Source organism: Bradyrhizobium iriomotense (assembly GCF_018129405.1).
Lineage (GTDB): Bacteria > Pseudomonadota > Alphaproteobacteria > Rhizobiales > Xanthobacteraceae > Bradyrhizobium > Bradyrhizobium iriomotense_B.
Map to the genome: position 1 here is coordinate 573802 of NZ_JAFCLP010000001.1, position 230686 is coordinate 804487.

202 protein-coding genes and 1 pseudogene (1 of these 203 cut by a window edge) are annotated in these 230686 nt (G+C 64.7%); 81 read left to right on the forward strand and 122 right to left on the reverse strand.

Going from position 1 to position 230686, the window contains the following annotated elements; genetic code table 11:
- Positions 1-137: 137 nt before the first annotated feature.
- The 15 genes from JQ592_RS02410 to hpaR all read right to left on the reverse strand — a co-directional run bounded on the left by JQ592_RS02410 (position 138) and on the right by hpaR (position 20661).
- Positions 138-1109 carry an ABC transporter substrate-binding protein gene (locus tag JQ592_RS02410; protein WP_211401310.1) on the reverse strand — a complete coding sequence of 324 codons (972 nt, stop codon included), beginning with the start codon at positions 1107-1109 and terminating at the stop codon, positions 138-140.
- Positions 1110-1339: 230 nt separating this feature from the next.
- Positions 1340-2572 (reverse strand): acyl-CoA dehydrogenase family protein, encoded by a 1233-nt coding sequence (locus tag JQ592_RS02415; RefSeq protein WP_211401311.1) that lies wholly within the window; start codon positions 2570-2572, stop codon positions 1340-1342.
- Between the two features lie 159 nt (positions 2573-2731).
- Positions 2732-3943 carry an ABC transporter substrate-binding protein gene (locus JQ592_RS02420; protein WP_211401312.1) on the reverse strand — a complete coding sequence of 404 codons (1212 nt, stop codon included), beginning with the start codon at positions 3941-3943 and terminating at the stop codon, positions 2732-2734.
- A 215-nt stretch (positions 3944-4158) separates the two neighbouring features.
- Positions 4159-4734, reverse strand: coding sequence for an HdeD family acid-resistance protein (locus tag JQ592_RS02425; protein WP_211401313.1), 576 nt, complete (start codon positions 4732-4734; stop codon positions 4159-4161).
- 128 nt (positions 4735-4862) lie between these two features.
- Entirely contained in the window at positions 4863-6386 is a 1524-nt protein-coding gene (locus tag JQ592_RS02430) for an FAD-dependent oxidoreductase (RefSeq protein ID WP_211401314.1), read from the reverse strand.
- A 78-nt stretch (positions 6387-6464) separates the two neighbouring features.
- Complete coding sequence (locus JQ592_RS02435; protein ID WP_211401315.1) at positions 6465-7358, reverse strand: alpha/beta fold hydrolase; 894 nt, start codon at positions 7356-7358, stop codon at positions 6465-6467.
- A gap of 112 nt (positions 7359-7470) precedes the next feature.
- Positions 7471-8298: an HD domain-containing protein gene (locus JQ592_RS02440; protein ID WP_211401316.1), complete on the reverse strand. Its 828-nt coding sequence runs from the start codon at positions 8296-8298 to the stop codon at positions 7471-7473.
- A 323-nt stretch (positions 8299-8621) separates the two neighbouring features.
- A complete protein-coding gene (locus tag JQ592_RS02445) occupies positions 8622-9500 on the reverse strand; it encodes a transglutaminase family protein (RefSeq protein WP_211401317.1) in 879 nt (292 codons plus the stop codon).
- Positions 9497-12010 carry a circularly permuted type 2 ATP-grasp protein gene (locus JQ592_RS02450; RefSeq protein WP_211401318.1) on the reverse strand — a complete coding sequence of 838 codons (2514 nt, stop codon included), beginning with the start codon at positions 12008-12010 and terminating at the stop codon, positions 9497-9499. The genes JQ592_RS02445 and JQ592_RS02450 overlap by 4 nt, the downstream gene beginning before the upstream one ends.
- Before the next feature lie 27 nt (positions 12011-12037).
- Positions 12038-15307 carry a DUF2126 domain-containing protein gene (locus tag JQ592_RS02455; RefSeq protein ID WP_211401319.1) on the reverse strand — a complete coding sequence of 1090 codons (3270 nt, stop codon included), beginning with the start codon at positions 15305-15307 and terminating at the stop codon, positions 12038-12040.
- 225 nt (positions 15308-15532) lie between these two features.
- Positions 15533-16837 (reverse strand): methyl-accepting chemotaxis protein, encoded by a 1305-nt coding sequence (locus tag JQ592_RS02460; RefSeq protein WP_211401320.1) that lies wholly within the window; start codon positions 16835-16837, stop codon positions 15533-15535.
- Positions 16815-17336: a PAS domain-containing protein gene (locus JQ592_RS02465; RefSeq protein WP_130368229.1), complete on the reverse strand. Its 522-nt coding sequence runs from the start codon at positions 17334-17336 to the stop codon at positions 16815-16817. The genes JQ592_RS02460 and JQ592_RS02465 overlap by 23 nt, the downstream gene beginning before the upstream one ends.
- 170 nt (positions 17337-17506) lie before the next feature.
- Positions 17507-19030: a UxaA family hydrolase gene (locus JQ592_RS02470; protein ID WP_211401321.1), complete on the reverse strand. Its 1524-nt coding sequence runs from the start codon at positions 19028-19030 to the stop codon at positions 17507-17509.
- Between the two features lie 94 nt (positions 19031-19124).
- Positions 19125-19901: an HpcH/HpaI aldolase family protein gene (locus tag JQ592_RS02475; RefSeq protein ID WP_211401322.1), complete on the reverse strand. Its 777-nt coding sequence runs from the start codon at positions 19899-19901 to the stop codon at positions 19125-19127.
- Positions 19902-20142: 241 nt separating this feature from the next.
- Positions 20143-20661 carry a homoprotocatechuate degradation operon regulator HpaR gene (gene hpaR / locus JQ592_RS02480; RefSeq protein WP_211401323.1) on the reverse strand — a complete coding sequence of 173 codons (519 nt, stop codon included), beginning with the start codon at positions 20659-20661 and terminating at the stop codon, positions 20143-20145.
- Positions 20662-20772: 111 nt separating this feature from the next.
- Here hpaR and hpaH point away from each other — a divergent pair, with 111 nt between their 5' ends.
- From hpaH to JQ592_RS02510, 6 genes are all read left to right on the forward strand, one after another.
- On the forward strand, positions 20773-21579 hold the full coding sequence (hpaH, locus tag JQ592_RS02485) for a 2-oxo-hept-4-ene-1,7-dioate hydratase (RefSeq protein ID WP_211401324.1): 807 nt from the start codon (positions 20773-20775) through the stop codon (positions 21577-21579).
- Between the two features lie 30 nt (positions 21580-21609).
- Entirely contained in the window at positions 21610-22008 is a 399-nt protein-coding gene (locus tag JQ592_RS02490; protein WP_211401325.1) for a 5-carboxymethyl-2-hydroxymuconate Delta-isomerase, read from the forward strand.
- Positions 22001-23539 carry a 5-carboxymethyl-2-hydroxymuconate semialdehyde dehydrogenase gene (gene hpaE / locus JQ592_RS02495; RefSeq protein WP_211401326.1) on the forward strand — a complete coding sequence of 513 codons (1539 nt, stop codon included), beginning with the start codon at positions 22001-22003 and terminating at the stop codon, positions 23537-23539. The genes JQ592_RS02490 and hpaE overlap by 8 nt, the downstream gene beginning before the upstream one ends.
- Positions 23540-23660: 121 nt before the next feature.
- Complete coding sequence (hpaD, locus tag JQ592_RS02500) at positions 23661-24644, forward strand: 3,4-dihydroxyphenylacetate 2,3-dioxygenase (protein WP_211401327.1); 984 nt, start codon at positions 23661-23663, stop codon at positions 24642-24644.
- Positions 24645-24837: 193 nt separating this feature from the next.
- Positions 24838-25707 carry a fumarylacetoacetate hydrolase family protein gene (locus JQ592_RS02505; RefSeq protein ID WP_211401328.1) on the forward strand — a complete coding sequence of 290 codons (870 nt, stop codon included), beginning with the start codon at positions 24838-24840 and terminating at the stop codon, positions 25705-25707.
- Positions 25708-25732: 25 nt separating this feature from the next.
- Complete coding sequence (locus JQ592_RS02510) at positions 25733-27358, forward strand: thiamine pyrophosphate-dependent enzyme (protein WP_211401329.1); 1626 nt, start codon at positions 25733-25735, stop codon at positions 27356-27358.
- A 167-nt stretch (positions 27359-27525) separates the two neighbouring features.
- Here the strand turns inward: JQ592_RS02510 and alkB are convergent, their stop codons facing one another.
- The 4 genes from alkB to JQ592_RS02530 form a co-directional block, all read right to left on the reverse strand.
- Entirely contained in the window at positions 27526-28179 is a 654-nt protein-coding gene (gene alkB / locus JQ592_RS02515) for a DNA oxidative demethylase AlkB (protein ID WP_211401330.1), read from the reverse strand.
- 9 nt (positions 28180-28188) lie between these two features.
- Positions 28189-28935 carry a 2OG-Fe(II) oxygenase gene (locus JQ592_RS02520; protein WP_211401331.1) on the reverse strand — a complete coding sequence of 249 codons (747 nt, stop codon included), beginning with the start codon at positions 28933-28935 and terminating at the stop codon, positions 28189-28191.
- A 158-nt stretch (positions 28936-29093) separates the two neighbouring features.
- The gene (locus tag JQ592_RS02525) at positions 29094-29780 is read right to left on the reverse strand and encodes a DUF2848 domain-containing protein (RefSeq protein ID WP_211401332.1); all 687 of its coding nucleotides are present in this window, start codon (positions 29778-29780) and stop codon (positions 29094-29096) included.
- A complete protein-coding gene (locus JQ592_RS02530) occupies positions 29773-31122 on the reverse strand; it encodes an amidase (protein ID WP_211401333.1) in 1350 nt (449 codons plus the stop codon). Before JQ592_RS02530 ends, JQ592_RS02525 begins: the two co-directional genes overlap by 8 nt.
- Positions 31123-31315: 193 nt before the next feature.
- On the opposite strand from JQ592_RS02530, the gene JQ592_RS02535 reads away from it, so the two are divergent.
- From JQ592_RS02535 to JQ592_RS02550, 4 genes are all read left to right on the forward strand, one after another.
- Positions 31316-31729 carry a Zn-ribbon domain-containing OB-fold protein gene (locus JQ592_RS02535; RefSeq protein ID WP_211401334.1) on the forward strand — a complete coding sequence of 138 codons (414 nt, stop codon included), beginning with the start codon at positions 31316-31318 and terminating at the stop codon, positions 31727-31729.
- A 3-nt stretch (positions 31730-31732) separates the two neighbouring features.
- Positions 31733-32872 (forward strand): thiolase C-terminal domain-containing protein, encoded by a 1140-nt coding sequence (locus JQ592_RS02540; protein ID WP_211401335.1) that lies wholly within the window; start codon positions 31733-31735, stop codon positions 32870-32872.
- Positions 32873-32978: 106 nt separating this feature from the next.
- Positions 32979-33893 carry an SDR family NAD(P)-dependent oxidoreductase gene (locus JQ592_RS02545; RefSeq protein ID WP_211401336.1) on the forward strand — a complete coding sequence of 305 codons (915 nt, stop codon included), beginning with the start codon at positions 32979-32981 and terminating at the stop codon, positions 33891-33893.
- 116 nt (positions 33894-34009) lie between these two features.
- The gene (locus tag JQ592_RS02550) at positions 34010-35122 is read left to right on the forward strand and encodes an SMP-30/gluconolactonase/LRE family protein (RefSeq protein ID WP_211401337.1); all 1113 of its coding nucleotides are present in this window, start codon (positions 34010-34012) and stop codon (positions 35120-35122) included.
- 121 nt (positions 35123-35243) lie between these two features.
- Here JQ592_RS02550 and ppc read toward each other — a convergent pair whose 3' ends face one another.
- Positions 35244-38039 (reverse strand): phosphoenolpyruvate carboxylase, encoded by a 2796-nt coding sequence (gene ppc / locus JQ592_RS02555; protein ID WP_211401338.1) that lies wholly within the window; start codon positions 38037-38039, stop codon positions 35244-35246.
- A 1162-nt stretch (positions 38040-39201) separates the two neighbouring features.
- Here ppc and JQ592_RS02560 point away from each other — a divergent pair.
- Together JQ592_RS02560 and JQ592_RS02565 are read left to right on the forward strand one after the other, a co-directional pair.
- Complete coding sequence (locus JQ592_RS02560; protein ID WP_211401339.1) at positions 39202-39492, forward strand: DUF1127 domain-containing protein; 291 nt, start codon at positions 39202-39204, stop codon at positions 39490-39492.
- A 134-nt stretch (positions 39493-39626) separates the two neighbouring features.
- A complete protein-coding gene (locus JQ592_RS02565) occupies positions 39627-40826 on the forward strand; it encodes an FAD-dependent monooxygenase (protein WP_211401340.1) in 1200 nt (399 codons plus the stop codon).
- Between the two features lie 130 nt (positions 40827-40956).
- Here JQ592_RS02565 and JQ592_RS02570 read toward each other — a convergent pair.
- The 7 genes and pseudogenes from JQ592_RS02570 to JQ592_RS02600 form a co-directional block, all read right to left on the reverse strand.
- A pseudogene (locus JQ592_RS02570) lies at positions 40957-41064 on the reverse strand (YccF domain-containing protein); the annotation flags it as partial.
- Positions 41065-41231: 167 nt separating this feature from the next.
- Positions 41232-41798, reverse strand: a complete 567-nt coding sequence (locus tag JQ592_RS02575; protein ID WP_211401341.1) for a hypothetical protein — start codon at positions 41796-41798, stop codon at positions 41232-41234.
- A gap of 404 nt (positions 41799-42202) precedes the next feature.
- Positions 42203-42424, reverse strand: coding sequence for a hypothetical protein (locus JQ592_RS02580; protein WP_211401342.1), 222 nt, complete (start codon positions 42422-42424; stop codon positions 42203-42205).
- 137 nt (positions 42425-42561) lie between these two features.
- Positions 42562-42966 carry a YccF domain-containing protein gene (locus tag JQ592_RS02585; RefSeq protein ID WP_211401343.1) on the reverse strand — a complete coding sequence of 135 codons (405 nt, stop codon included), beginning with the start codon at positions 42964-42966 and terminating at the stop codon, positions 42562-42564.
- A gap of 47 nt (positions 42967-43013) precedes the next feature.
- Positions 43014-44102: a rhomboid family intramembrane serine protease gene (locus JQ592_RS02590; protein WP_211401344.1), complete on the reverse strand. Its 1089-nt coding sequence runs from the start codon at positions 44100-44102 to the stop codon at positions 43014-43016.
- 171 nt (positions 44103-44273) lie between these two features.
- Positions 44274-45818, reverse strand: coding sequence for an acyl-CoA synthetase (locus tag JQ592_RS02595; protein ID WP_211401345.1), 1545 nt, complete (start codon positions 45816-45818; stop codon positions 44274-44276).
- 133 nt (positions 45819-45951) lie between these two features.
- On the reverse strand, positions 45952-46761 hold the full coding sequence (locus tag JQ592_RS02600; RefSeq protein ID WP_211401346.1) for a crotonase/enoyl-CoA hydratase family protein: 810 nt from the start codon (positions 46759-46761) through the stop codon (positions 45952-45954).
- 104 nt (positions 46762-46865) lie between these two features.
- On the opposite strand from JQ592_RS02600, the gene JQ592_RS02605 reads away from it, so the two are divergent.
- Positions 46866-47738, forward strand: a complete 873-nt coding sequence (locus JQ592_RS02605; RefSeq protein ID WP_211401347.1) for an SDR family oxidoreductase — start codon at positions 46866-46868, stop codon at positions 47736-47738.
- A 119-nt stretch (positions 47739-47857) separates the two neighbouring features.
- Positions 47858-49435 carry a fatty acid--CoA ligase gene (locus tag JQ592_RS02610; protein WP_211401348.1) on the forward strand — a complete coding sequence of 526 codons (1578 nt, stop codon included), beginning with the start codon at positions 47858-47860 and terminating at the stop codon, positions 49433-49435.
- 124 nt (positions 49436-49559) lie between these two features.
- Here the strand turns inward: JQ592_RS02610 and JQ592_RS02615 are convergent, their stop codons facing one another.
- Positions 49560-50834: an acyl-CoA dehydrogenase family protein gene (locus tag JQ592_RS02615; protein WP_211401349.1), complete on the reverse strand. Its 1275-nt coding sequence runs from the start codon at positions 50832-50834 to the stop codon at positions 49560-49562.
- Between the two features lie 212 nt (positions 50835-51046).
- Here JQ592_RS02615 and JQ592_RS02620 point away from each other — a divergent pair, with 212 nt between their 5' ends.
- On the forward strand, positions 51047-51826 hold the full coding sequence (locus JQ592_RS02620; RefSeq protein ID WP_211401350.1) for an enoyl-CoA hydratase-related protein: 780 nt from the start codon (positions 51047-51049) through the stop codon (positions 51824-51826).
- 211 nt (positions 51827-52037) lie between these two features.
- On the opposite strand, the gene JQ592_RS02625 is transcribed toward JQ592_RS02620, so the two are convergent.
- Genes JQ592_RS02625 through JQ592_RS02635 form a run of 3 tightly spaced genes read right to left on the reverse strand, consistent with a single transcriptional unit; the run spans position 52038 to position 54190 of the window.
- The gene (locus JQ592_RS02625) at positions 52038-52415 is read right to left on the reverse strand and encodes a DUF6285 domain-containing protein (RefSeq protein WP_211401351.1); all 378 of its coding nucleotides are present in this window, start codon (positions 52413-52415) and stop codon (positions 52038-52040) included.
- Between the two features lie 3 nt (positions 52416-52418).
- Positions 52419-53405, reverse strand: a complete 987-nt coding sequence (locus JQ592_RS02630; RefSeq protein WP_211401352.1) for a phosphotransferase family protein — start codon at positions 53403-53405, stop codon at positions 52419-52421.
- Positions 53402-54190, reverse strand: coding sequence for an enoyl-CoA hydratase/isomerase (locus JQ592_RS02635; protein ID WP_211401353.1), 789 nt, complete (start codon positions 54188-54190; stop codon positions 53402-53404). Before JQ592_RS02635 ends, JQ592_RS02630 begins: the two co-directional genes overlap by 4 nt.
- A gap of 192 nt (positions 54191-54382) precedes the next feature.
- Here JQ592_RS02635 and JQ592_RS02640 point away from each other — a divergent pair, with 192 nt between their 5' ends.
- The 3 genes from JQ592_RS02640 to JQ592_RS02650 all read left to right on the forward strand — a co-directional run bounded on the left by JQ592_RS02640 (position 54383) and on the right by JQ592_RS02650 (position 57251).
- Positions 54383-55162, forward strand: a complete 780-nt coding sequence (locus JQ592_RS02640) for an SDR family NAD(P)-dependent oxidoreductase (protein WP_211401354.1) — start codon at positions 54383-54385, stop codon at positions 55160-55162.
- A gap of 110 nt (positions 55163-55272) precedes the next feature.
- A complete protein-coding gene (locus JQ592_RS02645; protein ID WP_211401355.1) occupies positions 55273-55653 on the forward strand; it encodes a VOC family protein in 381 nt (126 codons plus the stop codon).
- A 320-nt stretch (positions 55654-55973) separates the two neighbouring features.
- Positions 55974-57251, forward strand: coding sequence for an acyl-CoA dehydrogenase family protein (locus JQ592_RS02650; protein ID WP_027558632.1), 1278 nt, complete (start codon positions 55974-55976; stop codon positions 57249-57251).
- 190 nt (positions 57252-57441) lie between these two features.
- Here the strand turns inward: JQ592_RS02650 and yghU are convergent, their stop codons facing one another.
- On the reverse strand, positions 57442-58317 hold the full coding sequence (gene yghU / locus JQ592_RS02655; protein WP_211401356.1) for a glutathione-dependent disulfide-bond oxidoreductase: 876 nt from the start codon (positions 58315-58317) through the stop codon (positions 57442-57444).
- A 386-nt stretch (positions 58318-58703) separates the two neighbouring features.
- Between yghU and JQ592_RS02660 the strand changes: the two genes are divergently transcribed.
- Together JQ592_RS02660 and JQ592_RS02665 are read left to right on the forward strand one after the other, a co-directional pair.
- Positions 58704-59837, forward strand: coding sequence for a nitronate monooxygenase (locus JQ592_RS02660; protein WP_211401357.1), 1134 nt, complete (start codon positions 58704-58706; stop codon positions 59835-59837).
- A 115-nt stretch (positions 59838-59952) separates the two neighbouring features.
- Positions 59953-61479, forward strand: a complete 1527-nt coding sequence (locus JQ592_RS02665) for an acetyl-CoA acetyltransferase (RefSeq protein WP_211401358.1) — start codon at positions 59953-59955, stop codon at positions 61477-61479.
- A 121-nt stretch (positions 61480-61600) separates the two neighbouring features.
- On the opposite strand, the gene JQ592_RS02670 is transcribed toward JQ592_RS02665, so the two are convergent.
- The 7 genes from JQ592_RS02670 to ltnD all read right to left on the reverse strand — a co-directional run bounded on the left by JQ592_RS02670 (position 61601) and on the right by ltnD (position 72925).
- A complete protein-coding gene (locus tag JQ592_RS02670; RefSeq protein WP_211401359.1) occupies positions 61601-62797 on the reverse strand; it encodes an efflux RND transporter periplasmic adaptor subunit in 1197 nt (398 codons plus the stop codon).
- The gene (locus tag JQ592_RS02675) at positions 62784-65963 is read right to left on the reverse strand and encodes an efflux RND transporter permease subunit (protein ID WP_211401360.1); all 3180 of its coding nucleotides are present in this window, start codon (positions 65961-65963) and stop codon (positions 62784-62786) included. The genes JQ592_RS02670 and JQ592_RS02675 overlap by 14 nt, the downstream gene beginning before the upstream one ends.
- A gap of 166 nt (positions 65964-66129) precedes the next feature.
- Positions 66130-67824, reverse strand: a complete 1695-nt coding sequence (locus JQ592_RS02680) for a methyl-accepting chemotaxis protein (RefSeq protein ID WP_211401361.1) — start codon at positions 67822-67824, stop codon at positions 66130-66132.
- Between the two features lie 235 nt (positions 67825-68059).
- Positions 68060-69751 carry a methyl-accepting chemotaxis protein gene (locus JQ592_RS02685; RefSeq protein ID WP_211401362.1) on the reverse strand — a complete coding sequence of 564 codons (1692 nt, stop codon included), beginning with the start codon at positions 69749-69751 and terminating at the stop codon, positions 68060-68062.
- A gap of 169 nt (positions 69752-69920) precedes the next feature.
- Positions 69921-71207: a 3-oxo-tetronate kinase gene (gene otnK, locus JQ592_RS02690; RefSeq protein WP_211401363.1), complete on the reverse strand. Its 1287-nt coding sequence runs from the start codon at positions 71205-71207 to the stop codon at positions 69921-69923.
- Positions 71204-71986, reverse strand: coding sequence for a 2-oxo-tetronate isomerase (gene otnI, locus JQ592_RS02695; protein WP_018648082.1), 783 nt, complete (start codon positions 71984-71986; stop codon positions 71204-71206). The genes otnK and otnI overlap by 4 nt, the downstream gene beginning before the upstream one ends.
- 15 nt (positions 71987-72001) lie before the next feature.
- A complete protein-coding gene (ltnD, locus tag JQ592_RS02700) occupies positions 72002-72925 on the reverse strand; it encodes an L-threonate dehydrogenase (RefSeq protein ID WP_433996395.1) in 924 nt (307 codons plus the stop codon).
- Positions 72926-73025: 100 nt separating this feature from the next.
- Here ltnD and JQ592_RS02705 point away from each other — a divergent pair, with 100 nt between their 5' ends.
- Positions 73026-73706, forward strand: a complete 681-nt coding sequence (locus JQ592_RS02705) for an aldolase (RefSeq protein ID WP_211401365.1) — start codon at positions 73026-73028, stop codon at positions 73704-73706.
- Positions 73707-73904: 198 nt separating this feature from the next.
- Here JQ592_RS02705 and JQ592_RS02710 read toward each other — a convergent pair whose 3' ends face one another.
- The 6 genes from JQ592_RS02710 to JQ592_RS02735 all read right to left on the reverse strand — a co-directional run bounded on the left by JQ592_RS02710 (position 73905) and on the right by JQ592_RS02735 (position 79483).
- Positions 73905-74609, reverse strand: coding sequence for an ABC transporter ATP-binding protein (locus tag JQ592_RS02710; protein WP_211401366.1), 705 nt, complete (start codon positions 74607-74609; stop codon positions 73905-73907).
- A complete protein-coding gene (locus JQ592_RS02715) occupies positions 74593-75324 on the reverse strand; it encodes an ABC transporter ATP-binding protein (RefSeq protein ID WP_211401367.1) in 732 nt (243 codons plus the stop codon). The genes JQ592_RS02710 and JQ592_RS02715 overlap by 17 nt, the downstream gene beginning before the upstream one ends.
- Entirely contained in the window at positions 75321-76304 is a 984-nt protein-coding gene (locus JQ592_RS02720) for a branched-chain amino acid ABC transporter permease (protein WP_211401368.1), read from the reverse strand. The genes JQ592_RS02715 and JQ592_RS02720 overlap by 4 nt, the downstream gene beginning before the upstream one ends.
- On the reverse strand, positions 76304-77182 hold the full coding sequence (locus JQ592_RS02725) for a branched-chain amino acid ABC transporter permease (RefSeq protein ID WP_211401750.1): 879 nt from the start codon (positions 77180-77182) through the stop codon (positions 76304-76306). The genes JQ592_RS02720 and JQ592_RS02725 overlap by 1 nt, the downstream gene beginning before the upstream one ends.
- A gap of 148 nt (positions 77183-77330) precedes the next feature.
- Complete coding sequence (locus JQ592_RS02730) at positions 77331-78575, reverse strand: ABC transporter substrate-binding protein (RefSeq protein WP_211401369.1); 1245 nt, start codon at positions 78573-78575, stop codon at positions 77331-77333.
- Between the two features lie 92 nt (positions 78576-78667).
- Positions 78668-79483: a putative hydro-lyase gene (locus JQ592_RS02735; protein WP_211401370.1), complete on the reverse strand. Its 816-nt coding sequence runs from the start codon at positions 79481-79483 to the stop codon at positions 78668-78670.
- Positions 79484-79602: 119 nt separating this feature from the next.
- On the opposite strand from JQ592_RS02735, the gene JQ592_RS02740 reads away from it, so the two are divergent.
- The 5 genes from JQ592_RS02740 (at position 79603) to JQ592_RS02760 (ending at position 84707) form a co-directional block, all read left to right on the forward strand.
- A complete protein-coding gene (locus tag JQ592_RS02740; protein ID WP_211401371.1) occupies positions 79603-80520 on the forward strand; it encodes a LysR family transcriptional regulator in 918 nt (305 codons plus the stop codon).
- Positions 80521-80641: 121 nt separating this feature from the next.
- Positions 80642-81892 carry a Zn-dependent hydrolase gene (locus tag JQ592_RS02745; protein WP_211401372.1) on the forward strand — a complete coding sequence of 417 codons (1251 nt, stop codon included), beginning with the start codon at positions 80642-80644 and terminating at the stop codon, positions 81890-81892.
- A 12-nt stretch (positions 81893-81904) separates the two neighbouring features.
- Positions 81905-82816, forward strand: coding sequence for an NAD(P)-dependent oxidoreductase (locus tag JQ592_RS02750; protein WP_211401373.1), 912 nt, complete (start codon positions 81905-81907; stop codon positions 82814-82816).
- 11 nt (positions 82817-82827) lie between these two features.
- A complete protein-coding gene (locus JQ592_RS02755; RefSeq protein ID WP_211401374.1) occupies positions 82828-83901 on the forward strand; it encodes a malate/lactate/ureidoglycolate dehydrogenase in 1074 nt (357 codons plus the stop codon).
- Positions 83902-84065: 164 nt separating this feature from the next.
- Complete coding sequence (locus JQ592_RS02760) at positions 84066-84707, forward strand: suppressor of fused domain protein (protein WP_211401375.1); 642 nt, start codon at positions 84066-84068, stop codon at positions 84705-84707.
- A gap of 233 nt (positions 84708-84940) precedes the next feature.
- Here JQ592_RS02760 and JQ592_RS02765 read toward each other — a convergent pair whose 3' ends face one another.
- On the reverse strand, positions 84941-86014 hold the full coding sequence (locus tag JQ592_RS02765) for a tartrate dehydrogenase (protein WP_130368333.1): 1074 nt from the start codon (positions 86012-86014) through the stop codon (positions 84941-84943).
- Between the two features lie 157 nt (positions 86015-86171).
- Between JQ592_RS02765 and JQ592_RS02770 the strand changes: the two genes are divergently transcribed.
- Both JQ592_RS02770 and JQ592_RS02775 read left to right on the forward strand, forming a co-directional pair.
- Positions 86172-86948, forward strand: coding sequence for an SDR family oxidoreductase (locus JQ592_RS02770; RefSeq protein ID WP_211401376.1), 777 nt, complete (start codon positions 86172-86174; stop codon positions 86946-86948).
- Positions 86949-87063: 115 nt separating this feature from the next.
- The gene (locus JQ592_RS02775; RefSeq protein ID WP_211401377.1) at positions 87064-88479 is read left to right on the forward strand and encodes an amidase; all 1416 of its coding nucleotides are present in this window, start codon (positions 87064-87066) and stop codon (positions 88477-88479) included.
- A 27-nt stretch (positions 88480-88506) separates the two neighbouring features.
- On the opposite strand, the gene JQ592_RS02780 is transcribed toward JQ592_RS02775, so the two are convergent.
- The 5 genes from JQ592_RS02780 to JQ592_RS02800 form a co-directional block, all read right to left on the reverse strand.
- Complete coding sequence (locus tag JQ592_RS02780; RefSeq protein ID WP_211401378.1) at positions 88507-90744, reverse strand: xanthine dehydrogenase family protein molybdopterin-binding subunit; 2238 nt, start codon at positions 90742-90744, stop codon at positions 88507-88509.
- 14 nt (positions 90745-90758) lie between these two features.
- Positions 90759-91205, reverse strand: coding sequence for a (2Fe-2S)-binding protein (locus tag JQ592_RS02785; RefSeq protein WP_211401379.1), 447 nt, complete (start codon positions 91203-91205; stop codon positions 90759-90761).
- A 228-nt stretch (positions 91206-91433) separates the two neighbouring features.
- On the reverse strand, positions 91434-92936 hold the full coding sequence (locus tag JQ592_RS02790) for an extracellular catalytic domain type 2 short-chain-length polyhydroxyalkanoate depolymerase (protein WP_211401380.1): 1503 nt from the start codon (positions 92934-92936) through the stop codon (positions 91434-91436).
- Positions 92937-92976: 40 nt separating this feature from the next.
- On the reverse strand, positions 92977-94086 hold the full coding sequence (locus JQ592_RS02795; RefSeq protein WP_211401381.1) for an amino acid ABC transporter permease: 1110 nt from the start codon (positions 94084-94086) through the stop codon (positions 92977-92979).
- Positions 94087-94088: 2 nt separating this feature from the next.
- The gene (locus JQ592_RS02800) at positions 94089-95273 is read right to left on the reverse strand and encodes an amino acid ABC transporter permease (RefSeq protein ID WP_211401382.1); all 1185 of its coding nucleotides are present in this window, start codon (positions 95271-95273) and stop codon (positions 94089-94091) included.
- A gap of 87 nt (positions 95274-95360) precedes the next feature.
- On the opposite strand from JQ592_RS02800, the gene JQ592_RS02805 reads away from it, so the two are divergent.
- From JQ592_RS02805 to JQ592_RS02820, 4 genes are all read left to right on the forward strand, one after another.
- On the forward strand, positions 95361-96233 hold the full coding sequence (locus JQ592_RS02805; RefSeq protein WP_211401383.1) for a MurR/RpiR family transcriptional regulator: 873 nt from the start codon (positions 95361-95363) through the stop codon (positions 96231-96233).
- Between the two features lie 3 nt (positions 96234-96236).
- Positions 96237-97586, forward strand: a complete 1350-nt coding sequence (locus tag JQ592_RS02810; RefSeq protein WP_211401384.1) for an aspartate aminotransferase family protein — start codon at positions 96237-96239, stop codon at positions 97584-97586.
- A gap of 12 nt (positions 97587-97598) precedes the next feature.
- On the forward strand, positions 97599-98609 hold the full coding sequence (locus JQ592_RS02815; protein WP_211401385.1) for an amino acid ABC transporter substrate-binding protein: 1011 nt from the start codon (positions 97599-97601) through the stop codon (positions 98607-98609).
- Between the two features lie 159 nt (positions 98610-98768).
- Positions 98769-99407, forward strand: a complete 639-nt coding sequence (locus JQ592_RS02820) for an aspartate/glutamate racemase family protein (protein ID WP_211401386.1) — start codon at positions 98769-98771, stop codon at positions 99405-99407.
- Here JQ592_RS02820 and JQ592_RS02825 read toward each other — a convergent pair.
- A complete protein-coding gene (locus JQ592_RS02825) occupies positions 99404-100051 on the reverse strand; it encodes a TetR/AcrR family transcriptional regulator (RefSeq protein WP_211401387.1) in 648 nt (215 codons plus the stop codon). The genes JQ592_RS02820 and JQ592_RS02825 overlap by 4 nt on opposite strands.
- Before the next feature lie 156 nt (positions 100052-100207).
- Between JQ592_RS02825 and JQ592_RS02830 the strand changes: the two genes are divergently transcribed.
- The 5 genes from JQ592_RS02830 to JQ592_RS02850 are packed head-to-tail and all read left to right on the forward strand — an operon-like array spanning position 100208 to position 104975.
- A complete protein-coding gene (locus tag JQ592_RS02830; RefSeq protein WP_018648108.1) occupies positions 100208-100417 on the forward strand; it encodes a ferredoxin in 210 nt (69 codons plus the stop codon).
- Between the two features lie 60 nt (positions 100418-100477).
- On the forward strand, positions 100478-101698 hold the full coding sequence (locus JQ592_RS02835) for a cytochrome P450 (RefSeq protein ID WP_211401388.1): 1221 nt from the start codon (positions 100478-100480) through the stop codon (positions 101696-101698).
- A 36-nt stretch (positions 101699-101734) separates the two neighbouring features.
- Entirely contained in the window at positions 101735-103057 is a 1323-nt protein-coding gene (locus tag JQ592_RS02840; RefSeq protein WP_211401389.1) for an MFS transporter, read from the forward strand.
- A 3-nt stretch (positions 103058-103060) separates the two neighbouring features.
- Positions 103061-103723: a sulfite oxidase-like oxidoreductase gene (locus JQ592_RS02845; protein ID WP_211401390.1), complete on the forward strand. Its 663-nt coding sequence runs from the start codon at positions 103061-103063 to the stop codon at positions 103721-103723.
- A gap of 28 nt (positions 103724-103751) precedes the next feature.
- Positions 103752-104975 (forward strand): bifunctional alpha/beta hydrolase/OsmC family protein, encoded by a 1224-nt coding sequence (locus JQ592_RS02850; protein ID WP_211401391.1) that lies wholly within the window; start codon positions 103752-103754, stop codon positions 104973-104975.
- Between the two features lie 10 nt (positions 104976-104985).
- Here JQ592_RS02850 and JQ592_RS02855 read toward each other — a convergent pair whose 3' ends face one another.
- Positions 104986-106416, reverse strand: a complete 1431-nt coding sequence (locus JQ592_RS02855; RefSeq protein WP_211401751.1) for a PLP-dependent aminotransferase family protein — start codon at positions 106414-106416, stop codon at positions 104986-104988.
- Positions 106417-106519: 103 nt separating this feature from the next.
- On the opposite strand from JQ592_RS02855, the gene JQ592_RS02860 reads away from it, so the two are divergent.
- A complete protein-coding gene (locus tag JQ592_RS02860) occupies positions 106520-107434 on the forward strand; it encodes a DMT family transporter (RefSeq protein ID WP_211401392.1) in 915 nt (304 codons plus the stop codon).
- Here the strand turns inward: JQ592_RS02860 and JQ592_RS02865 are convergent.
- From JQ592_RS02865 to JQ592_RS02940, 16 genes are all read right to left on the reverse strand, one after another.
- The gene (locus tag JQ592_RS02865; protein WP_211401393.1) at positions 107413-108471 is read right to left on the reverse strand and encodes a YeeE/YedE family protein; all 1059 of its coding nucleotides are present in this window, start codon (positions 108469-108471) and stop codon (positions 107413-107415) included. The two genes, JQ592_RS02860 and JQ592_RS02865, sit on opposite strands and share 22 nt — an antisense overlap.
- 2 nt (positions 108472-108473) lie before the next feature.
- On the reverse strand, positions 108474-109475 hold the full coding sequence (locus tag JQ592_RS02870; RefSeq protein WP_211401394.1) for a quinone oxidoreductase family protein: 1002 nt from the start codon (positions 109473-109475) through the stop codon (positions 108474-108476).
- A 64-nt stretch (positions 109476-109539) separates the two neighbouring features.
- The gene (gene paaK / locus JQ592_RS02875) at positions 109540-110871 is read right to left on the reverse strand and encodes a phenylacetate--CoA ligase PaaK (RefSeq protein WP_211401395.1); all 1332 of its coding nucleotides are present in this window, start codon (positions 110869-110871) and stop codon (positions 109540-109542) included.
- A 38-nt stretch (positions 110872-110909) separates the two neighbouring features.
- The gene (paaI, locus tag JQ592_RS02880) at positions 110910-111359 is read right to left on the reverse strand and encodes a hydroxyphenylacetyl-CoA thioesterase PaaI (RefSeq protein WP_211401396.1); all 450 of its coding nucleotides are present in this window, start codon (positions 111357-111359) and stop codon (positions 110910-110912) included.
- A gap of 55 nt (positions 111360-111414) precedes the next feature.
- Positions 111415-112497, reverse strand: a complete 1083-nt coding sequence (paaE, locus tag JQ592_RS02885) for a 1,2-phenylacetyl-CoA epoxidase subunit PaaE (protein WP_211401397.1) — start codon at positions 112495-112497, stop codon at positions 111415-111417.
- A gap of 2 nt (positions 112498-112499) precedes the next feature.
- A complete protein-coding gene (gene paaD / locus JQ592_RS02890; protein WP_211401398.1) occupies positions 112500-113003 on the reverse strand; it encodes a 1,2-phenylacetyl-CoA epoxidase subunit PaaD in 504 nt (167 codons plus the stop codon).
- Positions 112997-113773, reverse strand: coding sequence for a 1,2-phenylacetyl-CoA epoxidase subunit PaaC (gene paaC / locus JQ592_RS02895; protein WP_211401399.1), 777 nt, complete (start codon positions 113771-113773; stop codon positions 112997-112999). Before paaC ends, paaD begins: the two co-directional genes overlap by 7 nt.
- Positions 113773-114060, reverse strand: coding sequence for a 1,2-phenylacetyl-CoA epoxidase subunit PaaB (paaB, locus tag JQ592_RS02900; protein ID WP_211401400.1), 288 nt, complete (start codon positions 114058-114060; stop codon positions 113773-113775). Before paaB ends, paaC begins: the two co-directional genes overlap by 1 nt.
- A gap of 10 nt (positions 114061-114070) precedes the next feature.
- Complete coding sequence (gene paaA / locus JQ592_RS02905; RefSeq protein ID WP_211401401.1) at positions 114071-115063, reverse strand: 1,2-phenylacetyl-CoA epoxidase subunit PaaA; 993 nt, start codon at positions 115061-115063, stop codon at positions 114071-114073.
- A 76-nt stretch (positions 115064-115139) separates the two neighbouring features.
- On the reverse strand, positions 115140-116006 hold the full coding sequence (paaX, locus tag JQ592_RS02910) for a phenylacetic acid degradation operon negative regulatory protein PaaX (RefSeq protein ID WP_211401402.1): 867 nt from the start codon (positions 116004-116006) through the stop codon (positions 115140-115142).
- 212 nt (positions 116007-116218) lie between these two features.
- Positions 116219-116989: an esterase/lipase family protein gene (locus JQ592_RS02915; RefSeq protein WP_211401403.1), complete on the reverse strand. Its 771-nt coding sequence runs from the start codon at positions 116987-116989 to the stop codon at positions 116219-116221.
- Positions 116990-117177: 188 nt separating this feature from the next.
- Positions 117178-118464 carry a DUF445 domain-containing protein gene (locus JQ592_RS02920; RefSeq protein ID WP_211401404.1) on the reverse strand — a complete coding sequence of 429 codons (1287 nt, stop codon included), beginning with the start codon at positions 118462-118464 and terminating at the stop codon, positions 117178-117180.
- Positions 118465-118660: 196 nt separating this feature from the next.
- Positions 118661-119113, reverse strand: coding sequence for a phasin (locus tag JQ592_RS02925; RefSeq protein ID WP_211401405.1), 453 nt, complete (start codon positions 119111-119113; stop codon positions 118661-118663).
- Between the two features lie 239 nt (positions 119114-119352).
- On the reverse strand, positions 119353-119946 hold the full coding sequence (locus tag JQ592_RS02930) for a GNAT family N-acetyltransferase (protein WP_211401406.1): 594 nt from the start codon (positions 119944-119946) through the stop codon (positions 119353-119355).
- Complete coding sequence (locus JQ592_RS02935; protein ID WP_211401407.1) at positions 119943-121025, reverse strand: PHA/PHB synthase family protein; 1083 nt, start codon at positions 121023-121025, stop codon at positions 119943-119945. Before JQ592_RS02935 ends, JQ592_RS02930 begins: the two co-directional genes overlap by 4 nt.
- Positions 121022-121405: a hypothetical protein gene (locus tag JQ592_RS02940; protein WP_211401752.1), complete on the reverse strand. Its 384-nt coding sequence runs from the start codon at positions 121403-121405 to the stop codon at positions 121022-121024. Before JQ592_RS02940 ends, JQ592_RS02935 begins: the two co-directional genes overlap by 4 nt.
- A gap of 161 nt (positions 121406-121566) precedes the next feature.
- On the opposite strand from JQ592_RS02940, the gene JQ592_RS02945 reads away from it, so the two are divergent.
- The gene (locus JQ592_RS02945; RefSeq protein ID WP_211401408.1) at positions 121567-122481 is read left to right on the forward strand and encodes an alpha/beta fold hydrolase; all 915 of its coding nucleotides are present in this window, start codon (positions 121567-121569) and stop codon (positions 122479-122481) included.
- Between the two features lie 128 nt (positions 122482-122609).
- The gene (locus JQ592_RS02950) at positions 122610-123074 is read left to right on the forward strand and encodes a nuclear transport factor 2 family protein (RefSeq protein WP_211401409.1); all 465 of its coding nucleotides are present in this window, start codon (positions 122610-122612) and stop codon (positions 123072-123074) included.
- A 106-nt stretch (positions 123075-123180) separates the two neighbouring features.
- Here JQ592_RS02950 and JQ592_RS02955 read toward each other — a convergent pair whose 3' ends face one another.
- The 6 genes from JQ592_RS02955 to JQ592_RS02980 form a co-directional block, all read right to left on the reverse strand.
- Positions 123181-123855 (reverse strand): spermidine synthase, encoded by a 675-nt coding sequence (locus JQ592_RS02955; RefSeq protein ID WP_211401410.1) that lies wholly within the window; start codon positions 123853-123855, stop codon positions 123181-123183.
- Positions 123856-123885: 30 nt separating this feature from the next.
- Positions 123886-127125 (reverse strand): bifunctional cytochrome P450/NADPH--P450 reductase, encoded by a 3240-nt coding sequence (locus tag JQ592_RS02960; RefSeq protein WP_211401411.1) that lies wholly within the window; start codon positions 127123-127125, stop codon positions 123886-123888.
- A gap of 124 nt (positions 127126-127249) precedes the next feature.
- A complete protein-coding gene (locus JQ592_RS02965; protein WP_211401412.1) occupies positions 127250-128245 on the reverse strand; it encodes an alpha/beta fold hydrolase in 996 nt (331 codons plus the stop codon).
- Between the two features lie 10 nt (positions 128246-128255).
- Positions 128256-129806, reverse strand: a complete 1551-nt coding sequence (locus JQ592_RS02970) for a WS/DGAT/MGAT family O-acyltransferase (RefSeq protein ID WP_211401413.1) — start codon at positions 129804-129806, stop codon at positions 128256-128258.
- A 45-nt stretch (positions 129807-129851) separates the two neighbouring features.
- On the reverse strand, positions 129852-130652 hold the full coding sequence (locus JQ592_RS02975; RefSeq protein WP_211401414.1) for an esterase/lipase family protein: 801 nt from the start codon (positions 130650-130652) through the stop codon (positions 129852-129854).
- Positions 130652-130909, reverse strand: a complete 258-nt coding sequence (locus tag JQ592_RS02980) for a DUF6489 family protein (protein WP_211401415.1) — start codon at positions 130907-130909, stop codon at positions 130652-130654. The genes JQ592_RS02975 and JQ592_RS02980 overlap by 1 nt, the downstream gene beginning before the upstream one ends.
- Positions 130910-131309: 400 nt before the next feature.
- Between JQ592_RS02980 and JQ592_RS02985 the strand changes: the two genes are divergently transcribed.
- From JQ592_RS02985 to JQ592_RS03040, 12 genes are all read left to right on the forward strand, one after another.
- Positions 131310-132905 carry an ABC transporter substrate-binding protein gene (locus JQ592_RS02985; protein WP_211401416.1) on the forward strand — a complete coding sequence of 532 codons (1596 nt, stop codon included), beginning with the start codon at positions 131310-131312 and terminating at the stop codon, positions 132903-132905.
- 104 nt (positions 132906-133009) lie between these two features.
- The gene (locus JQ592_RS02990) at positions 133010-133990 is read left to right on the forward strand and encodes an ABC transporter permease (protein WP_211401417.1); all 981 of its coding nucleotides are present in this window, start codon (positions 133010-133012) and stop codon (positions 133988-133990) included.
- A gap of 10 nt (positions 133991-134000) precedes the next feature.
- Positions 134001-134972 (forward strand): ABC transporter permease, encoded by a 972-nt coding sequence (locus JQ592_RS02995; protein WP_211401418.1) that lies wholly within the window; start codon positions 134001-134003, stop codon positions 134970-134972.
- A gap of 13 nt (positions 134973-134985) precedes the next feature.
- Positions 134986-135972: an ABC transporter ATP-binding protein gene (locus tag JQ592_RS03000; RefSeq protein WP_211401419.1), complete on the forward strand. Its 987-nt coding sequence runs from the start codon at positions 134986-134988 to the stop codon at positions 135970-135972.
- Positions 135969-136958, forward strand: coding sequence for an ABC transporter ATP-binding protein (locus JQ592_RS03005; protein ID WP_211401420.1), 990 nt, complete (start codon positions 135969-135971; stop codon positions 136956-136958). Before JQ592_RS03000 ends, JQ592_RS03005 begins: the two co-directional genes overlap by 4 nt.
- Before the next feature lie 87 nt (positions 136959-137045).
- Positions 137046-138851 (forward strand): gamma-glutamyltransferase family protein, encoded by a 1806-nt coding sequence (locus JQ592_RS03010; protein ID WP_211401421.1) that lies wholly within the window; start codon positions 137046-137048, stop codon positions 138849-138851.
- 9 nt (positions 138852-138860) lie between these two features.
- Positions 138861-139571 (forward strand): DUF1028 domain-containing protein, encoded by a 711-nt coding sequence (locus JQ592_RS03015; protein WP_211401422.1) that lies wholly within the window; start codon positions 138861-138863, stop codon positions 139569-139571.
- Positions 139568-140557 carry an ABC transporter ATP-binding protein gene (locus JQ592_RS03020; protein WP_211401423.1) on the forward strand — a complete coding sequence of 330 codons (990 nt, stop codon included), beginning with the start codon at positions 139568-139570 and terminating at the stop codon, positions 140555-140557. The genes JQ592_RS03015 and JQ592_RS03020 overlap by 4 nt, the downstream gene beginning before the upstream one ends.
- On the forward strand, positions 140557-141657 hold the full coding sequence (locus JQ592_RS03025; RefSeq protein ID WP_211401424.1) for an ABC transporter ATP-binding protein: 1101 nt from the start codon (positions 140557-140559) through the stop codon (positions 141655-141657). Before JQ592_RS03020 ends, JQ592_RS03025 begins: the two co-directional genes overlap by 1 nt.
- Positions 141658-141680: 23 nt before the next feature.
- Positions 141681-143204 (forward strand): ABC transporter substrate-binding protein, encoded by a 1524-nt coding sequence (locus tag JQ592_RS03030; RefSeq protein WP_211401425.1) that lies wholly within the window; start codon positions 141681-141683, stop codon positions 143202-143204.
- A 31-nt stretch (positions 143205-143235) separates the two neighbouring features.
- Positions 143236-144177 carry an ABC transporter permease gene (locus JQ592_RS03035; protein WP_211401426.1) on the forward strand — a complete coding sequence of 314 codons (942 nt, stop codon included), beginning with the start codon at positions 143236-143238 and terminating at the stop codon, positions 144175-144177.
- 4 nt (positions 144178-144181) lie between these two features.
- Positions 144182-145072 carry an ABC transporter permease gene (locus JQ592_RS03040; protein ID WP_211401427.1) on the forward strand — a complete coding sequence of 297 codons (891 nt, stop codon included), beginning with the start codon at positions 144182-144184 and terminating at the stop codon, positions 145070-145072.
- On the opposite strand, the gene cnbZ is transcribed toward JQ592_RS03040, so the two are convergent.
- The 9 genes from cnbZ to JQ592_RS03085 all read right to left on the reverse strand — a co-directional run bounded on the left by cnbZ (position 145069) and on the right by JQ592_RS03085 (position 156542).
- The gene (cnbZ, locus tag JQ592_RS03045) at positions 145069-145815 is read right to left on the reverse strand and encodes a 2-amino-5-chloromuconate deaminase CnbZ (protein ID WP_211401428.1); all 747 of its coding nucleotides are present in this window, start codon (positions 145813-145815) and stop codon (positions 145069-145071) included. The two genes, JQ592_RS03040 and cnbZ, sit on opposite strands and share 4 nt — an antisense overlap.
- Before the next feature lie 9 nt (positions 145816-145824).
- Positions 145825-147075, reverse strand: coding sequence for an adenylate/guanylate cyclase domain-containing protein (locus JQ592_RS03050; protein WP_211401429.1), 1251 nt, complete (start codon positions 147073-147075; stop codon positions 145825-145827).
- Positions 147072-147461 (reverse strand): response regulator, encoded by a 390-nt coding sequence (locus tag JQ592_RS03055; RefSeq protein ID WP_211401430.1) that lies wholly within the window; start codon positions 147459-147461, stop codon positions 147072-147074. Before JQ592_RS03055 ends, JQ592_RS03050 begins: the two co-directional genes overlap by 4 nt.
- On the reverse strand, positions 147458-150061 hold the full coding sequence (locus tag JQ592_RS03060) for an ATP-binding protein (protein ID WP_211401431.1): 2604 nt from the start codon (positions 150059-150061) through the stop codon (positions 147458-147460). The genes JQ592_RS03055 and JQ592_RS03060 overlap by 4 nt, the downstream gene beginning before the upstream one ends.
- Before the next feature lie 159 nt (positions 150062-150220).
- Positions 150221-153316 (reverse strand): MexW/MexI family multidrug efflux RND transporter permease subunit, encoded by a 3096-nt coding sequence (locus JQ592_RS03065; protein WP_211401432.1) that lies wholly within the window; start codon positions 153314-153316, stop codon positions 150221-150223.
- A 69-nt stretch (positions 153317-153385) separates the two neighbouring features.
- Positions 153386-154579 (reverse strand): efflux RND transporter periplasmic adaptor subunit, encoded by a 1194-nt coding sequence (locus JQ592_RS03070; protein WP_211401433.1) that lies wholly within the window; start codon positions 154577-154579, stop codon positions 153386-153388.
- Position 154580: 1 nt separating this feature from the next.
- Complete coding sequence (locus tag JQ592_RS03075; protein WP_211401753.1) at positions 154581-155282, reverse strand: TetR/AcrR family transcriptional regulator; 702 nt, start codon at positions 155280-155282, stop codon at positions 154581-154583.
- Positions 155283-155412: 130 nt separating this feature from the next.
- Positions 155413-156003: a thiamine pyrophosphate-dependent enzyme gene (locus tag JQ592_RS03080; RefSeq protein ID WP_211401434.1), complete on the reverse strand. Its 591-nt coding sequence runs from the start codon at positions 156001-156003 to the stop codon at positions 155413-155415.
- Positions 156000-156542, reverse strand: coding sequence for a phosphonopyruvate decarboxylase (locus JQ592_RS03085; protein WP_211401435.1), 543 nt, complete (start codon positions 156540-156542; stop codon positions 156000-156002). The genes JQ592_RS03080 and JQ592_RS03085 overlap by 4 nt, the downstream gene beginning before the upstream one ends.
- Positions 156543-156647: 105 nt before the next feature.
- On the opposite strand from JQ592_RS03085, the gene JQ592_RS03090 reads away from it, so the two are divergent.
- The 5 genes from JQ592_RS03090 to JQ592_RS03110 all read left to right on the forward strand — a co-directional run bounded on the left by JQ592_RS03090 (position 156648) and on the right by JQ592_RS03110 (position 162524).
- Positions 156648-157868 (forward strand): cytochrome P450, encoded by a 1221-nt coding sequence (locus JQ592_RS03090; protein ID WP_211401436.1) that lies wholly within the window; start codon positions 156648-156650, stop codon positions 157866-157868.
- Positions 157869-158096: 228 nt separating this feature from the next.
- Entirely contained in the window at positions 158097-159311 is a 1215-nt protein-coding gene (gene rocD / locus JQ592_RS03095; RefSeq protein WP_211401437.1) for an ornithine--oxo-acid transaminase, read from the forward strand.
- A gap of 502 nt (positions 159312-159813) precedes the next feature.
- On the forward strand, positions 159814-161301 hold the full coding sequence (locus JQ592_RS03100; protein ID WP_211401438.1) for a Spy/CpxP family protein refolding chaperone: 1488 nt from the start codon (positions 159814-159816) through the stop codon (positions 161299-161301).
- Positions 161302-161595: 294 nt separating this feature from the next.
- Positions 161596-162159, forward strand: coding sequence for a hemerythrin domain-containing protein (locus JQ592_RS03105; protein WP_211401439.1), 564 nt, complete (start codon positions 161596-161598; stop codon positions 162157-162159).
- A 143-nt stretch (positions 162160-162302) separates the two neighbouring features.
- Positions 162303-162524 (forward strand): hypothetical protein, encoded by a 222-nt coding sequence (locus JQ592_RS03110; protein WP_211401440.1) that lies wholly within the window; start codon positions 162303-162305, stop codon positions 162522-162524.
- A 226-nt stretch (positions 162525-162750) separates the two neighbouring features.
- Here JQ592_RS03110 and JQ592_RS03115 read toward each other — a convergent pair whose 3' ends face one another.
- Complete coding sequence (locus tag JQ592_RS03115; protein ID WP_211401441.1) at positions 162751-163419, reverse strand: ArsR/SmtB family transcription factor; 669 nt, start codon at positions 163417-163419, stop codon at positions 162751-162753.
- 74 nt (positions 163420-163493) lie between these two features.
- On the opposite strand from JQ592_RS03115, the gene JQ592_RS03120 reads away from it, so the two are divergent.
- The 3 genes from JQ592_RS03120 to JQ592_RS03130 are packed head-to-tail and all read left to right on the forward strand — an operon-like array spanning position 163494 to position 165919.
- Entirely contained in the window at positions 163494-164234 is a 741-nt protein-coding gene (locus JQ592_RS03120; protein WP_211401442.1) for an MBL fold metallo-hydrolase, read from the forward strand.
- A gap of 4 nt (positions 164235-164238) precedes the next feature.
- Complete coding sequence (locus JQ592_RS03125; RefSeq protein ID WP_211401443.1) at positions 164239-165531, forward strand: MFS transporter; 1293 nt, start codon at positions 164239-164241, stop codon at positions 165529-165531.
- A gap of 52 nt (positions 165532-165583) precedes the next feature.
- Positions 165584-165919, forward strand: a complete 336-nt coding sequence (locus JQ592_RS03130) for an SHOCT domain-containing protein (protein WP_349630441.1) — start codon at positions 165584-165586, stop codon at positions 165917-165919.
- A gap of 265 nt (positions 165920-166184) precedes the next feature.
- On the opposite strand, the gene JQ592_RS38720 is transcribed toward JQ592_RS03130, so the two are convergent.
- On the reverse strand, positions 166185-166676 hold the full coding sequence (locus JQ592_RS38720) for a hypothetical protein (protein WP_349630435.1): 492 nt from the start codon (positions 166674-166676) through the stop codon (positions 166185-166187).
- A gap of 300 nt (positions 166677-166976) precedes the next feature.
- Between JQ592_RS38720 and JQ592_RS03140 the strand changes: the two genes are divergently transcribed.
- The 3 genes from JQ592_RS03140 to JQ592_RS03150 all read left to right on the forward strand — a co-directional run bounded on the left by JQ592_RS03140 (position 166977) and on the right by JQ592_RS03150 (position 171023).
- A complete protein-coding gene (locus tag JQ592_RS03140; RefSeq protein WP_211401444.1) occupies positions 166977-167732 on the forward strand; it encodes a hypothetical protein in 756 nt (251 codons plus the stop codon).
- A 55-nt stretch (positions 167733-167787) separates the two neighbouring features.
- Positions 167788-169293, forward strand: coding sequence for an adenylate/guanylate cyclase domain-containing protein (locus tag JQ592_RS03145; RefSeq protein ID WP_211401445.1), 1506 nt, complete (start codon positions 167788-167790; stop codon positions 169291-169293).
- Between the two features lie 344 nt (positions 169294-169637).
- On the forward strand, positions 169638-171023 hold the full coding sequence (locus JQ592_RS03150; RefSeq protein WP_211401446.1) for an FAD-binding oxidoreductase: 1386 nt from the start codon (positions 169638-169640) through the stop codon (positions 171021-171023).
- 113 nt (positions 171024-171136) lie between these two features.
- Here the strand turns inward: JQ592_RS03150 and JQ592_RS03155 are convergent, their stop codons facing one another.
- From JQ592_RS03155 to JQ592_RS03195, 9 genes are all read right to left on the reverse strand, one after another.
- Complete coding sequence (locus JQ592_RS03155; RefSeq protein WP_211401447.1) at positions 171137-172000, reverse strand: sugar phosphate isomerase/epimerase family protein; 864 nt, start codon at positions 171998-172000, stop codon at positions 171137-171139.
- Complete coding sequence (locus JQ592_RS03160) at positions 172000-173190, reverse strand: dihydrodipicolinate synthase family protein (RefSeq protein WP_211401448.1); 1191 nt, start codon at positions 173188-173190, stop codon at positions 172000-172002. The genes JQ592_RS03155 and JQ592_RS03160 overlap by 1 nt, the downstream gene beginning before the upstream one ends.
- A 10-nt stretch (positions 173191-173200) precedes the next feature.
- Complete coding sequence (locus JQ592_RS03165) at positions 173201-174352, reverse strand: Gfo/Idh/MocA family protein (protein ID WP_211401449.1); 1152 nt, start codon at positions 174350-174352, stop codon at positions 173201-173203.
- 5 nt (positions 174353-174357) lie between these two features.
- Positions 174358-175746, reverse strand: a complete 1389-nt coding sequence (locus JQ592_RS03170) for a hypothetical protein (RefSeq protein ID WP_211401450.1) — start codon at positions 175744-175746, stop codon at positions 174358-174360.
- Between the two features lie 5 nt (positions 175747-175751).
- Positions 175752-176597 carry an ABC transporter ATP-binding protein gene (locus tag JQ592_RS03175; protein ID WP_211401451.1) on the reverse strand — a complete coding sequence of 282 codons (846 nt, stop codon included), beginning with the start codon at positions 176595-176597 and terminating at the stop codon, positions 175752-175754.
- Positions 176594-177586: an ABC transporter substrate-binding protein gene (locus JQ592_RS03180; RefSeq protein ID WP_211401452.1), complete on the reverse strand. Its 993-nt coding sequence runs from the start codon at positions 177584-177586 to the stop codon at positions 176594-176596. The genes JQ592_RS03175 and JQ592_RS03180 overlap by 4 nt, the downstream gene beginning before the upstream one ends.
- Positions 177587-177639: 53 nt before the next feature.
- Positions 177640-178449 (reverse strand): ABC transporter permease, encoded by an 810-nt coding sequence (locus JQ592_RS03185; protein WP_211401453.1) that lies wholly within the window; start codon positions 178447-178449, stop codon positions 177640-177642.
- 283 nt (positions 178450-178732) lie between these two features.
- Positions 178733-179440, reverse strand: a complete 708-nt coding sequence (locus JQ592_RS03190) for a TetR/AcrR family transcriptional regulator (protein ID WP_211401454.1) — start codon at positions 179438-179440, stop codon at positions 178733-178735.
- A 165-nt stretch (positions 179441-179605) separates the two neighbouring features.
- Complete coding sequence (locus JQ592_RS03195) at positions 179606-180454, reverse strand: VOC family protein (RefSeq protein ID WP_211401455.1); 849 nt, start codon at positions 180452-180454, stop codon at positions 179606-179608.
- Positions 180455-180659: 205 nt separating this feature from the next.
- On the opposite strand from JQ592_RS03195, the gene JQ592_RS03200 reads away from it, so the two are divergent.
- Entirely contained in the window at positions 180660-181553 is an 894-nt protein-coding gene (locus JQ592_RS03200; protein WP_211401456.1) for a sugar kinase, read from the forward strand.
- Positions 181554-181571: 18 nt separating this feature from the next.
- Positions 181572-182489: a ribokinase gene (rbsK, locus tag JQ592_RS03205; protein WP_211401457.1), complete on the forward strand. Its 918-nt coding sequence runs from the start codon at positions 181572-181574 to the stop codon at positions 182487-182489.
- Here the strand turns inward: rbsK and JQ592_RS03210 are convergent, their stop codons facing one another.
- A complete protein-coding gene (locus tag JQ592_RS03210) occupies positions 182490-183710 on the reverse strand; it encodes an NAD(P)/FAD-dependent oxidoreductase (protein WP_211401458.1) in 1221 nt (406 codons plus the stop codon).
- A gap of 228 nt (positions 183711-183938) precedes the next feature.
- Between JQ592_RS03210 and JQ592_RS03215 the strand changes: the two genes are divergently transcribed.
- Together JQ592_RS03215 and JQ592_RS03220 are read left to right on the forward strand one after the other, a co-directional pair.
- Entirely contained in the window at positions 183939-184733 is a 795-nt protein-coding gene (locus JQ592_RS03215; protein WP_211401459.1) for an enoyl-CoA hydratase/isomerase family protein, read from the forward strand.
- Positions 184730-185338 (forward strand): histidine phosphatase family protein, encoded by a 609-nt coding sequence (locus tag JQ592_RS03220; protein ID WP_211401460.1) that lies wholly within the window; start codon positions 184730-184732, stop codon positions 185336-185338. Before JQ592_RS03215 ends, JQ592_RS03220 begins: the two co-directional genes overlap by 4 nt.
- On the opposite strand, the gene JQ592_RS03225 is transcribed toward JQ592_RS03220, so the two are convergent.
- From JQ592_RS03225 to JQ592_RS03240, 4 genes are all read right to left on the reverse strand, one after another.
- Positions 185298-186638, reverse strand: coding sequence for a TRAP transporter large permease (locus JQ592_RS03225; RefSeq protein WP_211401461.1), 1341 nt, complete (start codon positions 186636-186638; stop codon positions 185298-185300). The two genes, JQ592_RS03220 and JQ592_RS03225, sit on opposite strands and share 41 nt — an antisense overlap.
- Positions 186635-187213, reverse strand: coding sequence for a TRAP transporter small permease (locus JQ592_RS03230; protein ID WP_018648182.1), 579 nt, complete (start codon positions 187211-187213; stop codon positions 186635-186637). Before JQ592_RS03230 ends, JQ592_RS03225 begins: the two co-directional genes overlap by 4 nt.
- A gap of 145 nt (positions 187214-187358) precedes the next feature.
- The gene (locus tag JQ592_RS03235; RefSeq protein ID WP_211401462.1) at positions 187359-188366 is read right to left on the reverse strand and encodes a TRAP transporter substrate-binding protein; all 1008 of its coding nucleotides are present in this window, start codon (positions 188364-188366) and stop codon (positions 187359-187361) included.
- Positions 188367-188425: 59 nt separating this feature from the next.
- Positions 188426-190141: an IlvD/Edd family dehydratase gene (locus JQ592_RS03240; protein WP_211401463.1), complete on the reverse strand. Its 1716-nt coding sequence runs from the start codon at positions 190139-190141 to the stop codon at positions 188426-188428.
- 176 nt (positions 190142-190317) lie between these two features.
- On the opposite strand from JQ592_RS03240, the gene JQ592_RS03245 reads away from it, so the two are divergent.
- Both JQ592_RS03245 and JQ592_RS03250 read left to right on the forward strand, forming a co-directional pair.
- Positions 190318-190995: a GntR family transcriptional regulator gene (locus JQ592_RS03245; RefSeq protein WP_211401464.1), complete on the forward strand. Its 678-nt coding sequence runs from the start codon at positions 190318-190320 to the stop codon at positions 190993-190995.
- Between the two features lie 233 nt (positions 190996-191228).
- Positions 191229-192155, forward strand: a complete 927-nt coding sequence (locus tag JQ592_RS03250) for a hypothetical protein (protein WP_211401465.1) — start codon at positions 191229-191231, stop codon at positions 192153-192155.
- A 17-nt stretch (positions 192156-192172) separates the two neighbouring features.
- Here the strand turns inward: JQ592_RS03250 and JQ592_RS03255 are convergent, their stop codons facing one another.
- The 4 genes from JQ592_RS03255 to JQ592_RS03270 form a co-directional block, all read right to left on the reverse strand.
- The gene (locus JQ592_RS03255) at positions 192173-192577 is read right to left on the reverse strand and encodes a hypothetical protein (RefSeq protein ID WP_211401756.1); all 405 of its coding nucleotides are present in this window, start codon (positions 192575-192577) and stop codon (positions 192173-192175) included.
- Positions 192578-192745: 168 nt separating this feature from the next.
- Complete coding sequence (locus JQ592_RS03260; RefSeq protein WP_246820098.1) at positions 192746-193363, reverse strand: hypothetical protein; 618 nt, start codon at positions 193361-193363, stop codon at positions 192746-192748.
- A gap of 200 nt (positions 193364-193563) precedes the next feature.
- Positions 193564-193860 (reverse strand): hypothetical protein, encoded by a 297-nt coding sequence (locus JQ592_RS03265; RefSeq protein ID WP_211401466.1) that lies wholly within the window; start codon positions 193858-193860, stop codon positions 193564-193566.
- A 249-nt stretch (positions 193861-194109) separates the two neighbouring features.
- Complete coding sequence (locus JQ592_RS03270; RefSeq protein WP_211401467.1) at positions 194110-194934, reverse strand: NAD-dependent epimerase/dehydratase family protein; 825 nt, start codon at positions 194932-194934, stop codon at positions 194110-194112.
- 89 nt (positions 194935-195023) lie between these two features.
- Between JQ592_RS03270 and JQ592_RS03275 the strand changes: the two genes are divergently transcribed.
- Positions 195024-195992 carry an SMP-30/gluconolactonase/LRE family protein gene (locus tag JQ592_RS03275; RefSeq protein ID WP_211401468.1) on the forward strand — a complete coding sequence of 323 codons (969 nt, stop codon included), beginning with the start codon at positions 195024-195026 and terminating at the stop codon, positions 195990-195992.
- 200 nt (positions 195993-196192) lie between these two features.
- Here the strand turns inward: JQ592_RS03275 and JQ592_RS03280 are convergent, their stop codons facing one another.
- Both JQ592_RS03280 and JQ592_RS03285 read right to left on the reverse strand, forming a co-directional pair.
- Entirely contained in the window at positions 196193-197623 is a 1431-nt protein-coding gene (locus JQ592_RS03280) for an aldehyde dehydrogenase family protein (protein ID WP_211401469.1), read from the reverse strand.
- 284 nt (positions 197624-197907) lie between these two features.
- Entirely contained in the window at positions 197908-200271 is a 2364-nt protein-coding gene (locus JQ592_RS03285; RefSeq protein WP_211401470.1) for a transketolase, read from the reverse strand.
- A 132-nt stretch (positions 200272-200403) separates the two neighbouring features.
- On the opposite strand from JQ592_RS03285, the gene JQ592_RS03290 reads away from it, so the two are divergent.
- On the forward strand, positions 200404-200865 hold the full coding sequence (locus JQ592_RS03290) for an Lrp/AsnC family transcriptional regulator (RefSeq protein WP_027571162.1): 462 nt from the start codon (positions 200404-200406) through the stop codon (positions 200863-200865).
- 88 nt (positions 200866-200953) lie between these two features.
- Entirely contained in the window at positions 200954-201868 is a 915-nt protein-coding gene (ppk2, locus tag JQ592_RS03295) for a polyphosphate kinase 2 (protein ID WP_211401471.1), read from the forward strand.
- Positions 201869-202025: 157 nt separating this feature from the next.
- Here the strand turns inward: ppk2 and JQ592_RS03300 are convergent, their stop codons facing one another.
- The 11 genes from JQ592_RS03300 to JQ592_RS03350 all read right to left on the reverse strand — a co-directional run bounded on the left by JQ592_RS03300 (position 202026) and on the right by JQ592_RS03350 (position 215705).
- The gene (locus JQ592_RS03300) at positions 202026-203105 is read right to left on the reverse strand and encodes a zinc-binding dehydrogenase (RefSeq protein ID WP_211401472.1); all 1080 of its coding nucleotides are present in this window, start codon (positions 203103-203105) and stop codon (positions 202026-202028) included.
- A 60-nt stretch (positions 203106-203165) separates the two neighbouring features.
- A complete protein-coding gene (locus JQ592_RS03305; RefSeq protein WP_211401758.1) occupies positions 203166-204107 on the reverse strand; it encodes a DMT family transporter in 942 nt (313 codons plus the stop codon).
- A 190-nt stretch (positions 204108-204297) separates the two neighbouring features.
- Positions 204298-205137, reverse strand: coding sequence for an aldo/keto reductase (locus JQ592_RS03310; RefSeq protein WP_211401473.1), 840 nt, complete (start codon positions 205135-205137; stop codon positions 204298-204300).
- Between the two features lie 19 nt (positions 205138-205156).
- Positions 205157-206053 (reverse strand): SMP-30/gluconolactonase/LRE family protein, encoded by an 897-nt coding sequence (locus JQ592_RS03315; protein ID WP_211401759.1) that lies wholly within the window; start codon positions 206051-206053, stop codon positions 205157-205159.
- Positions 206054-206403: 350 nt separating this feature from the next.
- Complete coding sequence (locus JQ592_RS03320; RefSeq protein ID WP_211401474.1) at positions 206404-209109, reverse strand: nitrate reductase; 2706 nt, start codon at positions 209107-209109, stop codon at positions 206404-206406.
- Position 209110: 1 nt separating this feature from the next.
- On the reverse strand, positions 209111-210328 hold the full coding sequence (locus tag JQ592_RS03325) for an NAD(P)/FAD-dependent oxidoreductase (protein WP_211401475.1): 1218 nt from the start codon (positions 210326-210328) through the stop codon (positions 209111-209113).
- A gap of 10 nt (positions 210329-210338) precedes the next feature.
- Entirely contained in the window at positions 210339-210767 is a 429-nt protein-coding gene (locus JQ592_RS03330; RefSeq protein ID WP_211401476.1) for a globin family protein, read from the reverse strand.
- A 122-nt stretch (positions 210768-210889) separates the two neighbouring features.
- On the reverse strand, positions 210890-212281 hold the full coding sequence (locus JQ592_RS03335) for an MFS transporter (RefSeq protein WP_211401477.1): 1392 nt from the start codon (positions 212279-212281) through the stop codon (positions 210890-210892).
- Positions 212282-212619: 338 nt separating this feature from the next.
- Entirely contained in the window at positions 212620-213414 is a 795-nt protein-coding gene (locus JQ592_RS03340) for an ABC transporter ATP-binding protein (RefSeq protein WP_211401478.1), read from the reverse strand.
- A gap of 13 nt (positions 213415-213427) precedes the next feature.
- The gene (gene ntrB, locus JQ592_RS03345) at positions 213428-214324 is read right to left on the reverse strand and encodes a nitrate ABC transporter permease (RefSeq protein ID WP_211401479.1); all 897 of its coding nucleotides are present in this window, start codon (positions 214322-214324) and stop codon (positions 213428-213430) included.
- Positions 214325-214385: 61 nt separating this feature from the next.
- Positions 214386-215705, reverse strand: coding sequence for a CmpA/NrtA family ABC transporter substrate-binding protein (locus tag JQ592_RS03350; RefSeq protein WP_211401480.1), 1320 nt, complete (start codon positions 215703-215705; stop codon positions 214386-214388).
- Positions 215706-216387: 682 nt separating this feature from the next.
- Between JQ592_RS03350 and JQ592_RS03355 the strand changes: the two genes are divergently transcribed.
- Together JQ592_RS03355 and JQ592_RS03360 are read left to right on the forward strand one after the other, a co-directional pair.
- Positions 216388-217227: a formate/nitrite transporter family protein gene (locus JQ592_RS03355; RefSeq protein ID WP_211401481.1), complete on the forward strand. Its 840-nt coding sequence runs from the start codon at positions 216388-216390 to the stop codon at positions 217225-217227.
- Between the two features lie 66 nt (positions 217228-217293).
- Entirely contained in the window at positions 217294-219021 is a 1728-nt protein-coding gene (locus tag JQ592_RS03360; RefSeq protein ID WP_211401482.1) for a bifunctional protein-serine/threonine kinase/phosphatase, read from the forward strand.
- A 15-nt stretch (positions 219022-219036) separates the two neighbouring features.
- Here the strand turns inward: JQ592_RS03360 and JQ592_RS03365 are convergent, their stop codons facing one another.
- Positions 219037-219954, reverse strand: coding sequence for an intradiol ring-cleavage dioxygenase (locus JQ592_RS03365; protein ID WP_211401483.1), 918 nt, complete (start codon positions 219952-219954; stop codon positions 219037-219039).
- A 160-nt stretch (positions 219955-220114) separates the two neighbouring features.
- On the opposite strand from JQ592_RS03365, the gene JQ592_RS03370 reads away from it, so the two are divergent.
- Positions 220115-221389, forward strand: coding sequence for a serine hydrolase domain-containing protein (locus JQ592_RS03370; RefSeq protein ID WP_211401484.1), 1275 nt, complete (start codon positions 220115-220117; stop codon positions 221387-221389).
- A gap of 51 nt (positions 221390-221440) precedes the next feature.
- Here JQ592_RS03370 and JQ592_RS03375 read toward each other — a convergent pair whose 3' ends face one another.
- From JQ592_RS03375 to JQ592_RS03390, 4 genes are all read right to left on the reverse strand, one after another.
- Entirely contained in the window at positions 221441-222760 is a 1320-nt protein-coding gene (locus JQ592_RS03375; protein WP_211401485.1) for a TRAP transporter large permease, read from the reverse strand.
- Positions 222757-223272, reverse strand: a complete 516-nt coding sequence (locus tag JQ592_RS03380) for a TRAP transporter small permease (RefSeq protein ID WP_211401486.1) — start codon at positions 223270-223272, stop codon at positions 222757-222759. Before JQ592_RS03380 ends, JQ592_RS03375 begins: the two co-directional genes overlap by 4 nt.
- An 84-nt stretch (positions 223273-223356) precedes the next feature.
- Entirely contained in the window at positions 223357-224355 is a 999-nt protein-coding gene (locus tag JQ592_RS03385; protein ID WP_211401487.1) for a TRAP transporter substrate-binding protein, read from the reverse strand.
- A gap of 369 nt (positions 224356-224724) precedes the next feature.
- Positions 224725-224958 carry a hypothetical protein gene (locus tag JQ592_RS03390; protein ID WP_211401488.1) on the reverse strand — a complete coding sequence of 78 codons (234 nt, stop codon included), beginning with the start codon at positions 224956-224958 and terminating at the stop codon, positions 224725-224727.
- Positions 224959-225096: 138 nt separating this feature from the next.
- On the opposite strand from JQ592_RS03390, the gene JQ592_RS03395 reads away from it, so the two are divergent.
- The 6 genes from JQ592_RS03395 to JQ592_RS03420 all read left to right on the forward strand — a co-directional run.
- Complete coding sequence (locus JQ592_RS03395) at positions 225097-225438, forward strand: DUF1236 domain-containing protein (RefSeq protein ID WP_211401489.1); 342 nt, start codon at positions 225097-225099, stop codon at positions 225436-225438.
- A gap of 347 nt (positions 225439-225785) precedes the next feature.
- Complete coding sequence (locus tag JQ592_RS03400) at positions 225786-227243, forward strand: sensor histidine kinase (RefSeq protein ID WP_211401760.1); 1458 nt, start codon at positions 225786-225788, stop codon at positions 227241-227243.
- Positions 227244-227591: 348 nt separating this feature from the next.
- Positions 227592-228551 (forward strand): helix-turn-helix transcriptional regulator, encoded by a 960-nt coding sequence (locus JQ592_RS03405; RefSeq protein ID WP_246820099.1) that lies wholly within the window; start codon positions 227592-227594, stop codon positions 228549-228551.
- A 98-nt stretch (positions 228552-228649) separates the two neighbouring features.
- The gene (locus JQ592_RS03410) at positions 228650-228931 is read left to right on the forward strand and encodes a hypothetical protein (protein WP_211401490.1); all 282 of its coding nucleotides are present in this window, start codon (positions 228650-228652) and stop codon (positions 228929-228931) included.
- Between the two features lie 121 nt (positions 228932-229052).
- Positions 229053-230258 carry an NAD(P)/FAD-dependent oxidoreductase gene (locus JQ592_RS03415; protein ID WP_211401491.1) on the forward strand — a complete coding sequence of 402 codons (1206 nt, stop codon included), beginning with the start codon at positions 229053-229055 and terminating at the stop codon, positions 230256-230258.
- An 84-nt stretch (positions 230259-230342) separates the two neighbouring features.
- Positions 230343-230686, forward strand: the beginning of a protein-coding gene (locus JQ592_RS03420) for an MBL fold metallo-hydrolase (RefSeq protein WP_211401492.1). 574 nt of this gene lie beyond the right edge of the window; 344 of the gene's 918 nt are visible here — the first part of the coding sequence; its start codon is at positions 230343-230345; its stop codon lies off the right edge, out of view.

Sequence of the window (230686 nt, forward strand, 5' to 3'; positions counted from 1 at the left end):
CGCTCCTGGCAGGTTCGCCAGGAATCAATCGCGCCGGCCCGCGCCTGATCACGACAATTCCGGTTCGCCCGCGGCCCCCGACAGGTTGCAGCGCCGCACCGACTGGCGCGAAGGGCCAATAAGCGGCGTCAGAGTGCCTACTCGATCACCACATCGGCGCGCGTCAGCACGGTCGGTGGCATGTTGATGCCGAGTGCTTTGGCGGTCTGGAGGTTTATGACAAGTTCGTACTTGGTCGGCCGTTCGACCGGCAGATCGCCAGGTTTCGCCCCCTTGAGAATCTTGTCGACAAGGGCCGCAGACCGGCGAAACTGATCTGGCAAGTCAGTCCCGTAGCTCAAGAGGAAGCCCGCTTCCGCGTATTCCCTCACGGCAGAGATTGCTGGCAGCCGGTTTCTGACGGCCATCACGCCAATCAGGCCGCGATGGTTGAACAGCACTCCATCGCTCAGCACGACGAGCACCTGCGCGCGTTCCCTCACCATGGTCGCGAACGCTTGTTCAAGCATGTCCGGGCCGCGCGCCTCGGCCGGGACAAGCGTCAACCCCAGCGCTTGGGCAGCTTCCCGCAACGACGCCAGCCGGTCTTGATTGGGCGCAAAGTCCGGATTCCACAGAATGCCCACACGCGAGAGGTTCGGCAGAGTGTCCTTCAGAAATTCGAGCCGCTTGCCGTTGATCTCATCGCCGGGCTCCGAGCTGAACCCAGTGACATTGCCACCCGGGCGCGCCAGACTAGCGACAAGCCCGGCACTGACCGGCTCAGCACTGTTGGCCATCACGATCGGGATCGTCCGGGTCGCCTTCATGGCCGCAACCGTGGTCGCATTGGTCCCGGACACGATGACGTCCACGCCGAGCCCGACCACCTCTGTGGCAAGTGCGGCCAGCCGCCCCATGTCTCCGTCGGCAAAGCGGTACTCGATCACGACATTCTCGCCAGCTCGGTAGCCAAGGCTCCGCAGGCCCGCTTCGAAGGCTCCAACATTGCGAAGTGTTTGCTCCCGCGACGCGCTCGCGAGATAGCCGACCCTGTAGCGCCACCTTACCGGTTGCTGCGCACGCGCCCCGAACGGCCACGTCGCTGCCGCGCTGCCGATCAGCCCCATGAACTCGCGTCGTCTCATTGAGCACCGCGGAGGAAAGGCCCGTCAAGTCCAAAGCCTAGCACTTTGCGGCGAGACAGCTAGTGTGAGTGGGCAACTAATCGAATGTCCGAAGCTGCGTCCCTATGTCCGAGTTTGGTCGCAACCCGAAGTGCACAATTCCTTACCCTCATCTACTGCATTCCTCCAGGCGCACACCCATGAATGCACATCCTGGCACGGGGACAACACCTCTACCCCGCCATCACCCCGCCGCGCCTGATCAGTTCCTTCCCCAAGGCCGCCAGATGCACCTGGTCCGGCCCGTCGCCGATGCGGATGAAACGGGCGTAGACGTAAGCACGCGCGAGGAACGTGTCCTGCGAGACACCGGCGGCGCCGTGGATCTGGATGGCGCGGTCGATCACGCGGGCAGCCATGCTGGGGACCACGATCTTGGCGGCCGCGATCAAATCGCGCGCGGCCTTGTTGCCTTCGCGGTCCATCTTGTCGGCGGCCTGCAGGGTGAGCAGCCGCGCCTGCGCGATTTCGCAGAAGGAGTTTGCGATGTCCTCGCGCACCGAGCCCTGCTCGGCCAGCGGCTTGCCGAAGACGACGCGCGAGACCGATCGCCGGCACATCAATTCCAGCGCCCGCTGGGCGCAGCCGATCAGCCGCATGCAGTGATGGATGCGGCCGGGCCCGAGCCGGCCTTGTGCGATCTCGAAGCCGCGGCCTTCGCCGAGCAGGATGTTCTCGGCGGGCACGCGGACGTTGTCGTAGACGATCTCGGGATGACCGACCGGGGCGTCATCGTAGCCGTAGGTGAGCATGTCACGGACGATGCGCACCCCGGGTGTATTTCTGGGCACCAGGATCATGGATTGCTGGCGATGACGATCGGGATGGTCGGGCGCGGTCTTGCCCATCACGATCAGGATCTCGCAATCCTCGTTCATCGCGCCCGAGGTGAACCACTTTCGTCCGTTGATGACGTAATCGCCGCCGTCGCGTTTGATCTCGCACTGGATGTTGGTGGCATCGCTGGAGGCGACCTGCGGCTCCGTCATCGAGAAGCCGGAGCGGATGCGGCCCTCCAGCAGCGGCGTCAGCCAGCGCTCCTGCTGCGCCTTCGTGCCGTAGTTGGCGAGCACCTCCATGTTGCCGACATCGGGGGCCGAGCAGTTGAAGACCTCAGGCGCCCAGAGGATGCGGCCCATGATCTCCTTTACCGGCGCGTATTCGAGATTGGAGAGGCCAATGTTGTTAGGGTCTTGCCCGTGTTCGCCCGCCAGGAACAGGTTCCACAGCCCCTGCTCCCGCGCCAGCCGCTTCAGGTCCTGAAGCACCTGAGGCGTCCTGTAACGCGTGGCCTCCGGCTTCACCTGCTCGTAATAGAGCTCCTCAACCGGCTCGACATGCGCAAGCATGAACTGGCGGACGCGCTCCTGCAGCTCCAGCGAACGGGCGGAGTGGTGAAAGTCCATTTTAATCCTCCCGCTCGCCGACGCTCGCGTCAGTCCCGTAGGGTGGGCAAAGCGAAGCGTGCCCACGCGTTCTCTCGACAATCATCGATAGGTGGTGGGCACGGCGCAAGTGCGCCTTTGCCCACCCTACGATTCCGAGTCCGCGGACAGAGCGCCGCCTCACGTCCCGCGCAACAGCTCGCTGGCCACGACCCAGTCGTTGCCGTCGAACTGCAGCATGTAGCCGTCCTTGATCGGGCGGAAATCCTGCGGCGTGGTGTTGAGGGTGATGCCGGGCATCAACAGCGACAGCGGTACGTTCTTCAGGTTCGCCGCCTGCGCCATGATGTTCTCGCGCGTCAGATTGTCCTTGCACTGCTTCAGCAGTACCACCAGGGCCTCGGCGACGGTGTAGCCGTAGAGGCCGGCGACGTTGTTGATATCGGCGTTGGGCAGACGCTTCTTCATGAAATCGATATAGGCCGTCATCGCCGGGTCGTCCTTCGGCGCCTCGACGAACGGCTTGAGCGCGCCGAGCGACAGCACGCCCTTGCCGGCCTCGAGGCCGGCCGGTGCCATCACGGTCGCCTTGTTGGCGCAGCCGCTGGCGAGGAAGCGCGTCGGCGCCCAGCCGACCTCGTGCGCCTTGCGGATCGCCTGCGCGCAGGCGCGCGGCGTCACCGAGTAGATCATGAAGACGTCGGCCTTGGTATTGGCGAGCGTCAGCACCTGAGAGTCGACCGTCGGATCGGCGACCTCGAAGCTCGAGGCCATCGCGATCGCCTTGTCGGCATCGGCGCCGAGCGCCTCCCTGACACCGCGCAGATATTCCTTGCCGGCGTCGTCGTTCTGGTAGAGCACCGCAAACCGCGCATTCGGGTTCTTGGCGCGGGCATAGGCGACGTCGATCGCGGCCTCGCTGGTGTAGTTCGGCGCCCAGGGCAGCGCCATCGACCAGGGCATGTTGGCGGGATCGTTCCACTTCGAGGCAGAGCTGATCAGGAAGAGCTGCGGCACCTTGTTGCCGTTGAGATACTTTGCGATCGCCGAGCTCGGCGCGGTGCCCATGGTGGCGAAGATGAAAGCGACGCCGTCGCCCTCGACGAGGCGCCGCGCCGCCTCCATGGTCTTGGGCGGCGAGAAGGCGTCATCCAGCGAGATCAGATTGAGCTTGCGGCCGCCAATGCCGCCCTTGTCGTTGATCTCGTCGAAATAGGCGGAGATCACCCGGCCGGTGATGCTGAGCGGCGAGGCCGGCCCGCTATAGGGCATGGTGTTGCCGATCTTGATCTCGGTGTCGCTGACGCCGGGACCATAGGATTTTTGCGCCGGTGCAGGCGTGGACAGGCAGGCGGCAGCCAAAGCTGCGACCAGGGCCAAAGCGGCTCTCATGGTGTCTCCCCGATGATGATCGCCGCGCGGCGAAGCGGCCGCGCTGCGCGCTGCTTTTGTCAGCGCGTCAGATCACCGGAGTTCCGCAAGATGGTCTTGCGTCGAGTTGCTGATGGCTGGCGGCACGCCTGAAGCGCGATGAGATTTGGATGAATCGTCATCGCGCTTTAGGTGATTGTTTGCGCATGATCTTTCCGGAAAACCGCTTCGCACTTTTAGCCGCGCCGCTTCAGGCTGAAGCCGAGGCTGATCCAGCCGGCACCGGCCATGATCAGGTCGATGCCGAGGAACAGGCCGAGGATGTAGACGCTGTTCACCGGCCAGCGCGCCAGGATCAAGAGGCCAAGCAGCAGCGTGATGACGGCCGACAGCGCCACCCAGACCCACGGGCTCTCGCGCTTCATGCTGAAGGCGAGAAACAACCTGACGGCGCCGGAGGCGATCAGCGAGGCGCCGAGAAACAGCGTCAGCAGGACGGCCGCGAACAGCGGATTCTCGAAGGTCAGGAATCCCGCGATCACGTAGAGCACGCCGAGCAAGGCCCAGATCAGAAACTTGCCCCAGCTCTTCATCTGGAACGCGCCGATGATCTCGGTGACGCCAGCGACGATCATCATGGCACCGACCACGATCACGCTCGCCACCGTCGCCATCACCATGCTGCCGAGCGCGACAAAGCCGGCGATGAGATAGACGACGCCGAGCGCGACGATCCAACCCCATTTGGCATGCAGCGCCGCGATGCCGGAGCCGAGACTTGGGTGAGGAGACGTGTCAGAAGCACTGGTCATGGCGGTCACTCCTGCATGCGAAGCCCGCGGGTACACGCCAGAATAGCACGCACCGCACCGGGACGACAGCCAGCAGAGCATCCGTACCGACAGCGACATTGACGCAAATCAAGGTCGAGTGCGGTGCATCATCCGCGCGAGCGCTCCATCTCGAACTCGGCCTTGAGATTGTCGAGATCGCGATAAATTGAAGCGACCGCAAGCACGCGGCCGCCCTTGCGGTACTTCAGCAGGCAGTCCTTGCCGGAAATGCTGCCGTCGATGGCGACGTCGTCGAAGCTCTCTGCGTGACCGACATAGTTGATCGGAACGTCGTAATGCTGGGACCAGAAGAACGGCACGGCGTCGAAGCGTTCGCGCCTGCCGAGCATGTTGCGCGCCGCGGTCTGGCCCTGGCGCTCCGCCACCACCCAATGCTCGACGCGGATGGTGTGCCGCGAATGCGGATCAGGCCAGCGCGCGATGTCGCCGGCGGCGAAGATGCCGGCGACGCTGGTTTCAAGATATTCAGTCACGCTGACGCCGCGATCGGCGGCAAGGCCCGCCTGCTCGGCCAGCGCCAGGCGCGGCCTGACGCCGATGCCGACCACGACCAGGTCCGCTTCGATGACCGCGCCGCTCTTCAGTGTGGCGCGGGTGCCGTCGAGCCTCTCCACCGTGTCCTCGAGGTGGAAGTTGACGCCGTTCTCTTCATGCAGCGCGCGAATGAAGTCGCCCATCTCGGAGCCGAGCACCTTCTGCATCGGTCGCTCCTCCGGCGCAACCACGTGCACGTCGAGCTTGCGCGCCCGCAAGGACGCCGCAACTTCCAGGCCGATGAAGCTGGCACCGATCACCAGCGCGCGCTTCGCGCTGCCGGCGGCCTTGATGATGGCGCGGCTGTCGGCGACGGAGCGCAAGGTGTGGACGTGCGGCTGGTCCGCACCCGGGATCTGCAGCTTGACCGGCTCGGCGCCGGTCGCAAGCAGCAGCCGGTCGAACGGCAGGCTGTCGCCACTGCCGAGGGTCACGCTGCGTGCCCTTGGATCGATCGCCGCAACGTTCGTGCTGAGCCTGAGATCGATGCCGGCTCTCTGATAGTAGTCCTCGCCCCGCAGCGGCAGCCAATCCTCCGGCGCGTTGCCGGCGAGGTAATCCTTGGAGAGATTCGGCCGGTCGACCGGCATCGTGCCGTCATTGCTGAGCATGGTGATGGCGCCGGCAAAGCCTTCACGCCGGAGCGTCTCGGCCGCAGCGAAGCCGGCGGCACCACCGCCGACGATGACGAATTTTTCGGGCGTCGGCGCACTGCGATGCGCTGCCGACGGCGTCGGCGCCTCACGCTTGCGCTGAACCAGAATCCTGTCCTGGTCCTGCATGATCTCCCACACCGCCAGCGCATTCAGCGCCGGCGGACGGGTGGCCTCGCCCGTGCGCAGGGAGAAGCAGGCGTGGTGCCAGGGGCAGCGGATGGTGTCGCCGACCACGAGGCCCTCGGCGAGCGGACCGTGATAGTGGCTGCAGGCGGGCTCGATCGCGAAGATCTCGCCGCCGGCCTGCACCAGCAGGACGTCTTCGTCCCCGACATGGCCGAGCAGCTTGCCGTCCTTGAAGTCGGCGAGCGATACGCCCGTGGTCAGATCCGGCCCGCTCGGCTTCTTGTCCTCGCTCATGGTCACCTCCCGACAGCTTGACGCGCAACTCAGGAATTGGACGGCGGGACGAGCGAAAAGTTCCCGCGATCGCGAAAATCAGGGCCCGGCCGCCTCGCGCACATCGCGCACGGCCTGCGCCCATTCGGCCGGCCGTTCCTGCGGAAGATTATGGCCGGCGCCCGCGAACACGCGCCGCTCGAAGAAGCCCTCGAACTTGCGCGCGTGGTGCGCGGTGCCGGGATTGACGCCGTCGCTGTCGCCGTCGATCGCGATCGTCGGGACGCGGATCGCGGGTTGCGCGGCGAGCTTTTCTTCGATCCCGGCATAGGCGGGATCGCCTTCGACCAGAGCGTAGCGGTGGCGATAGGAGTGGATCACGACATCGACGAAATCAGGATTGTCGAAGGACACAGCGCTGTTCTCGAACGTCGCATCGTCAAAGGCCCATGTCGGCGACCACATCGACCAGAGCTGGCGCGCGAAGCCGCGCCGGTTACGCTCCAGCGCGCGGCGGCCCCGCTCGTTGTGGAAGAGATATTGATACCAGAGTGCCGCCTCCTCCGGCGGCGAGGCCGGCTCCATGGATCGGGCGATGTTCTGGATGTTGTAGGAATCGCCGGAGACGAGACCGGCCACGCGCTCAGGATAGAGCGCCGAAACCACGCAGGCCGCGCGCCCGCCCCAGTCGTAGCCCCCGACGATTGCGCGTTCGATGTGAAGCGCATCCATGAAGGCGAGCAGATCGGCGCCCAGCGCAGCCTGCTCGCCGGAGCGCAGTGTTGCAGCGGAGCGAAATCGCGTCGGCCCGTAGCCGCGCAGCCAGGGCACCAGCACGCGTGCGCCCGCTTGCGCGATGATCGGCGCCGCCTCGGCATAGGCTTTCACGTCGTAGGGAAAGCCGTGGCCCATGATGCAGGGCCAGCCGTCGGCGGGGCCGTATTCGAGATAGGCGATGTCGAGGACATCCGTGGTGATGGTTTTTTGTTGCATGATTGGCTCACGGATATCCGCGGTCGTAGCCCGGATGAGCGAAGCGACATCCGGGAATTTGCGCGACCGGACCCGGATATCGCTGGCGCTCATCCGGGCTACAAGACTGCCCTTACTTCTGCGGTCCGGACAGCGAGATGTCGCGTTCGGCGCGGAACACATTGCTATAGAGATTGGCGATCCACTGCCGGCCGATCTCGGTCTTGTTGAGATAGCTGATCTCGGTCTGGATGTGCGGGGCGACGCTGTTCCAGTAGAATTGGGGATAGCGGTTCACGATGTCGGCGGGCGAGTCGTAGCCAAGCTGCCGGTTCATGCCCACTTCCTCGAACTCGTAGTAGAGCGCGTTGGCCTTGCGCAGATAGTTGGGATCGCCGAGCTGGCCGATGAAATCGGCGGCGCGCAGGATCGAGGCTTCGTCGTCATATTCCTGTCCCTGACGGGCCGGGAAGCGGGTCCCCTCGATGGCGCGGGCGACACGCTCGGAGTCCACGCCGCGGATCGGAGGAAGCCGCCGCCGCACGAAAAGTTTCGATCGGTCAACGTGGTACATCATCAGGCTGGCATCGGATGCGCCGCGCGGCAGCGACACCTTGGTCCCGGCCTCGTCGATCAGGAAGCCATCCTCGTCGTCCTCCGCGAACAGGCCGCGCACATAGCCGATATCGTGGGCGAGGCAGGCGATGAGGATATGGATGTAGTCCTCGGCATCGAGATGCGTGTGCAGATTGCGGCCAAGCATGATCGCCTGGGCTGCCAGCGTCACCAGCATCGTATGCTCGATGTTGTGATAGAGCGCATCGCTGTTGCCGATGCATTCCATCGCGGTGCGCGTCGATGCCTCCACCACCCTGGCATAGGAATCGTCGTACCTGCGACGCATGAACGAGCCCAGCAACTTCTCCAGGGATTCAGCCGCCAGTCTCGGTAACGTCATCATGGATGCAGCCCCGCTTGTCGGTGGTGTCCCACGCCAGCTCCCGACGTCCCTTGTTGCCTTCGACGCAAGAGCCAGCATAGCCCATCTTGGGCCGAGGGACCAAATCCCGGACCCAAATTACGCAAATTATGTTGCTCTTGTGCCCTGCGAGAGCGCGGTTGCGGTCGCGGCGCGATGCCGCCGGGCCGACCAGTCGGATGGCTCCGGCCAGGCACGGAAATCAAATTCGCTTTATCGGACATGAACGACAGTCCGGCGCAATGGACCGCAGCCTGACGCATGCGCCTGCATCGTCTTCGCGGCCGGGACGGCGGAGGCCGCCGTCACTCCACCAGCAGCACGTCGACGGCGACGCCGAGCTTCTGCTTGGGCGAGCCGACGATGATGCCGTCGACCGGCGAGACGTCGGAGAAGTCGCGTGCGACCGCGAGCACGATATGGTCGTTCGCGACCAGAAGATCGTTGGTCGGGTCGAAATCGACCCAGCCCAGCTCCGCCCCGCACCACAGCGAGACCCAGGCATGGGTGGCGTCGGCGCCCTGCAGGCGCGGCTGGCCCGGCGGCGGGATGGTACGCAAGTAACCGCTGACATAGGCGGCCGGGAGGCCGAGCCCGCGCAGCCCTGCGATCATCACATGGGCAAAGTCCTGGCAGACGCCGTGGCGCTTGTCGAAGACCTCGTTCAGCGGCGTCGAGATCACGGTAGCCTTCGGGTCGTAACGAAACTGGTTGCGAATGCGACGCATGAGATCGACCGCGCCTTTGAGGATGCCCTCGCCGGCTGGAAAGCTTTCCGCCGCATAGGCGCTGACCGGGCGCAGCACCGGCACCAGGGGGCTCGCAAAGACATAGCCGACCGGCGAAGACGGCCCGAGGCTGGTCGCCTCAAACGCGATGTCACGGATGCTCTCCCAGGGCGGACTGACCGTATCGCGCGCCGGAGGCTGGCGCGAAACGGAGACGCGCGAGCGCGAGTCGATGCGCAGATTGCGATGCGCGCCCTCGATCACGACGCTCTCGGTCAGCGTGCCGAAGAAATCGCGGCGGACGTTGCGCTCGGAGGGGCGCGGACGGATCTCGACCTGGTGCGAGATCAGCTCCTGGCCGTTGCCGCTTCTGGGCTCCAGCCGCAGCGTGCAGCGGGCGAAGCTGACCGGACTTTCGTATTCGTAAGTCGTGACATGACGGATGTCGTAGATCACGCCAGCCCCGTCAGCTTTTCCGGCCGGCTGGCGTTGGGGCCGTGCGGGAAATAGTGCAGCCCGATCGCCTCGGCAAGGCTGAGCAGATCCTGCTCCAGCGCGAACAGCGTCTTGACCTCGAGCTTCTCGGCCTCCGCCGTCGCCAGCATCGCCTGCACCGCCACCGCAAGCCGCTGCGGCTGCTCGATCAGGCCGTGCTCCTTCAGGCTCGGCAGCGCCGCGATGTGCTCGTTCAGGGTCGCGACCTGGAACGCCACCGAACGCGGATTGTAGCTGTCGAGCACCGCGAGGTCGCGCACCGGGGCGAGGATCGGCGCCAGCAAATAGCGCGAGCGGTAGGTGATCTGGGAATCCACCAGCGTCAGCAGGATATCGAGATCCTCGTCGCCGGCCTCGTCATATGCAAATTGACGTGCAAAGCGTGTGGTGTTGATGGCGCGCTCGGTGCGGCGGCCAATGTCGAGGAAGCGCCAGCCGGCGGCCCGGTTCATGTTCTCCTGCGCAAGGCCGGCGAAGCTCGCCAGCTCCTGCAGGGTCAGCTCGGCCGCGCTCAGCACGCTGTCGTCGTCCTCGACCTCATAGGCGAGGCGCTCGGCCATCTCGGTGATGACCTGCCAGGCGTCGGGCGACAGCCGCTCGCGCAGGGACGTCGCGGTGCGCTGGGCCGCGCGGACCAGCGACAGCGCCGAGCCGAAGCGCTCCGCGCTCTGCAGCGCCTCGGCGGCGATGCGGCCGGGCGCCGCGCGCGAGGTCTGCGAAATCGCGCCCCAGGCCACCAGCATGCGCTGGATGCGTTCGGACGATTGCAGCGAGGCCGCGGTGCCTTTGTTGGGCCCGCTCGGCGAGCCCAGCGCGCGCACCAGCCGCAGCGTCGCCTCGGCGCGTTCGAGATAGCGGCCGAGCCAGAACAAATTGTCGGCGGCGCGGCTCGGCAGCACGCCGGCGATGCGGCGGATGCGGACCTTGTCGGTCGCGGGCAAGAGCGTCGCGGTCGAGACCTGCTTGTCGGAGACGACCCAGACGTCGGCGGCGCGCGCACCGTCGCCCATCGACACTGCGCGCGCATCGGCTTGCTCTGCGATCCGGCAGAAACCGCCGGGCATGATGGCCCAGCCGTCGGGTGTGGCGGCAGCGAACACGCGCAGCACGAAGGGACGCGGCGTGATCTGGCCATGCTCCCACACCGGCATGGTCGAGAGCCGCACCACCTCCTGGCCGACATAGTCCATGCCGCGCGCACTGATGGCGTCGACCAGGCGCTGGCGGCCGCCAGCATCGAGCTCGCTCGCGAGCACAGGACCGCTCAAGTCGAAGCCGGGCACGCCGCGCCGGTACGCGCCTTCGATCGCCACCTCGTCGAGCCGTGACAACACCTCGTCGCGCGCGTTGCGCTGGCCGCACCACCAGGTCGCGATATGCGGCATCTTCAGCTCTTCGCCGAGCAGGCGGCGGCTCAACGCCGGCAGGAAGCCGAGCAGCGCCCGCGCCTCCAAGACGCCCGAGCCCGGCATGTTGGCGACGACGACGCCGTCCTTGCGCAGCACATCGATCAGACCGGGCACCCCCAACCGCGAGGAGGCATCGAGCTCCAGCGGATCGAGCGAGTTGGAATCGACGCGGCGCAAGAGCACATCCAGCCGCTTTAGGCCGGCGACGGTGCGGATGTGGATGCGATTGTCGCTGACGGCGAGATCGTCGCCCTCGACCAGCAGGAAGCCGAGATAGCGCGCCAGCGTCGCATGCTCGAAATAGGTCTCGCTGAAGCTGCCGGGCGTCAGCACGCCGATCCGCGGCTCGTCGCGATCGGCGCGCGCGCGCAGACTGTCGCGGAACGCCTCGAAGAACGGCGCGACGCGTGGCACGTTCATCGACTTGTAGAGGTCGGAGAAGGCGCGCGACAGCACGAGGCGGTTCTCCAGCGCGTAGCCCGCGCCTGACGGCGCCTGGGTGCGGTCGCCGAGCACCCACCAGCGCCCGTCGGGGCCGCGGCCGACGTCGGCGGCATAGAGCGAGAGATAGCGCCCGCCCGGCGGCGGGACGCCGCAGACGGGACGGAGATATTCGGGGCTGCCGGCGATCGCCGCCGCGGGCAGCGCGCCTTCGGCAACCAGGCGTCCCTCGCCATAGATGTCGCGCAGCACGAGCTCGAGCAGCTCGGCGCGCTGGGTGATGCCGGCGCAGAGCTGCTGCCAGTCGGCTTCATCGATCAGCAGCGGCAGGTGGCTGATCGACCAGGGCCGGTCGGCGCTGTCGCCTGGGGCGCGGTAGGTGACGCCGGCCTCGCGCAGATGGCGGTCGGCCATGCCGAAGCGACGCTCGACCTCGTCGGGCGCGAGCGCGCCGAAGGCGTCGAAGAAGCGGCTCCAGACCGCGCGCGGGGCACCGTCGGGCCCAAGGAACTCGTCGGGGATGCCGGGCAGGCGGCTATAGTCGCGGACCCATTGCGCGATCCGCTGCTGGGCTTGTGTCCAGCCCGCCTGGTCGTTGTCTTCGGCCGCGCCCTCGCCCATGGGCCTTTCCCTCCCCCACCATCATACTCATTGCAGGAGCGGGGTCCGCAAGTCGAGGGTCAGCGGAAATTCATTTGTGCGTTCCTCGGGCGGCGGCTGCATCGGACCGGGGGTATGGCCGTGGTCCTGGAAGCGCGCCAGCCGCCGCGCCTCGGCCTCATAGGTGTTGACCGGCTTGGTGTCGTAGTTGCGCCCGCCGGGATGGGCGACGTGATAGACGCAGCCGCCGAGCGAGCGGCCGTTCCAGGTGTCGATCAGATCAAAGGTCAGGGGCGCGTGGACGGGAATGGTCGGGTGCAGGCCGGAGGCCGGCTGCCAGGCCTTGAAGCGGACACCCGCCACGGCCTCCGCCGAGCGGCCGGTCGAGGTCATCGGCAGGCGGCGGCCGTTGCAGGTGACGATGTGGCGCCCCTCCACAAAACCCTCGGCCTTGACCTGGAGCCGCTCGACCGAGCTATCGACATAGCGCACGGTGCCGCCGGCCGAGCCCTCCTCGCCGAGGACGTGCCACGGCTCCAGCGCCTGGCGCAATTCCAGCGTCACGCCGCCATGATGGACCCGGCCGAAGGCGGGGAAGCGGAATTCGAGCTGGGCCAGATACCATTCCGGTTCGAACGGATAGCCGAACTGCTTGAGCTCGGTGAGCACGTCGAGAAAATCTTCCCAGATGAAATGCGGCAGCATGAAGCGGTCGTGCAGCGCGGTGCCCCAGCGCACGAACTTGCCGGATTGCGGCTCGCGCCAGAACTTTGCGATCAGCGCGCGGATCAGGAGCTGCTGCGCCAGCGACATGCGCGGATCGGGCGGCATTTCGAGCGCGCGGAATTCGACCAGGCCGAGCCGCCCCGTGGGCCCCTCCGGCGAATAGAGCTTGTCGATGCAGATCTCGGCGCGGTGGGTGTTGCCGGTGATGTCGACGAGCAGGTGCCGGAACAGCCGGTCCACCAGCCACAGCGGCGTCTGGTAGCCCGGCGGCGGCACGTGCGAGAGCGCGATCTCGAGCTCGTAGATGCTGTCGTGACGCGCCTCGTCGATGCGCGGCGCCTGGCTGGTCGGGCCGATGAAGAGGCCGGAGAAGAAGTAGGACAGCGAAGGATGCCGCTGCCAATACAGCACGAGGCTCTTCAGGAGATCCGGCCGACGCAGGAATGGCGAGTCCTGCGGGCTCGAGCCGCCGACCACGACGTGATTGCCGCCGCCGGTGCCGGTGTGGCGGCCGTCGACCAGGAAACGGTTGGCGCCGAGGCGCACCTTGGCCGCGTCCTCATAGAGACCAGAGGTGATCTCGACCGCATCGCGCCAGCTCCTGGCCGGCTGAATGTTGATCTCGATGACACCGGGGTCTGGCGTCACCTTGATCACCTCGATGCGCGGATCGAACGGCGGCGGATAGCCCTCGACATGGACGGGGAGCTGCATTTCCTCGGCGGTGTCTTCCAGCGCCGAGATCAGCTCGAGATAATCCTCGATGCGCTCGACCGGCGGCATGAAGGCGCAAATCACACCGTCGCGGATTTCGATCGACATCGCGGTGCGGACCGGGACGGACGTGTTGAGCTTCTCGGGCGCTTCCCGGGGCGGTGATTTCGGCCGCGCCGGCGGCGTGAATACCGGCAGCTTGCCGCGCGCCTCCATCGGATCCTGCTCGACGATGTAAGGATATTGATTGGGCGGCACGTAGCCGAGCGAGCCGATCGGCAAGCGCAGGCCGAGCGGTGAATCGCCCGGCATCAGAAACAGATGGCTGCGTCGCAGGGGCCAGCGCTCGCTGCGCCAGCGCGGCGGCGCATTCCAGCGCTGGATCGGCAACACGAAACCACGCGGTGTGTTCAGACCCTCGTCGAACACCCGCGCCATGCGGGCGCGCGCTTCAGCATCGGACAATTTGGAGTCGGAGGGATCGACATTGATCGGAAGCTCGGCTTCCTTCATGAGCCAATAGGCCGGGTCCTCATAGGCCGGCATGATGTAGCCAAGGTCGACGCCGAGCCGCGCGGCGGTGCCTTCCATGAAGGCTTCGGCGTCCCTGACCTCGGGCCGGCGCGGATTTTCGATCTTGGCGATGAGATCGGCGTTCTTCCAGATCGGCACGCCGTCCTTGCGCCAGTAGAGACCGAAGGCCCAGCGCGGCAGGCTCTCGCCCGGATACCATTTGCCCTGGCCGTAATGCAGCAGGCCACCGGATGCAAAGCGCGTCCGCAGGCGGCGGATCAGATCGTCGGCGAGCGTCCGCTTGGTGGGACCGACGGCCTCCGTATTCCACTCGCCCGCCTCGAGATCGTCGACCGAGACGAAGGTCGGCTCGCCGCCCATGGTCAGCCGCACGTCCTGCGCGGCGAGATCGCCGTCGACCTGCTCGCCGAGATCGTTGAGCCGCGCCCAGGATTCATCGGAGAACGGCTTCGTGATGCGCGGCGCCTCGCGGATGCGCCTGACGCTCATGTCGAAGGCGAACTCGACCTCGGCAAAGCCGGCACCGCCGGAGATCGGCGCGGCCGAGCGATAATGCGGCGTGGCGGCGACCGGGATGTGCCCCTCGCCCGCCAGCATGCCGGAGGTCGCGTCGAACCCGATCCAGCCGGCGCCCGGCAGATAGACCTCGGCCCAGGCGTGCAGATCGGTAAAATCGTTCTCGACTTCCGGTGGGCCCTCGATCGGATCGATGTCGGGACGGATCTGGATCAGGTAGCCGGAGACGAAACGCGCGGCGAGCCCGAGATGACGGAAGGTCTGGATCAGCAGCCAGGCGGAGTCGCGGCAGGAGCCGGCGCAGGAGGTGAGCGTCTCCTCCGGAGTCTGCACGCCGGGCTCCATGCGGATGATGTAGTTGATCTTCTTCTGCAGCTCGCGATTGAGGTCAACCAGGAAGTTGACGGTGTTCGGCGCCTCGCGCGGGATCGACGCCAGATATTTTGCGAAGTGAGAATCAGGCTGGATGGTCTCCAGATAAGGCGCGAGCTCGGTCTTGAGGTCCTTCGGATAGTCGAACGGAAAACTGTCGGCATAGGGCTCGACGAAGAAGTCGAACGGGTTGACCGTGGTCATCTGCGCCGTGAAGTCGACCTCAAACTTCAGCTCGGTGGTCTTCTCCGGGAAGACGTAGCGCGCGAGCCAGTTGCCTTGCGGGTCCTGCTGCCAGTTCACGAAGTGGTTGGCCGGCGTGACCTTGAGCGAATAGCTCAGGATCGGCGTGCGCGTGTGCGGTGCCGGCCGCAGGCGGATGGTCTGCGGGCCAAGATCGATCGGGCGGTCGTATTTGTAGTGCGTGACGTGATGTAATGCGACGTAGATCGACACGGGGTGCGGTGCTCCAGCAGCTTTTTTGAGCAGAACACCTGACGTCAATGCGATCAAGCACTAACAACGGGCAGAGGGTGCCTAGGAAGTATCCCCGTCGTCCCGGCGTCGTCGGGACGAAGACGGAGATTGTGGCTACGCCGCGCTCTCCCCACACGCGTCGTCCCGGACAAGCGCGCCTTGGGGCGCGCTTGTCCGGGACGACGGCGGTGGGTGACACGAGCCCTACGCCGCCGAGGTCAGCCGCTGCAAGAACTGCGTCACTTCGCGCCTTAGCGTCTCGACTTCGCCGTGGACGCGCTCGGAGGCGCTGTTGACGCGGGTGGCGACGCGGCCGGTGTCGGCGGCGGCATCGCTGATGCCTGTCACGTTGGAGGAGACCTGGGAGGTGCCGGCCGAGGCTTCCTGGACGTTGCGGGCGATCTCGCGCGTCGCGGCCCCCTGCTGCTCGATCGAGGCCGCAATGCTGGCCGTGATGCCGTTGATCTCGGCGATGGTCTGCGCGATCGCCTCGACGGCCGCAACCGAATTGGTGGTCGACTGCTGCATCTCGCCGACCTTTGCGCTGATCTCCTCGGTGGCCTTCGCGGTCTGGTTGGCGAGGCTCTTGACCTCGGAGGCCACCACCGCAAAGCCGCGGCCGGCGTCCCCTGCCCGCGCCGCCTCGATGGTGGCGTTCAGCGCGAGCAGGTTGGTCTGCGAGGCGATCTCGCTGATCAGCTTGACGACGTCGCCGATCCGCATGGCCGCATCCGCCAGGTTGCGGATCTCGCTGCCGGCGCGATTGGCTTCGTTCACCGCCCGCCCCGTGCTCGTGGTCGAGCCGGCCACCTGGCGGCTGATCTCGGCGATCGACGATGCGAGCTGCTCCGCCGCGCTGGCGACGGTGGCGACGTTGCGCGAGGCCTGGTCGGACGCGCTGAGCACGCCGGAGGTCTGCCGGCTGGTCTTCTCGGCCGCCGATGCCATCTGGCCTGCGTCGGTTTCGAGATCGGTCGCAGCGCCCATCAGCGTGCCCGCGACCTGATCGAGATGCGTGCCAAACTGCTTGGCGATATCCGCGACCTCGACCACGCGGCGGCCCAGGCTGTCGGTGCCGGAATTGATGACGGTGGCCGAACGGCGGAACGAGCCGGGCAGTCCGCGCGCCAGGATCTTGCGGAAATACTTGCCGCGGCTGGCATACTCCATCGATGCCGAAGCTTCGCGCTGGAAGGCATCGGTGATGTCGAGCATGTCGTTGACGGATTTCTGGATGGCTCCGATCCGCCCGGCCTGCCGCTCACTCAGGATGCGCGCCTCGAGATCGCCATGCGCCGCCTTGCGGCAGACATCGGCGACCTCATCGACGGCCAGCGCCGTGCGATGCTGGCACCAGACGGCATAGCCGAGCAGCACGACCGTCACGCCAAGCAGCGCGCCGCCGATGATTCCGGTCGCACCGAGAGGCGAAAGTCCGAATGCAACGACGGCAAGAACACACGCGAGCGCGGTCGCTCCCTGCGCCTTAGAGAGAGAGCACAAATTCATCGTAACCGACACCCTGTTGCTTGAGCAGCCCGACCATCGCCTCGAAGCTCGCATGCATGCCGTCCCTGGCATTGGCATGCCGCGCCTCTTCCGCGCACAGCGTCTTGTAGATCGGCTTGATGCGCTCGACCTGCGCCGGATCGGGCTTGCGGCGGTTGGAGTGATAGCCGACGATATTGCCGCGTTCGTCGAAGGTCGGCGTGACGTGCGCGAACACCCAGTAATGGCTGCCGTCCTTCGCCAGATTAACGACGTAGGCGAAGATCTCCTGCTTGGACTGCAGCGTGTCCCACAGCAGCTTGAATACGGCGCGCGGCATGTCGGGATGGCGGATCAGGCTGTGGGGCGCGCCCATCAGCTCGGCGTAAGAGTATTTCGCCATGCGGATGAAGACGTCGTTGGCGTAGGTGATACGGCCCTTGAGATCGGTCTTGGAGACGATCAGCTCCTCCTCGCCGAGGAGATTTTCCACGCCAGTCGGCCGTATCGCACGCGTCATCGTTGACGAATCCTGTCGAAGGGCAGCGCCCTCGAAGGGTAGCCCGCATCACCTCACGATTACGGTACGAAATGTTAATCCCGAGTGACCGCGGGGACTCCCGCGGTCATATGACACCTACGTATGACTACGTAGGTGTCCGCATCCTGCAGCGAGGTGCATCAGCACCGTTACATCGTCGCGCCCAGCACCCAGGGCGCGAACTCGGCGCCGCCGAAATCGAAGCTCTCGCTCTTGGTCGGCTGGCCGGAGGCGGTCTTGAGGATGAGGTCGAAGATGCGCTGGCCACATTGCTCGACGCTCTCCTCGCCCTCGAGGATGGTGCCGCAATTGACGTCCATGTCCTCTTCCATGCGCTTGTACATGGGCGTGTTGGTGGCGAGCTTGATCGAGGGCGCCGGCTTGCAGCCGAACACGCTGCCGCGGCCCGTGGTGAAGCAGACGAGGTTGGCGCCGCCGGCGACCTGCCCGGTCGCGGCCACGGGATCGTAGCCGGGCGTGTCCATGAACACGAAGCCGCGCTTGGTCACCGGCTCGGCATAGCGCAGCACCTCGACGAGATTGGTGGTGCCAGCCTTCGCCATCGCACCCAGTGACTTCTCCAAAATGGTGGTGAGACCGCCGGCCTTGTTGCCGGGGCTCGGATTGGCGTTCATCTCGGCGCCTTCGCGCGTCGTGTACTCGTCCCACCAGCGCATGAGATCGACCAGCTTCTCGCCGACCTCGCGGCTGACGGCGCGGCGCGTCAGCAGATGCTCGGCGCCGTAGGTCTCCGGCGTCTCCGACAGGATCACGGTGCCGCCGTGACGGACGACGAGATCGCTGGCAGCGCCCAGCGCCGGATTGGCCGAGACGCCGGAATAGCCGTCGGAGCCGCCGCATTGCAGGGCAACGGTGAGCTCGCTCGCCGGCACCGTCTCGCGCTTGACCTTGTTGGCGTCAGTGAGCGCCTCGCGCACGAAGGCGATGCCTGCTTCCACCGTCTTGCGAGTGCCGCCGACCTCCTGGATGTCCATCGCGCGCAGGCGTCCGGCGAGCTTCTGCTCTTCCATCAGGCCGCCGATCTGGTTCACCTCGCAGCCGAGGCCGAGCACGATGACGTGGGAGAAATTGACGTGCCGCGCATAGCCGCCGAGCGTGCGGCGGAGCAGCGCGAGCGGCTCGTTCTGCGTCATGCCGCAGCCGGTCTTGTGGGTCAGCGCGACCACGCCGTCGACGTTGGGGAAATCGGCCAGCGGATTGGCGCCGGTGAAGGGATTCTTCTTGAAGACGTCGGCGACGAGGCTCGCGACATGCGCGCTGCAATTCACCGAGGTGAGGATGCCGATATAGTTGCGCGTGGCGACACGGCCGTCCGGGCGGCGGATGCCTTCGAACGTCGCGGGCAGATCGAAATTCGGCGTCGGCTTGACGTCGGCGCAATAGGCATAGTCCTTCGAGAAATCACCCATGCCGCAGTTCTGCACGTGCACGTGCTGGCCCGGCGCGATTGGAATGGTCGCAAAGCCGATAATCTGGCCATACCGGATCACTGGCTCACCGACGGCGATCGGCTTGATCGCGATCTTGTGGCCGGAAGGAATGCGATCGACCGTGGTCACGCCGTCGGCCACCAATGTTCCCGGCGGCAGGCTCGCGCGCGCGATCACCACGCCATCATCGGGATGCAGGCGGATGACGGGGCTGATGGTCATGGGTATCTCCTTGGTCGAGTAGTGAGTAGCGAGTGGCGAATGGAAAAGGGGAGCAGCGCCATTCGCTACTCCCCATTCGCCATTCGCGGGGTTCTCAGGCCTTGCCGGCCGAATCCTTGCGGGTCGCGTTGACCTGCATCTTGGCATAGGTGGTCATCAGGCCGACCTCGTTCGAGAGCGTCACCAGCTTGAAGCCCATGTTGATGGCGCGCGCGGCGCCTTCCGCGCCGCTGCAATGGATGCCGGGGTTGAGGCCGCGCTTGCCGCATTCCTTGATGATCTTCTCGTAGATCGCGAGGATCTCGGGCTCGCTGCGGTCGAGCTTGGGCTCGAGGCCGTAGGAGAAGCCGAGATCGGACGGCCCGATATAGACGCCGTCAATGCCTTCGACATCGAGGATCGCTTCCATGTTCTCGACCGCGGTCCTGGTCTCCATCATCGGCAGCAGCACGATCTCGTCGTTGGCCGTCTTCTGGTAGGAGCCGGCGGTGCCGTACATGCCGGCGCGGATCGGGCCGTTGGAGCGCACGCCCTTCGGCGGATATTTGGAATAGGAGACGAGGTTCCGGGCTTCCTGCGGCGTGTTGACCATCGGGCAGATCACGCCATAGGCGCCGCCATCGAGCACCTTGCCGATGATGCCGGGCTCGTTCCAGGGCACGCGCACCATCGGGGTCACCGGGTGCTTGTCCATCGCCTGGAAGCACTGAACCATCGAGAGATAGTCCTGCACGCCATGCTGCATGTCGACCGTGACGCTGTCGAAGCCGCATTGCGCGACCATCTCGGCCGAGAAGCCGGAGGGAATTGCCAGCCACGCGTTGACCACGGCCTTGCCCGACTTCCAGATCTCTTTGACTTTGTTCGTCACGTTGCCTTCCTTCTTTGTTGTTTGGTCCGTCGTCACCATGACGAGCGCCGCGACAAGGCGATGCCGTTATTACCGCGAAGTCGATCCCCGCGCTACGCTCGCGACGACGCAAGATGTCATCCGGCAGGGGGGCGTCGTCCGTCCCGGCGCCGACTTTCGAGCGATCGGCTTGGGCGGCACTTTGAGCGAAAAAACGCGGCCATGTCCATGACAGTTGCCGCGCGGGAGCGCATATCTGCTGTCACTCCTCGGCACTTGCCTCATTGCCGGCGCCGAGGCCAGCAAGACTCTGTTCGAGCTCGCCGAGCATCTCCTGCAATTCAGCGAGCTTGCGGGCGCCGAAGCGGCTGGTGATCTCGGCGTAGATCGCCTCCGAGGTCGGCGCCACGGAGGCCATCAGCTTCACGCCCTCCTTCGAGATCGAGACCATGCTGCGGCGCTGGTCCGCCTTGGCCGTCTTGCGCTCGATCAGGTTGCGCGCCTCGAGATCGCGCAGGATGCGCGAGAGGCTCGGCCCGAGCAGGAACGCGGTGCGCGCGAGTTCCGTGACCTCGGCGGCCTCGATGGAGGCGAGCGCGCGCAGGATGCGCCATTGCTGCTCGGTCAGGCCGTGCTCGCGCAGCGAGGGGCGGAACTGTCGCATCACCGCCTCGCGCGCCCTGAGCAGTGACATCGGCAGCGAGCGCGAGAAGTCGCGCATCGGCACTTGCCGCGCGGCAGGCGCGCTTCCGTTGGCGGGGTCAGCCGGTCTCTTGCTCATGGCGCCCTTTCAGACCGCAAAACGTTTGCAGTGCAGCAAACTCAGATTCTGTTTGACGCATTCACTTAACATGTTAAGTATCTCCGGGCACCACGATTTGTAAATTCACGAATGGCGCTTTCCAACGACGATATCCAGGCTTGCGCGCGGCGTCTGCACCAGGCGGAGAAGACCCGCACGCAGATCCGCCAGCTCTCGCAGGATTTCCCCGACATCAGCATCGCTGATGCCTACGCGATTCAGAAGGCCTGGGTCGACGTCAAGATCGCGGAGGGGCGCATCGTCAAGGGCCACAAGATCGGGCTGACCTCCAAAGCGATGCAGAGCGCGCTCAACATCGACGAGCCGGATTCCGGCGTGCTGCTCGACGACATGTTCTTCGCCGATGGCGGTCTGGTCCCGACCGAGCGCTTCATCGCGACGCGTGTGGAGGCCGAGCTCGCCTTCGTCATGAGCAAGCAGCTCGCTGGCCCCGACTGCACGATGTTCGACGTGCTCAACGCCACCGACTTCGTGGTGCCTGCGCTGGAGATTTTGGACACGCGAATCGAGCGCGTCGATCCCAGGACGAAGGCCACGCGGAAAATCTTTGACACCATCGCCGACAATGCGGCCAATGCCGGCATCGTGCTCGGCGGACGGCCGATCCGCCCGCTCGACGCCGACCTGCGCTGGATCGGCGCGCTGTGTTTCAAGAACGGCCAGCTGGAAGAGACCGGCCTTGCCGCCGGCGTGCTCAATCATCCTGCGACAGCCGTGGCCTGGCTTGCCAACAAGATCGCGCCGCTTGGGCTGGCGCTGGAGCCGGGTCAGGTCGTGCTCGCCGGCTCCTTCATCCGTCCGATCGAGACCCGCAAGGGCGACACAATTCAGGCCGATTATGGCGCCTACGGCTCGGTGAGCTGCTACTTCGCTTAGGCGAACAAGAAGACAGGGAGTGAAACCGCGATGCCGCATTTCACCATCGAATATTCGGCCAATCTCGATGGCCGCCTCAACATTGACACCGTGTGCGAGGTCGTGCGCAAGGCGGCGGTGGAGACCGGCATCTTCCCGCTCGGCGGCATCCGCGTCCGCGCCATCCGCTGCGAGCATTATGCGATCGCGGACGCGCGGCAGGATTACGGTTTTCTCGACATGGTGCTGCGCATCGGTGAAGGCCGCGACCTTCCGACCCGCCAAAAGGCCGGCGAGCACGTCTTCCAGGCGCTCTCAAAGCATCTTGATCCCGTCTTCGCCGCCAGCAAGTTCGCTTTGTCGTTCGACATGCAGATCAACGACAAGGACACCAGCTGGAAGCGCAACAACATCCACGACGCCCTGAAAGTGGAGGCTGCCCATGGATAAGCCCACCCCGAAAGCCGATGTGTTCCAGGCCAACCGCGACCGCGTCGCGCCGCTGCTGAAGACGCTGCGTGCCGACGGCATCGGCCACATGATCGACGGGAAGATCGTTGCGTCGATCTCAGGCGAGACGTTCGAGACCAAGTCGCCCGTCGATGGCGCGGTGCTCGCCAGCGTCGCGCGCGGCAATGCGGAGGATATCGATCGCGCGGCAACGGCCGCTGCGCTCGCGTTCAAGTCCTGGCGCGACATGGGGCCGGCGATGCGGCGCAAGCTGCTGCATCGGGTCGCGGATGCCATCGAGGACAATGCCGACGACATCGCCGTGCTCGAATGCATCGACACGGGACAAGCCTATCGCTTCATGGCCAAGGCCGCGATCCGCGCCGCCGAGAATTTTCGCTTCTTCGCCGACAAATGCGCTGAGGCGCGCGACGGCCTCAACACGCCGAGCGACGAGCACTGGAACATCTCGACGCGCGTGCCGATCGGCCCGGTCGGCGTGATCACGCCGTGGAACACGCCGTTCATGCTCTCGACCTGGAAGATCGCTCCGGCGCTGGCCGCCGGCTGCACCGTCGTGCACAAGCCGGCCGAATGGTCGCCGGTGACGGCGTCCATTCTGGCGAAGCTGGTCAAGGAAGCCGGCGTGCCCGACGGCGTGCTCAACACCGTGCACGGCTTTGGCGAAGAGGCCGGCAAGGCTTTGACCGAGCATCCCGCCATCAAGGCGATCGGCTTCGTCGGCGAGAGCGCGACGGGCTCGGCGATCATGGTCCAGGGTGCGCCCACGCTGAAGCGCGTGCATTTCGAGCTCGGCGGCAAGAACCCCGTGATCGTATTCGACGATGCCGATCTCGACCGTGCACTCGATGCCGTCGTGTTCATGATCTACTCGCTCAACGGCGAGCGCTGTACCTCGTCCAGCCGCCTGCTGATCCAACAGAGCATCGCGGAAAAATTCGTGGAAAAGCTGACCGCGCGCGTGAAGGCGCTGAAGGTCGGCCATCCCCTCGATCCCGCCACCGAGATCGGGCCGCTGATCCACGAGCGGCACCTCACAAAGGTCTGCTCCTATTTCGACGTCGCGCGGCAGGACGGCGCTGTGATCGCGGTCGGCGGCAAAGCCTATGACGGCCCTGGCGGCGGACATTATGTCGAGCCGACCTTGGTGACCGGCGCGCACGGCAAGATGCGCGTGGCGCAGGAGGAGGTGTTCGGGCCGTTCCTGACCGTGCTGCCCTTCAAGGACGAAAAGGACGCGATCGAGATCGCCAACGACATCCGCTATGGCCTCACCGGCTATGTCTGGACCAACGACGTCGGCCGGAGCTTGCGCGTCGCCGACGCGCTGGAGGCCGGCATGATCTGGCTGAACTCGGAGAATGTCCGTCATCTGCCGACGCCGTTCGGTGGCATGAAGGCCTCGGGCATCGGCCGCGACGGCGGCGACTACTCGTTCGACTTCTACATGGAAACCAAGCACGTCTCGCTGGCGCGGGGCACGCACAAGATTCAGAAGCTGGGAATTTAGCACCGCCGTCGTTCCGGGGCGACGGGACCGCAAGCGCGGCCCGGAGAACCCGGAACCTCGAGATTCCGGGTTCGGCTCTTCGAGCCGCCCCGGAATGACAAGAACGAGAGGGGAAACGCCAATGCCGGTACCGCAACACGTCTTCGAGCCGCCGTTCAACATCATCCGCTCCAGCCACGTCGTGCTCGACGTCACCGATCTGAAGCTGAGCCGCGAGTTCTACGAGACCACCGTCGGCCTGCATGTCGAGGATTCCGACGAAAAGGTCGTTTATTTGCGTGCCGCCGAAGAGCATCAGCATCACTCGCTGGTGCTGCGCAAGTCAGCCGTGCCGGCGTGCGCCCGGCTCGGCTTCAAGGTCGGTAACGACAAGGATCTCGACAAGGCCGCCGCGTTCCTCTCCGAGAACGGCCTCGCCTACGCCTTCGTGAACCAGGCCTTCCAGGGCCGCACGCTTCAGTTCACCGATCCCTTCGGCTTCCAGATCGAGCTCTATGCGTCGATGGACAAGCGACCGCATCTGCTCCGCCGCTACGATCTCTACCGGGGCTGCCACCCGCAGCGGCTCGACCATTTCAACGTTTTCGCCGCCGAGGTGCAGGACACCGTCGATTTCTATGCAAAGCTCGGCTTCCGCCTCACCGAATATGCCGAGGAGGACGGACCGAGCGGACGCATCGCCGCGGCCTGGATGCATCGTAAGGGCAACGTCCACGATTTCGCGATCACCAACGGCAAGGGCCCTCGCCTGCACCATTTCGCATATTGGACGCCGACGGCTATGAACATCATCCATCTCTGCGACGTCATGGCCTCGCAGGGTTTTGTGAAGAACATCGAGCGCGGCCCGGGACGCCACGGCATCTCGAACGCCTTCTTCCTCTATGTGCGCGATCCCGATGGACATCGGCTGGAGCTCTACACCAGCGATTATTTTACAGGTGATCACGACCACGAACCGCTGCGCTGGTCGCTGCGCGATCCGCGCCGCCAGACGCTGTGGGGCGCACCCGCGCCGCGCTCCTGGTTCGAGCAGGGCTCGCCGTTCACGGGTCAGGCGGTGCGCGAGCCGAAATTCGTGGCCGACGTGCTGGTGGCGGATTGATGTTGGCTGCCGGCCAAACTCTCTCCCCGTCGTCCCGGCCTAGTGCGCAATTGCGCACGGGGGCCGGGACCCATAACCACAGGAAGAAGTTTGGCGATGACCAGTCGTTCGGGATTATCATCGCGCCTTATCGAGAGATCACGCGGTATGGGTCCCGGCCTTCGCCGGGACGACAGGAGATGAAGAGTCGCTAATGAAACTCCCTCGCCTCGCCACCTATTCCGTCAAGGGTGACATCAGCTACGGCGCCGTTCTGGAGGGCGGCATCGTCGATCTCTCCGCGCGCTACGCGAAGGACTATCCGACGCTGCGCGAGGTGATCGCCGCCGGCAAGTTGGTGAGCTTCGCCGAGGAAGCCGCCGGCCGCGCGCCGGATCACGCGCTCGCTGACATCACCTGGCTGCCGCCGATCCCAGCGCCGGAAAAAATCATCTGCATCGGCGTCAACTACCCCGATCGCAACGCCGAGTACAAGGACGGCCAGGACGCGCCGAAATATCCGAGCATGTTCATGCGCTCGCCCCGCTCCTTCGTCGGTCACGACACGCCGCTGGTGCGCCCGCGCGCATCCGCGCAGCTCGATTATGAAGGCGAGATCGTGCTGGTGATCGGCAAGCAAGGCCGGCACATTGCCGAGAGCGCCGCGCTCGACCACATCGCCGCGCTGACGCTGTGCAACGAGGGCTCGGTGCGCGACTGGCTGCGCCATGCAAAATTCAATGTGACGCAGGGCAAGAATTTTGATTCCAGCGGCAGTCTCGGGCCGTGGCTCGTGCCCTACACGCGGGAATCGCAGATCGCGGACATCAGGCTCACCACGCATGTCAACGGTGAGCTCAGGCAGGACGACCGCACCAGCCGGCTGATGTTTCCGTTCCGCTATCTCATCAGCTATATCTCGACCTTCGCAACGCTCGTCCCCGGCGACGTCATCGTCACGGGCACGCCGACCGGCGCCGGTGCGCGGTTCGATCCGCCGCGCTACCTCAAGCCGGGCGACGTCATCGAGGTCGCCGCCGAGGGCATCGGCTCCTTGCGCAACGGCGTCGTCGACGAAGCCTGACCAACAACCGAAGTGGAATAGTGCAATGACCATCCTCACCGGCGGCGAAGCGATCGTAAGCGGGCTTGTCGCCCATGGCGTCGACACCGTGTTCGGCCTGCCCGGCGCGCAAATCTACGGCCTGTTCGACGCGTTCCACCAGGCGCAGCTCAAGGTGATCGGCGCACGGCACGAGCAGGCCTGCGGCTACATGGCGTTCGGCTATGCGCGCGCCAGCGGCCGGCCCGGCGTGTTCAGCGTGGTGCCCGGCCCCGGCGTGCTCAACGCCAGCGCGGCGCTGCTGACCGCATATGGCTGCAACGAGCCGGTGCTGTGCGTGACCGGCCAGGTGCCGACGCAATTCCTGGGCAAGGGCCGCGGCCATCTGCACGAGATGCCGGACCAGCTCGCGACGTTGCGCACCTATGTGAAATGGGCCGACCGCATCGAGACGCCCGGCAACGCGCCGACCACAGTCGCGCGCGCCTTCCAGGAGATGACGTCCGGCCGGCCCGGCCCCGCCTCGGTCGAGATGCCCTGGGACATCTTCACCCAGCGCGCAGACACCGCCGCCGCGCAGGTGCTGGAGCCGCTGCCCGCGCCGCTGCCAGATCCCGATGTGATCAAGCAGGCGGCTGCGCTGATCAAGGCGAGCAAGGCGCCGATGATCTTCGTCGGCAGCGGCGCGATCGATGCAGGCGAGGAGATCCTCGAGCTTGCCGAGATGATCGATGCGCCCGTCGTCGCCTTCCGCAGCGGCCGCGGCATCGTCTCCAACGCGCACGAGCTCGGCCTCACCATGGCCGCCGCCTACAAGCTGTGGCCGAACACCGATCTCATGATCGGCATCGGCACGCGGCTGGAGCTGCCGACCATGTCGCGCTGGCCGTATCAACCCGCTGGCCTGAAGAGCATCCGCATCGACATCGATCCGGTCGAGATGCGGCGGTTCGCTTCCGACATCGCGATCGTCGCCGACGCCAAGGCCGCGGCTGCCGATCTCGCCGCCGCCATCAGCAAGGTGGGTTACAGCAAGACCGCCGGCCGCCGTGGCGCGATCCGCGAAGCGACCGCGAGCGCACAAGCCGAGATCCAGCGCGTTCAACCGCAGATGGCGTATCTGAACATCCTGCGCGAGGTGCTGCCGGCGAATGCGATCGTGACCGACGAGTTGTCGCAGGTCGGCTTCGCCTCCTGGTACGGCTTTCCGATCTACCAGCCGCGCACCTTCATCACCTCGGGCTATCAGGGCACGCTCGGCTCTGGCTTTCCGACCGCGCTGGGCGCCAAGGTTGCCAACCCCGACAAGCCGGTGGTGGCGATCACCGGCGACGGCGGCTTCATGTTCGGCGTGCAGGAGCTCGCCACCGCCGTGCAGTTCAACATCGGCGTGGTGACGCTGGTGTTCAACAACAACGCCTACGGCAATGTCCGCCGCGACCAGCGCGAACGCTTCGACGGCCGCGTGGTCGCGTCCGATCTGGTCAATCCGGATTTCGTCAAGCTCGCGGAGTCGTTCGGGGTCGCATCTGCGCGCGTGACCGCGCCGGATCAGTTCAAGGCGGCGATGGAGAAGGCGCTTAGCCATGGCGGGCCGTATCTGATCTCGGTCGAGGTGACCCGGGACTCCGAGGTGAGCCCGTGGGCATTCATCCATCCGCCGAAGCCGTAATCAAAACATCATCGATCCGGCTTCTTCCCTTCTCCCCTTGCGGGAGAAGGTGGATCGCTGGCGCGAAGCGACAGCGAGACGGATGAGGGGTCTGTCTCCGCGGATAGAAACCCCTCATCCGCCTTCCCTTCGGGAAGGCACCTTCTCCCACAAGGGGAGAAGGAAGGTCACCGCGTCCTGCGAAACGTCAGGTTGATCCGTTTCCGTCCCAGCAGCGGATGCTCGCCATCGGCGAGCGGGGCGACGCCGTGATAGGCGAGCCGGCTCGCCCCGCCCCAGACCACGACGTCGCCATGGACGAGACGGAAGCGGCGCGGCTTGTCGGCGCGCGCCAGGCCGCCGAACAGGAAGGTCGCGGGCAGGCCGAGCGAGACCGAGACGATCGGCGCCGAATAATCCAGCTCGTCCTTGTCCTGATGCAGCGACAGCCGCGTGCCGGGCTCGTAGCGATTGACGAGGCAAGCATCGGGCGCGAAGTTTTGGAAGCCACCCTGCTCCGCCGCGCGGCGGGCGAGATCCCGGAACACCGGCGGCATCGCCGGCCAAGGCGCGCCGGTGCGCGGATCGATCGGATCATAGCGATAGCCGGTGTGATCGGTGATCCAGCCGCGCTCGCCGCAATTGGTCATGGCCACCGACATCTGGTAGCCGCCGGGCGTGGTCATCCGCCGGAACGGCGATTGCGCCACGATGGCGCGTACCGCGTCGATCAGCTCGCTCTCGACCGGCTTGACGAAGCCGCGCAGCAGTACGGCGCCGTCGGCGATCTCCTCACGTGACGGCTGCGCCTCGGCGACGTTGTCGAACAGATCACCCGTCAATCGCAGTGCTCATTTGGCATCATGGAAGATCACACCCAGCGTGTGGCGCTGGCCGGACCTGATGCGGCTGACGCCATGACGGAGATTAACGCGGTAGGTGCCGCGTGTCCCCTGCACCGGACGGTGATGCACAGCGAAGACGACGGCGTCACCCTGCGCGAGCGGCACCACCTCGGCGCGGGACTGCATGCGCGGGCGCTGCTCGGTCAGCACGAACTCGCCGCCGGTGAAATCGCGTCCGGGCTCGGAGAGCAGGATCGCGACCTGGAGCGGGAACACGTGCTCGCCATAGAGGTCCTGGTGCAGGCAGTTGTAATCGCCAGCCTCATATTGCAGCAGCAGCGGCGTCGGCCGCGCCTGCCCCGCCTCGTGGCAGCGCTTCAGGAAGGCCGCATGCGCTGTGGGATAGCGGATGCCGATCCCCATCGCCTCGTTCCAGCGATTGGCGACGGCTTGAAGATGCGCATAGAGCGCCGGGCGCAACTGCGCGATCAGGTCGGGCAGCGGATAGGAGAAATACTTGTACTCGCCGCGGCCAAAGCCGTGGCGACCCATGACGATGCGGCTGCGGAAGTGCGTGTCGTCGGGATAGAGCGCGGCGATGCTGCGGCATTGATCCGGCGTCAGCAGGCCTTTGAGGACGGCGCAGCCCTGGGAGTCGAGCTCGGCGGTGATTTGCGGCCAGTCGAGGGCATCGACGTGGGCGGCGAGGTCGGCTGAGGGCGAAGGAGGCGATTTGCGTGCTGTTGCTGTCATGGCCACCACCTTCGCAAGACCGGCCCGCCTGCTGCCACCCGATTTCCGACTATCTCCCCGTCATTGCGAGGAGCCCTTGCGACGAAGCAATCCAGAATCCCTCCGCGGAACCAGCCTGGATTGCTTCGCTTGGCTCGCAATGACGGCGGGGAGACAGTTCAGCCCCGCACCGGCAGCGTCGTCACGTCATATCCATGCTTGATCGTGCGCTTCAACACGGGATCTTCAAGCTCGAAGTCGAAGCGCTCCGCGGGACGGATGCCGCCCTTGGCTGCGAAGGTGCCGCCGAACATGGCGCAGCCGTCGGGGAACTTTCCACCCTCAAAGCCGCGCGCGATCAGGTCCGTGACCGGCAGCATCGCCTCCAGCGTGCCCTCCTGGTAGAGCACGCGCTCGCCCTTGATGGTGGCGTAGGAGCGCAGGATCATCCTGTCCCAATGGCCGATCACGTCCTCGAGCTCCCACAGCGTCGAGGCGATCGGCTTGTCGCACATCTGCTTGGACACCGTGACGTTGTAGGCCTCGACCTTGCGGTCGGTGTGGTCGGAGCCGCAGCCGACGAAGATGCGGCCCTGCCAGCCGATCAGCACGAACTCGACCTCGCCGCTGGAATCACCGCCCGTGCATTCGATACGGTCTTCCTGGGTCAGCCGCCGCGCCGAGGCGCGGTAATAGATCGGGGTCGAGGCCGGCGGGGCGATGCCCATCTCCTGCAGCTCGGCGATGTGGTTGTCACGCGCAACGGGATCGCGGCCGGTCCAGCCGGCGATGACCATCTGGTCGATCGCCAGCGTCAGCGGCGTGGTGGTGTCCTGGGCGTCGACGGTGAAAGTGAGATCAAACACGAATGACGGCCTCCATGCCGGCAGCAAGTTCAAAGATACGGCGGTCCGAGCCGCCCGCACCCGCCAGCATCAGGCCGACCGGGACGTCGCCCGCGCGATGCGCGGGCAGCGAGATGGCGCAACCGTCGATCATGTTGATCAGGGTGCAGTTGCGCAGCGCGCGCAGGTTCTGGGTGGTGAACGCCTTGTCGTCGGCGAGGTCGGCGATTTTCGGCGGCGTGTTGGCGGTGGTCGGCAGCACCAGCGCATCATAGGGCGCGATGCGCCCATTGACGCGGGCGATCAGCGAGCGGCGCTCGTTGAGCAGGTCGATGTAGTCGGCCGCGCTCTGCGCCTCGCCGCGCATGATACGCACCGACACGCGGGGATCGTAGACGTCGCCCTTGGCCGCGATGAGATAGCGGTGCCAGGCGTAGCTCTCGGACGCCGCAAAGCCGCCCTTGGCGTTCATCGGGCCGATGTCGTGGAATTCGGACATCTCGATCCGCTCGATGATGGCGCCGTGATCGGCGAGCGTCTTCAGCGCGCGCTCGAAGGTCTCGGAGACTGCCGCGTCGAGATCGTCGAGCGCGATCGTGGTCGGCACCGCGAGCCGCATGCCCTTCACGGGCCGCGGCTTCAGCGCGACGACGGGCTCGCCCGCGAGCACGGCATCGAGTATGGCACAGCAGCTGACCGATCGCGCCAGCGGCCCGATGCTGTCGAGCGAGAACGACAGCGGCACCGCGCCGTCGAGCGGCACGCGGCGCTGCGTCGGCTTGTAGCCGACGATGCCGTTATAGGCCGCAGGAATGCGGCAGGAGCCGCCGGTGTCGGTCCCGAGCGCGCCATGCGCCATGCCGTCGAGCACGGACACCGCGGCGCCCGAGGAGGAGCCGCCGGGCACATGGCCCTCGGCCCGGTTCCAGGCGCCTTTCGGCGTGCCGTAATGCGGATTGATGCCGATGCCGGAATAGGCGAACTCGGTCATGTTGGTGCGCCCGATCAGCACGAAACCGGCCTTGCGCAGCCGCGCGACCGCCGCCGCATCGTGCTCCGCCGGATCGGAATCATCGAGCGCACGGGAGCCGGCGCGCGTCGTCTGTCCCTTGATGTCGAAGAGATCCTTGATCGAGATGGGAATACCGGCATAGGGCGAGGGCGCCGCCTTGACCTTGCGCAGGGCATCCATGGCGTCGGCGGTCGTCAGCGCGGCGTCCTTGTCGACATGGATGAAGGTGCGCTGGCCCTCGCCGGCGGGATCGGCGATCCTGGCGATGCACGCTTCGACCAGCTTGCGGGAGGTGGTGCGGCCGCTTTCGAGGTCGTCGGCGAGCTTCGCCAGTGTCGGAAAATCGGGCATGTCCTGTCTCACGGAATATTGGCGCGCGCAATCTATAGCGCCGGCTCAGTTCGACACAAGCATTGTGCGCATGATGGCATGCATGCGCATTGCTGGACCGTTGACGCGCCATGGTCAATTGTCGCATCACAATCGAAACAGGCGGGCGGAAAGCCCGTTCCTTATCAGAAGAAGCTCTGGGAGGTTTTCCGACATGGCCGAACCGCAGCGGGCGCGACCGAAACCGACGCCGGAGACCCAGCATTTCTGGGACGGCGCCAAGGCCGGCGAACTGCGCCTGCAGCGCTGCGACGCCTGCGCGCATGTCTACTTCCCGCCGCGCCCGTTCTGCCCATCCTGCGCCTCGCGCAAGGTCAGCATCTTCAAGGCGAGCGGCAAGGGCTTTCTCTACAGCTACGTGATCAACCACCGCCCGGCCGCGCCCGGCTTCACGCCGCCTTACGCGATCGCGGTGGTCGAGCTCGACGAAGGCCCGCGGATGATGAGCAACATCATCGACTGCCCGCAGACGCCGGAGTCGCTCGAGCTCGACATGAAGCTCGAGGTCGCCTTCCAGGAGCTCGACGACAAGATCACCCTCCCCGTGTTTCGTCCGGCGAAGGGGTAGAGCATGCGCAGGAACCAGGTTGCCGTCGTCGGCGCGGCCGAGACCACCGAGCTCGGTGTCATCCCCAACGCCTCGCAGCTCCAGCTCCATGCTGATGCGGCGCTCAATGCCATTGCCGATGCGGGGCTGAAGCTGTCCGACATCGACGGCTTTGCCACCGCGGTCGAAACGCCGCAGCAGGTCTGCCACTATCTCGGCATCAAGCCGACCTGGGTGGACGGCACCTCGGTCGGCGGCTGCTCGTTCATGCTGCATGTCCGCCACGCCGCCGCGGCGATCGAGGCCGGCCTGTGCAAGACCGTGCTGATCACCCATGCCGAGAGCGGCAAGTCGATGATCGGCAAGCTGCCGCGCTCGATCCCCGCCGACAGCCTGCAAGGCCAGTTCGAGGCGCCCTATGGCGTCTACGGCCCGCCCAGCATGTTCCCGATTCCCGTGCTGCGCTTCATGAAGACCTACGGCATCACGCATGAGCAGCTTGCCTCGGTGGCGGTGATACAGCGCGAATGGGCGGCGAAGAATCCGCGCGCGACGATGAAGGACCCGATCACCGTCGCTGACGTGCTCAACTCGCGCATGATCGCCTATCCGTTCCGGCTTCTGCAGTGCTGCCTCGTCACCGACGGCGGCGGCGCGCTGATCCTGACCTCGGCCGATCGCGCCAGGGATTTTTCGAGGAAGCCCGTCTACATCATGGGCACCGGCGAGAGCGTGGAGACGCCGATGGTCAGCCAGATGGAGACGTTCAACTCCTCCCGCGCCTTCAAGGTCGCAGGGCCCCTGGCGTTCAGGGAAGCCGGCATCGCGCACGGGGACGTCGACCATCTCATGATCTACGATGCGTTTGCGCATCTGCCGCTGTTCGGCCTCGGCGACCTCGGCTTCATGCCCTATGAGGAGACCGGCCAGTTCATCGCCGACGGCAACACGCGCCCTGGCGGGAAGCTGCCGCTCAATACCAATGGCGGCGGATTGAGCTACATGCATTCGGGCATGTACGGCATGTACGCGCTCCAGGAGAGCGTGCGCCAGATGCGCGGCATCGCACCGGCGCAGGTGCCCAACGCGAAGATTTCGGTGTGCCACGGCGTCGGCGGCATGTTCGCGGCATCAGGCACGATCGTGTTTACGAACGAGAGGTAATTTCTCGTCGTTCCGGGATGGTCCGAAGGACCAGACCCGGAACCTCGAGATTCCGGGTTCGTGCTTCGCACGCCCCGGTATGACAGAGACAACAGGAGGCATCCACATGAGCAAATCGCTGCAAGACAAGGTCATCATCGTCACCGGCGCAGGCCGTGGCATCGGACGCGAGATCGCGCTGCTGTGCGCGGCCGAAGGCGCCAAGGTCGTCGTCAACGATCCCGGCGGGGCTGCCGACGGCGCCGGCTCGAACGCTGCGCCGGCGGAAGAAGTGGTCGAGGAGATCAAGAAGCGCGGCGGCACCGCGGTTGCCAATTTCGAGTCGGTGGCCGAAGCGATCCCCGCCAGCAAGATCGTGAAGGCCGCAACCGATCATTTCGGCCGGCTCGACGGCGTCGTCAACAATGCCGGCATCTTGCGCGACATGATCTTCCACAAGATGAGCGTGGAGGCGTTCGAGGCCGTCATCAAGGTGCACCTGATGGGCTCGTTCTACGTCAGCCACGCCGCGGCGCGGATCTTCCGCGAGCAGGAGAGCGGCTCCTTCGTGCACTTCACCTCGACCTCGGGGCTGATCGGCAACTTTGGCCAAGCCAATTACGCCGCGGCCAAGCTCGGCATCGTCGGGCTGTCGAAGTCGATCGCGCTCGACATGGGCCGTTTCAACGTCCGCTCCAACTGCGTCTCGCCGTTCGCCTGGACCCGCATGATCGGCACCATCCCGACCGAGACCGACGCCGAGAAGGCGCGCGTCGAGAAGATCAAGCAGATGGGGCCGGAGAAGATCGCGCCGCTGTGCGGCTACCTGCTCGGCGATTCCGCCAAGGACGTCACCGGCCAGATTTTTGGCGTGCGCATGAACGAGATCTTCCTGTTCAGCCAGAACCGGCCGATCCGCTCGGTGCAGCGGAGCGAAGGCTGGACGCCGCAATCGATCGCGGAACACGGCATGCCGGCGCTGAAGGGCTCTTTCTACAAGCTGGACCGCTCCGCCGACATCTTCACCTGGGATCCCGTCTAGCCGCATTTCCGGCATCCCTGCCCTGCGATCTCCGGCTGTCTCCATCGGAGATCGCCCCGGTTTACGCCTGAATGCAGGCGAATGGTGTCCTCCCAACAAAACTTTGGGAGGAAACCATGACAAGAATACTGACCAACTCCGACGACACGACTGCAAGCGGCGGTCTCGGCCGCCGCGCCCTGCTCCAAGGCGCAGCGACACTCGCCGCATCGACCCTGCTCGCCTCCAATGCCGATGCCCGCGACTTCGGCGCCAATGCCGAGCCGCAGCGCTATCCCGACCCCGACATCGTCATCATCGACCCCAAGCGCTTCAAGGCGAAGGTCGGCAACACCGCGATCAAGCGGCTCTATACCGGCTGCCTGTGGGCGGAAGGGCCGGCGTGGAATGCGCAAGGCCAATACCTCGTCTGGAGCGACATCCCGGCCAACCGGCAGCTGCGCTATCTCGACGATGACGGCCACATCTCCGAGCAGTTCCACAAGCCGTCCAACGAGGCCAACGGCAATTCGTTCGACACCGAGGGACGCCAGATCAGTGCCGAGCGCACGCGCCTCGTCCGCTACGAGCACGACGGTGCGGTGACGACGCTGGCCGAGCAGGCTGGCGGCAAGCCGCTCAACGGCCCCAACGACATGGTGGTGCACCCCAACGACAAGGCGATCTGGTTCACCGATCCCGGCTATGGCGCGATCAGCATCTACGAGGGCAAGCTCGCCAATACCGGCTCGCTGCAGCCGCATCAGAAGGAAGCGGTCTATCGCCTCGACACCCAGACCGGGCAGGTCGCGAAGGTCGCCGACGAGCCGTTCAAGCCGAACGGCATTGCCTTCTCCCACGACTACAAGAAGCTCTATGTCTGCGACACCGGCACCACGCATTATCCGCAGGCCGAGAACGTGGTGTGGTCCTACGACATCGACGGGGCGAAACTCTCAAATCCGAAGCGACTGATCGACATGAAGCTCGACGGCAAGTCGGGCTTCCCCGACGGATTGCGCGTCGACACCGAGGGCAACATCTGGGTCGGCGCGGGCTGGGTCGGCCCGGGCTATGACGGCGTGCAGGTGTTCGCACCGAACGACGGCGCACGTATCGGCCAGATCCTGCTGCCGGAGACCTGCGCCAATGTCTGCTTCGGCGGCAAGAAGCGCAACCGCCTGTTCATGACCGCGAGCCAGTCGCTCTATGCGGTCTATGTGGAGACGCAGGGGGCGCATTTCTGTTGAGGCGCACACACCGTCATTCCGGGATGGTCCGACGGACCAGACCTCAGGTGCGCAATTGCGCACCGGGGAATCTCGAGGTTCCGGGTTCGCCCTTCGGGCGCCCCGGAACGACGGGTGGGGTTTACCCCGTATTCCTCAGCCCCGCCGAGATACCGTTGATCGTCAGCTGAATCCCGCGCAGCACCTGCTCGTCCGGGTTCTGCGCGCGATGCTCTTTCAGCAGTTCGACCTGCACGTGGTTGAGCGGATCGAGATAGGGGAAGCGGTGGCGCACCGAGCGCTCGAGCAGCGGATTGCCCTGGAGCAACCGGTCCTGTCCCATGATGTCGAGCAGCGTCTCGATGCAGGAATGCCATTCGCGGCGGATGCGGCCGAAGATTTTTTCGCGCAAGGCTTCGTCCGGCACGAGCTCGGCGTAGCGCGAGGCGATCGCGATCGAGCTTTTGGCGAGCACCATGTCCATGTTCGACAAGAGCATGCGGAAGAACGGCCATTCCTTGTAGAGTTCTTTCAGGAACGGCATGCCCTTGTCGGGATGCTCAGTGATCCACTGCTCGACCGCGCTGCCAAAGCCGTACCAGCCCGGCAGCATCAGGCGGCACTGCGCCCAGGAGAATACCCAGGGAATGGCACGAAGGTCTTCGATCGCCCGCGTCTTCTTGCGTGAGGCCGGGCGGCTGCCGATGTTCAGCGTGGCAATCTCGTTGATGACGGTCGAGGCCCAGAAATAATCGACAAAGCCTTCGGTCTCATAGACGAGGCCGCGATAGGCCTTGAACGCGAGATTCGAAAGCTCGTCCATCGCAACCAGATATTCGCGGCGCGGCGCGCTCTGGCGCGGGTGCAGCAGGCTCGCCTCCAGCGTCGCGGCGGCCAGGATCTCCAGATTGTTGCGGCCGACTTCGGCGTTGGAATATTTCGACGAGATGATCTCGCCCTGCTCGGTGATGCGGATCTGACCGTTCACCGCGCCGCCGGGCTGCGCGATGATGGCGTCATAGCTCGGCCCGCCGCCGCGGCCGACCGAGCCGCCGCGGCCGTGGAACAGGCGCAGCCGCACGTGGTGACGCTCGAACACCTCGACGAGTCCGATCTCGGCCTTGTAGAGCTCCCAGCCCGAGGTGACGAAGCCGCCGTCCTTGTTGCTGTCGGAATAGCCGAGCATGACCTCCTGCACGCTGCCGCGGCTGTCGACGAGGCGGCGGTAATCGTGCAGCGACAGCATGCGGTCCATGATGCCGCTTGACGCCTGCAAATCCTCGATGGTCTCGAACAGCGGCACGATGTTGATGGCGCTGCGCCCGGAGGGATGGACGAGGCCGACCTCCTTCAAGAGCACCGCGACCTCGAGCATGTCGGACATGCCCTTGCACATCGAGATGATGCATTGGGGAATCGCGTCCGAGCCGAACTTCGCATGCGCTTCCGCGGCGGCATGGAAGACGTTGAGCTCGCCCATGGTCTCGTCGCTATATTTGACGAAGGGCGAGACCAGCGAGCGCGTCGAGCGCAGCTCGTTGGTGAGCAGCGAGATACGCGCCTCCTCGCCGAGCGCGAGATAGGACATGCCGGGATTGGCGGCATCCATCAGCTCGGCAATGGTGCGCTCGTGCACCGCCGAGTTCTGGCGGATGTCGAGCCGCGCCAGATGGAAGCCGAAGCAGTCCACTGCGCGGCGGAGCAGCCGCAGCCGGCCGCGGGCGATGACGCGGGCATTGTTGGAGATCAGCGAACGGTGCAGCACGTCGAGATCGGCCTGCAACTCTTTGACGCTCTCGTAAGGCCTGCCCTTGCCGACCGGCCGGCGCGTGATCTCGACCTCGAGCGCTTCGGCCGTTGCGGTGAGGCGCGCATAGATGCCGGAGACCGCGAGACGATAGGGCTCGCCGCTCCGGTGCGGCGAGGTGTCCGGCGAGCGCTCCGCCAAGTTGCGCAGCTCCTCGGAGACGTCGGCGAGGTGGGCTGCGATCGACAGTTCCGCGCCGAGCACGTGCAGCTCGTTGAGATAGAACTGCATCACCCGGCTCGACTGCAGCCGCAGCGTGCCGCGCATGACATCGGCGGTGACGAAGGGATTGCCGTCGCGGTCGCCGCCGATCCAGCTGCCCATGCGCAGGAACGAGGCGAGCTCGCCAGCGGCCTGCTCGCCCTCTTCCAACCGGTCTTCCAGCACGTTGACCAGCCGCGGCACCTCGCGCAGGAAGGTGTAGTCATAGAACGACAGGCCGTTGCCGACCTCATCGAGCACGGTGAGCTTGGTCCGGCGCAGGAGGTTGGTCTGCCACAGCGTCAGCACCTCGCGGCGGAGCTGCTCGTCGCTGGCAGCCGCCTCGTCCGCGGTCAGCGCGACGCGCTCGCGGCGATCGAGCAGGCCAGCGATCTCCATCTCCCGGTCCATGGTGCTCTTGCGGCGGACCTCGGTCGGATGCGCGGTCAGCACCGGGCTGACGAGCGCGGTCTTGAAGAAGTTGCGGAGCTGGTCGGGGCCGATGCCTGCCGCCTTGGCGTGAGCCAGCGTCTCCGCCAGCACGCCGGAGCCGCCGTTGTTGGCGGCGCTGCGGGCGCGCATCTGGCGGATGTTGTTCTGGTCCTCGGCGATGTTGGCAAGGTGCGAGAAATAGCTGAAGGCGCGGACGATCCGCACCGTCTCGGAGGTCGACATGCTGTCGAGGATCTGCTCGAGCTCGCGGCGGGCGAGCCGGTCCTCGTCGCGGTGGAACCGGATCGAGGTTTGCCTGATACGCTCGACCAGGTCGAACACGTCGGCGCCCTCCTGGTCGCGCACGGTGTCGCCCAGGATGCGCCCGAGCAGGCGGATGTCGTCGCGCAGCCGCGCATCCGCTTCCAGCGCCTGGGCGTCCTCAGGGCGGTTGGGGCGATGCTCGGTGGCGTCGGATGGTATGGTCTGGAGGGACATGGCTCGCTCCCCTGCTAGCGCCTTGGCGGCCCGGTCCGAAGGAGTGTGCGATATTTTTCTACCGCAGCGCAAGATGAACTTGGTGGCGGCGCGGCAGGGCGAAGATTTCGTGTCCCGGACGCGCTGCAACGCCCTTAAGCGTTGCCGCGCAGAGCCGGGACGCAGGAGCCGCGGAGCACAGCGCGCAATCTGGGCCCCCGCTCTGCAGCGCATCACGCCGCACCGGACGATGCTTCGCATCGCCGGGGGGCGCGCTGCGCTGCGTCCGGGGCACGAGAAGATAGCCAGGCTTACAAATAGACATGCCTTCGGATCCTCGCGGCGTGTTCCGCCCGAAGCTTTGCTGTCCGTCTCACCCTCGTCGAGAACAGAGGGCGCTGGGAAGGCCGGGCGCCGGCTGGCACCCAGGGTCCGCACGCGAGAAACGCACGCGGGGTGACCACAGGTGACGCCCGGACATCCCGGCCTTCCCTGCGCAATGGTTTTACGGCTTATGGCGCGCTCTCCCCGGGGAGCGATGCACTATTGCCCCCGTCGCCTTGCGGATCACTGATGCGCGCGCCCGGTCGGGCCGCTTCACCACCGCAAGCCTTGACGCACAGACCCCGGGCGTCAGGACCACACGCTTTTGCCGTCCGCGGACGTGCCTCCCAAACATTCGAAAGCTCGCGCGTGCTCGCCCCCGAAGCCGAAAGGAAACGCTGTGACAGCGCCGTGTCGTGCCGCGGATCGTGATGACTCGCAGGCGTAGCCCGCCCTGCCACCCCGTCACGCGCCGGCGCTGCCGCGTCCATCGCATCCCGGCCTACGTATCGTGACGATCGCGAAACGTCCCTTTGACGGGCCGGGATGCCTTGCGGTTTAACCGAAACCAGAAATTCGGTCAATCAGAATAATTCGTGCCGGATCTCTTGACCTTCATGTGGCGTGTTTTGCCCGACGGCAACGCGAGCAATTGGGCGCGCAACAGCGGCTTGGCACCGTCGTGCCGAGGACAGACCGATGCCCGCGGCGCGATAGGCGGCGGCTATCGAACCGATTGGGGATCGGCATTTCCGTTCCCCTATGATCGGGCGTTCGATGGAAGTGCGTCCGATTGTCGGGCGTCCACACCAAATCAGGAGGAGCATCCAATGACACACCGTCCGAGGGAGACTCCGCAATGAGCACGACGCACGGCACAGCTTGGCTGGAACGGGCATCCGTATTGGCCCTCTCCGGCTTCATCTGGAAATACTGGGATGTCTTTCTGGAGCGGCGCGATCGCCAGAAATTGCGCTCGGCGTTGTCTGACTTAAGTGACAGGGAGTTGATGGATATCGGCACCACGCGCGGTGAGATCGATTACGTCGTCTCGAACAGAGCTGTTGACCCGCGCGGTATCCGATCCGCAGAATGGCTGCGATACCTCCCAACGGTGCAAAGCCAAATTGGGCCCACCGGCTTCCGATAGGGGTCAAAGGCTATCTTGGCCAGTTGCGTGGCCTTGTTCGGATCACGTCGAGGAAGCAGACCTCGCGGCGCTCTGAACTAAGGTCAGTCACGGGCCAACAGCGGTGATCTGACTTCTCGATATGGGGTGAACGCATGGTTAGTGACGCTGCGTTGGTGTGCATCGTCGGCGCTGGTCCGGCAGGCCTTGTGCTCGCCCAAATCCTTCACAGGTCGAACATCTCGTTCGTGATCTTGGAACGTGAGGAATTAGCCGAGCTGCGCAGCCGGACGAAAGCCGGACTGATCGAGCAACGCGCGGTCGCCGCACTCCGCCCCTTCGGTCTTGCCGACACCATCATCGAGCGCGGAGGCCGCAACGGCATCTGCGAATTCCGGATCGATGGCGAAGTTATCGTCTGCAACTACGGGGCTCCCAGCGATGATGGTCAGGGTCACTACATCTACCCGCAACAGGAGCTTGTAGGCGACTGGGCCGATGCACTTGTCGCGAAGGGCGGTCAGATCCGTTTTGGGGTTAGGGTTGTCGACATTGCTCAAAACGACACAGATGTCGAGGTGCGGGCGGTTACCGCAGCGAATGGTGAACCTTTCACGATCCGTGCCGAAGCTGTCGTGGGCTGCGACGGCGCCGGAAGTCTGGTCGCGCGCGCAGCGGGGTTCAAGACGTTCGAGATTGCCCACCCCTTCCGCTGGCTTGCGATAATCGCTGCAATTGCCCCGCCGAGCCCCCGGACAGTTTATGCACTGCATCCCAAAGGATTCGCGGGACAGTTTCGACGCTCTGCGGCGTCGACTCGATACTATCTGGAAGTGCCTGCTACCGACACGGTTGCCGACTGGCCCGACGAACGTGTTTGGGCAGAGCTGGAAGAGCGCATGGCAAATCCCGGCCAACCGCCCCTGGTCCGCGGCGATCTCATCGAGCGGGATTTCCTCGATCTGCGCGTTCGCGTGCGCGAGCCGATGCAGTTGGGGCGTATATTCCTCGCCGGTGATGCCGCTCATATGGTGACGCCAGCGGGCGCCAAGGGCATGAACATGGCTATTCAGGATGCGGTCGAACTCGCGGCTGGCCTGTGTGAGCGTTACGGCGATGCCGCCAGCGGCGACCGCCTCAAAGGTTACTCGGCTTCGCGGCTTCCGGACATCTGGCGCTATCAGGAGTTCTCAAATTGGGTGCTGAGCCTTCTCCACGCCGGGCCTCCGGAGCGGAGTAGGATGACAGAAGAGCAGGACTTCATCCACCGCTTGCGCCGGGCGCGGCTTAACCGAATGATCGATGATCCGAATTACGCGCGTTGGTTCGGTCGCACCTACAGCGGGTCGTCCTGAGTTCCAATTCCAACTGGCCGTACGCACACCGCTGCGTCACTGCTCTTATGAAGTCCGTTGTGAGTCACAAGTCAACAACACCCCCGGCGACTTCCGCTCCGCCGGTCGGCCGACGTTTCCGGGCCACGGCCTAAACCGGCACGATCACCTTGCCGATCGGCCACAGCGCGATGCCGGCGGGCTTCAGATGGGCCCAGGCGAAGGGAATGCCGATGATCGTGATCGCGAGCACCAGCGCGGGCCCATCCTACGAGCTCAAGCGTGTCAGCGGCCTATTGCATTTACAACTCTTGCTCTCTGCTGATGAGCATCTGCAAGAAAGAACCCGGCTGTTGGCCGGGCTCTCGTTTAGTGATTGACGTCCGCTGTCGATAACCAGCGCTTAGTGGGACGCCCCCGTTAGGATCATTTGACCTCCCACGACGTGTTGTGCGGGATATCCATCGCAAAATAATCCCCGGAGCCAGCCAGCGCAGGCATAGTGATGCACGCGAATGGCTCGCTCCCGGTGATCCCCTTATATTTGCCGGTACCTCCGGTGATGATATGGGTTCCACAGTCCATCTTTGGCTGGGACTTGTCGAGGTCCCGAGTATCGAAGGTCGAGAAAATCTTGTCGCCGTCGCTGTCGGCCAGCACGCAGGCTCCATCGATGTATTTCTTTTCACCGGATGAGACGTTCAGCGCTACGCAACGCGCGGACATCTTGTCCAGCATCTTCTCTCCCTTCATGTTTTGCGTTGTTCCGACCGCCTCCAGCATGGTGGCTTTGCCAAGTTCGGCGGTATCAATCGCCATCAACGGCCTGAAAATGAAATGCGTCACATAGGGGGTCGTACCCTTCTTCTCAATCGGCTCGCTCTGAACAGCCGCGGGGGCAATGGCCACGAGCACTGCTACGAATGCCGTTGTTTTGGCAAGCCTCCAGACTGCAGAGGGTGTATCGATTATGCTCAGGTAAATAGACTTCATGGGGGCCCTCCTTGGAATCAAAGGGCGGCTTTAAGGCTCTGCCGTGAGCTGCCGCCAAGTTGCAAATGACCTGCTTTGCACCTGCGCATGCTTTTCCTTGCTAGAGTCGAGTTGTGCGTCGGCGCTGAACGCCAACGTGACACACCCGAACGACGCTTCGTCTCAAACCGACGAAGTCTGCAGAGATTGTCGCTTCTATCGTTGGTTCATGAACTTCTTGGTAGAACCGGCTCAGCCAGAGCTGATAAACAGTCAACACTGAACGGCATGGCCACGCGATCCAAAGCGAACCATACCGTAACATGAAGCGTGGCGGACGTCAGCCGTCGATCCGCAAGCGCAGCGAATATCGTCAGCTATGCTGACCGGCTACCCCTTGGTGCGTCGGCATCAGCAAAAGACGCCTAACGCATTTCAAGTTCCTTGATCGCTAAGGCCGCAATTTCTGCAGGGGTAAGAACATCGCTTTGCGCGATCTTGATGATCTTGTTTGCGACCATTTCCGTGAGCGGGTCGTCACGATCCTTGACGCAAAGCGTATGGAGCGCCTGCTCGTAAGCTGCCGTGATGCGGCCGACCATTTCCGGCTTTAAATCGGCGGTTTGTAATCGCAGGTAGGTAGACATGTCTTGCCTCCTAAACCCACGCGGAAGAGACATGATAGCACGGGAACTCGGTTCGCGATCAGTAGGAATGCAAAATTGGACGGCGATGTACGGTTGATCGCGCCGGATCGACAGAACGATGCGTCACCCCGGCCATTCTAAGCCGGCACGATCACCTTGCCGATCGGCCACAGCGCGATGCCGGCGAGCTTCAGATGGGCCCAGGCGAAGGGAATGCCGATGATGGTGATCGCGAGCACCAAGGCGGTCACGAGGTGGCCGAGTGCCAGCCACCAGCCGGCCAGCACGAACCAGATGATGTTGCCGATCACCCCGAGCGGCCCGGTGCCGATATCCTCGACACCGGTGACCTCGTAGCGACTGACCGCCTTCGAGCCGAACGGCAGCAGCGTGTAGACGGCGATGTTGAACGCCGCCCTCGCCCAGGGCAGGCCGATGATGGTGACGGCCATGATGACGGCGGCCACCAGCCAGCCGAACGCCATCCAGGCGCCGCCGATGAGGATCCAGAGGATGTTGAGCAGGATGGAAACGGGGGTCATGGGATCATCCGCGGTCAATGAGCCCTCTTATAGCACGACCTCTGCGGTCATAGTCCATGACGCCGGCTGCGTTCGGCACGCAGCGACGCGCCGACAAATCCGACATCCTCCATCCCGCGCGAGATCTCCTTCGAGCAGAGCCAAAGCGTCAACGCGGCGGCGCCAATCGCGGCCAGCCCCGAGATGAGCACAGGATTGGGACAGAATGTGACGAGAAGATTGTCGAGCGGAACGGACCCGGTCGGCCAGCGCGCGCTGCAAAACGATGCCAGAGCCCAACCGGAAAGCATCACGGCGGCAGCGTTCGCTCCGGCCAAAACCGCCACGACGATCGCAAGGCCCTTCTTGATGGAGAGTGCGAGGTCAATCGTCTTCACGACGGCACAACATGCGACCACGACAACGATCAGGCCCCATCCGGTAGTTCCTGCGACGAAGGCCTGGCCCTGACCGCTCCAGGTCCACAGCGCAACGACGCATCCAAGCAGGGTAAGATTGACCTTCACGGCCTCGGGAAACTTGCAGCGAAGCACCCAGGCGTTCGCCTTCTCGACCAGGTCCAGCACGGCGCAGGCGATCAGCCCGGCCGCAAAACCACCGAGATGGACGCCCCAGTCGATCCGCGAATTGCCGAGCGCAAACGCGATGTTCAATCCGATGTTGATCGCGAAGAAGTCGAACCTGACGTCGAGCTTGCCGAGGATCCACAGGCACAGCAGCGCGCCCAAAATGCCCGACGTGGCACCGGACGCGCCGACCGTCAAATAAGGCGTGGAATGGATGCCATTGCCGATGACGGCGCCGAACACCATGGCGCAGAGATAGATGATGAGGAAATAGGCTGGTCCGACCCGCCGCTCGAGATGCCCGCCCCACAACACCAGACACAACATGTTCATGGTGAGGTGGATGAAATTGACGTGCAGGAAGCCATAGGCGATGAGGCGCCAGTACTCGTGCCGCGCGATCGCGGTCGCATACATGCCGCCGTAGCGATACAGCAGTTCCGCCGGCGCCGCCGGACCGCCCGCCTGGATGAAGCAGAACCCCGACGCGAGGACCGTGACCGTCATCAGCGCGTAGACGGCGGCATGGGGGACTTCGAAGAAGCCGGGACTGGCACGGTATGAGGGCATGGAAAATCGCAAGCTGCAGAAAATGTAAGCCGCAACCTAGCCGAGCCGATCGATGATTGCTACTCCACTGCCTCCTCTTGCCGGTTCTTGTAGCCCGGATGAGCGAAGCGACATCCGGGACTTTACTCTCACCGTCCCGGGTATCGCTTCGCTCACCCGGGCTACGGACCGTCAAATCTTCCGTCCCGCCTGCTCCCAATAGGGATCGCGCAGGCGGCGCTTGAAGATCTTTCCGGAGTCTTCGCGCGGCAGCTCGGTGCGGATCTCGATGTGTTTTGGCACTTTGTAATCGGCGAGCGAGGTCTTCAATCGCGCACGGACAGCCGACGCATCGAGCGTGACGCCGGCTTGCGGCTCGACCACAGCCATCAGCGCCTCGCCGAATTCCGCATCGGGGATGCCGAACACCGCACAATCATGCACGCCTGATACGGCGTGCAGCACGGATTCGATCTCGGCCGGATAGATGTTGACGCCGCCCGAGATCACCATGTCGCGCTTGCGGTCGCAAATGAAGACGTAGCCGTCCTCGTCGATATAGCCGACATCGCCGGAGGTGATGAAGCCGTCGCGGTCGATCTCGGCGCGCTTCTCCGGCTTGTTGTGGTAGGTGAAATCGGCAAGCTCCGCCATGCGGGAATAGATTTCGCCGATCTCGCCGACGCCGAGCACCCGGCCGTCCTCGCCGAGGAAACGAAGCTCGGCACCGGGCGAGATCTTGCCGACGGTGCCGGGTTTCTTCAGCGCGTCCTCGGAGGTCGCGAAGGTGACCGCGCTGGATTCGGTCGAGCCGTAGAATTCGTAGATCACCGGCCCCCACCATTCGATCATGGCGCGCTTGATGTCGGCCGGGCATGGCGCGGCGGCATGGATGACATGGCGCAAGGAAGATACGTCGTACTTCCTGCGCACCTCTTCCGGCAGCTTCATCAGGCGGATGAACATGGTCGGCACCATGAAGATGGTGTCGATCCTGTAGCGCTGGATGAGTTCGAGAAACTCTTCCGCCTCGAACCGCGGCATCAGCACCAGCGCGCCGCCGAGCTTGCCGGCGCGGATGCCGAACGAGTTCGGCGCGGAATGATAGAGCGGGCCCGGCAATAGCGCGCGGGCGTCCGGCTTGAGCCCGTAGATCATCGCGCGCATGCGTTCGCCGGCAGCCTGCTGCTCCGGCGTCGGCGCGTTGCGCCGCACGCCCTTGGGATGGCCTGTCGTACCCGAGGTGTAGATCATGTTCATGGGCTGCGGCACGATCGGGCCGTCATAGGGCCGCTGCTGCGCGAGCCAGGATTCGAAATCGATCGCGAAGTCCGGGGTCTTCAACTGATCCGGATCGATCCTGTAGTTGGACAGGATCTCCGGCGGTGTCGGCACGCTGAGCACCGTGACCCCTTTGGGAACCGCATCGCGCAAGCCATGCAGCATGTCGGCATGCCCGATCAGCACGGACGTGCCGGTGTCGTTCAGGATGTAGTTGATCTCCTCCGGTTTGAAGTGCCAGTTGATCGGCACGCCATAGGCCCCGAGCCGCATCGCGGCGTAGGCGGCTTCGAGGAAAGCGATGTCGTTGCGCATGAGTATGCAGACGCAGTCGCCCTGGCGGACGCCGATTGTGGCGAGGCCGGAGGCAATGCGATCGGCGCGATTGGTGACCTCCGCATGGGAACGGCGGCGCTCGGCGGAGACGATGCCAAGGAAGTGGGACGTTTCGCTCATTTTTGTTTTTCTTTGTTGTTACGTTGTCATTCCGGGATGGTCCGAAGGACCAGACCCGGAATCTCGAGGTTCTCAGGTGCGCAATTGCGCACCATAGTTCGATGCTGCGCATCGCCCCGGAACGACGGAGAGATCAATCCGCAAACTTCGGCGCACGCTTCTCCAGATTGGCGCGCACCGCCTCGGTCTGGTTCGCACTGCCGATCAGCTTCTGCTGCTCGACGGACTCGGCGAGCAGCGCGGGGCCCGGATCGACCGAGAGATTGTTGAGGAGACGCTTGGCCGCACGGATCGCATCGGGGCTTTTTCCCGCGATCTCGCGTGCGACTTCGAGCGCGCTCGCGCGCGGATCATCGCAGATGCGCGTGGCAAGGCCGTAGGTCATCGCCTCCTGGGCAGAGAAGATGCGGCCGGTGTAGGTGAGATCGCGCAAAATGTCTTCGCGCACCAGCGAGGCCAGGATCGGCGTGCCCGCCATATCAGGCACGAGGCCCCATTTGATCTCCATCACCGACATCCGCGCATCCGGGCTGAGAAAGCGCATGTCGGCGCCGAGCGAGAGCTGGAAGCCGCCGCCGAAGGCGACGCCGTGCACGGCCGCGATCACCGGAACCGGAAGCTGGCGCCAGCCCCATACCGCCTGTTGCGGAAAGTTTGCCTGGCCGTGCGTGCGCACGGTGAGGTCGCGATTTTCGCCACCCGGAATTCCATTGCCGCCCTTCTCCTTCATGGCGGCAAAACGCCCCATATCGAGACCGGCGCAGAAGGCGCGGCCTTCACCGGACAACACGACGGCGCGTACGCTCTTGTCGTTCGAAAGCCGGTCCGTTGCCGCGACAAGGGCCTCGAACATGGCCTGATCGAGCGCGTTCATCTTGTCCGCGCGCACCAGGCGCACGTCGGCGACGCCTTCCGAGATCGAGATCGAGACGCGCTCTTCCATGGATGAATTCTCCCTGTTCTTGTTCGGTGCCGCTTTACAGAAGGCTGACGGCCGGATTTAGTCAATCGACCAATTAACTGACAATCCGTACGGGAGAAACGGCGATGTTCAAGGAAAATCTTCTGGCCGGACGGCGCATTCTCGTGACCGGCGGCGGCACCGGGCTCGGCAAGTCGATGGCGGCGCGCTTCCTGCAGCTCGGCGCCGAGGTCCACATCTGCGGCCGGCGCAAGATCGTGTGCGACGAGACCGCGACCGAATTGATGGACCTCTATGGCGGCCGCGTCACCAGCCACGGCGTCGACATCCGCAACGCGCTCGCGGTCGACGAGATGATCGAGACCATCTTTCGCGACGGTCCCCTCACCGACCTCATCAACAACGCCGCCGGCAATTTCATCTCGCGGTCAGAAGAGCTCTCGCCGCGCGGCTTCGATGCGGTCGCCAATATCGTCATGCACGGCACGTTCTACGTCACGCACGCGATCGGCAAGCGCTGGATCGCGTTGAAGCAGCCCGGCAATGTCGTCTCCATCACGGTGACGTGGGTGCGCAACGGCTCTCCTTACGTGGTGCCGTCGGCGATGAGCAAATCGGCGATCCACGCCATGACGATGTCGCTCGCGACCGAATGGGGCCGCTACGGCATCCGCCTCAACACCATCGCGCCGGGCGAGATCCCGACCGAGGGCATGAGCAAGCGCATCAAGCCGGGCGACGAGGCCGGCGCGCGCACCAAGGCGATGAACCCGATGGGCCGCGTCGGCACCATGGAGGAGTTGCAGAACCTTGCGGTGTTCCTGATCTCCGGCGGCTGCGACTGGATCAACGGCGAGACCATCGCCATGGACGGCGGCCAGGCGCTCGCCATGGGCGGCAATTTCTACCAACTCCGCGACTGGAGCGACGACGACTGGAAGACCGCGCGCGAGAGCATCATGGCGCAGAACGAGAAGGACCGGGCGAAGCGGGGGTAATACGCCTCCCCGCTGTCGTCCTGGCGAAAGCCAGGACGACAGCGGGGCCCCCATCTTGTCTTCACCCGCGGATGACGCCACACTCCCCGCATAAAAAACAAAACGCCCACGGGAGAAACATGTCCACACAGCCATTGGCTGACCTCGCCGACATGGTGCGCGAGCGCGCGAGGAGCCGCGGCAGCGCCATTGCATATGAGTTCGAGGGCCGCGCCACCAGCTTCGCGGAATTCGACGTCAAGACCAGCAAGGTCGCGAACGCGCTTGTAGCCATGGGCGTGAAGAAGGGTGATCGCATCGCCTATCTCGGCAAGAACAGCGATCTCTATTTCGAGCTGCTGCTGGGCGCGATGAAGGCCGGCGTGGTGATGGCGCCGGTGAACTGGCGGCTCGCAGCGCCGGAGGTCGCCTTCATCGTCTCGGATTGCAGGGCGCCGGTGCTGTTCGTCGGGCCGGAGTTCATCACGCAGGTTCGCCAGATCAGGGACCTGATCCCGGGCGTGCGCACCATCGTCACCACCGAGGGCGGCGCGCCGGAGTGGCAGGATTTTACGGCCTGGCGCGATGCGCAGAGCGGCGATGATCCGAACGTGCCGATCGACACGAAGGACATCGCGATTCAGCTCTACACCTCGGGCACGACGGGCAAGCCGAAAGGCGCGATGCTCTCGCACGCAAATTTCCTGAACCTCGTGCAAACAGGCAATGCCGCGGACAAGCCGGAGTGGAACCGGTGGTCGACCGACGACGTCTCGCTGGTGGCGATGCCGATCTTCCATATCGGCGGTTCGGGGTGGGGCGTGATGGGGCTCTATCACGGCGCCCGCGGCGTGATCGCACGCGAGTTCGATCCGACCAAGGTTCTGGATTTCTTCGAGCAGTCGGGCATCACCAAGCTCTTCATGGTGCCGGCGGCGATGCAATTCGTGGTGCGGCAGCCGCGCGCGAAGACGGTCGATTTCTCCAGGCTGAAATACATGCTGTACGGCGCCTCCCCGATTCCGGCGGCGCTGCTGAAGGAATGCATCGAGGTCTTCAAATGCGGCTTCGTGCAGATGTACGGCATGACCGAGACGACGGGGACCATCGTCGCGCTGCCGCCGGAGGACCATGTCGAGGGTCTGGAGCGGATGCGCTCGGCCGGCAAGGCGCTGCCGGGCGTCGAGATCGCGATCCTCGACGCGGACGGCAAGCCGCTGCCGCCGCGTCAGGTCGGCGAGATCGCGACGCGCTCAGGCTCCAACATGGTGGGCTACTGGAATTTGCCGGAGGCAACCACTGCAACGCTGCGCGACGACGGCTGGCTGCGCACGGGCGATGCCGGCTACATGGACGAAGACGGCTACCTCTACATCCACGACCGCATCAAGGACATGATCATCTCCGGCGGCGAGAACATCTATCCCGCCGAGGTCGAGAGCGCGCTGTGCGATCACCCGGATGTCGCCGAGGCCGCCGTGATCGGCGTACCCGACGACAAATGGGGCGAGGCGGTGAAGGCGGTGGTGGTGATGAAGCCCGGCAAGCAGGCCACCGCCACCGACATCATCAACTTCACCCGCGAGCGCATCGCCGGCTACAAGACGCCGAAGAGCGTGGAGTTTTTGCCAGCGCTGCCGCGGAATCCGTCGGGCAAGATCTTGCGGCGGCAGCTGCGCGAGCCGTATTGGGCGGGGAAGGATCGACGGGTGAATTGATCCCGCGGTGCCGTAGGGTGGGCAAAGGCGCAAAGCGCCGTGCCCACCATCTCATTCCGTATTCAAAGGATCGTGGGCACGCTCCGCTTTGCCCACCCTACGATAGCTGCGCTAGCAGCGGCAGTTAATGCTTCCCCGGCCCCATATAGCCGAACAGAAACCCCGCCACCTTCCGCATCTGGATCTCCTCGCTGCCCTCGGTGATGCGGTAACGGCGATGGTGCCGGTAGATGTGCTCGAACGGCTTGTGGCGTGAGTAGCCCATGCCGCCGTGGACCTGCATGGCGCGGTCGGCGGATTCGCAGCACAGGCGGTTTGCCCAATAGTTGCACATCGAGACGCGGTCGGAGAGCGTGCGCTCGATCTGCTCCTCGGTGAGCTGGTCCATCTCCCAGGCGGTCTTGCGGATCAACAGGCGCAGCATCTCGGCTTGCGTGGCGAGTTCGACCAGCGGGAACTGGATCGCCTGGTTTTCCGCCAGCGCCTTGCCGAACGGCTTGCGCTCGCGCGCGTATTTCACACTCTCGTTGATGCAGTAGACGGCAGCGCCCAGCGAGCTCGCCGCCTGGCGGATGCGGTTCTGATGGACAAAGCACTGCGCCAGCGACAGGCCGCGGCCGACCTCGCCGAACTGCGCATCTTCAGGCACGAACACGTCGTTAAAGCTCACGCGGGGATGGTCGGTCGGCATGTTGAAGGTCCACATGTACTCCTCGACCTTGACGCCATGGCTCTTGGCCGGCACCAGGAAGCTGGTGATGCCGCGGGCATCTCCGTCATTGCCGCTCGTGCGCGCGAACAGCGCACAGTGGGTGGCGACATGCATGCCGGTGGTCCACATCTTCTCGCCGTTGATGATCCAGCCCTTGACGTTGTCGCGGGTTGCCGGCACCGCGCGCGTCTCCATGTGGGTGGCGTCCGAGCCGTGATGCGGCTCGGTCAAACCAAAGGTGATGCGATACTTGCCCCTGATCGAACCGTCGATCATCGCCTTCTGGTCGTCGCGGCCGTAACGGTCGAGCATGGTGACGACGGGGAAATTGCCGACGATGGAATGTTCGTTCTGGAGATCGTTGTGCAGGCCGAGACCCTTTGCGGCAAAGTGCTCGCGGATCACGGCCATCCAGAGATTGGAGCCGTCTCTGCCGCCATACTGCTTCGGCACCGGAAAGCGCAGATGCCCCGCGGCATCCGCAAGATCCTTCGCCTTCCGCAGCAGCGCTTCCCATTCATGACGCGGCAGGCCGCCATTCTCGAAATCGGTGCGCGCCCATTCGCGTCGATGGTCGAAGAAGCGGATGTTGTCGTCGGCCTCCTCCAGCGGCTTGATCTCGCGTTCGATGAAACGGTCGAGCTCTCCGAGATAGGCGACGAGATCGGCAGGCAATGAGAAATCCATAGCTCTCTCCCGGATTGACTTTTTCGTTTTGCGTTAAGGCGCTAGGCGCACCTTTGCTTCTCGCGATTAAGGTGAGAGGAGCGCGCGCAAGTCAAGCAAGTCGAGGCGTGACGGCTACGCAAGGCGCACCAGCGCAATTCGATGGTGCTCGAGCGCCGACGCGCGCTAGTATGACGCCGATATTCCTTCAGAAGAAAATGCGGGAGCGCGCGATGGAGCTGAAATTTTCCAGGGTGGAACGCAAGGGGCCGATCACGATCGTCACGCTGTCGCGGCCCGAGGTCTACAACGCGCTGCACACCGATGCGCATTTCGAACTGCAGAAGGTGTTCGACGATTTCTCCGTCGATCCCGACCAGTGGATCGCGATCGTCACAGGCAGCGGCGACAAGGCGTTCTGCGCCGGCAATGACCTGAAGTGGCAAGCCGCCGGCGGCAAGCGCGGCTGGGACAAGGGCGGCTTTGCCGGCCTCACCTCGCGCTTCGATTGCGACAAGCCGATCATCGCTGCCGTGAACGGCGTTGCCATGGGCGGCGGCTTCGAGATCGCGCTCGCCTGCGACCTCATCATCGCCGCGGAGAATGCGACCTTCGCCCTGCCCGAGCCGCGCGTGGGCCTTGCCGCACTCGCCGGCGGCCTGCACCGCCTGCCGCGACAGATCGGGCTGAAGCGCGCCATGGGCATGATCCTCACCGCGCGCCATGTCAGCGCCAAGGAAGGTTTTGAGCTCGGCTTCGTCAACGAGGTGGTGCCGCAGGGCGAGGCGCTGACGGCCGCGCTGCGCTGGGCCGAGATGATCACGAAGAACTCGCCGATGTCGATCCGCGCGTCCAAGCAGGCGATCCAGCGGGGGCTAGCCGTGTCGCTCGAGCAGGCGATCGCCGAGCAGCGCGACTATCCGGCCGTGCAGGCGATGGCGGTCTCGCAGGATTACATCGAGGGGCCGAAGGCGTTCTCGGAGAAGCGGCCGCCGAAATGGGTGGGGAAGTAGAAACGCTCTCCGAGTAAGGCAGCAGCGCACCGCAAGATGTCGTGCGCAACGATACCTCCCCGAGTCGTCCCGGCGAAGGCCGGGGCCCATAACCACAGGGAGGAGTTTGGCGAAGACTCGTCGTTTGGTACTCCTACCGCTCATAACCGATAGATTCCGCGGTATGGGTCCCGGCCTTCGCCGGGACGACGATGGAAATGTGCGGGGGTGCCTACCCGCCTCGCGACAACTCCCGCTTGTAAGACGCATAATTCGGCTGATCGACCGCCAGCTTGTCCATCGTGGTCGCCCACAGATGCTCGGCGAGGCCCGGGGTTGCGAGATCAGTCTCGCCGATCGCGATGCGATCGGCAAGAATGCGGTTGAGCTCTGTCACCGAGCCGTCCACGCCGAGCAGCGCGCGCAGGCGCTCCACCTCCTTCGCGTCGCTCCCCTCCTCCTGCGTCAGCTGCCGCGTGACGAGATCGAGGATGTTGATGGCGACGCGCAGCTTGAAGGCCTGATGGCCGGAGATCAGCGGCGTGATGTCGTTGCGGAGGAAGTCGGCGACTGACTTGGTCAGCTCGACCGGGGTCGGCTCGTCCTGCATGTGTCAACTCCCGCGCGGCGCCAGAAGCCGCAACAGATCGATCTCGGTTTCGGAGGCGCGGCGGCCGATCATGGCGCGCTCCATGGAATGGTCCGGGCCTTCGCGAAACCGCTGCATCATGCCGCCGCACATGATGCCCCAGCGCAGCGTGCCCATCACCTCCCAGAACTTCACGCGCGCTGAATCGACCTTGCGGCCTGCCGCCTCATAACCGGCGAACAATTCCTCGCGTGTGCCAAAACCGCCGACGGGCTTGTCGATCTCGCCGAAGCGCCAGGAGTTGACGCAGACCCAGCCGAGATCCTCCATGGGGTCGCCGAGATGGGCGAGCTCCCAATCGAGCACGGCGCGGACACCGTCAGGGCCGATGATGAGATTGCCATTGCGGAAATCGCCATGCACCAGCGTGGTCTCCGCCGACGGGCCCGGATCGTGGTCGCGCAGCCAGCGCAGCGCCAGCTCGAACACGGGCTTTGGCCAGTTCAGGCTGCGATAGTCGCGCTCGAACTCGGAGATCTCCTGGGTCGCGTTCCGGCTGCGCAGCTCGGGCAGCTTGCCCAGCGGCAGACTGTGCAGGCCAGCGAGAATGCCGCCGATCTGCCGCGCGAGATGCGGCCGCGCCGCCGCGAACGTGTCATCGCGAAGAATCTTGCGGGCGATGGTCTCGCCCTCGACGCGCTGCATGATGAAGCCGGTGCCGAGATCGTCCTCAGCCGTCAGCACATGCATCACGCGCGGCGACGGCACGCCGGCCTCGAACGCGAGCTGCATCAGCTGCGCCTCGGCGGCGAGGCCCGCCGCGCGCGTTGGAGCCGCGCCATAACCCTTCGGCGAGCGGCGCAGGATCGCGCCGATCACACCATCGGGATGCACGATGTCGAAGCGCCAGGTTTCCTGGCTGGCACCGCCGGACAGCTTTGCCGCGCCGGTGACGCCGGTCGCCCCCTTGCACCAGCGCGCGACGCTGCGAGAGAGTTCGACCTCGATCATTTGCCCTTGAACTGCGCGGGACGCTTCTCAAGAAATGCGCCGACGCCCTCGCGAAAATCCTGGGTGTCGCCGGCACGGAGCTGGCACTGGAATTCGAGATTGAGCTGATCCTCGAAAGAATTTTCCGGGCTGTCCCAATAGAGCTTGCGGATCAGCGACAGCGCGACCGTCGGGCCGCTGGCGAGATCGCGCGCGAGCTTCATCGCCTCCTCCATCAGCACGCCGTCGTCGTAGACGCGGTTGACGAGGCCCCATTCCAGCGCCTTCTCGGCCGGCAGCCGCTCGCCCATCAGCGACAATTCGATCGAGCGCGCGCGGCCGACGAGGCGCGGCAGCAGCCAGGTCGAGCCGCAATCCGGAACGAGGCCGATGCGGCGGAACGCTTGAAGAAAGTAAGAGGACCGCGCACATAAAATCATGTCGCCGAGCAGCGCGAAGCTCATGCCGGCGCCCGCCGCCGGCCCGTTGACCGCCGTGATGATGGGGCAGTGCAGATTGCGGATGCGGCGCAGGAAGGGATGAAAGCCGGTCTCCAGCGTCAGGCCGGCCTTGGTCTTCTTCGACTGGTTGTTGCGGCCCTGGAGATTGGCGCCGGTGCAGAACGCGCGGCCCGCGCCGGTCAGCACGACACAGCGCACCTCGTCCTTCTTCTCCTCGATCGTGTCGAGCGCCTCGGCAAGGCCGCCGAGCATGTCCATGGAGACCGCGTTCATCACCTCCTGATGGTCGAGCTTGAGGATCGCGACCGAACCATCGAAATCGAGCGTGACGTGCTTGAACTGCATTGTTTCCTCGTCGGTTGCCGCCTGCGTCAGTTTCGCAGACCGGAATTAGTTTTGCCGGGGCGCATATTTGATTTTTGGCGCGGCCTTGTCCATGGTGACGAAAGCATACCCCACCGTCATATCGCATGATCTTGCGCGCACCGGCTGACGCGCGCCATACCAAAAAACCTTGCCAAAAACAGGAAACGCGCCATGAACATTTTCGACCTCTCCGGCCGCGTCGCCGTGATCACCGGCGGCAATGGCGGCATCGGGCTCGGCATCGCACAGGCGCTCGCCGGTCAGGGCTGCAACGTCTCGATCTGGGGCCGCAATGCTGACAAGAACAAGGCTGCTGCCGCGAGCATGGCAAGCCTTGCCGGCAAGGTCGACAGCCGGGTCTGCGATGTCACTGATCCGGCCTCGGTCGATGCCGCGATGAAAGCCACGCTCGACATTTTCGGCCGAGTCGATGGCTGCTTCGCCAATGCCGGCATCGGCGGCGGTGGCCGGCGGTCCTTCATCGAGCGCACCGAGGAGGAATGGCGCACGATGTTCGCGACCAATCTCGATGGCGTCTTCCACGCATTCCAGGCCGCCGCCAGGCACATGACCGAGCGCGCCAATGCCGGCGATCCCTTCGGCCGGCTGGTTGCGACCTCGAGCCTGGCCTCGATCTTCGGCACCGCGCGCAACGAGCACTATGCCGCGACGAAAGCCGCGATCAACGCGCTGGTGCGCGCGCTCGGCGTTGAGCTGGCGCGCCACGGCGTCACCGCGAACGCGATCCTTCCGGGCTGGATCAAGAGCGACATGACCGCGGGGCTGATGGCCAACGACAAGTTCGTCGCCAACGTGATGCCGCGGATTCCGCAGCGCCGCTTCGGCGAGGCCTCCGATTTCGGCGGCATCGCGGTGTATCTGATGAGCAAGGCGTCGTCGTATCACACCGCGGACACGTTCGTGATCGACGGCGGATATACCGCGTTTTGAGTCTCGTAGCCCGGATGGAGCGAAGCGTAATCCGGGATTTCCAGAAGCAAGCAAGACCCGGATTTCGCTGCGCTCCATCCGGGCTACAGACTCTGAGGGGGATAGGGCAAATGTTCTCGCACGTGATGATCGGCACCAACGACCTGGACAAGGCCAAGGCGTTCTACGACAGCCTGCTGAGCACACTCGAGGTGCGGCCGGCCAGGGTCGACGGCCATCGCATCTTCTACATCACCAAGACCGGCGTGTTCTCGGTGTCGAAGCCGATCAACGGTGAGCCGGCGACGGCTGCGAACGGTGGCACCATCGGTTTTGCCGCCAACTCGCCTGAGCAGGTCGACAGATGGCACGCCGCCGGTGTCGCCGCCGGCGGAACGCCGATCGAGAATCCGCCCGGCATCCGCGAGGGCGCGGGAAACAAGCTTTATCTCGCCTATTTGCGCGACCTCGACGGCAACAAGATCTGCGCGATGCACCGGATGGCGAGCTAGGTCTGGCCACACGGTCAGTGTCGTCCCGGCGAACGCCGGGACCCATTACCCCGGGGAGAAGCTGTAGCGCGAAGCTGGCAACTCCGAGCCTTCGCAAAACTATTGCTGCGGCGTATGGGTCCCGGATCTACGCGCGCTTGAGGCGCGCTTGTCCGGGACGACGTCGGTGAGAGATCTCGCCCCTTTCAAACAACATTTCAAACGCCCTCGCGATATTCCATCGCGTGGCATGGGTCGCCGTGAAAAATGCGCGCTCGCACTTTTGCCGCGCTGCGACTATTCTTGCGTACAGCATGAACGCAGCGTCCCCGGGAGGAACAATGACAAAACACGCCTACATTCCCCGCACCACCAACTACACGCTCAATCCGGGCGACGAGCTCAACGACCTTCGCATGTCGGACCAGGTCCGGCCGCTCTACGACCACGTCAAGAAGTTCATCCGCGACACCGTCGAGCCGATGTCGATCGAGTTCGCCAAGGCGGGCGAAGGCAAGGAGGATCGCTGGAGTTTTACGCCGAAGCAGCTCGAGGTGCTGGAGAAGGCCAAGAACAAGGCCAAGCAGGAAGGCCTCTGGAACTTCTTCCTGCCCGATGACGAGACCGGACAGGGCCTGAAGAATCTCGACTACGCCTATATCGCGGCCGAGCTCGGCAAGAGCCCGCTCGCCTCGGAGACCATGAACTGCTCGGCGCCCGACACCGGCAACATGGAGGTGCTGGAGCGCGTCGGCACCAAGGAGCAGAAGGAGAAGTGGCTGAAGCCGCTGCTCAACGGCGAGATCCGCTCCGCCTATGTCATGACCGAGCCGAACGTCGCCTCCTCCGACGCCAAGAACATCTCGACGACCGCAAAACTCGTCGGCGACGAATGGGTCATCAACGGCGAGAAATATTACATTTCAGGCCTTGGCGATCCCCGCTGCAAGATCCTCATCGTGATGGTGAAGACCAATCCGGACGCGGCGCCGAGCAAGCAGCAGTCGCAGATCCTGGTGCCGCGCGACACGCCCGGCGTCGAGGTGCTCGGCCCCATGTACGTGTTCGGCCAGGACCACGCGCCGCGCGGCCATATGCACATGCGCTTCAACAACGTGCGCGTGCCGAAGGAGAACATGCTGCTCGGCGAAGGCCGCGGCTTCGAGATCTCGCAGCTGCGCCTCGGACCCGGGCGCATCCATCATTGCATGCGCACCATCGGCAAGGCCGAGAAGGCACTCGATCTGATGGTGCAGCGCGGCCTCACCCGCGAAGCCTTCGGCAAGAAGATCGCCCATCTCGGCGGCAACATGCAGATCATCGCGCAGGCGCGCTGCGAGATCGAGGCGATGCGGCTGATGGTGCTCAAGGCCGCCAAGGCGATGGACGTGCTCGGCAACAAGGAGGCCCGCGTCTGGGTCTCCATGGTCAAGGCCATGGTGCCCGAGCGCGCCTGCAAGATCATCGACCAGGCGATCCAGATGCACGGTGCCACCGGCATCTCGCACTGGACCCCGCTGGCCGAGATGTACCAGGACGTGCGGCACCTGCGTTTTGCGGATGGTCCGGACGAGGTGCACTGGATGGTGGTCGGCCGGCACGAGCTGAGCATGGCGTAAACCGCCCTCTCTCTTTTCCCCTCTCCCCGCTAGCGAGGAGAGGGTTAGGGTGAGGGGGAGTCTCCGCGAGGACGGTGACAGTCGGACTCGCGGAGAGCCCCCCTCACCCGCCGCGCTCGGACGATGCTTCGCATCGCTCGGCGCGCGTCGGCCTCTCCCCGCAGGCGGGGAGAGGCGAAGAAGCAATCACCTACGTCGCGGGCGCGAGCTTGTCCTGCGTCTTCGTCTCGAAATCGCTGGCGTCGTGGCGCTCGTGGAGCTGGCTGGCGGGATCGCCGGAGACGCGGTTGACCATGCGGCCGCGCTTGACGGCCGGGCGCTTGGCGATCTGGTCGGTCCAGCGCTGCACGTTCTTGTAGTCCTGCACCGACAAAAATTCGCCGGCACCGTAGACCAAGCCCTTGGCGAGCGCGCCGTACCAGGGCCACACCGCGATATCGGCGATGGTGTACTCCTTGCCCGCGAGGTACTCGTTGTCGGCGAGGCGACGGTCGAGCACGTCGAGCTGGCGCTTGGTTTCCATAGCAAAGCGGTCGATGGCGTATTCGATCTTGAACGGCGCATAGGCGTAGAAATGGCCGAAGCCGCCGCCGAGATAGGGCGCGCTGCCCATCTGCCAGAACAGCCAGGACATGGCTTCGGTGCGGGTCTTGATGTCTTTCGGCAGGAAAGCGCCGAACTTCTCGGCGAGGTAGAACAGGATCGAGCCGGACTCGAACACCCGTATCGGCTCCGGGCCCGAGCGGTCCATCAGCGCCGGGATTTTCGAGTTCGGGTTGATGTCGACAAAGCCGCTGCCGAACTGGTCGCCATTGCCGATCCTGATCAGCCAGGCGTCGTATTCGGCCCCCTTGTGGCCGAGCGCCAGCAGCTCCTCCAGCATCACCGTGACCTTCACCCCGTTCGGCGTCGCCAGCGAATAGAGCTGGAGGGGATGCTTGCCGACCGGCAGTTCCTTGTCGTGGGTGGGGCCGGCGATCGGGCGGTTGATGCTGGCGAACTGCCCGCCATTCTCCTTGTTCCAGGTCCAGACTTTGGGCGGCACGTAGGCGGGGGCGTCGGTCATGCGGGGCTCCGGCGGAAAGATGCGCCTGCATTAATTAGCCCGCCAACGGCCGATGACAAGGGCGCGGAAATGCATTGCCGGACGGGGCAACTCTACGTTTTGTCATGGCGCCCCCTCCCTGCCGTCATTCCGGGGCGCCCGCAGGGCGAGCCCGGAATCCATCGCACCGCCAGGAATGCTCTGAGACATGGATTCCGGGTTCTCGCTTGCGCAAGCCCCGGAATGACGGCGTCACTTAGGACGCCGCGGCCTGCGGCCTGCGGATAGAGCGCGACGTCTACACACAAGATGCCTCGCCGAATCCGGCATGTCATCGATCGGCTAGCGTCAATTTGCTTTGCCAGCGAAAGCAACGAGAACGCGAAGGCAGCCGCCGGGAGAGAACCATGAAATCGCCGATCTGCGACATGCTGGGCATCGAGTTCCCGCTGCTCGCCTTCAGCCATTGCCGCGACGTCGTCGCCGCCGTCAGCCGCGCCGGCGGCTTTGGCGTATTAGGGGCCACCGTGCACACGCCCGACACGCTCGAGCGCGAGCTGAAATGGATCGACGACCACGTCGACGGCAAGCCCTACGGCATCGACGTGCTGATCCCCGAGAACATCTCGACGGCGGGCGAGAAGGACGTCACCTGGAAGAGCCTGGAGGCGCGCGTGCCGCAAGAGCACCGCAACTACACGCGCGATCTTCTGAAGAAATACGATATCGAACTGACCGCCACTGAGGTGGCCGACAATCAGCCGCAACCGTTCGACGGGAAGACCGCACTTCAATTGCTCGAGGTCTCGTTCAATCATCCGATCCGCCTGATCGCGAATGCGCTGGGCGTGCCGCCGAAGGCGATGATCGAGATGGGCAAGAAGCACGGCGTGCCGGTCGCAGCGCTCGTCGGCGCCAAGGAGCACGCCCTGCGCCAGGTCGCGGCCGGCGTCGACATCCTCGTGGTGCAGGGCACCGAGGCCGGCGGCCATTGCGGCGAGGTCTCGACCATGGTGCTGGTGCCGGAGGTGATCAAGGCGATCAAGCCGATCCGCGACGTGCCGGTGCTGGCGGCCGGCGGCATCATGACGGGACGGCAGATGGCCGCCTGCATGGCGATGGGCGCGGCCGGCGCCTGGACCGGCTCGGTGTGGCTCGCCACCGTCGAGGCCGAGACCACGGAAATCTTCCGCGAGAAGATGATCGCGGCGTCCTCGCGCGACGCGGTGCGCTCGAAGGGCCGCACCGGCAAGCCGGCGCGGCAGCTCCGCTCGGTCTGGACCGATGCCTGGGACCGCGCGCCGGAGAGCCCCGGCGCGCTACCGATGCCGCTGCAAAGCATCGTCAGTCGCGACGCCTTCAACGCGATCGACCGCGCGGCAGCGGCCGGAAACGCCAAGGCGCGCGATCTCGTCAGCTACTTTGTCGGCCAGGGCGTCGGGCTGATCGACTGCGTGAAATCCGCGGGCGCGGTGGTGCAGGAGTTCAAGGAAGATTTTGCCGAAGCCGTCGAGCACATGAATGCGCTGGTGGCGGAGTAGCATCCACATCGTCATTGCGAGCGCAGCGAAGCAATCCAGACTGCCGACGCGGAAAGATTCTGGATTGCTTCGCTGCGCTCGCAATGACGAACAACTGATATCGTGAATTGAGGCCATGACCGACAGGACCAATATCCCCGAAGACCGCATCCCCGTCATCGTCGGCATCGGCGAGATCGTCGACCGCCCCAACGAGATCACCGCGGGCCTCGAGCCGCTCGATCTGCTCGAGCAGGCGCTGCGGCGCGCCGAGCAGGACGCCGGCGCAAAGCTGCTCGGCGAGGTGCAGTCGCTCGACGTCGTCAACTTCCTGAGCTGGCGCTATCGCGATCCGGAGAAGCTTTTGGCTGAGCGCCTCGGCGTCGCGCCCGCGCATTGCTACTACGGGCCGGTCGGCGGCGAGAGCCCGATCCGCTACATCCACGAGGCGGCCAAGCGCATCGCGCGCGGCGAATGCACCGTCGCCGCGATCTGCGGCGCGGAGGCGCAATCGACCGTGACCAAGGCGGAGCGCACCGGCGTCAAGCTGCCATGGACACCGTTCGCACATGATGTCGAGGAGCCCAAGCGCGGCGCGGCGTTCCAGAAGCCGCTGGCGGTGAAGCTCGGCGTGTTCCGGCCAGTGACCGTCTATCCGTTCTATGAAGCCGCCTCCTCCGCGCATTGGGGGCAGACGCCGCGCGAGGCGATGGCGGAATCGGGGACGCTATGGTCGCGCTATTCGGAAGCCGCCGCGCAAAACCCCAATGCCTGGCTGAAGCGGCGCTATACGCCTGACGAGATCACGACGCCGACGGCGGACAACCGGCTGATCGCGTGGCCCTACAACAAGCTCATGGTCGCCAATCCCAGCGTCAACATGGGCGGGGCGCTGCTGCTGACCAGCCTTGCCAAGGCGCGCGCGGCCGGCATCGCGGAAGACAAGCTGGTTTATCCGCTTGGCGGCGCCTCGGCAGAAGAACCACGAGACTACCTGCTGCGCGACCAGTTCTACGAGAGCCATCCGCAAAATGCGGTGCTGAAGGCGGTGATGAACCTCGCCGGCGGCGACGGCAGACAATTCGACGCGATCGAGCTCTACAGCTGCTTCCCATGCGTGCCGAAGATGGCGCGGCGGACATTGGGGTTGGGCCCCGACGTGCAGCCGACCGTGACCGGCGGCCTCACCTTCTTCGGCGCGCCACTCAACACCTACATGACGCACGCGGCCTGCGCGATGGTGCGGCGTGTGCGCGACGGTGCAAAGCTCGGCCTGCTCTACGGCCAGGGCGGCTTCGTCACCAAGCATCACGCGCTGGTGGTGGCGAAAGCGCCGCCGCGCGAAGCGCTGGCGCAGGAGACGAGCGTGCAAGGCGAGGCCGACCACAACAAGCGCGCGGTGCCGGAGTTCGTGACGGAGGCTTCGGGCAAGGGCAAGGTCGAGAGCTTTACGGTGCTCTACGGCCGTGGCGGCGATGTCGAGCATGGCGTGGTGATGCTGCGGACGCAGGATGATCGCCGCACGCTGGCGCGAATTCCAGCGAGCGATGGTGCGACGCTGGCGCGTCTGCTCGACATGGAACGCACGCCGGTGGGCTCGCTCGGCGAGATCACGATGGCCGCCGATGGTGTGCCGGAGTGGCGGGTGGCGCAGCTCTCGTAGGGTGGGTTAGCCGAAGGCGTAACCCACCACTGTTCGTATCCGCAGAGACAGAAGAGGTGGGTTACGCCCAGCGAACTGCGCTTTGCGCAGTCGCAAGGCTAACCCACCCTACGAAACCGTCCTAGCTCTTCGGCGGCTGCTTCTCCGACGCAGTCGCCGGCTTGCCGCCGGTGCCGGTCACGCGCACCTGATCACCGTCGGAGAGACCGTCCGGCGGAGCGGTGATGACGCGGTCGTCCGGCGCGATGCCTGAGGCGAGCTCGATCTCGCGACCGAGATCGCGCGCTATCGTCACGGTCTTGAACCGCACCTTGTCGTCCGCACCGACCGTCGCAACGCGCAGGCCGCTGCCGTTGAAGATCAGCGCGCTGGCGGGGATGCTGAGCGGCGCGGAGTCGCGCTGGAGGTTCAGTTTCACGCTGGCGTAACCGCCGGGCATCAGCTCGCCGCTGGAATTGTCGAGGCCAAGCTGCATCCGTGTCGTGCCGGAGGCGACGTCGACGGCCTGCGAGGACGCCTCCACCGTCGCCTGGAAATTCCGGTTCGGATACTCGGGCAGCGCGATGGTAGCCTTGGCGCCGATCCTGATCGCCGGCACGTAGTTCTGGGGCACGTTGACGTAGACGCGCAGCTTGGTGATGTCTGATATCACGAACATCGCCGGGCCCGAGCCGCCGCCGGCATTGATCAGCGCGCCGACGTCGGTGTCGCGCGCGGTGACCACGCCGTCGAACGGCGCGGCGATCTTCTTGTAGCCGGCGAGCGCTTCCAGCCGCTCGACATTGGCTTTGCCTGAATTGACGGCGGCATTCTTGTTGGAGAGGTCGGCGGTGCGCTCGTCGATCTCCTGCGCGGAGACGAAGTTGGAGGCGACCAGCGTCTTGCGCCGGTTCAGCGTCGCCTCCGACAGCCTTGCGCTGGCCTGCTGGCTGGCGAGGTCGGCGCGGGCCTGCAACAGCTGCTGATCGAGATCAGGCGCCTCGATCTCGGCGATCACCTGCCCTGCCTTGACGCGGGCGCCGATGTCGGCGCTCCAGCTCTTCAGATAACCGCTGACGCGGGCGAAGATCGGCGCGCGGTAATAGGCCTCGAGCCGTCCCGGCAGATCGATGGTGGCGTTGAGGGCCTTGGCATTCGGCAGGGTCACCGCCACGCTCGGAACCGCCTGATCGTCGGTCCATTCCTTCAGCTTGGAGCCCTGCTCCTCGCGGGCGCGGATGCCGGTGCCGACGACAAGGCCTGCCGCAATCAGCGCCACCACGCCGAAAATGCCCAGTTTCCGGTGCGACACCGCCGAGCGGAATTCAGTGGGCGACATGCGAAGTCTCCAATGAGGCGGCGGCTTTGGCGCCTTGGTTCTTGTGGACCATGCTGAACACCACGGGAACGAACATCAGCGTGGCGAAGGTTGCAAAGATCAGGCCGCCGATCACGGCGCGGCCGAGTGGTGCGTTCTGCTCGCCGCCTTCGCCCAGCCCCAGCGCCATCGGCGCCATGCCGATGATCATGGCGAGCGCGGTCATCAGCACGGGCCGGAACCGGACGAAGCCGGCTTCGAGCGCCGCGGCGATGGGATCGCCGAGCTCCTCGTAACGCTCGCGCGCGAATGAGATCACGAGCACGCTGTTGGCAGTGGCAACGCCCATGCACATGATCGCTCCGGTGAGCGCCGGCACCGACAGCGTGGTCTCCGTCATGAACAGCATCCAGACGATGCCGGCGAGCGCGGCCGGCAGCGCCGTGATGATCACGAACGGATCGGACCAGGACTGGAAGTTCACGACGATCAGGAAGTAGATCAGCACGACGGCCCCGAGCAGACCGAACAGAAGGCCGGTGAAGGCGCTGTTCATGGTCTGCACCTGGCCGAGCAGCACCACGGAGGAGCCCTTCGGCACCTCTTTCGCGGTGTCGGCGATCACCTGGCGGATATCGTTCGACACCGCGCCGAGATCGCGGCCCGAGGTCGTCGTAAAGATCTGCACCATCGACTGGATATCGTATTGCGACACCACCGCGCTCGAGGTCGATCGCTTGATGTCGGCGATGCCGCCCAGGATCGGCGACTGCGCATTGCCGGCGGCCGTGATCGGCAGCGTCTGCAGCGCGCTGAGCGAGTCGATCTGGTATTGCGGCGTCTGCATCACGATCGAATAGGAGACGCCGTTATCAGGATTGAGGTAGTAGGTCGGCGCGACCTGCGATGAGCCGGCGAGGTTGACCACGAGGCTGTTGGTGACGTCGCGTTCGGTCAGACCGACATATTGCGCGCGGGTGCGGTCGACATCGATGTTGAAGGTCGGGTTGCTCGGCGATTGCTGGATGCGCGCATCGGCCACGCCCGGAATGCGCCGGACCTTCGCCAGCAGATTGTTGGCATAGGCAAAGTTGGCGCCGAGATTGGCGCCGCGGATCTGCAGGTCGATCGGCGCGGGTGCGCCAAAATTCAGGATCTGGCTGACGATGTCGGCCGGCAGGAACGCGAAGCTGACGCCGGGGAACATGCGCGGCAGCTGCTCGCGCAGCACCCTCACATGCTCCTCCGTCGGCTTGTGGCCTTCCTTCAGCTTGATCTGGATGTCGCCGTCCTGCGGGCCGATCACGCCGGTGTTGTTGTAGGTCATGTTGATGCCGGAGATCGGCATGCCGATGTTGTCGGTCATGGTCTCGATCTCGCCCGGGATCAGCTTGCGCACCGCCTTCTGCACGTCGGCGAGTTGGTTGGCGGTCTCCTCCACGCGGGTACCGACCTGGGTGCGCACATGCATCAGGATGTTGCCGGCATCGACCGCGGGGAAGAAGTTGCGACCGAGGAACGGCACCAGCGCGAAGGACGCGCCGACGACGCAGATAAAGCCGATCACGAATACGGCGCGGTGCGCCAGGGCGAGGCCGAGCAGACCGCGATAGCCGCCCCGGATGCGCTCGAACCGCGCCTCGAAGCCGCGCTGGAACCAGACCAGGGGATTGCGCGACTTCGGCGGCCCTTCCTCGTGACGGACATGGGCCTTGAGCAGATAGTTCGCCATGGTCGGCACCAGCGTGCGCGACAGGATGAACGACCACATCATCGCGAACATCACAGCTTCCGCCATCGGCACGAACAGGAAGCGCGCGACGCCGGTGAGGAAGAACATCGGCACGAACACGATGCAGATGCAGAGCAGCGACACGAAGGCCGGCGTCACGATCTGGTTGGCGCCGTCGAGGATCGACTGCTCGACCGGCTTGCCCTGCTCCAGGTGGTAGTTGATGTTCTCGATCGTCACGGTGGCGTCGTCGACGAGGATGCCGACCGCGAGCGCGAGGCCGCCGAGCGTCATGATGTTCAGCGTCTCGCCGATCGCCGACAGCATGATGATGGCGCCCAGCACCGAGAGCGGGATCGAGACCGCGATGATGATGGTCGAGCGCCAGCTGCCGAGGAACAGGAGGATCATGACGCTGGTCAGCAGCGCCGCGATCACGCCCTCGAAGGCGACGCCTTCGATCGCGCCGCGGACGAACACCGACTGGTCGCCGATGAAGCCGATCTTGAGCGCATCCGGCATCTGATCCTTGACCTCGATCACCTTCTGCTTGATGCCGGCGATGATATCGAGCGTCGAGGTCGCGCCCGCCTTCAGCACCATCATCAGCACCGAACGGTTGCCGTCGACATGGACGATGTTGGTCTGAGGCGGATTGCCGTCGCGCACGCTGGCGACGTCGCGCACATAGACCATGGCGCCGTTGACGGTCTTGATCGGCAGATTGCCGAGCTCGTCGATCCGGAGCGGCGAGTTGTTGAGCTGGATGTTGTATTCGAACTGGCCGATCTTCTGGGTGCCGACCGGCGTGATCAGGTTCTGGGCGGCCAGCGCATTGGCGACGTCCTGGCCTGATAGCCCGCGGGCCTGGAGCGCGGTCGGATCGAGATCGATCTGGACCTGGCGCTGCTTGCCGCCGAACGGATACGGGATCGCCGCGCCGGGCACGGTCACCAGTGGCGTGCGAAGCTGGTTGATGCCGATATCGGCGAGGTTCTGCTCGGTCAGGCCGTCGCCCGACAGCGCCACCTGGATGATCGGCACGGTCGAGGCGGAGTAGTTCAGGATCAAGGGCGGCGTTGCGCCCGGCGGCATCTGCTTGAGCAGTGTCTGCGAGATCGCCGTGACCTGTGCGTTGGCGGTGCGGATGTCGACATTCGGCTGGAAGAAGATCTTGATGATGCCGAAGCCGTTATAGGAATTGGCCGTGATGTGCTCGATGTCGTTGACGGTCGTCGTCAGCGCGCGCTGGAACGGCGTGGTGATGCGGCCGGACATCTGGTCGGGCGGCAGGCCGGTGTACTGCCAGACTACGCCGATCACGGGAATGCGAATGTCCGGGAAGATATCGGTCGGCGTCCGCAGCGCCGCCAGCGGTCCGATGATCAGCAGCAGGAGCGCCAGCACGACAAACGTATAGGGCCGGCTCAGGGCAATACGGACCAGAGCAATCATGCGCCAGGCAATTCCAGGTCAGGCAGGGATACGGAATCCGCCCCCGAGGGGATCCTGCCTCCCCTTTACCCGAGCACCGCCGGAAACGCTAATGACCAAGGACCGCTCTGCATTCACTTCCCTGCTACCGCACTGCGAAATCGACATCGCAGCTATGCGGCCGGGCCTATGCGGCGCGGACGGAGTTCAGGAACTTGCCGACCTCGAGCTTGAGCCGGTTGGAGTCGCGCGACAGCATCTGCGCGGCGGACAGCACCTGCGAGGAGGCCGCCCCGGTTTCCGATGCACCGCGCTGGACGTCGCCGACATTGGACGAGACCTGCTGGGTACCGTGGGCAGCCTGTTGGACGTTGCGGGCAATTTCCTGGGTGGCCGCGCCCTGCTGCTCTACCGCCGCGGCGATCGCAGAAGCGATTTCCGACAGACGCGCGATGGTGCCGCTGATCTCGCCGATGGCGCTGACCGAATCCTGCGTCGCCGTCTGGATGCCGCCGACCTGCTGGCCGATCTCGCCGGTCGCCTTCGCCGTCTGCTCGGCCAGTGCCTTGACCTCGGAAGCGACCACCGCGAAGCCTCGGCCGGCCTCGCCCGCGCGCGCCGCCTCGATCGTGGCGTTGAGTGCCAGGAGGTTAGTCTGGCCCGCGATCGCATTGATGAGCTCGACGACATCGCCGATCCGCGCCGCGGCCCGCGACAGCTCGCTGACACGTTCGGTGGTGGCATGCGCCTGGCTGACGGCCTCGCTCGCGATCCGGGTGGAATCCTGCACCTGCCGGCCGATCTCGCGCACGGAGGATGACATCTCCTCGGCGGCCGACGCCACCGAATGGACATTGCTGGAGGCCGCCTCCGAGCCGGATGCGACCACCGTCGCCAATTCCTGTGCCCGGCCCGCAGTCGAGGACAGCGTCGAGGCCGAAGCCTCGAGCTCGGTCGCGGCCGAGGATACGGTCTCGACGATCTCACCGATCGCGGCCTCGAAGCCGTCGGCGAGCTTGGTCATGTCGGCCTTGCGTTGCGTCTCGGCGCGGCGCTGCACCGCCTGCACCTCGTCGCGGCTGAAGCGGATGATGGTCTGCACGGTCTGGAGGTTGCGCAGCGCCTCGCCGATCTCGTCATCGCGGTCGATGACGATGCGGTTGTCGAGCTTGTCCTGCACGAGATTGACCAGGGTGTCATTGAGGTGCTGCATAGGCCCCTGGATCGCGCGCATGGTCGCGACGCCGGCAAAGCTGGCTATAGCGGCGCCGACGACCGCCAGCAGGGCCAGGACCAGGCTGGTCGAGCCGCTGGTGGAGAGCGCACCGCCGGCACCGAGCCCAAGCATGAACAGCGCCTGGAGCGCCATCGTCGTGACGAGGCGCGCCTTCAACGTGCCGGTGAAGATGCTGAAGCGATCGAGCAGCGAGCGGCGGCGGATGATGCCGGCATCGATGCGGTAGCCATGCGGCTTCTTCTCGCGGATCGCAGCATAGACCTCTTCAGCCAGCTTGCGCTGGTCGGCCGGCAACCTGGTGCGGATGGAGGTGTAACCCTTGACCTGGCCGTTCTCCCGGATCGGCGAGGCCGTCGCCAGCACCCAATAGAAGTCGCCGTTCTTGCGCCGGTTCTTCACCGCGCCGAGCCAGGGCTTGCCGGCCTTCAGCGTGTCCCAGAGATTGTCGAACGCCTCCGGCGGCATGTCCGGGTGACGGACGATGTTGTGCGGCTGGCCCATCAGCTCCGCCGACGTGAAGCCGGCAGCGGCGAGGAAGTCCTCGTTGAAGTAGGTGAGCTTGCCCTTGAGGTCGGTGCGCGAGACGATCAGCGTCTCGTCACTGACAGGGTATTCGACGTCGGTGACGGGAAAATTCTTGCGCATCTGGGCCCCCAGGGCGAGATTCGGTATGGACTCATTCCAACCGGGGCTGCCGCCGTGCGAAACAGCCCGCGCACGATTCTTGTAAATCGAATTTAACCATCGATGAAACGGCGGGCCCGTACGATTACGGGTAGTCCAACATGATGCTACCTGTAGGCGACATCATGCTACCGCCAACAGAAACGGGCGGCGCTTGCGGCGCCGCCCGTTCGACGATGAATGGTGCCGTTGCGCCTTACGCCGCGCGGACGTTGGTCAGGAACTTGCTGACCTCGGTCCTGAGCCGGTTCGAATCGTTCGACAGCATCTGCGCCGCCGACAGCACCTGCGAGGAGGCCGTGCCGGTCTCGGTCGCACCGCGCTGCACGTCGGTGATGTTGGAGGAGACCTGCTGGGTGCCCTGGGCCGCCTGCTGCACGTTGCGGGCGATCTCCTGGGTCGCCGCGCCCTGCTCTTCCACGGCCGCGGCGATCGCCGAGGAGATTTCCGACAGGCGCTCGATGGTCGAGGAGATCTCCTTGATCGCACCGACCGAATCGTTGGTTGCCGCCTGGATGCCGGAAATCTGCTGGCCGATCTCGCCGGTCGCCTTCGCGGTCTGCTCGGCGAGCGCCTTCACCTCGGAGGCGACCACGGCGAAGCCGCGGCCGGCTTCGCCCGCGCGCGCCGCCTCGATGGTCGCGTTCAGCGCCAGGAGGTTGGTCTGGCCGGCGATGGTGTTGATCAGCTCGACGACGTCGCCGATGCGGGACGCCGCCTTGGAGAGCTCGCTGACGCGCTCGGTGGTGGCGCGCGCCTGGCCGACGGCGTCGCCCGCCATCCGCGCCGATTCCTGCACCTGACGGCTGATCTCGCCAACGGACGAGGCCATCTCCTCGGTGGCCGAGGCCACGGACTGCACGTTGGTCGAGGCTTCCTCCGAAGCGCCGGCAACCGTGGTGGCCAGCCGCTGGGAGCGGTCGGCGGTCGAGGTCAGCGTCGAGGCGGAAGCTTCGAGCTGGGACGAGGCCGATGAGACAGTCTGGACGATCTCGCCGATCATCGTTTCGAATTCGCGGGTGATGTTGTCGACACGGCGGCCGCGCTCGATCTTGGCCTCGGCATCGGCCGCGGCGGCCTCGTCGGCGGCCTTCTTGGCGATCAGCGCCTCCTTGAAGATCTGGAGCACGTCGGCCATGGCGCCGATCTCGGTCTTCTCGCCCCGGTGCGGGACCTCGGCGGAGAGGTCGCCCTTGCCCAGCGCCTGCATCGGCAGGGTGATGGAGTTGATGCCGCTGGAGACGTCGTGGACGAGATAGAAGCCGACACCGATGCCGACGATGATGGCGGCGCCGAGAATGATCGAGACCAGCATGAACGCGAAGGAATAGCTGTCGGCGGCATCCCGCGCAGCCTGGTCGCCGCCCCTGGTGTTGAGGTCGATATCCTTGCGCAGGATTTCGTCGGACTGGATGCCGATCTTGTTGGCGGTCTTGACGTTCAGCTCATGCGACTCGTGCGGGACCTTGCCGACTTCCTTGCGCGACAGCGCAAAGACCTCGTCGGCGCTCTTCTTGTAGTCGTCCCACAGCTTGGACCATTCGGTGTAGAGCGCCCGCTCCTCCGGCGAGCTGATCATGGTCTCGTAGGTCCGGCGGGCCTTGGCCAGGGTCTCGCTGGTGGTGATCGCGGTCTTTTCCATCGCGAGCTTTTCTTCCAGGGTCTCGGCCAGCATGTGCTCGCGGACCACGCTGCGATAGGTGATGACAGAAGCCCGGAGTTCGCCCAGCACCCGCACGCTCGGCATCCAGCTCGTTGTGATGTCGACTGTGTTGGCGTTCATCGACCGCATCTTCATGACGGCGAGCAGGCCCATGCCGGCCATCGTGACCAGCAGGAACGCCACGACACTGATGATCTTGGCGCGGATGGAAATGGTAGCGAGCATAATAAGGTCTCTTTGTGCTGGCGCGGTGCGCATCCGAAAGTTTTACGAATCAACCAAAGGGAGCAGCACCGACATCCGACACCAGAGCACCTGCGCCGATGTTAACTACGACTCCGTACGAGTACGGAAGCCCGAAACAAATGAACAGGCAGCTAAGAATGCTCTGCGCTCAGCGCATGAGCCTAAGCGCATCGGAGAAAAACTCCGCGCCGCCGAAATTTCCGGACTTCAGCGCGAGCAGCATGTCGCCTTCAACACCGACCGCACGCAGCACCGGAACGCCGGCGGCAATTTCTACTCCTACGAGAAAGCCGGGAATCTTCAACCGGTCGACCACGGCGCCGGATGTCTCGCCGCCGGCAACGACCAAACGCCGGACACCTGATTTTACAAGGCTTTCGGCAATGTCGGCCATCGTCTGCTCGATGGCATGCCCGGCCGCATCACGACCATGACGCGCCTGAAGCGCGGCGACCTGACCGGGTGTCGAGCTCGATGCGATCAGCACCGGACCTTCGGGCAGTCGCGGCCTTGCCCAGTCCAGCGCACGCTGCGCTTCACCCGCGCTCGTAAGAATACGGTCCGGGTCGAGATGTAACACCGGCATGACACGCTCGGCATTCGCGATCTGCTGAAGCGTCGCCTGCGAGCAGCTTCCGGCAAGACACGCCACCGATCCGCCGACCGCAGCACCGGCTTCGTTGCTCGCCGCAGCCGACTTGACCTTGCCGGTCGAGACCAACGCCCGCGCCAGCCCGAGGCCGATGCCGGAAGCGCCGACCGATAGCCGATGTTCGGCGGCGACCAGACCGATGGTCTCGAGGTCGCGGTCGAAGACAGCGTCGATGATCGCAGCGCCGATGCCCTTGGTGGCGAGCTCGGCCAGCCGCGTCTGCACGGCGTCCGCGCCGCGCGTGACGGTGGCGAGATCGACGAGGCCGATCTGCGTCTTGCTCTGGCGCGCCAGCACCCGCACCAGGTTGGAATCGTGCATCGGATTGAGCGGATGGTCCTTCAGCGGGCTCTCGTTCAGCGGCACCGCGCCGACGAAGAGGTTGCCCTGATAGACGGTGCGACCGGTCTCCGGAAAGGCCGGCGTCACCAGCACGGCGCCCTCGCCGCAATCGGCGCGCAACGCATCCATGACGGGGCCGATATTACCGGCGTCGGTGGAATCGAAGGTCGAGCAGATCTTGAACAGCACGTGGCTCGCGCCGCGGCCGCGCAGCCATTTGTCCGCTGCGCGCGAGCGCGATACGGCAACGCCGGCCTCGATCGATCGGCTCTTCAAGGACACCACGACGGCATCGACCTCGGGCAGCGCCAGATCGTCGGCAGGTACGCCGATGGTCTGCACCGTGCGCAGGCCCGCGCGCGTCAGCGTGTTGGCCAGATCGGAGGCACCGGTGTAGTCGTCGGCGATGCAGCCCAGAGAAATTTTCGCGGCAAGGGTCACGGCTTCACTCCCGCATAGGGCTTGAACCAGGCAAGGCCATCGGTGGTCTTGCCGCGCGGATTGTATTCGCAGCCGACGAAGCCGGCATAGCCGAGCCGGTCGAGCTCCTCGAACAGGAATGGATAGTTCAGCTCCTCGCCGTCGGGTTCGTTGCGCGAGGGAATGCTGGCGATCTGGATGTGGCCGATGATCGGCATCATCTCGCGCAGCCGCATGGTGACGTCGCCGTGGATGATCTGGCAGTGATAGATGTCGAACTGGAGCCTCAGGTTCGGCAGCCGCAGCTCCTGGATCAGGTCGCGCGCGAAGCCGAAATCGTTGAGGAAGTAACCGGGCACGTTACGCGCATTGATCGGCTCGAGCACGATGTCGATGCCGTGGGGTGCGAAGAATTCAGCGGCCCACGCCACCGATTTGTAGAAGGCCTCGATCGCGACGCGCTCGCCGCGATTGGCGATGCCGGCCATCAGGTGCAGCCGCTTGACGCCGGTCGCCTTGGCGTAGGGTAGCGCAGTCTCCAGGCTCGCCTTGAGATCATTGAAGCGCGCCGGCAACGCCGCAAAACCTTTCTCGCCGGCATTCCAGTCGCCCGGCGGCAGGTTGAACAGCGCCTGGGTCAGGCCGTTGCGCTTGAGCCGCTCGCCGACGGCTTCCGCCGGATGCTCGTAGGGAAAGAGAAACTCGACGGCGGTGAATCCCGCCTGGGCTGCGGCATCGAAGCGGTCGAGGAACGGCACCTCGGTGAACATCATCGAGAGGTTGGCGGCGAAACGGGGCATTGCAGATCCTCTGGTTTACTTGTCGCCCGGCAGCTTCACGCCGGTGACCTGCGCGTACATGCGCGCGACCGACGCGTCGTCGTCGCGGCCCATGCCGGCGGCAGCCGTCATCAGGAACATCTGGAGGGCGGCGGCCGATACCGGCACCGGGAATCTGGCGCTGCGCGCCATGTCCTGGATGATGCCGAGGTCCTTGACAAAGATCTCAACCGCGCTGCGCGGCGTGTAGTCGCCATCGAGCACGTGCGGCATGCGGTTCTCGAACATCCAGGAATTGCCGGCAGAGGCTGTAATCACTTCATAGACCTTGCGGATGTCGAGCCCCTGCTTGGCCGCGAACGCCATCGCTTCGCTCGCGGCGGCGATGTGAACGCCGGCCAGCAATTGGTTGATCATCTTGAAGGCGGCGCCTTGGCCAGCGGCATCGCCAAGCTCGTAGAGCTTTGCGGCCATGGCATCGAGCGCCGGCCGTGCTTTTGCAAAGGCGGCCGGGCTGCCGGAGGCGAGAATGGTCAGCTCGCCCTGCGCGGCGCGCTGCGCCCCGCCGGAGATCGGCGCATCCAGATAATGCCGGCCGGTCGCCTCCAGCTGTTTTGCGAGGCGCCGCGCCACGTCCGGGTCCATGGTGGCGGAGGAGACGAACACGCTGTCCTTCGGCATGGTTTCGGCCGCGCCGTCCTTGCCGAACAGGATCGCCTCGGTCTGCGCGGCATTAACGACGACGCTGACGACGATGTCGGCGCTCTTGGCCGCCTCGGCCGGCGTTCTGGCGCCCGCGCCGCCGTCCTTCACGAACCGCGCCACCGCGTCAGCGGAAACGTCACAGCCGGTGACGGCATGGCCGGCGCGCTGCAGCGACGTCGCCATGCCAAACCCCATCGAGCCGAGCCCGACGACGGCGATACGCTGATTTTGTGACGTGGAGGCGGACATATGCAACTGATCCTTGCGAACGTTTCCCGAATAGCCGCCCTTTGCGGCAGCTTGGCAACCGAATAACACGGCTTGGCCGCGCTGCCAAAGCGTGAGACAAGCGGGCATGACGGCCATGAGCAACGAGACACGGCTGCGTGAGGATATCTGCCGCTTCGGACGGTCCCTGTTCGAGCGCGGGCTGACGCCGGGATCCTCCGGCAATATCAGCGTCAGGCTGGACGGCGGCGGCTGGCTGGTGACGCCGACCAACGCCTCGCTCGGCTTTCTCGATCCCGCAAAACTGTCGCGACTGGACGACCAGGGCCGGCTGATTTCGGGCGATGCCCCGACCAAGGAAGTTCCGCTGCACACCGCGCTCTACGACACGCGCGGCAGCGCCCGCGCGATCGTGCATTTGCACTCCACGCATTCGGTCGCGCTCTCGATGCTCCCTGAGGTTGATCCGCGCGCCGCGCTGCCACCGATGACGGCCTATTACCTGATGAAGTGCGGCGCCACCGCGCTCGTGCCCTATTACCGCCCCGGCGATCCCGCGGTGGCGGACGCGATCAAGGGGCTGGCGGGGAAGTACTCATCCGTGCTGCTCGCCAATCACGGACCGGTGGTCGCCGGCGACACACTGGAGGCCGCGGTGTTCGCCACGGAAGAGCTGGAGGAGACGGCCAAGCTGTACCTGCTGCTGCGCGGGATGAACCCGCGGTATCTGTCACCGGAGCAGGTGACGGATCTGGTGAAGGTGTTCGGAGTGACGCTGCCGGAGCATGGGCACGAGCACGGACATTAGGCCCGGCTCTAACCTCGTCATTGCGAGCGCAGCGAAGCAATCCAGAATCCCTCCACGGTAAGACTCTGGATTGCTTCGCTGCGCTCGCAATGACGGAGGACGGGGCAGCGCCTGCAGCCCGCATGAGCGTAGCGACATGCGGGACCAGCGGTCCCGGATATCGCTTCGCTCATCCGGGCTACGGCAGTGCGTGCGCCGCTACAGCCCCAGATACGCTTTGCGCACGTCGGGATTGCCCTTGATCTCCGCCGCGGGGCCCTGCATCAGTACGCGGCCGGTCTGCAGGATGTAGGCGCGGTCGGCGATCTCGAGGCACTCCGCCATGCGCTGCTCGACGATCAGCACGGTCATGCCGGCATCGCGAATGCGCTTCACCGCCTGGAAGATCTCGTCGACGAGCTTCGGCATGATGCCCTGCGACGGCTCGTCCAGCATCAACAGCCGTGGGCGCGTCATCAGGGCGCGGCCGATCGCGAGCATCTGCTGCTCGCCGCCGGAGAGCGTCTCGGCGCGCTGCTCCAGGCGCTCCGACAGGCGCGGAAACAGCTGGAAGACGAGGTCGAGCGGCTCTTCGCGGTTCGCTTCGCTGCGATAGAGATAGCTGCCGAGACGAAGATTGTCGCGCACCGACAGGCGCGGGAACAGGCGGCGGTTCTCCGGCACATAGGCGATGCCGGTTGCGGTGATGTGATGCTGCGCCATGCCGTCGAGGCGCTTGCCGTCGAAGGTCACCGTGCCCGAGCGCGGACGCTCGGCGCCGGCGATGGATTTCAGCAGCGTCGACTTGCCCGCGCCGTTGGCGCCGGCGACGCAGACGATCTCGCCCTTCTCGACCTTGATCGAGACCGCGGAGATCGCAACCAGGCCCTGATAGGCGGTCGTGACTTCATGCACCGACAGCATGGCGATCTCCCAGATATGCGCTGATCACCTTGGGATCGCGGACGACATCGGCGGGCTTGCCCTCGACCAGCACCTTGCCGAGGTCGAGCACGATCGCGCGATCGACCAGTGGCATCACGATCTCCATGACGTGCTCGACCATCAAGACGGTGATGCCGGTCTCGCGCACCTTGCGCACCAGCGCCACGCCGGTCTGCGCCTCGGTCGGCGTGAGGCCGGTGAGGACCTCGTCGAGCAGCAACAGTTTCGGTTCGGTCGCAAGCGCCCGCGCGACTTCGAGGCGGCGCTTCTCCGCCGGCACGAGGTCACTCGCGAGCACGTCGGCGCGCGCAGCAAGGCCGGTGAACTCCAGCACCTCATGCGCCTTGCGGCGGGCCTCGCGCATCACCGTGTTGCGCACGAGCGCACCGACGATGACGTTGTCGATGACAGTCATGGTCTCGAAGCTCTTGACGACCTGGAAGGTGCGCCCGACGCCGCGCTGGCAGCGTTCGGCCGCCGGCAGTTTTGTGACGTCCTCGCCATCGAACCAGATCGAGCCTTGAGTGGGCGGCAGCACGCCGGCGATGAGATTGAACAGCGTCGACTTGCCGGCCCCGTTCGGACCGATCAGACCGACGATCTCGCCGCGGCCGACCGAGATCGAGACGTCGCTGTTGGCGACGAGGCCGCCGAAGCGTTGCCAGACGCCGCGTGTTTCCAGGAGTGCGGTCATCGCGTGGCTCCCGTCTTCTTCGGGCGTGAAAACAGGCTCATCAGCCCTCGCGGCAAGGCCAGTGAGATCAGGACGATCAGCGTGCCATAGACGATGAGGTCGACACCGCTCCCCGAGCCGCCGAACTTGAAGCGCGTCAGCTCAGTCAGCGGGATCAGAATGGCGGCGCCGAGCACCGGTCCCCACAGGGTGCCGATGCCGCCCAGCACAGCGGGCAACGCCATCAGCAGCGAAAACTGAAAGCCCATGACGCTCTCAGGGTCGATGTAGGAGACGAACTGGGCGTAGAAGCTGCCGCCGACGGCAACCAGGAAGGCGGAGACCGCGGCCGCGCCCATCTTGGAATTGAACACGTCGACGCCGAGGCTCTCGGCCGCGTCCGGATTGTCCTTTACCGCACGCCACCAATAGCCCCATTTGGAATCCTCCAGCCACCAGGTGACGAACCAGGCGACGCAAGCCAGCAACAGGGCGAAATAGAAATACGGCAGCTTGCTGCGGGCGAACTGGAATTTCAGCCAACTGTCGCCACGGATCGGAATGGTGATGCCCATCGCGGCGCCGGCCCATTCCCAATTATGGAACAGAAGCAAGCCGATCTCAGCGATGACGATGGTCGCGATGACGAAGTAATGGCCACGCAGGCGGAAGAAGGGATAACCGAGCCCCATGGCGATCAGCGCCGACACCACGCCGCCCGCCAGCATGCCGAACCAGGGCAGCACGCCGAACTTGGTGAAGAGCAACTCGGTGGTGTAGGCCCCGAGACCAAAATAGAGCGCGTGCCCGAGCGAGATCTGCCCGCAATAGCCGGACAGGATGTTCCAGCTCTGTGACAGTCCCGCATACATCAGCGTCAGGATCAGGATGTTCTGGACGACGACGTCCTTCACGAACAATGGCGTAAGCGCGGCGATCACGGCCAGAACCGCGGCGATGATGAGGTCGCGGCGGCGCCGCGCGGCAAAATTCTTGTCCATCACATCGACCCGAACAGGCCACGCGGCCGGATGAAGACGACGAGCAGGTACACAGCGTAGATGCCGACCGATTTCAGCGAAGGCGGCAGCACCAGTGCGGTGACCGCTTCGACCAGGCCGACGATGATGCCACCGGCGAAGGCGCCGAACACGCTGCCGAAGCCGCCGAGCGCCACCGTGACATAGGCGATCAGGGCAAACGACGCGCCGACGTCGGGATAGATGTAGAAGAACACCGCCATGATCGCACCGGCGAGACCGACCAGCGCGGCGCCGAGGCCCCAGCCGAACGCGAACACGCGGTTCTTGTCGATGCCGACGAGCGCGACCGCGCCGGGATCCTCGCGGGTGGCTTCCAGCGCGCGCCCGAAGTCGGTGCGGTGGATGAAGAGGTAGAGGCCGGCAAAGGCCGCGATCGAGACCAGCGCACCGACCAGTTGCGGCTCCGGCAGGAAGATGCCGGCAACCGAGATGGTTTTACCACCGAGCCAGGACTGGGGAATGCTGCGATAGTCCGGCGTGAAGAAATACTGCGCGAGGCCGCGCATGACGATGGCCAGACCGAAGGTTGTGAAGATCTGCACCATGCCGGCATTGGCCTTGGCCCGCATGGCGAAGCGTACAAGGAGCAGATAGACCACCGCTCCGAACACGAAGAGTCCGGCGGCGACCAATGGCGCCGACAGCAAGGGATCGATGGCGAAGAACGCGAACAGGAAGAAGGACAGGTACATTGCGATCATCAGGAACTCGCCATGAGCGAAGTTCGTGACGTCCATCAGGCCGAAGATCAGCGCAAGGCCGACTGCGATCAGTCCATAGAGCAGCCCCATCAACAGGCCGCTCGCGAGACTTTGGACAACGGTTTCGACTGTCAGCAACTTGTCCCCCAGAAAAAACCCTCACCCCGAGGGGCGTGATCGAACGCACATCGCAAGGCAGAAGCCCGCCTCCGTCGTTTGCGACGCAGGCTTCGTCCGTTTCTCAGGATCGAGGTCGGGAGCTACCGGGCCCCCGCACGCATCCTCACTTCATCGGCCAGACCGGTTCGGCAACCGCCGCCTGCTCCGGCGAAACGGTGACGAACTTGCCGCCGATATATTGCAGCAGCACCGGATCGGCATCGTTGTTCTGGCCCATCTCGTCGAACTTGACGCTCTTCCAGGGCATGATGGTCTGCTCGGCCGGCATCGTGGTTGCGGCGAGCGCCTCGCGGACCTTCTCACCGTCGGTCGACTTGGCGCGGTTGATGGCGTCCGCCATGATGATCAGCGCCATGAATTCGCGCGAGGTGTTGTCGTTGAGGTCCTTGCCGGACTTCTCCTTGAACATCGCGTTGATCTTGCCGACCATCTGCCGCTTGGCGGCGAGATCGAGCGAGAAGCTGCCGCGCGTAATCACGCCCTCGAGCTTGTCGCCGACGGCGTCGTAGAGCGCCTTCTCTGAGAAGCCGGCGGCCTGCGCCACGATCGCCTTCGGCTTGTAGCCGAGCTCGGCCATGGTCTTGACCAGCAGGATGCCGTCGGTGGTGTAGCTCGAGGGCATCAGCACGTCGGCGTTCGCCGCCTTGAGCTGCTGCACTTCCGCCGACAGCGACGGCGAGTTGGCGCGATACTTGATGTCGGCGACGACCTTGTAGCCGCGGTCGGCCGCCAGCTTGAGCTGGGCGTTGGCGGAGTCGGTGCCGAAGATCGTGTCCTCGTGGAACAGCGCCAGCGTCTCGACCTTGGTGCCCTTCTTCTTCAGCGCATCGAAGAAATCGAACATCGCGCCCGAGAACATCTCGTCATGGGGCGACGGCCGGAAATAGTACTTGAGGCCGCGGCGATGCAGGCTCGGCGAGGAATTGTCCGCCGAGATGAACGGAATCTGATAACGCTCGCAGGTCTGGCTGACCGTGACCGCGACCGCGCTCTGATAGGTGCCGAGGATGGCACAAACCTTCTCCTGCGTGATCAGGCGCTCGGCTTCGGCACGGCCCTTCTGCGGATCGCCCTGATGGTCGGCATAGACGAGGCGGATCTTGGCGCCGCCGAGGCCCGGCAGGCCTTCACCCTTTGCCAGCGGCAGGTCGAAATCGAAGTCCTTGTTGATGATCTCGGCCGCCGTCTCGTAGGCGCGCTGAGCATCGACGCCGATCTGGGCATTGGCGCCGGACATCGGATAGGTCAGACCGATCACCACTTCGGACGTCTGCGCCCGCGCGGCTAGCGGCATCAACGCGGCAGTGGCGGCAGCTCCGAGCAGAACGTCGCGGCGAGTGATCGTCATTGGTTCAAGTCCCCTGTTATTCGTATTTGCGCGTATCGAATGAAGCGATTGACAGATAGCGTAAAGCCCGAAGAAGCAGCAAACGCTGCCCATTAAATCACGGCCATGGTCCTGTTCTTCAGATCCGTCACCAGCATCAGGCCGGGCGAATGCGTGATTGCGAACGGCAGCTTTGCGGCATTGATCACCGATTGCGGCGTCACGCCGCAGGCCCAGAACACCGGGATCTCGTCGTCCGCGACGGGCACCGGATCGCCGTAGTCGGGCTTGGCGATGTCCTTGATGCCGATCAGGTGCGGATGGCCGAGATGCACGGGCGCGCCGTGCACGGCAGGAAAGCGCGAGGTGATCTGCACCGCGCGGATCGCATCGGCCGGCTTGAATGGGCGCATCGACACCACCATGGGGCCCGCAAACGGACCGGCCTCGCCGCAGGCGATGTTGGTGCGGTACATCGGCACGCGCACGTTCTGCTCGATGTGGCGGATCGGCATGCCCTCGTCGAGCAGCGCCTCTTCGAACGAGAACGAGCAGCCGAGCACGAAGGTCACGAGGTCGTCGCGCCAGTAGCTCTTCACATCAGTCGGCTCGTCGACGACTTCGCCGTCGCGCCAGACGCGGTAGCGGGGAACGTCGGTGCGGATGTCGAGATCGGCGCCCAGCGCCGGAATATGCGGGCTGCCGACGTCGGACATGCCGATGATCGGACACGGTTTCGGATTGAGCTGGCAGAAGCGGTGAAAGGCGCTGGCGTATTCGGCGGGCAGGATCGCCAAATTGCCCTGGACGAAGCCGGGGGCGACCCCGGCGGTCGACCCCACCTCGCCGGCGCGATAGGCGAGCCGCGCCTTGCGGCTTGGGAGCGTGTCGGGCGTTTCAGTTTGCTGCGCTGCCACCAAAACAGTCATGTGATCGACCTGCCTATAAACTCGACAAAGACAGCCAACACCAAGCGTGCTATAAAGTCTAATCTTCGTTTCTAATCAATCTCGATAAATCCAATTTATCGACTGGGAAAATCCTTCCAATGCTGGACTTCAGGTCGATCGAGACGTTCCTCTGGGTTGTGAAGCTCGGCAGCTTTCGCGGTGCTGCACAACGGCTCAATACCACCCAGCCGGCGATCTCCCAGCGCATTGCCCAGCTCGAGCGCGAGATGGGCGTGAAGCTGCTGAACCGCGATCATCGCGTCGCTTCGCCGACGCCGAGCGGCCGGCAGATGATGGTCTATGCGGAGAAGCTGATTGGCCTGCGCGCGCAGATGTTGGCGGAGATCGGCGACCGCTCGGCGATGCGCGGCGTGATGCGGCTCGGCGTCGCCGAGACCATCGTGCATACCTGGCTGCCGCAGCTCGTGAAGAGCGTGAACGAGATCTATCCGAACCTGTCGCTGGAGATCGAGGTCGACATCACGCCGAACCTCACCGCGCGCCTGCTCGCGCAGGAGATCGAGCTTGCTTTCGTGGTGGGGCCGCTGTCGGCCTCCGGCGTGCACAACCGCGTGCTCGCCGACTACCCGATCGGATTCCTCGCAAGCCCCTCGCTCGGGCTCGGCAAGGGCCCGGTCACGCCGGCAGAGCTCGCACGGTTTCCGATCATCACCTTCCCGCGCAAGACCAAGCCCTACGAAGTCGTGCGCGAGGTGTTCGACCGGCCGGAGCTGCCACCGATCCGGCTGCATGCATCCGCGTCGCTGGCGACCGTCATCCACATGGCGGTCGAGGGACTCGGCATCGCCGTGATTCCGGACGCCATCGTCGAGAACGAGCTTGCCGACGGGCGCCTGCAACTGCTCGACACCGACCTCGCCATCGCGCCGCTCACCTTCACCGCAAGCTGGCTCGCTTCACCCGATGTCGTCGCCGTGGAGCGCGTCGCAGAGCTTGCACGGCAGATTGCGCAGAGCAGCCTCGCGGTTGACGCGCCCGCGCTGGCGCGTCATTGAAAAGGAGCCGGATTTTCTACCGTCATTCCGGGGCGATGCGACAGCATCGAACCCGGAATCTCGAGATTCCGGGTTCGCCCTGCGGGCGCCCCGGAATGACAGCGACATATGGAAGAGACGCATGAGCCGAGCCGCCACGAACCTGCAAATCGATTCCGCCCGCCTCTGGGGCTCCATCCACGACACCGCGCAGTTCGGCGCGACGGCCAAGGGCGGCGTGCGGCGGCTGACGCTGAGCAGCGAAGACAAGCAGGTGCGCGATTGGTTCCGCAAGGCCTGCGAGGATGCCGGACTGGAGGTGCACGTCGATGCGCTGGGATCGATGTTCGGCCTGCGCAAGGGTCGCGACATGTCGAAGCTGCCGATCGGGATCGGCTCGCATCTCGACACCCAGCCGACCGGCGGCAAGTATGACGGCATCCTGGGAACGCTCGGCGCGCTGGAAGTGATCCGCACGCTGAACGATGCCGGCATCGAGACCGAGGCGCCGATCTGCGTCGTCAACTGGACCAACGAGGAAGGCTCGCGCTTCGCGCCGGCGATGATGGCCTCCGCCGCTTATGTCGGCGATTTCACCACCGACGACATCCTGTCGCGCAAGGATATCGAGGGCACGACCGTCGGCCAGGCGCTCGACAGCATCGGCTATCGCGGCGACAAGCCGGTCGGCTTCCAGAAGCTCGGCTGCTTCGTCGAGCTGCACATCGAGCAGGGGCCGATTTTGGAGGCCGAAGGCAAGACCATCGGCGTGGTCGATTCCGGTCAGGGCGTGCTCTGGTACGACGGCAAGATTTCCGGCTTCGAGAGCCATGCGGGTTCGACCCCGATGCCGCTGCGGCGCGATGCGCTGGCGACGCTGTCGGAGATCGTGCTGGCGATGGAGGCGATTGCGAAGAAGCATGGGCCGAATGCAGTCGGCACCATCGGCGAGGCCGTGATCGCAAACCCCTCGCGCAACGTCATTCCCGGCGAGATCGCCTTCACCATGGACTGCCGCAGCGCGGATGGCGCGATCATGGATGCGCTCGACCGCGACCTGCGCGCCGCCATTGCCGAGATCGCCGCGCGCCGCGAGGTCGAGGTCAAGATCGACCTGGTCTGGCGCAAGCCGCCGACGCATTTCGATCCGAAGCTGATCGCGGCGGTCGAGAACGCGGCAAAGACGCTCGGCTATTCCTCCCGCCGCATCACCTCCGGCGCCGGCCACGATGCCTGCAACCTCAACACCGTCATGCCGGCGGCGATGGTGTTCGTGCCCTGCAAGGACGGCATCAGCCACAACGAGCTGGAGGACGCCACCCAGCCCGACTGCGCCGCCGGCACCAACGTGCTGATGCATACCGTGCTGGCGATCGCCGGCGTCGCGTCCTGACCGGAGAGAGCCATGCGCGGAGTTTTCGTCGACGCCAACGAAGCCCTCGCCGTGATCATGAAACGGCTGGAGAAGCCTGGTGATCCCAAGGTTCGGATCCACCGGGACCCCGATATCAAGCCCGAGCAATACCCCGAAATCCTTGACGGCGCCGCGATCGCGATCGTCGACCACACCGCGCTGCCGACCGAGGTGGCGAAGAAGTGCACCGGCCTGAAGCACGTCGTGTTCCTCGGCACCGGCGCGCGCAGCTACATGAACCCGGAGGAGCTCGCCGAGCTCGGCATCTCCGTGCACCTGATCAAGGGCTATGGCGACACGGCCGTGGCGGAATCCGCGATCGCGCTGATGTGGGCCTCGGCCCGCGTCATCGCGATGATGGACCGCGAGATGCGCGCCGGAAGCTGGCTGCGCGAGGACGGCATGCAGCTCACCGGCAAGACGCTCGGCCTGATCGGCTTCGGCGGCATCGCAACGGAAGTCGCGCGCATCGCGACGGGCAGCGGCATGAAGGTAATCGCCTGGAACCGCTCGCCGAAGAGCTATCGGGGCGTCGAATTCACCGATCTCGACACGGTGCTGGCGAGGAGCGATGTCGTATCGCTGCACCTGCTGCTCAACGACGAGACGCGCGGCATGATCACCCGCGAGAAGATCCTTGCGATGAAGCCTGGTGTCATCCTCGTCAACACCGCCCGCGCCGCGATCGTCGATGAGGCCGCGATGATCGACGCGCTGAAGTCCGGCCACATCCGGCATGCCGGCCTCGACGTCTTCAACATCGAGCCGCTGCCGGGCGACCATCCACTGACGAAGCTGCCGAACGTGACGCTGTCGGCGCATTCGGCGTTCCGCACGCCGGAGGCGAGCGAAAACCTGATTGAAGCGGCGTGGGTTCACTGCCGCCGGATCGTGAAAGGATAAGAGCAACAACAATGGCCGACTATCGCACCATCAAGGCAGAGCCGCTCACCGACGCCATCCGTACCATTGTCAAGGCCGGCGGCTCCACGGACCGCGAGGCCGAGCTCGTGTCCACCAATCTCGTCGAGGCCAATCTTAGGGGACATGACTCGCACGGCGTCGGCATGATCCCGCGCTATGTGCAGAGCGTCACCAATGGCGGTCTCGCCGTGAACCAGCACGTCAAGATCGTGCTCGACACCGGTCCGCTGCTCACCCTCGACGGCCTCACCGGCTACGGCCAGGTGATCGGCCATGAAGCGATGGAGCTGGCCGCCGAGCGCGCCAAGAGCAACGGCGTATGCCTCGTCGGCCTTTCCAACTCGCACCACATTGGCCGCATCGGCCACTGGGCCGAGCAGTGCATCGACCACGGGCTGGTCTCGATCCACTTCGTCAACGTGATCTCGCGCCCGATCGTGGCGCCCTGGGGCGGCAGCGATGCGCGCCACGGCACCAACCCGTTCTGTGTCGGCATCCCGCGCAGGGGCAAGGACCCGATCGTGCTCGACTTCGCCACCAGCAGGATCGCGCAGGGCAAGACCCGCGTTGCCCACAACAAGGGCGTCGAGCTGGAGCCCGGCACCATCATCGACAATGAAGGCAAGCCCACGGTCAATCCGCGCTACACCGTGATCCCGCCGTACGGCGCTATCCTCCCGTTCGGCGAGCACAAGGGTTCGGGGCTCGCGCTCGTGTGCGAAATTCTCGGCGGCGCGCTCTCCGGCGGGCAGGTGGTCAAGGGCCCGTCCGACGGCAAGTACAACGTCATCAACGGCATGCTCTCGATCGTCATCGACCCGGGCAAGCTCGGCACCGGCGAAAACCTCGCACGCGAGGTCGAGAGTTTTGTGGCCTGGCACACCGGCTCGCCACCCGCGCCTGGAATCGACAAGGTCAAGATCGCCGGCGACCCCGAGCGCGAGACCAAGAAGAAGCGCCTCGCCGAAGGCATTCCAGTCGATCCGACCACCTGGCAGGAGATTCTGGAGGCCGGGAAGAAGTTCGGCTTGGATCAGGCGGCGATCGAGAAGATCGTAGGCTGATCGAACGAAGCGCATCGCTGAGAATAGCCCGGCCGACTGCATTATCGCGCAAGTAGGTCTGGACTAAAGCGCAGCATCGCCGCCCTCGTGGAGCGGATTTGAACCGGCCCGCGTCGTCTCGCGACAACGCGGATATCCCGGTCCACATCCGCCCCGAGGTTCACATGTTCTCCCGTCTCGCAAAGCTCATGTCCGGCTCCGCGGAGCCATCACACGCGACCGACCTCTACCGGCATCGGCTGGCCATCTACGAAGGCGAGCTTGGCGAGCCCGAGCACAGCTTCACCGACAGCGCGGAGCGCCGCATCGACATCCACGCCTTTGGCCGCGATTTCGTGCCGGTGTGCCAGGAGGGATCTGACGAAGGCTACGTGCTTCTGACCAACGGCATGAGCGAGCAACGGATGCCGGGGGTGCTTGGGGACGCAAAGCCGCGTGCCGAGCTGATGTGGTATGTCCGCGAACCGACAGAGGAGGTTCGCGCCAATCTGCGCTGGCTGGCCAATCTGCCGTTCATCGACACGACCTGGTTCGGCTTCGGCCATCGCGTCGCGCTGCCGTGGCCGCCGGTTGCAGGAACGGACTTCCAGACGTTCCTGTTTCTCACACCGATCATCGGCCCCGACAAGGAGATCGCCGAAGCGCTCGAGATCGCGGGCGATCCGGTCGAGATCCTCACAGTGAACCTGATCTCGCATCAGGAGCTCGGGCTGATCAAGACCAGGGGGCTCGACCCGTTTCTCGACCTGCTCGACGAGAATGATTATCCGCCGATCTTCGATCCGGCGCGGAAGTCGTATGTGTAGTGCGCGTCAAAAGCACCGATGTCGTCCCGGACAAGCGCAGCTCTCGACAACGCCTAGCGTTGCCGAGAGCTGTGCGCCGATCCGGGACCCATACCCACAGAAAGAAGTTTTGCGAAAGGTCGGAGTGGGCGTTTTGCACCACACTCCTCCCTGTGGTTATGGGTCCCGGCCTTCGCCGGGACGACAGGAGAGTTTGCTGCGAGGCCGGATTTAGCGCTCGCTAACGCCCCGCCTCAATCCACCATATCCGCAACCGCCTTGCCGCAGGCGGTGGTGTCGGCGTTGCCGCCGAGGTCCTTGGTGCGGAGCGTGCGCTCTGCCAGCGTGCGCTCGATCGCCTCGACGATCGACTTGCCGGCTTCCTTCTCGCCGAGATGCTCGAGCATCATCGCGCCCGACCAGATCATGCCGATCGGGTTGGCGATGCCCTGCCCTGCGATGTCAGGTGCCGAGCCGTGCACCGGCTCGAACACCGAGGGGAAATCGCCCTCGGGGTTGATGTTGCCTGACGGGGCGATGCCGATTGTGCCAGTGCAGGCGGGGCCGAGATCGGAGAGGATGTCGCCGAACAGGTTCGAGCCGACCACGACGTCGAACCAGTCCGGATGCAGCACGAAGTTCGCGGTCAAGATGTCGATGTGGTACTTGTCCCACTTCACGCCCGGGAACTTCTTGGCCATCGCCTCCACGCGCTCGTCCCAATAGGGCATGGTGATGGAGATGCCGTTGGACTTGGTCGCCGAAGTCAGGTGCTTCTTCGGCCGCGACTGCGCGAGCTCGAAGGCGAATTTCAGGATGCGATCGACGCCGGTGCGGGTCATCACCGTCTGCTGGGTGACGAACTCGCGGTCGGTATCCGGGAACATGCGGCCGCCGACGGAGGAATATTCGCCTTCGGTGTTCTCGCGCACCACCCAGAAATCGATGTCGCCGGGCTTGCGACCCGCCAGCGGCGACGGCACGCCGGGCATCAGCCGCACCGGACGCAAATTCACGTACTGGTCGAACTCGCGGCGGAACTTGATCAGCGAGCCCCACAGCGAGACGTGATCCGGAATCTTCGCCGGCCAGCCGACCGCGCCGAAATAGATCGCGTCGTGCTTGCCGATCTTCTCCTTCCAGTCATCGGGCATCATCTGGCCGTGCTTCTCGTAGTAATCGTAGGACGAGAAGTCGAAATGGTCGAAATGCACGGAGACGCCATGCTTCTTCGCGGCCGCCTCCAGAACGCGCAGGCCTTCCGGCATCACTTCCTTGCCGATGCCGTCGCCGGGAATGACCGCGATCCGGTATTGTTTCTTGCTCATCGAGAACGTCCTTGGTTGGTCCGGCAGCCGCCGTCTTTTTTGACCGCACTGCAATGGACCAAAGTCGGCGGCAGCGCAACGCTGCACTGCAATGTTGACCATGGCGCAGCCGGGCGCCTACTGATTTCATCCTGTTCCCATCCTGCGAGTACTCCCCATGGATTTGCATCTGCGTGGCAAGCGCGTCCTGATCACCGGCGCGTCCAAGGGCATTGGCGCTGCCGCCGCCGAGGCGTTTGCCGAGGAAGGCGCGCATCTCCTGCTGGCGGCCCGCAGCGGCGACCAGCTCAAGGCGTTGGCGGATCGCCTGCGCGCCGCGCACCAGATCGACGCCGCGACGAGCATTGTCGACTTGCGCAAGGAAGAGGATGTCGTACGGCTGGCGAAGGAAGCCGCCGACATCGACGTCCTCGTCAACAACGCCGGCGATATCCCGGGCGGCTCGATCGACAAGATCGACGAGGCGGCCTGGCGGCACGCCTGGGAATTGAAGGTGTTCGGCTATATCAACCTCACGCGGCATATCTACGCCCAGATGAAGGCCAGGGGCGGCGGCGTCATCGTCAACGACATCGGCGCCGCCGGAGAAAAATTCGACGCCAACTACATCTGCGGCAGTGCCGGCAATGCCGCGCTGATGGCTTTCACCCGTGCGCTCGGGGGAAAAAGCCTCGCAGACAACATCCGCGTCGTCGGCATAAATCCCGGGCCCGTCGGCACCGACCGCCACGTCACCCTGCTCAAAACGCGGGCAAAGCACCAGTTCGGCGACGAGAGCCGCTACAAGGAATTCCAGAAGAGCCTGCCGCTCGGCCGCCCCGCGCATGCGCGGGAGATCGGCGATCTCATGGCGTTCCTGGCGTCGGATCGCGCCGGCTATATCTCGGGCGTGATCTACACGGTGGACGGCGGCATCAGCGCCGGGTGGGGTTAACGCACATGAGTCATTCCGGGGCGCCCGAAGGGCGAACCCGGAATCTCGAGATTCCGGGTTCGATGCTGCGCATCGCCCCGGAATGACGAAGACGACCAATGAGGAGCTATAGACTTTGTCTGACCTGATCCGCGAAACCGCCTGCACCGTCGTCGACAAGCTGCGCTCCGGCGACGTCTCGCCGCTCGAGCTGCTGGATGTGCTGGAGAAGCGCATCGGCGAGGTCGACGGCAAGGTGAACGCGCTGCCGATCCTGTGCTTCGATCGCGCCCGCACCAATGCGAAGGCAATGATGCAGAAGCCGGCCGGTGCGCGCGGACTGCTCGCAGGCCTGCCGGTGCCGATCAAGGACCTCACCGACGTCGCGGGCGTGCTGAACACGCAGGGCTCGCCGATCTTCAGGGACAGCATTCCCGCGAAGTCCGACCTCATGGTCGAGAACCTCGAAGCCAACGGCGCGGTGGTCTACGCCAAATCCAACACGCCGGAGTTCGGCGCCGGCGCCAACACCTTCAACGAGGTGTTCGGCGCGACGCTCAATCCGTGGGATACGACGAAATCGGCTGCGGGCTCGTCCGGCGGCGCGGCCGTCGCGCTTGCGACCGGCATGGCCTGGCTCGCGCAGGGCTCCGACATGGGCGGATCCTTGCGCAGCCCGGCGGCGTTCTGCGGCGTCGTCGGCATGCGGCCGAGCATCGGCCGCGTCGCACATACTCCCAAATCGGGCATCGATCGCAATCTCGGCGTCGTCGGCCCGATGGCGCGCAACGTCGAGGATCTTGCGCTGCTGCTGGATGCGATGAGCGGCGACTATGCGGACGATCCGCTGTCGCTGCCGGCCCCCGCAACCTCGTTCCTGTCGGCGGCCCAGGCCGGCAAGAGACCGAAGCGCATCGCCTACTCGCCCGATCTCGGCATCACCCCGGTCGATCCCGAAGTGAAGGCGATCACGCGCAAGGCCGCCGAACGTTTCGCGGAAGCTGGCGCCATCGTCGAGGAGGCGCATCCGGACTGGCGCGAGGCGCATGAATGCTTCCACGTGCTGCGCGCCTTCGATTTCGCGATCACCAAGGCCAATCTGCTGCGCACCAAGCGCGACCTGCTCAAGCCCGAGGTGATCTGGAACATCGAGGAAGGCCTCAAGCTGACGGTCGAGCAGCTCGCGCGCGCCGAGGCGCAGCGCGTCGGCATGACCGCCCGCGCGGTCGAGTTCTTCAAGCGCTACGACCTGCTTCTGGTGCCGACGACGATCGTGCCGCCCTTCCCGATCGAAAACCGCTACGTCGCCGAATGCGACGGCAAGAGGTTCGAGAACTACATCGAATGGCTCGGCATCGTCTACGCCATCACGCTCGCCTGCTGCCCGTCGCTGTCGTTGCCCTGTGGCTTCACGGCCTCCGGCCTGCCGGTCGGCGTGCAGGTGGTCGGCGCCCCGCGCGCCGACGCACAGGTGATTGCCGGCGCGAAGGTGCTGGAAGACATTCTCGGCCTGCGCGGGACGACGCCGATCGATCCGAAGGCGAAGGTATAAGGGCAGCGGCGCGGCAAACGCCGCGCCTCAGCTGGCCCCGAACTTCATCTTCGACAGCGGCAGGCTGCGGATGCGCTGGCCGGTCAATGCGGCAACCGCATTGGCCACGGCCGGCGGCACGCCGGGCAGTCCGGGCTCGCCGATACCACCCATCGGCGCGCCGCTTTCGACGATGCGGACGTGGACACGCGGCATGCGGTCCGGCGGCAGGATCGGATAGCCGTCGAAATTGCGCGCCTGCGGCACGCCCTTGGCGTAGACGACCTCCTCCAGCAGCGCCGACGACAGGCCGAGGGCAACGGCCGAATTGACCTGTGCCTCGATGATGCCGGGGTTGACGATGCGACCCGGATCGATCGCCACCCAGACATCGTGCACGGTGACCGCGCCTCCCCTCAGCGACACTTCCGCGATTGTCGCGACCTCGCTACCGAACGGTGAAGCCATCGCAACGCCCCGTGCACGCTTGCTGCCGTCGGGCGCGGTGAAGGGACCGCGCTTCCAGCCACCGGAGAGCTCGCCGACCGCCTGGAGCAGCGTCTTGTGGCGCGGCTTGTCCGCGAGCAGGCGCAGCCGCAGATCGTAGGGATCCTGCTGGCCTGCGTCGGCAACCTCGTCGAAGAACGTCTCGTAGAAGAAGTCGTTCATGGAGTGGCCGACCGAACGCCAGAAGCCGATGATCGCGGGGTCATCGACGAGGACATGCGCGACGCGGCGATTGTTGATGGCATATGGCTTGCCGGAGATGCCTTCGACCGCCGAGCCATCAGCCGCATCCGGCTTGCGACCGAACCAGCGATCACGCGGCCCTTCGCCGACGGCCTCCGCCTCCAGTGCCACCGGCAACCCGTTCGCGTCGAGGCCGGCGCGGAAACGCACGAAACCCATCGGCCGCAGCGCATCGCGCAAAAACTCTTCCTCGCGGCTCCAGATCAGCTTGACCGGCCGACCGACCGCCCTCGACAGCTGGATCGCCTGCGGGAACGGATTGGCGGTTTCATAGATGAAGTGGCGGCCGAAGAAGCCGCCGAGCATCGGCGAGTGGATTTTGACCTTCTCCGGCGGGATACCGGCTGCCTTGGCTGCGAGCGTCTGGAACATTTCCGGGGCCTGATTGGGCACCCAGAGATCGAGCGTGCCATCCTCGTTCCAGCGCGCCAGCGCCGAGGGCGGCTCGAGCTGGCCGTGCGCCAGATAAGGCGCATCATAGGTCGCGGTGACGATTTTCGCCGCGCCCTTCAGCGTGGCGGCGGCATCGCCGACCGTCTCCGCGGCAATCCCCGGTCCCGGCGCGGCCGCAAGCTGCGCTTTGCGGCCCTCCGACGAGAAGTCCGACGGCATCGCGCGGCGCGTCCCCGGCGCCGCGTCGGTCCACGTCACCTGCAACGTCTCCACCGCGCGGCGCGCGTGCCACCAGCGGTCGGCGACGACAGCGACGGCGCCAGGAAGACGATGGATCGAATGCACGCCCGGCATCGCCTTCACCTCCGCCTCGTTGGCGAAGGCGCCGGGCTCCAGATCGAGGCGCGGCGCGTGCTGAACGGCGGCACGCAGCATGCCGTCGACCTGCATGTCGATGGCATAGGCAGCCTTGCCGGTGGACTTGTCGCGCGCATCGAGACGCGCCACCGGCTTGCCGATCCAGCGGAAATCCTTGTCCGCACGCAGCGTGACATTCTCGGGCACCGAGAGGGCAGCGGCGTCCGCGGCGAGCGCACCATAGTCGAGCGTGCGGCCCGTTGCAGCGTGGCGCACGCGGCCGGGCTCGGTCGTGAGACTTGCCACCGGCACCTTCAGTCGAGAGGCCGCGGCCTGCAGCAGCATCTGTCGCGCCGATGCGCCGACGCGGCGCATGGTGTCGTAGCTCGATCGCACCGAAAAGCTGCCGCCGGTGAAACGGCGGCCGCCAACCACCTGATAGTCGGCGCCGGGCGGCGCGCATTCCACGGTGAAGCGTGCCGGGTCCATGTCTAGCTCTTCGCCGACGATCTGCGCCATCGCGGTGGCAACACCCTGCCCGCCCTCGACGAAGGGGCTTCGCAACAACGCGGTGCTGTCTGTGCGGATTTCGAGGAAGGCGGAGACTCGCGGTGCCGACTTTGCCGCCGCTGCGGTGTTCTGCGCCTTTGCATCTGCGCCGGGCAATGCGACGCCGAGCACAAGTGCACCCAGCGCTGCACCGAGAACGTCGCGGCGCGACAGGTTGACGGGCCGGTCTTCCGGCAGTTCACCGGCCGGGGCGAATTCATGGGTCATGCTGTTCATGATCGCGCGCTCCCTCAGCCCTGGGCAACCTGGCGCACGGCCGCGGCGATGGCGTTATAGGTGCCACAGCGGCAGAGATTGACCATGGCCGCGGCGATGTCCTGCTCATTGGGCTTCGAGTTCTGCTTCAATAGCGCGGTCGCGGCCAAGACCTGACCGGACTGGCAATAGCCGCATTGCGGCACCTGGTTCGCCACCCAGGCGTCCACGACGCGACGGCCGACGGCGTCGTCCGTGACGGCCTCGATGGTGGTGATGGCCTGGCCGGCGACGCTGCCGACGGGCGTGACGCAGGATCGCGTCGCCTGGCCGTCGATCAACACCGTGCAGGCGCCGCATTGGGCGATGCCGCAGCCATATTTGGTCCCGGTCATCCCGAGTTCGTCGCGGATCACCCACAGCAGAGGCGTATCGTCCTCCGTCTGGACCTGATGAGTCTTGCCGTTGATGATGACGTCCATGGAAAGCCGCTCCTTGGATTGCCGGTGGCGCGACCCACCGGTCGCAGGGGGGAACACTGGGCAAGCCCTGATAAGAGGTGACGCCTACCGCGGGCGGCCCCCTCGAACAATCAGCTCAATTTCGCATGGAGTTATGAGCGGCATCGATTAATCCCGAGCGAGCACGGCACGACCTCCCGTCGCACCCTGCTGGTCATCGCGCGGCACGCAGGACGGTTGCTCGGTTCGCTATTTGACGATCGGGCAGGAGCCGGGATCGTCGCAGCGAGGAGGCGTCGATCGCGTGGTGCCGGTCGCATCGTCGGAGCCGGGGCCCGCCGTTCCGTTCAGAATGACCGAGACACGCCAGCGATATGTTGTTTGCGGCATCAGGCCGGAATCGCCAAAGCTCGCTCCTGTCACGTCGCCAATCGCCTGGAACGCGCCATCCGGCCCCGCACGCGAAATCCGGTAGGTTGTTACGCCGTCCACTGGAGACCAGGCCAGGTCAGCGCCGCTATCCGACGTATCGATCACCGTGAGCGACTGCGGTGCTGATAGCGATGGCGCGGGCGTGCCGGCAGGCGCCGCGGCCCCGGCCGTGAGCGCATCCAGCATGGCCTTGATCGCCTTGATTTGCGACCCGGACTTCGTCACGTAGCTATCCTGATGGTCGACGTAGCTCCACCAATCCCAACAGGCCTGCGGATTGCTTGGCCAGTAGGGGCTGGTCTTGGTCTGCGGATAGAGAATGATCAGGTGGTTCGTATCCGCCCACGCATTGTAGCCGGCCTCATCCACAAACCTGCGTCCGATATCGGCGACATCCTGCTTGCATCCGTGGAGCGCGACGTGGACGCGACACGGACTGCCCTGCTCGCAATCCTGAGGTACGAACACATAGCCGGTGTCGCCCATGCTCAGCGCGTCGGGCAAATGCGGCGCGGTATAGATCGATTGATCAAAGCTCTTCACCGAGCCTGCAAGCTGCGCAGAACTGGACGGATTCAGGCGGCCGTAAATATGCTGCAGGATGACGCCGGCCTGGTCATAGCCGCATTGGTCGATATAGGGCTCCGTGTTGGCCTTGCAGTCGTTGAGCCCTGGCGCGCCCTGTTTCGTCACGACGAACGAGTGGCCCGCGCCGAGCGTGGCCTGATAGAACAAGTTGCCGCGATTGGCATCCCCCAGATAATGGCGATAGAAATCGGCGGCCGCATCGGTCGCGGCCTTGTCGACGACTGCGTCATTGTAGCCGTGAAAGAGATAGATCTTCTGCCTGCCGACATTGCTGAGAGGGTCGATCTCGCCCGCTGCGGCCTTCGCGTCGGCCTTTGCCGTAAAATCCTTCGGATCCAGATCCGACCGCGGCCCTTTCATGCACGCACCCGTGGCCCGCCAGATCGGCCCCCAGTACCAGGTGGCGGCGTCGAGCGCGTCCGCCTTCGCGCACCAGTAAGGGCCGCCTGCGACCACGCCGACGCCCTTGATCACCGACGACCACGCCGTGCCGAACTGAACGGCCATGAACGCGCCCGACGAAATTCCCGAAATCGAACTCTCACCGATCGGCGCGCGATAGCCCCGTAGTCCCTCAGCCTCGGCGGCACGCGACGACACGCCGAGAGTGGTTGTGAAGATCAGGGCGCAGATCAGGGCGGCGGTGAATTGCCGCAAAACGGCCACGCACATGACAGCCTCGCCAAATCGACCGCAGAAGCAACCTCTGGTATTACAGCTCCAGATCGGCAATCGGTGCAAGCGCAAACAAGCGGCACCAAACGAGAAACCGTCACTTCGGCGTTGTCGGCGCCTCCAGGCTGCGACTGTAGCGCGACATCGCGAAACAGAAGACAAAGTAGATCGCGGCGACGAAGATGTAGACCTCGACTGAAAATTGCTGCCAGGCCGGATCGATGATCGCGGTCTTGGCCGTCGTCAGCAGGTCGAAGATGCCGATGATCAGGACGAGGCTGGTGTCCTTGAAGAAGGCGATGAAAGTATTGACCAGGGGCGGGATGACATGGCGGATCGCCTGCGGCAGCACGATCAGCCGGTGCTTGCGCCAGTAGGAGAGCCCCAGCGCGTCGGCGGCTTCATATTGCCCACGCGGCACGGCCTGAAGCCCGCCGCGGATCACTTCGGCGAGGTAGGCGCCGGCGAACAGGATGATCGCGATCTGCGCGCGCAGCAGCTTGTCGATGTTGAATCCTGCGGGCATGAACAACGGAAACATCACGCTTGCCATGAACAACAGGCTCACCAGCGGCACGCCGCGGATCAGCTCGACATAGAGCACGCTGAGCGAGCGGATCGCCGGCAGCTTCGAGCGCCGACCGAGCGCGACGAGGATGCCGAGCGGGAAGCCGAAGGCGAGACCGAACGTCGCCAGAATCAGAGTCACCGGCAGTCCGCCCCAGCGGTCCTGCGAGACGAAGGACAGGCCGAACACGCCGCCCCACATCAGCACGCTGATCAGCGCCAGTGCCCCGATCCAGAGATAGACCAGCTCGCGCCGCCACAGGGCGCGGCGGGTCGAGAGGTAGTACAGCGCGATGAACAGCACGACCGACAGCGCCGGCCGCCACTGCTCGTCGAACGGATAGGTGCCGAACAGGATGAAGCGGTACTTTTCGGGGATGATCGCCCAGCAGGCGCCGACGCCACGCGCCGCGCGGCAGGCGCTGGAGTCGTTCGCCGACGTCAGCCAGACCGCATTCGCGATGCCCCATTGCACGAAGCTGAACATGCCTTTCGCGAGCAGCGCCAGCAGCACGACTGTGAGTATACTGTTGGGAATCGACGAGAACAGATTCTTGCGCAGCCAGCGCAGCACCGGATTGCCCATCTGCGGCCGGCGAGCGGCGCGGGGGGCTTCGGGGATGTCGGTGATCGCCGTCATGCTCAGCGCTCCACCAGCGCAATGCGCGCGTTGTACCAGTTCATGAAGAAGCTGATGGAAAGGCTGATGGTCAGGAACACCGCCATGATCAGCGCGATCGCCTCGATCGCCTGTCCGGTCTGGTTCAGCGTGGTGTTGGCGACCGAGACCACGTCCTGATAACCGATCGCGACCGCGAGCGAGGAGTTCTTGGTCAGATTGAGATACTGGCTCGTCATCGGCGGCACGATGACGCGGAGCGCCTGCGGCAGGATGATCTGCCGCAACATGAAGCTGCGGCGCAGGCCGAGCGCATTGGCGGCATCCCATTGGCCGCGCGGCACGGACTGGATGCCGCTGCGCACGATCTCGGCGATGAAGGCCGAGGTGTAGGTCACGAGCGCGATCAGCAGCGCGAAATATTCCGGCGCGAGCGTCAGCCCGCCGACGAAATTGAAGCCGCGCAGTTGCGGCCATTCGATCGTCCAGGATACGCCGAGCGCCACGGACACGGCCGTCGGCAGTGCGAGGACGAGGCCAACCGCAAAGGGCCAGGCCGGACGCGGCTTGCCGTCACGCATCTGCTGCGCGATCAGCCATCGCCGGATGAGATAGAACAGGACGAGCCCGAGTACCGCCGTGCCGAGCACCCAGAGCTGCGGCGAGCCAATCGGGATCGCCGGCAGGATCAGGCCGCGGTTGGACAGGAACACGCCCTCGACCGGCCGCCACGCCGCGCGCGCCGCCGGCAGCGCCTGCATCAGCACGTACCAGAACAGCAGCTGGAGCAGCAGCGGGATGTCGCGGAGCGTTTCGACATAGACGGCGGCAAGCCGCGACAACAGCCAGTTGGCCGACAGCCGCGAAATGCCGATCAGCGTCCCGAGGATGGTCGCGAGCACGATGCCGATCACCGCGACACGCAGGGTGTTGGCGATGCCGACGACGAAGGCCCAGAGGTAGGTATCCCTCGGATTGTAGGCGAGCAGGCTGTCGGCAATCGGCATGCCGGCCTCGCGGCCGAGGAAGGCGAAGCCGGTGGTGATGCGGCGGGCCGACAGGTTGGTGACAGTGTTGGACCAGAGGAAGGCGATCACGCCAACCGCGATCCCCACCACCAGGACCTGCCAGAACAGGCCCTTCAATTCGTTGCGCCCAAGCGCGAAGAAGCGGCGGCGCGGCGGTGGTCTGGGATGATCGGCGGTCACAGCACAAAAATCCTTCTCAAATGCAGCGATTTCCGGCGGCGCACGTCAACTGTTGCACCAAACTCCAATTCATGCAACAAATGTTTCATGGCCGAGCCCGCGAAATCCTCGCCCCTGAGCGAACTGCGCATCGCATTGCCATCGCTCCCCCTGCGCTTGCAGGAGGTCGGCCGCTTCGTCGCCGCCAATGATTACGACGCCACCACCCGTTCGATGCGCGATCTCGCGGCCGAAGCCGGCGCTGATCCCGCGGCGTTCACGCGGCTTGCCAAGGCGATCGGCTATTCCGGCTGGGACGAGCTGCGCGCCGCACTGACGGAAGCGCGACGGCCGTCGCAAACCTCGCCCTTCTCCGGCAGGGCGAAGAGCCGGCGTCATGGTCCCAACGCCGATGTCGCGCTCGTCATCGACAAGCTCGAGGCCGAGGCCGCCGGCCTTCCGCGCATTCCGGCACAACCAATTGCGGAAGCGGCCCGCGCGCTGCACGACGCCAAGCGGATCTGGATCGCAGGCTATCGGAGCTGCCGCAGTGTGGCGGAACTCTTGAACTACGAGCTGCGGTTGTTCCGCCCCGAGCAGGTGCAACTCGTCGGCGCATCCGGTCCCGACGATCTCGATCTCGGCGCGTTCCGTCCCGGCGAAGCCGTCATCGTCATCGGCTTCCTGCCTTACACGCATGCGAGTGTCCGCGTCGCGCAGGCCGCTCATCGCAGCGGCGCAACGCTGATCGCGATCGCGGACAGCCTCTCGGCACCGATGGCCGAGGGCGCCGATCACGTGCTGCTGTTCGAAGCAGCGTCGTCGCCTGGCTTCTTCCCCAGTCTTACGGGCGCGATCGCGATCGCGCAGTCACTCGCGGCGGTCACGTTCTCGCTCGGCGGCGTCGCCGCGAAGAAGCGTCTGGAGAATACTGAGGCGCGGCTTGCCTCGGCCTCCACCTACGTCTCGGAGAAAGGTTGATCCATGAGCACTCGCACCAGCCGCGTGCTGCATCGCTCGCTACGCGAAACCCCGCCCAAGGCGATCGGCGGCGAAGGTGTCTATCTGTTTGCCGAGGACGGACGCCGCATCATCGACGCCTCCGGTGGAGCGGCGGTCTCCTGCCTCGGCCACCAGCATCCACGCGTGATCGCGGCGATGGCGAAACAAGCCTCGACGCTGGCCTATGCCCACACCGCCTTCTTCTCCTCCGAGCCCGCCGAAGCGCTGGCCGAGAGGCTGGTCGGGCATGAGCCGGGCGGCCTCGCCTACGCCTATTTCGTCAGCGGCGGATCGGAGGCGATCGAGGCCAGCATCAAGCTGGCACGGCAATATTTCATCGAGCGCGGCGAGCCGCAGCGGCAGCATTTCATCGCACGGCGGCAGAGCTATCACGGCAACACGCTCGGCGCGCTCGCCGCCGGCGGCAACGCCTGGCGCCGCGCGCCCTATGCACCGCTGCTCTCCGCCGCCTTCAGCCATGTGACGCCGGCCTTTGCCTATCACGAGAAGCGCGAGGAGGAATCCGACGCGCAATTCGTGGCGCGGCTGGCCGCGGAGCTCGAAGCCGAGTTCCAGCGGCTCGGCCCTGATACCGTCGCGGCGTTCCTCGCCGAGCCCGTCGTCGGCGCCACCGCCGGCGCCGTGACGGCGCCCGACGGTTACTTCAAGGCGGTCCGCGAGATCTGCGACCGGCACGGCGCGCTGCTGATCCTCGATGAGGTGATGTGCGGCATGGGCCGCACCGGCACGACACACGCCTGGGAGCAGGAAGGCGTCGCGCCGGACATTCAGGCGATCGCAAAGGGCCTCGGCGGCGGATACCAGCCGATCGGCGCGATGCTCGCGAGCGGCAAGATCATCGACACCATCCGCTCGGGCTCCGGCGCCTTCCAGCACGGCCACACTTATCTGGCGCATCCCCTCGCCTGCGCGGCGGCGCTCGCGGTGCAGGATGTGATCCGCGAGGATGGCCTGCTCGATCGTGTGAAGGAGCGCGGCCGGCAGCTCGAGCAGCGGCTAACCGAGCGCTTCGGCAATCACCGCCATGTCGGCGACATCAGGGGCCGCGGCCTGTTCTGGGCAATCGAGCTCGTCGCCGATCGCGCGACGCGCGCCTCGTTCGATCCCGCGCTCAAGCTGCACCAGAAGATCAAGGCCGAAGCCTTCGCGAACGGGCTCGGGTGTTATCCCGGCGGCGGCACCGTGGACGGTGTGCGCGGCGACCACGTGCTGCTGGCGCCGCCCTATATCGCGTCGGCGGACGAGATCGATCAGATCGTCGACAAGCTCGGCACGGCCGTCGACAACGTGTTGCGTAGTGTCAATCACTGAGGGGAGAGTAGTATGAGGAAAGTGGCTATCGCAGCGGGCGTGCTCGCAGCATCGACGGTGATCGCATCGGCGGCGACGCTGGACACGGTGAAGAGCCGCGGCACGCTGGTGTGCGGCGTCAGCGCCGGCTTTGCCGGCTTCTCCGCGCCGGACTCGCAAGGCAATTACAAGGGCCTCGACGTCGACTATTGCCGCGCACTCGCGGCCGGCGTGCTCGGTGATGCCAGCAAGGTGCGCTACGTCTCGCTGACGGCGCAGAACCGCTTCACCGCGCTGCAATCAGGCGAGATCGACGTGCTCTACCGCAACTCGACGCAGACCTACTTGCGCGGTGTGACGCTTGGCCTGCGCCAGGGCCCGATCAACTTCTACGACGGCCAGGGTTTTGTGGTGAAGAAAGACCTCGGAGTGAAGGAGCTGAAGGACCTCAAGGGCGCCACCGTCTGCGTCGCGCAGGGCACCACGCACGAGGTCACGCTCGGCGATTACGGCCGCGCCAACGGCATCGACTGGAAGCCGCTGGTGTTCGACCGCGTCGACACCATGTACCAGACCTTCTTCGGCGGCCGCTGCGATGCCATGACCCAGGACGCTTCCGCGCTCGCCGGTGCCGTGACCACGGCCGCGCCGAACCCGGCCGACTACGTCGTACTGCCACAGACCATCAGCAAGGAACCGCTCGGCCCCTTCACTCGCAACGGCGACGAGGTCTGGAGCGACATCATCACCTGGCTGCATTACGGCCTGATCGAGGCCGAGGAGCTCGGCGTCACGCAAGCCAATGTCGAGGAGATGGCGAAGTCGCAGACCCCCGCGATCCAGCGCCTGCTGGGCGCTTCGGGCGATCTCGGCTCGCGGCTCGGGCTCGACAACAAATGGCTGGTCACCGCGATCAAGGCCACCGGCAATTACGGCGAGATCTATGAGCGCAATGTCGGCAAGGCCAGCCCGCTCAAGCTCGATCGCGGCCTCAACGGCCTCTGGAGCAAGGGCGGCTTGATGTACGCGGTGCCGTTCAAGTAGACGGTACTTCACCTCTCCCCGCCTGCGGGGAGAGGTCGACCGCGCAGCGGTCGGGTGAGGGGGAGCTTCCGCGAGTCCGACTCTCACCAGCCCCGTGGAGACTCCCCCTCACCCCGACCCTCTCCCCGCAAGCGGGGCGAGGGAGAAGAGACGCCAGCCATGCGCATCGCACTCATCCACGCCCTCAAGCATTCCATCGCGCCGATCGAGGCGGCATTTGCGCAGGCGTGGCCGCAGGCGCGGCTGATGAACCTGCTCGACGACAGCCTATCGGCGGATCTGGCGCGCGACGGTGAGCTCACCGATGCCATGACCGAGCGTTTTCTCGCGCTCGGCGACTACGCGGCGGCAACGGGGGCCAACGCGACCCTGTTCACCTGCTCGGCGTTCGGTCCCTGCATCGAGGCCGTCGCACGAGCGCATGCGCCGATGCCGGTCTTGAAGCCGAATGAAGCGATGATCGAGCGCGCGGTGACGGTGGGCAAGCGGATCGGCCTGCTCTCGACCTTCCCGCCAACGCTGGTCTCGATGCCGCCGGAATTCCCCGCCTCGGTCCAGGTCGTGCCGAAACTCGCCGAAGGCGCGCTGGCTGCGCTCGACCGCGGCGACCGCGCCACACATGACCGACTGATCGTCGAAGCATCGGAGGATTTGCGCGATTGCGACGTCATTGCACTGGCGCAGTTCAGCATCGCCGCAACCGCGCCGCTCGTTGCCGAAGCTACTGGCCGTCCAGTCGTCACCACGCCTGATAGTGCAGTCGACAAGCTGATGAGGCTGCTGAAGGTGAGGGCCTAAGCTCCAGCCTTTTTCCGACGCCGCGCGTCCTTGATCGCGGCCGTCAGCGCGGCCTTCGTCTCATTGACAAAATCCTCGACCAGCTCCTCACGCGTGGTATGCGCGGCCTCGCCGGTCAAAAGTCCCTGCTCGGCCAGCATCACCACGCCATGCAGCGCCGCCCAAATCTTGAGGGCCTGCCGCTCGCGCAAATAGCCGACGGCCGGCACTTCCAGGGCCTCGATGACAAGCGCGAACGTCTCGCGCGTGGCCTCATGCAGCTCGCTGCCCTTGGCGGCGCAGGACACTGTGCGGGACGCAAACATCAGGCGATAGATGCCGTTACGGCGCAATCCGAAGTCCAGCATCGCCTGCGCCAGCGACGACAGCTTCGACTGCTTTGACGGTTTCGCCATCGCCGCCCGAAAGGTTGCACTGAGCTGCCGGAACGCTTCCGCCGTCACCGCCGTTAGCAGCGCATCACGGTCGGCGAAGTGCCGATACGGCGCCGGCTGCGAGACGCCGAGCTGTTTCGCCAGCGCCTTGATGCTGATCGCTTCCGCGCCACCCTGCTCAGCCTCGCGCAACGCGGCCTTGATCAGGGCGTCCCGGAGGTCGCCATGATGGTAGGTGTTCTCGGGCTTGCGAGCGAGTTGTGAACGCATGTTACGGCGAAGCCTATAAGTTTGCGCTTGACAGGGGAAGCCCGCCGCGAATGTAATAGGATATAACTTAAAGCGAGCGGCAAATGCCGCCGATAAGATTGACATGAGGAACGCGGGCCGCCTTTCGCGCGCACGCAAACGACCAAGGAAGCTGCAATGGCAGAGCGACTGAAGGTTCACGTCGATCCCGACAAATGCCAGGGCCATGCGCGCTGCAAGGCGCTGGCGCCGGAGCTGTTCGAGCTCGACGAATACGGCAACGCGCACGAAGCCGGCGATGGCACGGTTCCGCCGGGCCTCGAAGACAAGGCGTGGCTTGCCAAATCCAACTGCCCGGAAATCGCAATCGATGTGATCGAGGAATAGCGCGGCCTCCGGCCACCCCGCCTGCATTCAGCGAACACGAGCCCCAAGGGAAGTTTCGAGATGTCCGACGTCAGCCAGCCTGTCGCCCATCCGCCCGTCACCGACTGGGTCAACGACTTCGACCACACCGATCCGCAATGGACGGACGATCCCTTCCCGATCTGGGACGAGTTGCGCGCCGCAAGCCCGGTCGTGCACACCGAGCGGTTCCTCGGCTGCTACATGCCGACGACCTACGAGGCGGTGCGCGAGATCGCCAACGACACCGAGCATTTCTCCTCGCGCCGCATCATCGTCCGCGACGTGCGGCCGGAGATCGCCAGGAACGCAGCCCCTCCGATCACCTCGGACCCGCCCGTGCACAAGCCGGCCAAGCAGCTGCTGCTGCCGCCATTCACGCCGGACGCGATGAAGAAGCTGGAACCACGGATGCGCGCGATCTGCAACGAGCTGATCGACGGGTTCATCGCGGACGGCAAGGTGGATGCTGCCGCACGCTACAGCAAATACATCCCGGTTCAGGCTATCGCGCACATGCTCGGCATCCCCGAGAGCGACAGCGATCTCTTCATCAATTGGATCCACATGATCCTGGAGCTCGGCATCAGGGACGAGAACATGCTGCTCCAGGCCGTGCGCGAGATGAGCGACTATTTCAGGGGGCATATCGAGGAGCGCAGATCGAGGCCGACGGACGATCTCATCTCCTACCTGATGAACGCCAAGGACAAGGAGGGCAACCCGCTCGAGGATTCCCATGTGCTGGGCTCGCTGCGCCTGCTTCTGATCGCCGGCATCGACACCACCTGGAGCGCGATCGGCTCCTCGCTCTGGCATCTCGCCAGGACTCCCGCCGACTGCGCGCGGCTGATCGCCGAACCCGGGCTGATCCCGACCGCCGTGGAAGAGCTGCTGCGCGCCTATTCGCCGGTGACCATGGCGCGCGAGGTGGTCAAGGACACCGCAATCTCGGGCTGCCCGGTCAAGGCGGGCAACATGGTGCTGCTGTCCTTCCCGGCCGCCAACCGCGATCCAAGAATGTTTCCGGACGCTGACAAAGTCGTGATCGACCGCCGCGAAAACCGCCACGCCGCCTTCGGGCTCGGCATCCATCGCTGCGTCGGTTCCAACCTTGCGCGAATGGAGATGCAGGTTGCACTGGAGGAATGGCTGAGGCGAATTCCTGATTTCCGCCTCGATCCGGCAGGCACCGTGACCTGGTCGCAGGGCACAGTGAGAGGCCCCCGGCAGTTGCCATTTCTGCTGGGAAAGGCGATGTAGGCCTTCCCAAGAACAAGGGAAGTGGAAAGGCCGGGCGTGACTGAGCAAGCAATCAAACCGGCCTCGGAGTATTTTGACGTCGCCGACGCCGAGCGCCGGATCAAGGCGATCTTCATCGGCTCGATCGGCAATCTCGTCGAGTGGTACGATTTCTACGCCTATACGGCGTTCGCGCTCTATTTCGCCCCCGCCTTCTTCCCCGGCAACGACCCCGTCGTGCAGCAATTGAACGTTGCCGTCGTATTCGCGGCAACCTTCCTGATGCGTCCCCTCGGCGGCTGGTTCTTCGGCTACCTCGCCGACCATTTCGGCCGGCGCATCTCGCTGACGCTGTCCGTCGTCTTCATGTGCTTCGGCTCGCTGATCATCGCGCTGACGCCGACCTATGCCACGATCGGCTTTGCCGCGCCGGTCATCCTCGCGCTCGCCCGCGTGATCGAAGGCCTCAGCCTCGGCGGCGAATACGGCGCCAGCGCCACGTATCTCAGCGAGGTCGCCGATCCCAAGCACCGCGGCTTCTATTCCAGCTTCCAGTACGTCACCCTGATCGGCGGCCAGCTCACCGCGATCATCGTGCTGCTGCTCCTGCAAAAGGTCTTCCTGACGCCGGAAGAGCTGAAGGCCTGGGGCTGGCGCATCCCGTTCGCAATCGGCGCGGGGCTCGCGATATTCGCCGCGGTGATGCGCCGCGGCCTGCATGAGACAGAAGCGTTCGAGGAAGCCAAGAAGGTGGTGAAGCCGACCGGCTCGATCACCAATCTGCTGCGCTATCCGCGCGAGTTGCTGCTGGTGGTCGGCCTCACCGCCGGCGGCACCGCGGCGTTCTACACCTTCACCACCTACATGCAGACCTTCGTCAAGCTCTCGGTCGGGCTGACCGAGGACCAGACAACCTTCGTGATCTTCGGCACGCTCATCTTCGCGACCATCCTGCAGCCGGTCTACGGCGCCATCTCCGACAAGATCGGACGCAAGCCGCTGCTGATCTTCTTCGGTGTCGCCGGCACGCTTGCAACCGTTCCGCTGCTGATGGCCCTGAAGGAGGCCAAGTCGCCCTTCATGGCTTTCATCCTGATCTGCTGCGCCTGGCTGTTCGTCGCCGGCTACACCTCGATCAACGCGGTGGTGAAGGCCGAGCTGTTCCCGACCAATGTCCGCGCGCTCGGCGTCGGCCTGCCCTACGCCATCACGGTCTCGATCTTCGGCGGTACCGCGCCGGCGATCGCGCTCTACTTCAAGACCATTGGGCACGAGGACTGGTTCTATTACTATCTCGCCGGAATCATCTGCCTGTCGCTGATCATCTATTCCACCATGCGCGACACCAAGCACGCCTCCGCAATGCATCGCCACGAGTAGCTCATGGCCGACGACGAACCGCTGCCCGACAGCAAGCTGACCCGCACCAAGGAGAAATGGGCGCGCGAAGGCCGTTTCCTGACGGGCAAGGACACGCGGCCGGAAGACCAGCGCCTGCCGCCCGGGCAGCACCTGACCAAGGATTGGCCGGTGCTCGATCTCGGGGTCATGCCGCCGGTGTCGCGTGAACGCTGGCGGCTCGACGTCTACGGCGCGATCGAAAATCCCGTGTTCTGGAGCTTCGCCGAGTTCACCGCGCAGAAGCAAGAGCAGTTCACCTCCGACATCCACTGCGTGACGACCTGGTCGCGCTACGACAATGAGTGGGAGGGCCTCGCCACGCGCGAGCTGCTCGCCGTCTGCCGGCCGCGCGAGGATGCGCGCTTCGTGGTGCTGCATTCCTACGACGGCTACACCACCAACCTCGCACTTGAAGACTTCGCCGCCGAGGACGCCCTGCTCGCCCACAGCTGGTCAGGACAACCGCTGACGGAGGAGCACGGCGGCCCGGTGCGGCTGGTGGTGCCGCATCTCTATTTCTGGAAGAGCGCGAAATGGCTCCAGGCCATCGAGTTCCTGACCGAGGACGCGCCGGGCTTCTGGGAAGCCCGCGGCTATCATAACCGCGGCAATCCCTGGGCCGAGCAGCGCTATTCGAGCGACTAAATAGCTTCAAACAGAACGGGGGAATCCCATGCCCACGGAACGCTTTCAATTCACCGGCGAGGGCGGCCATCAGCTTGCGGCGGCGCTCGATCTGCCCGACGGCGAGCCCGCCGCCTACGCGCTGTTCGCGCACTGCTTCACCTGCGGCAAGGATGCGCTGGCGGCCAAACGCATCTCGGTCGCCCTCGCCGCCAGAGGCATCGCGGTGCTGCGCTTCGACTTCACCGGGCTCGGCTCCAGCGAGGGCGATTTCGCCAATTCGACCTTTTCCTCCAACGTCGCCGATCTCGTGCGCACGGCCGATCATCTGCGGAGCGTCCGCAAGGCACCGTCGATCCTGATCGGCCACAGCCTCGGCGGCGCGGCGATCCTGGCCGCGGCCGGAAAGATTCCCGAGGCAAGAGCGGTGGCCACCATCGCGGCGCCCTCCGATCCCGCTCACGTCACCGGCCTCTTCAAAGAGCATATCGACAACATCCGCACGCAGGGCGAGGTCGAGGTCTCGCTCGCAGGGCGCCCGTTCCGGATCAAGCGCGAATTCCTCGACGACATTGCCGAGCACGAGCTGATGAAGGATGTTACCGGCCTGCACAAGGCGCTGCTGGTGATGCATTCGCCCGTTGACGACACCGTCGGCATCGACAATGCGACCAAGATTTTCGTTGCGGCGAAGCACCCCAAGAGCTTTGTCTCGCTCGACCATACCGATCATCTCCTGACCAAGCCGGCCGATACGCTCTACGCGGCCGACGTGATCGTCGCCTGGGCGAGCCGCTACATCGACACCGCAAAACCTGCGAAGGTGATGGATCTTGCGGAAGAACCGCGCAAAGTGGTGGTGCAGGAGACCCGCAAGAGCAAGTTCAACCAGACCATCACCGTCGGGCCGCATCATCTCGTCGCGGACGAGCCGAAGGGTGCCGGCGGCGAGGATGCCGGTCCCGGTCCCTACGACTTCCTGCTTGCTGGGCTCGGCGCCTGCACCTCCATGACCATGCGCCTCTATGCCGACCGAAAATCGCTGCCGCTCGATCGCGTCACGGTCACGCTGAAGCACTCGAAGATCTACGCCAAGGATTGCGCGGAGTGCGAGACGCGCGAGGGCATGCTCGACCAGATCGAGCGCGACATCGCGATGGATGGCGCGCTCGATGCCGAGCAGCGCAAGAAGCTGATGGAGATCGCCGACAAGTGCCCGGTGCACCGCACGCTGACATCGGAGATCCGCATCGTGACGAAGGCGGTGGATTAGCGCGCAGTCGCTAGAAACACGACGCCATCGTCCGCACGGCCGCGCTGATCTCGCTTTCGCGCCACGCCGCAAAGCCGAGCAGCAGGCCGTGATCGCGCGGCTTGCCGAGCGCCAGGCTGGATAGGGCTCGCGTGACAACGCCCGCCTCACCCAGCCGCTTCACCGCCGCCTGATCGGTGCGACCGCGCTTGAGGCGCGCCACGAGCTGGATACCGCCCGAGGGCACTTCGACCGTGAGCACTTCGCCGAGATGGCGCTCCAACCCCGCGACGAGATAATCGCGGCGCGCGTGATAGAGCCGGCGTACCCGGCGCAGATGCGCCAGGAAATGCCCGTCCGCAATGAACTCAGCCAGCGCCTCCTGGATGTGGCTGGACGCAATCAGTCCGATATGCCGCTGCGCGATCTCCAGCGTGCTGACCATTGCCGGAGGCGCGACGAGATAGCCGAGCCGGATATCCGACGTCATCGCCTTCGAGAAGGTGCCGACATAGAACACGCGGCCGTGTGCATCGAGGCCCTGCAAGGCCGGCACCGGCCGGCTGTCGTAGTGAAATTCGCCGTCGTAGTCGTCCTCCACGATCCAGGTCTTGCCGGGCCTGCTTGCCCTGAGAAACTCGGTGCGGCGTGCCAGCGACATCAGCCGCCCGGTCGGATGCTGGTGCGAAGGCGTCATGAAGATCAGCGTTGGTGTCGCCTGGCCTGCAATCCGCTGCATGCCCTGCTCGTCCAGCCCGATGCCGGTCACGCGCGCACCGGAGGCGCGGAAGGCGGCTGCGGCACCGGGATAGCCGGGATTCTCGACCCAGACCTCGTCGCCCGGCGTGATGACGGCAGCCGCAATCAGGGTCAGCGCGGCCTGCGCGCTCGGCAGGATCAGGATCTGATCCGCGCCGGCGCGAACGCCTCTGCTGGTTGCGAGGTAATGCGCCAGCGCCTCGCGCAGGCGCGGCCGGTTGACCGGTCCGAGCTCGCGCCTGGCCGCCCCTACGGCGCTGCGGCGCAGGCAGCGTCCCCAGATGTCGTTCGGAAACTCTCTTGCGTCGCCATGCCCCGGACGCAAGGGCTTTAGCGGCGCCTGATAAGACATCGGCCAGTCCGCCTGCTGGAGCTTTGAGGCCCAGGGCGAGAGCCGCGGCTTGGGAGCACGCGGACGCGATATAGCTGCCCCTGCTGCATCGATCCGCTCAGCGCCGTCGACAATCACGACCGGGCGCCGCCCGTGCGACGCTGCCAAATACCCTTCCGCGGCGAGCTGCTCGAACGCGTAGGTGACGGTGTTGCGAGAGACGCCGAGATCGCCTGCAAGCTGGCGGCTCGACGGCAGCGCACGGCCCTTGCCGAGGCGCCCGCTCGCGATCAGGCGTCGAAGCTGACCCGTCAGTTGCGCCGCCAGCCCCTCGTCGTCGGCGCGATTGAGGTCGATTAGGCCGGCTATCAGGCCTTCGGAGACTGGCACCTTATTCTTCTCCAATCTGGCACTTTTTCTGGTGCCAGATGAGATGCTATCCGCCGGACTGGATTGCTTCAAGGATGATCCTGCGATGAACTCCCTGTCCGCTCGCGCCGCCGTCGGCCTGTTCCTCATCGTCGTGCTGGCCTGGGGCGTGAACTGGTCGGTGACGAAACAGCTCGTCCAGTTCCTTCCGCCACTGTGGACTTCAGCGATCCGGAGCTGGATCGCGCTGGCTGGATTGTTCGTGATCCTCGGACTGAGCAAGAATCTGGTGATCCCGGAGCGGCGCGACATTCCCGTGGTCCTGAGCGTGGCGCTGCTGCACATGACGGTGTTCTCGGTCCTGGTTGCGGCCGGTGTGCGCTTCCTGCCTGCGAGCAAGGCCATCGTGCTCGGCTACACCACGCCGCTCTGGGTCGCGATCGCCGCGCCCTTGCTGGGGAAGGATGCGCTGACCGCGCCAAAGCTCGCCGGCGCCCTGCTCGGATTGGTCGGCCTTGCCGTGATCCTGAACCCCGCGTCCATTGACTGGACCAATGTGAACGTCGTGCTCGGCGCCGGCATGGTGATCCTGGCCGCGATCTCCTGGGCCGCGAACATCATCTGCATCCGCGCGCACCGCTGGATCGCCTCCCCACTCCAGCTCCTGATCTGGCAGGTGCTCGTCGCGACGATCGTGCTGACGGGGTCGGCGGTGGTCACGGATGGCCGGCCCCACGCGGAATGGTCGTGGAGGCTCGTCCTGCTCTTCCTGTATTCCGGCCTGATCGGGACGGCGCTGGCTTATTGGGCGATGTCGATGGTCAACAGGAGCATCTCGGCGCTGACGACCTCGCTCGGCACCACCGGGACACCGCTGGTCGGCATTGCCAGCGCCGCGATCCTGCTCGGCGAGCCGATCGACATGAGCCTTGCCGTCGCGGCCGGACTGATCGTCATCGGCATCGGTCTTGCGACGCTGGGCGACCGGCTGTTGCGCAGTCAGGCCACCGCGAGCGGCTGAACGCTCAAGCTTCCGCGCAGGCCCGCCGCGGTGCCGAGCAGGATGCCGGCAACCGCGACGAACGAGCCAAGCGCGAGCGTCGACATGCCGGTGAGCCCCTGCCCGATCGAGCAGCCGAACGCCATCACGCCGCCGATCCCCATCAGCGCAGCACCGGTGCCTGAGCGCAGCATGTGGCGTGGCGATGAATAGCCTTCGAGCTTGAAGCGCCCCGTCGCGAGTGCCGTCACCAGACTGCCGGCGAAGACGCCGGCAACAGTCGCGATGCCGAAATTCAGCGTCAAGCCGGTCGAGAGCATGGCGTATTGCAGGGCGTCCGCGATCGGCGCGATGAAGGTGAGCGAGGTTACCGGAACGGGATTGAAGTCGTCGGCACCGAGATAGCCGGTGACGTACCAGCCGCCGGCGACCAGGAAACCCACGATGGCGCCTGCCACGATCTGACCCGGCGAGCGACGAAACGCAGGATGAGCGAAAGCAAACAGGATCAACGCGACGACAGCCGCAGCGGCGGCGAGCGAGCGCGAAAGTACCTCCGTGAATCCAAGCGTCGCCAGCACGGACGGCAGCGAGTTCGCGCTGACCGTGGTTTGCGACGCTTGGACCAGCGCAATGCGCGCCGGCGCGATCAGGCCCTTGAGCGTCATCTGCGCGGCAATCGCAAGAACGATCACGACGACGAACGAGCGGAGATTGCCACGCCCGAGCAGCACCAGGGCGCGCGAGCCGCAGCCATTCGCCAGCACCATGCCGTAGCCGAACAGCAGGCCGCCGAGGAACAGCACCGGTGCGGAGAAGGATTGTTGCAAATAGATCGACTTGCCGAGATCGACCGTGCCGCTGCCGGCGAGGAGCTGGCTTGCGGCGATCGCAACAGCGATCGCCAGCGCATAGGTTCGCACCAGCCTCCCGTCGCCCTCCGCCAGAAAGCCGCGCATGCTGCTCATCAGGCAGAAGCCGCTGAGCAGCCCAACGGCGCCGTAGATGAGGCCTATGCCGAGGCCGGCGAGGATGACGAGTTGGGCGGAGGATTCCATCGTCACGGCTTCAGGATCACGCGATCGCGCGACGAGCCGGCGACGGCGACGTACGCCTCCTTAGCACGCTCGAGCGGATAGATCGCATTCGCCTTGATCGGGAACGGCTTCAGGTGCCCGCTCGCAAAGCCGGGGCCGAGGTCGCGCAACACCGCACCTGTCGCGACCGAGGACAGGCCGAGCGTATCGATGCCGACATAAGTGTGCTGCCCCCGATAGAATTCGAGGATGTTGAACTGCACGATGCGGTCGATCGCGGCGATCAGGATCTGGCGGCCGCGAAGTGCGAGCGACTTGTGCGCGGCCTGGAAATAGGGATCGCCGACCGTGTTGAAGACGATGTCGGCGCCCTTGCCGCCGGTCAGTTCGCGCACGCGCGCGGCGACGTCGATGGCGGAGGCGTCGACCACCTCGATCGGCGCGTTGGCGTGGCCTTCATAGGCTTCCGCCTTGCGCACCACGCCGATCACGCGCGCGCCCTGCCAGGTCGCGATCTGCACCGCGGCCTGACCGACCTTGCCGTTGACGCCGAACACCAGCACGGTCTCGCCGCTCTTCGGCACGCCGGCGCGGCGAAAGCCTTCCATCGCGGTGACGAAGGGCACGCCGATGCCAGCGGCCTCCTCCCAGGACACCGTCTTGGGCTTCTCCACGACCGCATCGGCCTCGACGACGAGATGGGTTGCGTGGGTGCCGTCGCGGCGGATGCCGAGATCGCCGGAGGAGCCGAACACTTCGCGCCCCATTGTGCCCGCGGGCCCGTCGATCACCACGCCGGCGTAGTCGCGGCCGGGGGTCCGGGGGAACACGGCATAGGGCATCAGCCCGGTCGCGGCCTTGACGTCGGAGGGATTGACGGCGGCGGCCTTCACTTCGATCAGGAGATCGTTCGGCCCGCGCGCAAGCGTCTGGCGCTCGACGCTAGGCGCAAGCGCAGCGGCGTTTTCAGCTTTGGCGTTGAGGCGCACACAGCGCGCTTCGACGGTTTTGGCATCGGCTGACATGAAAAGACCCGCGATTTCTCGCGGGCCTTGTCGCCTTTGGGGGCGGTCAAGTCAATCCGTCAAGTCAGTCCTTGGGCCGCTTGTCGTAGAGCCGCTTGGCCTTGCCGAGCGAGCGCTCCAGCGTGGCCGGCGCGACCACCTGGACCCTCGAACTGACGCCAATCGTATTCTTGATGTGGGTCGAGACCCGGTCGGCGTGGTCGAGGAGGCCCCTTCCGTCCCAGCTTTCGGGCCGCGCCTCGGCGATGATGGTCAGCTCGTCCATGCGGCCTTCGCGGGTGAGCTCGAGGATGAAATGGCCGCCGCACCAGTCGGTCGCCAGCAGCACCTCCTCGATCTGGGTCGGGAACAGATTGACGCCGCGCAGGATGATCATGTCGTCCGAGCGTCCCGTAACCTTCTCCATCCGCCGCATGCCCGGCCGCGCCGTGCCCGGCAGCAGCCGCGTCAGGTCGCGGGTGCGATAGCGGATCACCGGAAAAGCTTCCTTGGTGAGCGAAGTGAAGACCAGCTCGCCCTTCTCGCCATCCGGCAGCACTGCACCGGTCTCGGGATCGATCACTTCGGGATAGAAATGGTCTTCCCAGATATGCAGGCCGTCCTTGGTCTCGATGCACTCCTGCGCGACGCCGGGGCCGATCACCTCGGACAGGCCGTAGATGTCGGTCGCATCCATGTCGAAGGCGTCCTCGATCTCGCCGCGCATCGCGTTGGTCCAGGGCTCGGCGCCGAAGATGCCGACCTTGAGCGAGCATTGGCGGGGATCGAGCTTCTGGCGCTTGAACTCGTCGAGGATCGCCAGCATGTAGCTCGGCGTCACCGTGATGATGTCAGGCCGGAAATCATTGATGAGTTGCACCTGCCGCTCGGTCATGCCGCCGGAGATCGGCACCACCGTGCAGCCGAGCTTCTCGGCGCCGTAGTGCACCCCTAAGCCGCCGGTGAAGAGGCCATAGCCATAGGCATTGTGGATGATCATGCCGGTGCGGCCGCCGGCCGCGCGGATCGACCGCGACATCACCTCGGACCATGTGTCGATGTCGCGTTGGGTGTAGCCGACCACGATCGGCTTTCCGGTCGTGCCGGAGGAGGCATGCACGCGCACCAGTTTTTCGCGCGGCACGGCGAACATGTTGAAGGGATAGTTGTCGCGCAGGTCCGTCTTCACCGTGAACGGAAATTTTGCGAGATCGGAGAGCTCGCGAAAGTCGGACGGATGCACGCCGGCCTTGTCGAACGCCTTGCGGTAATGTGCGACATTGTCGTAGGCGTGCTTCAGCGACCAGGCCAGCCGCTCCTTCTGCAATGCCATGATCTCGTCACGCGACGCGCGCTCACGCGCGTCCATCTCGGCGCTATAGGCGCTGGCACCTTCCTTGAGCCTCGTCAGAGCCATCTTCGTTTCCCCACATTGGTTTGTTCTTTTCTTTAGTCTTATTGATCTTGTGCCGGCAGCCACGTGCCGGGAATGACGCGCGAATGCCCGCGGAATTCCGCGATGACGGTCTCACCCGCCGTGACACGTACGTCGTAGATGCCGGAACGGCCGCCGCGGGTGATCTCCCGCGCCTTCGCAACGAGTCGGTCGCCGAGCCTGCCGGGCTTGATGAAGGTGATCTGCCCTTGCGCCGCCACCACGCGCTCATTGTGCGAATTGCAGGCGAACGCGAAGGCGGAATCGGCGAGCGTAAAGATGAAGCCGCCATGGGCGATGCGCTGGCCGTTGACCATGTCCGGCCGCACCGTCATTGCGAGCGTCGCAAAACCCGGGCCGATCTCGACGATCTCCATGCCGAGACCCTTGGACGCATCGTCCTCGGCCCACATCGCATCGGCGCAGGCGCGGGCGATATCCTGAGGCGACAGGGCGGCTTTGACGTTCACGCGCTTCTCCCGGCCAATTGTTTGCTCATGATGTTCTGCTGGTTGGCCAAAACTGTCAAACGTGGTCGTAATCGACGACGACGCGTCCGGACGATGGCTTGGCCTGGCAGGTGAGGACGAAGCCAGCCTTGAGCTCCCACGGTTCCAGCGAATAGTTGATGTCCATCGGCGCCTCGCCCTCGACCAGCTTGGCGCGGCAGGTCGAGCACATGCCGCCCTTGCAGGCAAAGGGCAGATCGACCCCGGCGCGCAGCGCGGCATCGAGGATCGCCTCATCCTCGGCAACCGGCACGTCGCGGCGCTTGCCGTCGATGATCAGCGACGCGATCGCCTTCGGCGGCGCGTCGGGCGCAACGGCCTTCTTCGGGCGCGGCTTGCCGCCGAATTCGGAGACGAAGCGCTCGACATGGATGTTCTCGTCCACGATGCCGAGATCGCGGCAGGTCGCCTCGATCTCCTCGCTCATGCCAAGGGGACCACAGATGAAGACATGATCGACGCTTCCCGCCGGCACCAGCGAGCGCAGCAGCACCCTGACCTTCTCGCCGTCGAGCCGGCCGTGCAGGATCGGAATGTCCTGCTCTTCGCCGGAGATGACGTGGAAGATCGAGAGGCGATCGATGAACCGGTCCTTCAGCTCCTCGAGCGCTTCGAGGAACATGATGTTGTCGGTGGTGCGGTTGCCGTAGAACAGGAAGAACCGACTGTCCGGCTCACGCGCCAGCACGCCCTTCACGATCGACAGGATCGGCGTGATGCCGGAGCCCGCGGCGAAGCCAACATGAATCCGCGCGCGATCTGCCGGTGGGACGACGCCGAAGCGGCCCGTTGGCGTCATCACATCCAGCTCGTCGCCGCATTTGAGATCTTCGGCCGCCCAGCTCGAAAACGCGCCGCCATCGACCTTCTTCACGGCGATGCGGATCTCGCCATCGTCGGGACCGGAACAGATCGAATAGGAGCGGCGCACCTCCTCACCGTCGAGCGTGGTGCGCAGCGTCAGATACTGGCCGGGCGTGAAGGCGTAGTCGCCGGCGAGCTCGCCGGGAATGGCAAACGTCATCGAGATGGCGTCGGACGCCTCACGGCGGAGGTCGCTGACGGCCAGGCGGTGGAAGCGCGGTGCGGCTGCGGACATGGTCAATGACACTTGAAGTAATCAAAGGGTTCGCGGCAGGACTTGCAGCGCCACAGCGCCTTGCAGGAGGTCGAGCCGAATTCGGACAACAGCTCGGTCTTGTCGGAGCCGCATTGCGGGCACGCAACGGCCTGCTCGCCGAACAGCGCACGGCGCGAGCTCGAGGCTTGCGGCGGCACGATGCCGTAGGCGCGCAGCTTCTCGCGCCCCTCCTCGCTCATCCAGTCGGTGGTCCAGGCCGGCGACAGCACGGTTCGCACCTTCGGATGATGGAAACCAGCGCGCTCCAGCGCGATCTCGATTTCGAGCGCAATCATGTTCATGGCCGGGCAGCCCGAATAGGTCGGGGTAATCGCGACTTCGACATGGCCGCCGTCGAGAACGACATCACGCAGCACGCCGAGATCGGCAATGCTCAGCACCGGGATTTCCGGATCGACCACGCTCGCGGCGACATCCCAGGCGCGCTGGCGCAGCACGGCGTTGTCATTGACGACCGTCACCATGTCAGCCCCGGAAAAGTTCGCTGCATCGATTGCAGCTCCGACAAGAGATGGCCGAGATGCTCGCTGTGGCGACCGGAGCGGCCGCCCTGCTGCATCCAGTCATTCTGCGGCAGCTTGAGCGTGGCCTCACCGATGACGTCCGAAAGCGTCGTCAGCCAGCGGCCGCGCAAGGCGCCGGGATCGATGGCAATGCCGGCATGGATCAGGGCGCGCTCGCCGTCGTCGACGGCAAACATCTCGCCGGTATAGGCCCAGAGATGATCGATCGCTCCTTGCGCGCGGGCGTGGCTCTCGTCCGTGCCATCGCCGAGCCGGATGATCCATTCCGAGGCATGGCGCAGATGATAGGCGCTCTCCTTCTCCGACTTGGCGGCAATCGCCGCCAGCGTCGCATCGCGCGAATTCAGCATCGCACGCCAGTAGAGATCGGCGAAGGCGGAATAGAAGAACTGTCGCACCAGGGTCTGGGCGAAGTCGCCGTTGGGCTGCTCGACCAGCAACAGATTGCGGTACTGGCGCACGTCGCGCAAATAGGCGAGCTTGTCCTCGTCGTTGTCCCTGCCTTCGGCCTTGGCGGCGTAGGTGTAGAGCTCGCGCGCCTGGCCGATCAGGTCGAGCGCGATGTTGGAGAGCGCCATGTCCTCTTCCAGCATCGGCGCATGCCCGCACCATTCCGATAGCCTGTGACCGAGGATCAGCGCATCGTCGGCGCGGCGCAGCGCGTAGAGCACCAGCGGCGTTTCGGAGACCTGGATGTTGGCCACGAGCATCACATGTGCCCCACTTCTTCCGGCACTTCGTAGAACGTCGGATGGCGGTAGATCTTGGATTCCGCCGGCTCGAACATCATGCCCTTCTCGGCGGGATCGCTCGCGGTGATCGCGGTGGACGGCACGACCCAGATCGACAGGCCCTCGCCGCGGCGGGTGTAGATGTCGCGGGCAGCCTGCAGCGCCATGGTCGTGTCGCTCGCATGCAGTGATCCCACATGCTTGTGCGCGAGCCCGTTGCGGCTGCGAATGAAGACTTCCCACAGCGGCGTGTTCGGCGTGGCCATATTGATCTCCCTATTCCGCGGCTTGCGCGGTCTGGCGCTGAGCGCGCTTGGCGGCATAGCTAGCTGCCGCCTCGCGCACCCAGGCGCCCTCATCATGGGCCTTGCGGCGCGCGGCCATGCGGTCGCGGTTGCAGGGGCCGTTACCGGCAAGCACCTGCTTGAACTCGGTCCAGTCGATCTCGCTGTAGCGCCAGTGCCCGTCGGTGTCCTGCGTCATGCCGGAATCGGGAATGGTGAGGCCGAGATATTGCGCCTGCGGCACGGTGGCATCGACGAATTTCTGGCGCAGCTCGTCATTGGAGAAGCGCTTGATCTTCCACTTGGTCGAGGTGTCGCTGTGCTGGCTCGTCGCATCGGGCGGGCCGAACATCATCAGCACCGGCCACCACCAGCGATTCAGCGCGTCCTGTGCCATCGCCTTCTGCTCGTCCGAGCCGCGGCACAGCGTCAGCATGATCTCGTAGCCCTGGCGCTGGTGGAAAGACTCCTCCTTGCAGACGCGGATCATCGCGCGCGCATAGGGACCGTAGGAGCAGCGGCACAGCGGGATCTGGTTCATGATCGCGGCGCCGTCGACCAGCCAGCCAATCGTGCCGATGTCGGCCCAGGTCAGCGTCGGATAATTGAAGATCGAGGAGTACTTTGCTTTCCCCGCGAGCATCGCGTCGACCAACTCCTCGCGCGAGGAGCCGAGCGTCTCGGCGGCGGCGTAAAGATAGAGCCCGTGGCCGCACTCGTCCTGCACCTTGGCGAGCAGCGCGGCCTTGCGGCGCAAGGTCGGCGCGCGCGTGATCCAGTTGCCCTCGGGCAGCATGCCGACGATTTCGGAGTGCGCGTGCTGGGAGATCTGGCGGGTGAGCGTCTTGCGATAGGCCGCCGGCATCCAGTCGTTCGGCTCGATGCGCTCCTCGGCATCGATGCGGGCCTGGAACTGCGCAGCTTTGCCTGCGTCCTCCAGACCGCGATCATCGGTCTCGGCCGTGTTCAGCGCCTGGGTATACATGCGCGTCCTCCCATTTTATTGGGAGGCAATATATAACAAAAATTACGTCATGCAAGATATTTCTGTAACATAAAGATCAGGCGCCGAACCTCCGTTCCAGCAGCTTTCGCGCCGGTGGCAGCGATCCCTTTTCATTGGTTCCATGGCCATCAAGCCATTGCTCCGACGAGGCAAGCAGCGCACGATAGATCTCGCCGCAGAGCGCGCGGGCCGCCCTGCCCGGCCAGTCCGCCGGAAGCAGACTCTCCGGCAGCAGCGGATCGCGCAGCACGACGCGGCGATAGTAGTGGATCAGCAGAATGCGCGCGGTGAAGGCGTCGGCATCGGACAGATCCGTCCCGCGCGCGATCGCGGCACGGAGCGGCTCGAACGTCTTCATGAACTTCAGATAGGCGTCGGCGGTGCGATCCAGCGGCCAGCTCGCGCTGAGGAGACGCCGGCCGCTGTCGTCCTCCGCGGAGACCTCGAGACGGATCGCGCCTGCAGCCTCGTCCGGCACCGGCACGCCTGACGGTGCGACCCACACACCCGGCAGCGGACTGCCGAAGCCGGCATTGCGCAGCGCCTCGCGCGAGGCGTCGCGGTCCTCGCCATTGCCGATCAGCAGCAGCTCGAAGCGCCCGGTCCAGTCCGAGGGCGGCGGATCGTAGATGTGGCGCGTGGCTGCTTCGAAGGTCTGGCGGCCCTTGTCGGCCAAGCGATAGAAACTGTTTCGCCCGACCTTTTCGCGCGTCAGCCAGCCGTCGGCAGCAAGGCGCGACATCGCGGTGCGCACGACGCCGCTGTCGATATCCAGGCTTTCGAAGAATTCCAGCAGCGTGCCAAGCCATACGGAGCCGCCGCGCGGCACGATGGCGTCGCCGAATACGGTAATGACGATGGAGCCGGTGCGCGAGGGCTCGCGCTTGAGCTGGTCGATGATGCGGGAAAGCGGATGCGCCATGCGCGAGGCATAGCGCGTTTGATGCGGGCGCGACAATGGACGGGAGCGACGCCTCTTCTCCTTCTCCCCGCTTGCGGGGAGAAGGTCGGGATGAGGGGGAGCCTCCGCGCGTTCGGTGAGAGTTGGACTCGTGGAGACTCCCCCCTCACCCGGATCGCATCTCCGATGCGATCCGACCTCTCCCCGCAAGCGGGGCGAGGTGAAGAGGAGCGCTACCGATGCGGGTCGGGATAGGCGAGGCTGCGCCAGCCGCTGCGGTCGAAGGGGCGCCACTGGCCTTCCTTCTGCGCAAGCCGGTCGGTGACCGCATAGACCGCGGCGGGATGATGGCCCATGCCGCAATGGCTGCTCTCGATCTCGATGCTCTCGGTCTGCGCGCCCGACTTCTCCATGCAGCCCTGCCAGGCGCAGACGCCGTCGGTGCGGCTGAAGATGGCGGTGGTCGGCACCGGCGGCGGGACGGCGAGCTCGCCGCCGAATCGCGGATCGACCTCGTCGGCCTTGCGGCCGCTCGCCCATTCATAGACCCGCCAGGCATTGGTCGAACGGGGATCGCCCGCGAAGGGGCTGCCGAGCGTGATGACCTGGCGCACGCGCTCGGGCATCATCTTGGCGAGCTGGCGCGCATAGAGGCCGCCGAGGCTCCAGCCAACCAAACTGATCTTGCGGCCGTGGGTGTCGTTGAGCTCCTCAACCAGATCGACCATCGCGTGCTGCACGCCGGGGCGCAGGCCGTAATTGCGCCCCTGGCGCCAGCCGCTCACCACGTAGCCCTTGCCGGTCAGAAAGGTACGCAGCGCGCGCGTCGACGCGTCAGAGGCCACGAGGCCCGGCAGCACCAGCACCGGATGCCCGTCGCCGCGCGGCGCGAGGCTGAGGAGCGGCAGCGCGCCGAGGAACGCGCCGAACTCGTGGATCGCGCGCCCTTCCAGAAACATCAAAGTGCGGGATGGCGGACGCAGCGTCTGGGCAGTAGCGGTCATCAAGATTTCCCCTGGAGAAGCGCCGGCTGCGATGCCGGCAAATGGGCATGAATTCCAATACGCCGGCTTCTTGAACGTTCCGCAGCGCAACATGAATCAGCTAGGCGGCCGGTTCCGGATATTCAAGCGGGAGAGATGCGGGGCGACAATAGGCTCGCGCATTAATGCTAACGGCCGTGACGCAAAAGTCACAACAAACGAAGCAGGAATTCTACAGAGTAGAGCGCAAGTCCGGCGAGGCCGCCGATCAGCGAGCCGTTGAAGCGGATGTATTGCAGGTCGCGCCCGATGTTGATTTCGATCAGCGAAATCAGCTGCGTCATATTCCACGCCTTGACCTGGTCGGAGATGAAGGTGGAGACACCGCTCTTCTGGTCGGCGACGAAACTGCGCAGCACCGTCACCAGGCCCTTGTTGATCTCGCCCCGCAGTTCGGCATCGCCGGCGAGCGCCTCGCCCGCGGAGACGAACATACCTGCGAGATGATGCTGCAGCACCTGCGTCTCGCCGCTCGCACTGCGCTCGATGAAGGTGCGCGTGTTGGCCCAGACGGTGCGGGCAAGATCGGCAAGCTCCGGCCGCGCAAGCAGGTCGCGCTTCAGGCCGTCGATGCGGTCGATATAGGCCTGGTCGGTTCCAAGCCGGTCGACGAAGCTCAGCACCATGCGGTCGAACTCGCCGCGGAACGGATGCTTGGGATCGCTGCGCACCTCGTTGAAGAATGCGGTGGCCGAGGCCACGATCTTGTTCACCAGAAACTTGTCGGCGCGATAGAGATTGAGCAGGGTCGGCAACTCCGCGCGCACCTTGTCGCGGATCATCGCCATCGTCTCTTTCTGGTTCAGCGTCTCGTGCATCACGCGCAGGAGATCGTCGAACAGGATCTGGTGCCGTCCCTCCGCAACGAAGCCGCGCAGCGTGCCGGCCGCGAGCGGAGCGAGATCGATCGCCTGGAGCTGCGAGGACATGCGGCGGATGATGAAGGTCATCAGGCCGGAGCTTTCCGTCGCCGACACGGCCTCCGGCAACAGACGCAGCGCGAAGCGCGCAAGGTCATCGCTGCGCTTGCGGTCGCGCAGCCAGTCGGCAACGAAGGAGCCGAAATCGATCTCATTCAGCTTGGCCTCGACGGGACCCGCCTCGAGGAAATGCACCTGGATGAATTCGCCGAGCTTGTCGGCGATGCGGGCCTGGTTGCTCTGGATGATCGCGGTGTGCGGGATCGGCAGGCCGAGCGGCCGCTTGAAGAGCGCCACCACCGCATACCAGTCGGCGAGGCCACCGATGGTGGCGGCTTCCGCGAAGGCTGCGATGAAGCCGAACACGGGATGCACGGGCAACAGCCATTTCGCGACGATGAACAGTGCCAGCGTCGAGGCCAGCACGAGCGTCGCCAGCGCTTTCACGCGGCGCAGTTCGGCCGCACGTTCGGCATCGCCGGGGGTGTCGAAGGAGAAGGTGGCGGGTGCGTTCATGATAAAATCTAGAGTACGTCATTCCGGGGCGGTCCGCAGGACCGAACTATGGTGCGCAATTGCGCACCTGAGAATCTCGAGATTCCGGGTTCGATGCTTCGCATCGCCCCGGAATGACGGTCACAATGACGGTAGCGCAAAAAACAAAGGCCCGCCGAAGCGGGCCTCAAATTCAGTTTCTACTCAGGCCGCAAAATCAGGCGGTCTTGTAGACCTTGGCAAAGTTGTCCTGAGCGGACTTCGCACCGTTGGCGGCGAGCTTGCCGAGATAGTCGGCGGTCGCCTTGGCGCGCGAGACGAACGCTTCGCCGCGGGCGCGGAGCAGGCTCGACTGGATCTCGACGGCTTCGCTGACCGACTTGGCGGAAGCGAGCTTGTCGATACCCGAGAAGAACGCCTCGGCGTCCTCGTAGATCGCCTGCTGGATGTTGCGGCTGATCTTGCCGGCCTCGGTGACGGACTCGGTCACCGCGTTCTCGACGGCGGCGGTCACCCGCTCGGAGCCAGCGAACACCTCGGCAGCACGGTCCTTGGCGGTGTTGGCGGTCTTCTTGACGAATTCGCGGGCGGCCTCGGGAACTTCCAGGTTCTGGATGTTCTTGAAAGCGTCCTTGAAGCCCTCGAAAGCGGTGTTGGTTTCAGTGGTCATGGGGTTCTCTCCATCCTCATTGATCTGAGCTATGGGCTCACCCCGTCCGCATTGGCCCGGGGCACGGCTTATATGGCACGGTTAATTGTGCGATGCAATATTCGTATTGCACTGCGATATCACGAAATCGTGAACGCCTTAACGGGAGGCATCCTGATGCCTCCCTAGCCAAGCGCCCCGCGGATCGACCCGATCCGGACCTAATGCTTGATCGGCGCTCCTAGTGCTGGACGGCTCTCTTAGTGCTGGACGGCGCCCGGCAGCCCGTAAGCCTCCATCTGAGCCTGAACCTGCGCGATGTTGTGGCCGAGCACGACGATGTCGTGGGTCTTGCCGCCGACGTCCCGGACATGGTCGCGCAGCAGTGCTTCGGCCTTGAAGCCGAGGCTCTCGAACAGTGCAATCGCCGCCTGCTGGTCGACGGTCATCTGCACCGAGAGCTTTTCCAGGCCCGCGCCGAGTGCGAGGGCAAAGGTCTCCTGCGACAGCGCCTTGCCCACGCCCTTGCCGCGCACGTCGGGCGACACCACCATGCGGATCTCACCGACATGGGGCGACCAGGAGTGCGGATCGCGCACCAGCGTGCCGCAGCCGACGACCCTGCCCTCTCTCACCGCGAGCAGACTCTGAATCGCGCCGCGCTCGATCTCCTTGACCCAGGCCGACAGCACCTTCGGCTCGCTGATGTTTCGCGGCAGAAACAACAGGTCATGGGTCGGCAGGCCCTTGCCGAAGGCCAGCACGGCGGCTTCGTCCGCGGGCGACATCAGGCGGATCTCGATATCGCCGGCGTCGGTCTTGACGTGGCGCGGATAGGAACGCTGCTCGCTCATGTCGATCTCTTCCCCAGCCAGGAATCCAGTTTCGGCCACAGTCGCTTCACCGCGTTGGCGCCGGCGACGAGCGAGACGTGACCGCCCTTCAGCATCACCTCTTCCTTGTCCGCCGAGCCGATCTTGGCGATCAGGTGTTTTGCGGCGTCATAGGGCACGATGTGGTCGTGCTCGGCGACCGCATGCAGGATCGGCACCGTGATGTTCTCGAGCTTGGCCGCACGGCCGCCGACCGACATGGTGTCGTTGAACAGCTTGTTGTCCCACATCAGGTCCTTGGTGATAGTGCGAAAGTACTCGCCGGCGAGCGGCAGCGTGTCGGTCGCCCAGCGGTCGAACATCCGATACGACTTCACGAACTCGTCGTTCCAGATGTTTTCCCAGAGCTGGATCTGGCTCACCGTGCGCGAGGCCGGCCGCAGCATCTCGAACGAGGACAGGATCATCTCAGGCGGGACGTTGCCGACGCTGTCGACGAGGTGGTCGACGTCGAAATAGCGGCGGTCGGAGAAATTCGAGAACAGCTTCATCTCGCGGAAATCGATCGGCGTGGTGAAGCAGATCAGGTTTTTCATCGGCCCGTCCTTGTGGATAGAGCCGTAGAGCAGCGACAGCACCCCTCCGAAGCAATAGCCGATCACGGAAACGTCCTGCTCGCCGGAATCGGCCTGCACACGGCGGACGCAATCCGGGATGAAGTCGAGGACATAGTCCTCCATCCGCAGGCTCTTCTCCTCCGGCCGCGGCGCGCTCCAGTCGAGCATGTAGACGTCATAGCCGCGCTTCAGCAGGAACTCGATGAAGCTCTGGCCGGGCACGAGGTCGAGAATGTAGCCGCGGTTGGTGGTCGCCATCACGATCAGCACCGGCACGCGGTAGATCTCATCCGACATCGGACGATAGTGATAGAGGCTCATGGTGCCGCGCGAATGCAGCACGTCCTTGGGCGTCGATCCAAGCGTTGGGCCGGAGGTCGAAAAATATTCGACGCCCTTGATGCTGCGCTGGATGGCGCGCTGCACCTCGGACTGGATGCGTTCCGGGATGGATGCGAAATCAAGTCCCGCAGGCGCGTTCATGTCTGTCCTCCGTTTTCGGAGGGCGGACGCTTGGTGCGCGGCGGCCGCGGCGCAGCATCGAGGCTTTGCGGGATTCCGGAACTTGCCGCAATCTGGCTCAGCATCGACTTCATCTCACTGACCTGGGCCTCGATGGACTGCAGCCGTTCCGCAAGCGCCGTCACCTGCTCCCGGCTCGGCAGATGCATCGCAACGAGATATTTCTCCATGAGCTCGCCGAGCTGCTTCTGAGCACCTGCAGCAACGCCGCCCGCCCGGTTCAGCGCTTGCGAAAACTCTGGCGACGACATGGCCTGGTTGGCGAAGGAGTTGAACCCCTTCTCCATCTCCCCCATCATCTTCTGCCACATGGCGACCGGGTCATTGGTCTTGTCGGTCATCGGCGTCCTCCTAGTATCGAGAGCTGCGATGCCCTTCTTTTTCGCCATACCACACCGTTGCGCGGGGCCGGTCAACCGGCAAGCGGCGGGCGCGGTGTCGCGCACGCGCTTCTTTGCGGCGGCAAACCGTGCGATACAGCATCGATCAGCAGGAGGGACCCGTGACCGTCCATCAGCCGCCCCAGACCGTCCGCGCCAACGGCATCGACATCTGTTACGAGATCTTCGGTAACGACAACGCCGAGCCGCTGCTGCTGATCATGGGCCTGGGCGCGCAGATGATCCATTGGGACGATGGGTTCTGCGAGCAGCTCGCCGCGCGCGGCTTCCGCGTGATCCGCTTTGACAATCGCGACATCGGCAAGTCGAGCCATCTCACCGGCGGCAAGCGGCTAACGCCGCTCGAGCTGCTGAAGCTCCGCTTCCTCCGGATTCCCGTGGCCGCAACCTACAAGCTGATCGACATGGCCAGGGACACGGTCGGCCTGATGGATGCGCTCGGCATCAAGTCCGCGCATCTGGTCGGGGCATCCATGGGCGGCATGATCGCCCAGGAGATGACGCTGTCGTTTCCGCAGCGCGTACGCTCGCTGACCTCGATCATGTCGACCACGGGCAATCCGCGCATACCGCCGCCGACACGTGAGGCCGCGGCGATGCTGATGGCGCCGCCGCCGCGCAGCAAGGAGGAGTTCATCGTCCGCTTCGGCCAGACCTGGAAGGTGCTGCGCGCAGGGTCGTTTCCGGAAGAGGAAGCGCTCGACCCAGGCCGCGCCGAGCGCGTGTTCGCGCGCGGGCTCAATCCGGCCGGCGTCGGCCGCCAGCTCCGCGCCGTGCTCGCCTCCGGCAGCCGCAAGGAGCGGCTGCACGCCGTGAAGGCACCGACGCTCGTCATTCACGGCACCGTCGATCCGCTGGTCCATCCCGAAGGCGGCAAGGACACGGCGGCGTCAATCCCGAACGCAAAGCTGTTGATGATCCCAGGCATGGGCCACGCATTGCCGATGCGCTTCTGGCCGGAGATCATCGGCGCCATCGACAAGCACGCACATGGCGCGGCAATGCGGGCAGCCTAGACCGTCGCGGGCGGTCTCTCCGCGGTGACCATGTGAGCTGCCGGTTACTCTCTTAACGGGAGCCGGTACGAAAGCTATACAGGCCTCCCTCAATCGCAAGACAGAGGCTGCGGCCTCTCGGAGCTCACATGCATCCCATCGTCCGATCGGCGGCAACGATCGCCGCTTCCATTCTCATGCTATCTCTCGGCAACGGCGCCGCGATGGCCGCCAGCGCGCAGGAAGAAGCCAACCGCACCGCCGTGCTTGCCTTCTACGAGAAGGGCCTCAATCAGAAGGACGCGGATGCAGCCATCGCCTATATCGGCAATCGCTATGTGCAGCACAATCCAAATGCGGCAGATGGTCCAGACGGCTTCCGGAAGTTCATCGGCTTCCTTCGTGAAAAATTTCCGAACTCGAACAGTGAGATCAAGCGCAGCTTCGTGGATGGCGACTACGTCATCCTGCACGTCCACTCCGTTCGCGAGCCCGGCACCAGGGGCCGTGCGATCGTGGATATCTTCAAGCTGGAAAACGGCAAGATCGTCGAACACTGGGACGTCGTTCAGGAGATTCCCGAAAATCCCGCGAACGGCAACACGATGTTCTAGCCGGAGATGTAGCCCGGATGGAGCGCAGCGTAGTCCGGGATCATTCTTGCGTGCGGATCGACCACCCCGGATTGCGCTACGCTCCATCCGGGCTACAAACAGCCACCTAGCTCTTCCTTGCGATCCAGATCACGTGACGCGCGCCGCCGCCTCTGCCGGTGGCCCGGACGTTGACTTCGTTGACCTCGAAGCCGGCCGTCCGCAGGCGCCTGGTGAACGCTGGGTTGGGTCCCGAGGACCAGACGGCCAGCACACCGCCCGGCCGCAACGCCGTCATGGCCGCCTTTAGCCCGCCCGCACTATAGAGCGCGTCATTGCCCTTCCGGGTCAGCCCCTGCGGCCCGTTGTCGACGTCGAGCAGAATGGCGTCGAACACCGACCGCTGCGCCCGGATGATTTCGCCGACGTCAGTCTCCCGGATTTTGACACGGGGATCATCGAGACTATCGCCGAAGACCTCCGCCATCGGTCCGCGTGCCCAGGTGACAACGGCGGGCACCAGTTCGGAGACCACGATCTTCGCCTTATCTCCGAGCACGGCCAGCGCCGCGCGTAGCGTAAAACCCATGCCGAGGCCGCCGATGAGAACGGCGGGCTTTGCGACCTTCTCGATCTGCTTTGCCGCGAGCGTCGCCAGCGCCGCTTCGGAGCCCGACAGGCGGCTGTTCATCAGCTCGTTGGTGCCGAGCTTGATGGAGAACTCCTTGCCCCGTCGCATCAGGCGGAGCTCTTCGTCGGAGCCGGGGATTTTGGCTGTGTCGATCTTTTCCCAGGGAATCATGGGAATGCTTTAGCACGACCGGACGAACAATCACCCACCCGCCCAGACGTCGAGCACGTACCGGTTCTTCGTCCCCATCTCCTCGATCCAGCGTGCGCTGGCGGCGGCATCGCTGCCGCTCTTCTCGCCATGGATCGCGACGAGCGCGGCCTTCACGTCGGGCTCCATTTTCCCGCCATCGCCGCAGACATAGATAATGGCGCCCTGCTCGATCAGCGGCCACACCCTGTCCTTCTGCGCGGCCAGCACATGCTGCACATAGGTCTTCGGTCCGTCCGCGCGCGAGAACGCCGTGAACAGCTCGGCGATGCCGGCGCCCGCCAGCGCCTTCAGCTCGTCCGCGTAGAGAAAATCCTGATCGGGATGGCGGCAGCCGAAGAACAGCATGGCCGGGCCGAGCGTGGTCCCTTTCGCCTTGCGCGCCGCGCGCTCCTGGAGGAAGCCGCGGAATGGCGCAAGTCCCGTGCCCGGACCGATCATGATGATCGGCACGGATGGATCATCGGGCAGCCGAAAGCCCGCCTTGGTCTCGCGCACGGTGGCATAGACCGTATCGCCCGCGCGGCGATTGGCGAGATAGTTCGAGCAGATGCCTTTGTAGATGCCGCGTCCCGAGGCGGCCGGGCCCCCGACCACGCCGACCGTGACGCTGCATCGCGCCGGGTCGACCGACGGCGAGGACGAGATCGAGTAATAGCGCGGCGCCAGCAGCGAGAGCATTTCCAGATAGACGTGGAACGGCAATTCGCAGGCGGGATATTCGAGCAGCAGGTCGAACACCGATTTGCGCCTGGTCAGGATCTCGGTGCGGTAACGCTCAAGCGGCTCCGCCTCCTCGCCGACGAAGCCCAGCAGCTTCGGCTTGGTGACGGGGCAGCGGGTGTGATCGGCCATGATCTGGATCTGCTTGCGGGTCGCTACCTGCTGCAGCTCGACGAACTCGCTGAGCAGGCGGCCGACCGACACGGCCTCGCCGACCGGCAATTGCGCGCGGCGCCCTTCGGCGACCTGCAGCCTGATCTGGTCGGCCGGCAGGAACCCGAAACGGCGAGCGACCGAATCCACCAATGTCGGATCGTTGCGCGGGACGACGCTCAAGTGATCGCCGACCCGATAGGTGAGGTTGGCAGGCAGCTGCACCTCGATGTGACGGGTCGAGCGCTCCGACGGATTTGGCCCGGACTTGTTCTGGAGCTCGTCATTGACCAGCACCTTCATCGCCACCGCGCCCCCCTGGGCGACGATGGTGTTGACGGCAGTCACCGCCACCGGCTGGATGGCATAGAGCGGATCGTCCTCCGCCGTGCGGGTGAAATTCCAGTCGATGCCGAATTCCTTGGTCGCGACCTGGGCAGCCGCCGGGAACCATTTCTGGAACTGACCGTCGAGATCGCTGCGCGCATCGCCCTCGCCGCGCGGATAGACCGCGCGCGCACCGTGCTTCGACAATTGCTCGTCGATGAAGCGCGGCACCGATTGATAGGTCGCCGCCCAATCGCTGTTGCCGCAGCCGAACACGGCGTAGCGCACGCCGGCAAAGGCGTCCTTCGGCAGGTCGTCACCGAGCCATTTGACGAACTGCGTCGCATTGTCGGGCGGTGCGCCGTTATAGGAGGCACAGATGATGAGCACGCCGCCCTCCTGCGGCAGCTTGCCGACGTAATCGTCGAGCGGGCCGAGATGCACGGCAAAGCCGTTGATCTCGGCAAGGTCCGCCATGCGCGTCGCAAGCTCCTCCGCGGTGCCGAGATTGGAGCCGTAGAGCACCAGCATCGGCGTGTTGTGACCGGGCCGCGTGGTGGGCTGGCGCTGCGCCTTCGGCGCCGAGGACGCAGCCGCAACGGGCCCCCCATAGGCGCCGCGCTCGCGATCGGCGCGCGGACGCACCTTGATCTTGAAACCTTCCGGCTTGATGGTCAGCGTTTCCTTCAGGTGCATCTGGTAGCGCTGGTGGTCGATCAGCTTGAAGCGCTGCAGGATCATGCCGAGCGCGAGCGCCGCCTCGTGCATGGCAAAGCCGCGGCCGATGCAGGCACGCTGGCCGTTGCCGAACGGCTTCCAGGCATTGATCGGCCGTTTTGCCTCGGCCTCGCGGCTGAAATTCTCGGGATCGAAGGCGTCGGGATTGGGACCCCACACGCGGGGATCACGATGCAGCGCCGTCACCAGGATGGTGACGAACGTGCCCTTCCTGAGCTTGTACCTGCCGCCCCCGATGGTCTCGTCGTTCAGCGGCGAGATGCCATAGGCCGGCGCAGGCGGCCACAGCCGCAGCGCCTCTTTCAGGATCTGCGTGATGTAGGTGAGCTGCGTCACCTGCTGGTAGGTCGGCTTCGCATTGACGTCGGGGCCGAAGACGCGGTCGACCTCGTCATAGGCCTTCTTGAGGATGTCCGGATGCTTGAGCAGCGCATAGAGCGTGTAGGACAACAGGCCGCTGGTGGTCTCGTGCCCCGCGATCAGGAACGTGTTGATCTGGTAGCGGATGTTGACGTCGTCGAGCTGCTCGCCGGTCGAGCGGTCGACGCCGGTCATCATCGCGGCGAGCATGTCCTTCTTGTCGTCGATCCCTTCAGCGCTCTTGCGGCGTTCGGCGATGATCTCGTCGACCATCTTGTTCATGAAGGCGACGTCTTCGGCGAGCGTCTTGCGACGCTTCTGCATCCAGAGCTGCTCGAACGGCAGGCCGCGCGTCATCATGATGGTTTCGAGCGAGCGCACAAGCGACTCGACGAAAGGATGGTAGTCGCGCCGGTAGAAGGAGTTGAAGCGGTAGTCGAAGCCGCACAAGCCGATCGTATCAAGCGTCAGCGCCGTCATGTCATGGACGACGTCGATCTCGTCGTCGGCGTTGAGCCGCTCCCATTTCTGCACGAGCTGCTCGGCGATGTCGACCATGCTCGGGTGATAGGACTGCATGGCGCGGTTGCCGAACGGCTGGAGCAGGATGTTGTGTGCCTTGCTCCAGTTCGGTTCCCTTGTGTCGGCTGTGAACAGGCCGTCGCCGCCGACCGCGCGCACGCGCCGCAGCGCGCCGCGCACCGTCTTGTCGAAGCGCTTCTCGTCGGAGAGCTCGTCCACGAGATCGTGGCCGGAGACGATGACGATCGGCGAGCCCATCATGTCGAGCCAGAAGATCGGACCGAGCTCCTTGGCGAGCCGCGTCAGGTGCTGTACGGGCGCGGCCGGGTCCAGCGACAGCATGTTGCCGACCACCGGCTTGGTCGGCGGGTGCGGGATCGGGTCCAGACGATTCTTGGATGACGACATTAAATGCGCTTCCCCCTGCATCGATCAGTCACCTCGTCATTGCGAGGAGCCGTTGCGACGAAGCAATCCAGAGTGTCTCCGCGGACACATTCCTGAATTGCTTCGGCTCGCTCGCAATGACGAGCTACCCAAACCGCCTTCTACGCCATTCGATCAGCTTGGCGCTGACTTCTTCCGGCTTCTCCTGCTGCGTCCAATGGCCGCTATCTTTCACCAGATACTTCTCGAGATCGGGAATCAGCTTGTCCATGCCGTCAGCGGAGGATGGCGGCAACACCGCGTCGTTCTCGGCCATGATCATCAGCGACGGCACGCGGACCGTATGATCAAGGCCTTCGGCACGCACCCAGTTGCGCGACATGTTGCGGTACCAGTTGATGCCGCCAGTGAAGCCGGTTCTGGTGAAGGCATCGACGAAGACTTTCTTCTCTTCCGGCGACAGGATCGGCGTACGCGGATCGTGCTTCGCGTCGTAGCCGGCAATCATCTGCGGAAATGCCAGATTGAGCCGCGGCGAAGCGCCGACACCGGCAACCACCTCCTCCGGCGGCGCGTCGGCCGGGCGCGGCGCCGGCTTACGCATGAACGCATCGAAGGTCTGCTCGACACGGCTGCCGAAAATCCTGTCCGGCTCGCGCGCCGGATCCTGGAACTGCACGATGTACATCTTGTCGCCGAAGCGCGCGCGCAACAGCTCGATCGGATCGGCCCAGGCGCGATCGGTGTGGGGCGTGTTGATGCCGACCACGCCAGCGACCCGATCGATGTGCCGCAACGGCATCTGCCAGACGATGAAGCCGCCCCAATCGTGACCGACGAAGATCGCCTTGTCGATCTGCAGATGATCGAGCAGTCCGACGAGATCGCCGGTCAGGTGCTCGATGTCGTAGGCCTCGACCGGCTCGGGCCGGTCGGTCGCACCGTAGCCCCGCTGGTCGGGCGCGATCACGCGGATACCGGCCTCGCTCAACGCCTTGATCTGGTGACGCCAGGAGAAGGCGAGTTCGGGCCAGCCGTGGCACAGCACGACCGGCGGCTTGTCATCGGCCGGGCCGGCCTCGTAATAGCCCATGCGGATTCCGTTCGTCGTCGCGAACTTGAGCGGCGGCATGTCAATCATGGCGAACTTCCTACTCAGCAGCGCCCTTGACGTCGGCTGCCGGCGGCGCATAGGCCGCCTCCAGCGCAGCGAACTCCTCGGGCAGCATGTCGCACATCACCTGCACGTGCGGAATGATGTTGGCACCGACGATGAAGCCGAAATCGAGCTGGTCACGATAGCTCTGCACGGTGATGTTGAGCGCCTGCCCGTGCGTCGAGATCGACACCGGGAAGATGTGCAATAGCTCGGCGCCGGCGGCGTAGAGCGTCTGCCGCGGCCCGGGCACATTGGACACCGTGATGTTGGCGGCTGGCGGCAGCACGTCGGAGAGATTCGAGCGGCTGTAGAGCAGTGCCAGGATCTGCACCATGATCGGGGCGCCCAGCATCGAGATGTTGGAGACCTGCGGCATCAAGGCGCGCAACGGATGCGACATCTCCTTGGACTTGGTCGATTGCGCGATGATCGCCTCCAGCCGCGCCTTGGGGTCATCGATGTTGGTGGCGATAGAACAGATCATGCCGAACACCTGGTTGTTGGCCTCGGTGTTGCCTTCCTCGCGCAGCGAGATCGGCACGGCGGCGGTCAGGGATTTCGCCGGCAGCGTGCCATATTGCAGGAGATAGCGGCGGACCACGCCGGAGGCGAGCGCCAACACGACGTCGTTGAGCTTGCCGCCGGCCTGCTTGGCCAGCGCCTTCGCCCGCGACAGCGAAATCGACACGCCGGCAAAGCTCCGCTCCGACGAGATCGTCTTGTTCAGCATGGTCGGCGGCGACACCATGCTGGCAAGACTCTCGCGCGACTTCGGATCAGCGACCTTGCCGAGCACGTCGGACACGCTCTTGAGCACGGTCGGGATGTTGCCGGCAAAGCGCACCGCGCTCTCGATCTGGTACATCGCGTTGTCGAACAGGATCGAGCCGATATCGCTCTTGCCCGTGCGCGGCAGCTGCAGGTTCTTCGCCGCCTGCGAGGCGTCGAGCGGCTGGCTGAACAGCTGCTGATAGGAATCGAGCAAGTTCGCGGCGATGTCGCGCGGCTCCTGTCCGGGCTTGGTTCCACCCGTCGGCGGCTCGACCTTCCGCGGGATCGGCGAGATGTCGTAGATCATGTTGGTCAGCGCTGCACCGGCGCCGCCGTCGATCGCGGCATGGTGCATCTTGGAATAGAGCCCGACCTCGTTGTCCTTCATGCCCTCGAAGACGTAGAACTCCCAGAGCGGGCGGGCGCGGTTCAACAGCTTGGCATGCATCCAGCCGACGATGCGTTCCAGCGTGGCGCGGTCGCGCGGCTGCGGCAGGCTGGCGCGGAAGATGTGACGGTCGATGTCGAACTGATCGTCCTCGACCCAGGAGGGATGATCGATGTCGAGCGGCGCCTTCTCCAGCCTCGCCTTCAGGATCGGCGCGATGTGCAGGCGCGAGACGATCATCGCCTTGAAGTCTTCGAAGAAGTCGCCCTTGTAGTCGTCGGGCAGGCGAAAGATCGCCATGCTGCCGACATGCATCGGCATCTCAGGCGTTTCCAGATAGAGAAACGACGCATCCAGCGACGACAGCTTCTTACCGTCAGCCATAGTTCCCTCCCGAGTATTCGACGGGCGCCTTGGCGGCGCTTCTCGTCAGGCCGATACTGCCCGCTCCGGCGGGGCATATGCAATGGCAAAGGGCCCCGCCCGGTCAAATGGCCAAAACTCTCCCTCCGGTTGCGCCAGGCGGTCCGCCACGGCCCACAGCACCGCGGGGTTCACGCCGAGCCCGATATGGCTCGCCAGGTGCACCTCGATATTCTCGGCCCGGTCGGAGGGATGCAGCAGACAGGTCCGCCAGTTCACGACACCGTCGGCACGCGAATAGATCGACGTCGCCGGCACCGGCAGTTCGCCGGCGATGGCCTCGCGCGCTTCCGCGAAATCCTCGACCCGCTCGCCGGACAGCGCCTCGTAGAGCCGCGTGGCGTTGGTCGCGCGCACGTCGTTGGCAAAAGGGCTGCCGAGCGTGACGACGTAACGGACCATGTCGGGCGCGCAAAGCGCGAGATCGCGGGCATAGACGCCGCCGAGGCTCCATCCGACCAGGCTGACCTTGCGCCCGCTCGCAGCATGGATTTCGGCGAGACGCGTGCGCAATGCCTCCCGCATCCGCTCCAGCCCGCCGAGATTGCGGCCCATCCGCCAGGCGTGTGCCTCATAGCCGAGCTCGCTGAGATAGCGCCGCAGCGGCGCCATCGACAGGTCGCTGGCGAGAAAGCCCGGCAGCGCCAGCACCGGATGCCCGTCGCCTTTGGGCGCGCGCATCAGGAGCGGTGAGAGCAGCAGGCTCGCATTGAACTCGAACAGTCCGCGGGCTTCGGCCAGCAGCAGGCCGAGAGCCGGCGGACGAAGCCGGCCTGGATCCTGCGCCCCGTCGCGACCGGACTGCACTATTTCTTCTTGTCGCTGCTGCGCGGGCTGCCGAGACCAGCCATGGTGACAAACAAGTCCTGAAACCGCTCGGCGATCTTGGGATCGAAGGTGAACCAGCTCTGGATCAGCGATTCCGGCGAGACCTTCTCGATGTTGCTCAAAACCTGCTGCTGCAGCTTCTCCATCACCGCCGTCTGCATCGGCGCCACGTCGGGCAATCCGAAGAACTGGCGGGCCTCAAGGGGGGTGCAGTCGATTTCGATGTTAACCTTCATGTCCCCTCCGGATGAGATTCGAGCGGCCTGCCGGCAGTATCACCGCGACACGGTGTGCAACGCAAGCGACCTGAGGGGAAGCTGCGGGGACCGGCTTCCGCAATCGACGGGTATGGTCAATCAAATCGCCCGGCTGCGACCGCAGCGGACGGCTGAAACGCAGCGGGCCGGCAGGGCCGATCTCCCTTCGTCGGGAGACTTCACCGGTCGAAAGTCGAATGTCGTTCGCGCGCCGGCCTCCCCTAGATTGCCGGGCAGCATTGCTGCACAGCGGTGCAACTTGGCGCGTTCCTTGCTGGAATGGCGCTTGCACGGGTCGAGAACTCTGGGCAACATGGATCAGTCAGCCTCGCCGAACAATCAAAAATCACCGGCGTGGGCAGTGTGGAGAGAGTCAAGAATGTCAGTCGGTCGAAGTCTGTTTGCGGCGACGCTCGCCGGTACGCTTGCGTTGGCGGCCTCGCCGGCGTCGAGCCAGACGCTACGTTATGCCAACCAGGGTGACCTGAAGTCGCTCGATCCCTATACGCTCAACGAGAGCACCACCCACGCCCATCTCGGCCACGTCTATCAGGGCCTCACCGCGCGCGACAAGGATCTCAAGATCATTCCGGCGCTGGCGGAAAGCTGGGAAACCCCGGAACCCACGCGCTGGCGCTTCCATTTGCGCAAGGGCGTGAAATTCCACAACGGCGACCCCTTCACCGCCGATGACGTAGTGTTCTCGGCCGACCGCGTCCGCAAGAAAGGGTCCAACATGCAGACCCGCCTTGCGCCTGATGTCAAGGTGGTCAAGGTCGACGACTACACCGTCGATTTCGTGCTGCCCTCGCCCAATCCCATCCTGCTTAACTCGTGGGATGTCTGGTACATCATGGACAAGAAATGGGCCGAGGAGAACAACGTCGTCGATCCGACGCCGGTTGCGGCGACCACGCCGAGCTATGCCTCGCTCCACGAGAACGGCACCGGTCCTTTCATCATCGAGAGCCATCAGCCCGGTGTGAAGACGGTGTTCAAGGCCAACCCCAATTACTGGGGCAAGGTCGAAGGCAATCTGAAGGAGATCATCTTCACCCCGATCTCCTCCGACGCCACCCGTGTCGCCGCGCTGCTCTCGGGCGAGGTCGACGTCATCGAGCCGGTTCCGATCCAGGACATCTCCCGCGTCGATTCGAGCCCGAATGCCCAGGTGCTGAAGGGGCCGGAGCTGCGCACCATCTTCATCGGCTTCGACCAGATGCGCGACGAGCTGCTCTACTCCAACATCAAGGGCAAGAACCCGTTCAAGGACGCCCGTGTCCGCGAGGCCTTCTACAAGGCAATCGACATCGAGCTGATCAAGACGCGCGTGATGCGCGGGCTGTCGACACCGTCGGCGCTGATGATCGCGCCGGAGCTGTTCGTACTGTCCAAGAGCTTCACGCGGCCGAAATTCGATCCTGATGGAGCCAAGAAGCTGCTGACCGAAGCCGGCTACCCCGACGGCTTCGAGGTCACCATGGACTGCCCGAACGACCGCTACGTCAACGACGCCGCGATCTGCCAGGCCGTAGTCGGCATGCTCGCCCGCATCGGCGTCAAGATCAATCTCCTGGCGCAGCCGAAGGCGCAGTACTTCGCCAAGGTGCTCAAGCAGGGCGGCTACCAGACCTCGTTCTACCTGCTGGGCTGGACCCCGAGCACGATGGACTCCCACAACGTGCTCTACGACATCATGGGCTGCCGCGACGATGCGAAATCCTCGCGGGGCGAGGCCAATCTCGGCGGCTACTGCAACAAGGAGTTCGACGCCATCACCGACAAGGTGCTGGTCGAAACCGACACCGAGAAGCGCAACCAGCTGATCAAGGAGGCCTACGAGATCGGCATCAAGGACTGGTCCTACATCCCGCTGCACCAGCAGGCGCTGGCCTGGGGCGTATCGAAGAAGGTCAACCTGCCGCAGCGTGCCGACAACCTCGTCATGTTCCACTGGGCGACCAAGAAGGAATAGCATCGGTTGAACACGAGGTCCCGGCAGCGCCAGGCTTCCGGGACCTTTCCTTTTCCGGCTGACAAGGACGTCGGCCGTACGTACACCCAAGGAAAGTGGAAGGCATGCTCGCTTTCACGCTTCGCCGCGCCGTTCAGGCCATCGGCGTCATGTTCGCCGTCGGCATCATCGCGTTCTCGATGTTCCGTTTCGCCGGCGACCCCGTCAACCAGATTGTCTCGATCGACACTTCGGCGGCGGAGCGCGCGATCGTGCGCAAGTCGCTCGGCCTCGACGATCCCGTGCCGGTGCAGTTCGTGCGCTATTTCGCCGATGCCGCGCAGTTCAAGTTCGGCGTCTCCTACCAGTTCCGCCAGCCGGTCTCAGCGCTGCTCAGCGAGCGCATGCCAGCGACGCTGGAACTTGCGATCTGCGCGACCGTGTTTGCGATGGTGTTCGGCATCCTGATGGGCGTCTATTCGGCGCTCAAGCGCGACACCGTACTCGCCAAATTATTCCAGGCGGTCTCGCTGATCGGCATCTCGCTGCCGACCTTCCTGATCGGCATTCTCCTGATCTATCTATTCGCAGTGACATTGGGCTGGCTGCCTTCGTTCGGCCGCGGCGAGGTGGTGAAGCTTGGCTGGTGGACGACCGGTCTGCTCACGCTGTCGGGCCTGAAGGCGCTGATCATGCCCTCGATCACCCTCGGCCTATTCCAGATGACCCTGATCATGCGGCTGGTGCGCGCGGAGATGCTGGAAGTGCTGCGGACCGACTATATCCGCTTCGCCCGCGCGCGGGGGCTGACCACGCGTGCCATCCATTTCGGCCACGCGCTGAAGAACACGCTCATTCCTGTGATCACCGTGGCCGGACTGCAGTTTGGCTCGGTTATTGCATTTTCGATCATCACCGAAACCGTGTTCCAGTGGCCGGGCATGGGACTTCTGTTCGTCCAGGCCGTGCAAAACGTCGATATCCCGATCATGGCCGCCTATTTGCTGATGGTCTCGCTGATCTTCGTCACCATCAACCTGGTGGTCGATATCCTCTACACCGTGGTCGATCCGCGCCTGCGCGCGACGGTCGGCCGCGCCGCATAAGGCAGCCTGCATGTCCGACGCAGTCGTCTCAAATTCCAACGGGCAGAGCACGCAGCCGGCCCACGCCGCCCGCAGCTGGCTCAGCCGCGCGCTCGACAGCGACGTCTTCTATTCGTTCCGCCGCTCCAAGCTCACCATGGTTGCGGCCGCCATCACGGTCCTGTTCTTCCTGCTTGCGATCTTTGCATCCGTGCTTGCGGTGCAGAACCCGTTCGATCCGGCACAGCTCCAGTTGATCAATTCGCGGATCTCGCCGCTGTGGACCGCCGACGGCCAGAGCCCGTTCCTGCTCGGCACCGACGAGCAGGGGCGCGACGTGTTCTCCGCCATCCTCTACGGCATGCGCATCTCGCTCGCCGTGGGCGTCGCCGGCGTGATCTTCGCCGGTGCGCTCGGCATCGCGCTCGGCCTGATCGCCGGCTATTTCGGCGGCGCCGTCGATGGCGTCATCATGCGGATCGCCGACGTGCAGCTCACCTTCCCCGCCATCCTGATCGCACTGCTGGTCAACGGCATCGCGAAATCGATCCTCGGCAACCGGCTGGACGCCACCAGCATGCTGGTCGTGCTGGTGATCTCGATCGGCCTGAGCTTCTGGGTCGGATATGCCCGGACCGTGCGCGGTTCCGTGATGGTCGAGAAGAACAAGGACTATGTGGCCGCCGCGCAGCTGATCGGCCTGCCCGCGCCGAAGATCATGCTACGGCACGTGCTGCCGAACACGATGGGCCCGATCCTGGTCATCGCCACGATCAACCTCGCGCTCGCCATCATCACGGAGGCGACGCTGTCCTTCCTCGGCGTCGGCCTGCCCGACACCATGCCCTCGCTCGGCACGCTGATCCGCATCGGCAACAATTATCTGTTCGCCGGCGAATGGTGGATCGTCGCCTTCCCCGGGCTCGCGCTGGCTACGCTGATCCTGTCGATCAACCTGCTCGGCGACTGGCTGCGCGACGCGCTCAACCCGAAGCTTCGATGAGTACGCCTCGTCCATGACCGAACCCGTTCTCTCCGTGCGTAATCTCCAGGTGGAGTTCGCCTCCCGCCGCGGCACACTGCGCGCCATCGACGACGTCTCCTTCGACATCGCCAAGGGCGAGGTGCTCGGGGTGGTCGGCGAATCCGGCGCCGGCAAATCCGTCACCGGCCTCGCGGTAATCGGCCTGATCGATCCTCCGGGACGCATTGCCGGCGGCGAGATTCATCTTGCCGGCCTGCGTATCGACAACCTGCCACCGGAGGAGATGCGCCGCGTCAGGGGCAAGCGCATCGGCATGATCTTCCAGGATCCCCTCACCTCGCTCAATCCGCTGTACCGGGTCGGCGACCAGATCGTGGAGACGATCCGGACCCACCTCAATCTCTCCGAAACCGCTGCGCGCCGCCGCGCGATCGACCTGCTCGCCGAGGTCGGGATCCCCGCGCCGGAAAAGCGCATCGACGGCTATCCGCACGAATTCTCCGGCGGCATGCGCCAGCGCGTCGTGATCGCGCTCGCGATCTGCGCCGAGCCCGAGCTGATCATCGCAGACGAGCCGACCACCGCGCTCGATGTCTCCGTGCAGGCCCAGATCATCTCGCTGATCAAGCGGCTCGGCCGCGACCACGGCACCGCCGTGATGCTGGTGACCCACGACATGGGCGTGATCGCCGAGACCTCCGACCGAGTCGCGGTGATGTATGCGGGCCGCGTCGCCGAGATCGGCCCGGTGCAGGACGTCGTGAAGAATCCGCTGCACCCTTACGCCAAGGGCCTGATGGGCGCGATCCCGACGCTTGCCGGCGAGGACAAGCGCCTGGTGCAGATCCCGGGCTCGATGCCGCGCCTGTCGGCGATCCCGCGCGGCTGCTCGTTCAACCCGCGCTGCGCCTTCGCTTTCGATCGTTGCCGTGTCGAGCGGCCGGAGCCGCTGCAGCGCGGCGCGCAAGCGGTCGCCTGCCATCTCTATGACACCGTGCCGGCGGAGAGCGCGGCATGAGCACGCCCTTCGTCCAGGCCACCAATCTGCGCCGCGTGTTCGACGTCTCGAAACCCTGGCTCAACCGCGTGCTCGAAGGCGGCCATCTCGAATACCTCAAGGCCGTCGATGGCGTCACCTTCGACATCAGGAAGGGCGAGACCTTTGCGCTGGTCGGTGAATCCGGCTCGGGCAAGACCACCGTGGCGCGGATGGTGGTCGGCCTGTTGCCGCCGAGCTCCGGCGACGTGCTGATCGACGGCGTCTCGATGGCCGATCCGCGGCAGGCCCTCGCGCGGCGAAAGCTGCGCCGCCGCATCCAGATGATCTTCCAGGACCCCTATGCGAGCCTGAACCCGCGCTTCCGCGTCGATGCCATCATCTCCGAGCCGATCCGCGCCTTCGACCTGATCCAGGGCGAGCGCGATATCCAGGCCCGTGTCGGCGAGCTGCTCAGCCTCGTCGGCCTGCATCCCGACGACCGGCTGAAGTTTCCGCATGAGTTCTCCGGCGGTCAGCGTCAGCGCATCGCGATCGCGCGCGCGCTCGCCTCCGACGCCGAATTCATCGTCTGCGACGAGCCGACCTCGGCGCTCGACGTCTCCGTGCAGGCCCAGATCCTCAATCTGATGCGCGATCTCCAGGACAAGTTCGGCCTGACCTACATGTTCATCAGCCACAACCTCGCCGTGGTCCGCCACATGGCGAGCCGCGTCGGCGTGATGTATCTCGGCCGCATCGTCGAGATCGCGGAGGGACGCGAGCTGTTTTCCCGCCCGCGCATGCCCTACACCAAGATGCTGCTGGGCGCCGTGCCGGATCTCGCCATGAGCGGCCGCCAGCGCATTCCGGTCAAGGGTGAGATCCCGAACCCGATCAATCCGCCGCCCGGATGCGCCTTCAATCCGCGCTGCCCGCTGGCGTTCGATCTCTGCCGCAAGGAAACGCCGGAACTGATCGACGGCGTCGCCTGCCACGCAGTCAACACCGCGCCGGTCCCGGCGTGACGCGCGCGTGCCATGCAGCCTGCGCATTGGCGGCACGGCATCGCCTGTGATCAATTGCGCGCGCCGGAAATAAGGTGGTGAAGTCCCATGGGCAGCAATATCAATCCCGATCCGTTCACGACGAGACCTGAGATCGAGGGCACGTTCGGGGTCGTCGCCACCACGCACTGGATTGCGACCGCCGTCGGCATGGGCATTTTGGAAAAGGGCGGCAATGCCTTCGATGCCGGCGTTGCGACCGCTTTCACGCTCCAGGTGGTCGAGCCGCATCTGAACGGCCCCGGCGGCGATGTCCCTGTTATCGTGCACGACGTCAAGCGCGGCCGCACCGAGGTGATCTGCGGCCAGGGCCCGGCGCCGGCCCGCGCCACCATCGCGCATTACAAGAGCGAAGGCCTCGACATGGTGCCGGGCACCGGCCTGCTCGCCGCCTGCGTCCCCGGCACGTTCGAATCCTGGATGATGCTGCTGCGCGACTACGGCACGATGCGGGTGCGCGACGTGCTGGAGCCCGCGATCTCCTACGCCCGCGACGGCTATCCGCTGGTCGAGCGCGCCTGCGCGACGATCCAGACTGTCGAGCAGCTGTTCCGCAAGCATTGGCCGACATCGGCTGCGGTCTATCTGCCGAACGGCGAGGTGCCGAAGCCCGGCACCCTCTTCACCAACACGACGCTGGCCGCGACCTACGCCCGAATCCTGAGCGAGGCAGAAAGTGGCGGCGGTGGCCGCGATGCCGAAATCGAGCGCGCACGAAAAGCCTGGTCGCAAGGCTTCGTTGCCGAAGCCATCGACAAGTTCTGCCGCACCCAGGAAGTGATGGACGTCAGCGGCTCGCCGCATCGCGGCGTGCTCTCGGCCGACGACATGGCACGCTGGCAGCCGACGGTCGAAGCCCCGCTCACCTATGATTACGGCCGCTACACGGTCTGCAAGGCCGGCGTCTGGAGCCAGGGCCCGGTGACGCTGCAACAGCTGGCGCTGCTCAAAGGCTTTGCGCTCGACGGGCTCGATCCGACCGGGCCCGAGTTCATCCATCTCCAGATCGAGTGCGCAAAACTCGCCTTCGCCGACCGCGAAAAATTCTACGGCGATCCCAAGTTCACCGAGATCCCGATCGCGACGCTGCTGTCCGATGCCTACAACGACGAGCGCCGCAAGCTCGTCACCGACAAGGCCTCGCTCGATTTCATTCCCGGCTCGGTCGAAGGCTTCGGCGGCGTGGTCAAGCTGCGCCGCGCCGAGGGTCAACGCGAGGCGGTCGGCGCGCTTGGCGCCGGCGAGCCGACGGTGGGACGTTTTGGCGAGGTGCGCGGCGACACCGTGCATTTCGACATCATCGACAGGGACGGCAACATGGTGTCCTCGACACCGTCGGGCGGCTGGCTGCAATCCTCGCCGATCATTCCCGAGCTCGGCTTTTGCCTGGGCAGCCGCGCCCAGATGTTCTGGCTGGAGGAAGGCCATCCCGCCGCGCTCGCGCCGGGCAAGCGCCCGCGCACCACGCTGTCGCCGACCATGGCATTGCGTGACGGCGAGCCTTATCTGGCCTGGGGTTCGCCCGGCGGCGACCAGCAGGACCAGTGGATCACGCAGTTCTTCCTGCGCCACGTCCATTGCAACCTCAATCTTCAGGAAGCGATCGACGCGCCGGCCTGGCATTCCGAACATTTCCCGATCTCGTTCTGGCCGCGCACCGCGCGGCCCGGCGTGCTCGTGGTCGAGAACCGCGTGCCCAAGGCGACGATCGAGAACCTGCGCGAGCGCGGGCATATCGTCGAGGTCGGTCCCGACTGGTCCGAAGGCCGCCTCACCGCGGCCTCGCGCGTCGGGGTCCGCCGCCGCGCCGCCGCCAATCCGCGCGGCATGCAGGGCTACGCCGCAGGACGCTGAAGGCAGAACATGACCTGGTCGATCATCGCGCGCGATCCTGCCACCGGCCAGTTCGGCATCGCGGTTGCGACCCGCTTCTTCGCCGTCGGCGCGCGTGTGCCCTACATCGCCGCCGGCCTCGGCGCCATCGCGACGCAGGCTTTCGTCAATCCCTATTACGGCATCGACGGCGTCAAGCTGCTGCGCGAAGGTTTGAACGCGCACGACGTGCTCGCCACCCTGCTCGCGACCGACGACGGCCGCGAGAGCCGCCAGCTCCACATCATGGACGCGAGCGGCGAGATCGCCGCGCATACCGGGCGCGACTGCGTCGACTGGTGCGGCCATATCGCGGGCAGCGGCTTCTCGATCGCCGGCAACATGCTGGCCGGCACCGATGTGCTCGACGAGACCGCGAAGACCTATATCGCCAATGACAGCCTGCCCTTCCCGCGCCGCCTGCTCGCGGCGATGCGCGCAGGCGAAGCCGCCGGCGGCGACAAGCGTGGCAAGCAGTCCGCCGCGCTCCTGATCCACGGCGAGGAGGAATGGCCGGCGCTGGACATTCGCGCCGACGACCATCCCGATCCGCTCGGCGAGCTCGAACGGCTCGAGCGCGTCAGCCAGGAGCTCTGGGTGCACTTCCGCCCGTCCATGCCGACGCGGCAGAATCCGGCCGGCAATACCGATCGCAGCGTCATCGACGCCAGCATCGCCACAGCGCGCGCAAGACGATCATGAGCGCGAGCCCCCTCATCGAGATCAGCGATCTCCGTATCCGCTTCCACGGCGACGACGGCCGTGTCACCCACGCAGTCGACAGCGTCGATCTCAGTGTCGCCAATGGCGCGACACTCGGTCTCGTCGGCGAATCCGGCTGCGGCAAGAGCGTGACGTCGCTCGCTATCATGGGCCTGCTACCGAAGCAGAGCGCCGAGATATCGGGCGCGATCCGCTTCGATGGTTTTGATCTGCTGACGACGCCGGATCAGACCCTGCGCGATCTGCGCGGCAACCGGCTAGCGATGATCTTCCAGGAGCCGATGACCTCGCTCAACCCGAGTCTTACGATCGGCGACCAGATCATCGAGACCATTTTGCGCCATCGTGGCGGCTCGCGGAAAAGCGCGCGGGACCGCGCGATCGAGCTCCTGCGCCGGGTCCACATCCCCTCGCCCGAGCGGCGCATCGACGAATATCCGCACAAGCTCTCCGGCGGCATGCGCCAGCGCGTGATGATCGCCATGGCACTCGCCTGCGACCCGCGGCTCCTGATCGCGGACGAGCCGACCACGGCGCTCGACGTCACCCTGCAGGCCCAGATCCTGGAGTTGATGCGCGAGCTGAAGGCGGCAAGCGGCGCCGCGATCATCCTGATCACCCACGATCTCGGCGTCGTCGCCGAGGTCTGCGACGAGGTCGCGGTGATGTATGCCGGCCAGATCGTCGAGCGCGCGCCGGTGGATGAGCTGTTCTCCGCGCCGCAGCATCCCTACACTGTAGGCCTGCTCGGCTCGATCCCGCGGCTCGACCACCGTGCCGAGCAGCTTGCGACGATCGAAGGCATGGTCCCGAACATGGCGCAGCCGCCTGCCGGTTGCCGCTTCGCCGCGCGCTGTCCCTTCGTGCTGGACGCCTGCACCAAGGCGCCGCCGCCGCTGATCGAAGTCAGCGCCGGCCACCTCTCGCGCTGCATCCGCGCGCCGCTCGAACTTCTGGTGGCGTGATGGCGCTGCTCGAGGTCGAAGGCCTGGTCAAGCATTTCGTCGCCGAGCGCTCGCTGTTCGGCCGGGCGCTGGCGCATGTCAAAGCGGTCGATGGCGTGTCGTTCTCGCTGGAAGCCGGCAAGACGCTGGCGCTGGTCGGCGAATCCGGTTGCGGCAAGTCCACCGTCAGCCGCCTTGTGCTGCGGCTGATCGAGCCGGATGCCGGTACGGTGCGCTTTGATGGACGCGACCTGCTCTCGCTCGATGCCAGCGGCTTGCGCGCCTTCCGCCGCGAGGCGCAGATCATCTTCCAGGACCCCTACGCCTCGCTCAATCCGCGCATGACGGTCGGCCAGATCCTGACCGAACCGCTGGTACTGCACGATCTCGTGCCGCCGGCACGGCGGGCCGAGCGTGTCGCCGAGCTGCTGCGGCTGGTCGGGCTGGAGCCGCGGCTCGCGCGGCGCTATCCGCATGAATTTTCCGGTGGCCAGCGCCAGCGCATCGCGATCGCCCGCGCGCTCGCGGTCGAACCGAAGCTGATCATCTGCGACGAGCCGGTCTCGGCGCTCGACGTCTCGATCCGCTCGCAGATCCTCAATTTGCTGCGCGAGCTCCAGGACCGGCTCGGCCTCGCCTACATCTTCGTCTCGCACGATCTCGCCGTGGTCAAGCACATCGCCGACCACGTCGCGGTGATGAATCTCGGCCAGATCGTCGAGACCGCAGAGGCCGACGCGCTGTTCGCCGCGCCGCGCCATCCCTATAGCCGCGCACTGCTGTCCGCGATCCCCGTGCCTAAACCGCGGGCAAAGAGCAGCCGGATTGTGCTGCAGGGTGAAATCCCCAGCGCGCTCAATCCGCCCGCCGGCTGCCGCTTCCACACCCGCTGCCCCTATGTGGTGGAGCGCTGCCGCAGCGAAATGCCCCGGCTCGTCCCGGATGGCATCGGACATGCAACGGCCTGCCACCGAACGTCGGAGCTGCCGTCCTCGGCGGCGATCGTTCCCATGGACGGCGGCTTCTCGCCGGTCCTGGAAAAATTGGTCGCGGCCTTCAGCGGCGGACCGGAAGCAGCACGCGGCGGCGGGGTTAGTTCATTGGGGGCGGACCCCGCATAGCCGTGAAACAAAGGTTGAGAGCGATGAGCTTCATGCGTTTGACAATCCTGGCGTCGGCCCTGCTGACGTCGCTCGTGGGCACGGCCCAAAGCCAAGTCCAAGCGCAGACCACGCTTCGCATCGGGATCGCCGAAGACCCCGACATTCTCGATCCCAGCATCGGCCGCACCTATGTCGGCCGCATCGTGTTCTCCGCCTTCTGCGACAAGCTGTTCGACATCGACGAAAAGCTCAACATCGTGCCGCAGCTGGCGCTGTCCCACGAGACCTCGGCGGACGGCAAGGAGATGACGATCAAGCTCCGCCCGGGCGTCAAATTCCACGACGGCGAGCCGCTGGATGCGGAGGCTGCAAAATTCTCGATCGAGCGTCACATGACGCTGCCGACCTCGTTCCGCAAGTCGGAGCTTGCCAGCGTCGACCACGTCGAGGTGGTCGATCCCCTCACCATCAAGCTGGTGCTGAAGACGCCCTACTCGCCACTGATCGCCCAGCTCACCGACCGTTCCGGCATGATGGTCTCGCCCAAGGCGGCGAAGGAGGCCGGCGACAAGTTCGGCCTGCATCCGGTCTGCGCCGGCCCCTACAAGTTCGTCGAGCGCGTCCAGCAGGACCGCATGGTGTTCGAGAAGTTCGCCGATTACTGGAACAAGGACAACATCCACATCGACCGCGTCGTGTTCCTGCCGATCGTCGATGCCACCGTGCGTCTGGCCAACCTCAAGTCCGGCGGGCTCGACCTGATCGAACGCGTGCTGGCCACCGACATCAAGGACGTCCGCGCTGATTCGAGGCTCGTGCTGTCGACGGCGCCGGAGCTCGGCTATCTCGGCCTGACCGTCAACATCGGCAACGACAAGAACAAGGGCCCCTTGAGCCAGTCGGCGAAAGTCCGCCAGGCGCTCGACCTGTCGATCGACCGCGAAGCGATCAACCAGGTCGTCTTCAACGGCGAGTTCACGCCCGGCAATCAATGGGTCAGCCCGAAACATCCCTATTACCAGAAGGCCTTCCCGGTCCGCGGCCGCGATGTCGCCAAGGCCAAGGCGTTGCTGAAGGAAGCCGGCGTCACCACGCCCGTGACCGTCGACTATATGATCCCCAAAGGCGCGGAGAACGAAGCCGTCGCACAGGTGGTCCAGTCGATGGCCGCGGAAGCCGGCTTCGACATCAAGATCCGCGCCGTCGAATTCGCGACCACCTTCAAGCAGGCCCAGGCCGGCGAATTCCAGGTGTTCCAGATCAACTGGAGCGGCCGCATCGATCCCGACGGCAACTCCTACATCTTCATGCGCAGCAAGGCGCCGCAGAACGATGGAGGCTATTCGAACCCCGAGGCCGACAAGCTGCTGGAAGAGGGCCGGGCGACATCCAACGTCGAGGAACGCAAGGCGATCTACGCCAAGCTGACCAAGGTCATGCTCGACGACCTGCCGATCATCTACATCTATCACCGCACGCTGCTGATCGCGCACACGAAGAAACTGGACGGCTACCGGCAGATGCCCGACGGGCTGGTGCGCGTGGTCGGGCTGAAGTTCAAGTGATCGCGACAGCGCCCACGAAGCGACCGGCATCATGCTGAACTTTCTCGCCCGCCGGATCGCGCAGATCGTGCCGACGCTGTTCTTCGTGTCGGTGCTGATCTTCTCGCTGCAGCAATTGCTGCCGGGCGATCCCGCGCTGGTGATGGCCGGCGAGGAGCGTGATCCCGCCGTGATCGAGCAGATCCGCCAGCAATACAAGCTCGATCAGCCGATTCCCGTGCAATACGTCTATTGGCTCAAGGGCGTGCTCTCGGGCAATTTCGGCGAGTCCCTGCGCAACAAGATGCCGGTACGCGAGCTGATCGCGCAGAAGCTGCCGGTGACGCTGCAGCTCGGCTCGATGGCGATCCTGATCGCGTTCTTCATCGGCATTCCCGCCGGCATCGTCTCCGCGGTGAAGAAGGGCACGGCCTGGGACTACGGCGCCAATCTGTTTGCCCTATGGGGCATCTCGACGCCGAATTTCTGGCTTGGAATCCTGTTGATCTTCCTGTTCTCGATCGAGCTCGGCTGGCTGCCGGCCTCGGGCTACGTGCCGCTCACCGAGAACTGGCGCGCAAGTCTCGCCGCCACCATCATGCCGGCCTTCGTGCTCGGCAACGCGATCTCCGCGATCCTGATGCGGCATACCCGCAGCGCGATGCTCCAGGTGCTGGAAAGCGACTATGTCCGCACCGCGCGCGCGAAAGGACTGTCGGAGCGCTCAGTCATCCTCAAGCACGCGATGCGCAATGCGCTGACGCCCGTGATCACGCTCGGCGCGCTCGAGCTCGGCACGCTCTTGTCGGGCGCCGTGCTGACCGAGCAGATCTTCTCCATTCCCGGCTTCGGCAAGCTGATCGTGGACGCCGTGTTCAATCGCGACTACGCGGTCGTGCAGGGCGTGGTGCTGGTGACGGCCACGGTCTACATCACGCTGAACCTCGTTGCCGACGTCGCCTATATCCTCGTCAATCCGCGGCTGCGGGGCTAGTGCCATGACCGATGCCGCGCTGCCCGCCGCCCCCTCCGCCACGCAAGCCTACGAGCTCGACAGCCCGGCGCGGCGCGCGCGGCGGCGGCTGTTCAAGCGCAAGGCCGCCGTGTTCGGGCTTGTCGTGATCACGATGTTCATCGCGCTTGCAGTCCTTGCGCCCATCGTCGTGCCCTACGACCCCATCGCGACGAGCTGGAGCCTGGTGCGCAAGCCGCCGACCGCGGCGCACTGGTTCGGCACCGACGAGCTCGGCCGCGACATCCTGAGCCGCGTCGTCTACGGCGCGCGCGCCTCCCTGCTCGCAGGCCTCATCTCGGTCGCGATCGCGCTCGGCATCGGCGTGCCGCTCGGCCTGCTCGCCGGCTATCGCGGCGGCTTTACCGACGCGCTGATCAGCCGCATCACCGATGCGATGCTGGCCTGCCCGTTCCTGATCCTGGCGATCGCGCTCGCCGCGTTCCTCGGTCCGAGCCTCGGCAATGCCATGATTGCGATCGGCATCTCGGCAACCCCGATCTTCATCCGGCTGACCCGCGGCCAGGTGCTGAGCGTCAAGGCCGAGGATTATGTCGAGGCCGCGCGTGCGCTCGGCAACCCGCCCTGGCGGATCGCGTTCTCGCACATCCTGCCGAACATCCTGCCGTCGCTGCTGGTGCAGGCAACGCTCTCGATCGCCGCGGCCATCATCGCCGAGGCCGCGCTGTCCTTCCTCGGCCTCGGCCAGCAGCCGCCGGCGCCGTCCTGGGGCAGCATGCTCAATGCGGCCCAACGCTTCCTGACCCAGGCGCCGTGGATGGCGATCTGGCCGGGGCTTGCGATCTTCCTCGTGGTGCTGTCGCTGAACCTGCTCGGCGACGGCCTGCGTGACGCCCTCGACCCAAGGCAGCGCTAGATCACAACTTCACGCAACACCCGGCGGCAGTCCATCTCGTATTCGAGATCGACCACCGGCGGCCGGGCATAGTGCCAGGTCAGGCCGGAGCGCAGCGCGCCGCGGCGGACCAGCTCATCGACAAGCGCATGGTGGAAGTCGTGCACGGAATAGGCCTGCACGCCGGTGGTGTCCTTCCAGCCGAAGCCGAACGCCGCCATCCGGCCTTCCATCTGCGACGTCGTGGTGAAGCGCACCTTCTCCCGCAGCCCCTCGGGGCTGAGATCGCGGTAGCGCACCGTGCGCTCGACGTAAGTGCCGCTGCCCTCGCGCGCCTCGGCGCCGCCGGCGATGACGAAGCTGGGTGCGTTCGACCGCGTCGGGCGCGTGAAGGAGAACGCGTAGAACGAGGGCTCGGACGGCGGATCGATCTCGGGACAGACATTGCTGCGCGCCACCGGATTGGTGGTGCCGTCGAAGATACCCCATTCGGACAGCGTCTTCACATAGTGCAGATTGAACGCGCGAAAGCCCTCTTCGCTGAAGGCCGCCGGCGAGCGCAGCTCGCAGGCACAGAACGCCGTCAGCGGCCGCCCCGCCTCCTGGATGAATTTTGCGGCCAGCGCAAATCCCTCGGCCAGCGGCACCAGGCGATCGAAGCGGACGCGCTCGATCTCGAAGCTCTCATCCGCGGCCGCGCCCGCCGAATACTGGAACACGGACGGAATGAAACGATAATTGCCGGCGGAGAATTCGCGCGTCATGACGGACTCCTATTCCAGTTGCATGCGAATGCCCTTGGCGCCGTTGAGCAGGCGCTTCAGGTGAAACCCGGCCAGCGGATCGTCGGCGTAGACGCCGACCAGCGCCGCAAAGGCCGGCATGGCGGCGGCATCGCCGGCCTCCATCTTGGCAAAGGCTTCGGAATATTGCGCCGTCGCCGGCGCTTCGAACCTCGCCTGCGGCAGCGGCTCGAACGCACGCAGCGGCTCGCTGCGCCCGCGCAGCATCAGGTCGCCCACGGGACGGCCGTGGAAGTTTGCAGCGGCCTCGGCCACACTGGCACTGACGCAGATGCGCGTTCCCAGATGCTTGTTCGCCGCCTCCAGCCGCGCCGCAATATTGATGGTGTCGCCATAGGCGGTGTAGTCGAAGAAGCGGTTGCCGCCGAAATTGCCGACCAGCGCCGGGCCGGCATGGACACCGATTCGGGTCGTTCCGAAATTCACCCCTTTCGCCTTCCAGCGCGCCGAAAAATCCTGCGCCCAGGCGTCGAGAGCATGCGCGCACGCAACCGCACGCGTCGCATAATCGGGCTGATCGCCGGGGGCATTGAACAGCACCTGGATCGCATCGCCGATGATCTTGGCGACCGTTCCCTCATGGGCGAACACGATCTCGGTCATGCCGCCAACATATTCGTTGAGGAGCTGGCCGAGCGTCTGCGGAGGCGCGGTCTCGACCAGCGAGGTAAAGCCGGTGATGTCGGTGAAGAGGGTGGCGACATCACGCCACTGCACCTCCATGCCGTCGCCGTCGACATCCGCCGCCAGGCGTCTTGCGATCTCCGGCGAGAAGAAGCGCGACAGCGAGGCATGGGCGCGCTCGGCTTCCGCCTGGCGCCGCCGCACGTCGCGCAGCATCTCGACATGGCGGATGGTTTTCTGGATCGTGGTCTCCAGATCGGCGAAGTCGATCGGCTTGGTCAGGAAGTCGAACGCGCCGCGGTTCATGGCGGTGCGGATATTGCTCATGTCACCATAGGCCGAAACGATGATGGTCGACTTCTTGTCCTCGGCCTCCTGGAGCTTCGCCAGCAGCGACAGCCCGTCCATCCGCGGCATGTTGATGTCGGAGACCACCATGTCGACATGCGGGTTCTGCTCCAGCGACTCCAGCGCCTCTAGGCCGTCGCGGGCGAACATCAGGGCGAGCTGCCCATCGCGAATCTGCCTGCGGAACTTCTGCAGGATCAGCGCCTCGAGGTCCGGCTCGTCGTCGACGAAGAGGATGGTCGCGGTCATGCGGCTTGCTCGAGCCTCGTATCGATCTCCTGGCGCAGCAGCGCAAAGTCAATCGGCTTGGTGAGGAGCCCGACGGCGCCCCGTTCGATCGCCTTGCGGCGTGTCTCGGCGTCGCCGTAGGCCGTGATCATGATGACCGGGACGTCCGGATGCGCGGCACGCACCTTGGGCAGCATATCGAGCCCGCTCATGCCGGGCATGTTGATGTCCGACAGGATCAGGATCAGCGAAGGATCGCGAACCTCGGCGGCGCGCTTGAGCGCATCGGGCGCGGAGGACGCGAACTCCATGTGGAAACGGCCGGCGCGCAACTCGCGCCGGAACTGCTGCCGGAACAGCACCTCGACATCGGGCTCGTCATCGACGATCAGGATGTAAACGTTCACGTCCTGCCTCCGGGTGTGCTGCCTGCTGCCATCGTCCGCGGCAGGGTGATGATGAATTCGGTGAATACACCTTGTGTGGTGTTCACGTCGATGGTGCCGCCGTGCTGTTTCACGACGATGTCGTGGCTCATCGAAAGGCCGAGCCCGGTGCCCTCGCCGGCCGGCTTGGTGGTGAAGAACGGATTGAACATCTTCTCCTTCACCTCGGGCGGAATCCCGGTGCCGTTGTCGCGAATCCGGATCTCGACCCTGCCCCCGAGGTTCTTCGTCGCCGCGCTCAAGGTGGGCTCGAAGGCGTCTCCGTCGCTCTCCTTGCGCTTGGCCGCAGCATAGAAGCCGTTCGAGATCAGGTTGAGGAAGACGCGCGTGATCTCCTGCGGATAGATGTCGGCCATGCCGGCGGCCGGGTCGAGATCGCGCTGAAGCGTGACGTTGAAGGCAGGCCTTTCGGCGCGTGCGCCGTGATAGGCGAGGTTGAGGCTCTCCTCCACGATGGCGTTGATATCGCTGGGGCGATGCTCGCCGGACCCTTCGCGCGAGTGCAAGAGCATGTTCCTGACGATGGAATCGGCGCGCTTGCCATGCTGCACGACCTTATCGAGGTTGGCCCTGAGCATGCCGGTCAGCTCCTCGACCTCCTCCTTCGTCTTGCCGTCGAGCGCGGCCGATTGCAGGATCTCGCTGAGTTCGTCGATCAGCTCGGTTGAGACCGCGGAGAAATTGTTGACGAAATTGAGCGGGTTCTTGATCTCATGGGCAATGCCGGCCGTCAGCTGGCCGAGTGAAGCCAACTTTTCCGTCTGAATCAGTCGGCCCTGCGCGGCGCGCAGGTCCTCGAGCGAACGCGACAGCTCATCCGTGCGGTCACGCAATTCGTTGAGCAGGCGAGCATTTTCCATGGCGATCACCGCCTGCGCCGCAAAATTCGTCACCAGCTCGATTTGCTTGCTGGAGAAGGCAAGAGGCCGCTGACGGTAGATCAGAAGGGCGCCGATCAGGTCCCCGTCCTTGAGCATGGGAACGCCAACCAGTGTCCGCGCCCCGGCGCGCAGCGCCAGTATCGGTCCGTCATATCCTTGAGGTGTTTCGAAGAAGTCCGGCTCCGTCCTCGTATCGACGACATGCACGGTTTCCCTGGTCCGAACGATGCGGCCAATGACGGTGTTCGGGGCCGGCCGTGTCGGCTTCTGGTAGATCTCGTCCTTCAGCTCGGCCGGGACACCGTGCATCGCGATGGCGCGGAACGTGTCTCCCTCGCGCAGATAAAGCGACCCGAACTCGGCCTGGCAGATGCGAGTGGCGTTCTCCAACATGATGCGAAATACCGGCCCCAGTTGCCCGGGGGAGGTGGAGATAACCTGGAGCACTTCGGAAGTTGCGGTCTGCTGTTGCAGCGATTCGCTCAATTCCGCCGTGCGCTGCTCGACCTTCCTTTCCAAATCCGCATAGGATTCCTGCAGGCGCGCGCCCATGTCGTTGAACTGGTCCGCGAGCCCCTCGAGCTCGTCGCCGGTCTTGATCGTGATGCGTTGCGCGAAATCGCCGCTGCCGATCCGCTCGGCGCCGCTGCGCAGCGCCTGGATCGGTCCGACCATGCGGCGGGCGAGAAATATCCCGGCGAGCACGGCGAAGATCGACGCCGCCAGCAGCACGATCGCGAGCCGCTGCAGCGAGGCGTACAGCGCGGCATAGGCCTCTTCGACCGGCAGCTCGACGAACATGGTCCAATGCAGGGGCGCGATCGGAGCCGACGCGGTCAGCACCTTCTGGCCCTGGATGCTGCGCGCTTCAGGGAGCACGTCCGAGATCGTGCCCCCTCCCACCTGCGCGGCGCGCACCTGCGCAAGGCCGGACATGTCGGTGTTGCGCAGGACGAGGCTGATGTCGGGATGCGCGATCAGGCGCCCTTCCGGGCCGACCACATAGGCATGACCGTGCTCGCCGACCTTGATCTGGGAGACGACGTCCCAGATCAGCTTGAGATTGACCTCGGCGATGCTGACGCCGGCATCCTTGCGCGCGCCGGCCAGCGCCAGCGTCATGTAGGGCTCGGAGTCCCTGCGGAAATAGACCGGCCCGTAATAGACCTTGCGCGCGACCGCCTCGGTGAATTTCGGATCGGCCGACAGATCGAGCCCGCTGTCGATCGCGTCCATCGCCAACCGCGAGACCCGCAGCCGCTCCTTGCCGGTCGAATCCACCTGGGCGAGCTCGGTGACCGCCGGCACCTGACGCAGCAGCCGCAGCGCGTCGAACCGGCGCTGCTCGATCGAGCCCGCCGACCAGGGCAGCTGCGTGGTCCAGCCGAGCTGGCTCTCGATCTCCTTGACGAACTGGCCGATCTTGGCCGCGGCCGCCTCGGCCTGCTCATGCTGGACCCGGATCAGCGAGGCCTTGTGCTCGCGATAATAGAAGAAGACCTCGAACAGCCCGTTGGCGAGCAGCGCGACGGCGACGACGGCCACGAACAGCGCGACGTATTTGGCGAACAGCCGGGTCCTGATCCCCCGCCCGGCCGCTTCGGCGGACACGACGCCGTTCGAAGCCGTGGTCGGCGACGTCCTGGCTTGTGGGGCATCGGGATGGAGGGAAAGGGTCATCCCACGGAACCTAGCAAGAAGGCCCGACCTTGTCTCTCGCCTGCGCGGCCGAGGCCCACCCCAATGGCTGCGGCCGCCGGATCGGCCGGGCCGGGCCCCAACGAAAAAGGGCGGCAGCGGACCCGCCGCTGCCGCCCTCCGATTGGCTTGCTTCCGGCCTCAGGTCGGGCGCAGGGCCTTGGCGCCGAGGTCGAGCTCGTTGACCTCCTTGTTCCGCTCGGAATCGGCCGCCGCGCGATGGTCGGTCGCCAGCACCACATAGACCGCGGGCAGCACGAACAGGGTGAACAGCGTGCCGATCGACATACCGGCGACGACGACCAGACCGATCGAGAAGCGGCTGGCCGCGCCCGCGCCGGTCGCGGTCAGCAGCGGGATCAGGCCCGTCACCATCGCGGCCGTGGTCATCAGGATCGGCCGCAGGCGAATGCGGGCCGACATCTCGATGGCCGAGCGGCGATCGAGCCGCTCGTTGACCTGGAGCTCGTTGGCGAACTCCACCATCAGGATGCCGTGCTTGGTGATCAGACCAACCAGGGTGAGCAGACCGACCTGGGTATAGATGTTCATGGTCGCCACGCCGAAGAACAGCGGGATCAGCGCGCCGACGATCGCCATCGGCACCGAGATCATGATCACGAACGGGTCACGCAAGCTCTCGAACTGCGCCGCCAGCACCAGGAAGATGATGATCAGCGCGAAACCGAAGGTGATCGCGAGCTGATTGCCTTCCTGCACATACTGCCGGGAGTCGGCCAGATAGTCGTGGCTGAAACCGGCCGGCAGCTTCTTGGCTTCGCCTTCGAGGAAGTCGACCGCTGCGCCGACGGTCACGCCGGGCATCGGCACGGCCGAGAAGGTCGCCGAATTGAGCTGATTGTAATGCGTCAGCGAATTCGGGTCGGTGCGGGTCTTGATCGAGACCACGGTCGACAGCGGCAGCTGCTGGCCCGTGTTGGTCGTCACGTAGTACCCGCCGAGCGATTCCGGTGACAGCCTGTTGGCGCGCGGCACCTGCGGGATCACCTGGTAAGAGCGACCCTCGAGATTGAAGCGGTTGATATAGTTGCCGCCGAGCAGAACCGCGAGCGTTGCGCCGAGGTTCTGCATGTTGACGCCGAGATCCTGCGCCTTGCTGCGGTCGATCGTGATCTGAACGCTCGGCTGGTTGTAGGCGAGGTCGCTATCGGAAACGATGAACATGCCGCTCTTGCGCGCAGCATCCTTCAGCTTCTCCATCTGTTCGTAGACGGTCTGGTAGCCCGCGGTGGAGTTGATGACCATCTGCACCGGCAGACCGCCCGGACCGCCCGGCAACGGCGGCAGGTTGAACGCGAAGGCCTGCACGCCCTCGATCTTCGAGAGCTCGGCCTGCACCAGCGGCTTCAGCGCGATCGACGAGCGCTTGCGCTCTTCCCAGGGCTTCAGCAGCATGCCGGCAATGCCGCCCTGCGGGCCGTTGATGCCATTCAGCACGAAGCGCAAATCGGTCTCGGGGAATTTCTGGAATTCCTTGTCGAGCTTGTCGCCGTAGAAATCGACATAGTCGATATTGGCGTATTTCGGCGCCTTGGTCACCGCGAACACGATGCCCTGGTCTTCCTCAGGCGCCAGCTCCTTCGAGGTGTGCATGTAGAGGAAACCGACGAGGCCGAGGATCGTGATCGCGAACAGGCCGGTGATCGCCTTGTAGTCGAGCGAGCGGTCGAGCCTGCGGCCATACCAGCGCGTCATCGCGCCGAACACCCGGTTCACGAGCTTGGCGAAACGGCCCTCCTCGGTGTTCTTCAGCAGCACCGAGCACATCATCGGCGACAGCGTCAGCGCGATCACGCCGGATACGATCACCGATCCGGCGAGGGTAAAGGCGAACTCGCGGAACAGCGAGCCGGTGAGGCCACCGAGGAAGCCGATCGGAGCGTACACGGCCGCGAGCGTGATGGTCATCGATACGACGGGACCGACGATCTCGCGTGCGCCTTCCATCGCCGCCTGCACCGGTGTCTTCCCCTCTTCCAGATGGCGATGGATGTTCTCCACCACCACGATGGCGTCGTCGACCACGAGGCCGATCGCAAGCACCATCGCGAGCAGGGTCAAGAGGTTGAAGCTGAAGCCCAGCGCCAGCATCAAGGTGCAGACGCCGATCATCGACAGCGGAATGGTGACGACGGGAATGATGACCGAGCGCAGCGAGGCCAGGAACAGGAAGATCACCACGATCACGATGATCACGGCTTCGCCCAGCGTCTTCTCAACCTCGTCGATCGACGACTGGATGAACTTGGTCGAATCGTAGGCGACCTTCATCTTCATCGACGGCGGCAGGTTGCGTTCGAGCTCGGGGAACAGCGCCCTCACGCCCTTGACCAGCGTCAGCGGATTGCCCTGCGGCGTCGCGTTCACGCCGATGAAGATCGCGTGCTCGCCGTTGAAGGCGACGCTCGCGTCAGTACTTTGCGCGGCAAGCTCGACGGTGGCGATGTCCTCCATCCGGACGAAGCCCCCGTCCTTGGCCTTGACGATCATCTTCCTGAACTGGTTGACGTCGGTGAGGCTGGTGTTGGTCGAGATGTTGGAGACGATCAGATAGCCCTTGGTCTGGCCCGCCGCGGACTGGAAGTTGTTGGCCGTGATCGCGGCAGCGACATCGGCCGGCGACACGTTGCGGCCGGCCATCTTCATGGGATCGAGCCACAGCCGCATCGCAAAGGTCTGGCCGCCGAGAATATCGGCCGAGGCGACGCCGTCGACCGTCGACAGCACCGGCTGCACCACGCGCGTCAGATAGTCCGAGATCGCCGAGCCCGACAGCTCCTCGGAGGAGAAGCCAAGATACATCACGGCCGTGGTCTGGCCCGTGGTCTTGGTGACGATCGGGTCGTTGGATTCCTTCGGGATCAGGTATTTGACCGAGTTCGTCTTGGCCAGCACCTCGGTGAGCGCCTGGTTCGGATCGAAGTTCAGCTTGATGTAGACCTGAATCGTCGAGGTGCCGAGCACCGAGGACGAGGTCATGTAATCGACGCCCTCGGCGGAGGCGACCGCCTGCTCGATTGGCGTGGTGATGAAGCCCTGGATCAGGTCGGCGGACGCACCGGGATAGACGGTCGTGATGTTGATGACCGTGTTCGACAGCTTCGGATATTGCCGGATCGGCAGCACCATCGCCGCGCGCAGGCCGATCAGCAGGATCAGCAGACTGACGACGACCGACAGGATCGGGCGTTTGATGAAGATATCGGTAAAGCGCATCGCGGCGATCTCGAATTCTTTGTCTTAGATAAAGTGATCCGGCCGGGCCGGATCACTTGGATGTTTGGATCAGTAGCGCGGCGGCTGCGCCGGGACCTGCGGAGCCGGGTCGGTTGAAATCGCGACCGCCGCGCCCGATTGCAGCTTGAGCTGGCCGACGGCGACCACCTTGTCGCCCACCTTGAGACCCTTGACGATCTCGACGCGGCCTTCGACCCGGTTGCCGGTCTGCACGAAGGTGCGCACCGCGGAAAGGCTGGTCTTGCCGTCCTCTTCCTTCTTCTCGGTGATCACGAACACGGAGTCGCCGTACAGCGTGTAGTCGACCGCCGTTTCCGGAACGGTGATCACTGCCGGCTTCTCTGGCAGCACCACAGTCGTGGTCACGAACATGCCGGGCTTCAGGATCTTCTCGGGGTTGGCGATCGTGGCCTGGACGCGGATGTTGCGGGTGTCGGCCGCGATCTGCGGCTCGATCGTGGTGATCTTGCCCTCGAAGGTGCGGCCCGGGTAGGCGTCGACCTTCAGCCGGACGGTCTGGCCGACCTTGAGGCTGCCGGAATCCTTTTCGGTCACCGTGAAGTTGGCCCACAGCTCCGACAGGTCGGTCAGCGAGACGATTGCAGTGCCGGCCGTCAGATACTGACCAACCTCGACCTTGCGGACGCCGAGATCGCCTGAGAACGGCGCACGCACCAGCTTCTGCGAGATCACCGCCTCGGTCTTGGCGATGCCGGCCAGCGCTTGGTCGTAGGCGGCCTGCGCATTGTCGACGGTCGCCTGCGGACCGAACTGGCGCGAGGCCAGCTGCTTGGCGCGGTCGAGCGAGAGCTGCGCGACGGTCGCCTGCGCCTTGTAATTGGCGAGGTCGCCCTGCTCCGGCATGTCGAACAGCTGCACCAGCGGCGTACCGGCTTCGACCCGCGTACCCGGCTCGAACTTGATCTCGGTGACGCGGCCGTTGACGTCGGCACTGACGTCGACCTGGTGCACGGCGACGAGGCTGCCCACCGCGGTGAGCAGGTTCGGCACCACCTCCGACTTCGCCTCGGCCGCGCTCACTGCCGTCGGCGGCGGCTTGTTGTTGGCGAAGAACTGCTTGATCATCTGGCCGCGGAAGTAATTGAACCAGACGAGACCACCGACGAGCACGGCAAGCAGCGTGCCGACGATGATGAACCAGAGCACCGGCCGGACCGGACGCTTGGGAGCCTTGTTGTCGATCGGTTCGCCCGAAATCTTGTGTTCGGCTACGATGTTCATGTCATGCACTTTCTGCAATCGCCGTCTTGCCCGCATCCGCGGCCTGATCGCGGCCCAAATGCGAAGCAATTGCGGCGTCGTTAAGTCCGATACCCCTCAAGAGAAACTCACAGAGCTGCCGCTCCAGCTCGTTCGCCTTGCCGTAAGCAAGACAAGGCGCAGCCGGCAGCCTGGTCAGTGCCGCCGTCATCACCGCATGATGCGCGAACCAGAACAGGTTGAGCGGATCGCCCGCGCAGGGCCGCGCGTCACCGCTGGCAACCGCACGCTCGAGCGAGGCGAGGAAGACCGCCCCGATCAGCTTCTCGATTTTGGCATATAGCAGACGGGCGAATTCGCCATCATCCAAATGACTCGTGGCCATCAGTCGCAGGCGCTGCGCTTCTTCCTGGTCGGGACCGTCGGCGATGTGGAGGAAGTGCTGAACCATGCCGCGGATCAGCTCGACCAGGGTGGCCGTCGACGGTTCCCGCTCGAGCAGCTCGGTGAGCGCCGGGTCGGCCTCGCATTCGTCGCTGAGGATTTCGGCGTACAGCGCCGCCTTGGACGGGAAATGCTTGAACAGCAGCGCCTCGGAAATGGCAGCAGCGGCCGCCACGCTCTTCGTCGTGGTGCCGTTATATCCGTGGCGGGCAAAGCAGCGTTTCGCGGCACCGAGGATCAATTGACGCCTCAGGTCGCTCGTCATACGCAATGAGCTCATGCTAGTGAGTAAGCACTCACCCACGCAAAAGTCAAGCACTATACTGCACCGCAACCTGGATGCGGTGTGAAATTAGTGGAAATCGATCGGGCCTGCACGGCCCGCGTGCAGGATGTCGGGGGCAGACCTCCTAGATCGGCTGGAAGCCGAGGTCGGCGCGGATCCGGTTGAGGATGTAGGTCCCGTCGCGGGTCGGCAGAATTCGCTCCAGATTGGCGCTGTCGATCTTCACATTGGCAAATCGCGGGCCCGCCGACACGTCATGGACGGCTTTGGCGAAGGCCTCGACCTCGGCCATGGTCGAGATCGACTGGCTGTCCTTGATGCCGCAGGCCCTGGCGACGCCGACGAGGTCGGCAGCGGCCGAGGTGTGGCTGGTCTGGCCGCCGGTCTCGCCATAGGCCTCGTTGTCGAGCACTGCGATCGAGAGGTTGGACGGCTTCTGCAGCCCGATGGTGGCAAGGCTGCCCAGGCCCATCAACATCTCGCCGTCGCCGGTGATGACCAGCACCGGCAGCTTCGGCTGCGCCAGCGCCAGACCCAGCCCGATCATCGCCGCGCCCCCCATGCCGCCCCAGAGATAGAAGTTGCGGGCATGGTCGCCGGCCGCGCACATGTCGTTGGTGGAGGCACCCAGGCCCCCGATCGCGACCACGTCCTTGCGGTTCGCAAGCAGGGTGGAGACCACCTGACGGCGGTCGAGAAGATTGGCCTTGCTCATTTGGTGAAAACCTTGGCGCCGATCAGGCGCTGCGACAGAAGGACGGCGGTGGGCGTGAGCGCGTTGTACGCTTGCGATGCAGCGGCTTCGAGCACCGCAGGAACTTCAGCCGCGCTGGAGGCGCGCAGCACCTGGACGCCGGAGAGTTCGAACACACCCTGCGTGGTCGATCCCATCGGCACCTGCCACGGATTGAATTCGCCCCACTCGCCGCGCATGGTCACGAGCGTGAGGAAGGGGAAGCGCAGGATCGGGATCAGCGACAGCATGTTGATGCAATTGCCGACGCCGCTCGACTGCATCAGCAAGACGCCGCGTTGGCCACCGGCCCAGGCGCCGGCGAGCAGCGCCACGCCCTCCTCCTCCGTCGTCAGCGGAATGCCGCGCATGGTGGAGGAGTCCAGCACGCGCTGGATCAGTTTCGAATGACCGGCATCGGGAACGTAAGGCACCTGCCGGACGTCGAAGCGTTGCAAGGTCGCGAAAATATCGTCGGGCCAGTTCGGCACCGTGTCGGCAGCGTCAGCGCGTGCGTGCATTTTCCTGTCCGGTCGGCTAGCAAGGTACAAGGACTGTAGACGCATGCATGCGCCGACCAGAACAACAAAAACGGCATAACGGCTTTAACCGGCGAGTATAACGGGATGAACGCAGATGCGAAGGCGCTGGCGGCCAGCTTCGATCTCGAGAAGCTGACGCCTGAATTTTACGACAATCCCTATCCGACTTATCGTGCACTGCGGGAGAACGAGCCGGTCAAGCGCCTGCCGAACGGCACCGTGTTCCTGACCCGCTACGACGATCTCGTCACCACCTACAAGAACACGAAGTCGTTCAGCTCGGACAAGAAGCGCGAGTTCGCACCGAAATACGGCGACACCCCGCTCTACGAGCACCACACCACCAGCCTCGTCTTCAACGATCCGCCGGCGCACACCCGCGTGCGCCGCCTGATCATGGGCGCGCTGTCGCCGCGCGCGATCGCGGGGATGGAGAGCGATCTCGTCAAGCTGGTCGACGGCCTGCTCGACGCCATCGCCGCCAAGGGCGCTTGCGAGCTGATCGAGGATTTCGCCGCGTCGATTCCCATCGAGGTGATCGGCAATCTGCTCGACGTACCCCATGACGAGCGCGGACCGCTGCGCGACTGGTCGCTGGCGATCCTCGGCGCGCTTGAACCTGTCGTGTCGCCTGACGCCGCCGCACGTGGCAACAAGGCGGTGACGGACTTCCTCGCCTATCTCGAAACGCTGGTCGCGCGGCGGCGCGCCAAGCCGGGCAATCCCGAGCGCGACGTGCTGACGCGTCTCATTCAGGGCGAAGAGAACGGCGAGCGGCTGACCGAGAAGGAACTGCTGCACAATTGCATCTTCCTGCTCAATGCCGGCCACGAGACCACCACCAATTTGATCGGCAACGGCCTCGTCGCGCTCGACCGCAATCCGGACCAGAAGCAGCGCCTGATCGACAATCCAGATCTGATCAAGACCGCGGTGGAGGAGATGCTGCGCTACGAGAGCTCGAACCAGCTCGGCAACCGCATGACCACCGAGAAGGTCGAGCTCGGCGGCGTCACCCTCGAGGCCGGCACGTCGGTGACGCTGTGCATTGGCGCGGCCAACCGCGACCCCGCGCAGTTTCCCGACCCTGAGCGTTTCGACATCGCGCGAACGCCGAACCGGCATCTGGCCTTCGCCACCGGTGCGCATCAGTGCGCCGGCATGGCGCTGGCGCGGCTGGAGGGGGCGATTGCGATCTCGCGCTTCCTGGCGCGCTTCTCGGACTATGCCGTCAGCGGCCGGCCGGTGCGGGGCGGACGGGTGCGGTTCCGCGGGTTCTTGAGCGTACCCTGCACGCTTCGCTGAGGGCCCAAAATAAAAAAAGTCGAAAACGACCCCATGCACAGTAGAGGCCGGGCCGACGGACGACACCCTGTGATTCCGCAGAACCATCTGACGTTTCGGGCAAATCGGGCTGCGCCACGCCATTGACGCAGGGAGGCTTCCAAGGCGGCAGGCTGATACCCAAATCAAGCTGAAGGCCGCCGGTGCAGTTGTTTGACGCCCCCGCGCGCAGCAATGGAGTGACGACAGATGAACTCGTCGGTCATTGATTTCATCGCAACGGAAGCACGCTTTGGGGCCCATAATTACGCGCCGATCGGGGTCGTCCTGTCGCGCGGCGAAGGAGTCTGGGTCTGGGATACCGAAGGCAACCGTTATCTCGATTGCCTCTCGGCCTATTCGGCGGTCAGCCAGGGCCACTGCCACCCCAAGATCCTGGCGGCGATGGTCGAACAGGCGCACAGGCTGACGCTGACCTCGCGGGCCTTTCACAACGACCAGCTCGCCTTGTTCTACGAGGAGATCGCGGCGCTCACCGGTTCCCACAAGGTGCTGCCGATGAACAGCGGCGCCGAGGCGGTCGAAAGCGCGATCAAGTCGGTCCGCAAATGGGGCTACGAGGTGAAGGGTGTGCCGGACGGCCAGGCCGAGATCATCGTCTGCGCCAACAATTTCCACGGACGCACGCTGGGCATCGTCGGCTTTTCAACCGACCCCGAGACACACGGGCACTTCGGGCCGTTTGCGCCGGGCTTCAAGATCATCCCGTTCGGCGACGCCGCGGCGCTGGAGCAGGCAATCACCCCAAACACGGTCGCCTTTCTGGTCGAGCCTATCCAGGGCGAAGCCGGTGTCGTCATTCCTCCAGCCGGCTATTTCACGAAAGTGCGGGAGCTCTGCACCGCCAACAACGTGATGCTGGTGCTCGACGAGATCCAGACCGGGCTCGGCCGCACCGGCAAGCTGCTCGCCGAACAGCACGAGGGGATAGAGGCGGACGTGACGCTGCTCGGCAAGGCCCTGTCCGGCGGCTTCTATCCGGTGTCGGCCGTGCTCTCGAACAACGACGTGCTCGGGACCTTGAGGCCCGGGCAGCATGGTTCGACCTTCGGCGGCAACCCGCTCGCCTGCGCGGTGGCGCGCGCGGCGATGCGCGTGCTGGTCGAGGAAGGCATGATCGAGAACGCGGCGAGGCAGGGCGCGCGCTTTCTGGAAGGCTTGAAGGACATTCGCGCCAATACGATCCGCGAGGTGCGCGGGCGCGGCCTGATGCTGGCGGTCGAGCTGCATCCCGAGGCCGGCCGCGCCCGCCGTTACTGCGAGGCGCTTCAGGGCAAGGGCATCCTCGCCAAGGATACCCATGAGCAAACGATCCGCATCGCTCCGCCGCTGGTGATCACAAGCGACCAGGTCGACTGGGCGCTGGAGCGGCTCGCCACCACCCTGACGCAGGATTTCTCCTGAGACTGCCTGCGTCGGAAGATCGCAATGCCGTTCGTGGCCAACAACGAACGATTCCGCCGGCTGTGCGTTGAATGTCGTGGGCGATTACGAGCTGGGAGCGACGATCATGCTTCCGCGTGGCGTGTGCCTTACGGCTGTTTTAGTTGGTGCCTCGATGCTGGCGGCGAGCGTCAGTGCGTTCGCTCAAGGACCCGGCCAGGGACATGGAAGAGGCGGGCCACCGGGGCCTGCCGCAGCAGCGCCGGCAGCACGGCCAGCAGCACCGCCGGCCATGGCCCGTCCGGCGGCGCCGCCGGCCATGGCACGTCCCGCCGCGCCGGCATTCCATCCCCCGGCCATGCCCCAGCGACCGGCCATGGCGCCGCATCCTGCGCCGCACATTGCCTCACCGCCGCCGCGCGCGGCCCCACATTTCGCTGCACCGCCACAGCGGGCAGCACCGCACGTGGCGGCGCCGCGGCCTGAATTCCACCGGGCGCCGGCAGCACCGCAACGCCCGGCCATGGCACCCCGGCCGACGCCGCACATCGCCGCCCCCTCGGCCGCCCCCTCGCGGCCCAGCGGACCGCCGGCCGCGAGCGAGCGGCTGACGCGACGGGATCAGATCGAACAGCGCGCGCAACAGCACCAGCAGCAGATCCAGCAGCGCCAGCAGATGGTGCAGCAGCGCCAGCGCGAGATACTGTCGCGCCAGACCACGGAGCGTCAGACCCGCATCGATCGCCTGCAGCAGCGCGTGCAGCAACTCCAGTCGCAGAAACCGGAAGGCGCGCGGGCGTTACGCGAGCAGCAACGGACGCTCCAGACGCAGAACCGCTTGCTCGAGCGGGAGCAGCGCGCTCAGCAGAGCGACCTGGCGCGCCAGCAGCGGCTTGGCCTCCAGGCTCCGGCCGGGCGGGCGCCAGCGACTGCAGCCGTTGCCGCGGCCGCCGCGCAGGCCGCCCAGCGCGGGCGGTTTGCCGAGCGCTTCCGCGAGCAGGCCCCTGCGCAACAAGCCCAGGCAGCGCTCACCACCCGCCAGAGCGGCTGGGCTCCCCGGCAGGCCTGGCGACATCGCCATCCCGCGGTGTTCGTGGCTTGGCTTGGGCCGGTGTTCTGGCCTTATGCCTATTCCGACATTTTCGACTACACATTCTGGTCCTATGCCTACGAGCCCGGCTATTGGGCGTACGCGTATGACGACTTCGTCGACACCGTGTTCTGGGGTGGTGACGGCCCCTATTCCGCCTATGCCAGCATCGACCCGTATGACTACCCGCAAGCCGGCGGCAGCCGCGCCCGTCCGCGCGCCAGCGTGAGTCCGCAAACGCTGCAGCAATTGTGCGGCACACCGGACAAGGGCGTGACCGCCTGGCCGCTTGCCGACATCGCGCGGGCCGTGCGGCCGACACCGGAGCAACGCGCGCTGCTGGACGAATTGAAGACCGCGGCGGCCAATGCTGCCGGTGTGTTCAAGGACTCCTGCGCGGAGACCTATGCACTGACTCCACCCGGCCGCCTGCGCGCGATGATGAACCGCATCAGCGCGACGCTGGAAGCCGTCAAGATCGTGCGGCCGGCACTGGAGAATTTCTACAACTCGCTCAGTGACGAGCAGCAGGCGAGCTTCAACGCGCTCGGTCCCAATGTCGGCGAGCGCTCGCCGCAGCAGCAGCAAGCCAGTGCCGAGGGCTGTGGCGATCCGAAATCCGGCCTGATCCAGCTGCCGATACAAAGGATCGAGGCTGTGCTCCACCCCGCCGGCAAGCAGAAGGAGGCACTCGACCGCCTCAGTGAAGCGACAGCCAAGGGCGTTGAAGGCATGCAGGCGGCCTGCCCGAACGATGTCCCGCTGACGCCGGTCGGACGGCTGGAGGCGATGCAGCACCGGCTGGAGGCGATGCTGACGGCCGCCAAGCTGGTGGAGCCTGCGCTGGACGAGTTCTATGCCACGCTCAGCAGCGAGCAGAAGGCGCGCTTCAACACGCTGCAACAGGTCGCAGGGCCGTGAGGACGGCGTCGCGTTCTCTCGTTGCAATTTGCGCAGCGGTCGAACCAAGCGGGGTTGGCTAGGGCGTGTACTCACTAAGCGGCTGGCCGACTGGTCCGGTTAACCCGAAAAGCGGCCCAAGAGCGGACATTCAAAACCAGACCTCCCGTTCGTGACGCGCCAGTAGCAAAATACGCGATTAGAACAGGAGGATGGCGCGCCATGCGCCCGGGACTTGATTTAGCGCAAGAAGCTGAGGCGACTTCGGGCTAAGCTTTCAAAGCTTCTCAATCGGTCACTTTGTGGATCGCAGCAATGATCATTGAGCGCTTAAGCCAAGAGCACCGCAATATCGAGAAACTGCTCGCCATCCTTGAGCGGGAGCTTCAGGTTTTCGACCTGGGCGACCGCCCCGACTATGAGGTTATTGGCGCGGTCATTAGCTATTTCGAACTTTACCCCGAGGTTTACCACCACCCTCAGGAAGACCTGGTCTTCGCCAAGTTAAAAATTCGCGATCCCGGTGCGGCTGCGAAGATCGGTGATCTCGCTCGCGAACACCAGAGAGGGGCCGAACTTTTGCGCCGCGTCGCTCATGAGATTGCCAATGTTCTTGCGGGCCGCGAACTCCTTCGGCAAGACGTGCATGCCATCGTTCACGATTTCATCGAGCACGAGCGACGCCACATCGCGATGGAAGATCGCGATTTCTTTCCCGCTGCCGTGAAGGCTCTCGAGCCTCAAGATTGGACGGAGATCGCTTCGGCTATGTCCAATCCTGAGGATCCGCTGTTTAGCGAGGCAGCCGAAGAGACGTTCGACGCGCTACGGGTACGCATCTCGCAGTTGGAACAAGAAGCCGAAGCCGAACGGCACTAGTCAAGCTCATCCGCATTGTGCTGATCGGATTCAATGTCCGAAAGGTCAAAGCGTCGCTCCAATCGCCGCTTGGTCATTTCCGTTGTGCCAGACGGGCCGGCCCCGCAACCATGAGCGTAGGGTTGGGATAGCAGGAGAAGACAATGATGACTGACGATCAAGTCAATCTCGTCGTTCGGCACCTTTGCGAGCAATTGCATTTGGCGCTCCGATTGAAGGACAGCGAGGCCCATCCACCAAACGCCAAGGACATTGGATTTGATCCTGCCTTTGTAAGAACTGTATTGCTGACTGGATTGCGTTCGGCGGGTGTCACGATCAACCACGAGGCAGTCGCGGCGGGCGAAGAGCCGCCGTGGTCCTAAACGCAGAATGCGAGACATTCCAACGCCCGTGAGGCAAGTGAAGTTTCGGCCGAGGTGCCTTCCTGATTCAGCTTGCTGAAGTCGCCGACCAGCCGCGAGCCGCAGCGGCGACGACCGCGAGCGTCGCCTTCGCGCCGTCGGCCTCGCCCTTCTCGAAGTCAACAATCGGCCACGCGGCTCCTGCACGATGAGGCTTATCATCCATGATGCACCAGATCCGCTTGTCTCAAGCGACGGATTCGACCGGCAGTCCGGCGGCTTTCCATTCGGGGTAGCCGTCCTCGAGCCGGCGGACGCGATAGCCTCGCGTCCGGAGCGCTGCGACCGCTTCGAAAGAAAGAACGCAGTAAGGGCCACGGCAGTAGGCGATCACCTCGCGGCTTTTAGGAAGTTCGCTAAGGCGTCGTTCCAGTTCGGCAAGCGGAATGTTGAGCGCGCCCGGCAGATGGCCAAGAGCGAACTCGTCTTCGGGCCGGACATCAAGCACCGTAACCAGATCATCGTGCAATCTCGCGACCAGATCATCTCGCGAGACCGGTTCGAGCGCGTCGCGGGCGTGGAAGTAGTCGGTCACGACGCGGCCGATCTCTGCGATGTTCCGCTCGCCGACGCGACCCAGCGCCTTGGTCAGCGCGACCACTTCGGCATCGCCGGCCAAGCGATAGAGAACGTGTTTACCCCGACGCTCCGTCTCGACGAGTCGCGCGCGCCTGAGGATCTGCAGATGGCGGGACGTATTGGCGAACGTCAGATGAGCACGGGCCGATAGCTCCTCGACGCTGCGCACGCCCTGGGCGAGGTGCTCCAACAGCTCGAGCCGATGTGCGTGGCCCAACGCCTGCGCCACCTCGGCGAGGTTTTCATAGATCGCGTGTTTCGGTCCGGTACTTGACACGGCAGCTCCTGAATATATCATTCAGCAGATCGATTGAATGTTATCTAGCCGCTCTTGGAGAGGAGTGCAAGTCCATGATCCTCCGTCAGTTCTTGCATAGCGATCCCGTTGGCCTCTCCTACCTCTTCGGCTGCGGCGGCAAGGCGGCCGCCGCGGTCGTAGATCCCGTCGGAGATATCCAGCCCTATCTGCAAGCCGCCGACAATGCCGGCATGCGGATTCACTTCGTCATCGATACGCATGTCCATGCCGACCACCTCTCGGCGGGCCGGGCTCTCGCCGAGGCGGCAGGGGCACCCTACGTGCTCTCGTCGGCCGCGAGCGTGTCGTTTCCGTTCAAAGGTGTGAGCGACGGCGAAGTCCTTCCGCTCGGCAACGTCACGGCGACCGTTCTCCACACTCCGGGCCACACGCCCGAGCACATTTGCATTCTTGTGACGGATCGGACGCGCGCCGACGAACCCTGGTTCGTCCTGACCGGCCACACCCTGATGGCCGGGGATCTCGGCCGTACCGAACTCGCCGCCAGCGCCGAAGATGGCGCAAAACAACTGTTTCGCAGCGTGCGCGAGCTGAAAGGCCTGCCGGACTATGTCGAGGTACTACCCGGCGCCTATGCAGGATCGGTCTGCGGTCGCCGGCTGAGCGGGAAACCATGGTCGACCATCGGCTTCGAGAAGCGGCACAATCAAGCGTTCGCGATCGAGGACGAAGCCGAGTTTGTTCGGTTCATGGTCGCCGAGATTCCGCCGGCGCCGCCGGAAGCCGCGAAGATCAGGGCCGCCAATTCAGGCGTCACGGCCGCCGCGGCCTGATGCCATGAGCGACGCGGTAGCTGCCCCGGGAGGCCCGCCTTCCGTCAAGTTAGGGCTGACGGAAAACTGGCCACAGTTCGCTCTCCTCGTCCTCATCAACGCCTTCGTGGGCGGGATGGTCGGAATCGAACGAACCGTCGTGCCGCTAATCGGTGCCGAGGAGTTCAAGATCGGCTCCACAACTCTTGTCGTCTCCTTCATCGTCAGCTTCGGCGTCGTGAAGGCGTGCGCCAACCTGATCTCAGGCCAGCTCGCCGACGCCTGGGGACGCAAGTCCGTTCTGATCCTCGGATGGCTCGTCGGCCTTCCGGTGCCTTTCATGATCATCTGGGCGCCAAGCTGGGAATGGGTGGTTGCCGCCAATGCCCTTCTCGGGATCAACCAGGGCCTTGCCTGGTCGATGACCGTGATCATGAAGATCGATCTCGTCGGACCGAAATCGCGCGGCTTGGCGGTAGGCCTGAACGAGTTCGCCGGCTATCTCGCGGTCGGCGTGACGGCCTATCTCACCGGATATCTTGCGTCGGAGTACGGGCTGCGGCCGGCGCCGATCTACCTCGGTGTGGCCTATGCGATCTTCGGCGCCGCGCTCTCGATCCTGCTGGTGCGCGACACGCGCGAACACGTCCGGCTGGAGACTGCGGCGCATGCGCGTCAGGCATCTCCGATCAACTTCCGGGAGATCTTCGTCCTCACGTCGTTCGGGGATCGGAATCTGTTCGCTGCGTCGCAAGCGGGGCTGGTGAACAACCTCAACGACGGCATGAGCTGGGGCATTTTCCCGCTGTTTTTCGCCTCCTTCGGTCTGGCCGTCGATCGGATCGGCATATTGAAGGCCGTCTATCCGGCGACGTGGGGCATCCTCCAGGTCGCCACGGGTCCTCTGTCCGACCGCTGGGGCCGCAAGGGCCTGATCGTAGCCGGCATGTGGGTACAGGCCGCGGGTTTGCTCCTGACTGGGGCGACCAGTCATTTCGAGTGGTGGCTCGTCGGCAGCCTCCTGCTCGGACTTGGCACCGCCATGGTGTATCCGAGCTTGATCGCCGCCGTATCCGATGCCTCGCATCCAAGCTGGCGCGCGCGCTCGCTCAGCGTCTACCGCTTCTGGCGCGATCTCGGCTACGCGATCGGGGCGCTATCGGCCGGCATCATCGCGGATCGATTCGGACTTTCGGCGGCCATAATCTCGATCGCCGTCCTGACGTTCATTTCCGGCGCCGTCGTAGCGGTGTCGATGCGAGAACGCGCCCCGGATTCGATTGACCTCCCGCAAAAAGAGAGCCGGCCGGCGGAGTAGAGTTGGATTTCTTCAACGATGGAGCAAGCCGATGCAGAAAGTCTTGGTCCAAGTGATCGCAGCTCTTTCCCTCATTCCGGAAGCAGCATGGGCGCAGGCGCCGTCGAATACCGAACGCTACTACGGTTGGGGTCCGCACATGATGGATTGGGGCGGAGGAGGATACGCCATGATCTTCGGCCCGCTGTTCATGATCCTGTTTCTCGCGGTCCTCGTTGCCCTCGCGGTTGTCCTAGCGCGCTGGCTGGGCGGCCCGTGGCCGGGGACATACCCACCGCACCAGTCTCCGCCCGCTCGGACGCCGCTTGATATTCTCAAGGAGCGCTTTGCGCGCGGCGAGATCGACAAGGCGGAGTTCGAGGACCGGCGACGCGTTCTCGGCGAATAACTCGGCGTGTCTCCTCCCTTAGTTGGAAAAGGCAAAGCCCGTGCACGTTCCGCTGATACTGAACGACCCGCCTTACGGTACGGAGCGGACCTACGATGGCCTACGCCTCGCCCGTGCCTGCACGATCAGACCATGGCTCGGCGCGAATGGGTCCAGGCCTTAGTCGTCCTGCTTCAAAGCTCGACGAGACCATGCATGTCCCTGCCGCGCACTCTCTGTGAGGGTGCGGCGGCACGTCACGCAAGCTACAGCTTCGTTTCTGACCTCAAGCGGAAATCGTCTTCGGCTCAACATCATTCGTGCTTGTGATCGCGTTGCACTGTTGGAAGTGAGAAGACAACGCAAGTTCGGCCAGATGATCCCAGTATTCTGCTTCTGCGAGCAGCTTCCACTTGTTCATGCTGTTGTACGCGGCCTGTTGGCGGCACAGTGAGCTCATCGCACGCAAGCGTCGCACTTTATCCACTGCGAACCTCCCTTCGCGCTTGCTTGTTTGCAAGCGCATTTGTGTTGTCACAGCTTCGCAGATCGAATTGACGAGTGATAGTCCGGTGTTTGACGGTGAATCGATGACAGCGCAATCGTCTGACTTTTCACCGAACAAGTCTGTCACGCCGATCACAACAATGGCCCCGACGGTTGCACGTCGGGGCCATTCAAGATCAACAGGCCTGGGTACATCCGCCGCGCCTGCTGATCGTTGATGCCACTGATTACCACATCCGATCTGGCACAGACTGTGGCGAGGCTGCGGCATCGGGGTGATGATATTCTGCCTGAAAGCTGATGGCTGTCCACCTCATCATTGGTGGTACTCCCAGCTCGCTGACCCACACGAGCCGGCCGCTTCGCAAGACGTGCACCCACGCTGACCTATATTGCGTTCGTCATCCGGCGTCGTCGCTGAACTTTTTCGGGATTTCCGGGACAAAACCCTATAGGCTTGCGAGAACCACGGCTTTTCTGCCGTGAACCGGCCCGATCATTGTACCGGCCCGACCATTGTGAAGTGACAGTTTGATTTTTTGGCGCTGCATCAGCGCAAGAGAGGTCCGTTATGGACCGAACATCTGGCAAGAAAGTCAGTTGCCATCCCATACAGTGTCATTCGCCAGGATGGCGCCGCTGTGGAATTCACATTGTTGCGCTGCTCTGTACCGCTTGCACTCTCCTATTTGCGAGCGAAGCCAGCGCTCAATGCAGGGCTCGAGATGTCCTGCAGAACCAGCTCAGGCTCAAGAAAGCTCCGTCAGCCGACAGGCTGCAAATCCCGATCAAATCCGCCGTCGAAGTCCCGGTGTGGAAGACGATCACAATCGGGACGTTTGCAAATTTCTTTGCCCTCAGTAACGCATTGGATGCGGTAGGTTGCGGTATCGGAAACTCGGCTGGCGAAATTCTCGCACGGCCGACCTTTACCCTTCGCGGCGCGAAAACAAACGTAGAGCTTTTTGCGGTGTCGGCAGCCGAACTCGGTTTTCAGACCGATACTGCGTCGCTGGCGGACATTTATGCGCGCGCCAAACAGCTCGGTTTCGGACTTGCGGCGGCAGAAGTCGGGCCACAGCTGAGGCTTCAATATTTTGACCAGCCGATTGGTGAATTTCTCATCATCGGAATGGAGCCAATCAGAACGTGGAATGGTGCCCCCGTCATCTTGAATGTGGCCAATGGCGGAGCGGGACTAATTCTCATCGGCCAGGATGGCAGCCCCGACGCACAGATCTCCGTGGTATCCCGTTTTGTATTTGTGCGGACCAATGAAGCTGCACCTGCCGCGGAACAGGAGGCCGCAGCACTTATCGATCGCTGAATTTCCAGGTGTGCGCACCAATAGCGTCGTCAGCCCATCAGGCAGGGAGCGTGAGATGAATGTCCCGTCTCCAGTCAACGAGAGTCTCCTGAGCCAGCGTCTCGCCGCACTCGGAGCGGCAAGAAGCTGGGCACCGAATGTCCTCTCGGATCTCGAACGCTTCATCCGTACGGCCGATGACTATGATCTCTTTCGCCTTAACCCTATCGAGTACGGCCGCCTCGTCGGCCTGTCCGAGGCGGACGCGATAGAGCTGTTCGTGCACACCGCCAAGGCAGGCCTGTTCGAGATGGACTGGCTGCTCATCTGCGCCTATTGCCCGCAGGTCGCCGGCAGCTTTCGCGAGCTCGACCAGGTCCATCCCCGCTTTCAGTGCGCGTTCTGCAACGCGATCAACGATGTGGCGTTGGACGACTACATTCAGGTCACCTTTACGGTTTCGAGCGGCGTGCGCGACATCGTTTTTCGTCATCCCGACATGCTGTCTGTCGAGGATTTTTACCTGCGCTACAGCTTTGCCAGAGGTTTCATCGCTCCGCACGGGATGACGCACCAGCAGCTCGTTGCTGCGCTCTCACGGGGATTCGCCGATATCGAGGCCCATGAGCACCGCAGCTTCGATTTCGATGTCACCGCCGGCCGTTTCGAGGTGCTGGACCTGAGCCACAAACTCCTTCTGGTCTTCTTCACGGGCGGAGAGCCGGCAGAACGGCAAGAGACGCTGGTCCAGCTCGAGTCGGGCCGCTTTCTGCTGCCAGACCGCCCCACGGCACCGAGAGACATGATCCTCGGCGACGGACGCTTTTCGTTCCGGCAGACGGCCGATCTCAGCCCAGGCAAGCACACCATCCGGATCGAGAACCGCACTGGCGATCGCGGTCGCTTCTGGTTCGTCCAGTATCCCCCCGGCTTCCAGCCTCATCTGGTCGAATATGAACCGTTTCTGTCCGGCAAGCGGTTGCTGCTCACCCCGAGCTTCCGCGAACTCTACAAGGCGCAGCTGGTGGACGAGGGCGAGTGCATCAATGTCTCGGACATGACTTTCCTGTTCACCGATCTGAAGCAGTCGACCCCGCTGTATGAAAGCGTTGGTGACGTGAACGCGTATTTCTTGGTTCGTCAGCATTTCGAGATCCTGAACAGGATCATCCGGGAACGATCCGGCACCATCATCAAGACGATCGGCGACGCAGTCATGGCCGGGTTCGAGCGTCCCCAGGACGCCGTCTGCGCCTCCATCGAGATGATCGAAGAACTGTCGCGATTCAACCGGACCGCTTCACGGCCGCTGGGCCTAAAGGTCGGTGTCCATAAGGGTCGGGCGATTGCGGTGACGCTCAACGACCGGATCGACTATTTTGGACAGGACGTGAATATCGCCGCACGCGTGCAAGGTCTCGCCGACGTCAACGAAGTTTGCGTCAGTGCAACCGCGATGGAGGCGCCGGGCGTCGGTGATATCGTCAATTCACGCTCGGTGTCGCGCAACTACGAGAACCTGAAGGGCATCGGTCAAAAGATGGAGGTCCATCGCATGACAATCCCGCCGACGCAGACGTGAACGAGCGCAATCCTGACGGGGTGCCCTGGACCTGTTCCATGCCACGCCGAGCAGCGAGCTGAAGGCACGCTGAAACGGGCCGCATGCCCGTCAGGGCCGCGCTCGCGGAGCCTACACCACCGCCCTGTGCCGCGCGATGCAGGCGCGCAGCACCTCGTTCATTGGCTTGCCCACCAGTCGCTGGAGAAGATCTCGATCTCCGAATAGACGCATACGCGCGTCGATTTGCGATGGCTATCGCGCTGCGCTTGATCTACCTTTTCACAACGGGCGGAGAACGCTCGAGGAGCCCTGCGAGCAACCTCCGACCCAATGACCGATCATGGGTGGAACAGGAGGACATCATGCAGAGCATGGCCACCGAAACCTTCATCGGCAATATGCGCGGCCCGGTTATCAGGCGAATGGATGCCGACTATGACGCCGTGCGGAGCCTCTACAACGGAATGATCGACAAGAGTCCCATGATGATTGCGCGATGCACCGACGTCGCTGACGTCGTCGCTGCGGTCAAATTTGCAAGGGACAATGATGTCCAGGTCGCGATCCGCGGAGGCGGCCACAATGGGCCGGGCCTCAGCAGTGTCGAAGACGGACTGATGATCGACATGTCGATGATGAAAGGCGTGCGGGTCGATCCCGGCACTCGTACCGTCCGCGTCGGTCCCGGCTGCTCGCAAGGCGATGTCGATCACGCCACGCATATCTACGGGCTTGCCGTGCCGGCCGGCATTGTATCGACCACCGGGATCGCCGGCCTTACGCTCGGCGGCGGCACAGGGTACCTCACCCGCAAGCATGGCCTCACCATCGACAATCTCCTCGAGGCAGATGTCGTGCTCGCCGATGGACGCATCGTCACCGCCAACAAGTCGGAGAACTCGGACCTTTATTGGGGCTTGCGCGGGGGCGGCGGCAATTTCGGCATCGTCACGAGCTTCCTGTTCCAGGCTCATCCTGTGAACATGGTGTATGCCGGTCCGATCTTCTGGGGTCTCGAAAATGCCAGGACCGTGATGCAGAAGTACAGGGATTTCCTCTCCAGCGCTCCCGAGGAGCTCGGGGCCTTTGTCGGCCTGAAGACCGTTCCGCCGATGGACCCGTTTCCGGCGGATCATCAGGGTAAGCGCGCCTGCGCCATCATTGCCTGCTACAATGGTCCGACAGAAGACGGCAAGACGGTCTTAGCGAGGTTGCTCGGTGATCTGCCCCCGCCGCTCTTCAATTGGATGGGCGAGATGCCCTATCCGGCTCTCCAGTCCATGTTCGATCCGTTCTTCCCGAAAGGTCTGCAGTGGTACTGGCGCGGCGATTTCGTGAAAGAACTGACCGACGAAGCAATTGACGCCCATATCGAGCAGGCCCGGAACGCACCGAGCGCGCTGTCGCTCATGCATCTCTATCCGATCGATGGCGCCGTCCATCGCGTCGGCAAGAGCGACACCGCCTGGAACACGCGCGACGCGACCTGGTCGATGGTCATCGCCGGCATCGATCCCAATCCGCAAAAAGCAGGCGAAATCACGCGCTGGACCAAGGACTATTGGGAGGCCGTGCATCCTTACTCGGCCGACGGCGGCTATGTGAATTTCATGATGGAGGATGGAGACGACAGCAGACTTAGGGCCACTTACGGCGACAACTACGACCGCCTCGCCGCCTTGAAGGCCAAGTACGATCCGACGAACTTCTTCCACATGAACCAGAACATCAGACCGCTGCACTCGTAGACGATCACACCCGCTGCACGGTTCGGTGGCGCCCAAAGACTTGTCGGAGCGTTCTCTCGCATCGGGGGATCGAGGGAACGCCGTGGCTATCCCCGTCAATCGCGGATCATGCGCTACACCACCGCCTTGTGCCGCGCGATGCAGGTGCGAAGCACCTCGTCGATCGGCTTGCCCCACCAGTCGTTGGAGAAGATCTCGATCTCCGAATAGCCGGCAAAGCCCTGCGCTTCGACCGCTTGACGCACCGATTTGATGTCGATGACGCCGTCGCCCATCATGCCGCGGTCGTTGAGGATATCCTTGGTCGGCACCAGCCAGTCGCAGACGTGGAACGCAAGCAGACGATCCTTGCCGGCGCGCGCGATCTGGCCCATCAGCTCCGGGTCCCACCAGATGTGATAGACATCGAGTGCGACGCCGAGCATGCCGGTACGATCGGGGTCGAGCCGGTCGCAGATGTCGAGCGCCTGCTTCGTCGTGTTCACGCAGGCACGGTCGGCCGCATAGGCCGGATGCAAGGGCTCGATCGCCAGCGGCAGGTTGGCCTGTCTGGCGTAGTCGAGCATCTCGGCTAGAGCTTCCTCGACCTGCCCGCGCGCCGCGACGATGTCCTTCGATGCCTCGCTGCCAGGCCGCGAATATTGCGGCAGGCCGCCGACGACCAGCACGATGCAGGGCGCGCCCAGTGCCTTGGCCTCATCGACACAGCGCCGGTTGTCGTCCCGCACCTCGCCCCGGCGCGCTGCGTCCGAGGTGAACATGCCGCCGCGGCAATAACCTGAGAGATCGAGGCCGGCATCGCGCACCGCGCGCGCGGCGCGGTCGAGACCGACGGCGGCGACCTGGTCGCGCCAGGGATCGATGGCGCGAATACCGTGCCTGGCACAGACATCGATGATCTCGACGAGATCACCCTGCTTGCGGACGGTCGCCGTGTTCAGCGACAGCCAGCGATGGTCGGACGAGAAATCGCGCATCAGGATTCGATACCGTGGGTGGCGAGCACGGTCTTCATCCGCTGCGTCGCGAGTTCGGGGTTGGCCAGCAGGCCGGCCTTGTCGGCCAGACGGAACAGCTCGGCCAGATGCAACGTCGAGCGCGTGCTCTCCTGTCCCCCGATCATGGTGAAATGATCCTGATGCCCGTTGAGATACGCCATGAACACGACGCCGGTCTTGTAGAAGCGCGTCGGCGCCTTGAAGATGTGGCGCGACAGCGGCACCGTCGGCCCCAGCACGTCGTGGAAGCCGGCTTCGTCACCGGCCGCCAGCCGCGACAGCGCATAGGACGCCGCCGGCGCGATCGCGTCGAAAATGCCGAGCAGCGCGTGCGAAAAGCCTTGGCTATCGCCGGCGATCAGCTCCGCGTAATTGAAATCGTCGCCGGTATACATCTTGATGCGCTTGTCGAGACGCCGGCGCATGTCGATCTCGCGCTGCTTGTCGAGCAGCGAAACCTTGACGCCGTCGACCTTGGCGGCGTTGCCGTTGATGATGGCGACAGCGGTGTCCATCGCCTTGTCGAGATCCTTGGTGCCCCAATAGCCCGTCAACGCCGGGTCGAACATGTCGCCGAGCCAGTGGATGATGACGGGCTCCCGAACCTGCGACAGCACACGGTCATAGACTTTTGCGTAGTCATCGGCGTTGCGGCCGAGCTTTGCCAGCGCACGCGAGGCCATCAGGATGATGCGGCCGCCGACCTTCTCGACCGCCGAGATCTGCTCCTCATAGGCGCGGATGACGTCGTCGAGGCTCCTGGCATCCTCAACCGCGAGATGATCCGTGCCCGCGCCGGAGAACACCAGCGCATTGCGGCGCTTGGCAGCAGCAACCGAGCGCGTGATCAGCTCGAGCGAGGTCGGCCAGTCCAGCCCCATGCCGCGCTGCGCGGTGTCCATCGCCTCCGCGACGCCGAGGCCGAGGTCCCAGACATGCTCGCGGAAGGCGATGGTCTTGTCCCAGTCGACGGCGACCGAAAGCCAGGGATCGTTGTCGGCAAAGGGATCGGCGACGGTGTGGACGGCGGAAAAGGCGATGCGGTTCAGCGGCCCCTCGAGCTTTGCGGGAAAGGTGCGCGAAGCCGCGAGCCGGTAGGTCTCGATCGAGCGATCGGCCTTCGGCAGCTTCAGTGACAATGACGAGACCGGCTGGACGGGCTTGTTCATATCTCCCTCCTCAGACCTTGATCGGGGCGACGTCGATCCAGCGACGCTCCTTCCAGCTCTTCAGCGCGCATTCGGCGAGCTGCACGCCCTTGGCGCCTTCGAGCAGCGTGAACTTGTAGGGCGCATCCTCGTAGACGTGGCGGATGAACATCTCCCACTGCTCCTTGAAGCCGTTGTCGTAGCTGACATTGTCGGGCAGCTTCTGCCAGTCGCCGTAGAAATCGTGCAGCCGCTTCTCGTCGGGATTCCAGACCGGCCTCGGGGTCGCCTGCCGCGCCTGGATCATGCAGTCGGTGAGGCCTGCAACCGCCGAGCCGAGCGTGCCGTCGACCTGGAAGGTGACGAGATCGTCGCGGTAGACGCGCGTGACCCAGGACATGTTGATGTGGGCGATGATGCCGCCCTCGAGCTGGAACGTCGCGTAGGCGGAATCATCCGCGGTCGCCTTGTACTTCTTGCCCTGCTCGTCGAACCGTTCGGGGATGTCGGTGTTGCCGATGCAGACGACGCTTTGGACATTGCCGAAGAGATTGTCGAGCACGTAGCGCCAGTGGCAGACCATGTCGAGGATAATGCCGCCGCCGTCCTCGTCGCGGTAGTTCCAGGACGGCCGCTGCGCCTCCTGCCAGCCGCCCTCGAATACCCAATAGCCGAACTCGCCGCGCACCGAGAGGATGCGGCCGAAGAAGCCGGAGTCGCGCAGGAAGGCGATCTTCTTCAGGCCGGGCAGGAACAGCTTGTCCTGCACCGTGCCGTGCTTGACGCCCTTGGCGTTGGCGAGCTTCACGACTTCGACGGCTTCCTCGAAATTCGTCGCGATCGGCTTCTCGCAATAGACATGCTTGCCGGCATTGATGGCCTGGGTCAGAAGGCCCGGGCGGGCCTGCGTGGTCGCGGCGTCGAAGAACATGGTGTCGTTCTTGTCGGCGAGTGCGGCGTCAAGATCGGTGGTCCAGCGCGTGATGTTGTAGCGCTTCGCGAGCGCCTCGACCTTCTCGGCGCTGCGGCCGACGAGGATCGGATCCGGCATGACGCGGTCGCCGTTCTTGAGGCGGACGCCGCCTTGCTCGCGGATTGCGACGATCGAGCGGATCAGATGCTGGTTGAGCCCCATGCGGCCGGTGACGCCGTTCATGATGAGGCCGAGGCGTTGGGTGGTCATGCTAATTACTCCCAGAGTGATCTTGGCTGTTCGAGCGGGCGAAGCGCCGACCAGTCCGGATGGACCGACGTCGCAAAGCCCGTTGCATGAAGCGATCCCGTCAGGAGATCGCCGTTTTCTATCTTGAGGCGGATGCCCTGCCCGGCATCGGCATAGAGATCGGGATGCGCGGCGGCGAAGGCCGCAGCTTCTGCGAGAGGCGTTTCGCCAAAACCGTCGACATAGTGGTGGCCGTTGCGTTCGGCATGGGTGACGCCGATGAAGGCGCCAAGCGCAAGATCCTGCTGCACGGCAAGGCCGGCCTGGCAGGTCAGGTCCTCGCCGGTCACGAAGAAGGTTTCGCCGCCCGCGCTCCACTTCGCCGCGCGCGTTGCATTGACGATGGACTTGTAGAGCCCTTTGCACGATTTTGAGGAGATGCCGCGATAGCCGAGCGCCCGCGCTGCGGGGAAAGCATCGTAGGATTCGTCGGCCTCGTCGATGATGAAGCCGTGCGTGGCCAGCGAACCCAGCGGCGATTGCCGCGTGATGTCGCGCGGCATCGGCTGTTCGACGTAGAGCAGGCGCGAGGCGATCGGCCGCAATGCGGAATCACGGTCGAGCCGGTCCATCAGCGCTTGCAGTGCGGCGAGGTCAGCATACTGCTCGTTGGCGTCGAGGGTCACCTTGTAATGGCGCCCGAGCGCGTCGAGCTCCTTGCCGATGCGCGTCAACCGGGCTGCATCGGCCGCGGGATCGCCCGACAGCTTCAGCTTGAAGTAATTGGCGCCGGCGTTTTCGTGGGCATCCGCAACACCGCTCTCGCCTTCGACGGTGTCGTCGAGACCGACGGTATGCCTGATCGCAACGCGCGGCAGCGGCTTGCGGCCCGTGAGAAACGTCGTGAGATCCGCGTCCTTCAGATCCGGCGAGAGCCGTGCATCGATGCCGGCAATGTTGCCCGCCATGCCGTCAAAGAAGTTCGTCTCCACGCCGCGCAGCAGCGCATCGAGGATCGCCTTGTCGATCTCGGCGAGGCCATAAGCTGCGGCGAGCGCGGGAATGTTCTTTTTCGCACATGTCGCGATCTGCGCGCCGATGCACGAGGCGTGCAGATCGAACGCGGTCAGGAATCCAGTCCGTGCCAGATAAAGCCCGCGCGCGATCTCCAGCGAGCGACGCAAGCCATCGACCGTCTGCGCCGGCGACAGCTCCGGCCGCTTGTCGAACCATTTTGGCACCAGCAGCTCGGCGCTGGCACCGACCGCGGTGCCTTTGCCCTCCACCTCGATCTCGACCCGCACGAACAGCTGCGGCGTCGCGTTGATCGTGATCGCGCCAAAGCGGAACGGCCGCGCGAACTGCGTCGGGCGTTCGAAGAAGGCGATGTCTCGCAGCTTCAGGCGCGGCGCCATGATCGTCAGTCCAGCGAACCTTGCGAGAAGAAATGCTTGCGGATGCGTTGCACGAGCTCGGTGAAGACGGGATCGGCCATCACGTCGAGCGAGCGCGGGCGCGGCAGCGGCACGTCGTAGATCGCGGCGACCGCACCGGGACGTTCGGTCATGACCAGCACGCGGTCGGCTAGGAACACGGCCTCCGGAATCGAATGCGTGATCAGCAGCACCGTCTTCTTCGTCTCGCGCTGGATCCGCATCAATTCGACATTCATGCGCTCACGCGTCAGCGCATCGAGCGCACCGAACGGCTCGTCCATCAGCATGATCTTGGGATCATGCACCAGCGCGCGGCAGATCGAGGCGCGCTGCTGCATGCCGCCGGAGAGCTGCCAGGGCAGCTTCTTCTCAAAGCCTTCGAGGCCGACCAGCTTCAACAGCGACTTGGCGCGATCGAGATATTCCTGCCGCGGCAGCCGCTTCATGTCGATCGGCAGCATCACGTTGTTGAGGATGTTGCGCCAGGGCAGCAGCAACGCGTTCTGGAACACGATGCCGACATTGCCGTGCGGCGTCGTCACCTTCTCGCCCTCGACCAGGATCTCGCCCGTGGTCGGCGGCAGCAGGCCCGAGATCAGCTTAAGCAGCGTGGACTTGCCGCAGCCGGAAGGGCCGACCACGACGAAGAATTCGCCGTCGTTGATGTGGAAGTCGAGCGGCCGCAGCGACGGCACGTCGCCGTCGCGCGTCCGGTAGGTCTTCGATACGCCGGATAGCTTGATTCCCGACGCATCGCCGGCCCGGTCGCTCACCAGTCTCAGATGCGCGGCCGGCTGCACGGTTTCGTTCGTCACTGTCGCTGGTTTCACGACCCACTCTTCGGCAGATAGTCGTTGGTGTAGAAGGCCTTCGGGTTGTCCTTGGCCTTGGCATCGAGGCCGCCATATTCGACCAGCAGGTTGACGGTCTCGGTCATGTTCTGGTCGGTGACCTGGAACGGCCGCTTGGTCTTGGTCTCCGCGGTCCGGTACAGTGGAATGGTCAGCTCGAAGCCCTGCGTCAGCGTGTCGATCTTGCCGCCCTTCGGGTTGGCATCGAGGATCGATTGCGCGGCGGCCTTCGGCTCCTTCTCGGCGGCCTCGACCGCCTTGGTCGTCGCCGACATGAAGCGGCGGACGAGATCGGCATTGGCCTTCACATAGTCGGCGTTGGCGATGATGCCCGAGGAGACCATGTTGATGCCGTAGTCGGCGAACTTGATCGGATAGACGTCCTTGCCGGTGGCGTCCTTGATCTTCATCGACTGGTCCATGACGTAGCCGAGCAAGAGATCAGCCTGGCCGTTGATGACGGCGTTGAGCTTGGTCTGGCCGTCGCCGGCCACCGTCTGGAAATCGCTCTCCTTCAGGCCGGTCTTCTTCAGGAACAGCGGCCAGATCTGGGTCATGGAGTCCGCCGGCGTGATCGCCACCGTCTTGCCCTTGATGTCCTCGGGCTTCTTGATGTTCTTGTCAACGAAGCCCATGGCGGACATCGGTGAGGTCTGGAGCAGCACGCCGGTCGCAAGCACGGGCGCGCCCTTGATCGCAGCGCGCATCATGGTGGGCACGTCGACATAGCCGAAATCGGCGGTCTTGGCGGCGACGGCCTGCGTGGACGCAGCCGAGCCGCGGCCCTCCTGGATTTCGAGCTCGATGCCTTCGGCGGCATAGATGCCCTTGGCCTTGCCGTAATAGAACGGCGCGTGCTCGCCATAGACATACCAGTTCAGCATCAGCACGACCTTGTCGGCTGCCTGCGCCGGCGACACCGCGAACGCCATCAGCGCCAAAGATGCAGCCCCAATCCACCGCTTCATCATCACTCTCCCTTTGTCGTTATGTCTCGGCCGTTAATGGCCGTTGCTTGAGTTTAAGAGGCGAAAATCACGTCCTCGCGCTGGCTGACATGCCAGGGAATGACCAGCTTCTCGATCCGGTCGACGATCCAGAACAGGATCACACCGAGCAGCGCCAGGATCACGAGGGCCGCGAACATCGTCGGCAGATCGAAGGTGCCGATCGAGCGCTGCATCACGTAGCCGATGCCGGAATTGGAGCCGACGAACTCGCCGACGACGGCGCCGACCACGGCCAGCGTTACCGAGACCTTGAGGCCGGAGAAGATCGCCGGCAGCGCATGCGGCAGGTTCACCGCGCGGAACACCTGCAGGCGGCTGCCCTGCATGGCGCGGGCGAGATCGACCATGTCGGGGTCGACCGACTTGAAGCCCTGCACGGCGGAGACCACCACCGGGAAGAAGCCGAGCAGGAAGGCGGAAATGACTTTGGGAATGATGCCGAAGCCGAACCACACCACGAACAGCGGCGCGATCGCGATCTTCGGCACGGACTGGGAAAACACCAGCAGCGGATAGACGTAGCTCTCCACCGTCTTCGATCCCGCGATCAGCATCGCGACGGGAATGCCGAACAGCGCCGACAGCAGGAAGCCGCAGACGGTCGCATAGGTGGTCGGCCAGGACTGGCGCAGCAGCTCCGGCCATTCGGTGCGGAGCACAGCGACGACGTCGGCCGGCGACGGGATCTGATAAGCGGGAATCCTGAACACCCGGATCGCGAGATCCCAGGCGACGACGATGAAGACGAGGAACAAGAACGGCCGAACCCAGGCCGCATTCAGCAATTTGGAGATCGCATTCTGTGGCTTCGGCTCGGCCAATTTTCACTCCCGGCAGTCTTCTTCGTTGTGGCGAGAAATTAACCCGTTGGATAAATACTGTCCAGAGGATTCCCTGTGACGTTTTGCGCCGGGGTTCCCAACAAATTCAGTGTCGTCCTGGCGAAAGCCAGGACCCATTACCCCACGGCAGTGTTTGGCGAAGACTGGCTGTTCGGGATTAGCACCGCAAACGATCGATAGATCACGCGGTATGGGTCCTGGCTTTCGCCAGGACGACGATGGGGAGAGATATCGCGTCAAGCGAAGCGGCGAAGCCGCAGGACTACACCGTCTGCACCACCGCGCTGCGCGACTTCGGCGCCTTCGCGATCTCGAACAGCTCCACCGACCGCCCTGTCAGTGCGGCGAGCACGAGGCCGGACATGTGCGCGAGGCGCTCGTCCTTGGCCTTCTTGTCCAGCAGGTCGCGGCCGAAGATCACGCTGAGGGTCGCCGAGTTGGAGAGATAGAAGAAGCTGAGCGCCGCAATGGAGATGTAGAGCTGGACCGGATCGACCGCGACCTGAAAATCGCCGCTGTCGACCCCGCGCCGCACCACGGTGCGGATCATCTCGACGAAGGGCGAGTGCATCGACTTGACCTTGGTCGATTTCTTCAGGTGCTTTGCGCGCGCGAGGTTCTCGGTCTGCAGCAGCGACAGGAATTCGGGATTGCACAGGAAGTAATTCCAGGTGAACTCGATCAGGCGGCGGATCGCCTCGGGCGGATCGAGATGCTCGAGATCGAGCCCCCGCTCCTCGCTGCGGATCTTGTCATAGGCACCTTCGAGCACCGCCAGATAAAGCTCGTCCTTGTTGCCGACGTGGTAGTACAGCATGCGCTTGTTGGCGCCGGCCTTGGCCGCGATGCGATCGACGCGCGCACCGGCAAGCCCGTGGGCGGAAAACTCCTGCTTGGCGGCTTCGAGAATGCGCAGCCGCATCCCCTCGGGGTCGCGCTGCCATTTCAGGGGTCGCTTTGCCTTTGCCAAACCGGGTGCTCGCTGGGTGCTTTCAAAGTACGCGTGTAACACGCGGGCGGGCGTTTGAGAACGCAACGATGCTGGTTAGCTCCGTCATTCCGGGATGGTCCGAAGGACCAGACCCGGAATCTCGAGATTCCGGGTTCGCCCTTCGGGCGCCCCGGAATGACCATTTCACTCTACCGGCTTCGGCGAGCGCTCCAGCAGCACCGTCTGGATCCCGCAGGTGCCGTTCCGCACCGTCATGATCCGCGTGCCCGGCTTGCGGCCGTTGCGGACCTCGGTGACGTCGAGGCCGGCGGCGATCAGGCGGGCGCGGGTGGCATCGATGTCGGCGACGCGCCAGCTCAGGCCCCAGAGACGGTCATGCGCGGCATCGCCGCCCGCCACGGGGCGGCGCACCACCTCGACGATGAGATCGCCGCAGCGGAAGAACATCAACTGGCCCCAATCCTGGTGCGAGCGGTCGAGCGCGAGGTCGAGCCCCAGCCGCGCGCCGTAGAGCGCGGCGGCGCGCTCGGAATCCTCGGTGGTGATCACGACATGGTCGAGCCCGTCGATCGGCGCGATGTCGGTCGCGACCGATTTGGGGCGTTCGTCGGCGAGCTCGAGGAAGAACATGCGCACGCCGCGCGTGAGCTCCGTCGCAGCGCGGGTGCGCTTCCAGTGCAGGACGGCATCGGTCACGGCATCGCTGCTTTCGACCTCGGCGACCGGATCCGGCCTCAAGGCCACCCGCTCCAGCCGGCGGTGCATCTTGGCCATGTCTGCGACACGAAAGCACAGGCTGGCGAGCACGCCCTCCTGGTCGTCGAGCAGCGCACGCATCCGGTCGGCGGTGACGCTGAAGCCGCTCGGCGCCATCAGCTCGATCGTCATATTCTCGAGAGTAAACAGCACCCGGTCGGCGCCCTCGCCCGAATTCTGCCAGGCCGGCGCGCGGGCGAGCAGCGTCTGATAGGCCACTCTCGCCGCACCGATATCCCTGACCAGAACGACGACGTGATCGAGGCCGGTGATCATGTTCCCTCCTCCGCAACGGGCCGGAACCGATACGCCTGCGCGGTCGTTGGCCCTGCCCGGGCAGCTCGCCCAGCCACGGTCGTATTCCGCCCCCAGGCCGACCTCAAGCGCCTATCGCCATGACTTTGCGAATATTTTGGCTCCCGCGGAAGCGGTGCTAAGGTAAGCAGCCGGTCGGGACCACCCAGCGCATCACGGATAACCAATGCAGGCTCTCTTTATCGGACAGACCTATATCGACGTCGTCTTCATCACCGACCACATGCCGACCGGCGACGAGAAGCACGTGGCTTCGGACTACGCGGTTTCCTTCGGCGGCAATGCGGTGACGGCGGCGTTCTGCTGCGCCAAGCTCGGCATCGTGCCGGATCTGATCGCCACCGCCGCCAATGACTGGCTGGGACGCATGTTCCAGGACATGTGCGCGAAATACGCGATCTCGCTGCATGCGCGGAAGGTGAACCAGTCCTCGCTCTCCTTCATCATGCCCAAGGACGGCAAGCGGGCCATCGTCCGCTGCCGCGACGATACCCACATTCATCCCTTCCCGATGCTCAATCTCGGCGGCTGCCGCGCGCTGCATGTCGACGGGCACCAGCCGGATGCCGCCATCCACTATGCCAAGGTGTGCCGCGAGGCCGGCATCCTGACCTCGCTCGACGGCGGCGGCTTACGCACCAACACACATGAGCTGCTGGAATTCATCGACGTCGCCATCGTCGCCGAGCGCCTGTGCGAGCAGATGGATCTGACGCCGGAGAAGATGCTGGATTATCTGAAGAGCCGCGGCTGCAAGATCGGCGGCGTCACCATGGGTGAGAAAGGCCTGCTCTGGTACAACGAGACCGGCGCGGTCGAGACCATGCCGGCGATGCCGATCCCGCGCGAGCGCGTGATCGACACCAATGGCGCCGGCGACGTATTCCACGGCGCCTATGTCTATTCCTATCTCGCCCATCCCGGCAAAAGCTGGCGCGAGCATTTCGACTTCGCGCGCGCCGCCTCGACCTACAAGATCCAGCGCCTCGGCAACGAGGCCGGCCTGCCGACGCTCGTCGACATCGCCAAGGTCAGGCACGAATTCGAGGTTCGAGTCTAGACTTCGCAAGGGGACGTTATGGGGCGCGTCTTCGTCGCCGGCAGCATCAACATGGACGTGGTGGCGACCGCCGATCGTCACCCGCGCGTCGGCGAGACCGTCGCAGGGCGTCAGGTGCTGTATTTTCCGGGCGGCAAGGGCGCGAACCAGGCGGTGGCGGCCTCGAGGCTCGGTGCGCGGACGACCCTGATCGGGCGGCTGGGCAAGGACTCGTTCGGCGCCGAGCTGAAGGCCTTCCTCGGCGATCAGGGCATCGACCTCGGCTATGTCCAGGAGACGGCGGAGACCCATACCGGCACCGCCATCATCACGGTGGCCGAGGCCGACAACACCATCGTCGTCATTCCCGGCAGCAATGCGCAGGTCGGCGCGGAGGACGTCAGCGTCGTACCGCTGTTGAAGGGCGATGTCGCGGTCAGCCAGTTCGAGATCCCGCTGCCGACCATCGCCGCCTTCTTCCGGCGGGCGCGCGAGGCGGGCGCCGTGACCGTGCTCAACCCGGCGCCGGCGCAGAAGATGTCGAGCGAGTTGCTGGCGCTGGTCGACATCCTCGTGCTGAACGAAACCGAGCTCGGCTTTCTCGCCGGCGTGGAGCTGTCCGAGAGTGACGAGGCCGCGCGCATCATCGATGTCGCGCGACAGCTTCAGGCCCGCGAGGACCAGACCATCTGCGTCACGCTCGGCAAGCGCGGCGTGCTGGCGCTGGCGGGGCGCGAGGAGATTTCCGTACCCGGCCGCGCGGTGAAGGCGATCGACGCCACCGGCGCCGGCGACTGCTTTGTGGGCGCACTTGCGGCTCAGCTGGCTGAGGATACGCCATTGCGCGCAGCCCTCACCTTCGCCAACGCCGCCGCGTCGATCAGCGTGCAGCGCATGGGCGCCGGGCCGTCGATGCCGACGGCCGCGGAGGTTGCGGCCGTGCTTAGCGCTGGCTGATCAAGCCAGCGCACTCTTGAGATCAAAACTTTCATCCGCGGCCTGCTCCGGCGTGATCGAGCGATCCATGCTCTGCAATCTCCGGCCGAACATGTGATCGCCGGCGCGGTTGATGGACTCGATGCCGAGCAGTCTGTCGCCCTTGTAGCAGAACGCGGAAAACGCCTTCCTGGCGGGATCGCCGCGCAGCACGACGCGGTCGTAGCCGGTGGTCAGGCCGGCGATCTGGAGCTTGTCGTCGCCCTGGTCGCTCCAGAACCAGGGATGGCTGTCGTACGGTTTCTTGTCGCCGGTCAGGCGCGCGGCGAGGCAGCGGGCGTGATCGGTGGCGTTCTGCACCGATTCCAGCCGCAGCGAGCTACCGAAGCGCGGGCTGGCGAACAGCGCGCAGTCGCCGATCGCGGAGATATCAGGATCGACCGTCGACAGATATTCGTCGACGATGATGCCCGCGGCGACCGGCAGCCCCGCCTCGGCCGCGAGCTCGATATTCGGCAGAACGCCGACGCCGACGACGACGAGGTCGGCGGGCAGATGCCGGCCGTCGCTCAAGGACACGCCGGTGACCTTGCCGTGCTCCGCTTCGATGGAGGTCGCCTGCACACCGAGGTGAATGCGGATGCCGGCCTCGCGGTGGCGCTCCTGGAAATACTCGGAGACCTCTGATGTCACCGCGCGCGCCATCACGCGCGGGGCGAGCTCGAGCACATCGACCTCGAGGCCCTTGATCCGCGCGGTGGAGGCGAATTCGAGGCCGATGAAGCCGGCGCCGATGATCACGGCGCGCTTTTTCGACGGCATGATCGCCCGCAGCGCTTCGCTGTCGTCGAGAATGCGCAGATATTTCACGTCGGGCAGGTTGGCATTGGGCAGATCGAGCAGCCGGTTGCGCGCGCCGGTGGCCAGCACGAGGTGACCGTAAGGCAGCGTCTCGCCGGAGGCGAGCAGCACCTTGTGCCCGGCGCGGTCGATCGACACCACGCGGCCGGCGATCAGCTCGATGGTCTGGTCCTGGTAGAACTTCTCCGGCCGGAACATCAGGCTCTCCGGCCCGGCCGAGCCCTTGATGTAGCCCTTGGACAGCGGCGGCCGTTGATAGGGCAGATGCGCCTCATCATTGATCAGGCAGATGCGCTCGGAAAAGCCCGCCTGGCGCAGGGATGCCGCGACCTGGTAGCCGCCATGGCCGGCACCGACGATGATCACCGGACCGCCGGTCATTGGACAGCCCATTTCCGGAAGACACGAGCGTGACCCATGTCGTCTCCTCTCTCGCTGATTTTGGTTTGCTGGCCTTTCGAGGAGCCGGCGCTCGTGTCCGTCCCTTGGCGAAGGCGGGCCCATTTGAGCCTATCGTTCCGCCCGGCGCAAGAGCGGCGGCCGGGGATTGTCACCCCTCGCCTTCTGCGATTTAGTGCAGTAACGAACCTCATGCCGGGGATATTCCAGATGCCAGCTCCCGTCTCAAAGCCCGACGATCCCGCCCTGCTGCGGATCGACGGCGCGGTTGCAACCATCACGCTCAACCGCCCCACGGCGTTCAACTCGATCAACCTAGCCATCGCGCAAAAGCTCGAGCAGCTTGCGAGCTATATCGAAGGCGACGACGCCATCAGGGTTTTGGTGATCGAAGGCGAAGGCCGCGCCTTCTCGGCCGGCGGCGATTTGCAGACGATTGGAGCCGCCGCCGAAGCGGGCACGGTGACGCCAGTCGTCGGCGAGCTGCTCAAGCACTATCACGCCTTCATCGAGATCATCAGGCGCATGCCAAAAATCTCGCTGTCGAGTGTGCACGGTTCGGCCGCCGGCGCCGGCATGGGCCTCGCCTTCGTCACCGACCTCTGCATCGCCGCCGACGACGCCAAGTTCACGCCGGCCTATGCCAAGATCGGGGTGTCGCCGGACGGCGGCTCCACGGTCGGCATCGTCGGGACGGTCGGCTCCCGCCGCGCGCTGCAGATCTTTCTCGCCGAGGACAATTTTACCGCGCAGCAGGCTTATGAATGGGGTCTCGTCGCCAAGACCGTACCCGCCGCGGAGTTGAAGGCGGCGACGCGACAACTGGCCGAGCGGCTGGCGCAGAACCCGCCGGCGGCGATCGCCGGTACCAAGCAGCTGGTCTACCAAGCCGCCGCCACGCCCGTAAAACAGCAGCTCGATGCCGAGGAGCACAAGATCATCATGGCGATGAACACGGAGGCGTTTCGCACCGCCGTGAAGAAATTCACGAGCAAGTCGAAGTGACGACGCCCTCACGCTCGTTCTACGGCCTCCGTCACGGTGCGACCGACTGGAATCGCGAGGGGCGATTCCAGGGCCGCACCGACAATCCGTTGAACGAGGATGGCCTGCGGCAAGCGCACGAGGCCGCACAGATGTTGCGCAGTGTCGGCATCAGCCGCATCGTCGCAAGTCCCCTGGTGCGCGCGGCGCGAACGGCCGAGATCATCGCGGACGCGATCTCGGTCCCGCTCGCGATCGACGACGGCATCATCGAGTTCGATTTCGGCAGCTTCGAGGGCCTGCCCGTCCGCGACCTCATGATCAAGCACGGCGTCACATCAGCGACGGGCCTCGTGTCGATCCTGCCTGCCGACGGCGAAAACTGGGACGCCATGGCCGGACGCTCCCTGGCCTGCGTCTCCGCATGGCTCGGCCGTCATCCTGACGACAACCTCCTGTTTGTCTGCCACGATGCGGTGATGCAAGCCATGGCGAACGCGCTGTGCGGCAGCTACTTCAAGAACAGCCACGGCACGCCGTTCCGCTACGTGCGCGAGCAGGCACAATGGCGTGTCGAGCAGGTCGCTATTGCGGACAGATATAGCCCGTCCCCGCCGGCGACTTGAAGCAGCCGACCGATTCCGGGAGCACGTGCCGCGGCAGCCACAGCACCACGCTCGGGAAATAGATCGCGAACGCGATGGTGGTGAAGAAGACCACGTAGATCGGCAGCGCCGCACGTAGCGCCTTGGCAAAGCTGATGCCGACGAATTTCGAGGCCATCAGCAAGACGAGCCCATAAGGCGGCGTAATCAGGCCGAAGGCGAGCGTTGCGATCAGCACCACGCCCATATGCACGGCGTTGATGTCGCCGGCTTCCGTCAGCGCATTGACCAGCGGCATGAAGATGATGATGGTCGGGACCGGCTCGATGAAGTCACCGACCACGGTGAACAGCAGCACCATCAGCAGCATGATCAGATGCGGATCGTTGCCGGCGATGGACGTGATCCACTCGGCGATATAGGTCGCGCCGCGCAAATAGGCGAGCATCCAGCCGAAAGCATTGGCGGCGCCGATGGTGATCAGCGGCAGCGAGAAGATCAGGCCCGCGAGGCAGAAGTCATAGGGAATTTTCCGGAAGTGGCCGCGGTTGAGCGCGGGGATCACGACCAGGATGATCCAGACCACGGCGACGACGCCGGCTTCCGTCGGCGTGAACCAGCCGGTCAGGATGCCCCCCAGCAGGATCACCGGGATCATCAGCGGCAGGGCCGCATCGCCTGCCGCGAACACCACCTGCCGCAATGGCGCGCGCGGCTTGCGCAGGCCGGACGGGCCGAAGAAATAGCAATAGATCATCAGGCCGAAACCGATCATCAGGCCCGGCACCACGCCCGCCATGAACAGGCCGGCGATCGAGACGTTGCCGACGGCACCGTAAACCACGGCGGTGATGCTCGGCGGCACCAGCGCCGCGATGGTCGAGGCCGAAGCGATGATGGCGGCGATGAAGGCGGGCTCATAGCCCTCGCGCTTCATCGGGCCTCCGAGCGCGCGGCTCATCACCGCGACGTCGGCGGTGGTCGAGCCGGACATCTCCGAGAAGAACATGCTGAAGACGACCACGACCTGCGACAGCCCGCCCCTGATATGCCCGACCAGCGACACCGACAGGTTCGCGATCCGCACCACCACGTTCGCCGAGCTCATGAGCTCGCCGACCAGCAGGAAGAACGGGATCGCCAGCAATGCCTCGGAATCGACGCCGTCGAAGATCTTCTGGATGATGGCGGCAAGCGAGACGTCCGACAGGATCGCGCCGATGAAGACGCCGGCCATCAGCGAAAACGGCACGGGCACGCCGAGATAGCCGAACGACAGGAAGCAGATCGACATCAACGCCAGGACGACGGGTGCGCTCACGGCTGCGCCCTCATCTGTGCCTCGGTGAGACCTGGCGCAGCATCTTCCTCGGGCGGCTCGGGATGATCAAAGCCGTTGCGCAGGCCGTTGACGAGCTGCTCGATGGTGAACAGGCCGATCAGCACACCCGAGAGCGGGATGATCGCGTAGAGCGAAGCGATCGGCGTGCCCGACGGCAGACGGAAGCTGCCGAAGCCGCGCAGATAGTTCTGATAGCCGTACCAGATCAGGCAGAAGGCGACGCCGAGCACGACGAGGCGGATGATCACCTCGACGATCAGCCGCGGCGTGCCATGCATCGCCTCGGAGATCGCGGTGAGATAAAGGTGATCGTTGCGACGGGTCGCGGCCGCCGTGCCGATGAAGATCGCATAGATGAACAGGGTCGAAGTCACCTCCTGGAGCCATAGCCAGGGATGGCCAATGGTTCGGGTCACGATGTCGGCGGTGACCGACAGCGAGAAGCCGAAGCAGAGCACGCCGCAGAGGATCATGAGCGCAAGCTCGAGCCAATCGAGCGCGCGCCATTTCAGGTGGCGTTGGCGCTGAACGAGCAGTTTGTCGGCGATGGCCATTCAATGTCGTCCCGGCGAAGGCCGGGACCCATACTCCCGGGCGTTGTTGTGAAATCGATATGATAACCACGGTGCCTCAAAGCTCTGCCGCGGCGTATGGGTCCCGGCCTTCGCCGGGACGACCTGTGTGGGCGTTTGGGCGGCCCTAATTGATCGACCGGATCAGATCCTTGATCTTCTCGGCGTGCGGGCCGAGATCCTTGGCGAGCTTGTCGAGATAGGGATCGGCGATCGCCGTAAAACTCTTCTTGTCGACGTTGTCGACGATCTTCACGCCCATCTTCTTCAGCTTGTCGGCCGCCGTGCGTTCGAGCTCGAATGCCTTGGCCGGCTCCTTGGAGCTGATCTCGTTGGCGGCGGTCTGCACCCACTGCTTCTGCTCGGCGGAGAGACTCTGCCAGAGCTTGTCGGAGATGAACACCAGCGCGTTGTTGGCTTCGTGCTCGGTAATGTTGAGGACAGGCGCGACCTCGTAATGCTTGTTGACGAGGTAGACGTTGACGCTGTTCTCGGCGACGTCGACGACGCCGGTCTGCAAGCTGGTGTAGACGCTGCCGAACGGCATATGCACGGTCTGGGCACCATAGGCGGGGAACATGGTGTCCTCGGTCGCGGTCGCCTGCACGCGGACCTTCAGGCCCTTGACGTCGCCGACATTGTGGACTTCCCGCTTCGAGTACATGTGGCGCACGCCCTGCGAGCCGGTCGCGATCACGTGCAGGCCCTGCGTGGTCTCGTCGATCATGGTCCTCAGCGCCTCGAACACGCGCGGGTCGGCGAGGCCCTTGATCACGTGATTCTCGTCGCGGAACAGGAAGTGCAGCGACATCACGCCGGCCTGCGGCGAGATCGTCGCGGTGTTGGCGGAGGAGATGATGGCGAACTCGACGTCACCGGCCTTCACGAGCTGGAGCACCTGCGGCTCCTGCCCGAGCTGCGCGCCGGGATACTGGTCGATGATCATGGTGCCCTTGCTCAATTCCTTGAGCTTCTCGGCAAAGAGGTCACCCGCGATGGAATAGCCGGTGTTGCGCGGCTGGTCGTAGGCGAAGCGATAATGCTTCACCTCCTGTGCTGCGGCCCCCGTGACGAACAGCATGGCGGCGACAGCCGCGAGCCCATGTAAGAATCTCGGCATGGATCGTGCGATCATCGTTTCCCCCTGTTTTATCGCCCGCCGCTTGTGCGGTCTGAGCGTTCGTTCGCTTGCTATCAGCCCTTCTCGGTCTTCCCAGTCCTCTGCATGAAATCGAAGTCGCAGCCCTCATCGGCCTGCATGATGGTCTCGTTGAACAGCCAGGCGTAGCCGCGCCGTGCCTCCTCGGGCGCAGCGGCCGGCTTCAAGGCGGCGCGCCGACGCTGCAGCTCGGCGGCGTCGACCAGCAGCTCGATGCTGCGCTTGGCCACATCGAGGCTGATCCTGTCGCCATTCTTCACCAGCGCCAGCGGCCCGCCGACGGCGGATTCCGGGGTGATGTGCAGCACGATGGTGCCGAAGGCGGTGCCGCTCATGCGCGCATCAGAGATGCGCACCATGTCCTTGGTGCCGCCGCGCGCGAGCTTCTTCGGGATCGGCAGATAGCCCGCCTCGGGCATGCCGGGCGCGCCCTTCGGGCCGGCATTACGCAGCACCAGCACGTCGTCGGCGGTGACGTCGAGATCGGGATCGTCGACCCGCAGCGTCATGTCCTCGACGGATTCGAACACGACCGCGCGCCCGGTGTGCTGCAGCAGTTTCGGGCTCGCGGCCGACTGCTTGATGACCGCGCCGCGCGGGGCGAGGTTGCCGTGCAGGATGGCGAGGCCGCCTTCCTTCTTGATCGGGTTGTCGCGCGGACGGATGGCGTCCTGGCCAGGCACGTCCTCGGCATTCGCCGCGACCTCGCGCAGCGTCTGGCCGGTGATGGTCTTCGCGTCGAGATCGATGAGATCGCCGAGCTGCGCCAGCAGCTTCGGCACGCCGCCGGCGTGATGGAAATGCTCCATGTAGTGCTCGCCGGATGGCTTGAGGTCGACCAGCACCGGCACCTCGCGCCCGATCTGGTCGAACGCGCCGAGGTCGAGCCGGTGCGGCGAGCGATGCGCCATCGCGGTCAGATGGATCAGGCCGTTGGTCGATCCGCCGATGGCCTGGAGTACGACTTGCGCGTTCTTGAAAGACGCGGGTGTGAGCAACTCGCTCGGCTTCGGGCCCTTGGTTTTGGCCATCTCCGCTGCGACCTTGCCGCTGGCCTCCGCGAGCCGGAAGCGCTCGGCATGCGGCGCGGGGATCGTCGCACTCATCGGCAGCGACAGGCCCATGGCTTCGATCATGCAGGCCATGGTCGAAGCCGTGCCCATCACCATGCAGGTGCCGACGGATGGCGCGAGGCGCCCGTTCACCGCCTCGATCTCGGCATCGTCCATGTCGCCGGCGCGATATTTCGCCCAGAGGCGGCGGCAGTCGGTGCAGGCGCCCAGCACCTCGCCCTTGTGATGACCAACCACCATGGGTCCGACGGGGATGACCACGGTCGGCAGATCGGCGCTGATCGCCGCCATCACCTGTGCGGGAAGGGTCTTGTCGCAACCCCCGATCACGATCACCGCATCCATCGGCTGGGCGCGGATCATCTCCTCGGTGTCCATCGCCATCAGATTGCGCAGGTACATCGAGGTCGGATGCGCAAAGCTCTCGGCGATCGAGATGGTCGGGAACACGAACGGCATGGCGCCCGACAGCATCACGCCGCGCTTGGCGGCCTCGATGATCTCAGGGACGTTGCCGTGGCAGGGATTGTAGTCGCTATAGGTGTTGGTGATGCCGACGATCGGGCGCTCCAGCGCGTCGTCGGAATAGCCCATGGCCTTGATGAACGCCTTGCGCAGGAACAGCGAAAAGCCGGCATCGCCATAGCTCGTCAGACCCTTGCGCAAGCCACTCGTCATCACGTCGCTCCTTCCACGTTACCATTGTGGTACAGCCTGCCCCCTGATTGTCAATAAGAGAGGCAGAGGCACCGCGATTTTCTGGATTACAGCACCATTAAGCGACCAGATTATTGACAATCCTCGCCTTCCCTGCTCCACAGTCAGGACCGGCCAGGCGCCGGGAGGCTGAGGGCATGTCCGACATTCGCACCGCAGACGCCATGACGGTCCGGCGCGACGATCCGGACGACGTCGTCGCGCGGCTGGAGGAAGACATCATCTTCGGCCGCCTCGCGCCCGGCGCGCGCCTCACCGAGGACGCGCTGATGTCGCGCTATGGCACCTCCAGGCACTTCGTCCGCCAGGCGCTGGTGGATGCGGAGCGGCGCGGCATCGTTCGCCGCGAGAAGAATGTCGGCGCCACCGTACGGTTCTATTCGGCCGAGGAGGTACGGCAGATCTACGAGGTCAGGGAGATGCTGACGCGTCAGGCCGCGCTGATGATCCCCCTGCCCGCACTGCAAGGCCTGATCGACGAACTGAGCGCGCTGCAACGGCAATATTGCGCCAAGGCCGAGGTGCAGGATCTGCGCGGCATCCACGAGGCCAACGACGCCTTCCACCTCGCGCTGTTCTCGGCCTGCGGCAATCCCTATCTGGTGCGCTCGCTGCAGGACTACATGAACCTGACCCTGCCGATGCGCGCAAAAAACCTCGCCGACCGCGAGGGCCTTGCGCAATCGCGGCGCCAGCACGAGCTGATGATCGAGCTCTTGAAGGGCCGCGACAGCTGGGCGCTGGCGCAGCTGTGCGTGGACCACATGCAGTTCAGCAAGTCGGATTATCTGGCGCGGATTTCCGGCGACAGCTAGCGCCGGCGCGTGCGCATATCGGCCCGCCGGCACAGCAGTGGCCGATGCGGAGAAGGATGAATGACTCGCCGAGGCAATGGAATACGGCGGAACTCATTCAACCCGACGAATAAATCTTCTGGTAGATTCTGCCCAATCACTCAACCGATTAACGGGTTGTTAGAGGACTCTATCCCAAATGGTTTTCGAAACGAATAACAACCATGCCGGGTTCCATTTCCCGGAACAGTCCCATGAATGTACCTGGTTTCCTGATCGCAGTCGGTTTCGGCGCAGCATTTTTCGCCGCGGAGTATGCGTGGTACTACCAGCCCGACTTCATCAACCCGGACGTCCTGCTCAGCATGTTCTCCTCGGAACATATGAAGGCGCGCGCAGCCGTCAAGCATGCGCTGATCGATCCGGACTCGGCCAAATTCAGCGCATTGCATTCAGTCGAGGCCGGCGCGGCGAGGTATGTTTGCGGCGGCGTCAAGGCGAGGGACAAGTCCGGCCATTCCATCGATGTCGCTTTCGTCTACACCGTGGCCATTGATTTTGCCCGCATCGACGACGACGGGCGGATCACGCATCAGCGTTCGGGATACAGACCTTGCCCCACTGAGGACAAGGACGCGCAGCAGCGGCCGGGTGTGTCACCCGGCGTGTCGGCCGTCGTCAAAACCGTTCAGAAAGCCGCCCCCGACGTGCAGACGTCGGTTGCCCCCGCGCTGACGAAGCCTGCAGCTTCAGCGGGCGGATCGTCATCCGGCGGCACAATGGAGCAGCAGGTCCGCGAGCTCGCCGCCAAGACCGTTCCGCCTGATGCTGCAAATGGACAGGGGCCAAATCCGCCCGCGGCCCGTGGGGTCACCAAGGAAGGTGAGTGGCAAGCCGATCGGCCTCCGGCCGTCTGGCCCACATTCCCTCCGGATCACGCCTTGGCGCGATCGACCCGGAAACGAAGCCCGTCCGAAGCACTGGCCCTGGCGAAAGACGTCGAGGACCGCTGGAGACGAACGGAGTCATCGTCCGACATCTCGATGCGTCCTTCACCGGAAGACATCAACGAGGCATGCCGCGCGCTGCTCACGATCGATTCAAAGCATGCCGACTATCCAAAAGCGTGGGCTGCGTTTACGCGACTGCAAAAGATGAGTCGGGACATCGCCAGCGGTTGATGGCGCGCAAGGTCCGTTCAGTATCGTCTCAACAGACCGCCCGCCACGCCGGTCTCGCCATGATCGGCGCAGGCCCGCTCCGGGTTTCTGATCAAGTCCGTCCGGACCCGCCTGAATGTCCTTCTGGCGGCCTCGGCCACCTCGGGGCGGAATTTTCCGGGATCGTAGCTCTCGCCATCATGGGCCTTGATGGCCGCAGCATAGGCGTCGATCATCGCCATCGCGGCATCAGGGCTGCCGAGCAGCCGGGCGCCGAGCTGAACGCTGCCCGAGCCATCCACCTCATAGCCGGTGCATCGCTGCTCCAGCACCGCGGATGCGGTGACGAGTTGGTCGAGGAACGTCGCTTCGGCCTCGCTGAGCGTTGCGGCTTGCGCCGGCGCCGAGACGATGAGTGCGAGCACCGCGACGACTGGCGTCATTTTCACTGTCGCGGTTCTCCCTGTGGCTATCCGCGATCGAGGCTCTGGCCGCGAATTGCATTCGCGCGAGTCGTCTCCTTGGGGCATCAGCTTCGCCAAGCAGCGTTGATCCAGATCAATGGGTAGAATGCCCCCAACGTCCCAAGGCTGGGCGAGGGCCAGATGATGTCAGTGAGAGAAGACGCGCGTGCCGGGAGTCCATGCCCGCGGGTTCTTGAGGGGACTGGCTCCAATTTCCCAGCCCGCACCACCCCACAGGGCGTCAACCACGCCGAGATCGCCCGTGCCGTCGCGGACAAAGAAGAGGTTCGGAGCCGAGCTGGTCTGCAGCGCCCCGCTTTCGCCGTTGGCCTGCAGCTTCAGGAGACACCAGATATCGGCAAGCTTGCTCTCGGCGCGAGCGCCCAGCTCATCGGCCATCTGCGCGGCATTCGTCGGATTGTTCAAGACATGAGTCTGCAGAGACGTATCGTCCGTGGTCTCGACCTTGACGGCGAACCGGCGTGCGAAGGTCGCGCCGAGCCACGAAATCTTGACGGGCGCGGTCGGCGTAATGTCCTCCCTGAAATACTCGCTGGCAACGAAGGAGTCGGCCGAGGGGATGGCGGCGGTTGACGGGGGATCGAGGGGTTCACCAGGCTTGCGCTTGAGCGAGCATTCGATCTTCGCACGCGGAGCCAGCGACGCCGAGCTGCTGCCATCGGCCTTCCGCTCGTCGGCGTACGCGCTGAAACCCGATGCCGCCAGAACAATCACGAGACATGGGTTGAGCGCTAAGCGGCGCATTGCTGTTGTCCTTGAATGACCGATTCAAGAACAAGGTAAACTGTAGATTGCTGCTGTAAATCGAGGATTAGGTTTCTGGTTAAGCTTAAAGCAAGGAACTTATTTGAGAGAAATGCGAGCTATCTCCGGAACCATGTGCGTCCACCTGGCACAGCGCGTGATGCAGCCGGACACTTCAACCAGACAACCACGCGGCCCTTTTACTTGCCTGCCAGGCGCGCGATCGCCTGACTGGCCGGAGGAACCTGCGAGCCCGGTTCGGAGATCGGCAGCGGCGTGGCCCGGCAGCATCTTGCCTGCGCACGAAGCGGATCGTTCAACGTCCAGCGCACGCTCCAGGCTGGATTGTGGGCATAGGCCGGGATGCGCCAGAACCAGATGGTTTCGTAGACGCTGTCCCCGAACAGCTCCACATCCGGGCGCGGCGTGGGCCAGGATACCGCCGCGACGAGGACGACGGTCAACACCGCGGCCCCTGAGAGAACCATTTTGCGCATCTTGCTTCCACAATCGCTAGAATGAAAAGGCAGTCACGTCCGCGCAACGAAATGCATAGAAGAAACGCTCACGTGTTCCGACAATAGAACGCCTATTTCCGAAAACGGAAATCCGGAACTCTACGGTGTGAATTCAGACCTTAGACGCAAGGGGGGCGTTCAGAACGTCCGCCGTCATCGCGATCGTGCCCCTCTCCCGGCCCACAAGCGGGGCCGGGAGGGCGCATCTACATTCCCCAGACGTCGACGCTAGCGCTTGGTCCAGTCGATGATCCGGTTCGGATCGGCGTCGAACTCCATGCTGCAGAACGTACCGCCCTGGAAATAATCGCCGACCGGATCCGGCTTCAGCTTGGCCTGCTCGGCCATCGCGTGCTCGCGGAAATCCTCGGCGCGGCCGGTGGGGCGATAGCCGAATTCATAGGCGCGATGGTTGTCCCACCAGGCGCGCTCGTTGAGGGAGGCGCCGTAGAAGATTTCGAAATGGATGTCGGGATGTTCGAGGCCGATGCGGCAGAGCTGCACGAGGTCGTCGGGCTTGAGCCAGATCGAGAGCCGGCGCTGGTCGAGCGGCATGTCGCCGAAATTGCCGATGCGCAGGCAAGTCACCTTCAGCCCGTGCTTGTCGGCGTAGAGCGCGCCGACCGCTTCGCCGAACACCTTGCTGACGCCGTAGCGACCGTCGGGGCGCGGGGTGACGTCGGTGCCGATCTTGTGGTGACGCGGATAGAAGCCGACGGCATGGTTCGACGAGGCGAACACCACGCGCTTGACGCCCTTGCGGTACGCCGCCTCGAACAGATTGTAGCCGCCGATGATGTTGGCCTGGAGGATCTGATCCCAGCTACCTTCGACCGAATAGCCGCCGAAATGGATGATGCCGTCGACACCTTCGCAGATCGCCTCGCATTGCGCGAGATCGGCGAGGTCGGCCGCCTTGAATTTTTCGTTCGCGCCGAGATCGGCCGGCGGCTTGATGTCGGAGAGCAGGAGATCCGGGTAGATCGGCGGCAGCAGTTTTCGCAGGCTCGTGCCGATTCCGCCCGAAGCTCCCGTCATCAAAATACGCGGCATGTCTTCCCTCGCCTGTCGACCGATTTGCGGCCGTAGATAACTGATGCTAGCAGACTTGGACAGAGGGAACGCAACAACGAGAATTGCACATGAACGATGCATCGTCCCGCACTCAAGGCTGGCAGCCGGCGACCTATTACCCCGATCCCGCGATAAAAGCACTGGACCCCCGCTTCGAAAAATACTGGCTGAAACTCTCGGCGGTGGAGCGGCTGGCGACCGGGCTGCGCTGGGCCGAGGGTCCGGTGTGGTTCGGCGACGGGCGCTATCTGCTCTGCAGCGACATCCCGAACCAGCGCATCATCAAATGGGAGGAGGAGACCGGCGCGGTCAGCGTGTTTCGGAAACCCTCCAATTTCGCCAATGGCAACACCAGGGATCGCCAGGGCCGGCTCGTCACCTGCGAGCATGGCGGGCGGCGCGTGGTGCGCACCGAATATGATGGCAGCATCACCGTGTTGATGGATTCCTTCAACGGCAAGCGGCTGAACTCGCCCAACGACGTCGTGGTGAAATCCGACGGCTCGATCTGGTTCACCGATCCGACCTTCGGCCTGCTCGGCAATTACGAGGGCTACAAGGCCGAGCCCGAGATCGAGCCGAACGTCTATCGGCTCGATCCCGGGAACGGCAAGGCGACCATCGTCGCCGAGGGCGTGCTCGGGCCGAACGGGCTGTGCTTCTCGCCGGACGAGAAGATCCTGTACGTCGTGGAATCGCGTGGGCAACCGAACCGAAAAATCCTCGCCTATGACGTTTCGCCTGAGGGCACCACGATCTCGAACAAGCGCGTTCACATCGATGCCGGCCCGGGCACGCCCGACGGCATGCGCTGCGACATCGACGGCAATCTCTGGTGCGGCTGGGGCATGGGCGATCCCGAGCTCGACGGCGTCGTGGTGTTCGCGCCCGACGGCGTCATGATCGGCCGCATCGCGCTGCCCGAACGCTGCGCCAACCTCTGCTTCGGCGGCGTCAAGCGCAACCGCCTGTTCATGGCCGCGAGCCAGTCGATCTACGCGCTGTATGTGAACACGCAGGGCGCGCTGGGGGGATAGGCGCGCCACAAGCGCCGGTCTCGTAGGGTGGGCAAAGCGAAGCGTGCCCACCACTTCTTGCTCGTCGCGAGATGGTGGGCACGGCGCGTTGCGCCTTTGCCCACCCTACGAGACCTCGCGTTGTCGAAAAGCATTGGCCAAAACAAAAAACGCCGGAGCGGTTGCCCGCTCCGGCGCTTTTTTCGTTCAGGCGCTGAAACTTACGCCGCGTTGAAGCCGGCGACGGCCTTCACTTCGAGGAAATCCTCGAGGCCGTACTTGCCCCACTCGCGGCCGTTGCCCGACTGCTTGTAGCCGCCGAACGGCGCGGTGCGGTCGTTGGGCACGCCCTGGAGGTTGACGTTGCCGGCGCGGATCTGGCGGCCGACGCGCTTGGCGTCCTCGACCGTCGCGCCCGAGACGTAGCCGGCAAGACCGTACGGCGTGTCGTTGGCGATCTGCACGGCGTCGGCTTCGTCCTTGGCGCCGAGGATGGTCAGCACCGGTCCGAAGATTTCCTCGCGCGCGATCGTCATCTCGGGGGTGACGTCGGCGAAGATGGTCGGACGGACATAGAAGCCCTTGTTGACGCCCTCGGGCAGGCCCGGACCGCCGGCGACGAGGGTTGCGCCCTCGTCGATGCCCTTCTTGATCAGCGCCTGGATCTTGTCCCACTGGCCGCGATTGACGACGGGGCCGATGGTGGTGCCTTCGCCGCGGGGATTACCGGCCTTGGTCTTGTCGGCGACGGCCTTCGCGATCGCGGCGACTTCCTTCATCTTCGACAGCGGCACGATCATGCGCGAGGGCGCGTTGCAGGACTGGCCGGAGTTGTTGAACATGTGCATCACGCCGCCGGTCACCGCCTTCGTGAGGTCGGCGCCCTCGAGGATGACGTTCGGCGACTTGCCGCCGAGCTCCTGGCTGACGCGCTTCACGGTCGGGGCCGCGCGCTTGGCAACGTCGATGCCGGCGCGGGTCGAGCCGGTGAAGGAGATCATGTCGATGTCGGGGTGCTCGCTCATGGCGGCGCCGACCTCGGGGCCGAGGCCGTTGACGAGGTTGAACACGCCCTTGGGCACGCCGGCTTCATGCAGGATCTCCGCGAAGATCAGCGCCGAGGTCGGGGTGAACTCCGACGGCTTCAGGATCATGGTGCAGCCGGCGGCCAGCGCAGGCGCGACCTTGCAGGCGATCTGGTTGAGCGGCCAGTTCCAGGGCGTGATCATGCCGACCACGCCGATCGGCTCGCGCAGCACCATGGCGGTGCCGACCGGCTCCTCGAAATGATAGTTCTTGAGCACGTCGAGCGTGGTCATGAGATGGCCGAGGCCGGCGCCGGCCTGCAGCTTCTCCGCCATCGGCAGCGGGGCGCCCATCTCGTCGGAGACGGCGGCGCCGATCTCCTTGAGGCGGCCCTTGTAGACCTCGATGATTTTCGAGAGCAGCGCGACGCGCTCCTCGCGGCTGGTCTGGGAGAACGTTGCGAAGGCGCGCTTGGCGGCGGCAACGGCCTTGTCGACATCGGCCTTGGAGCCGAGCGCAACCTCGTACATCGCCTCTTCCGTCGCGGGGTTGACCACGGCGGTGGACTTCTTGACGGCGGGATCGACCCAGGCGCCGTCGATGTAGAATTGCATGCGATTGACCATCGTTAACCTCTTCTTGGGGGCTTGGAGGGGGCGTTTCGGCAGGCATCCTTGCACGAAAGCGCCGGCAATTGAACCCGCCATATGCGGGGCCAGCGTTGCGGCGGACGGAGGTTATATGAGCCGATGGCGGGAGGGAGGCAAGGTGGCTCTCAACGTCGTCCTGGCGAAGGCCAGGACCCATTAGCACCGGGTTCAGTTGGTTTGCTCCGGCGCCGACCGCCCGTCGCCTACAATCACCGCTGCGGAGTATGGGTCCTGGCTTTCGCCAGGACGACGACGGAGACTTAAACAGCCATCTTCCGATGCAGCACCGGCGCGCCGGTGGTGAGGCTTTCGGCCGCATCGATGATCGCATTCGCATCGATGCCGTAGTGGCGATAAAGGTCCGCGATGCTGCCGGTCTGGCCGAACTGCTCGACGCCGAGCGCCTCGACGCGATGGCCGCGGACGCTGCCGAGCCAGCCGAGCGCGGAGGGATGGCCGTCGATCACGGTCACGATGCCGCAGTCGCGCGGCAGCGGCGCCAGCAGTTTTTCGATGTGGCTGAGGTGCTGCACGCCGCGGCGATCCCGGCGCAATTTCCGTGCCGCGGTCCAGCCGGAATGCAAGCGATCGGCCGAGGTGATCGCGAGCAGGCCAACGTCGCGGCGGCTCTCGCCGATGAAGCCGGTGGCCTCGATCGCTTCGGGCGCGACCGCGCCGGTATAGGCAATCACGACCTCGGCATTCGGGCCCGGCTTGCGCAGCCAGTAGGCGCCATCGGTGATGCCCTGCTGCAGCTCCGGCGACATGATCCGCTGCGCCTGCTCGATGCTGCGCGTGGAGAGGCGCAGGTAAACGGAACCGCCCTCGCCAGGATCGCGCTGCATGTGGTGAAAGCCGAAAGCCATGATGACGGCGAGCTCGTCGACAAAGGCCGGCTCGAACGAGGCGAGCCCGTCCTGCGCCATGCCGATCAGGGGCGTTGCGATCGACTGGTGCGCGCCGCCTTCCGGCGCAAGCGTGATGCCCGACGGCGTCGCCGCAACCATGAAGCGCGCATCCTGGTAGCAGGCATAGTTCAGCGCATCGAGCCCGCGCTCGATGAAGGGATCGTAGAGCGTGCCGACCGGCAAGAGGCGCGCGCCGTTGATCTGGTGCGACAGGCCGAGCGCGGACAGCATGATGAACAGGTTCATCTCGGCGATGCCGAGCTCGAGGTGCTGGCCCTTGGGCGAGGCGTCCCAATTGTAGGTGGAGGGAATTTTCTCGCTGCGGAATAAGTCCGCCTTCTCCGCCCTCGCAAACAGGCCGCGCCGGTTCACCCAGGGGCCGAGATTGGTCGAGACGGTCACGTCGGGCGAGGTCGTGACGATGCGTTTTGCAAGTTCGCTGTCGCCGCGCGCGATCTCGTTGAGCACGAGGCCAAAGCCTTGCTGGGTTGACATCTGGGGCGACGGCTTGAAGGCGAGCTGCGGTGGCACCTCGATAACAGGCGCGGTGAGGCGGCGACCATCCTGGTTGAACGGCACGCCTGCGAGAAAGGCATCCAGCTCGGCGGCGGATTGCGCGAGGCCCTCGTACTTGTCCCATTCGTGGCCGGGACGGATGTTCTGGCTGTCGCGATATTTCTCCATCTGCGCGACCGTCATCAGGCCGGCATGGTTGTCCTTGTGGCCCTGGAACGGCAGGCCGACGCCCTTGATGGTGTAGGCGATGAAGCAGACCGGGCGGTCGTGGTCGACGGATTCGAACGCCTCCAGCATGCTCGCCATGTCGTGGCCGCCGAGATTCGACATCAGCGCCAGCAGCTCCTCGTCGCTGCGCTTGTCGATCAGTCTTGTGATCGGCCCCTGATCGCCGATCTCGTCATGCAGATGTTTCCTGAAGGCCGCACCGCCCTGGAAGCACAGCGCCGCATAGAGTGCGTTCGGACAATTGTCGATCCAGCGCTTGAGCGCCTCGCCGCCGGGCTCGGCAAAGGCCTCGCGCATCAGCCGGCCGTATTTCACGATCACCACGTCCCAGCCGAAATTGCGGAACATGGTCTCGAACTTTTCCCACAGACCTTCGCGCACGACGGCATCGAGCGACTGGCGGTTATAGTCGACCACCCACCAGGTGTTGCGCAGGCCGTGCTTCCACCCCTCTGCCAGGGCTTCGAAGATGTTGCCCTCGTCCATCTCGGCATCGCCGACGAGGGCAATCATCCGCCCCTCGCGGCGGTCCTTCATCCAGCCATGCGCCTTGACGTAATCCTGCACCAGCGAAGAGAACAACGTCTGCGCGACACCGAGGCCGACCGAGCCGGTGGAAAAATCAACGTCGTCGACATCCTTGGTGCGCGAGGGATAGGACTGCGCGCCCTTGAAGCCGCGAAAGTTTTCCAGCTTCTCGCGGCTCTGCCGGCCGAACAGATACTGGATGGCGTGGAACACCGGGCTCGCATGCGGCTTCACCGCAACGCGATCCTCAGGTCGCAACACGCTAAAATACAGCGCCGACATGATGGTGGCGAGCGAGGCGGACGAGGCCTGATGTCCTCCGACCTTGAGGCCATCCGCGTTGGAGCGGATGTGGTTGGCGTGGTGGATCGTCCAGGACGACAGCCACAGCGCCTTGCGGCTGAGGGCGGTCAAGGTGTCGAGGCGAACGGAATCGACGGGCATGGCGATGCTCCGGGAAACAAGGCCCCGATCATACGCCCGCGGGCGGGGCCAAACTTCTCAATTTTTCGCGCCATACCTGCCAATATTGGGATATTTTACCAATGGAATGCCCACGACATAGGTTCCATCCCAATGCCCGAGCTAGACGCCATCGACCGCAAGATCCTCAGCCACCTCCAGAACGACAGCCGCCTCACCATGCAGGAGCTCGCCGACAAGGTCGGGCTCTCGGTCTCGCCCTGCCATCGCCGGGTCAAGCTGCTGGAGGAGCGCGGCGTCATCTCGCGCTATGTCGCAACCGTCGACCAGAAGGCGCTGGGACTGCATGTCAGCGTGTTCATCTCGATCAAGCTGGCGCGGCAGAAGGAGGAGGATCTCAACCGCTTCGCCCGCGCCATCTCGAAATGGGACGAGGTGCTGGAATGCTATTTGATGACCGGCAACCGCGACTATCTGCTGCGCGTGGTGGCGGCCGACCTCGCCTCCTACGAGACGTTCCTGAAGACCAAGCTGACCCGGCTCGACGGCATCGCCTCGATCGAATCGAGCTTTGCGCTGAGCCAGGTGAAATATTCGATCGCGCTGCCGGTGTGATGGTCCACCCGGCTACCGCTGTCACATGGGTGCAACAAACCCCGCTGATGGTCGTTGACCACTCGTATCCAAGCCGAGAGCAGGACCCATGACAGACCGCACCGCCCAGATCGCCAAGCGCGAGCGCATCATCCAGGAGATGGCCGACGATCTCGACGAAGAGCTGGAGATGGAGCTGGACGACGCCCGTCTCGACGAGCTCCTGGACGAGACCGATGCGCTGAACCCGACGGTCGATCGCAAACTCTATTTCCGGGAGCTGCTCCGCCTCCAGGGCGAGCTGGTCAAGCTGCAGGACTGGGTGCAGAGCGAGAAGAAGAAGGTCGTGGTGCTGTTCGAGGGCCGCGATTCCGCCGGCAAGGGCGGCGTCATCAAGCGCATCACCCAGCGGCTCAATCCCCGCATCTGCCGCGTCGCCGCGCTGCCCGCGCCGAGCGAGCGCGAGCGGTCGCAATGGTACTTCCAGCGCTATGTGGCGCATCTGCCGGCCGGCGGCGAGATCGTTCTGTTCGACCGCAGCTGGTACAACCGCGCCGGCGTCGAGCGCGTGATGGGCTTCTGCTCGGAGGCGGAGTACCAGGAGTTCTTCAAGACGGTGCCGGAGTTCGAGCGCATGCTGATCCGCTCCGGCATCATCCTGGTCAAGTACTGGTTCTCGATCACCGACGACGAGCAGCAGTTCCGCTTCACCATGCGCATCAAGGATCCGCTCAAGCAGTGGAAGCTGAGCCCGATGGACGTCGAGGCGCGCAGCCGCTGGGAGGCCTACACCAAGGCCAAGGAGACGATGCTGGAGTACACCCACCTGCCGGATAGCCCGTGGTGGATCGTCGATGCCGTCGACAAGAAGCGCGCCCGGCTCAACTGCATCTCGCATCTGTTGACCCAGATCCCGTACCAGGAGGTCGCGCGCGTCCCGGTGGTGCTGCCGGCGCGCGTGCGCAATCCCGACTATCACCGCGGCCCGGTCCCGCCGGAGATGTATGTGCCGGCGAAGTATTGATCGGAGGTCGTGTAGGGTGGGTTAGCTGAGCAGATGCGCGAAGCGCGTCTGATCGGCGTAACCCACCTCTTCTGTCACCGCTGCAAGAGAAGTGGTGGGTTACGCCGTGCGGACTGCGCTTCGCGCAGCCGCAGGGCTAACCCACCCTACGGCACCGTCAACGCCACGGCTGCACGATGATCTTGGTGTGGACTTCCGGATTGGCCAAATCCGCAAACGCCTTTGCCACGCCGTCGATACCGACCTCCGCCGTCACCATCGCCGCAGCATCCACCTGCCCCTCCGCGATCAGCCGAAGTGACGCGGCAAACTCCTCCGGCGTGTAGCCGAGCACGTATTGGACGTTCAGCTCCTTCATGATGCCGAGCATGGGCTCGCTCTTGTCGGTCTCCATGCAGACGCCGACCACAACGATGCGCGCATCGCGCGGCGCGCCCTCGAACACCTGCTGCAACAGGCCGGGCACGCCGACGCATTCGAAGATGATGGCGGGCTTCAGCGCCGGCAGCATGGCCTGAAGCGGCGGCCGCGCCGCCTTCTCCGCCTCCGACATCTGCGCGTGCTCGGCCCAGGTCGCATAGGGCTGCGACACCCTGGGATCGATGACGATGTCGGCACCGAGCTTTGCCGCGAGCGCGCGACGTGCCGGCGAATAGTCGGCAGCGACGATCGGATGCAGGCCCCTGATCTTCAGCGCAGCGATGACAGCGAGCCCGACCGGGCCGCAGCCGATCACGAGCGGCACCTCGCCGCCGCTTATGTTGGCTTTCGCCACCGCGTGAACGCCGACCGCGAGCGGCTCGGTCAACGCGGCGTGTTCCGGCGCCAGACCGTTGGGCACTTCGAGCAGCAACGGCTCGCTCAGCAGCATCGCTTCCGCATAGCCGCCGACAAATTCGTTGGAATAACCGATGCCCTTGATGCCCTCCGGCGTCAGCAGCGCGGGCAGCGAGCAGACATGCGTCCCCGGCTTGAGCCGACGTTCAGTGCCCGGGCCGTAATCGACGATCTCGCAGCAGAACTCGTGACCAAACACGACATCGCGCGACAAATCCATCGGCGTGCGACCGGTCTTCCTTGCCATCTCCACCATGCGCGGAGCGTGCTGGCGGGCATGCAGGTCAGAGCCGCAGATGCCGCAGGCGAGCGTCCTGACCAGCACCTGGCCGGGACCGGGCTTCGGCTCGGCCATCTCGCCAACGACAATCTCACCGTTCCTGAAAATCGCAGCGCGCATCCGGCTCCTCCCTTATCGTTGGAGCCGATGATAGCACGACGCGCGATGCGCGATATTGCGTCAGGCGTTCGGGGAACGCTCGGCTTGCACCAGGAGCGAGGCGCGGCGGACGCGCTCGCGATGGGCGATGTAGAGACCACTGGCGACGATGAAGGCCGCGCCGACGACGGTCCAGATGCTCGGCACCTCGCCGAAGATGAAGAAGCCGAGAATGCTGACCCACAACAATTGCGAGTAGGAGAACGGCGCCAGCACCGAGGCATCGCCGTAGCGATAGGCCAGCACGACGATCCACTGGCCGGCGGTCGAGGCGACGCCGATGAAGATGCCGAGTGCGATCGCGGTCCAGGACGGCGTCACCCAGACGAACGGCACGATTGCGGTGAGGATCGCAAGGCCGGTCAGCGAGGAATAGGCCATAGTGGTGACGACGGCCTCGCGGCCGCTCATCATGCGCGTCAGGATCAGCGTACCGGCCCAGCAGGCCGCCGAGACCACCGGGAAGAACGCCGCCGGATGAAATGCGCTGGTGCCCGGGCGCAGGATGATCAGCACACCGATGAGGCCGAGCGCGGTCGCGAACCAGCGCCGCATGCCGACCTTCTCGCCGAGGAAAACGATCGAGAGCGCAGTGACGAACAGCGGCGCGACAAAGCCGGTGGCGGACGCCTCCGCGATCGGGAGGAAGCCGAGGCCCGTGATGAAGAACAGCGAGGAGCCGAGCAGCACCGCGCCGCGCATCACGTGCAATCCGAGACGCTCGGTGCGCATCGCATAATACGGCGAGGACCGCAGCATCACGGGCGTGAAGATCAGCGCGAAGGTGAGGAAGCGGATCCAGGTGATCTCGATCGACGGCAGGCTGGTCGAAAGATATTTCGCGGCGGTGTCGGAGCAGCCGAGAAACACCGTCGAGAGCAGGATCAGTGCGATGCCCTTGAAGGGATGATCGACGCGCGCGGGTGCGCGGCGACCAACATGCTTCTTCTCGGGCATGGGCACGGAAAGACTGTCGAGCCTTGCGGCTGCGGCTGGCGGCGGGGTCACGGCTGGAACTCGGGAAAAAATACGAATCGAGTGCGTTCGTAAAAAACGACAAATGCGCCGCTTTCACAACTTCCGAAAACAGGATGCCGATATGCGCTGACCGCCGCGCGCGTCAATACTCCATTAAGAATAGACCTTTGCTGCACTACAGCATGGGCAGGCTGCGCGGCTTTGGACCGCGCGGAAACGCCGCATCGAGCGCCGAAATCTCCTCTTTCGTCAGCACGAGATTACCGGTCCCTGCATTCTCGGCAGCATGTTCCGCCGACGATGCCTTCGGGATCGCGAACACCGTAGTCGCACGGGTGAGGAAGCTCAGCGCGATCTGACGCGGTGTCGCACGACGCGCCTCCGCGATGCGCGCAAGCACCGCGCCGCCTTTGCTGTTGCTCGCGGGGAAATCGTCGTGGCCGAACGGCGAATAGGCGACGACAGCAACGCCATGCTGCTTGCACCACGGAATCACCGCATGCTCGATCGCGCGTTCCTTGAGATGATAGAGCACCTGATTGCAGGCGATGCGCCCTTCGTCTGAGACATCGAGAATCTTGTCGAGGTCGTCGGCATCGAAATTGGAGACGCCCCAGGATTTTATCTTGCCGGATGTCACCAGCTCCTCGAACGCGGCGACGGTGTCCTCGAGCGGATACGAGCCGCGCCAGTGCAGCAGATAGCAATCGAGACGATCGGTCTTCAGCCGCTTCAGCGAGCGCTCGCACGCCGTGATGGTTCCACGGCGCGAGGCGTTGCTCGGCAGCACTTTCGAGACGAGGAACACCTCGTCGCGCCGGCCGGCGATCGCATCGGCAATGACGAGTTCGGCATCGCCATACATCTCGGCGGTGTCGATGTGGGTCATGCCGAGATCGAGCCCGCGCTGAAGCGCCGCGATCGCCCGCTTGCGATCGCCATGGTCGAGATACCAGGTGCCCTGCCCGATGACGGAAACGTTGGCGCCGGTCTGGCCGAAGGGTTTTGTGTTCATGTTTATTCCTTCAGATGCTCTAGAGACCGCTGATATCCGCGACCAGCACGCTGCCGGTCGCAGACTCCGTGATATAGAGCCGATCCCAGTTTTCGCCACCGATCGCAACATTGGTGCAATTCGGCCCCGCGCACGACTTGATCCGCGCGATCAGTTCCCCGTTCGGCGCGAACACGAAGACATGGCCGAGCGAGGCATGGCCGACGAACAGACGCCCCTTCGCATCCATCGTCATGCCGTCGGGACCGCTGGTGCCGAACAGCGAGCAGAAGCGGCCGACCTTCGACACGCTGCCGTCCTTCATGAACGGCAGCCGCCAGACCGCATTGTCGCGCGTCATCGCGACGAACAGCACGGTTTCGGTTGGATCGAGCACGAGACCATTCGGGCTGATGCCGGTGTCGATCAGGCAATCGAGCCGCCCATTTGATGCGAGACGATAGACCCGCCCGCTTGGATCATGCAGACCAGTCTGGCCCTGGTCGGTGAAATAGATGTCGCCGTTGGAGGCGAGATGCAGATCGTTGCAGCCGCGGAACGATTCCGAATTGCGCGCGGTCAGGATCGGCTTGATACGCCCCGCCTTCGCATCGAGCTCCATGATGCCATGCATGTAGTCCGCGACAAGAATGCGGCCGTCGGTCGCGATCTTCAGCCCGTTCGGCCAGCCCTCATATTCGATCAAGAGCGACCATTCGCCGTCGGGCGCAATGCGGAAGATGCGGCCGAAGGGAATGTCGACGATGTAGAGATGGCCGTCCCTGTCGAATGAGGGCCCTTCGATGAAGCTATCGGTCGCAACACCCGGCCGGTTGGCGTCAGCCCAGTCGGTCCGCTCGCCCTTGCGGCGGAATTTTTCGGGCATTGCGGAGAAGAGTCTGGTCTCGATCAGGCGCGGCGGCGTTTCCAGGTACATCATTGTTGTTATGGTTGTTGGGCTGATGGGATGCGCGGCACCATAGGGCAGAATGGAGGACGCGTCGATTGGCGCAAGGTCGGCGCCAAACCCTCCGAGTCGTCCTGGCGAAGGCCAGGACCCATTACCACAGGAACAAGTTGTCGCGGGTGGTGACGGCCACAGCGCGCTTTCACGACACTGACCGGGGTAATGGGTCCTGGCTTTCGCCAGGACGACGATGGGGAGATGGATGAGCGTCGCCTCAACAAACTCGTCATTGCGAGCGCAGCGAAGCAATCCAGACTCCCGCCGCGGAAAGACTCTGGATTGCTTCGCTACGCTCGCAATGACGATGGAGAGAGCGGTGCCTACCCCGCCGCGCTCGCGACCTTGGCCTGCTTCGCAGGTGCGACCTCCGTCGTCGCGATCAGGCGCTTCAGCTCGGGGATGCAGGAGCCGCAATTGGTGCCGGCCTTGAGTTTTGCGCCGATCTCGGCGGCGGTGCGTGCACCGCCAGCGATGGTGTCGCAGATGGTGCCGCGGCCGACGCCGAAGCAGGCGCAGACGATGGGGCCGGTCGAGGCGGCGCCTTCGCTGGACTTGCCCGACAGCAGCATGCGGCGCTGATCGTCGGTGACCTGATCGGCGACGAACAGGCTCTTCACCACCTCCCAATCGCCGGCGTCGTGCGCGGGGCCGACGAACAGGCAGGTCTCGATACGATCCCCTGCGAACGAGGCGGCACGATAGACGCCGCCACCAAAATCGCGGTACTCGGCAACGTCCTCACCGGCAACGCCCTCGAGCCAGGCCGGCCAGCGCGCGAGGTCCGCGTTGTCGGCAAAGAGATAGCCGAAACCGCCGTTGACCGTAACGCGGGTCCACAACAGGTTCTGCGGCAGGTCGAGCTGCTTGCGCGACAGCGCGAAGCCGCGGAAGACGAATTCATAGGGTGTGATCGCGGCCGGCGTGGCTTTGGCTTCCGGCTGCCCCGAGAACGGATCAGTGAAGGACTGCACCAGCGCACCGACGCGGCCGTGCGAGGTGTTCATCGCGCTCCAGTGGATTGGCACGAACAGGGTGCCGCGCTGCTGCCGTTCGCTGACGACGGCCTTCAGGATGCACTGGCCGTAATCGGTGGTGATGCGGGCATAGCCGTCATGGGCGATGCCGTATTTGCCCGCGTCATCGGGATGGATCTCGACGAACGGCTCGGGCAGATGCGCGCCCAGCCGCTGGCTCAGCCCCGTGCGCGTCATGGTGTGCCACTGGTCGCGGATGCGCCCGGTGTTGAGCCTTAAGGGGCGCGAGGGACCGGTCTCGCCGCGCAACGCCGGCACCTCCGGCGCAATGAAGCGGCCCTTGCCGTCATTGGTGAAGAAGCCACCTTGCGCGAAGAAGCGCTCGCCAGGCGTCCCGCCTTCGCGCAACGGCCACTGCACCGGCTTCAACGCCTCGAAGCCTTCATCCGACAGCGATGTCAGCGCACCGATGTCGAAATCGCGGCTGCCATTGTTCTCGAAAGCGGAGAGCTCGGCATGCTCGCGGAAAATGTCAGCCGCGGATTTGTAATTAAAACTGTCGCCGAAGCCGAAACGCTTTGCGGTCTCGCTCAGGATCCACCAATCGGGCCGCGCCTCACCCGGCGCGGGCAGGAACGAGCGCTGGCGCGAGATGCGCCGCTCGGAATTGGTCACCGTGCCCGACTTCTCGCCCCAGGCGAGCGCCGGCAGCAGCACGTGAGGGCCGGCCTCGACGGTGTCGTTGGAAAGCACGTTCTCGGAGACCACGAACAGCTCGAGCTTCTTCAGTGCCGCGCGCACGAAATCCGCATCGGGCAGCGACACCGCGGGGTTGGTGCCCATCACCCACAGCGCCTTGACCTCGCCGCGGTTGATCGCCTCGAACAGCTGCACCGCCTTCAGCCCCTCATGAGTGGCGATGCGCGGCGCCTTCCAGAACCGCCTGACACGATCGATGTCGGGCGGCGTGAAGCCCATATGGGCGGCGAGCATATTGGCGAGACCGCCGACCTCACGGCCGCCCATCGCGTTGGGCTGGCCGGTGAGCGAGAACGGCGAGGCACCGGGCTTGCCGATGCGCCCCGTCGCAAGATGGCAGTTCAGGATCGCGTTGACCTTGTCGGTGCCCTGCGCCGACTGATTGACCCCTTGCGAATAGAGCGTGACGACCTTCTCGGTGTCACGGAACATCTTGAAGAAGGTGGCGACGTCCTGCTCGGAGAGGCCCGTGGCAAGCGCTGTTGCAGCCACGCTGCCGGCGATGTTGCGCGCGCGTGCCAGCGCATCGTCGAACCCGCTGGTGTTCTCAGCGATGTAATCCTGGTCCAGCGCGCCGTTGTCGGCGAGATGGACGAACAGGCCCGAGAACAGCGCGGTGTCGGTGCCGGGCTTGAGGCCGAGAAACAGATCGACGTCGCTCGCGGTGTCGGTGCGGCGCGGATCGATCACGATCATGCGCGCGCCGCGCTCCCCACGGTTCTTCAGCATACGCTGGAACAGCACGGGATGGCACCAGGCCGCGTTCGAGCCGACGAAGACCAGCAGATCGGCCTGGTCGAGATCCTCGTAGCAGCCGGGCACGGTGTCGGCGCCGAAGGCGCGGCGATGGCCGGCGACGGAGGACGACATGCAGAGCCGCGAATTGGTGTCGACGTTCGCCGTGCCGACAAAGCCCTTCATCAGCTTGTTGGCGACGTAGTAGTCCTCGGTGAGGAGCTGGCCGGAGAGATAGAACGCGACCGCGTCGGCGCCGTCGCGGGCCACGATGTGCTGCATGCGATGGGCGACGTGGTCCAGCGCATCGCTCCAGGCGACACGTTCGAGCACGCCCTTGCAGCGGATCATGGGATAAAGCAGCCGGCTCTCGAGCCCGACGGTCTCGCCGAGCGCCGAACCTTTCGAGCACAGCCGGCCGAAATTGGCGGGATGATCAGGATCGCCCGCGATCGCGGCGCCGCCCTTGCCGTCGGGCGTCGCCAGCACGCCGCAACCGACGCCGCAATAGGGGCAAGTCGTTTTGGTGGTGCGGAGGTTTGGGTCGATCGCCGTCATATCAAGCCGCTTTCGAAGGCAACGCGAGCGCGCGGCCGAACATCATGTCGGTACGGATCGCCGCGACCTTGTCGCGATTGCGGATCAGCTCGAGATACCAGAGCGCGTCGACGGTATCGCCGATCAGCACAGCGCCGGTGAGCCGGCCGTCGGCGATCACGAGCTTCTTGTAGGTGCCGCGCCTGCGGTCTGACAGCACGAGGCTCTCGCTGCCCTCCCCGCCCATGAAGTCGCCGGCGGAGAACACGCTGACGCCGGAGACCTTGAGGTTGGTCGAGACCACGCTGCCTTGATAGGTGGCGGGCCGGCCGGCGAGATGCCGCGCCAGCACACGCGCCTGCTCATAGGCGGGCTCGACCAGGCCGTAGCAGGTGCCGCGATGCTCGGCGCATTCGCCGAGCGCGAAAATGTCGGACGAGGAAGTCTGCATCACGTCGTTGACGACGACGCCGCGATTGACCGCAATCCCGGCCTCTTTCGCCAGCGCGACGTTCGGCTTGATGCCGGCGGCGAAGATCACCGCATCGGCTTCGATCCGGCTGCCGTCGGCAAGCTCAACGGCCTCGACGAGGCCGTCGCCATGGATGCACTTCGTGCTGGCGTTGAGCAGGATGCGGATGCCCTTGCGCTCGACCAGCGTCTTGAGCAGGTCGGCCGCGGGCGCGTCGAGCTGACGCTCCATCAGCCGGTCCATCAGATGCAGCAGCGTCACCGGCGCGCCGGCCTTGGCAAGGCCGTAGGCGGCCTCCAGGCCGAGCAGCCCGCCGCCGACCACGACGACGCGTTTCTTCGCGGCCGCGAGCGTCAGCAGCAGGTCGACATCGCGCGTATCGCGAAACGTGTGCACGCCGGTAAGATCCGCGCCCGGCACGTTGAGCCGCAGCGGCGTCGAGCCGGTCGCAAGCACGAGCTTGGAATATTCCATGCTCTCTTCGCCGGCGATCTTGAGCTCGCGGCGGCCGGTGTCGATCTCGGTGACGCGATAGCCGTAGCGCACCGTGACGCCGCGATCGCGCCACCAGTCGGCCGGCCGCAGCTCGATCTCGTGCGAGCCGGTCTCGCCGGCCAGCACGGAGGAGAGCAGAACGCGGTTGTAGGCGAGCCGCGGCTCATCGCCGATGACGGCAACCGCGTAGCGGCCGAGTGCGGTCTTGGCGAGTTCATCGACAAGCCGCGCAGCCGCCATACCGTTACCGACGATGACCAGCGGTTCACTCACAAGGCATCTCCTATTCGGCGGCCTGCGCTTGCGCGCCGTAGGCCTCGGAAATCATGTAGCCGGACAGCACGCCGTAGGCGTCGGTCCAGGCGGCAGCGAGTTCGGGCGTCCAGGCTTCGCCAAGCCCCTTCTCGAGGGTCCACAGCAAGGTCGCACCGACCACGGGATAGTGCTCGGCCTTGGCGCCATAGGCGACGTGACGCTTGGCGAGCGCCGAGGCCGCGGGAAGGATCGTCTCGAGGTTCGACAGGCCGCCGACCACGGCGGCGAGCATGCCCATCAGCTTCTTGCGCTGCTCGGTCATGTCTTCGGGAAACATCGCGCGCACGGACGGCGCTATCTCAAACAGGCGATCGTAGAACAGTACCGCGGCGGCTTCCGAAATCGGCGCGACCTTGGCGAAGCTCTGCTGGATAAGGGTAACCTGTTCGGGCGTCATGATGTTCTCCTGTCTGTTTCGGTCTGCCTTTGTCCGCGCCGTTGCGGACAAGGTTCATGGGTCAAACGTCATCAGAGAGTCTTCTCCCCGCGTACGGGGAGAAGCGAGATTCGTACCAAGTGTTAGACTCTTGCTTCTGCAAGGCCTGCTGCGCCTTCGCCCTGCGGGCTGCGACGCAGATAGAACCACCAGGTCAAGCCGAGGCAGGAAGCGTAGAAGGCGAGATAGATCGCCAGCGCGAGCTGCGGACCGCCGGTCAGGGCAATCGACTTGCCGAAACCGCTCGGGATCAGGTAGCCGCCGACGGCACCGATCGCGCCGATGAAGCCGACCGCCGCACCGCTCTCGATGCTCGCGGTCTTCAGGGCAGCGCTACGTGCCGCATCGCCCTTGCCGCGCACCTTGAACAGGTTCTGCTCGCGGAAGATCGAGGGGATCATGCGGTAGGTGGAGCCGTTGCCGATCCCCGTCGTCACGAACAGGATCAGGAACATCGACAGGAAGCCGATGAAGTCCTTGTGGCCGACGAAATAGAGCGCACCGACAGTCGCGGCCGCCATCGCAATGAAATTCCAGAAGGTGATGACCGAGCCGCCGATCCTGTCGGCGAGCCAGCCGCCGAACGGGCGCGACAGCGAGCCGACCAGCGGACCGAGGAAGGCGATCGAGATCGTCACCGACGGAAACTGCGTCTTGAGCAGCAGCGGGAATGCCGCGGAGTAGCCGATGAAGGACCCGAACGTGCCGATATAGAGATACGCCATGATCCAGGTGTGCTTGCGCTTGACCACCGCGAGCTGATTCCTAATCGACGACTTGGCCGTGGTCAGGTTGTTCATGAAGAACACCGCGCCGAACACCGCGATCGCGATCGGCAGCACCCACATCAGGCCGGCATTCTGGAGATAGATGCCGTCGACGGGGCTCGCCTGGAACAGGTTGATGACCGCGAGCGTCATCAGGATCGGGGTCAAGAGCTGCACGCTGGAGACGCCGATATTGCCGCCGGCGGCATTGAGGCCCAGCGCCCATCCCTTCATCCGGTCGGGGAAGAAGAAGGAGATGTTGGTCATGCTGGAGGCGAAGTTGCCGCCGCCAAGGCCAGCGGTCGAGGCGACCAGCAGCATCAGCCAGAACGGCGTGTCGGGCTGGCTGACGAAATAGGCAAGCGACAGCGTCGGGATGAACAGGATTGCCGCGCTGAAGATGGTCCAGTTGCGGCCGCCGAACGTCGTGACCGCGAAGGTGTAGGGAAAGCGCATGAAGGCGCCGATCAGGCCCGGCACCGCGACGAGCTGGAACAGCTGGTCCGTGGTGTAGTGGAAGCCCGCCAGCGGCAGCTTGGTGGTCACGATGCTCCAGATCAGCCAGACGGAGAAGCCGATATGTTCGGCGACGATCGACCAGATCAGGTTGCGCCGGGCGATGGTCTTGCCGCCCGCATTCCAGAACGCCTCATCTTCGGGGCGCCAGTCAGAAATCCAAGTCTGACTTAGAGACGAATTCTTGGTCATACATTATCCCTTCCAGTCTCACCGCTGCGTCGTTGCAGGCTCTGCCTCCGGTCACGGAGGCGCGCTCCGGGGCTTCACCCCGGTGGCGAGTTCACGATGCTGATTGATGATGTTGAGGGACGTCGTCGTTGGCGTCGGGCAAATGCACTTCAATTTCCGTGCCAGTTGTACGCGCGCTGGAAATACAGGGATTTCAGGACGTTATTCGCATTGCCAGAAATTTTTGCAGGGCTTTTTCGCTCGCTAAATTTGCGATTCGCTCAATCCTTGTGCGCCGCACAAGGATTGAGCTTGATGTCGATTATTTGGGCGCGGACGTTCGCGCATTAAACTTTGGTTTACGCGGCCTCAACGAAGCGATGACGCTCGTAGAGGAATTCGAGCACGCGCTGCCGGCACTTCAGATAGGTGGTGTTGGTGGCGAGCTCGAGCCGCTTGCGGGGGCGCGCGAGCGGCACCTCCAGCACCTCGCCGATGCGCGCGCTCGGCCCGTTCGTCATCATCACGATGCGGTCGGAGAGCAGCACGGCCTCGTCGACGTCGTGGGTGATCATCAGGATGGTGTTGCCGAGCTTCTGATGCAGCGCCATCACCGAGTCCTGCAAGTGCGCTCGGGTCAGCGCGTCCAGCGCGCCGAACGGCTCATCCAGCAGCAGCACCTTCGGCTCCATCGCCAGCGCCCGCGCGATGCCGACGCGCTGCTTCATGCCGCCGGAGATTTCCGAGGGACGCTTGTCCCTGGCATGGGCCATCTGCACCAGGTTGAGATTGTGCATCACCCAGGCGTCGCGCTCGGCCTTCGTCTTGGTCTTCGCGAAAACCTTGTCGACGCCGAGCCTGACGTTCTCGTAGACGGTGAGCCACGGCAGCAGGCTGTGGTTCTGGAACACCACCGCGCGATCGGGGCCCGGCGAGTTGACCTCGCGGTTCTCGAGCAGCACGCCGCCGGTGGTGGCGGTCGTGAGCCCGGCGATGATGTTGAGCAGGGTCGACTTGCCGCAGCCGGAATGACCGATGATCGAGACGTACTGTCCCTTCTCGATGGTCAGATTGATGTCCTTCAGCACCTCGGTCGTCGCAGCGCCGCGGGTGAATATCTTGTCGATATGGTCGAGCTTCAGATAGGCGGTCATGTGTCCCTACTCCTTAGCTTGTCGCGGTGCCGCGGGTGACAACCTTGCCGAGGCCCGCAATCAGGCGGTCGAGCACGAAACCGACGATGCCGACATAGAACAGCGCCAGGATGATCTCGCTGATATGCGAGGAATTCCAGGCGTCCCAGATGAAGAAGCCGATGCCGACGCCGCCGATCAGCATTTCCGCGGCGACGATCGCGAGCCAGGACAGGCCGATGCCGATGCGCAGGCCCGTGAAGATGTAGGGCGCGGCCGCCGGGATCATGATCTTGGAGAAGAACTCGAGCGGATTGAGCTGCACCACCGCGGCGACGTTGCGATAGTCCTGCGGAATGTTGCGGATGCCGACCGCGGTGTTGATGATGATCGGCCAGATCGAGGTGATGAAGATGACGAAGATCGCCGAGGGCTGGCCGTCGCGGAACGCCGCGAGCGAGAGCGGCAGCCAGGCGAGCGGCGGAATGGTGCGCAGCACCTGGAACAGCGGATCGAGCCCGCGCATCGCCCAGACCGACTGCCCGACCAGCACGCCGAGCGCGATGCCGGCGATCGCCGAGAGCGAATAGCCGAGCGCGACGCGCTGGAGACTGGCGGACAGATGCCAGAACAGGCCCTTGTCGATGCCGCCATGGTCAAAGAACGGATCGAAGATCAGCTCCTGGGTGTCCTTGAACACCCTTGACGGCGGCGGCAGCGCCGATCCGGCGCGACGGCAAACCAGTTCCCACACCAGCGTCAGCAGCGCGAGCACGACCAGCGGCGGGATGACGCGCACGGCGGTTTCCCTTGCCATGCGTGCGTAGGCCTCACTGCGCGGCGGGCGCTTCGGCGTCATCGCGACGACAGGCGCGGCGGTGGCCGCAGGCGTCGCGGTCTCGACCTCAATCTTCGTGGCAGGCATATTCATCGCAATATCTCTCCGGCTGCAAAAGAGGATGCGGCCGCCCAGGGGCGGCCGCGAGGCTCCATCAGACTTCGACGCGCTTGATCGCGAGCGACTTCAGATAGGCAGCCGGATTTTCGGGATCGAACACCTTGCCGTCGAAGAAGGTCTCCTTGCCGCGCGAGGTCGAGGCCGGGATGTCGGCGGCGGCGACGCCGAGTATTTTGGCCGCGTCCTTCCAGAGGTCCTCGCGGTTGACCTTGGCGATCAGCGCCTTGCTGTCGAAACCGGCCTCGTATTTGCCCCAGCGGATGTCCTCGGTCATGAACCAGAGATCGTGGCTCTGGAACGGATAGGAGGCATGATCACGCCAGTACTTCATGATGTGCGGCGAGTTCTCGATCACCTTGCCGGGGATGCCGTAGTCGAACTTGCCCTTGGCGCGGTCGGCGATGTCCTCGACCGGACAGTTGATCCACTGCCGCTTGCCCATGATGGTGGCGAGCTCTTCCTTGTTCTCCATCTTGTCGGCCCATTGCTGGGCCTCCATCACCGCCATGAGGATCGCCTTGGCGGCCTTCGGGTTCTTGTCGACCCAGGCTGCGCGCATGCCGAGCGATTTTTCGGGATGCTTGCTCCAGATCTCGCCGGTGTTGACGGCGGTATAGCCGATGCCCTGGTGCACCAGCTGCCCGGGCCAGGGCTCGCCGACGCAGAACGCGTCCATGGTGCCGACCTTCATGTTCGCCACCATCTGGGGCGGGGGCACGGTGATGGTCTCGACGTCCTTGTCGGGGTCGATGCCGCCCGCGGCGAGCCAGTAGCGGATCCAGAGATCATGCGTGCCGCCCGGGAAGGTCATCGCGACCTTGGCCGACTTGCCTTCGGCCTTCTTCTTTTCGAACGCGGCCTTGAGCACCGAGGCGTCCGCACCGACCTTGAGATCGGCATATTCCTTGGCGACCGAGATGCACTGCGCGTCGAGATTGAGCCGCGCCAGAATGTACATCGGGGTCGGCTGGTTGTTCTGCGTCACCTTGCCGGCCGAGATCAGGTAAGGCATGGGGGTGAGGATATGCGCGCCGTCGATGCCGTTGCCTTCGGAGCCGAGCACGAGGTTGTCGCGCGTGGTGCCCCAGGAGGCCTGCTTCTGCACGTCGACGTCAGGCATGCCGTGCTTGGCGAACAGGCCCTTGTCCTTGGCGACGAACAGCGGGCCGGCGTCGCTCAGCGCAATGAAGCCGAGCTTGGCGCCCTTGACCTCGGGTCCTGAATCCTGCGCGAAGGCGCCGGCGGGGAAATTGAGTTTGGCGGCGGCGAGAAGGGCAGCAGTAGAGCCAGCGGCCTTCAATAATTGACGGCGGCTGAGGCCAGTCTCGGAGGGCCGGCGGATGCGCTTGGTCATCGTTGGTGTCGTCCTTTTGCGTCGTTGCGAATGATTGCGTCAGTGCGCACGAGCAGCCCGTCCGTCCGTGACGCCCCAAAAAGGGCGCATGCGAACGCGCGACGGGGAAAACCCCCGCTTGGGTGGCGTCAGCAATTCGGATGAGAAGTCTCGCGGGACGGCTTCAATGGCGTCGACCTGGAACTATTCAAGCTTCGTGCCAAGCCCGCCACTCGTAAAACCGCATGAAAAACAATATGTTATAGCGACCGCGCCAGACTGTCGCAGGCCTGTCCCGCTCGCGAAACTTGCGATCTGCTCAATCTTTGTGCGTCGCACAAACGTTGTGCAGCCGCCCAAGCAAAAGGCGGCGCGACGCGCCAAGGTCGTCCCATAGCCAGTCGCATCCATCTGATTTTACTGGATTTTCCGGCCCGCCCGTCGCGGCACGCAACTTGCTTCTTTGTTCTTGTCAACGAAGACTGCGGCTTGCCGCATTGTTGCAGCCTCTGCCGGCTGCATCCCGGAAGCTCACCTGCTTCGCGGCCCTCCCCGGCTCAGTCTGTCGTGACGCGATTCCCAAGGCTTCCAGACATCCCATAGCCCTCGTGCGCGGCAGAGCCGTCCGCACGGCCAAGACGTTCAGCCGCGCTCTCCATGGGAGAGCGTGTCGATCTCACTTACGAAGCAAAAGGAACCATTGATGTCGTATCTCGCGCCTTCGGAATTCGTCACCAAGATGGTGGATGCGGGCGAGTCCAAGATCTTCATGTCCACCCGGGATACCATCATCCGGGCCTACATGGCCGGCGCGATCCTCGCCCTCGCCGCCTGGTTCGCCGTCACCATCAACGTGAACACGGGCCAGCCGCTGGTCGGCGCGCTGCTGTTCCCGGTCGGCTTCGTCATGCTCTATCTCCTGGGCTTCGACCTCCTGACCGGCGTGTTCGTGCTCTCGCCGCTCGCCTTGATCGACAAGCGCCCGGGCGTCACCGTCAGTGGCGTGCTGCGCAACTGGGGCCTCGTCTTCGTCGGCAACTTCGCCGGCGCCTTCACGGTGGCCTTCATGATGGCCTTCGTCACGACCTTCGGCTTCACCCAGGCCCCCGACAAGGTCGGCGCGGCGATCGGCAATATTGGCGAAGGCCGAACGCTTGGCTACGCCGCGCATGGCGCGGCCGGCATGGCGACGCTGTTCATGCGCGGCATGCTCTGCAACTGGATGGTCTCGACCGGCGTCGTCGGCGCCATGATCTCGACCTCGGTCCCCGGCAAGGTCATCGCGATGTGGATGCCGATCCTGGTGTTCTTCTACATGGTGTTCGAGCATTCCGTGGTGAACATGTTCCTGTTCCCGTCGGGCCTGATGCTGCACGCGAAGTTCTCGATCATGGACTATCTGATCTGGAACGAGATCCCGACCGTGCTCGGCAACCTCGTCGGCGGCCTCGCCTTCACCGGCATGACCCTCTACGCCACGCATGTCATGACCCTGCCGAAGCGCCAGGCCGACAAGGCTGCGAGGCCGCGCGTCGCGGCCTGATACACGCACCTCAACAAGGGAGCCTCGCCCGGTTAGGGTGAGGCTCTCTTTGCCTTGGTGACGACGATGACCCGCGGTCTCCTGATTTCGATCGGCCAGCACTCCGACAGGGGTCGCAAGCCCATCAACCAGGATTTCCACGGCGTCCTGATTCCGGAAGAGCCGCTGCTCAGCCTGAAGGGCATCGCGGCGGTTCTCGCCGACGGCATCTCCAGCAGCACGGTGAGCCAGATCGCCAGCGAGTCGGCGGTCAAGAGCTTCCTGATGGACTATTACTGCACGTCGGAATCCTGGACGGTGAAGACCTCCGCCCGCCGCGTGCTCGAGGCCACTAACTCCTGGCTGCATGCGCAGACGCGCAAGAGCCAATATGCCTATGAGCGCGACAAGGGCTATGTCTGCACGCTCAGCGCCATGGTCATCAAGGCCGCCACCGCGCACATCTTCCATGTCGGCGACTGCCGCATCTACCGCGTCGCCGGCAAGGCGCTGGAGCAGCTGACCGACGATCACCGCATCATCGTGTCGTCGGAGCAGACCTATCTCGGCCGCGCGCTCGGCATCAATCCGCAGCTCGAGATCGACTATCAGACGGTCGAGATCCAGGCCGGCGACACCTTCCTGCTGGCAACGGACGGTGCGTACGAATTCGTCGAGCCGCGTTTCGTCACGAACGCAATCAACGAACATGCAGCCGAGCTCGACGGGGCGGCGAAGGCGATCGTCGAGGAGGCCTATCGGCGCGGCAGCGACGACAACATCACCGTGCAGATCCTGCGCATCGATGCAACGCCGGAGGAATCCGGTGTTTTCGATCAGAGTTCGGCGCTGCCGCTCCCACCCCTGCTGGAGCCGCGGGCAATGTTCGATGGCTACCGGATCATCCGCGAGATCCACGGCAGCAGCCGCAGCCACATTTATCTCGCCGTCGACGCGGACACCGAGGAAACGGTCGCGCTCAAGATTCCGTCGATCGACCTGCGCGACAACCAGGCCTATCTGAAGCGTTTCCTGATGGAGGAATGGATCGCGCGGCGGATCGACAGTCCGTACGTGCTCAAGCCGCGGTCGCGATCGACGCGGCGCAATTATCTCTACGTCGCAACCGAGTTCGTTGACGGGCAGACGCTGCGGCAGTGGATGCTCGACAACCCCCGTCCCGATCTGGAGACGGTGCGCAGGATCATCGAGCAGATCGCCACCGGGCTTCGCGCCTTCCACCGGATGGAGATGCTGCACCAGGATCTCAGGCCCGACAACGTCCTGATCGACAAGACCGGCACCGCAAAGATCATCGACTTCGGATCGGTCAGGGTCGCGGGCGTCGCTGAAGCTGCGCCGAGATCGGCCGACGCGGAAATTCTCGGCACGGTCCAGTATACGGCGCCGGAGTATTTCCTCGGCGAGGGCGGATCGCCCCGGTCCGACATGTTCTCGCTGGCCGCCATCTGCTACCAGATGCTCACCGGCCATCTGCCCTACGGTGCCCAGCTTGCCAAAATCCGGGGACGGTCAGACGCGTGGAAATTGCGATATCGCCCCGCGATCGATGCCGAGCGGGGCATCCCGGGCTGGATCGACGGCGCGCTCAGGAAAGCGCTGCATCCCGATCCCTACAAGCGCCACGAAGACCTCTCCGAGTTCGTCTTCGAACTCAGAAATCCCAATCCGGCCTATCTCGCCACGCGGACCACGCCGCTGCTGGAGCGCAATCCGCTGCTGTTCTGGAAGCTGACCACGGCGATCCTGGCCTGCGCGGTCATCGTGCTGCTCGCAGCGCTCCGGCTGCGATAGCCGGACAAGGCCGGATCACGCCGGCTCCGCCGCCTTCGTCCCCAGCGGCTTCGGCGCCATGCCGCCACCCGGCTTCAGGTGGAATTCGTAACTCATGAGATGCCACCGCCCGCTCGTCTTGGTGCCGTCGGGCATTGCCGGATCGTCGCGCGGCTCGACCTTGGCGACGAGGTCGTCCTTGACGCCGAATACGACGTCGGAATCGAGATATTTGTCGCCGTCCATGAAGACGTGGGTGATCAGGGGCTCGTAGCCCTTGGCGTTGACCAGGAAATGCACATGCGCCGGCCGCATCGGATGCCGCCTGGTCTGCACGATCATCTCGCCGACCGGACCATCCGTGGGGATCGGATAGCTGCACGGCAAGATCGTGCGGAAGAAGAAGCGGCCGTCATCATCGGTGATGAAGCGCGCCCGCGCCGAGGCGCCGACCTCGTCATAGTTCGGCTTCTGTGAATCGTAGAAGCCGTCGTCATCGGCATGCCAGACGTCGACGGGCACGTTCGCCAGCGGCTTGCCCTTGAGATCGGTGACGCGGCTCTGCACGAACATCCGCTCGCCGGTCTGATTGTTCGGCGAGATGTCGGTGCCATGCGCAGTCACCTTGTGCTCGCCGACATAGAACGGCCCGAGCACCGTGGTCTGGGTGGCGCCCTCGCGGTCGCGATGGTTGACGGCGTCGACCAGCATGGAGACGCCGAGCACGTCGGACAGCAGGATGAACTCCTGGCGGGTATCGGTGCATTTCTGTCCCGTCCGGGTCAGGAAATCGATGGCGTATTCCCATTCCTCGAAGGTGAGACCGGTCTTGCTCACGTAATCGTGCAGCGACTTGACCAATTCCTGGAGCAGGAATTTTGCCCGCGGGTTCGGCGTCTGGTCGAAGCTCTTGACGACGGCTTCGGTGAGTTCGGTCTCGTTGAACTGAGTCATGGTGCGTTGCCCTCGCTTTTTTTGTTGGCCCGGCGGGCTCCCTGGAGGCGTTCCAAGGTGGAGTCTACACCAGTCGGCGGCCCCGCGTTAAGCGCGACCGGCTTGGAATGGGCCCGCCATTTGGCTATCACCGTCGTCGAGAAACTGCCCGGAGGAACTGATGCTTGCCCCCACCCCCGCCTCGCCCGAATCCGTCGGCATGTCCAAGGCCGCGCTCGACCGCGTCGATGCGCATCTGAAGAAGCGGTACATCGATGCCGGCCGTTTCCCGGGCACGCAGCTCCTGGTCTATCGCCGCGGCAAGATCGCCCATAGCTCGGTGCAGGGCCTTGCCGATGTCGAGCGCAAGGTGCCGGTGAAGGACGACACCATCTACCGCATCTATTCCATGACCAAGCCGCTCACCAGCGTCGCCTTCATGATGCTGGTCGAGGAAGGCCTCGTCGCGATCGACGAGCCCGTCGCCAAATACATTCCGGAATGGAAGGATCTCGGCGTGTTCGTCGCCGGTACTGCGCCGGCCTTCCTGACCCGGCCGCCGTCGCGGCCGATGCTGATCGTCGACCTCTTGCGCCACACCTCCGGCCTCACCTACGGCTTCCAGCAACGTTCCAATGTCGATGCCGCCTATCGGGCCGAGAAACTCGGCGAGGTCGAGAAGTCGGGCACGCTCCAGACCATGATCGAGGGGCTGGCGAAAATCCCGCTGGAATTCTCGCCGGGCGAGTCCTGGAACTATTCGGTCGCGACCGACGTGATCGGCTACCTCATCGGCAAGATCTCAGGGATGCCGTTCGAGCAGTTCCTCAAAACTCGCATTCTCGATCCGCTCGGCATGACCGACACCGATTTCCACGTGCCGGCCTCCAAGGCACACCGCTTCGCCGCCTGCTATTCCGCGGACCCGGGCGGCGGCATGACGTTCCATGCCGGCCAGCGCCGCGAGGGGCTGACGCTTCAGGACGATCCGACGACGAGCTCGTTCCTGTCCCCGCCCTCCTTCATCTCCGGCGGCGGCGGATTGTGCTCGACGGCTGCCGACTATCTCACCTTCTGCCGCGCGCTGCTCAACGGCGGCGAGCTCGGCGGCGTCCGGCTGATCGGGCCGAAGACGCTGGCGCTGATGACGACCAACCACATTCCCGGCGGCCGCGCGCTGCCGGAAGTGTCGCGCTCGCTGTTCTCGGAAGCCACCTACAACGGCATCGGCTTCGGCCTCGGCTTCGCCGTGACCATGCGGCCGGCCGAGACGCTGATCGCCGGCAGCCCCGGCGAATACAATTGGGGCGGCGCGGCCACGACCTCGTTCTGGATCGATCCGGCCGAGGAGCTGATCACCATCTTCATGACGCAGGTGCTGCCGTCGAGTGCCTATCCGCTCCGCCGCGAGCTGCGCAGCATGATCTACGCCGCGATCACCGAGAGCAATCTGTAACCCATTGAGCCGATCCCGCGGCCGACGCCGCGGGATCGCACGATCGGACGCTCATTTCAGCATCTCCGGCACGATCAGCCGCGGCAGGAACAGCGACACGCTCGGCCAGACGATGAGCGCCGCCAGCACGAGCAGCATCGGGATCAGCATGATCACCGTGTCCTTCAGCGCATAGCGCAGCCGCACGCCGGCGACCGAACAGGCGATCATCAGACATAAGCCGTACGGAGGCGTCACCAGCCCGAACGCCAGCGACACGATCGATATGATCGCGAACTGGACCGGATGAAGGTCGACGGACTTGGCCAGCGGCTCCAGCACGGTGCCGACGATGATGATGGCCGGGATGGCGTCGAGGAAGCAGCCCACCACCAGAAAACAGAAGCAGATGAAGAAGCCGGCTGCGACCGTGCCCATGCCCCATGCCGAGACGTTGGCCAGCAGCTCCTGCGGGATCCTGTAATAGGCGAGCAGCCAGCCAAACGCGCTTGCGGTGCCGACGCAAAACAGCGCGACGCCGGCAAGACGCCCGGTGTCGAGCAAGGCCTTGTACAATTCGCGAGGACCCGTCTCGCGGTAGAAGAACGCCGAGAGCGCGACGGAATAGAGCACCGCGACGCAGGCGGACTCGGTCGCGGTGAACCACCCGAGCAGAATGCCGCCGACGATGATGAACGGCGTCATCATGGCCGGTATCGACCGCCAGATGGCGCATCGCATCTCAACCCAGGTCGCCTTCGGATAGGTCGGGTAGCCGCGGCGCACCGCGTAGATGTGCACCGTCGCCATCTGCGCGCCCGCGATCAGCAGACCCGGCACGATGCCGGCCAGGTACATTGCCGCGATCGAGGTCGAGATCAGCCCGCCCCACACGATCATCAGGATCGACGGCGGGATGATGACCGCCAGAACCGCCGACACCGCCGTGATGGCGATGGAAAACGAGAGGTCGTAGCCCTCCTTGGTCTGCGCATCGATGAAGATCTTTGACTGGCTCGCCGCGTCGGCGGTCGACGAACCCGAGATGCCGGCAAAGAACACCGACAGCACGACGTTGATCTGCGCCAGCGATCCCGGCCAGTGTCCGACCATCGAGCGCGACAACGCCACAAGGCGATCGGTGATGCCGCCGATGCTCATCAGGTTCGCCGTCAGCAGGAAGAACGGCACCGCCAGCAGAATGAATGAATTGTACGCATTGAAGGTCTCCTGCGCGAGGGTCATCAAAGACAGACGCGGCTCGATCAAGAGGATCGGCACGCAGGCAAGGCCGAGTGCGAAGGCGACCGGCACACGCACGATGAGCAGGCCAATGAAAACCCCGAACAGCACCATCGCAGCCTGTCCGGCAGAGAGTACATTGCCGCTCATCGCCGTGCCCCGACCAGAATGCGCATTTCAGCGACGATCTGTTCGCCCGCAAAGACGATCCACGTCGCGCCGGTCACGGGCCAGGCAACGTGAATCAGCCAAAGCGGCAGATCGGCCAGCTCCGAAGTCCTGTTCCAGGCAAAGCGGGTAAACTCCAGGCCGGCGAACACGAACACCAGCGCCAGCGCCAGCACGCCGAGCCGCGCGAGAATCCGCACCGCGGCCTCCGACCGCCGCGACAGCTCCGGCCACACGTCGACCTCGAAATGCTGCGCTTCCCGCACACCGACCATCGCGCCGATCATGATGGTCCAGATGAACAGGAAGCGGGCCATTTCCTCCGTCCAGATGTAGGACGGAATGAAGGGCGTATAGCGCGAGACGATCTGCAGCGTCACGGGGATGACGAGAATGCCGACGCAGGCCGCGAGCAGGATTTCCAGCAATTTCGCATAGGCCGCCGTGACGCGACGCCACAGCGACGGTGTGGACGGGACGGGCATTTCAGACATTGGGACTCCGTGCGGCAGCTCATCCGCCACGGCCGGGCAAGAAGCGGGGCTCGCCCGGACCTGCCGTCGGCGGATGCAACGAGCTCAGGCGACGTTGATCTTCTCGAAAATGCCCTCCGCGCCGATCTCCTTGGCGTAGGTGGCCATCACGGGGTCGGCGAGCTTCTTCATGGCGTCGCGCTCCTCGAAGGGAACACGCTTGAGCTTGCCGGCCTTCTCGAGCGTGTCGAGCTTAACGACCTCTTCGCTCGATTCCAGCTGACGGCCGTAGTCGCCGGCCTCCTTGCCGGCCTTCATGATCGCGTCCTGCAAATCCTTCGGCAAGGTCTTCAGCGTCTTCACCGAGAAACAGATCGGCCGGATCGATACGGCGTGCTGGGTGAGGCTGAGATGCGGGGCCACCTCGTAGAACTTCATCGCCTCGACGCCCGCCGCCTCGTTTTCGCCGGCCGATATCACCCCGTTCTGGATCGCATTGTAGATTTCGTTATAGGCGATCACCGTCGGGCTCATGCCGACGGCCGCAAAGGTCTTCGACCAGATCGGTGCGCCCTGCACGCGAACCTTGAGGCCTTTCAGATCGGCGAGATTCTTGAGCGGCTTGTTGGCGAAGATATTGCGGATGCCGCCGCCGGCATAGCCGATCAGAACGACCTCGGCCTTGGCCGCGACCTCGTCGGCGATCGGTGCCAGGATATTGGCTTCGACGACCTTGTTCATGTGCTCGATGCCCTTGAACACGAAGGGCGCATCGATGAACGGAGCCGCCTTGGCGAATGTCGACATGTGGGCCGGCGAGACGATGCCGTAATCGACCGCCTTGCCCTGCGACATGTACTCGAAATACTGCTTCTCGAGGCCGAGCGAGGAGTTCTTGTGCAGCGTGAAATTGACGGGCTTGCCGTAATATTTCTTCACCAGCTCCTCGAACCGGATCAGCGCCCGGTTGAAGGCATGGTCGTCGTTGAACTGCACCGCGCCGTTCAGCGTGATCGGCGCCTGCGCCCTGAGGATCGACGGCATGCCGATCGTGGCCGCCGCAGTGGTTGCACCGATACCAGCGAGAAATGACCTTCGCTTCATCGTCTCCCCTCCCTTTGATGCTCCGGCCCTGTCGCCGGGCCGTGCGCGCAGCCGGTATGCGGCTTGCGAGAGGGAAGCGTATGAAAAACCCCGGCGGGACGGAAGTGATTTCGCGTGCGCCGGAGGTACTCTTCGTCGCAGGACTTGCTCCTGCAAGACCTGTTGCACTGCAACTCGCATTCCGGCACACCGCATCAGCGGCCCCCACTCCCTGGGGACACGGGAAGACGCGCGGACCTGTGCGCTGCACGGAGACCCGCGCGTCCTCCGCGACTGACCTAATGCATATGACCAATCAGATAGATGCCGCCGCCGATCACAATGATCGCCGGCACGGCCCAGAGAATGAATACCGGCATCACGTCCTCCTCAATTGGATGTGCAGACCTTGACGGTCTTCATGCCGCTCTCGGCCTCGGTGCGCGACTTGTAGATCGTGCCTGACGGGCTAACGATGGTCATGGACGTGTCCGTCGGCTTCTTGTCGACGATGGTGCACTTCTTGGTCTTGACGTCCTGGACCACGTAGAACTCGTCGGCCGCGAACGCCGGCAGGGAAAGCGCAGCAACCATCAGTGCTGCAGTCGCCATCTTCAGCTTCATCTTGTCTCCTCCTCCAGTTGCCGGACTTCGGTCCGGCCGATTCAGGAACGGGAAAAAATGGCAATTTGTTCCTATGCGCAGGAACGTCGCGCGCGGCGAGAGGTTGTTGCGGCGCTTATGCTTGTGAGGAGGACAAAGATGAGAAGGTTGTTCCTGCTATCCGCTGCGGCCGTTCTGATGTCGACCGGCGCATTCGCGCAATCCACCGTGACCACGACCGGAACCGGTCACGCCGCGGTCGTTCAGATCGAGCCGGAATATCGCACCAGGATCAAATCCTACGTCACCGAGCACCGGGTGCGTCCGGTTACGACGAAGGAGAAGATCATCGTCGGCGCAACGGTGCCCAGCGAGGTCGAACTCGAAGCAGTTCCGGCCGATTGGGGCCCGTCCCTCACCAAATATCGGTACGTCTATTCCGGCGAACGCGTGATGCTGGTGGATCCGGGCACACGGACCGTCGTTCAGGAAATCGATTGATCAGGACTGACGGACGGGCGGCTGCTGCGAAGGCGGTCGCCTGTCGGAGCTGACTGCATGAAGCCGCATCGAGAGGCGCGGATCGTCGGGCTCAGTCTGGCGGGGATCTACGCCATGTGTCTGCTACTGACGGCAATCGGCATGAGCTGAGGCGCAGGGCTCCCCGCACTGCGCTGCAAAATCTACCCGGACGTCGCCGCGCACGCGAAAATCATGGCGTGATGCAAGTCCTGCCCGTATGGTTCTCGCCAAAATCATAATCCGGCGCCGCCGCGCCGGAATCGGGACGCCCGCGCTTGTCAAAGCTCTCCCTGCCGGTCCGGCTCGCTCTCCTGGTCGCGGGAACGATGCTGCCGATGATCGTCTTCGCGGTCGGCATCGCCTTCTATCATTACAAGCAGGACCGCAGCGACGCGACGCGCCGCGTGCTGGAGAACGTGCGCAGCATGCGCCTCGTGCTGGATTCCGAGGTGCAGCGCATGACCGGCAGCTTGCAGGTGCTGGCGCTGACGAACTCGCTGCGCAACGACGACTTCCAGAACTTTCGCCGCATCGCGCTCGGCTTCCTCGACCAGTACGGCAAAGGCGGCCTCTTGTTGATCTCCGACCGCAAGGGCCGGCTGTTGTTCTCCACCGCGACGGAGGATACCGCGAGCCTGCCGCCACGCGGCAATCTGGAGATCGTCGAGAAGGTGTTCGCGACCAGGACGCCGCAATATTCCGACCTCTTCACCGGCGCGATCAATGGACGTCAGGTGCTGACCGTCGAAGTGCCGGTGTTGCGGAACGGCGAGGTGATCTACGACCTCAGCTTCAGTCCGCCGATCGGCATCTTCCAGGAGCTGGTCGAGAAGCAGCGGCCCGACCAGCAATGGACGGTGTCCCTGCTCGACACCAAGGGCACCGTGTTCGCCCGCGTGCCGAACCCAGGTGAAAACTTCGGCAAGCGCGCTTCGCCGTCGCTTTACGCGGAAATGTTTCGCGCGGCCGAGGCAACACTGTCGTCGGTCTCGCTGGACGGCGTCGCGCTCGCCTCCGCCTACACCCGTTCTCGGCTCACGGGATGGACGGTGGCTGCGGGCGTCCCCGAGAGCTCGCTGATCGCCCCGCTCTGGCGCAACATCGCGATCACCAGCCTGATCGGCGGCATCCTGCTGCTGGTCGGCCTCACCTTCGCGGTGCGGATGGCAACCACGATCGCCCGCGGCGAGATGCTGCACAATCTCCTGATCGAGGAGCTCAACCACCGCGTCAAGAACACCCTGGCCTTGATGCAGGCGATCGCGGTGCAGACCTTCCGCAGCGCCAGCCGTGACGAGCGGGCCAAGTTCGAGGGACGGCTCGGCGCGCTCGCCGAGGCGCATAATCTGCTCAGCCAGGAGAAATGGGCGGGCTCGGAGCTGAGGGACGTGATCGCCCGGGCGCTTCAGCCGTTCCTGCTGAGCAGTCCCGACCGCATCCGCATGGCCGGCCCCGCGGTGCCGCTGTCGCCGCGCTTTGCCGTGGTGCTGTCGATGATCGTGCACGAGATCGCCACCAACGCTGCGAAATACGGCGCGCTGTCGAACGAAACCGGCCGGGTGACGCTCGACTGGGAGGTCATCGCCGACACGCCGAAGCCGCGGCTGCGCTTGATCTGGACCGAGATCGGCGGACCGCCGGTGACCGCGCCAGTGCGGCGCGGCTTCGGCTCGCGCCTGATCGAGCGCAGCGCGCGCGACCAGCTCGGAGGCGAGGCAACCGTCGACTTCCTGCCGCGCGGCGTCGTCTGCACGGTGACTTGCACGCTGGACGAGGCGCGCTGAACGGACCGAACGACTCGCAATGACGATTGCCAATGTCCGCGCGCACGTCCTCGCAGCATAATTCTCATAACGCCTGCCCGTCGGCTCGACATATGACGGCTCGCCGCTCTTTCACAAGCCATTTCAACGGCATCTAACCGCCTCTCGCGCCATCTCCGTTCAGCACCGCGACAGCTCGGCGCCGCCCGGCGTGCGTTTGCGAAAACGCGCGCCTGCCCGGAGCAGGATCGGACAAAGCACGGCCGCTTCAGGAAAGACGCTGTGCCCTCGCACGCATAGAACGCGCGCCGACCCGTATAAATACGGACACCTGATGCGTAGCCCGAGACGACCAGGAGGATCCACACGATGACCGGGAGCACCGCACTCATGCGCAGTCCCTCGCACAAGGGCTTGCCACCCATACCGCGCGCACAGCCGGACGATGGCGCGACATCCGAGCGGCGCGCCGCCGATGCCGAGATGGCACGGGTGCTCAGGACCGAACCCGCTCGCATGGCGCTGGACGCCTCCGGTGCCGGGATCGCCCACTGGAAACACGAGCCGCTGCACGACGTGGTCGAGCCCATGAGCCACCACGTGATCATGGCGTACAACGGCATGTTGCAGCGCATGGAGCGGCGTTCGGGAAGATCGGTTGCGATCGGTACGTTTCGTCCCGGAGTCGTGATCATCATTCCGGAGGGATCGAGCTCCCGATGGGACATTCCGAAGCCGGTCGATGTGGTCCAACTCTATCTTCCCAATGCAACGCTGAAGCGCGTTGCCGGCGAAGCCGGGATTGCAAAGCCGGCCGAGCTGCTGGAGCGTACGGCGCATCCTGATCCGATCACGTCCAGGCTGATCTTGAGCGCGGCGGATTCGCTGGAAGGCAACGGAGCCCTCGATGCGCTATTCCGCCATCAGCTGACGGACCTCCTGGCCACGCGCCTGCTGGTTGCCCACACAGGCTCGCCCATCACGTTCCAACCGACCATGGGCGGGCTGTCGCCGAAGGTTCTGCTCCGTGCGATCGAACGATTGCGCTCGGACAGCGATGCGGACGTCTCCCTCAATGCGCTGGCGTCTGATGCCGGCCTGTCGCGCTTCCACTTCTGCCGTGCCTTCAAGGAAAGCACCGGGCTTTCTCCGCACGCCTGGCTGCGCCAGCACCGGCTCGAGCAGGCCATGAACATGCTGCGCGACAGCGACGAGCCGGTCGTCTCGATCGCCGCGGCGCTTGGCTATTCGTCGCAGACGGCGTTCGCAGCAGCCTTCAGGAAGCTGACCGGCGAGACTCCGAGCGATTGGCGCAGGCGCGTGCGCTAGCAGCAATCTCTCGACAGCGACGGCAATGGCTCTGGGGCAGTCGAATATCTGGTTCGCTAAAACATAGCCGCAACAGACCACGCGGACGGAGACGAACAATGGACTGGAAACGCCTCGCAATCGCACCGCGCCGCAAAGCCATCGCAACGGCGCTCCTGTACGGGCTCTCATTGACCGTGCGATTCACCTCGCCGACAGCCGAGGAGGCGCCGGCGCAGAACGCCAGTCTCCTGACGTCAATCCTGATCAATCATGATTGGCCGAGGAAAGCTGCAGTGCCGGTCGCCCTGCGCGGCTGGCCATCGAGCCCGAGAAGCTGCCAGGCGGCCTGCGGAAGCCCCGCGCTGCTGTCGTCCCTGCCGAGCTGCACCGCTCCGTAAGGCGCAACCGGCCACCGTTTCACCTCTTCGCGTCATCGCCGATCGCAGCAGGCTCCGCCGACTTTGGGCGGCGGCGACGACGCACGTCTGTCCCGACCAACCCAATCCAGGAGTGAACCACATGCGACTGCTCATCATTGGCGCCGGCTTTGCCGGCATGTACGCCGCCCTCTCCGCCGCGCGCCTGCGCGACATCCAGGGTGTCTCGCCTGATGATCTCGACATCGCGCTGATCGCACCGGAGCCGACACTGGTGGTCCGCCCGCGGCTCTACGAGCCGAAGCCGGAAACCCTGACGGCGCCGTTGCTCGGCGTCCTCGAGGCGATCGACGTCGATTACATCCAGGGCAGCGCCGAAACGATCGACACCAAGGCGCGGACGGTGCAGATCGCGACTCCCCAGGGCACGCGCAAGACCCTGTCCTATGACCGTCTGGTGATCGCGACCGGCAGCCGCCTGTTCCGCCCCAATATTCCCGGCCTTGCCGAGCACAGCTTCAGCGTCGACTCGCTCAATGACGCCGTGGCGCTGGACAAGCACCTGCATGGTCTTGCCGACCGGCCGGCCGTCAACGGACGCGATACGGTCGTCGTCGCCGGCGGCGGTTTTACGGGCATCGAAGCCGCAACCGAGCTACCCGCGCGACTGCGCAAGATCCTCAGCAAGGATTCGACGACACGCGTGATCATCGTCGAGCGCAACGGTGCAATCGCGCCCGACATGGGCGAAGGCCCCCGTCCGCTGATCGAGGACGCGCTGCGCAAGCTCGGCGTGGAGACCCGGCTCGGGGCCGGCGTTGCCGCGCTCGACAAATCCGGCGTGACGCTATCGACCGGCGAGCACATCGTAACCGAGACGGTGGTCTGGGCCGCCGGCATCCGCGCGGCGCCCTTGACGGCACAGATCCCCGCCGAGCGCGACAATTTCGGCCGGCTGCTGGTGGATCGCGATCTGCGCGTGCCCGGTGTCGCCGGCGTCTTCGCCACAGGCGACGCCGCCCGTGCCGCCTGCGACGACGAGGGCAATTACGCGCTGATGTCCTGCCAGCACGCCACGCGGATGGGCGCCTTCGCCGGCAACAATGCCGCCGCCGAGCTGCTCGGCATTCCGACCAGGCCCTATCGCCAGAAGGCCTACGTCACCTGCCTCGACCTCGGCGAAGCCGGCGCGCTGTTCACGCGCGGCTGGGAGCGCAAGGTCGAGCTGGTCGGCGACGTCGCCAAGAAGACCAAGCGCGAGATCAACACGGTCTGGATCTATCCGCCGAAGGCCGAGCGCGCAGCCGCGCTCGCGTCGGCCGATCCGGAGCGTGTGACCAACCTCTAACGCACGCAGCATTGACGGGCCGCGCTTCGCTGGCTGCGCGGCCTGCTCAACCACGATCAGCCAGAACTGAAACAGGAGACGAACATGAACCTGCACAACACCTCATATCCCGTGGCAGCGGGACGCGAAGAGCTGGTGCCGTCGCGCTACGCGCTCAAGGTCGGCGAGATCGACGTGCTGGTGGTCAGCGACGGCGTGCTGCCGCTTCCGACCACGATGCTGGCGCACAACGCGGCTCCGGCCGAGCGTGCGGCCTGGCTGCACGACATGTTCCTGCCGCAGGACGCGTTCGACTGGGCGCTGAATGCGGTCATGGTGCGCAGCGGCGACAAGACCATCCTCATCGACGCCGGCCTCGGATCCGACCCGAACTTGCACCTGCCGCGAGCCGGGCAGTTGATCAATCGACTGGAGGCTGCGGGCATCGA

Bases quoted from the DNA above. Each gene is read 5' to 3' on its own strand.
- JQ592_RS02410 (WP_211401310.1), bottom strand. From the start codon at position 1,109: ATGGGGCTGATCGGCAGCGCGGCAGCGACGTGGCCGTTCGGGGCGCGT.
- JQ592_RS02415 (WP_211401311.1), bottom strand. From the start codon at position 2,572: ATGGACTTTCACCACTCCGCCCGTTCGCTGGAGCTGCAGGAGCGCGTC.
- JQ592_RS02420 (WP_211401312.1), bottom strand. From the start codon at position 3,943: ATGAGAGCCGCTTTGGCCCTGGTCGCAGCTTTGGCTGCCGCCTGCCTG.
- JQ592_RS02425 (WP_211401313.1), bottom strand. From the start codon at position 4,734: ATGACCAGTGCTTCTGACACGTCTCCTCACCCAAGTCTCGGCTCCGGC.
- JQ592_RS02430 (WP_211401314.1), bottom strand. From the start codon at position 6,386: ATGAGCGAGGACAAGAAGCCGAGCGGGCCGGATCTGACCACGGGCGTA.
- JQ592_RS02435 (WP_211401315.1), bottom strand. From the start codon at position 7,358: ATGCAACAAAAAACCATCACCACGGATGTCCTCGACATCGCCTATCTC.
- JQ592_RS02440 (WP_211401316.1), bottom strand. From the start codon at position 8,298: ATGATGACGTTACCGAGACTGGCGGCTGAATCCCTGGAGAAGTTGCTG.
- JQ592_RS02450 (WP_211401318.1), bottom strand. From the start codon at position 12,010: ATGGGCGAGGGCGCGGCCGAAGACAACGACCAGGCGGGCTGGACACAA.
- JQ592_RS02460 (WP_211401320.1), bottom strand. From the start codon at position 16,837: ATGAATTTGTGCTCTCTCTCTAAGGCGCAGGGAGCGACCGCGCTCGCG.
- JQ592_RS02465 (WP_130368229.1), bottom strand. From the start codon at position 17,336: ATGACGCGTGCGATACGGCCGACTGGCGTGGAAAATCTCCTCGGCGAG.
- JQ592_RS02470 (WP_211401321.1), bottom strand. From the start codon at position 19,030: ATGACCATCAGCCCCGTCATCCGCCTGCATCCCGATGATGGCGTGGTG.
- hpaR (WP_211401323.1), bottom strand. From the start codon at position 20,661: ATGAGCAAGAGACCGGCTGACCCCGCCAACGGAAGCGCGCCTGCCGCG.
- hpaH (WP_211401324.1), top strand. From the start codon at position 20,773: ATGGCGCTTTCCAACGACGATATCCAGGCTTGCGCGCGGCGTCTGCAC.
- JQ592_RS02490 (WP_211401325.1), top strand. From the start codon at position 21,610: ATGCCGCATTTCACCATCGAATATTCGGCCAATCTCGATGGCCGCCTC.
- hpaE (WP_211401326.1), top strand. From the start codon at position 22,001: ATGGATAAGCCCACCCCGAAAGCCGATGTGTTCCAGGCCAACCGCGAC.
- hpaD (WP_211401327.1), top strand. From the start codon at position 23,661: ATGCCGGTACCGCAACACGTCTTCGAGCCGCCGTTCAACATCATCCGC.
- JQ592_RS02505 (WP_211401328.1), top strand. From the start codon at position 24,838: ATGAAACTCCCTCGCCTCGCCACCTATTCCGTCAAGGGTGACATCAGC.
- JQ592_RS02510 (WP_211401329.1), top strand. From the start codon at position 25,733: ATGACCATCCTCACCGGCGGCGAAGCGATCGTAAGCGGGCTTGTCGCC.
- JQ592_RS02520 (WP_211401331.1), bottom strand. From the start codon at position 28,935: ATGACAGCAACAGCACGCAAATCGCCTCCTTCGCCCTCAGCCGACCTC.
- JQ592_RS02530 (WP_211401333.1), bottom strand. From the start codon at position 31,122: ATGCCCGATTTTCCGACACTGGCGAAGCTCGCCGACGACCTCGAAAGC.
- JQ592_RS02535 (WP_211401334.1), top strand. From the start codon at position 31,316: ATGGCCGAACCGCAGCGGGCGCGACCGAAACCGACGCCGGAGACCCAG.
- JQ592_RS02540 (WP_211401335.1), top strand. From the start codon at position 31,733: ATGCGCAGGAACCAGGTTGCCGTCGTCGGCGCGGCCGAGACCACCGAG.
- JQ592_RS02545 (WP_211401336.1), top strand. From the start codon at position 32,979: ATGAGCAAATCGCTGCAAGACAAGGTCATCATCGTCACCGGCGCAGGC.
- JQ592_RS02550 (WP_211401337.1), top strand. From the start codon at position 34,010: ATGACAAGAATACTGACCAACTCCGACGACACGACTGCAAGCGGCGGT.
- ppc (WP_211401338.1), bottom strand. From the start codon at position 38,039: ATGTCCCTCCAGACCATACCATCCGACGCCACCGAGCATCGCCCCAAC.
- JQ592_RS02560 (WP_211401339.1), top strand. From the start codon at position 39,202: ATGAGCACGACGCACGGCACAGCTTGGCTGGAACGGGCATCCGTATTG.
- JQ592_RS02565 (WP_211401340.1), top strand. From the start codon at position 39,627: ATGGTTAGTGACGCTGCGTTGGTGTGCATCGTCGGCGCTGGTCCGGCA.
- JQ592_RS02575 (WP_211401341.1), bottom strand. From the start codon at position 41,798: ATGAAGTCTATTTACCTGAGCATAATCGATACACCCTCTGCAGTCTGG.
- JQ592_RS02580 (WP_211401342.1), bottom strand. From the start codon at position 42,424: ATGTCTACCTACCTGCGATTACAAACCGCCGATTTAAAGCCGGAAATG.
- JQ592_RS02585 (WP_211401343.1), bottom strand. From the start codon at position 42,966: ATGACCCCCGTTTCCATCCTGCTCAACATCCTCTGGATCCTCATCGGC.
- JQ592_RS02590 (WP_211401344.1), bottom strand. From the start codon at position 44,102: ATGCCCTCATACCGTGCCAGTCCCGGCTTCTTCGAAGTCCCCCATGCC.
- JQ592_RS02595 (WP_211401345.1), bottom strand. From the start codon at position 45,818: ATGAGCGAAACGTCCCACTTCCTTGGCATCGTCTCCGCCGAGCGCCGC.
- JQ592_RS02600 (WP_211401346.1), bottom strand. From the start codon at position 46,761: ATGGAAGAGCGCGTCTCGATCTCGATCTCGGAAGGCGTCGCCGACGTG.
- JQ592_RS02605 (WP_211401347.1), top strand. From the start codon at position 46,866: ATGTTCAAGGAAAATCTTCTGGCCGGACGGCGCATTCTCGTGACCGGC.
- JQ592_RS02610 (WP_211401348.1), top strand. From the start codon at position 47,858: ATGTCCACACAGCCATTGGCTGACCTCGCCGACATGGTGCGCGAGCGC.
- JQ592_RS02615 (WP_211401349.1), bottom strand. From the start codon at position 50,834: ATGGATTTCTCATTGCCTGCCGATCTCGTCGCCTATCTCGGAGAGCTC.
- JQ592_RS02620 (WP_211401350.1), top strand. From the start codon at position 51,047: ATGGAGCTGAAATTTTCCAGGGTGGAACGCAAGGGGCCGATCACGATC.
- JQ592_RS02625 (WP_211401351.1), bottom strand. From the start codon at position 52,415: ATGCAGGACGAGCCGACCCCGGTCGAGCTGACCAAGTCAGTCGCCGAC.
- JQ592_RS02630 (WP_211401352.1), bottom strand. From the start codon at position 53,405: ATGATCGAGGTCGAACTCTCTCGCAGCGTCGCGCGCTGGTGCAAGGGG.
- JQ592_RS02635 (WP_211401353.1), bottom strand. From the start codon at position 54,190: ATGCAGTTCAAGCACGTCACGCTCGATTTCGATGGTTCGGTCGCGATC.
- JQ592_RS02640 (WP_211401354.1), top strand. From the start codon at position 54,383: ATGAACATTTTCGACCTCTCCGGCCGCGTCGCCGTGATCACCGGCGGC.
- JQ592_RS02645 (WP_211401355.1), top strand. From the start codon at position 55,273: ATGTTCTCGCACGTGATGATCGGCACCAACGACCTGGACAAGGCCAAG.
- JQ592_RS02650 (WP_027558632.1), top strand. From the start codon at position 55,974: ATGACAAAACACGCCTACATTCCCCGCACCACCAACTACACGCTCAAT.
- yghU (WP_211401356.1), bottom strand. From the start codon at position 58,317: ATGACCGACGCCCCCGCCTACGTGCCGCCCAAAGTCTGGACCTGGAAC.
- JQ592_RS02660 (WP_211401357.1), top strand. From the start codon at position 58,704: ATGAAATCGCCGATCTGCGACATGCTGGGCATCGAGTTCCCGCTGCTC.
- JQ592_RS02665 (WP_211401358.1), top strand. From the start codon at position 59,953: ATGACCGACAGGACCAATATCCCCGAAGACCGCATCCCCGTCATCGTC.
- JQ592_RS02670 (WP_211401359.1), bottom strand. From the start codon at position 62,797: ATGTCGCCCACTGAATTCCGCTCGGCGGTGTCGCACCGGAAACTGGGC.
- JQ592_RS02675 (WP_211401360.1), bottom strand. From the start codon at position 65,963: ATGATTGCTCTGGTCCGTATTGCCCTGAGCCGGCCCTATACGTTTGTC.
- JQ592_RS02680 (WP_211401361.1), bottom strand. From the start codon at position 67,824: ATGCGCAAGAATTTTCCCGTCACCGACGTCGAATACCCTGTCAGTGAC.
- JQ592_RS02685 (WP_211401362.1), bottom strand. From the start codon at position 69,751: ATGCTCGCTACCATTTCCATCCGCGCCAAGATCATCAGTGTCGTGGCG.
- otnI (WP_018648082.1), bottom strand. From the start codon at position 71,986: ATGCCCCGTTTCGCCGCCAACCTCTCGATGATGTTCACCGAGGTGCCG.
- JQ592_RS02705 (WP_211401365.1), top strand. From the start codon at position 73,026: ATGACGGCCATGAGCAACGAGACACGGCTGCGTGAGGATATCTGCCGC.
- JQ592_RS02710 (WP_211401366.1), bottom strand. From the start codon at position 74,609: ATGCTGTCGGTGCATGAAGTCACGACCGCCTATCAGGGCCTGGTTGCG.
- JQ592_RS02715 (WP_211401367.1), bottom strand. From the start codon at position 75,324: ATGACCGCACTCCTGGAAACACGCGGCGTCTGGCAACGCTTCGGCGGC.
- JQ592_RS02720 (WP_211401368.1), bottom strand. From the start codon at position 76,304: ATGGACAAGAATTTTGCCGCGCGGCGCCGCCGCGACCTCATCATCGCC.
- JQ592_RS02730 (WP_211401369.1), bottom strand. From the start codon at position 78,575: ATGACGATCACTCGCCGCGACGTTCTGCTCGGAGCTGCCGCCACTGCC.
- JQ592_RS02735 (WP_211401370.1), bottom strand. From the start codon at position 79,483: ATGACTGTTTTGGTGGCAGCGCAGCAAACTGAAACGCCCGACACGCTC.
- JQ592_RS02740 (WP_211401371.1), top strand. From the start codon at position 79,603: ATGCTGGACTTCAGGTCGATCGAGACGTTCCTCTGGGTTGTGAAGCTC.
- JQ592_RS02745 (WP_211401372.1), top strand. From the start codon at position 80,642: ATGAGCCGAGCCGCCACGAACCTGCAAATCGATTCCGCCCGCCTCTGG.
- JQ592_RS02750 (WP_211401373.1), top strand. From the start codon at position 81,905: ATGCGCGGAGTTTTCGTCGACGCCAACGAAGCCCTCGCCGTGATCATG.
- JQ592_RS02755 (WP_211401374.1), top strand. From the start codon at position 82,828: ATGGCCGACTATCGCACCATCAAGGCAGAGCCGCTCACCGACGCCATC.
- JQ592_RS02760 (WP_211401375.1), top strand. From the start codon at position 84,066: ATGTTCTCCCGTCTCGCAAAGCTCATGTCCGGCTCCGCGGAGCCATCA.
- JQ592_RS02765 (WP_130368333.1), bottom strand. From the start codon at position 86,014: ATGAGCAAGAAACAATACCGGATCGCGGTCATTCCCGGCGACGGCATC.
- JQ592_RS02770 (WP_211401376.1), top strand. From the start codon at position 86,172: ATGGATTTGCATCTGCGTGGCAAGCGCGTCCTGATCACCGGCGCGTCC.
- JQ592_RS02780 (WP_211401378.1), bottom strand. From the start codon at position 90,744: ATGAACAGCATGACCCATGAATTCGCCCCGGCCGGTGAACTGCCGGAA.
- JQ592_RS02785 (WP_211401379.1), bottom strand. From the start codon at position 91,205: ATGGACGTCATCATCAACGGCAAGACTCATCAGGTCCAGACGGAGGAC.
- JQ592_RS02795 (WP_211401381.1), bottom strand. From the start codon at position 94,086: ATGACGGCGATCACCGACATCCCCGAAGCCCCCCGCGCCGCTCGCCGG.
- JQ592_RS02805 (WP_211401383.1), top strand. From the start codon at position 95,361: ATGGCCGAGCCCGCGAAATCCTCGCCCCTGAGCGAACTGCGCATCGCA.
- JQ592_RS02810 (WP_211401384.1), top strand. From the start codon at position 96,237: ATGAGCACTCGCACCAGCCGCGTGCTGCATCGCTCGCTACGCGAAACC.
- JQ592_RS02815 (WP_211401385.1), top strand. From the start codon at position 97,599: ATGAGGAAAGTGGCTATCGCAGCGGGCGTGCTCGCAGCATCGACGGTG.
- JQ592_RS02820 (WP_211401386.1), top strand. From the start codon at position 98,769: ATGCGCATCGCACTCATCCACGCCCTCAAGCATTCCATCGCGCCGATC.
- JQ592_RS02825 (WP_211401387.1), bottom strand. From the start codon at position 100,051: ATGCGTTCACAACTCGCTCGCAAGCCCGAGAACACCTACCATCATGGC.
- JQ592_RS02830 (WP_018648108.1), top strand. From the start codon at position 100,208: ATGGCAGAGCGACTGAAGGTTCACGTCGATCCCGACAAATGCCAGGGC.
- JQ592_RS02835 (WP_211401388.1), top strand. From the start codon at position 100,478: ATGTCCGACGTCAGCCAGCCTGTCGCCCATCCGCCCGTCACCGACTGG.
- JQ592_RS02845 (WP_211401390.1), top strand. From the start codon at position 103,061: ATGGCCGACGACGAACCGCTGCCCGACAGCAAGCTGACCCGCACCAAG.
- JQ592_RS02850 (WP_211401391.1), top strand. From the start codon at position 103,752: ATGCCCACGGAACGCTTTCAATTCACCGGCGAGGGCGGCCATCAGCTT.
- JQ592_RS02860 (WP_211401392.1), top strand. From the start codon at position 106,520: ATGAACTCCCTGTCCGCTCGCGCCGCCGTCGGCCTGTTCCTCATCGTC.
- JQ592_RS02865 (WP_211401393.1), bottom strand. From the start codon at position 108,471: ATGGAATCCTCCGCCCAACTCGTCATCCTCGCCGGCCTCGGCATAGGC.
- JQ592_RS02870 (WP_211401394.1), bottom strand. From the start codon at position 109,475: ATGTCAGCCGATGCCAAAACCGTCGAAGCGCGCTGTGTGCGCCTCAAC.
- paaK (WP_211401395.1), bottom strand. From the start codon at position 110,871: ATGGCTCTGACGAGGCTCAAGGAAGGTGCCAGCGCCTATAGCGCCGAG.
- paaE (WP_211401397.1), bottom strand. From the start codon at position 112,497: ATGTCCGCAGCCGCACCGCGCTTCCACCGCCTGGCCGTCAGCGACCTC.
- paaD (WP_211401398.1), bottom strand. From the start codon at position 113,003: ATGGTGACGGTCGTCAATGACAACGCCGTGCTGCGCCAGCGCGCCTGG.
- paaC (WP_211401399.1), bottom strand. From the start codon at position 113,773: ATGCTCGTGGCCAACATCCAGGTCTCCGAAACGCCGCTGGTGCTCTAC.
- paaB (WP_211401400.1), bottom strand. From the start codon at position 114,060: ATGGCCACGCCGAACACGCCGCTGTGGGAAGTCTTCATTCGCAGCCGC.
- paaA (WP_211401401.1), bottom strand. From the start codon at position 115,063: ATGTATACCCAGGCGCTGAACACGGCCGAGACCGATGATCGCGGTCTG.
- paaX (WP_211401402.1), bottom strand. From the start codon at position 116,006: ATGGCGCATCCGCTTTCCCGCATCATCGACCAGCTCAAGCGCGAGCCC.
- JQ592_RS02915 (WP_211401403.1), bottom strand. From the start codon at position 116,989: ATGACCGCTACTGCCCAGACGCTGCGTCCGCCATCCCGCACTTTGATG.
- JQ592_RS02920 (WP_211401404.1), bottom strand. From the start codon at position 118,464: ATGAACGCACCCGCCACCTTCTCCTTCGACACCCCCGGCGATGCCGAA.
- JQ592_RS02925 (WP_211401405.1), bottom strand. From the start codon at position 119,113: ATGACCACTGAAACCAACACCGCTTTCGAGGGCTTCAAGGACGCTTTC.
- JQ592_RS02930 (WP_211401406.1), bottom strand. From the start codon at position 119,946: ATGAGCGAGCAGCGTTCCTATCCGCGCCACGTCAAGACCGACGCCGGC.
- JQ592_RS02935 (WP_211401407.1), bottom strand. From the start codon at position 121,025: ATGAACGCGCCTGCGGGACTTGATTTCGCATCCATCCCGGAACGCATC.
- JQ592_RS02940 (WP_211401752.1), bottom strand. From the start codon at position 121,405: ATGACCGACAAGACCAATGACCCGGTCGCCATGTGGCAGAAGATGATG.
- JQ592_RS02950 (WP_211401409.1), top strand. From the start codon at position 122,610: ATGCATCCCATCGTCCGATCGGCGGCAACGATCGCCGCTTCCATTCTC.
- JQ592_RS02955 (WP_211401410.1), bottom strand. From the start codon at position 123,855: ATGATTCCCTGGGAAAAGATCGACACAGCCAAAATCCCCGGCTCCGAC.
- JQ592_RS02960 (WP_211401411.1), bottom strand. From the start codon at position 127,125: ATGTCGTCATCCAAGAATCGTCTGGACCCGATCCCGCACCCGCCGACC.
- JQ592_RS02965 (WP_211401412.1), bottom strand. From the start codon at position 128,245: ATGATTGACATGCCGCCGCTCAAGTTCGCGACGACGAACGGAATCCGC.
- JQ592_RS02970 (WP_211401413.1), bottom strand. From the start codon at position 129,806: ATGGCTGACGGTAAGAAGCTGTCGTCGCTGGATGCGTCGTTTCTCTAT.
- JQ592_RS02980 (WP_211401415.1), bottom strand. From the start codon at position 130,909: ATGAAGGTTAACATCGAAATCGACTGCACCCCCCTTGAGGCCCGCCAG.
- JQ592_RS02985 (WP_211401416.1), top strand. From the start codon at position 131,310: ATGTCAGTCGGTCGAAGTCTGTTTGCGGCGACGCTCGCCGGTACGCTT.
- JQ592_RS02990 (WP_211401417.1), top strand. From the start codon at position 133,010: ATGCTCGCTTTCACGCTTCGCCGCGCCGTTCAGGCCATCGGCGTCATG.
- JQ592_RS02995 (WP_211401418.1), top strand. From the start codon at position 134,001: ATGTCCGACGCAGTCGTCTCAAATTCCAACGGGCAGAGCACGCAGCCG.
- JQ592_RS03000 (WP_211401419.1), top strand. From the start codon at position 134,986: ATGACCGAACCCGTTCTCTCCGTGCGTAATCTCCAGGTGGAGTTCGCC.
- JQ592_RS03005 (WP_211401420.1), top strand. From the start codon at position 135,969: ATGAGCACGCCCTTCGTCCAGGCCACCAATCTGCGCCGCGTGTTCGAC.
- JQ592_RS03010 (WP_211401421.1), top strand. From the start codon at position 137,046: ATGGGCAGCAATATCAATCCCGATCCGTTCACGACGAGACCTGAGATC.
- JQ592_RS03015 (WP_211401422.1), top strand. From the start codon at position 138,861: ATGACCTGGTCGATCATCGCGCGCGATCCTGCCACCGGCCAGTTCGGC.
- JQ592_RS03020 (WP_211401423.1), top strand. From the start codon at position 139,568: ATGAGCGCGAGCCCCCTCATCGAGATCAGCGATCTCCGTATCCGCTTC.
- JQ592_RS03025 (WP_211401424.1), top strand. From the start codon at position 140,557: ATGGCGCTGCTCGAGGTCGAAGGCCTGGTCAAGCATTTCGTCGCCGAG.
- JQ592_RS03030 (WP_211401425.1), top strand. From the start codon at position 141,681: ATGAGCTTCATGCGTTTGACAATCCTGGCGTCGGCCCTGCTGACGTCG.
- JQ592_RS03035 (WP_211401426.1), top strand. From the start codon at position 143,236: ATGCTGAACTTTCTCGCCCGCCGGATCGCGCAGATCGTGCCGACGCTG.
- JQ592_RS03040 (WP_211401427.1), top strand. From the start codon at position 144,182: ATGACCGATGCCGCGCTGCCCGCCGCCCCCTCCGCCACGCAAGCCTAC.
- cnbZ (WP_211401428.1), bottom strand. From the start codon at position 145,815: ATGACGCGCGAATTCTCCGCCGGCAATTATCGTTTCATTCCGTCCGTG.
- JQ592_RS03050 (WP_211401429.1), bottom strand. From the start codon at position 147,075: ATGACCGCGACCATCCTCTTCGTCGACGACGAGCCGGACCTCGAGGCG.
- JQ592_RS03060 (WP_211401431.1), bottom strand. From the start codon at position 150,061: ATGACCCTTTCCCTCCATCCCGATGCCCCACAAGCCAGGACGTCGCCG.
- JQ592_RS03065 (WP_211401432.1), bottom strand. From the start codon at position 153,316: ATGCGCTTTACCGATATCTTCATCAAACGCCCGATCCTGTCGGTCGTC.
- JQ592_RS03070 (WP_211401433.1), bottom strand. From the start codon at position 154,579: ATGAACATCGTAGCCGAACACAAGATTTCGGGCGAACCGATCGACAAC.
- JQ592_RS03075 (WP_211401753.1), bottom strand. From the start codon at position 155,282: ATGAGCTCATTGCGTATGACGAGCGACCTGAGGCGTCAATTGATCCTC.
- JQ592_RS03080 (WP_211401434.1), bottom strand. From the start codon at position 156,003: ATGAGCAAGGCCAATCTTCTCGACCGCCGTCAGGTGGTCTCCACCCTG.
- JQ592_RS03085 (WP_211401435.1), bottom strand. From the start codon at position 156,542: ATGCACGCACGCGCTGACGCTGCCGACACGGTGCCGAACTGGCCCGAC.
- JQ592_RS03090 (WP_211401436.1), top strand. From the start codon at position 156,648: ATGAACGCAGATGCGAAGGCGCTGGCGGCCAGCTTCGATCTCGAGAAG.
- rocD (WP_211401437.1), top strand. From the start codon at position 158,097: ATGAACTCGTCGGTCATTGATTTCATCGCAACGGAAGCACGCTTTGGG.
- JQ592_RS03100 (WP_211401438.1), top strand. From the start codon at position 159,814: ATGGCACCCCGGCCGACGCCGCACATCGCCGCCCCCTCGGCCGCCCCC.
- JQ592_RS03105 (WP_211401439.1), top strand. From the start codon at position 161,596: ATGATCATTGAGCGCTTAAGCCAAGAGCACCGCAATATCGAGAAACTG.
- JQ592_RS03110 (WP_211401440.1), top strand. From the start codon at position 162,303: ATGATGACTGACGATCAAGTCAATCTCGTCGTTCGGCACCTTTGCGAG.
- JQ592_RS03120 (WP_211401442.1), top strand. From the start codon at position 163,494: ATGATCCTCCGTCAGTTCTTGCATAGCGATCCCGTTGGCCTCTCCTAC.
- JQ592_RS03125 (WP_211401443.1), top strand. From the start codon at position 164,239: ATGAGCGACGCGGTAGCTGCCCCGGGAGGCCCGCCTTCCGTCAAGTTA.
- JQ592_RS38720 (WP_349630435.1), bottom strand. From the start codon at position 166,676: ATGCCGCAGCCTCGCCACAGTCTGTGCCAGATCGGATGTGGTAATCAG.
- JQ592_RS03140 (WP_211401444.1), top strand. From the start codon at position 166,977: ATGGACCGAACATCTGGCAAGAAAGTCAGTTGCCATCCCATACAGTGT.
- JQ592_RS03145 (WP_211401445.1), top strand. From the start codon at position 167,788: ATGAATGTCCCGTCTCCAGTCAACGAGAGTCTCCTGAGCCAGCGTCTC.
- JQ592_RS03150 (WP_211401446.1), top strand. From the start codon at position 169,638: ATGCAGAGCATGGCCACCGAAACCTTCATCGGCAATATGCGCGGCCCG.
- JQ592_RS03155 (WP_211401447.1), bottom strand. From the start codon at position 172,000: ATGCGCGATTTCTCGTCCGACCATCGCTGGCTGTCGCTGAACACGGCG.
- JQ592_RS03160 (WP_211401448.1), bottom strand. From the start codon at position 173,190: ATGAACAAGCCCGTCCAGCCGGTCTCGTCATTGTCACTGAAGCTGCCG.
- JQ592_RS03165 (WP_211401449.1), bottom strand. From the start codon at position 174,352: ATGACCACCCAACGCCTCGGCCTCATCATGAACGGCGTCACCGGCCGC.
- JQ592_RS03170 (WP_211401450.1), bottom strand. From the start codon at position 175,746: ATGGCGCCGCGCCTGAAGCTGCGAGACATCGCCTTCTTCGAACGCCCG.
- JQ592_RS03180 (WP_211401452.1), bottom strand. From the start codon at position 177,586: ATGAAGCGGTGGATTGGGGCTGCATCTTTGGCGCTGATGGCGTTCGCG.
- JQ592_RS03195 (WP_211401455.1), bottom strand. From the start codon at position 180,454: ATGATCACCGGCCTCGATCACGTCGTCGTTCTGGTCAGGGATATCGGT.
- JQ592_RS03200 (WP_211401456.1), top strand. From the start codon at position 180,660: ATGCAGGCTCTCTTTATCGGACAGACCTATATCGACGTCGTCTTCATC.
- rbsK (WP_211401457.1), top strand. From the start codon at position 181,572: ATGGGGCGCGTCTTCGTCGCCGGCAGCATCAACATGGACGTGGTGGCG.
- JQ592_RS03210 (WP_211401458.1), bottom strand. From the start codon at position 183,710: ATGACCGGCGGTCCGGTGATCATCGTCGGTGCCGGCCATGGCGGCTAC.
- JQ592_RS03215 (WP_211401459.1), top strand. From the start codon at position 183,939: ATGCCAGCTCCCGTCTCAAAGCCCGACGATCCCGCCCTGCTGCGGATC.
- JQ592_RS03230 (WP_018648182.1), bottom strand. From the start codon at position 187,213: ATGGCCATCGCCGACAAACTGCTCGTTCAGCGCCAACGCCACCTGAAA.
- JQ592_RS03235 (WP_211401462.1), bottom strand. From the start codon at position 188,366: ATGATCGCACGATCCATGCCGAGATTCTTACATGGGCTCGCGGCTGTC.
- JQ592_RS03240 (WP_211401463.1), bottom strand. From the start codon at position 190,141: ATGACGAGTGGCTTGCGCAAGGGTCTGACGAGCTATGGCGATGCCGGC.
- JQ592_RS03245 (WP_211401464.1), top strand. From the start codon at position 190,318: ATGTCCGACATTCGCACCGCAGACGCCATGACGGTCCGGCGCGACGAT.
- JQ592_RS03250 (WP_211401465.1), top strand. From the start codon at position 191,229: ATGAATGTACCTGGTTTCCTGATCGCAGTCGGTTTCGGCGCAGCATTT.
- JQ592_RS03255 (WP_211401756.1), bottom strand. From the start codon at position 192,577: ATGACGCCAGTCGTCGCGGTGCTCGCACTCATCGTCTCGGCGCCGGCG.
- JQ592_RS03260 (WP_246820098.1), bottom strand. From the start codon at position 193,363: ATGCGCCGCTTAGCGCTCAACCCATGTCTCGTGATTGTTCTGGCGGCA.
- JQ592_RS03265 (WP_211401466.1), bottom strand. From the start codon at position 193,860: ATGCGCAAAATGGTTCTCTCAGGGGCCGCGGTGTTGACCGTCGTCCTC.
- JQ592_RS03270 (WP_211401467.1), bottom strand. From the start codon at position 194,934: ATGCCGCGTATTTTGATGACGGGAGCTTCGGGCGGAATCGGCACGAGC.
- JQ592_RS03275 (WP_211401468.1), top strand. From the start codon at position 195,024: ATGAACGATGCATCGTCCCGCACTCAAGGCTGGCAGCCGGCGACCTAT.
- JQ592_RS03280 (WP_211401469.1), bottom strand. From the start codon at position 197,623: ATGGTCAATCGCATGCAATTCTACATCGACGGCGCCTGGGTCGATCCC.
- JQ592_RS03285 (WP_211401470.1), bottom strand. From the start codon at position 200,271: ATGCCCGTCGATTCCGTTCGCCTCGACACCTTGACCGCCCTCAGCCGC.
- JQ592_RS03290 (WP_027571162.1), top strand. From the start codon at position 200,404: ATGCCCGAGCTAGACGCCATCGACCGCAAGATCCTCAGCCACCTCCAG.
- ppk2 (WP_211401471.1), top strand. From the start codon at position 200,954: ATGACAGACCGCACCGCCCAGATCGCCAAGCGCGAGCGCATCATCCAG.
- JQ592_RS03300 (WP_211401472.1), bottom strand. From the start codon at position 203,105: ATGCGCGCTGCGATTTTCAGGAACGGTGAGATTGTCGTTGGCGAGATG.
- JQ592_RS03310 (WP_211401473.1), bottom strand. From the start codon at position 205,137: ATGAACACAAAACCCTTCGGCCAGACCGGCGCCAACGTTTCCGTCATC.
- JQ592_RS03315 (WP_211401759.1), bottom strand. From the start codon at position 206,053: ATGTACCTGGAAACGCCGCCGCGCCTGATCGAGACCAGACTCTTCTCC.
- JQ592_RS03320 (WP_211401474.1), bottom strand. From the start codon at position 209,109: ATGACGGCGATCGACCCAAACCTCCGCACCACCAAAACGACTTGCCCC.
- JQ592_RS03330 (WP_211401476.1), bottom strand. From the start codon at position 210,767: ATGACGCCCGAACAGGTTACCCTTATCCAGCAGAGCTTCGCCAAGGTC.
- JQ592_RS03335 (WP_211401477.1), bottom strand. From the start codon at position 212,281: ATGACCAAGAATTCGTCTCTAAGTCAGACTTGGATTTCTGACTGGCGC.
- JQ592_RS03340 (WP_211401478.1), bottom strand. From the start codon at position 213,414: ATGACCGCCTATCTGAAGCTCGACCATATCGACAAGATATTCACCCGC.
- ntrB (WP_211401479.1), bottom strand. From the start codon at position 214,324: ATGAATATGCCTGCCACGAAGATTGAGGTCGAGACCGCGACGCCTGCG.
- JQ592_RS03350 (WP_211401480.1), bottom strand. From the start codon at position 215,705: ATGACCAAGCGCATCCGCCGGCCCTCCGAGACTGGCCTCAGCCGCCGT.
- JQ592_RS03355 (WP_211401481.1), top strand. From the start codon at position 216,388: ATGTCGTATCTCGCGCCTTCGGAATTCGTCACCAAGATGGTGGATGCG.
- JQ592_RS03360 (WP_211401482.1), top strand. From the start codon at position 217,294: ATGACCCGCGGTCTCCTGATTTCGATCGGCCAGCACTCCGACAGGGGT.
- JQ592_RS03365 (WP_211401483.1), bottom strand. From the start codon at position 219,954: ATGACTCAGTTCAACGAGACCGAACTCACCGAAGCCGTCGTCAAGAGC.
- JQ592_RS03370 (WP_211401484.1), top strand. From the start codon at position 220,115: ATGCTTGCCCCCACCCCCGCCTCGCCCGAATCCGTCGGCATGTCCAAG.
- JQ592_RS03375 (WP_211401485.1), bottom strand. From the start codon at position 222,760: ATGAGCGGCAATGTACTCTCTGCCGGACAGGCTGCGATGGTGCTGTTC.
- JQ592_RS03380 (WP_211401486.1), bottom strand. From the start codon at position 223,272: ATGTCTGAAATGCCCGTCCCGTCCACACCGTCGCTGTGGCGTCGCGTC.
- JQ592_RS03385 (WP_211401487.1), bottom strand. From the start codon at position 224,355: ATGAAGCGAAGGTCATTTCTCGCTGGTATCGGTGCAACCACTGCGGCG.
- JQ592_RS03390 (WP_211401488.1), bottom strand. From the start codon at position 224,958: ATGAAGCTGAAGATGGCGACTGCAGCACTGATGGTTGCTGCGCTTTCC.
- JQ592_RS03395 (WP_211401489.1), top strand. From the start codon at position 225,097: ATGAGAAGGTTGTTCCTGCTATCCGCTGCGGCCGTTCTGATGTCGACC.
- JQ592_RS03400 (WP_211401760.1), top strand. From the start codon at position 225,786: ATGCTGCCGATGATCGTCTTCGCGGTCGGCATCGCCTTCTATCATTAC.
- JQ592_RS03405 (WP_246820099.1), top strand. From the start codon at position 227,592: ATGACCGGGAGCACCGCACTCATGCGCAGTCCCTCGCACAAGGGCTTG.
- JQ592_RS03410 (WP_211401490.1), top strand. From the start codon at position 228,650: ATGGACTGGAAACGCCTCGCAATCGCACCGCGCCGCAAAGCCATCGCA.
- JQ592_RS03415 (WP_211401491.1), top strand. From the start codon at position 229,053: ATGCGACTGCTCATCATTGGCGCCGGCTTTGCCGGCATGTACGCCGCC.